This is a genomic window from Virgibacillus sp. 7505, from assembly GCF_002272135.1.
In the GTDB taxonomy this organism is placed as follows: domain Bacteria; phylum Bacillota; class Bacilli; order Bacillales; family Amphibacillaceae; genus Terribacillus.
This window is the reverse complement of sequence record NZ_NPBF01000008.1, coordinates 1-202,106: the sequence shown is the minus strand read 5'-3', so window position 1 is coordinate 202,106 and position 202,106 is coordinate 1. Positions and strand designations below refer to the sequence as shown.

Below are 202,106 nucleotides of genomic sequence, written 5' to 3'. Positions count from 1 at the left end.
TCCGTAAGACAAAGACTAATATATCATATAGGATACCAATATGTCAACAAAATATGAAAAAATGGCGGAGGAGGGGGGATTCGAACCCCCGCGAGCCTTAAACTGGCTCCTGTCGGTTTTCGAGACCGATCCCTTCAGCCGGACTTGGGTACCCCTCCATGCTTTTGTCTCCAAAAGCTATCACACCATAGTTTCAAGATTCCAGTCAAGACTTCCGCTTAGCGGATTTCTGTCTTACCACCCATATAAGGTACCAACACTTCTGGAATCTTCACGGATCCATCAGCCTGCTGGTAATTTTCCAAGATAGCAGCAACCGTTCGGCCTAATGCCAAACCTGATCCATTCAATGTATGGACGAATTCCGGCTTGCTCTTGTCATCTCGTTTGAAACGGATGCCAGCACGGCGCGCTTGGAAGTCCTCGAAGTTGGAAACAGAGGAGATCTCGCGGTACGTACCCCCGCTAGGCAGCCACACCTCGATATCATATGTTTTCGCAGAAGAGAAACCAAGATCTCCTGTACATAATGTAACCACTCGGTGTGGAAGACCAAGAAGCTGCAACACTTTCTCTGCATGGCCTGTGATTTCTTCCAGCACATCATAAGAGTCTTCTGGTTTTACAAATTGAACAAGCTCAACTTTATTAAATTGGTGCTGACGAATCAAACCGCGTGTGTCACGGCCGGCAGATCCTGCTTCAGAACGGAAAGAAGCGCTGAATGCAGTGAATTTCTGCGGAAGCTGTTCCCCTTTCAAAATTTCTTCTCGGTAATAGTTCGTTACAGGAACCTCAGCAGTCGGAACAAGGAAGTAATCCCAGCCTTCTACCTTGAAAGCATCCTCTTCAAACTTCGGCAGCTGACCAGTTCCTGTCATGCTTGCTCTGTTCACCATATAAGGAGGCAGCATTTCCTGATAACCATGTTCATCAGCGTGAAGGTCCATCATGAAATTGATCAAAGCTCGCTCCAGACGGGCACCTAAGCCAGTGTAGAATACAAAACGGCTTCCTGTTACCTTCGCAGCACGTTCAAAATCCAGAATTCCTAAATCAGCTGCAAGATCCCAGTGCGCTTTTTCTTCAAAGTCCTTCTGCTGCACTTCTCCCCATTTACGCGCTTCTACATTATCGTCCTCAGAATCGCCTACAGGCACACTCTCATGCGCCAGATTAGGGATGGACAGCAGTAACATATCCAGCTCACCCTCTACGCTCCGGAGCTCCTCATCAAATGATTTGATTTGATCGCCTACATCGCGCATCTCTTTGATTTGAGCATCGGCATCCTGCTTTTCTTTTTTAAGGACAGCAATCTGCTTGGATACCTCATTGCGTTTTGCTTTCAGTTCCTCTGTGTCATTGATCAGCTTCCGGCGGCGATCATCCAAATCTCCGAATTTATCTAAGACAGTCAGATCTTCACCCATATTTTTCAGCTTCTGTTTTACTTCTTCAAAGTTTGAACGTAAAAATTTCAAATCCAGCATATGTGCTTCCTCCTTTTTTCTTGAACAAAAAAACATCTCATCCCTATAAAGAAGGGACGAGATGTTTCACCCGCGATACCACCCTGGTTGAAGACAAATAAGTCTTCCGGCTCGACAAGGTAACGGTTTGTACCGGGTATGTTTCCATACCATTCCAGGATGGATTCACTCACAGCTCTGCATCGATTTTCACCAGCCATCGACTCTCTTAAAGCATGCTGTAAGTTACTAGTTCCTATCATCACGTTGTTGTTATTCTTCCTACAGAATAGCTAATTCCAGGTAATTATGCAAGTATGATATGCAATTCCAGCTCTAGCTTCTACATCCTAATAGGATTTTATACGAGAAAAGCGGAAAAGACTCAGTCTTTTCCGCTTTTTAGCTATGCCTAGCCCCAGAAACCAGAAACTACGCTGTAAGCAAGGAATCCCTGCGTGAGGAAAAACCTCCCACTCCGTGCTCCCTTACTTATCCTTACGTTCCTAAACGGCTTTCTCCGCTTTTCTTAATTGTCTAGCTGCAAAGAACAGAAACTGCGGTATAGGCGATTAATCCCTGCATGAGGAAATGCACCTCATTACGGGCTTTCTCACCTATTCCTCCGTTTCTAAGCGTTCTTTTCCGCTTTTCTTAATTAAAACCAGCCTTTAACTGTGTCAGCAACGCTAGTGAAGATTCCTGCGAAGAAATCACCGATTGCGCCTAGGGAGAGCATGAACCAGTTTGATTTTTCTACGTCTTCGGATGCTACAACGTCAACAGTATAGGAGCCGCCGTTGATGTTGCCTTGGTCATCTCCGTCATAGACAAGTGTCGCAGTTCCGACTTTGTCGCCTTTTTTCACTGGAGCGACCAATTCGCCATCTGCATTCAGCTTGTCCTTATCGACTTTATATTCCAAATGATATTTATCTTCTTCGCCATTCTTTACAGAAGTGATAACTGCATCTTTTGTTGAGATGGCTACACTATCTTCTTTTCCTTTTGCAACTGGTACAGAATCATGATCTTTGATTTCTGTTCCTGCTTTGTAAAGTTCAGCCTGCTCGAATTGATTGAAGCCGTAATCAAGCAGCTTTGCAGTTTCCTGGAAGCGTGCTTCCTCACTGGCAGACTTCATGATAACAGTTATATATCGCTGACCATCACGTTCAGCCGTACCTGTGAAGCAGTAGCCTGCTACGTCTGTATGACCTGTTTTCAAACCATCCATGCCTTCATAGCCGTAAGCTTCCAAGTAGCCAGGCATGTTTGGTAGCATCCAGTTCCAGTTCGTGATTTGTTTACCGTCAAAATCTGTTTGTGTAACGCTGGAAACCTCAAGTGCTTCTGGGTGATCCTTGATCAAGTTATATGCCAGAATACCAGTGGACTTTGCAGTCATCAGGTTTTCATCGTTCACATTTGTTCCCTGTGGTCGGTTATCACCTAAGTCAGAGTTAGAAAGACCGGATGAGTTAACAAATTTATAGTCCTTCATGCCAATGTCTTTCGCTTTTTCATTCATCATCTTGACGAATTCCGTCTCACTGCCGCCGACAAGCTCTGCAAGTACTATTGTTGCGGCATTATCGGAGTTGATAGCCATCGCGTTATAAAGGTCGCGAACTGTATAATCCTTGTTCTGCGTAAGTCCTGTGCCAGAAAAGTCTGTATTAGAGGAAATACTGTACGCATAATCGCTCACTTGTGTTGTCGTATCCCAAGAAATATCCCCTGCTGCAATAGCATCCAAGATGAGATATTCCGACATCATCTTCGTCATACTTGCTGGAGGTAAAGTGAGATCTGCCTGCTTCGCATATAATATTTCACCAGAGTTGGCGTCTATTAGAATTGCGGATTCCGCTTTAATATCCAAGCCTTCCGCAGCTTGAGTGTCTAGTGGCTTCGCTAGAAAAGTGTTAAACGTAATCAGCATCGCGAGCAAACCGATCATCGATGCTTTCAAAAGATGTTTCAAAGTCTTCCTACCTCCACAAAAATATAGAATCGATACTGTGCATCCCCGCTATTTTACCATAGACAATAGGCAGAGGGGAACGTACTTTATACCGATTCTACATTTTGTTCACAGGTCTGGAATACACCAGTCAATTGGCTTCAACCCATTATTTTCTAATATCTCATTTGTTTTGGAAAATGGCTTGCTGCCAAAGAAACCGCGTCTTGCTGAAAGCGGACTTGGATGAACCGATGTAAGTGTATAGTGCTTCTCCGTATCAATCAGCTTCTGCTTTTCTTGGGCATGTTTCCCCCAAAGAATGAAGACAACAGGATCCGGCTTCTCATTCAACGACTCAATGACTCGGTCTGTGAAGTGCTCCCACCCTTTACCGCGGTGCGATGCTGCCTGGTGAGCTTCTACTGTCAAAGCGGTGTTCAGAAGCAGCACGCCTTGTTCAGCCCAGCGCTTCAAATTCCCATGTGTCGGAATCGGGCAGCCAATATCATCTGCCAGCTCCTTGTAGATGTTGACCAGTGATCTCGGGATAGCTACCTCGGGCTGTACCGAAAAACTAAGACCATGTGCCTGATTAGGGCCATGATAGGGATCTTGTCCTAAGATGACAACCTTTGTATCGGCAAATGAAGTTACTTGCAATGCTTCGTAAATATGATGCATATCCGGATAAATCGTCCGTTCCTCATATGCTTTTTTTAAAAAGCTTCGCAGCTCCTTATAATAGTCTTTCTCAAATTCACCCTGCAGAATATCTTGCCAGTCATTATCAATTAGTTCTTTAACCATGTCATTCCACCTCCAAGACATTGTATCAGACCTATACCCGTTATGAATGATGAAAAAAAGCCACCCTCATGAAAGGGCAGCTTCTCAATCAGCTTGCAACCGGCTGATTCATTTCAGATCTTTTATACATGAACTGGAATGCGATTAGGGCAGCGAAAACCACTAAACCAGCAATACTGGTCCAGACTCCCGGGTAGATCAAGGCTAGGCCGGCAGCCAATGCTACTAGACGTTCTGGCCAATACAATCTTCGGAACCAATAACCGATCATTCCGGCACCAATGACTATCATGCCCAGAAAAGCAGTCAGGAATATCCAAGCAACCTCTAGATAATTGCTTGTGCCAACCAGCAGCAGTTCCGGGGCAAAGACGAACATATATGGAATGACGAAAGCGGCAATGGCCAGCTTCGTCGATATGACCCCGGTGGCAATCGGCCGTCCTCCAGACATACCTGCGGCCGCGAATGCTGCCAAAGCAACCGGCGGTGTAATATCAGCCATGATACCGAAATAGAAAACAAACATATGCGCTTGCAGATCACTGACTCCAAGCAGGATGATTGCTGGTGCAGCAATCGTCGATGTAATGATGTAGTTGGCTGTCGTAGGCGCACCCATACCAAGAATGAGGGACGCGATCATCGTAAAGAACAACGTCCAAAATAGCTGTTCATTCGCGAGACCGACCAAGCTGTTTGCAAGGCTCAGACCAAGTCCTGTTTTTGTAACGACTGCAACGATTATCCCGGCTGCTGCAGTTGCTGCAATTACACCGAGGGCAGTTCTTGCACCGTCCACTAATGCTTCAATTGTCTCCATGAAGTTACGGTCGAAGAAATAGCTGACAGCGATAGTTGCAATGGCTGCGATGATCAACCCATTTTGAATGGACATGCTACCGGTTACACCGCTGAATATCAAATAAGCAACTAGTACAACCCCGAATACGATCGGGTACAGATGACGGTAGACTTCCTTTCTGATTAACGCGACAAGCACACATGTAACGATCCCATACAGTGCGGCTCGCATGATGCTGAGACCCGAGCTCAGATAAAACACCATAGCGATTATGGGAAGCAGCAAATATAGTTTGCTTAGAACTTCCTTTTTGTTTGGAAGTTCTTCTTTTTTGAGGCCTCTCAATCCAGTTCGCTTCGCCTCGAAATGCGTCATGATCCAAATGCCGGCAAAATAAAGGATAGCCGGTATGATTGCCGCTTTGGCAATCGTCCAATAGCTCACACCGATGAATTCGACCATCAAGAAGGCTGCGGCCCCCATTACAGGCGGCATGATTTGACCTCCTGTAGAAGAAGATGCTTCGACGGCACCTGCGAAGTTCTTGGAATAACCAAGTCTCTTCATCATTGGAATGGTAAATGATCCCGATGTTACAACGTTCGCTACCGAGCTCCCGCTCACAGTACCTTGCAGAGCACTGGAGAATATCGCAACCTTCGCCGGGCCTCCAATTCTCCTTCCGGCTACAAGTAATGCAAGATCATTGAAATACTGTCCTACGCCAGTCTTTACCAGGAATGCACCGAATAAAAGAAAGAGGAAAATATACGTTGCCGATACACCGATCGGCGTACCGAGCATGCCCTCTGTTGTGAAGAATAGGGAGTTGACGAGTGTATCTATATCCACTCCTGGGTGGACGATGAAATCAGGAAGCTGCCTGCCCCAGTAAGCATATGCCATGAAGAGGATGGCGATGATGACGATAGGCAGCCCGACAGTACGTCTTGTCGCTTCCAGAACGAGCAGGACCGCTATTCCTCCTGTAACGAAATCCAATGTAGTCATCTGCCCGCCTTGTGCAATGATGTTGTCATACATGACCGGCCAATAAGCACCTACATAAAATCCAAGTGCAGCTAACAGATAATCATACCAGGCAATCCGTTTATCCTTGCTTTTACGCTTTGCCGGGAATAACAGATAAATCAAAACAAGCCCGAATCCTAAGTGGATGGATCGATGAATCTGAGTCGGTACATTTCCATATGTAGCGGTATATAACTGGTACAAGGAAAACGCGAGCAATAAGAAAAAGACGACAGTAGCCATGATGCCTGTGAGCTTTCTGAAATTTGATTCAGTATCATATTTCTCAATCAGCTGCTGTTGTTCTTGTTCCGATAATACGTCAATGTTCGTAGCTTTATCGTTCATTCAAGCAGTTCTCCTTTCCATAGCTCCCATAGATTTGTGTATTCTGCTTGGATTTTAATGGAGACACCTGGTCCGATATTTTCTTGGAGAGAATAGCTGTGCTTTCGATAGACCAGCTGGTGATTTGCCACCACTTCTCCGATTGTCAGGTTAAGAGCATCCTGATAGCCCTTCATATTCCGTATATAATATTTTCCATCTTTCATCTCGAATGCTTCACCGGGCTTGGCATTTGCTGGCATGCCAACTGCAGTATCTTCGTAGACAAGCTGAAAAGGATATAATCTTGTTTGCTTGATTGTGTACTCTTCCGTCACATCTGAACGATGGATGGAATGGGTGTATCGGATACTCACATGCGCTTCATCCTCGACCGGTAAATAAGCCAGGAGACGCTCACTTTGCAAATCTTTACAGGCGATTATATGCCGGAAGGGGACAAATATGTACAATGGAACCAGTGTTATGATCAGTAGACTGCTCAAAAAAATGATGCGAAATCGCAATTCAATTACACCTGCTTTTGTAAAAAAAACGCCGGTAAACGAGCTACCGGCGTTTTCCGTATTCAATCAGGAAGAAGGCAGTTCCACTCCTGCTTCCTCCAAATAGCGCTGGGCACCTGGATGGAATGGAATGCTTACACCATCAGCAGCTGTTTCTGCTTTGATGAATTCTGCCTTTTGATGGCCGATATCTCCTGTATTTTCATACAATGCCTTTGTCATGTTATAAACGAGTTCCTCATCCATACCTTCTGTGGTTACAAGCATTGCATTTACAGAAACTGTTTCTACAGGCTCCTCCAAGCTGTATGTTCCTGCTTCGATCGTGTAAGGAGCGTAATAAGGCTTCTCTTCGATCAATTGATCCACTTTATCTTGATCCAGCCCTACAATCGTGACTGGAGTCGTTGCTGAAAGACTTTCTACCGCCCCTGTCGGTGTACCAGCTGTAATGAAAGCAGCATCAATGGTACCATCCTGCATACCAGCTGTTGATTCACCGAAATCAAGATTCTGGACTTCGATATCGTCCACTGTCATGTCGTAGATTCCAAGGATATCTTCTGCACTTGCATTCGTTCCTGATCCTGGGGCACCAATTGATACTGTTTTGCCTTTTAAATCTTCCACTGTCTGTATCCCGCTATCTTCCGTAGCGACAATCTGGATCGTTTCCGGATACAAAGAACCGATGGCCTGGATGCTATCGATTCCTTGACCATCAAACATCAAGGTTCCTTCCGATGCATACGCAGCAATATCAGTCTGGCTGAACGCGACGATATCATCATTTCCTTCACTCAATTTATTCATATTCTCCACTGAGGCACCAGTAGAGGTAGCTGTCGCTTTTACATCATCCACATTGGAATTTAAAATCTCCGCGATACTTCCGCCAAGCGGATAATATGTACCTTCTGTTCCGCCTGTGAGCAGCGTGATGAATTGCTGTCCGCCTTCTTTTTCACCGGAATCCCCTGAACCCCCGGCTGTTCCCCCACCGCAAGCGCTGAGTATAAGTGCTAACAACGTCATAAGTACTACTGCTGAAAGTGATTTCTTCATTTTCATTCGTTCATCTCCCCCTTGAGATTATTAATTCTCCATAACGTTAGCAAACCCTCCCTACTTTTACAATATTATTTATATTGCAAAAAATCTGTTTATTTGTTAGATTATGTACTATAAAAAAGAAACGACGCCGATTTTGGCGTCGTTTCAAAATATGATTAGTTTACGGAATAGTTCGGTGCTTCTTTTGTGATCTGGATATCGTGCGGATGGCTTTCGCGCAATCCTGCACCAGTCATACGGATGAACTGTGCATTTTCACGGAAGTAATCAAGATCAGGAGCACCGCAGTAGCCCATGCTGGCGCGCAAGCCGCCAAGCAGCTGATGGACTGTATCGGAAAGTGATCCTTTGTATGCTACACGGCCTTCGATGCCTTCTGGTACCAATTTCTTCGCTTCTTCTGTTTCACCTTGGAAGTAACGGTCCTTGGAGCCGGATTTCATTGCACCGACAGAACCCATACCGCGATACACTTTATATTGACGGCCTTGGAAGATTTCAGTCTCACCAGGGCTTTCTGTTGTACCTGCAAACATACTGCCGAGCATGACAGCATGTCCGCCTGCTGCGATCGCTTTAGCGATATCACCGGAATACTTGATTCCGCCGTCAGCAATGATAGCGACACCATGCTTTTCAGCTTCCGCTGCACAATCGTACACAGCAGTGATTTGCGGCACACCTACACCAGCTACAACACGTGTTGTACAAATGGAGCCTGGTCCAATACCGACTTTTACGACGTCAGCACCAGCTTCAATCAGCGCACGCGTACCTTCAGCTGTCGCAACGTTACCAGCTATCAAATCTACTTCAGGGAACTTGTCCTTGATCGCTTTCACCTGCTCCAAAACACCTTTGGAGTGACCATGCGCTGTATCAACAACAAGTACGTCTACCCCTGCGTCCACCAGTTTACTGATGCGGGTCATTGCATCACCAGTAACCCCAACAGCAGCTCCTACTAACAAACGTCCATGTTTATCTTTAGCAGAATTCGGGAACTCAATCACTTTCTCGATATCTTTGATCGTGATCAAGCCTTTCAGCACACCATTTTCATCGACAAGCGGCAGCTTTTCGATTTTATGCTTCTGAAGGATTTTCTCTGCATCATCCAATGTAGTTCCAACAGGTGCTGTCACCAAATTTTCTTTTGTCATGACATCGGAGATCGCGATGGAATAATCCTGTACGAAACGAAGATCGCGATTTGTCAGTATACCAATCAGTTTCTGCTCTTCTCTGTTGTTAACGATAGGTACACCTGAAATGCGGAATTTACCCATCAGATGCTCTGCATCGAATACTTGGTTTTCCGGGCATAAGAAGAATGGGTCTGTGATAACGCCGCTTTCAGAACGTTTAACGCGATCCACCTGCTCTGCTTGCTCTTCAATGGACATATTTTTGTGAATGATACCAAGTCCACCCTGTCTAGCCATTGCAATCGCCATGCTTGCCTCTGTTACTGTGTCCATTCCCGCACTGATCAATGGAATGTTCAAAGTGATATTTTTCGTCAATGCTGTCTGGAACTTCACATCACGTGGCAGAACCTCTGATTTCGCTGGTACAAGCAAGACATCATCAAAAGTTAAACCCTCTTTTGTAAACTTATCTTCCCGCATGTTCATCCTCCTTTTATCATGAAATGTTTATATATGGTTAAAATACTGCTATTAAAACCTATTGTTACTTACAATACGCCAAGATGCGCGGTTTTTCAACTATATCAGCACGTAAAAATCACTGGAGGATTCTGTATGCATGATGAAAACGTATCCACCTTTCTTTCCTTCCTCGAGGCAGAGGATGCAGCTCTTTCCTTCCTGCAAAAAAGCTACCAGTATCTTGGAATTCCAGACGCCGAAGCACGGAGCTATCAGAACATTTCTGCCTTCCTTGCCTATCTGGAACACGGTAAATCTTATTATTCCCATGGAAAGAACGCCCCGCTGCTTATGAAACCTGTCTTATTATTTTACGGAATGACCCATTTTATGAAGGCGAGTTTACTGCTGACGCGTCCAGCCTACCCAGAATCCACAGCGGATCTTTCCCATGGGTTATCGACTAGAAAGCGAAAGAAGCGCGACTATCAATTCAGCTTAGATGAAGTTCTATTGCAGCAGCGCGGCTTATTCCCGTATTTTTCGCGTCATGTGTGCAAGAGAGAATTTCATAGCATCAAAAAGGTTTCCATGGGGGACATGTTTGGATTAATTCCGGAACTGTATGATCTTCTTACGCTGCAGGAGGGAAAGCGCAATCTGACAGAAGCTAGACTGGAAAAGGATGCACTTATTCTGCCGGATTGCTTATTAGACGAGTTTCAATATACAAAACGCCGTTTCTTGGAGTTCCTGAAATCTTTCTCTTTTAAAGTCACAGGGCAGGAACAGCTGACAATGCAGCAGCCTGATTCGCTGTGGCAAGCTGCTGGACCGCTTTATTCAAATCCGGTAAAGGGCCAATACTACTTTGTCCGGCAAAGCTGTTGGAGCAGCTTTCATGAGTGCATGGCGCATTATGCACTGCTGTACAACCTAAGCATGATTTGCCGCTATGAAGCAGAGTGGTGGACAGATCTGCTTCATGTCAACCGGCACAATGAATATCCGCTCATTGTCCGGTTTCTGGAGATTACTGCAGAAAAATTCCCTTTATTGATTGGATCCTATATGCTGAAGCATTTTCAGGATATAAAAAAAGCACGCTGAACAGCGTGCTTCATGAGATGATTTGTTCGATTCTTATATGCGGCATATCAGTCAATGCCTTTACTTGACCAGTCTCTTGCTCACGTACCATCGGCCTCGTCGGATGGTTATGATCGGTATAGACAACCTCCGCAAACTCCCCGGATGATAATTTAACAGTCGTGTTTTGCTGGGCATCGACAAATGCCTGGGTAAAGTACTGGATCATTGCTGGATCAAATCGTCTGAACTGCTCCTCCAGGATAATATCCAGCGCTTTATATGGTGATACAGCAGCCTGGTAAGCACGTTCGGTTATCAAAGCATGATATGTGTCACAGATGGAAAGGAGACTTGCAAAGGAGTGAATCTTTTCCTTCGGTAATCGCAATGGGTATCCAGCTCCATCCGCCCGTTCGTGATGCTGGAGAATGGCAAGCTTCGCTTTCGACGAAAGGAGAGAAGCTTGTTCTACCATCCGATAGGAGAAGGTTGGATGCTTTTGGATGTCTTCCCAATCAATATCCTGCAAACGTCGTTTCTGGATGTGATACGGCTGCTTAAGTTTCGCCATACCGCAATCTGCCAGATAAGCAGCTAAGCCGATTTGCTTGATGTCCGCCTCGGGAAAACCTGCTTTTTGTAAAACAGCAGCCACAAGTGCAGCGGTACCAGCCGCGTGTTCCGGCAAATAACTATGCGTTCTGTATGCAGGCAGATTGAACACATTTCCTTCCCATTCACTGACCTTCTCCAATACAGGAAGAATGTGTTTGCGAAGTGCAGCTATATCGACAGCGGAGCCATGCTGCCATGCGCTGAACTGCTTTTGATAGCTTTCAACTGCGGCTGCATAGGCATCCAGGAAATGCACTTGTATATTAGCTGGCTGAACGCTTACAGTCTCCTTTTCGGGAACGAAACTGCTGCCATCCTCTAAGCGAGCTGCAACTGTTACTTCTTTTACGAGCATTTTTTGCAAATAAAAGATTTCTGTATCTGTCAGGACTGTCTTACTTTTTACAAGCGGCATACCGCTTTTACCTAAAACATCGGCTGTTACGATACAGCCGGAAACGAGCTGATTGGCTGAGACGATCATATTCTGCATCCTTTCATCCAAAGGTTATGTAAAAAAAAGCATTCCCACTATGGGAGCGGGAATGCTCAATATCATACTTCTTCTGTATCATCAGTCTCTGATACTACTGGTTCCTCCAGCATATCATCTGAAACTGCTTCTATTTCTTCCTCTTGCTCTTTATCAATCCGAGCAACAGTTGCAACTGCTTCATTCTCCTGAATACGAATCAGGATCACACCCTGTGTATTACGGCCAGTAGTCGAAATACTGGAAACAGGCATCCGAATCAATACACCGGAGACTGTAATGATCATGATATCTTCCTCACCGGTAACCGGCTTAGCTGATACCATCTGTCCCGTTTTATCCGTGATCTTGGATGTAAGGATCCCTTTACCGCCACGGTTTGTGATGCGATACTCTGACTCAGGTGTCCGTTTACCGAAACCTTTTTCAGTAACATTCAAGATATCGACACCTTCATCGATTATATCCATGGACACAACCGAATCATCTTCTCCGCGTAAGGTTATTCCTTTAACCCCAGCAGCAGTACGGCCCATTGGTCGGATTTGCTCCTCAGGGAATCGGATCAGATAACCATTCTTCGTCGCGATCATGATATGTTTATGGCCATCTGTCATTCGAACAGAAATCAATTCATCATCCTCACGCAAGTTCAATGCGATTAGACCGCCCTTACGGATATTGGCGAATTGAGATAGAGTCGTCCGTTTGGAGATACCTTGTTTGGTTGTGAATATCAAATACCAGTCATCGGCGAACTCTTTGACTGGAATCAAAGCATTGATCCATTCGCCTTTTTCGATTTCCAGCATATTGATGATCGGAATTCCTTTTGCTGTACGGCTGAATTCCGGCACTTCATAACCTTTCGCGCGATATACTTTTCCTTTGTTCGTGAAGAAAAGAATCGTATCATGCGTGCTTGTGGAAATTAGGTGTTCAACGAAATCATCTTCATTCGTTCCCATACCTTGGATTCCACGGCCGCCGCGTCCTTGGCTACGGTAAGTGTTTGAAGGCAGACGCTTGATGTAGCCTTGATGCGTCAATGTGATAACGACGTTCTCGACAGGGATAAGTGCTTCATCCTCAATAAAGTCAGTACCGCCAATGACGATTTCTGTACGGCGATCATCACCGAAACGTTCCTTGATCTCAGTCAATTCTTCCCGAATGATCTCAAGCACCTTCTCTTCATCTGCAAGAATTGCTTTAAGCTCCGCGATTAAGCTAACCAGCTCCTGGTACTCATCTTCGATCTTGTCGCGCTCCAAGCCTGTCAGGCGCTGCAGACGCATATCAAGGATGGCTTGTGCTTGCTTGTCAGAAAGCTCGAAACGCTCTATCAATGCATCACGGGCGATATCTGTTGTCTGGGATCCACGGATCAAGCTGATGATCTCATCAAGATTATCCAGGGCAATCCGTAAACCTTCCAGGATATGTGCTCTTGCTTCTGCTTTGCGCAATTCGAATTCTGTTCTGCGGCGAATGACAACTTGCTGGTGATCAAGATAATGTGTCAAAGCCTGCTTCAAGTTCAAAATCTGCGGTTTGTCATCTACAAGGGCAAGCATATTGATCCCAAAGGATGTCTGCAGGGCTGTATGCTTGTACAAGTTGTTCAGAATGACATTCGGGTTCGCATCACGGCGAACTTCGACCACAACGCGCATACCGTTTCGGTCGGATTCATCCCGAAGGTCTGTAATTCCTTCAATGCGCTTATCACGAACAAGTTCAGCAATTTTCTCGACAAGACGTGCTTTATTCACCTGATATGGCAATTCATGTACAAGAATCGTTGATTTGCCGTTATCATGCTCGATAATTTCTGTCTTGGCACGAATTGTTATCGAACCACGGCCCGTTTCATATGCTTTCCGAATACCGCTGCGGCCCAAAATCTGAGCTGCAGTAGGGAAATCCGGACCGAATATATAATCATCCATCAATTCCTCGATAGTGATATCCGGGTTTTTACTGAGTGCCAAAACCGCGTTGATTGTTTCATTCAGGTTATGCGGTGGAATATTTGTTGCCATACCAACCGCAATACCAGAAGCTCCATTCACGAGCAAGTTAGGGAATCGAGCTGGCATTACGAGCGGCTGTTTTTCAGAGCCGTCGTAGTTATCGCCATAATCGATCGTATCCTTGTTGATATCACGCAATAGCTCCATGGATATCTTGGACATACGCGCTTCTGTATACCGCATTGCAGCAGCGGAGTCACCGTCCACAGAACCGAAGTTGCCATGTCCGTCTACGAGCATATAGCGATAGCTGAAATCCTGTGCCATCCGGACCATCGCTTCGTATACAGCTGTGTCGCCATGCGGATGATATTTACCGATTACTTCCCCGACGATACGGGCTGATTTCTTATATGCCTTATCAGCATGCATACCCAGATCATGCAATGCATAAAGGATTCTGCGATGCACCGGCTTCAAGCCGTCTCTTGCATCAGGCAATGCACGCGCTACGATAACGCTCATTGCATAATCAAGAAATGAGGTACGCATTTCCTGACTTATATCTCTTTCTTGCACACTTGGACGTAATTCATCCGCCATGCGAAAACCTCCTGTCAAATTGCCGGAAACAATACTCTATTGGTCAGATATCTAAATTCTGTACATTCTGTGCGTTATCTTGGATGAAATTCCGTCTCGGCTCAACTTTGTCGCCCATCAGGACGTCAAAGATTTGATCCGCATCGATTGCATCAGCCAAGCTGACTTGAAGCAATGTACGGTTTTCCGGATCCATTGTCGTTTCCCACAGCTGTGCTGCATTCATTTCTCCAAGACCTTTATATCGCTGCAATCCTGGTTTTGGAACTTTCGGAATCTCACTCATTACCTTCTCAAGTTCCCGGTCATTATAAGCGTAATAAGCTGCTTTTCCTTGCTGTACTTTGTAGAGTGGCGGCTGTGCGATATAAACATAGCCATTTTCGATCAATGGTCGCATGTAACGATAGAAGAACGTCAACAGCAGTGTCCGGATATGGGCACCATCGACATCCGCATCAGTCATGATGACCAGTTTATGATAGCGTGCTTTGGAAATATCAAAGTCTTCACCAATACCGGTACCAAGCGCTGTAATCATGGCACGGATTTCATTATTGGCCAAAATTTTATCCAATCTCGCTTTTTCAACGTTGATGATCTTACCACGCAAAGGCAAGATTGCTTGGAAGTGCCGGTCGCGTCCCTGTTTTGCAGAACCGCCGGCAGAGTCTCCCTCTACGACGTACAATTCACTGATTGAAGCATCCTTGGAAGAACAGTCAGCAAGTTTACCTGGTAAGCTGCTCACTTCCAGTGCACCCTTACGGCGTGTTAGTTCGCGAGCACGCTTGGCTGCGATACGGGCACGGGATGCCATCAAACCTTTTTCAACAACAATTCGCGCTGTATCAGGGTTCTCAAATAAGAACTTGGAAAATAGCTCTGTGAACGCTGCATCCGTTACTTGACGTGCTTCACTGTTTCCGAGCTTCGTTTTCGTCTGCCCTTCGAACTGCGGATCTGGATGCTTGATGGAAATGATTGCAGTCAATCCTTCGCGCACATCATCACCAGAAAGGTTTGGATCTGCCTCTTTGAACATGTTGTTTTTACGTGCATAGTCATTAATAACACGCGTCAGGCCGGATTTGAAACCAGCTTCATGCGTTCCGCCTTCATACGTGTGGATATTATTCGCAAATGAGTAGATACTGCTTGTATAGCCGTCATTGTATTGCAAAGCAATCTCTACAGTGATTTCGGAATCTGTATTCTCTGCATAGAATGGCTCGTGCAGTACTTCTTTGGAACGGTTGAGATGCTCCACATATGAACGGATACCGCCTTCGTAATGGAAGGTGATGCGCTCTGGATTCTCTTCGCGTTTATCTTCCAGGCTGATTGCAAGTCCTTTGTTCAGGAACGCAAGCTCCCGGATACGAACTAGCAATGTCTCTTTGTTATATTCAGTCGTTTCTGTGAAAATCTCAGGATCTGGTTTGAAATGTGTAATTGTACCAGTTCTATCGGATTCACCAGTAACTTGAAGGTCTCCTGTCGGAATTCCACGCTGGAAGCTTTGTTCATGGATTTTGCCATCGCGGTGTACCTGGACATCAAGCTGCGTGGACAAAGCATTTACAACTGACGCACCTACCCCGTGCAGACCTCCGGATACCTTATAGCCCCCGCCGCCGAATTTACCACCGGCATGAAGTACTGTCATGATAACTTCAACCGCTGGGCGGCCAGTCTTCTCATGTGTACCTACCGGGATTCCACGGCCATTATCTTCAACAGTGATACTGTTATCTTCTTCGATGATTACTTGGATATGGTCACAGTAGCCAGCAAGCGCCTCATCGATACTATTATCGACAATCTCCCATACAAGATGGTGCAGACCGCGTTCACTCGTAGAGCCGATGTACATTCCCGGTCGTTTGCGGACTGCTTCCAATCCTTCTAGTACTTGTATCTGATCTGCATCATACAACTGTTCTTCAGGCATTTTATCTTCCATTGCCATTTAAATCACCTGCATTTCTTTAAAGGTTATCTTCTTCTATCATTCTCGGAACCGTTGTATCAGCCCGTTTCTTCAATGTCTGCACGGATAAAGGACTGGAATAAATCCGATCAGTGGTGACAATGATAGATTTGGCTGATATATGATCCGCTTCATCGTTTTCTGCCAAAGTGGGATCAACTGTTTTAGCTGCTTGGCTGTATTCCAGGATGGCCACCACTTCTTCAGCTCTGACGACATTATTCCAACCGATCGAGATAAACATCAGGACCCTCCTGACTCACTGACAAGCTTCCCGGATTTTATCGTGAACAGTTCTGCCTGTTTCAGAGTTTCATGCTGGATTCCCGATACATTCGTCGTGGAGACAAAGGTTTGGACCTTCCCCTGTATTGTTTCCAGCAAATGCGATTGCCTGCTGTCATCGAGCTCGCTTAAGACATCATCCAGCAAAAGAATCGGATAATCTCCGACCTCGTTATAAATCAGTTCTATCTCAGCCAGCTTCAGCGACAGAGCAGTCGTACGCTGCTGACCCTGTGAACCGAAAGCCTGTACATCTTTCCCATTCACATAAAAAGACAGGTCATCACGATGGGGGCCTGCTAAAGTTGTCCCTCTTTCCACTTCACGTGTCCGTAATTCAGAGAATTTCTCCTCATATGCTACTCTCAGCGTTTCCTTATCGGATTCTTCTGATACGTGCAAGTTGGAAAGATATTCTATATCAAGCGTCTCAAGCTTCGTCGTGATGCTCTGGTGGATGGGCTGTGCCCATTTTCGGAGCATTCCGAGGAAGAGGAAGCGTTTCTCTAATATGATGGCAGCATGCTCGATCAGCTGCTCCGTCAGCACATCAAGCATTGTCGTGTCAGCTTGGCGACGCTGCAGAAGCTTCAGCAAATGATTCCGCTGCTTCAATACTTTTTGGTATTGTCCAAGGTGGTAGATATAGACCGGCTGAATCTGCCCGATCTCCATATCAATAAAACGCCTGCGAATTTGCGGACTGCCTTTCACCAAGTTCAGATCCTCAGGAGCGAACATGACGACATTGAGCGCCCCGATATAATCACTTAGGCGTTTTTGTTCCAGGTGATTCAGTTTTGCTTTCTTTCCCTTGGACGATAGGACGATCTCAAGCGGAAACCGCTGTTTCCGCTTGAGGATGTTCCCTTCTATTTTAGCATAATCTTGATCCCATTGGATAAGTTCTTTATCTTTAGGGGTTCGATGCGATTTGGAGAAGGCAAGCACGTAGATGGCCTCCATCAGATTCGTCTTGCCCTGTGCATTCTCGCCGATGATCACATTCACCTTATCGTCAAATTGAAGCTGCAGCTTATCGTAATTCCGATAATGCGTAAGCGTTAGCTCTTGGATATGCATGCTTAGGTCCTTTCTGTATCCGGCAGACTGCTATGCCTTTTTGACAATGAATACCTCGGATGTCGCCGGCAGCTCTACACGATCCTCCGGATACAGCTTCCTGCCGCGTCTGTTTTCTTCCTCGCCATTGACCAGCACCGGATAATCAGCTAAATACAGCTTGACCATTCCCCCGCTTTCGACAGCATTCACTAGCTTCAGGAATTTCCCAAGCTGGATATATTCGGTATTGATCTGAATTTCTTCGTTCATTTCCGCTCTCCTTACTTTATGTTGCCTTCTTATTATTTTACTAAAGTATCCACAACTTTGAAAGTTATTTTCATTATGCCCAATCCTGCTGACGTCATGTTATGCACAGAAAAAAAGCACCGCCGCCAGGGCAGTGCCTTTATCCACATGTGAATAACTCAGTAAGTACGGACTGGTGTAATCAGCTGCAGCAGGTCCTCGTCGTCAGTTGGACGGATAAGGAATGGGCGCATTGCTCCCGTGAATTCGATCTTCACTTGCTCACTTTCGATGACCTTCAATGCATCCATCATATATTTTGCACTGAAACTGATCCGCAATTCTTCACCTGAAATTTCCTGAACGGTCACTTCCTCTACGACACGCCCAACTTCCGGGGAATTACTGCTGATTTCAAGCTGTCCGGAATCCTGGGTTACCAGCTTCACGACATTATTTCTATTTTCTTTCGCCAGTAAGGATGCCCGGTCGATAGAGCGGAGCAATTCCTTCGTGTCGATAAGTAATGCTGTCTTACTTTCTGATGGAATGAGACGGGATGTATCTGGATAGTTTCCTTCCAAAAGACGGGATAGGAAATACAGATGTTTTGTCCGGAACAGAATTTGATTATTTGTGATCCGAATTTCGACAGGATCCTGGTTCTCATCAAGGATTTTGTTCAATTCGGTCAAACTTTTCCCTGGAATGACAACATTTTGGAAACCTAACGCTGCTTCATTTGTTGAAACAGGGATCTGACGGGATGCCAAACGGTGACTATCTGTCGCAACAAAATGCAGCTGATCTTCCTGAACGCGAACATTCACACCAGTAAGCAGTGGTCGAGTTTCCTGGGTTGAAACAGCAAATACAGTTTCTTTGATGACATTTTTCAGTAAATCAGCAGGCAGTTCAAAGCTATCTTCACTATGCAGTTTTGGCAGCTGTGGATATTCCTCTGCGTCCTGTCCATTTAATTTAAATTCAGCACTTCCGGATCGGATCGTTACGTTCAATTGTGCGTCGGATTCAATTTCAACAGCATTCATTGGTACTTTTCGAACGATTTCCGGGAAGTATTTTGCTTGCAGTACGATGCTGCCAGGTTCGATGTGTTCAACATAGACAATGCCGTCTTCTTCTTTTGGAATGAAAGATTCGATGGAAATATCAGAATCACTTCCTGTTAACGTGATTCCATCTTCTTTTGCTTCGATTTTCATCCCGGTAAGGATCGGAATTGCTGTTCTGGATGAGATTGCTTTCACAACATCCTGAATACTTGCTAAGAGCCGATCACGTTGTATGACAAATTTCATGATAATTGCGTTCCTCCTATGGGGGGTTCTTCTTATTAATTATTATTTATAAAAATACAGTAGTAGTAATAGGGCCTGTGATTATGTGGATAAGTATAGAAAAGCCCAGTAATACCAATAAAAATACCCTGTGGATAATATGTGAATAAAAAATGGCTTTATGCACGTTTATCAACAGGGTCCAATCGTCAGAAAGATTTGAGTCTTTCTTTTAGTTCATCGATGTCGCGCTGTAAATCCTGATCTACACTTAGTAGTTTAGAGATTTTCTCATGCGCGTGAATAACGGTTGTATGGTCTCTGCCGCCGAATTCCTCTCCAATTTTCGGTAAAGAGAAATCAGTCAGTTCCCGTGATAGGAACATAGCGATTTGGCGAGGGAAAGCGATGGCCTTCGTACGTTTCTTCGCAGTGAATTCTTCCAAGCGGACATTGTAGCGCTCGCCGACTTGTTCCTGGATCGCATGGATCGTAATGACCTTCGGCTTAGAGCTGGGAATGATATTTTTCAGTGCATCTGCTGCTAAGGAAGCATCAATATCCGAGTTGATAAGGGATGAATAAGCAACAACACGTATAAGAGCACCTTCCAGCTCCCGGATATTGGTGTCTATTTGATTGGCAATGTACAGCATGACTTCATTCGGGATGTCCAAGCCTTCTGCTTTTGCTTTCTTGCGAAGGATGGCAATCCGTGTCTCCAGATCCGGAGGTGTGATATCCGTGATCAATCCCCATTCAAAGCGGGACCTGAGCCGGTCCTCCAATGTTGGAATTTCCTTTGGCGGCCGGTCACTGGAAATGATGATTTGTTTATTTTCTTCATGTAACGCATTGAATGTATGGAAGAACTCTTCCTGCGTCTGTTCTTTTCCAGCCAGGAATTGAATATCATCTATGAGAAGGACGTCGATATTGCGGTATTTAGCCCGAAATTCTGCTGTCTTATTATCCCTGATGGCATTGATGAATTCATTCGTGAACTTCTCGGAGGATAAGTAAACAACCTTTGCATTCGGATTATGATCCAAGACATAATGGCCGATACCATGCATTAAATGGGTCTTACCGAGCCCGACACCACCATATATGAATAGCGGGTTATAAGCTTTTGCGGGTGCTTCTGCAACGGCAAGCGAAGCAGCATGGGCAAACCGATTCCCAGAGCCGATAACGAATGTATCAAATGTGTACTTGCTATTCAGCATACTTTTTGGTGATTCTGCCAACGTATCCTTTACGGCAGCTTTTTTGGGCATCGGCTGGCGGATGACTTCTTCTTCCTGCTGAAATTCCGGAATGATGAATTTCGTCTGCAGCCGATTGCCTGTCACTTCATAAAGTGTATCTCCGATCAAAGAGGAATAGCTGCTTTCCAGCCAGTCTCTGGCGAATTCGTTGGGGGCTTCAATCACAAGTGTATCTTCTTCAAGAGCATAGGCTTGTGTATTTTTCAGCCAAGTATCAAAACTGGGCTTACTGATTCTTTTTTCTATTGCTTGTAATGTCTTTTTCCATAAATCCTGAATATTCTCCAACAGGCATCCCCCTTTCTGAAAAAAATGAAAGAAGCAGTCACTTTCCATTAAGAACTGCAACATGATAGGTATTAAAAGGCCTTTTCGAGACATGCGAAAAAAGGTTCACGCATGCAAAAAGGCCGTGCACATACATATATGGATGTGGATAGAAAATCCGCATAATAAAGGGCAATGAAGCCACTTCTTCAGTTGTCCACGCTGCTGTTGATAACTGCATCTACAGCCCTGTGAATAGATGTCCACAGTTTATCCACAATCTGTGGATAAGGGATTTTGGTGAGATGGTTATCCAATCAGTAAAACACAGATATGATACCAGAATAATCCTTGTCTTGCAATGCTTAATCGACACTTATCCACAAATGCCGGCGATTGTAGACAAAATATATCCACAGCATGCGGTTATGTGTGTAAGTTGTCGAAAACTTGTGTGGAAAAAGTTATGCACAGGGTTACTAGGTTAACATGGGCTGTGGATAAAAGAAAGAGAGGATCCCGTAAAAAATGATAGGTTGACATGTCTGCCATTCTTTACGTATAATGTTCAAGACTGTCTATGACCTTTCGCATTATTTTTATATATCCTCGAGGGAGGTGTTTTATATATGAAACGTACATTTCAACCTAATAACCGTAAAAGAAAAAAAGTACACGGCTTCCGTGAGCGTATGAGCACAAAAAACGGACGTAAAGTTCTAGCTCGTCGTCGTCGTAAAGGAAGAAAAGTATTGTCTGCATAAGACCACTTGAAGTAGTGGTCTTTTTGACTTTATATACTTGAACGGTGTACTGACACAGCAAAAAGCTGTGCTTTTACATGAGTAGAGAAGGAGAATAAACTACAAGCTTAAATGCCGCGTTTATTCTCCTTCTTTCAAATTAAAGACTATTCTCGCAAATAGGCATGCTTGAGGGGACCCTCTATGAAGAAAGAATATCGAATTAAAAAGAATGAGGCATTCCAGGAAGTATTCCAAAAGGGAAGCTCCTTTGCGAACCGTCAGCTCGTTCTATATTATAAGAAGCAGGAAACGTCGGATGCGCATTTCCGTATCGGACTGTCTGTCAGCAAGAAACTTGGAAACGCTGTTATGCGGAACAAGATTAAGCGCTACTTGAGACAAGCCTTTCATGAACTGGACGAGCAGGTTGCTCCTGGCTATGATTTCATTGTCATTGCCAGGCAGCCGGCGAAGGATATGGCTTACCAGGAATTGAAAAAGAGCTTGACCCACGTGCTTTGGAAATCACATCTGCTGAAACAGCCAAACAGAAAAAACAATAAAGAGAAGCAATAGGGAAAGTCTTATGCAAGGAAGTTAAGGAGGAAACATGGTGCGTAAAAAAGTTTTATTAGTATTGGCACTCGTGCTGCTCGTCGCGGCCTTAGCAGGCTGTGCGCCGAACACCGATCCAATCACTTCGGAAAGTACCGGGTTCTGGAATCAGTATTTCATCTACCCGCTATCTTGGTTGATTGCATATTTCGCAGATCTTACAGGTGAGAACTTTGGTCTTGGGATCATCATCGTAACAGTGATCATCCGATTGGTATTGCTGCCATTGAACATCAAGCAGCTGCGGAGCTCTCGGGCAATGCAGGAAATTCAGCCTGAATTAAAGGAACTTCAGAAGAAATACAGCTCCAAAGATGCAAACACGCAACAGAAACTACAGCAGGAAACGATGCAGCTCTTCCAGCGTCACGGTGTAAATCCTTTGGCAGGATGTCTGCCGATCATCGTACAGATGCCAATTTTGCTTGCTTTCTATCAAGCAATCAGCCGTACAGAAGCAATCAAGGAACATAACTTCCTTTGGGTACAGCTTGGATCCCCGGATCCGTACTTCATTCTGCCAATCGTAGCAGGTCTTGCAACATTCCTGCAGCAGAAATTGATGATGGCAGGAAATACAGCAATGGCAGCTAATCCGCAAATGACGATGATGCTTTATATCATGCCAGTCATGATTACTGTATTTGCGCTATTCCTTCCATCAGCTTTGGCATTGTATTGGGTAGTCGGTAACATCTTCATGGTGGCACAGACATTGCTTATCAATAAACCGATGATGTCGAAAAACAAAGCACAAGCAGACAGCAAGAAATAATGAAACAGCTGACTGCTCGCGGCAAAACAGTAGATGATGCGATTCAATCAGCTTTACAGCAGTTACGTGTTTCTAAGGAAGAAGTCGAAGTCACTATAATAGATGAAGGAAGCAAAGGCTTCCTCAATCTGTTCGGTGCCAAACCGGCAGTAATTAAAGTGGTCGTGAAGACTGATAACGTACAAGCGGCAAAAGAATATTTGGAAAGTGTCATCCAGCATCTGCGCCCAGGTACAGAGGTGGAGATCACGGCCCGGAAGAAAAAGCATGTGATGTTTACACTTAGCGGAGAAAATCTCGGCATGTTGATTGGAAAAAGGGGACAAACGCTCAATGCGCTGGAACAGCTTGTCGAACAATTTCTGCATCAGCAAAAAGCATATCATTATACCGTTACCGTCGATGCGGAAGGATATCGGTCAAGAAGACGGGAAACGCTTGAAATGCTAGCTGTCCAGGCTGCCAGTAAGGCATTGGCGGTGCAAAAAGCAATTCCTCTTGATCCAATGCCGGCTAGCGAACGGAAAATCATCCATGCGGCAGCTCAAAAGCAAAAGGGTGTCGAAACCGTTTCGAAAGGTAAGGAACCGAACAGGTATATCGTCATCCAACCAGTTAAGGAAAAGTCTTGGCAATGATGCCAAGACTTTTTTTTATGCTCTCTATTCACATGTGGATAAGCCGAAGCTAGCATCTGCCACTAAATTTTCATGTGGATATCTTTCTTTTTGATAGACACCTGTGCTATTCTTATAAGTTAGTGAGTATAAACTTAATCATAGCTATATGCTGTGGATAAATAGATAAAAAAAGATAGAAAGAGGTGAAGAAATGCAGAATGATACAATAGCTGCGATATCGACTCCTGTTGGAGAAGGAGCGATAGCCATTGTTCGTCTTAGTGGTGCTGAAGCAGTGGAGATTGCTGCTAAACTTTTTGATGGAAAAAAACTGACTGATGTACCAAGTCATACAATTCATTATGGTAAACTCATCGACCCGGAAACCGGCGAGGTTGCAGAGGAAGTGATGGTGTCTGTTATGAAGGCACCGAAAACATTCACACGGGAAGATGTCGTTGAAATAAATTGCCACGGTGGTCTAGTATCCGTGAATCGTGTCCTGGAACTAGCATTGCAGGAAGGTGCACGTCTGGCAGAGCCAGGGGAGTTCACTAAGAGAGCCTTTCTTAATGGACGCATCGACCTTTCTCAAGCAGAAGCTGTCATGGATTTGATCCGAGCGAAAACTGATCGGGCAATGAACGTTGCTCTCAATCAGATGGAGGGCAGACTATCCCGTTTGATCCAGAAGCTGCGCCAGGAATTATTGGAAACAGTAGCGCATGTTGAAGTGAACATTGATTATCCCGAGTATGATGATGTGGAAGAGATGTCCCACAATATGATGATTGAAAAAACACAATATGTGTATGAAGAGATAGAGAAGCTGCTCGAAATGGCGAAGCAAGGAAAGATCCTGCGGGAGGGGTTGGCTACAGCAATTATCGGCCGTCCGAACGTTGGGAAATCTTCTTTGATGAATGCACTAGTGCATGAAAATAAAGCCATTGTTACAGAAATCGCCGGTACGACGCGAGATATCATTGAAGAATACGTCAATGTACGCGGCGTGCCATTGAAGCTGGTTGATACAGCGGGAATCCGTGAAACAGAGGATATCGTGGAACGAATCGGTGTAGAGCGCTCACGTCAGGTTCTAAAGCAAAGTGACCTTATTTTGCTTGTGCTGAACTATGGAGAAGCTTTGTCTGACGAGGATCGTAACTTATTCGAAGCTGTTGCCGGTCTAGATGTGATTGTCATCGTCAACAAAACGGATCTCTCCCAGCAAATCGATCTGGAAGAAGTTCGTCAGCTGGCAGGAGACCGTCCAGTCATTACGACTGCATTGATTGAAGAAAAAGGAATCGACGAATTGGAGCTTGCTATCAAGGATACCTTCTTTGCAGGGGAAATCGATGGCGGCGACTTGAGTTATATATCGAATGTACGACATATCCAGCTTTTGAAGCAGGCATTGTCATCACTTCGGGAAGCGATGAATGGCATCGAAATGCAAATGCCGATGGATATCGTCCAAATAGATGTGACAAGAACATGGGAATTGCTCGGTGAAATCATTGGAGATACCGTACATGAAAGCTTAATCGACCAACTGTTTTCACAGTTTTGCTTAGGAAAATAAAAAAAGGAGAGAATGAACATGACATACGATGCTGGGCATTATGATGTCATCGTCATAGGTGCAGGACATGCTGGCTGTGAAGCTGGTGTGGCAGCAGCAAAAATGGGTGCTAATACTCTAATGCTGTCCATGAACCTTGACATGACAGGATTCATGCCATGTAATCCATCCGTCGGCGGACCTGCAAAAGGTGTGGTAGTGCGCGAAATCGATGCACTTGGCGGCGTGATGGGTAAAGTTATTGATAAAACGTATATTCAAATGCGTATGCTCAACACAGGAAAAGGTCCTGCCGTACGTGCTTTGCGAGCTCAAGCGGATAAACCGCTATATATCACTGAAATGAAGAAAACATTGGAAAGCCAAGAAAACCTGACGATGCGTCAAGCAATGGTTGACCGTTTAATCATTGAAGATGGTGTCTGCAAAGGTGTCATCACAGAAACGAAAGCGGCGTATTACGCAAAGACAGTCGTTATCACGACTGGAACATTCATGCGCGGACGCGTCATCATCGGAGATGTTTCTTATGAAAGCGGCCCGAACAACCAACGTGCATCCGTCACGTTGTCAGAGCATCTTGAAGAACTTGGCTTGGAAATGGTACGGTTCAAAACTGGCACACCACCACGTGTAAACAGCCGTTCCATCGATTATTCCAAAACAGAAATTCAGCCAGGAGACGAAGAACCGCTTGCGTTCTCTTACGAAACAACTGAATTCATTACCGATCAGATCCCTTGCTGGCTGACGTACACTAATGAATTCACACACAATATCATCAATGAAAACCTAGGTTTATCTGCTATGTATTCCGGTATGATCAAAGGAACAGGACCGCGTTACTGTCCTTCTATTGAAGATAAAGTTGTCCGTTTCAACGATAAACCGCGCCACCAAATCTTCTTGGAGCCAGAAGGACGCAACACAGAGGAAGTATATGTACAAGGACTGTCTACTTCCTTGCCGGAATACGTCCAAAAAGAAATGCTTCAAACGATCCCTGGCTTGGAAAACGCTGAAATCATGCGTGCCGGCTATGCAATCGAGTATGATGCAATGGTTCCGACACAGCTATGGCCGACTTTGGAAACGAAAAAAATTCCTGGTCTTTACACAGCGGGTCAAATCAATGGAACATCCGGTTATGAAGAAGCATCCGGTCAAGGAATCATGGCTGGTATCAATGCTGCTGCAAAAGCACTCGGCAAAGATCCTGTGATTCTTGATCGTTCCCAAGCTTACATCGGTGTTATGATCGATGACTTGGTTACAAAAGGTACGAATGAACCTTACCGTTTGCTAACATCCCGTGCAGAATACCGTTTGCTGCTTCGTCATGATAATGCAGATATGCGTTTGACTGAAATCGGACATCAAATCGGTATGATCAGCGAAGAACGCTATGCGCGCTTCCTGGAGAAAAAACGCCTGATTGAAGAAGAACGAAATCGTTTGGCAGGAATCATCATCAAAACAGAACCGCATGTGCTTGAGCTGATGGACGAAGTCGGATCTGTCATGAAAGAAGCACAGCGTGCATCTGATCTTTTGAAGCGTCCTGAAATCAAATACAGCTTGCTGGAGAAAATCGTTCCTGCAGACAAAGAGCTGCCTGCTGACGTAAAAGAGCAAGTTGAGATTCAAACGAAGTATGAAGGCTATATCGCGAAATCCATGCAGCAAGTGGAGCGGATGAAGCGTATGGAAGATAAAAAAATACCAGATACAATCAATTACGATGATGTCAGCGGACTCGCAACAGAAGCACGCGAAAAACTGAAAAAAGTCCGTCCGCTATCTGTTGGCCAGGCATCCCGTATTTCCGGTGTAAACCCAGCCGATGTTTCCATCCTGCTCGTATTTATCGAACAAGGTGGACACGTGAAAGCAGCAAATCAATAATCTGTCGAAAAGAGGTACAGGATGAACCAAGCAGATTTTCTACAACAATTGGATGAGCAGGGAATCACATTATCCGAGAAGCAGCTAAAGCAGCTGGAGGATTATTTCCATCTATTGGTGGAGTGGAATGAAAAGATGAACTTAACAGCAATTACAGAAAAAGGGGAAGTGTATTTAAAGCACTTCTACGATTCGATTTCTGCTGCTTTCTTCTTTGATTTTAAAGGAGATGAAAGTATCTGTGATGTTGGAGCAGGAGCTGGGTTTCCATCTATCCCGCTGAAAATTGTTTTTCCAGAGCTGAAAGTGACAATTGTTGACTCCTTGAAGAAGAGAATTACATTCCTTAACGAGCTTGCAACGAAGCTTGGCTTATCCAATGTCGCTTTTTATCATGACCGAGCGGAGAACTTCGGGAAAAATGAATCCTTCCGTGAATCCTATGATTTGGTCACGGCGAGAGCAGTAGCTCGGATGTCCGTACTGTCAGAGTTGTGTCTGCCGCTTTGCCGGACTAAAGGTCATTTTATTGCCATGAAAGGACCTAATTTGGAAACGGAACTTCGGGAGGCAGAACCGGCAATTCAATTGCTGGGCGGCGAATTGGTGGAAAGCTTCACTTTCGACTTGCCAGAAGAGGGTGGAGAAAGGAATATCGCCATCATCGCCAAACGTCGGAAGACACCGAAGAAATACCCTCGTAAAGCTGGAGTTCCAAACCGCGAGCCGATCGTTTAATACAAGAGAAAAATAGTGAATGAAGTACCATACAAGCTTACCATTCTCAACCAATCTATGATAAAATAGTAGATAAGGAACTGGCTCGGCTTATGTAAGCGCAGCAGCTTCTACTGTAGAACTGCTGCGCCTTTTTATACATGTTTCACGTGAAACATTTACTATTCCTTATGTACCTGCTTGCTAGATTAGGATTGTAAAAAAAGGTGGTGTCTGAGGATGTTACACCCGTTCAGCCGTATTTTTGGGCTAGGTGATAAATCGGATTCAGCAGAAACGGAAAATGATGCGCATCAGGATGAAGTAGTAAACCTTCGGGTACAGGATATAGTCCCGAACCAATACCAACCAAGAACTGTTTTCCAAGAGGATAAAATCAAAGAGCTTGCACAGACGATCCGCACACATGGCATCATCCAGCCAATAGTTGTACGGAAAAATTCTGAGGGCAGCTATGAATTGATTGCAGGAGAGCGTCGCTGGCGTGCAGTGCAGTCCTTGGAATGGGAAACAGTGCCTGCCATCATCCGTGAAATGTCGGATACAGAGACGGCCTCTGTAGCACTGATAGAAAACCTGCAGCGTGAAGAGTTGACTGTTATCGAAGAAGCTCTTGCATATGAGCGTTTGTTGGAGCTGCATTCTTTGACTCAGGAAGCACTGGCGCAGCGTCTTGGAAAAAGCCAATCTACCATTGCTAATAAGATGCGCTTGTTAAAGCTGCCAGAATCTGTACAGCAAGCGTTATTGGCAAAGAAAATCACAGAACGGCATGCTCGTGCGCTCATAGCTCTTAAAGATGCAGACAAACAAGAGTTGATTTTGCAGGAAATTATAGATAAAGAATTGAATGTAAAAGAGACAGAAGCACGCATTGCACGTATTTTAAATGCCCAGCCGAAAAAGAAGCGTCCGAAGCTGAAGGGTATCAATAAGGATATGCGCATTGCCATGAATACAATCCGTCAATCACTTTCCATGGTTTCCGATACCGGTATCAACTTGGAAACAGAGGAAGAAGATAAGGACGATTATTATCAAATTACGATTAAAATCCCGAAAAAATCCTGAATAAAGCTCCAATAATATCCCCATCTTGCTGAAAGATGGGTTTTTATATAGGAAAAGGGAGCTAACTTTTCAAAATCTTGAATTTATCCGTCGGTTTCTATGAAAAAATGATAGAATAAATGTATTGAGTTTGAGGTAGGTGACACCATGGGCAAAGTAATCGCAATAGCAAATCAAAAGGGCGGAGTAGGGAAGACAACTTCCAGCGTCAATTTGAGTGCTTGCCTGGCTTTTTTAGGAAATAAAGTTTTGCTAGTAGACATTGATCCGCAAGGAAATGCTACAAGCGGTGTTGGTGTAAACAAAGCAGATGTCGAAAATTGTGTATATAACGTCCTAGTCGAAGATATGGAAGCCGAAAACGTCCTTGTATCAACAGCTGTTGATAATTTGGATGTCATTCCGGCTACTATTCAGCTTGCAGGAGCCGAGATCGAGCTAGTGCCTACGATCTCAAGGGAAGTCCGTCTGAAAAAGGCTATTGATAGTGTGAAAGACAATTATGATTATGTCATCATCGATTGTCCGCCTTCTTTAGGATTGTTGACTTTGAATTCGCTGACAGCGGCAGATACGGTCCTTATCCCAGTTCAATGTGAGTATTATGCATTAGAAGGGCTAAGTCAGCTATTGAATACGATTCGGCTTGTACAAAAACATTTGAATAAGCATCTAATGATTGAAGGAGTATTGCTGACAATGCTGGATGCCCGTACGAATCTTGGTATTCAAGTTATTGAAGAAGTAAAGAAATATTTTCAAGATAAAGTGTACCAGTCGATCATTCCAAGAAATGTCCGGTTGGGAGAAGCACCTAGTTATGGTCAGCCAATCATTATTTACGATCCGAAGTCGCGTGGTGCAGAAGTTTATTTAGACTTAGCAAAGGAAGTGATGGCGCATGGCCAAAGGGTTGGGGAAAGGTCTTAATGCTTTCTTTCCAGAATTGGAAATGAAAGAAGAAGATCAGATTCAAGAAATTGCAATCAAGGAATGCCGGGCGAATCCATATCAACCGCGCAAAGTCTTTTCTGCAGATGCAATTGAGGAATTGTCGCAATCGATTCAGGAATATGGCATCCTGCAGCCACTCATTGTCCGTAAGAGTATAAAAGGCTATGAAATTGTAGCGGGAGAAAGAAGATTCCGCGCAGCAAAAGCAGCAGGTTTGAAAAAAGTGCCTGTCATCATCAAGTCATTGGATGATGAGAAGATGATGGAGCTTGCCCTGCTGGAAAACCTTCAGAGGGAAGATCTCACGCCAATTGAAGAAGCACAAGCGTATTCCAATTTGATGAAGGAATTGGATATCACGCAGGAGATTTTAGCTAAACGCTTAGGTAAGAGCCGATCTCATATAGCGAACCTTGTTCGTTTATTGACGCTGCCCCCCGAGATTAGTGACTTAATCAATCATGGTGAATTATCAATGGGTCACGGGCGCGCTCTATTGGGGTTAAAGGATAAAAAGAGATTGCAGCCGCTAGTTGAGAAAATACGCAACGAATCGCTGAATGTCCGGCAAGTAGAGCAGCTCATCATCAAGATGAACAATAATCTTCCAGAACCAGAGAAAAAGAAGGCTGTAAAGGATATATTTCTTGTTCAGACTGAATCCCAGCTGCGGAATCAATTCGGAACAGATGTAACAATTCATCGGGGTAAGCGAAAAGGGAAGATAGAGATTCAGTTCTTCTCCGATGAAGATTTGGAAAGAATTTTAAATGTATTGAATAGATAAAAGCCAATAGGAGCTTACGCTTCTCTTGGCTTTTTTTGTTTGTTTCACGTGAAACATATCAGTTTTCGGCAGCTGTTATGTCGGGTGATAGTATAGGAACTTGTTTGCGATCGACAGCAAGTAAGAGGGCACTGATTTTGTATGCTAGCTGCATGACAAGATGCAAACGAGTATTTTGTAACACAAAATACTCCATATCACCGCTGGCGTTAACAATTCCAGTTATTTGGGCATCCCCAACTGCTGGAAGATTTTTCTTTAATGCGGCACCCGGACGAAGAGGTGTAGGAGAAACGATAATAGAACCGATGGAACTGGTTCTGCCTAAGCAGGCATCAATTGCAATTATATAAGCATTTGGATGCTTTTCCTCTATCATTTGCAGACGTTCAACCAGATTGACAGCATGCACAGGAGATTCCAGAGTCCCGTAAACCTGAAGTCTGTTCAATGGTTTTTCCGTCAGAAATGAACCAATAATGGGTCCTAGTGCATCACCGGTTGAACGATCTGTACCGATGCAAAGGACAACTATCTCCCGATCATCAGGAATCCATGAGCTGATTGTTTCATAGGCTTTACTCATAAGAAGGGGGTCTTGATAGTCGCAGCGGAACTCCTTTTTTTTCGTAAATATTCTCTTCAGGCTCATAGCTTATCCTCCATACACATATTGGTAATAGTATATAGCTTTTCTACTTTTTCTATACGTGTTCATATGAAATTGGAGGGACTGTGATGTGGGCTGCAGGGCTGAAATGGATGTTTTTGATATTGGCAACATTAATAGGGGCTGGATACGCCTCAGGAAGAGAGATCTGGCAATTTTTTGGCTATGAAAGTGGACTGGCTATCATCATTTTCACCGTTCTGTTTACGATATGCAGTCATGTGATTCTGCATATAAGCTTCACCGAAAGAAGCGCGCATTACTTTCCGGTACTGGAGCGGCTTGTCGGCAGAAGGTTGGCTGCATTTTATGATGTGTTGATTGTTTTCTATCTTTTTACAGTGACTGTTGTTATGATTGCTGCTGGCGGTGCTACTGGAACGATGTATCAGATTCCGAATTGGCTGGGTATTCTCTTCATTGCGTTAATGATTGTCCTTATTTTCACATCCAATGTAGAGGGCGTCGTTTCGATGAATAGTTATATCCTCCCTATCCTAGTCGGAGGCCTTGTTCTTGTTCTTATCATCTATACAAGACATGAACAAATCAATCTGCTGCAGGATTGGCGTAAACAGGCAAATTGGCAAGCGGCATTCCCATTCACAGCGCTGAATATCCTTCCTGTTGTAGCTGTAATTGGTGCAATCGGTAAGCAAATGAAAGGGAAGGGGGAGTTATGGATTGCGAGTATCGGCAGCGGGCTTATCATTGGTGCGCTTACGTACTTATACAATAATGATTTGATGCATATCAGTCATGCAATTCCACACTATGATATCCCTTTGTTCTATATTTTGAAAAACTATCCCTCTATTGTACTTATTAGCATCAGTATTGTGTTATGGCTTGCTATCTATACCTCGGCTGTCTCGGGAATACTGGGTATTGTTTCACGATTTCAAACGAAATGGAAGGGACCGCTCTGGCTGCAAGCAGCTGTGCTGGTTTTGCTTATGCTGCCGCTCACACAGCTTGGTTTTACAGACTTGATAGCTTTGATGTACCCGATTTTTGGCTTTGCTAATCTTTACATCCTCTCCGCCATTCTTGTATACCCATTACTAAATCGATACAAAATGAAATAGAAATTTGATAATATATAAAGAAAACAACTGGACGAGGAGATACGTACTTCATGAATGTAGAGGAGCAGTGGACCAGTATTTACGATTATTTGACGAGTGCCGAGCTTTGGACAACCATTGGATTAGCAGTGTTAAAGATTGTTATGATCATTATATTATCTATGGTTGTTGCTCGCGTAGCCAATAATATAGTGGAGAGGACTTTTCATAATTCCTTTAGGGAAAAAGCGAAATTGAAAGCTCCTCTTGTATCAGAACGCCGCGAAAATACGCTGAAAAAACTAATTCAAAATGTAATTACGTATGTTGTGTATTTCACCGCTGTTGTGATGGTGTTATCACAGCTTGGATTAAACATTGGCGCATTGATTGCAAGTGCCGGAGTTGCCGGTTTAGCAATAGGTTTCGGAGCACAAAACTTAGTGAAGGATGTTATCAGCGGCTTCTTCATTATTTTCGAAAACCAATTTTCTGTAGGAGATAATGTTCAGACAGCTGGCGTGCGGGGAGATGTAGAGGAGATCGGATTGCGGACATGTAAGATTCGTAACTGGACAGGCGAACTGCATATCATACCAAATGGCAATATTACACAAGTGACCAATTTCTCTGTCCACAACAGCTTGGGAGTATTGGACATCAATGTACCGTATGAAGCGAATCTGCAAGTAGCAGAAGAGGTCATCATGCAGGTGCTGCTGGAAATGCCTGCTGAATATCCTGAGATACAAGCAACCCCGCAGCTGTTAGGTGTGGAGACCTTGTCAACGTCTCACATCGTTTTGCGGGCAATCATTGAAACTTTGCCAATGCAGCATTTTGGTGTAGCAAGGGAAGCTAGAAACCGTATCAAAACAAAACTATTGGAACGCAATATCAGTATTCCAGCTCCAAGGCTGGTCATGTATAATAAACAAGAAGCAGAAGAGCTCATGCAGGAAAGTGCGGTAAGGGGGAATGCTCGTGAGTGACAAAGTCTATCAGCTTAATGATGTGGTACAAATGAAAAAAGCCCATCCATGTGGCGAAAACCGGTGGAAGATTATCAGGCTGGGAATGGATATCCGGATTAAATGTGAAGGCTGTGGTCATAGCGTGCTCATTCCTCGAAAAAAATTCGAGACAAAAATGAAAAAAGTTTTGGAGCATGCAGAAGAACCGTCAAATTAAAATACGCGTTTCACGTGAAACATAGAAGTCTGTCCGATTTTGTCATCGGAAGGACTTCTTTTTTTTATATACAAAAATCAATTATAGAAAGAAATGCGTATCCAAATGGCAGAAATCCACACATAATTTTGCTGTTTTATAGAGAATAGTGTACTCTAGAAGTACGTATGTTTACTTGGACAAAGTAAGGGCAAGCTGACATGATATATCGTAAGTCAGTTACCGGTACTGCCCCATCTTCCCTGCCTTTGGGCGGAGTGTTCAGTAAGCAGATCTATTTTGGCCGGCTGTACGTAAAAGCGGCCAGGACACTTAAGGAGTGGAAGATTACATGGCTTTAACAGCAGGTATTGTCGGATTACCAAACGTCGGTAAATCCACATTGTTCAATGCGATCACACAGGCGGGAGCGGAATCTGCAAACTATCCGTTCTGTACGATCGATCCGAATGTCGGCATCGTAGAAGTCCCTGATTCACGTTTAAATAAATTGACTGAACTGGTCAAACCGAAAAAAACCATCCCGACTGCTTTTGAGTTCACCGATATCGCTGGTATCGTAAAAGGTGCAAGTAAAGGGGAGGGACTAGGAAACCAGTTCCTATCACACATCAGACAAGTGGATGCAATCGTTCACGTCGTGCGCTGCTTTGATGATGAAAATATTACGCATGTATCCGGTAAAGTAGATCCTATCGATGATATCGAGACGATTAACTTGGAATTGATCTTTGCGGATCTTGATTCTGTCAACAAACGTCTGCAGCGTGTGGAAAAACTTGCACGTCAAAAGGACAAAGAAGCTGTTGTAGAACAAGAGATTCTGTCCAAAATCAAGGATGGATTAGAGAACGAACAGCCAGCACGTGCGCTGGAATTTACTGAGGAGCAAAGTAAGATTGTGAAAGGCTTGCATCTATTGACAAGCAAACCAGTCTTGTATGCTGCTAATGTGAGCGAAGAAGAAGTAGCAGATCCTTCTGCCAATCAGAATCTTGTAAAAGTGCAGGAGTTCGCTGCAAACGAAGGTGCGCAGGTGATTGTGGTCTGTGCGAAGATTGAATCGGAAATTGCAGAGCTCGAAGGAGAGGAAAAAGAAATGTTCCTAGAAGAGCTAGGTATTCCGGAGTCCGGTTTGGATCAGCTGATCAAGGCGTCTTACAGCCTTCTTGGGCTTGCAACTTACTTCACGGCTGGTGAACAAGAAGTTCGTGCTTGGACGTTCCCTATGGGCATCAAAGCTCCTCAGGCAGCTGGTATCATCCATAGTGACTTTGAAAAAGGATTCATTCGTGCGGAAACAGTTTCCTACGAAGACCTGGTTGATGCGGGTTCTATGAGTGTTGCGAAAGAACGCGGGAAAGTTCGTTTGGAAGGAAAAGAGTATTTGGTGAAAGACGGGGATGTCATGCATTTCCGTTTCAACGTGTAAGGTCGGATCCTCATCTTGCAAATATGTGGAAACAGCTTGCTTAACGGCAGATAATTTGCTATAATTCATCATTGTGAGTAATTAAGATTACTCCTTGCTCTTATGAAAGATAAGAGCCGTTAAGTCCAAAAGGAGGTGCAAACGGATGAGAGAATACGAAATCATGTACATCGTCCGCCCAGATATCGAGGAAGAAGCTAAAACTGCTCTAGTTGAGCGTTTCAACGGAATCCTAACTGATAACGGTGCGGAAATCGTGAAAGTTGACGAGAAAGGCAAGAAACGTCTTGCTTACGAAATCAACGATTACCGTGATGGCTACTACTATGTCATTAATCTAAACGGCAATGAAGCCGCTATTAATGAATTCGACCGTCAAGCGAAGTTCTCTGATGATATTATTCGTCAGATGGCTATTCGTCTAGACGAGAAATAAGGAGGGGTTCTGATGTTAAATCGTGTCGTACTTGTCGGCAGATTAACCAAGGATCCGGACCTGCGTTATACACCAAATGGAGTGGCAGTTGCCAACTTTACCTTAGCAGTAAACCGTCCTTTCTCTAATCAGTCAGGCGAACGTGAGGCAGATTTCATTAACTGTGTTGTATGGAGACGTCCAGCCGAAAATCTGGCGAACTTCATGAGCAAAGGAAGTCTGGTTGGCGTAGATGGCCGTGTCCAAACGAGAAGCTTCGATAATCAAGAGGGTAATCGTGTATATGTAACAGAAATTGTTGCGGATAGCGTGCAATTCCTCGAGACCAAAGGTGGCTCTCAAGGAGGCGGACAAGGTTCTTCTGGATACCAAAATCAGAACTCGAACTTCAACAACAATAATAACAATTTCAATAGCAACAATAACAATAATAATAACTATAATCGAAATAACGACCAAGATCCTTTCCGTGATAAAGGTGAACCGATCGATATTTCCGATGATGATCTACCATTCTAATTTAAGGGAGGCAATCTGATATGGCAGCACGTCGTGGTCGCGCTAAGCGCAGAAAAGTATGTTATTTCACAGCAAATGGCATCACTTACATCGATTACAAAGACGTTGATTTGCTTAGACGTTTCATCTCCGAGCGTGGAAAAATTCTTCCTCGCCGTGTGACTGGAACTTCTGCAAAATACCAGCGTAAATTGACAATCGCTATCAAACGTTCTCGTCAAATGGCTCTATTGCCATACGTGAGCGAGTAATGAGAAAAGCATCATCCATCAGGATGATGCTTTTTTTTATATATTTTAATAGCTGAGTATATGACAAGAGGCGCTATATGTAGGGTCTCTTTTTGCATCTAGTTTTCAGAATTTAATTAATTTGATAATAAGCGCCTATAACGAACAAGATGCTTGAATCTCATAGCAGAACCCTTATAATGGGAAAAGTTGATTCTTAATCTGACAGATGGAAAGGAGCATCTATATGGCTGCTACTACACAAACAATTGACAAGCATGTGCAAGTGGAAAATCGTATTCCGTTGATCATTGTCTTAATGGTGGGGAATTTCATTGCATTGATAAATGAAACTGTGATGAATGTCGCTTTGCCCAATATAGAAGAGACCCTTGGAATCCAAACGACGACTGCTCATTGGCTTTCAACCGGTTATATGCTGACAATCGGTATTCTTATTCCGATCAGTGCTTATCTGATGCAGCGTTTTACCACGCGGCAATTATTGCTGACTGCACTATCGTTTTTCTTTATAGGAACGCTGATTGCCGGTATTGCTCCTAACTTTTCAATTCTGTTGCTCGGACGTGTGATTCAAGCTTCTGGTTCAGGGATTATCATCCCGCTTGTAACGACAGTGATCATTACGATCACACCGCTCGCCAAGCGCGGTTCAATGCTTGGGTTGCTCATGGTAGTGATACTGTTTGCACCTGCTATCGGTCCTGTATTTTCCGGCCTTGTTGTGGAACAGGCTTCCTGGCGATTTGTGTTCATCAGCGTATTGCCTGTGACACTTGTTTTGCTTGGCTTTGCTGCTTATTATGTTCGGAATGTGCTGGAGACGAAGCGTACAAAGATCGATATCCTATCTGTCGTGCTGGCAGTGATCGGTTTTGGTTCCATCGTCATCGGATTCAGCAGTGCTGGAGCAGAAGGATGGACAAGTCCGTTAGTATTGGGCGCTTTACTGATTGGACTAGCTGCGATTGCATATTTCGCTTATCGTCAATTCAATTTGGAGACGCCGATGCTGGATTTGCGCCCATACAAAAATAAAAATTTCTTAATGGCAATATTAGTGACCATTACAGTCATGATGTGCTTCTTTGCAGCGATGATTCTCTTGCCTGTGTTCATGCAGGATGCTTTAGGGATCAGTGCTTTTGATTCTGGTATTGTCCTGTTCCCAGGCGGTATCATGATTGCAATCATGGCATTGCTTACTGGCCGTCTTTCCGATAGATTCGGACCAAAGCCATTTGCTATCACAGGAACAATACTGTTAGTGGCAATGATCGGGTTGATGACGACAATTTCAACTGAAACGACAATGCTGCAGTTTACGTTGCTGTATGTTGGCTTTACTTTCGCAATTGGGCTGATTCTGACACCGATGACGACATTGGGTCTGAACCAATTGACGGAAGAGCTCTATTCGCATGGCAGTGCTTCTCTGAATGCCTTTAATCAAATCTCTGGGGCAATTGGTCCGGCACTGTTCATCACCTTGATGAGCGGCGGGAGTCAAGCTGTAGCTTCCCAGAGTGCTGATCAGGCGATGACAGCTGGCTTACAGTTTGCCTTTACTATTGCAGGGGCCTTTGCTGTTGCCGCCGTAGTATTCGTTCTGTTAGTCAAACAATCCAAACCAGTTCACCATTATCAATACGAATGAAAAATAGCGAGTTCCCTGAGGGGGCTCGCTATTTTTGCAGCTGCTGCACAATTTCGGAAAGATCATCATGAATGATAATATCAAATAGCTCATCCATGACTGTTGGTTCCCGATTGATCAGGATGGATGGCTTTCCAAGTGAGCTGGCGTATTCAGGAAGCATGTTGAATGGACTGACGAGCAGGGATGTTCCTAATACAAGAACCAGTTCGCTCTGCTGTATCGCCCGTTCTGCTCTGTCATGCTCGGTAATCGGATCACCAAACAAAACAACATCCGGCTTCAGCACATGCTCACAACTTTCGCAAACAGGGGTTTCAGCTGCCAATAGATAAGGCAAGCCATAGCTCCTGCCGCAGTTCGGGCATGTGGCACTATTCAAAGTACCATGGTATTCAATGACATGTTCATTACCTGCAAGGGTATGAAGACCATCAACATTCTGGGTGATGACAGTGATTTGTTTTCCGTTCACTTCTAAGTCTCTGAGATAGCGATGTACATGGTTCGGACCGTAATCCTTTAGCAGCTTCACGCGGAAAATATCCTTGTATTTCTGCCAGAAATCTACTGGATCCTTATAAAAATAGTGATTGGAGATATAGTATTCCCGGGATTCATCAGCAGTCCAAAGACCAGTGGTGGAGCGGAAATCAGGAATACCGCTGGCAGTGGATACGCCAGCTCCAGTCAAGACTGCGACTGATGAAGCACCTGCGATCATTTTAGCTGCTGTTTCCAATTGCATGTTTCATACCTCCAGCGCATTTATTATTTTTTCCAGTATAGCAAAAAAGGCAGAAGGAAGCAGATAACAGCAAAATCCGAACAATCGGATTTGCTATAATTATTAGAAAACGTATTGACAATGACTGTAAGTCTGCTATGATAAATAAAAAATTGAACCAAAACATAACTATGTTGATGAAGATCATACCTTTGTTCGTGATTATCCAAGAGAGCTAGTGGCTGGTGTGAACTAGCATAATCCGTCAAAGGGCAGCACTTCTGAATAGGCAGGCTGAATTTAGTAGGTTTGTCCGGTATATGCCCGTTATGCATAGCTTCAATGAAGGCTGTCGTGTGGAAGCAGACAGTGAAAAAGGGTGGCACCGCGTGAGTAGATCCAAGCTTTTCGCCCCTTACTTATCAGGTAAGGGAGCGGAAGGCTTTTCTTATGGGCTCTTTTACCTGTGAAGATATCTTACAATCCAAGGAGGAAAAGAAATTATGTTACCAGATCAACTTTTACTACGGATTCCAGGACCATCACCAATTCCGCCTAGTGTACAGCGCGCAATGAGCCAGCCGATGATCGGCCATCGCGGTGCAGAGACAACAGCTTTGCTGCAGCGGATCAAGCCGAAATTGAAGCCCGTATTCGGAACAAAACAAGATGTATTGCTTGTGACTGGCAGCGGTACAGCCGGCTTGGAAGCGGCAGTAGCCAATACTTCCAAGCCGGGAGATGACGTGCTGATTGTAGTCGTAGGTGCTTTTGGTGATCGATTTGTAAAAATAGCCCAAGCATATCAGCTTCAAGTACATCGTTTGGACGTTACATGGGGAGAAGCGGCAAATCCGGAGGATATCAAGACATTCTTGCGTAAACATCCGGAAATCAGCTCTGTTTTCGTCACATATTGTGAAACGTCCACAGGAGTGCTGAACCCAATCAAGGAAATCGCAGAAGCAGTCCATGATGTATCGGAGGCTTTGGTCATCGTTGATGGCGTATCCTGTGTGGCAGGTGTAGAGACGGAATTTGATAAATGGGGCATCGACATTTTGGTGACAGGAACGCAAAAGGCATTTATGCTGCCTGGTGGCATGTTCTTCGCTGTAGTAAGTGACCGGGCATGGCGTGTGATTGAAGCAAATACTCAACCCCGTTTCTATCTGGATCTGACAAAATATCGGGATGGACTCGAAAAGGACAGCACACCTTTCACACCGGCTTTATCCATATTGTTCGGACTGGAGCAAGTGCTCTCATTGCTTGAGGAAGAAGGGCTGGGGCAGGTGTATGCTAGACATCGGCTGATGCGGGATATGACAAGAGCTGCTTTCCGTGCGCTAGATATACCGTTGCTAGTAGAGGATGCTTATGCTTCTCCGACAGTTACGGCCATTAAACCGGCAGACTTCGACGCCGAGCAGCTGCGTAAGCAAGTGAAGCAGGAGTTCAACCTGGCGTTTGCAGGCGGACAGCAGCATATGAAGGGAGAGATTTTCCGGATTGGTCATATGGGATATTGCTCTCCGGCAGATGTACTGCAGGTGATCGGAGCAGTGGAAATAGGCCTTGTGAAGATTGGCAAACAAATAACATTAGGTACAGGCACTGCAGCAGCACAGCAAATCTACTTGGAACAAGGAGCGAATTGAACATGACTTACCACGTACTAATCAGTGATCCGTTAAGTGAAGAAGGCATGGCCCCATTAACACAAGCAGATGACTTTGCTGTTACAGTGGATACTGGCCTGACAGAAGCAGAAATCATCCAAAAGATCAGTAAATATCATGCGCTGCTTGTCCGCAGCCAGACGACTGTTACACGTGCAATCATGGAAGCAGCTCCTAATCTTAAAGTGATTGGGCGTGCCGGTGTTGGGGTGGATAATATCGATCTGGAAGCTGCAACAGAGCTTGGGATAGTCGTTGTCAACGCACCGGATGGGAATACTAACTCCGCTGCTGAGCATACAGTTGCGATGATGATGTCACTTGCGCGCAACATCCCGCAGGCTTTCCTTGCTTTGAAGGAAGAACGCTGGGAACGTAAGCAGCATATCGGCGTGGAATTGAAAGGTAAGACACTTGGTATTGTCGGCATGGGACGAATCGGGGCAGAAGTTGCATACCGTGCAAAGGGGCAGCGTATGGATGTAATCGCCTATGATCCATTCCTGACAAAAGACCGTGCGGATAAGATGGGGATTGGCTATGGAACACTGGAAGAGGTCTTTGCTGCGAGTGACTTCCTGACAGTTCATACACCATTGCTGAAAGAAACACATCATATGATTTCCACTGAAGCTTTCGCACAGATGAAAGATGGTGTACAGATCATGAACTGTGCAAGAGGCGGGATTATTGATGAGGATGCTTTGTATGAAGCAATCATCAGCGGGAAGGTAGCTGGCGCTGCATTGGATGTGTTCGAAGAGGAGCCGGCAGTTCATCATAAACTGCTGGAGCTGCCGCAGGTTATTGCCACACCGCATCTAGGTGCAAGCACAGTGGAAGCGCAGGAAAACGTTGCGATTGACGTCAGCAAAGATGTGATGCAGATTCTGCAAGGAGGTCAGGCGATCCATCCGGTCAACTTCTCTTCCATTTCTCCAGAAGTGATGCGGAAAATCCAGCCTTACTTTGATCTTGCTGAAAAGCTTGGAGCCTTCCTTGCGCGCACAATGCCTGATGCAATAGAGGAAGTGACCGTCTATTATGCGGGAGACCTGGCGGACCAAGAGGTTGCTCCATTGACACGAAATACAGTCAAAGGATTGCTGCAGCGTTATCTAGGAAATGTAAATGACGTAAACGCGACTCACCTAGCCAAGAAACGCGGTATCACAATCAATGAGCAAAAAACATCTACAACAAGAGGCTTCACTAGTCTGGTAACAGTCGAGGCAAAATCGGCAACCGTGACGCATCAAGTAGCAGGAACACTGGTTAATGGTTTAGGAGCACGTATTGTGAAGGTGGATGACTATTATGTCGATGTCACGCCTGCCGGCCATATGTTGCTGGTCCGACATAAAGACCAGCCAGGCGCAATTGGCCGTGTAGGTACATTACTTGCTAAATACGCAGTCAATATCGCAACGATGCAGGTAGGGCGCTCAAATGAGGGCGGCGACGCAATCATGATGCTTACGGTCGATAAAGAGCCGCAGAAAGAAGAAGTGGAAGGATTAAAACAGCTGGATGACATTTTTGATGTGACAGCTATCACGATATAAAAAAAGCGAGCAGACTATGTCTGCTCGCTTTTTTAGCGCCGTTTAGCTTTCAACATATAATATATCGGAAGGCCGATTACTGCTATGCCGATTGAGAGAAGGCAGCTGAGGAAGTCTGTGAATAATGTACTGATCAAGACAAACAAAGAGCCCGCAATTGCTGCAATCGGGATGAACGGATAGAGCGGCACACTATATGCACGTTCTTTTCCTTTATTACGCTTCCGCAAGATGAAAACAGCATAAAAAGCGAGAACATAAAACATATAGATCGTGAAAATGCTGATTTCAGACAGCTTATCAGGATTGCTGACAAGCATGAAGATGATAGAAAGCACAAGCTGCAAAATGACTGCGACCCAAGGTGTATGCAAGGTAGGATGCACCTTTTTGAGCAGGTTGGAAAACGGCAGCTGACCGCGTTCAGCCATTGCGAATGGAATACGCGGGAATGTGAGGATCTTACCATTAAGACAGCCGAAAATGCTGACGATGATGCCCAAACTTACGATAATCTCACCGGCATCACCTAGCACAAGCTTAGCTGCTGTGCTAGCTGCATTTGTGTTCAGACTTACAATTTCTGCTGCAGGCAGGATATAAAGCATGGCAGCGTTGATAAACAGGTAACAAGCTGTCACGATCAGAATACCGCCGATCATCGCTCTTGGTAATGTCTTTTCCGGATTCTTCATTTCGCCGCCCATGGAAGCTAGCATGATCCAGCCATCATAAGCGAACAGTGTGGCTAATACGGCCGCGCCGAAGTTTATATCGGAAATGGCTTCCGGTACTGCACTGAAAAAGTCCGCATCGCCTTTCCAAAAACCGAAGATAACAATAAGCAGGATTGGGAGCAGCTTGCCGATTGTCGTAACAAGCTGTACAGCACCGCCGAGTTTTGTGCCTAATATGTTAATGATACAAAGGAACACGACACTTGCGATACCAACAGCCGCTGTCCATTTCGTATTCCAGCCGAACAAATTGACCATGAGAGTTCCGAAGTATAGTCCGAGAGCCCCGATGATGGCTGGTCCATAAAGAATCGTTTGCACCCAGCCGCATAAGAAGCCCCATAGTTCTCCATACGTTTCTTCTAAGTACGCGTACAAACCGCCAGTCTTTGGAATTTGTACACCTACTTCAGCAATGGTCAGACCGCCAGCGAGTGTCAGCAGTCCGCCGATTAACCAAGCGAGCATAGCAATTTCAGAACGGCCAGCATGACTCAGCACAGGGCCTGGCTTCATAAATACTCCAGAGCCGATGATGGTTCCTACTACGATGGATAAACCTAAAAATAGTCCGATTTCCTTCTTTAATGCTGTGTTCTCTGGTTGATTCATGATGTCACTCCTTATCGACGCAGCATACTGCATTCCTTTAGTGTAGTAATGAAGATATGTAGTTCATTATAGGAAATGTGCCTGCAAATAGAAACTAGAAAAAGTATTCTGACATGTAAGGGTTTTATCATAAGAGAAAGGAGCTTGCAGCAATCTGCAGCTCCTCAGGATAGTGTCTCCAAATAAAGAGTAGTTATGTGTTTGTTCAGCCTAGCGGCATTGCTTTGCGCTGGCGCTTTTCGAATGTTTGAATCTCAGTATAGCCGACCTGTTTGGCAAGCTCAATTGCCTGTTGGTATGCATAACCTACATGCTTTGGTGCGTGTGCATCGGAGTTTATCACGATGCCGACACCAGCATCATAGCATTTCTGCAATAGTACGGGATCGGGATATATTTCCCCGACTGGCTTCCGCAGACCAGCTGTGCTGATTTCAATACATGTGTCATTTTCTGAGAGCGCTTTGACAACTCGATCATATTCTCCTTCGACAAAGGCTTGATCGTCTGGTTTATAGCCGAAAATCTTAATCAGATCAATATGGCCGACAAAGCTGAATAACTTGGACTGAGCAAGTGTGATGATTTGATCATAATAATCACGGTACGCCTGCTTCAGATCCCGTTTTTCATATTCTTCTTTATAAATATCCAGATCGATTCCCCACTCACGAATCCAGTGGACGGATCCGATGACGTAGTCGAAAGGATGCTGATCGAGGAATTCTGCCATTTCGGCTTCCTTACCAGGTGTGTAATCCATCTCGATTCCCATTTTGACAGGAAGTTCAGCTTGTTTGATCTCTTTGAAAAAAGCGAGATAATCCTGAAAATGAAGTGTCCGCCGGTTTTCTACCCACGGGTTGGATAGGATTTTGTTTGTTTCTTGAAAGAAGTATGCATGCTCCGAAATCCCGAATTCCTCAATCCCTTTTTCTTTCGCCGCACTGAGATATTGGCGGATATAGTCCAAAGTAAACGAGCCAGTTTCTGCCATATGTACATGATAATCGGTCAACAAAACGTCCAACTCCTAACGGTTAAGTTAAAAATAGTGTGACATATTCTGCAGGATGTTCCAAGAGGAGATTTCACAACCTGCCCGAAAGCTGAACCTCTGAAATAATAAAAAAAGCTCCGCCTTTATAAGGAAGAGCTTTCCAGGGATATGGGATTAGAAGATAGAGTGCAAGTAACCGCCGATGCTGCTGATTAAAAGTGTTGCTGCGAGAATCGCATTGAAGTGACTATTTTTCATGGTATTCCGGTCCTTTCCGTAGATTGAATTGGTTTTTGTTTACCCGTTTCGTTGTGTTTATAACCTGATCTGATCTTGGAATAATCATAGCACGCAGGAATCTTGTACTTCTTCCTGATTCGGTAGAAAAATTGTGTAAAAAGTGTGGAAAAGAAAAATCGACTGCATGCTTGTCGCGATGCAGCCGATTTTGAGGTTCGTCTCATTAGTGGCTAATGAGGTATGTAGTATGTAGTGCTAACCCGTTGTAAGGTTGTCTCACTATTATAAAGGCTCATTTCAGAAAAATAAACAGGTAAATTAAGATATTCACAAACTTAGCAGCTGGTGGGACTATTTTCACGGCGAATCATTTGTTTGAAGACTTTCTTTCGGGTATAATCGTGGGGTAGCATTTTTTCGGATGAACAGCTTTTTTCTCATAGCTTCGTCCATTACAAACGAACGTAAGCACAGCCTATGCAGCTGTGCTTTTTCTACAAGTGCAAGATTACATATTTAAATGGGGTGTCACGATTCATGAACAATGCTCGACAATTGACGGAAGGAGCTATGCTTGCGGGGATTTATCTGGTGCTGCTGCTTATCGCAACTTTTGCACCAGTGATCAGTATCCTGGCGACGTTCGCCATGCCAGTACCGATCATCCTCTATTGGATCCGCCATGGTTTCAAGCCAGGTATCTACTTTGCTATCGCCATTCTGCTTCTTTCCTTCATAGGGACACTTGCCGGGTTTCTCATTACGATTTCAGTTGTGATTGGAGCGGCAGCGACGGGTTATTCCCTTCATCACAAGCAATCGACTTATGAAGCTCTATTAAAAGGAACTGCAGGGTATGCCCTAGGATTCACTATATTCCTGGCAGGTACGCAATTTGTATCAGGAATAAACATCATTGACGAAGTTCAAACAAGCTATCAGGCTACGATCCAATCGGTTCAGTCTGAGATGGATACGGTCGGGGTGACAGTAACAGATGCCCAGTGGGAACAGGTCAATGCTATGTTTGATTATATCATGGTGCTGATTCCGACAATGATTGCTGCCGGCTCCCTGCTGTATGCTTTCATCACGCAATGGCTGGCTCAAAAGATCCATAATCGTCAGAGCAAAGATCGGATCCTTTATCCGCCATTCCGCCGATTCAACCTGCCGGTCATCGTATTATTCATCTATTTCATCGGTTCATTCGCCCGCTGGTTCGATATGGATCCAAATGGATGGCTCTATCCGATTGTCGCCAATGTCACGGAGCTTGCCGGAATCCTTCTCGTGCTGCAAGGATTCTCGTTCTTCTTCTATTATGCCCACCACCGGAATCTGCCGAAAGTCCTGCCGATTCTCGCGGTCGTACTATCGGTCCTTTTCGGGACAGTACTGCTGTATCTTGTGCGTATTTTGGGTATAATTGATGTAGGATTCAGGCTGCGGGAGCGGATGAGCAGCAAAAAGTAGCATGGTCGCGGAATTTAGGTTTAGGAGCTGACATATATGCCAGAGATATTTAAGAAACCAGCATTGAGTAAGCATTTGATCGTGACATATGTACTTGCTGTCATCCTGCTTGTTTGTGTATGGTTTTATGAATGGAAGCTTGGGCTGCCGCTGACAGTGTTCCTGGCTCTGTCTTTTTTCTACAGTATACTGACGGAACAGCGAATGCAGGACCAGACGGAGGAGTACATTTCGACAATGTCCCACCGTGTCAAGAAGGTCGGCGAGGAAGCACTTTTGGAGATGCCGATCGGAATCGTACTGTACAGCGAGAATTACCAGATTGAATGGACGACGCCTTATATGAACAGGTTTGCGGAGGATACACTAGTGGGTGCCCCGCTGGATGATTTATCTGATGCGCTGATACCAGCAATCAAGGACGAAAAAAACGAGGTTTGGATTACGCTTGATGATTATGATTTCCTGACAGTGATCAAAAAGGAAGAGCGGCTTCTGTATTTATTCGATCGGACGAAGCAGCTGGAAATCCAGAACTTATATAATGAAGAACAGACCGTTCTAGCTATCATTTTTCTTGATAACTATGAAGAGATGACCCAGAATCTGGATGACACAGCGAAAAGTCAGATCAATTCCCGTGTGACAGCTCAATTGAATGAGTGGTCACGTCAAAAAGGTCTTTACTTAAAGCGTACATCTCAGGAACGATTCCTGGCAGTACTCAATCAGCGCATTTTGAGGGAACTGGAAAAGACGAAATTTGAGATTCTCGATGAAATTCGCGGCTTGATAACAGATCAGAATATACCGATCACCCTTAGTATAGGTGTCGGGGCTGGCGGACAGACATTACCTGAGCTTGGGGAACTTGCACAATCAAGCTTGGATTTGGCGTTGGGACGCGGCGGAGACCAGGTTGCCATCAAAGGAGAAGCCGGCAAGGTGCGCTTCTATGGCGGCAAAACGAATCCGATGGAAAAACGGACCAGGGTTCGGGCACGTGTTATATCTCATGCGCTGAAGGAATTGGTCAAGCAGAGTGAGCAGGTGCTCATCATGGGGCATAAAGCGCCGGATATGGATTCAATCGGAGCTGCCATCGGAATCTTGAAAATTGCAGAAGCAAATGATATTGTCGGGCATATTGTCCTTGACAAGCAGGATATTACAGGCGTTTCTAAGCTGATGTCAGCCATTCAAAAGGATGAAGAGCTTTGGGAACAATTCATCAGTCCAGAAGAAGCGCTCGATCGTGTAACGAAGAACACACTTGTTGTCGTTGTCGATACGCACAAGCCTGTAATGGTAGCTGATGATAGACTGCTCAGCAAAACGGAACATGTTGTGGTGATCGACCACCATCGCCGGGCAGAGGAATTCATTGAAAAGCCGACGCTCGTCTATATGGAGCCATATGCATCCTCGACAGCAGAGCTTGTGACAGAGCTATTGGACTATCAGCCTAAGAAGCTGCGATTGTCCACCTTGGAAGCAAGTGCCTTGCTCGCGGGAATTATTGTCGATACGAAAAGCTTCACGCTTCGTACCGGGTCAAGAACATTCGATGCGGCATCCTATTTACGCTCCAAAGGCGCTGATACCGTCCTTGTCCAGCGTTTCATGAAAGAGGACTTGGATACGTATGTCAAACGTGCGCACTTAATTGAGAATACGGAGCTCTACCGGGAAGGCATCGCAATTTCTGCAGGTGAAAAAGGGCAGGTATTCGGGCCGGTTGTCATTGCTCAGGCAGCAGATACATTGCTGACGATGGATGGTGTGAGTGCCAGCTTTGTCATTTCCGAGCGGGAAGATGGCCGTATTGGTATCAGCGCCAGATCCCTTGGACAAGTGAATGTTCAAGTGATCATGGAGAGGATGAATGGCGGCGGACATTTGACAAATGCTGCTACACAGATTGCTGACACAACAGTAGAAGCAGCGAAGGAAGAGCTGCAGCTGATCATAGATGAATATGTTGAAGGGAGAAAAGAAGAATGAAAGTAATCTTTACAGAAGACGTAAAAGGTAAAGGGAAAAAAGGACAAGTAAAAGAAGTGCCAGATGGTTATGCACGTAATTACTTGCTTAAAAATAACTTGGCTGTACCAGCTACAAAAGGAAATGTGAAAGTACAGGAAGCAAAAGACAATAAACAGCATCAGCTTGAACTCCAGGAAGTGGAGGATGCGAAAAAATTGCGTGAAACGCTTGCCAACCTAACAGTAGAAGTAAAAGCGAAATCCGGAGAAGGCGGCCGTCTATTCGGATCTATCACAAGCAAACAAATCGCTGATGAGCTGAAAAAAGCTCATAAAATCAAATTGGACAAACGGAAGATCGAACTGAACGAACCGATTCGGGCTCTTGGTTATCGTGACTTGGATGTGAAGCTGCATCCGGAAGTAACAGGTAAAGTGAAAGTCCATATCAGCGAGCAATAATATTTTTTCCAACAAAATACTAGCAGTTTTCCATCCCCCTTTTTACACAAAAGGGGGATATTTCGGTACAATGGTAGCAGTATGCCAGAAATGGGGGAATCATGATGGAAGAAGTCTGGAATGATCGGACCCCTCCACATAATATAGAAGCAGAGCAAGCTGTAATTGGTGCTATTTTCCTGGAACCGGAGGCTTTATCGAGAGCATCGGAACAGGTTGTAGCGGACGATTTCTACCGAGCAAGCCACCAGCGTATCTTTGATGCGATGATGCGCCTATCCGATAGGGGAGAACCAGTTGACCTGGTAACCGTCACCACTGCACTTGCTAATGCAAAATTGTTGGAGGAGGTCGGTGGCGTTTCGTATTTGAGCGATCTTGCTAACGCCGTTCCAACTGCAGCAAATATTGAATATTACAGCAAAATCGTAGCTGAAAAGGCGCTGCTGCGCCGACTTATACGTTCTGCCACGGATATTGTCACATCAAGCTTCGCTAAAGAAGATGCTGTCGAGGATGTTCTCAACGAAGCAGAGAAATCGATTATGGAAGTATCCGGCCGTAAAAATTCCGGAGCTTTTCAGAACATAAAGGACGTTTTGATCGAAGTATACGATAATATCGAGAAATTACATCATCAAAACGCTTCTATTACAGGTATTCCGACTGGTTACCGTGACTTAGATAAAATGACCTCCGGATTCCAGCGTAATGATTTGATCATCATTGCTGCCCGTCCTTCTGTAGGTAAGACAGCATTTGCCTTGAACATTGCACAAAATGTATCGATACATGCAGGGGAAAATGTAGCTATCTTCAGCTTGGAGATGGGTGCATCACAGCTTGTATCACGTATGCTCTGTGCAGAGGGGAATATCGATGCACAGCGTCTGCGGACAGGAAGTCTGCAAGCGGAAGACTGGGCCAAACTCACGATGGCAATGGGGAGCCTGTCTAATGCAGGGGTTTATATCGATGATACGCCTGGTATCCGTGTAAGTGATATCAGGTCCAAATGCCGTCGTCTGAAGCAGGAAGGCGGATTGGGGATGATCCTGATTGATTACTTGCAGCTCATCATGGGTTCAAGTTCTGGAAAAGGAGAAAACCGTCAGCAGGAAGTATCGGAAATCTCCCGTTCCTTAAAAGCTCTAGCCCGTGAGCTGGAAGTGCCAGTAATCGCTCTATCACAGCTTTCTCGTGGAGTAGAGCAGCGACAGGACAAACGTCCGATGATGTCCGACTTGCGTGAATCAGGAAGTATCGAGCAGGATGCCGATATCGTCGGCTTCTTGTATCGTGATGATTATTACGACAAAGAATCGGAGAAACAGAATATCATTGAGATCATTCTGGCTAAGCAGCGTAACGGCCCGGTAGGAACAGTCGAGCTGGCGTTTGTGAAAGAGTATAATAAATTCGTAGATTTGGATCATAGATATTCGGAAAGCGATGTTCCACCGGCATGATTACTGCACCCTATCAATCGATAGGGTGTTTTTTAACGAACAAATATAGGTCTTAGTCAGTAAATGTTCGGTTGTATCATTGACATGTGTTTTGGGGATTGATACACTTTAGAGGTGTTAAAAATAGTTTATTTGGCGGAGGTGCCACACAGATGTCCTCAGTAGTAGTAGTAGGAACCCAATGGGGAGATGAAGGGAAAGGGAAGATCACTGACTTCCTTTCACAAAATGCCGAGGTTGTTGCTCGTTATCAAGGCGGGAACAATGCTGGCCACACAATTAAATTCGATAATGTCACATATAAGCTTCACTTGATTCCATCGGGAATTTTCTTCCCGGAAAAGAAATGCGTATTAGGCAACGGTATGGTAATTGATCCAAAGGCGTTGCTAGATGAATTGAAATATTTGCACGAGCGCAATGTCAGCACAGATAATCTTGTTATTTCCAACCGTGCACATGTCATTCTTCCGTATCATCTGAAATTGGATGAGCTTCAGGAAGAAGCAAAAGGCGTTAATAAAATCGGTACAACTAAAAAAGGTATCGGTCCTGCTTACATGGATAAAGCAGCCCGCATGGGTATCCGAATTGCAGATTTGCTGGACAAAGATGCTTTCCGTGAAAAGCTGGAACAGAACTTGGACGAAAAGAACCGCCTGTTCGAGAAAGTTTATGAAAGCAAAGCCTTCACAGTAGAAGAAATCCTTGATGAGTACTATGAATATGGGCAGCAAATCGCGAAGTATGTAACAGATACATCCGTTGAGCTGAACAATGCATTGGATCAAGGCCGCCGCGTACTGTTTGAAGGTGCACAGGGTGTCATGCTTGATATCGACCAAGGTACTTATCCGTTCGTTACAAGCTCCAACCCGATTGCAGGCGGAGTTACGATCGGTTCCGGTGTAGGACCAACGAAGATCAATCACGTTGTTGGTGTTTCCAAGGCATACACAACTCGTGTCGGTGATGGTCCGTTTCCTACAGAATTGCATGATGAGATCGGTGATCAGATCCGTGAAGTCGGTCGTGAATACGGTACAACAACAGGCCGTCCGCGCCGTGTGGGCTGGTTCGATAGCGTAGTTGTCCGTCATGCGCAGCGCGTGAGCGGTATTACAGATCTTTCTTTGAACTCGATCGATGTACTGACAGGGATCGAAACCTTGAAAATCTGTGTTGCTTATCGTTACAAAGGCGAAGTCATGGAGCATTTCCCAGCAAGCCTGAAAGAATTGGCGCAATGTGAGCCAGTTTATGAAGAGCTGCCAGGCTGGACAGAAGATATTACAGGTGTTCGCAACTTGAGCGAGCTTCCAGCGAATGCGCGCCACTATCTTGAGCGTATTTCCCAGCTTACAGGTATTCCACTAAGCATCTTCTCTGTAGGCCCAGATCGTACACAAACAAATGAAGTAAGAAGTGTATACAGCCAATAAGTTGAAAAATCGTCCATACGGGCGATTTTTCTTTTTTCTTCCAAAAACTGCCGAATCGACCCCTTGCAAAGACATTTGACCGAAATTGCTGTAAAATAGGAAGGGTATGCAAACACTGAACTAGTAATAAAAGATAATACAATTCAGATAAAAAACACTGGAAAGCGTGGGAATACGATGAACCATAAGATCTTAGTGGTGGACGACGAAAAACCAATCGCTGATATATTGAAATTCAACTTAGAGAAGGAAGGATACGAGGTGATCTGTGCATATGACGGTGATGAAGCTGTCGAATTAGTGCAGCAAGAGAACCCGGATTTGATCCTTTTGGATATTATGCTGCCGAACAAAGATGGCAATGAAGTTTGCCGTGAAGTGCGGAAGACACATAATATGCCGATCATCATGCTGACTGCAAAAGATGCAGAGATTGATAAGGTACTCGGTCTTGAGCTTGGTGCTGATGATTATGTCACAAAACCTTTCAGCAACCGGGAAGTGATTGCCCGTGTTAAAGCGAATTTACGCAGACAGGCTCAAATTCCAGAGGATGACAGCAAAGAAAACAAAGATATCGAAATCGGTAAGCTTGTCATTCATCCGGAAGCCTATACCGTTACAAATGATGGCGTACAGGTAGAACTGACGCATCGTGAATTTGAATTGCTGCATTACCTTGCCCGTCACAGCGGACAAGTCATGACACGTGAACATTTGCTGGAGACAGTATGGGGATATGACTATTTCGGAGATGTCCGCACAGTGGACGTAACTGTCCGCCGTCTCCGGGAGAAAATCGAAGACAATCCGAGCAGTCCGCTCTGGATCATTACACGCAGGGGTGTAGGTTATTATCTTCGCAGCCCTGAACAGGAGTAACATCTATGAATAAAATAGGCTTTTTCCGTTCTGTGAGCCTAAAACTGGTTGTCGTTTACATTTTGCTGCTGATCATCGCTCTTTTGTTGATCGGCGTCTTTTTTACCAACAGCTTGGAAAACCAGCTGATAAGAAATACGCGTGATTCTCTTGATTCCAATATGCAATGGCTGGAGCAATCATTAGCTCAGGAATTTGAAGAAGAACGTTCCCCGACCGATCCTACATTAGAGGAAGATATCGCGGATTTACTGAAGACTTATTCAGAGGGCGGAGAGACAAAAATACAGGTAATTGATATACAGAGGCAGCTTGTCGGGACAAGTGAGCTTGGTGATCAGACTTCAATCGGTTCCAGGGTGACAGACAATAATATCGTTCAAGCGATCACGAATAATGGTTTTGCACCTGCATCGGAGACAAAGCTTAACATCGTTATAGATAAAGCCACAGGTGATCGCACGCTGAAATCGTATTACAACATCGAAGGAACAGATAGTAATGGCGAGAGTGAACTGCTTGGCTTGATTTATGTTCGTACGTCGATTGAAGATGTATATAGTCAGCTGAAAAGCACGAACCTTATCTTCTTGCGCGCCACATTTATCGCACTTATCTTTGCAGCTATCCTAGGGGTACTCATTGCCCGGGCAATAACGAAACCAATCAAGGAAATGCAAAAGCAGGCCCGTGTTATGGCAACAGGGGACTTCTCCAAACGAGTGAATGTCTATGGAGAGGATGAAATTGGGCAGCTGGCCCGTACTTTCAATCACATGAATGATGAACTCCGGCAAGCGCATATGCGGACTGAGGGAGAACGCCGCAAGCTTAGTTCTGTCCTTTCTCATATGTCAGATGGTGTCATCGCGACCGACAGGAATGGAGCTATCACGCTAATGAATGCTCCAGCAGAGAGTCTGATTGGACGAAGTGCTGACGAAGTACGCGGTCAATTCCTGATTGAAGTATTGAATCTGAATGAAAAGATAGTCGATATAACAGAGATTCAGGAAACAGGATCAATCATCATTGATATGAGTGATGATGACCAGTATTTGCTGCTGCGATGCAACTTCTCGATCGTGCAGGATGAATACGAGCAAATCAGCGGGTTCATCACTGTAATCAGTGATGTTACCGAACAGGAACAAATTGATCAAGAACGCCGGGAGTTTGTTTCAAACGTATCTCACGAGCTCCGGACTCCGCTGACAACCATGAGGAGTTATTTGGAGGCACTGACAGATGGTGCATGGAAGGATGAATCAATCGCGCCGCATTTCCTTGACGTGACCCAGCAGGAAACGGATCGGATGATCCGGCTTGTCAATGATCTGCTGCAGCTCTCCCGTATGGATAGCAGCAACTACACGATGGAGTGGGATCGAATTAATTTTGTTGACTTCTTCCATCACGTAATTGACCGTTTTGAAATGAACAAGCGCGATGATATCCATTTCGAACGCTATTTGCCGAAGGAAGAAGCGCTCGTCACGATTGATAAAGATAAAGTAATGCAAGTTTTGGATAACGTGATTAGTAATGCGATCAAATATTCTCCCGATGGCGGTACCATCCGTTTCCGCCTTCGTAAAGACAGCCAGAAGCTATTAGTCAGCATTTCCGATGAGGGTATGGGTATCGCATATGAAAAACTAGATAAGATATTCGAACGATTTTACCGGACGGACAAAGCTCGTACACGTAAATTGGGTGGAACGGGTCTTGGCCTTGCAATTGCGAAAGACCTTGTCGAAGCGCATCATGGTGTCATTTGGGCAGAGAGCAAGGAAGGAAGAGGCACGACCGTGCTCTTCACCATTCCGATAAACCGGAAAAGGGGTGAGGTGCGATGAAGATGGAAACTTTCAATACGATTCTTCTAATCATACTTGTGGCATTAAGTTTGGTCCTGACAGCCTATGTATGGACATTTCAGCCTAACAGTTTGAAATCAGATTCAATCGGCACTGAAGAACCTAAAACATTGGACGGGACAGAAAAACAGCTGGCTGATGTGGTTCGGCCCACGCATACGTATGTGCATAACGGTGGCAGTCACTTTGTTTTTACTTCTAAGGATGAAGAGCAGGTCTTCGTGAATGGCTTGGCTGACTGGACACTTACGAATACCAAATCAGGAAGCGTAACGGAACTGCCCCAGACGAGTATAGAACTTGTTTATCCGGTGACTGTTGCCTATTCCCAGCTGAATGCTCTCTTCCAGGTTGAAGGAGCAGAGAACGTAACAAATAGACTTGGTAACGGTGGCTTTACAAGACTGTACTTGGAACCGAGCGAAGATGGCAGGACGACAAAATTGACCTTTGTCAACGAACGGCAGGAAAACCCATTGGAGAGTGTCGTAACTGCTACTGCCACAAATAGTATCTATGATTTCATTCACGATGAGGATAAACTCAATGCTGCAGTTTCCTTATCAGATACAAATGAATGGAATAGAATTTATCTGCCGGAAACGGCTGATGTTAACGATAGTATTGTCCGCGGCGAGACGATTACCAGGAATGATTTCGCGGATGTTTATATGGAGGAAAAATCTGTACAAGGTACAGATCAATATACGGATAGCAACTTATTAGAAATGATCAAGTTCAGAAACAATGGTCAATTCGCTTCCTATCAATATAATTCAACCTCTTCCAGCGTAGGGACAACGAGCAGGACGGATCAGCTGCAATCTGCAATCAATGCCATCAATACGCATAAGGGATGGACGGATGATTATAATTTGTATGCTATAAGCGGAGAAAGCAACTTTACATTTCAGTTTCGGATGATAAGTAACGGCTATCCTGTTTTTCAGACAAATGATCTTTCTTTGATTTCTATCCGCATGCAGGATAATCTGCCCGAACCAGTAAGCTATGAGAGGACGCTCCTTAACATTGGTGTCGCCGGTGGTTCACAGAATGAATATCAGCTAACAGCTCAGCAGGTGATAGACTGGATCAATGAAAACAAGTATAGTCCGCGTGATATCCAGGATGCTATCATTGGGTATCGCTTGGAAGATAACGATGATTCTGCTATTTACAAATATCATCTGAAACCAAGCTGGTATGTGAAATACCAGGGAGAATGGTATGAGGTAGGAGACAGTGAGACAGGGGGAGAGAGCTGATGCAGTGGAATAAAATAAAGCTCATGTTCATTCTCGCCTTCCTTGTCTTAAACATTTATCTTATCTTTCAGCTGTTTCCGCAGGAAGAAACGGAACAGCTAGTACTGGAGACAGAAAGCCAGGATAAAGTTCTGTCCACTGTGACAGGGTATAGTGAGCTTTCTGATGAAGAAACGGAACCAAATCAGCAATATGAAGCTAAAAAGCTTCTTTTTACAGAAGATGAATTAGAAAAGATCCCATCAAAGGATCAAATGGACCTTGATATCAGCTCGCGTAATCAGCTTTTTGCGAAATTTAAGGAACCACAAGAATTGCCGATCGAGGTTCCGATTGATGAAGATAAAGAGCAGACAGCTGAAAAATTAAGCACCTTTGTCGATGATTATGTCCTGCACGGAAATGATTATACCTATTGGGGCAGGCAAGGGAATAAACTGCTATTTTTCCAGAAGACAAGTGAAGGACAAACTTATTTTAGTCCGGATAGTATGCTGCTTGTCACTATCAATGACGAGTACGACGTAACCGAATATACACAAACATATATCGAGGATTTTAAAAAGAGCGAGCATAACGGGGATCTAAAGCAGTATTCAGAGAAGCAGGCGGTTAAAGCACTGCAAAGTCAGCAGTATATTGAGGCCAATGACACAATTGAAGTGGAAAAAGGCTTCTATCCGACTATTGAGCTTTCTTCAAAGCCGAACTATGCACCTGCGTACAAAATAACAGTGAACAATACGAAGCATTACTTTTATTTGCTGCTGCCGGATTATCCATATGTGTACGCACCGACCGAGTCAGGTTTTCTAAGCAGTTTACAGCCAGAGACAGAAGAAACACAATAAGAGGTGAAACAGCATGACGTTAAGCTTTAGCGTACTTGCATCAGGCAGTTCTGGGAATGCGTTCTTTATCGGAACGGAAAAAGAGCGCATCCTGGTCGATGCTGGTCTGACAGGCAAGGAGCTGCAGCGTTTATTGGAGGAGGCAGGAATCGATCCGGCGACACTGACGAAAATCCTAGTCACACATGAGCATAGTGACCATATAAAGGGATTAGGTGTGGCGGCAAGGAAATTCGATCTGCCGATCTATGCAAACGAAAAGACATGGAAAGCGATGGAGAACAGCATCGGGAAAATACCTTTGGATCATAAATTCATTTTTGACATGGAAGAGACGAAAACATTTGGAGATCTGGATGTGCAGTCCTTCGGTGTATCCCATGATGCGGCAGAGCCGATGTTTTATGCTTTCCATCACGAAGGTAAAAAGGTAGCGTTAGTGACAGATACTGGTTATGTATCCGATCGAGTGAAGAAAATCGTCGAGAAAGCAGATGCTTATATTTTTGAAGCAAACCATGATGTAAGTATGCTGCAAATGGGCGCCTATCCGTGGAATGTGAAACGAAGGATACTTGGTGACCTTGGTCACGTATCCAATGAAGACAGTGCGCTTGCTCTTACAGACTTGATTGATAACAATACGAAACGCATTTATCTTGCACATCTGAGCCGCGATAACAATATGAAGGACCTTGCACGGCTTGCAGTAGGAAATATCCTGCAGGAGCGAGGCTTTGATTTGAATAAACACATTGAGTTGCATGATACTGATCCAAAAACACCGACACCGATTTTCCAGATAGTTTAAATTTCCGAAATCGTGGAAAGATAGCTATATCGAAAAGAATTGGAACGGAGGCTAATATGGACTACTTTGATGATCACCACAAGGAACCGGAAAAACCGAAGCGCACAAGCTGGCTGCTGCCGGCTATATTGGGCGGTATCATCGGAGCTGGTATCGTATTGCTTGTTGCTTATGGCCTTGATCGAGACAGTCTGACGCCGAACGATCAATCACAGTCACAGCAAGGAGAAGCAACACAGCTCGCATCAGATTCGAATCAGAACCCCAATTTACAAAATGTCAGCGTGGATGTGCAATCAGGTATTACAGATATTGTTGATAAAACAGCACCAGCAGTCGTCGGTGTCGTGAATCTGCAGCAGGGTGATGCGCTTTTCTCACAGGAGGAGAGTACTGCAGGAAGCGGCTCTGGCGTCATTTATAAAAAAGAAGGCGATAAAGCCTATGTGGTGACCAATCATCATGTTGTCGAAGGTGCAACGGATGTAGATGTTATTCTCCATAACGGGGTGGAAGTTTCCGCAAAGCTGCTAGGCAGTGACGTTTTCACGGATTTGGCAGTCTTGGAAATGGATGCTTCCCGAGTGGAGCAAGTGATTGAGATTGGTACTTCTTCTACTGTCAAAACAGGTGAGCCTGTAATTGCAATCGGAGATCCGCTAGGCTTCTCGGGATCAGTTACACAAGGCATCATCAGCGGAGTCAATCGTACCGTTCCCCAGGATTTTAATGGGGATGGCAGAGCAGATTGGCAGGCAGATGTTATGCAGACAGACGCAGCAATCAACCCTGGTAACAGCGGTGGCGCCCTTATCAATATGGCGGGGCAGCTGATTGGTATCAATTCGATGAAAATCGCTGAATCCTCTGTGGAAGGAATCGGATTTGCTATTCCGGTCGATAGTGCAGTACCTATCATGGAACAGCTTGAACAGAATGGGCAAGTGGAGCGCCCCTACTTAGGAGTAGAAGCATATTCATTGAATGAAATACCGGCATCGGAACGGACAGAACATCTCGGTTTGCCGGATGACATGGAAAATGGTGTCTACATTTGGAGTCTTGAAGCCCTATCTCCTGCGGGAAAAGCAGGATTGCAGGAGCTGGATGTCATCACAGAGCTTGATGGTCAGCCAATTGATGATATGACATCTTTACGGAAGCATCTTTATGAGGATAAAAAAATCGGAGATCAAATGAAAGTAACGTATTATCGAGATGGTGAGAAAAACGAAACGACCGTCACATTAAGTGAACAGCAATGAGGCAGCCAATTTGGCTGCCTTTTTAGTTATGCACATCCTGTGGATGTACATGAGGATAACATACTCTATTTTGTAGCGAACAAATATTCTTATTACTAAATAAAGAATTCACCATGTGTATATGTGGATAAGTTTGTTGATAAGTTGTTCATAGACTGTGGAATGCTGTGTATAAAAGGGTTATGCACAAGTTATGCACAACTAAAGTGGATAAACCAGTGTAAGCGACTACATATTTTTTATTGAGCTTAACCATTGTGGCTATAGGCTTTTTCTGCTATTATTAGCTAGTAAATTGACCATAATTCCAATTTGGTCATTCGGTCTATGTGGACAACTCGTGAAGTACAATTTGGGAGGAAAAGTTATGAACATGTTGAAAAAAGAATGGCTTCGCATATGGAAAGACCGGAAAATGCTCCTAGCCATTTGCGGTATTTTAGTTGTTCCGCTGCTTTACAGTACAATTTTTCTGGCAGCTAACTGGGATCCATATAACAAAACTGATAACTTAGCAGTTGCTGTCGTGAATAAAGATAAGGGCTCCACATTTGAAGGCAAAGATCTCCATGTTGGAGATGATTTTGTGGATAATCTGAAAGACAATGATACGTTCGACTGGCAGTTTGTTGATGAAGCAAAAGCGATGGATGGGCTGAAGGCAGAGGACTACTATATGGTTGTGAAAATTCCAGAGAATTTTTCCGCCAATGCAGCTACGTTGCTGGATGAAGAACCGAAACAGATGAATATTGATTACTATTCCAACCCAGGAAAGAACTATCCAGCCTCCAAAATAACAGACACTGCCATGCAGCAGCTGGAGAAAGAAGTGGCTGAACAAGTAACAGAGGAGTACGCTCATTCCGTCTTTGCCAGTCTTTCTGATGTAGCAGATGGACTTAAGAAGGCTAGCGATGGTTCCAAGGAACTTGCAGACGGTTCGAATGAAGTGAATGAAGGTGCGAAGAATTTAAGCAAAAACTTGGCAAGCCTTTCAGCAAGCACAGCGACGTATACAGAAAAGGTCGGTGAAGCAGACCAAGGAATGCAGAAATTGGATCAAGGTATTCAAAGTCTAGCATCACAGTATCCTGACCTTGATGAAGGAATCACCCAAGTCAATGAGGGCTTGCAGACTTTGAATGGCAAGAGCGGAGAACTGTCCAGTGGTTCGGATAAATTGGTCTCTGCTACAGATGATTTAACAAGCGGTCTTGGAAAACTGCAGCAAGCAACAGATCAGTTGGCTGGTAAGTTCCCGGAACTGAATAACGGAATTGCTTCAGCGAATGAGCAAGCACAAGCAGTCAAAGATGACTTGGAAAATGCTCAGTCGGGATTGTCTGATTTGATGGTATTGGCAGAGCAGCTGCAAGAATCTCAGCAGCAAGTGGAAAGTCAGCAAGCTGACCAGCTGCAGAAGATTGAGGATACAATAGCAAGCAGCAGTCTGTCGGATGAGCAGAAAGAAGAACTCCAAAACCAGATTCAACAGATTGGCGGATCTTCACCTGATATTCAGCTGCCGGATATCGATCCTGAAGCGATCAAGCAGCAGCTGACAGAAGTGACTACGCAGCTAGATAGAATCAACGAACTGGCTGAGGGGGCACAGCAGACACAAACAGCATTGAACGGTATCAATGATGCAACTGGTAAACTATTAGCTGGTGCAACGGCTATTCAATCTGGCCAAACAGACTTGAATGATGGAATCCATGCATATACGGATGGTGTCAGTCAGTTGGCTGATGGATCTCCTGCACTAGTTTCAGGTTCTCAATCTGTTAACGACGGATTGAATCAGCTGCAATCAGGCAGCACGCAGCTAACCGCAGGACTGGATCAATTGAACGCGAATGGTCCGCAGTTGTCTGATGGAGCGCAGCAGCTGACAGAAGGTTCTCAAACTCTATCCGATGGTACACAAAGCGTGACAAATGGAAGTAATGAGCTGTATGGAGAGCTGGCTAAAGGTGCAGAAGACGCGAATATCAGTACAACTGATAAAACGGATACGATGTTTGCTAGTCCGACGGAAGTCAAGGATGAAAAGTTGAGTAATGTGCATACCTATGGAGAAGGGCTCGCGCCATACATCCTTTCCTTAGGATTATTTGTTGGAGCACTTGTATTCACGAATATCTTCCCGCTCCGTGATCCAGCAAGTAAACCGACATCTGGTTTTGCTTGGTTCCTGAGCAAATTCAGTATTGTACTGTTTGTCAGTGTGCTTCAATCTATATTCGCAGTGATTATGCTTGTCCATGTGGTTCACCTGCAGGTGCATAGTGAATGGCGGCTGCTTCTATTCGCCATCCTATTCAGCATCACAAGCTTCCTGCTTATTCAGCTGCTCACAGTTGCATTAGATAATGTGGGTCGCTTCTTAGGTATCATTGTATTGCTGATTCAAATAGGTGCAGGCGCAGGAACTTATCCGGTAGCATTGCTTCCGGAGTTCTTCCAAGTTGTTCATAAGTTCGTGCCGATGACATATGCAATCAATGGATTCCGGGAGATTATTTCTATCGGGGATGACTGGGGCTATCTATGGCGACAAGCAGGTTACCTGAGCATCTTTTCTGTGATATTCTTAGCTTTGACAATTCTCGTATATATAGTGCAGAATCGTAAATTCAAAAAGACTAATGATGAAGAGTCTGCAGTTTCTATGTAAATGAAAAAGGGGTAGAGAACAATGATTACAGATAAAAAAGAACGAGTCATCGAAGCAGCAGCATTGTCTTTTAGTCAATTTGGTTTCAAAGCAACGACGATGGCTTCTGTTGCGAAAATAGCCAAAGTAGCAAAGGGCACAATCTATACGTTCTTTGATAGCAAAGAGTCATTGTTCTCCACCATCCTAGAACGGACAATGAAGCAGTTGCGACAAGCAGCTGATACAGCGATACAGGAAGAAGCAGCTTTTCATGAAAATATTCAAGCAATGCTGGATGCAATTCTCGGGTTCCGGGAAAATCACCAGCTGCTGATCAAGATGGGACAGGAAGCGAAGGAATTGGGTACAGCAGAAGTATTAGAGATTCTTACCCAAGTAGAGCGACAGATTCTAGATTATATCAAGTCAGTTATCATGAAAGAGAAGGCGAAAGGTATTGTTACCAAACATGATCCTGAGCTGCTTGCATTTCTAGTTTATAAAACGTATATTGCGCTCCTTTCCGATTGGGAACGGCAGCATGACCCGCTGCCAAAGGAAACAATCTCAGAAGTCATTAGAGCTCAAATTCATTGAAAAAACCGCTGCTATTATGCAGCGGTTTTTTAATGGGCACGGGTAGCTTCTAAGGCTTGCTGAACATTTGCGTAAAATGAAATTTCTTTTTTACGGAAGTCTGCCAGCTTCACGCTGGCTTTAGCAGTTCTCGGTTCAAGCCCTGTAACGATCAGCCGAGCTCCCATCACTTGCAGCAATTGATGGAGTCGCTGAATCCCTCTATGCACGTCTTCATTCAATTCCATCACACCTTGCAGATCCATAATAAATGTTTCTTCATCATGATCATGGACATGGACGGAGATACGTTGGTAGATTTCTTCCCAGCGCTCCGAATTAATATTGCCTACCAGAGGAAGTATACATACCTTTTCTGAGATTGGAACGAATGGAGTAGACAGCAGAGAGGCCTCCTGTTTATAGTCGTCTGCTTGCCTTTCTTTGTTCTTACGATCTGAGATATCCTGTTGAACACCAACAAAATATAACTTGTCTTCGCTAGGAACAAAAATTGGATACATGGAAAGTTCATTCCAGAAAGATTTTCCGTCTTTTCGATAATTCAGCAATTCTACAATGACAGATTGTTCCTCTTCTATCGCTTTTCGTACTTTTGCTACTTCTTCTCGAGAAGTCTTTTCTCCTTGGAGGAATCGACAATTTTGGCCGATTATTTCTTTTGTCGTGTAGCCTGTGACCTGCTCAAATGCTTTATTCGTATAGATGATCGGATTATCTGGCAGTGAAGGATCAGTGATAACAACGCCGGCTCCTACATAATCGATGACTTGGCGAAAGAAGGCATCGTTTATTTTGGTCGAATAGTGGATTTCTTTTTCCATGATAGTCTATCCTTCCTGAATAAGAATGTATTCTTATAACTTCCTCATCTGGTGATTTCTAAACGTCGTTCAAGCGCTGCAGACTCCTGGCTAGTTACGTTCATCATATAGAACCTCGTAGGTTCCTACAACAAATATATAGTCGCAGAAGGGAACTATTGGTAAAATAACGGAGAGAAGCTAGTGTCTAAAAGTGAGGAGATTCTTTATGTATAAACAGGAGCCTATTTTTCTGGAACCCGCTTTGCAAGAGCGGATCTGGGGAGGGACGAAGCTTGCAGATGTATTCGGTTATCAGCTGCCTTCCGAACAAACTGGTGAAGCGTGGGTTATTTCTGCACATCCGAACGGACCAAGCAAGATACGGAATGGTGAATTAGCAGGTCAGACGTTATTGGATGCATGGCAAAACCATCGTGATTTATTTGGAGAGCATGACAACGAAGATTATCCATTGCTTGTAAAAATCCTCGATGCGAGGACAGACTTGTCTGTACAGGTGCATCCCGCTGATGACTATGCACAGGAAGTGGAGAACGAACCTTATGGAAAGACAGAATGCTGGTATGTAATCGATGCCGAGCCTGGAGCCGAGATTGTTTTCGGTCATCATGCACAAACGAAGGAACAGCTGGAACAGATGATTGATCAAGGTGAATGGGATCAGCTGCTGCAAAGGATTCCTGTTAAAAAGGGCGATTTCGTGTATGTCCCAAGTGGAGCGATCCACGCTATCGGGGCGGGTATTGTCATTCTAGAAACGCAGCAAAGCTCTGACATCACATATCGTGTGTATGACTATGACCGGAAAGATGACCAAGGGAATGAACGAGAGCTGCATTTGGATTCTGCCAAAGCTGTGTCGACTGTTCCGCATGTAACAAATGAAACCAGAAAATCAGCTGTGACGAATGGTGCACTAACAGAGCAGCAGCTCGTGCAAAGTGAGTACTTTACAGTCTATCATTGGCAGCTAGCAGGTCAGATTGAACGGAAAGCTCCAGATTCGTTTCTGCAAGTCAGCATTATCGAAGGGAACGGAGAGATCATATTGGATGGTCAATCCTATCAATTGAAAAAAGGCGATCATTTCGTACTGCCTGTACACATCGGCAATTATACGTTGAAAGGGCAACTCGAAGCGATTGTTTCTCATGTGTAAGAGACTGGGGAAAAGATGTATCAGATAAACGGGAACCCGAACAAGGACGTGAATCTTCCAGCAAAGATTTACATAAGTTCGGGTTTTTGTAAGGCGAAATCTCTTTTGCCGAAGTGGTACTCAGAAGGATGGTTACTTTTAAGTACTAGTATTTTGGTTATATCCCAGCCTCATTATTCGACAGCCTTCGTCTATTTCCTGGGAAATAGTTGGGTTTTTTCTGCAAAGTATTTCCTTCCCTATGCTATAATTGGGGAACAGTTTAAAGAGACAGGAAAGGTGAGCTATGAAACGATTAGCAGCATTGTTATTTGGGCTTAGTATGATATTCCTGCTTTCTGCTTGTTCGGATGACCAGACAGCAAAGGATGGTCTTGATCAGTTTGTCGACAATTGGAACGCTCAGGATTTCGATAAGATGTACGAGCAGCTGACAGAAGAATCGCAGAAAGAGATATCCAAGGAAGATTTCGTCAAACGCTATACAGATATCTATGATCAATCTGGTGTAGCCGATTTGAAAGTCACTGCAGGAGATGTTTCAGAGGATGAAGAGAAATCCGACGCTGACACACAGCAGCTGCCTTTGTCTGTATCCATGCAGACAGTTGCTGGTGAAGTGAAATTCGATAAAGACGCAGAGCTTGTCAAAGTTGATGGAGAAGACGGTGCAACATGGAAAGTGAATTGGGACCCTTCTTATATATTTGCACAGCTTAATGATAACGAGAGCGTGCGCATCACTTCTGTTGAACCAGAACGCGGCCGCATCCTGGATACGAATGGAGAGGAGCTTGCATTCAATGCAACTGTTCCTTCTATCGGCATCATCCCAGGTCAGCTTGAAGGGGAAGGGATGACACGGGATGAGACGCTGGATCAAGTGGCTGAACTTCTTGAGATGGACCGGGAAGAGATTGACAGCTTACTTGACCAGAGCTGGGTGACGGATGAAGTAGATGTACCAATTAAAACATTGCGCCCAGATCAGCGTGATCTAGCTGCGGAAGTAACGTCACTTCCAGGTGTGCAGAGTACAGATACAACTTCAAGGTATTATCCGTACGGAGAAGCGGCAGCACATTTGACTGGGTATGTGAAGAAAGTAGATGCTGAGTTCCTTGAGAAGGACGACAATGCCTCTAACTACGATGCTAACTCCTCTGTTGGCTCAACAGGGTTGGAATCAGTCTATGAGGAACAGCTACGCGGGACATTAGGATGGAAAATCTACACTGTTTCAGAAGACAGCGATGAGCAAGAAGTGATTGCTGAGACAGCTGTGAAAAATGGTGAAGATGTCGAGCTGACCATTGATATTAATACGCAAGAGAAGATATATGAACAGCTGAAGGATGACAGCGGTGCTTCTGTTGCCTTGGATCCGAAAACAGGAGCTACCCTGGCATTGGTGAGTGCACCATCTTATGATCCTAATAATTTCATTTTTGGATGGGATGATGAGGAATACGAGAAGCTGTCCAATGATGAGAATAGTCCGTTTTCAGCTAAATTCAATAAAGCTTATGCACCAGGATCCACTATCAAGCCGCTTACAGCTGCTATTGGATTGGAAAATGGAGTCATTACACCAGATGAGAAGAAGCATATTGAAGGGCTGAAATGGGATAATGATGGCAAGTTCGGAAATTACAGTGTGACGCGTGTTTCAGAAGCCCTTTCGGATGTGGATCTAGAGAATGCGCTGATTACATCGGATAATATCTACTTTGCGATGACAGCGGTGGATACCGGAGCGAAAAACTTCGAAAAAGGTTTGAAATCCTTCGGCTTCGATGAAGAATTGGATTATGCATTCCCAACGGCAGCATCGTCTATTTCCAATGAAGGTCTTGATAATGAGACCCTTCTTGCAGATTCGGGCTATGGCCAAGGGCAAGTGCTTATGTCTCCTCTTCATTTAGCAGCATCTTATACGCCTTTTATCAATGATGGCAACTTGATCAAGCCGACGTTGCTGAAGTCGGAAGCGGAGGAAGCTGTCGTATGGCATGAAGGTGTTCTGCCGAAAGAAGGAGCAGATGCTATCACAGAAGGTCTTCGCGGTGTTGTGGAAGATGAACGGGGCTCAGCGCATCAGCCTGTTGTGGATGGTCTGACGCTCGCTGGTAAAACTGGTACTGCTGAATTGAAGCAAAGCCAAGATGACAAGAATGGTACGGAAAATGGCTGGTTCGTTGCTTATGATTACGATAAGCAGGACATGCTGATCAGCATGATGGTAGAGGGTGTCCAGGATAAAGGAGGCAGCCATTATACTGTTGAGAAAGTGAAGAATGTCTTCAAATAAAGAGAAGCGTGCGGGTTCCGCACGCTTTTTCTATATCAAGAATATAAGCTATAATAACATGTTGACAGGGAATATAAATGGGAATTAAAGGAAGGAGGGGGATGTATGGAGGAAAAACGCTATTCACCATCAGGCACGCTGGCACTTGGTATTCTATCGATGACACTCCCAGTGATCGGAATAATCACAGGTATTATTGCACTTATATTTGCGAATAAAAGTATCAAGGTGACAGAAGATACAGAATCTGCAAAGGCATTGTATTTGGCAGGAAGAGTATGCGGTATCATTGGATTGTGCTATCAAGCATTCATCATGATTTATTTCATTATCATAATCACTATGATTTTGGCAATGCCAGGGTATTATTAAAAAAACAGCCTCGGACTCAGTCCGGGGCTGTTTCATGTTCAGGAGTTGTCAAATCTACATCTTCCAGTTTATGCATTTTCGTTTTGTATTTCACTTTATAGATAAGCCAGCAAAGCAGGAAGATTGGGATACCAATATAGGAAGCGATGAATCCTCCAAGATCGAAACCGTCTTCTGTAAAGGAAGATACGCTTTGACCGACTACAACAATGATACTTAGTGCAAGCGCGAATATTGGAGCGAATGGGTAGAACTTCGCTGTGTACGGCAGGTCCTTGACATCATTGCCTTGTGCTACATACGCCTTACGGAAGCGATAATGACTGATTGCGATTCCTATCCAGATAATGAAACCAGTCATACCGGCAACATTCAATAGCCATGTATAAACAACTCCGTTACCGAAGAAGGAAGTAAGGAATGCCGCACATCCTACGACTGCTGTACCAATCAAGGCGTTGACAGGAACGCCGTTTTTGTTCAATTTTCCAAGGAAACGAGGAGCTTTGCCTTCTTTGGCAAGGTTCCATAGCATACGAGTGCTCGCATACATACCGGAGTTTCCGGCAGATAAGACAGCTGTCAGGATGACAGCATTCATAACGGATGCAGCAAACGCGATACCGGCTTTTTCGAAGACGAGTGTGAACGGACTAAGCTGTACATCCTCACTTGCCAAGCTTTCCGTTGTATACGGAATGAGCATTCCAATGACGAAGATGGCGAGAATATAGAATAACAGGATACGCCAGAAAACTGACCGAATCGCTTTTGGAATGGATTCTCTCGGGTTGTCAGCTTCTCCGGCGGCAGCACCAAGCAATTCCGTTCCTTGGAAGGAAAAGCCGGCAGCCATGAACACGCCGATCAAAGCAAGAAAGCCGCCATTGAATGGAGCGTCACCTGTCGTAAAATTCGAAAAGCCTGGAGACTCCCCGCCTAATATACCGATAATCATCAGCAGTCCAACGATGATGAAGATAATTACAGTGATTACTTTGATTAAGGCGAACCAATATTCAGATTCCCCGAAGCCTTTAACAGAAATATAATTCAGTAAGAACATGATGATCAAACTGATCGCACTCCAAATCCAAGATGGTGTATCCGGGAACCAGAAGTCCATGATCAGGGTTACAGCAACTAACTCAGCTGCGATAGTCGATGCCCAGCTGAACCAATAGTTCCATCCTAATGCAAAGCCAAGTGATTCATCGACAAATTTAGTAGCATATGTGCTGAAGCTGCCTGATACGGGCATGAAGGCTGCCATCTCTGCTAGGCTGGTCATCAGGAAGAAGACCATACAGCCGATGAGGGCATATGCCAGCAGTGCGCCGCCAGGACCGGCTTCACTGATCGCACCGCCACTGGCAAGGAACAGGCCGGTACCAATTGTACCTCCAAGGGAGATCATCCCTAAATGACGGGCTTTGAGTTTTCTTTGCAGTCTGGGTGCTGTGTTGTTATGTTTGTTGCTCACTTCTTTCACCTCGTCTATAGTATGGCATGTTACTGTGTACTTACTAAAAAAAGCCGTATCAGATAGACTTGCTCTATCTGAACGGCTTATTATACAAAACAGCATCATTCTAAAAAAATAAGATAGCGCAGCACGTGTATATTAGCTCACGTGGTTATTCTGTTCCTATTCGGTCCAGATGCAGCATTTTTGTAAAAGCTGCGTACTATTTTCATTGATTAATGAGTGCCTATGCAAATCAATGAGTTCTTATGCAATTGAAACCTTCCTAACTTTACTATACAAGGGGACAGATTTCAACTGTATTCTAGAATGGATTATTTTGGTGCTTTCCGGTGCTGTGTAGCGCACTCGTAGCTATAGCCGATTTCTATTAAGGTAGATTCCTCAAAAGCACCGGCAGTAAACGTAATTCCGAATGGTTCACCAGCCTCTGTGTATCCAGCAGGTACAGTAATAGAAGGATATCCTGCTTTGGCAGCAATATCGCATCCATAATAGCTAGGGAAGATGATCGCATCGAGCTTTCCATCAGCCATAACGCGATCGAGACCTTCTGTGCGGGATTGCCGTATGTCAGCTAACCGATCTTGCAGATAGTCTGCTTGTTTTAATGTGCCATCTGTTTTCTCGGAAGCTTCAAGAATATCTTGACCGTGCTGGAGTGCAGTCTCGGTGTTGATGCGGTTCCATTCAATCACTTCTTTTAATGTATGAGCGGGCAAATGGGATGAGGCTGTTCGTAAGTATCGATTCACACCATGCTTGAATTCATGATACAGAACACTGGATTCCCTCGTTATCTCCGGGACTTTTACGTTGATAAGTTCTGCCCCTTGCTCACGCAATGCAGTAAAAGCTTTCTCCATTAGCTCGCGTTTCTCGGGGGCAAGATTATCCAGCGTTTGTCCGTCTATACCAAGGCGTTTTCCGTTCAATCCTTCCGTTCGAATATACGCAGTGTAATCCGGAAGAGATGGAGCAAAGAGAGTGGCCGGATCTGCTTCATCCCTGCCAGCAATCACTTGCAGCAGGAGGGCTGCATCCTGAACTGTCCTTGTCATTGGTCCAGCAGTATCTTGACTGTGAGCAATCGGAATGATTCCATTGCGTGATACTAGGCCGACCGTAGGTTTGATCCCGACTAATGAATTACTGCTTGAAGGACTGAGAATAGAGCCGCTCGTTTCTGTTCCTATGCCAACCACAGCTAGATTGTTCGCAATAGCTGCACCAGTCCCGGAACTGGAACCACCGACATCAAAGCTGCCATAAGGGTTTCGCACTTGGCCTCCGCGTCCGCTGAAACCATTCGGCATCGGCTCTGACATAAAATTAGCCCATTCTGTCATATTGACCTTCCCTATAATAATAGCGCCTGCTTCCCGCAGCTTTCTGACGATAAAAGCATCCTGCTTAGCAAAGTTATCAGCAAGAACTAACGTGCCGGCACTTGTATGCATACCGTCTGCTGTATCTATATTGTCTTTAATAAGTACAGGAATACCATGAAGCGGTCCGCGCAGTTTTGCTTCTTTTCTTTCCATATCCATCTGTTCGGCAATGAATAAGGCATCCGGATTGATTTCCAATACACTATTTGTGCCTTCTTCGCAGGAATCTGCCGTTGCAATACGCTCCAGATAAGTCTGGACTAACTGAACTGATGTAATGTTTCCGGCTGCTAAATCACTTTGTAAGGATGTAATTGTCATTTCTTTAATTGTAAAAATATTCATAGACTGGATTCTCCCCTGTAAAATGTGTATGATTAGAAAATCTTCTGTATTTAGATAAGTCGGACTTATTAATTATACTAAATTTTCTTGCAATAAACTTCTAGGGGACCCCGATTTTATCATTTATACAGAAGCATCCAGAAAGGGGAAAAAGATTTGGAAACAACAAAGACAGTCAAGGTGCTGACTGCCGATCCTAGCGCATTAGGATTATTCGGACTAGCAATGGTCACATTAGTAGCATCTTCGCAAAAACTTGGTTTGACGGAAGGACTTTCTATGGTTCTGCCATGGGCATTCTTCTTAGGAGGCATTGCACAGCTGATTGCTTCCGCTCAGGACTTTAAACATAATAATATCTTTGGGGCAACAGCATTTGGTGCTTTCGGTTTGTTTTGGTTCGGTGTTGGCATGAGCTGGCTCATTCAGCTTGGTGCTTTTGGGGAAAACCTGCAAACCGCCGCAGACAGCCGCCAATTAGGTGTAGCTTTTATTGGATATCTTATATTCAGTCTCTTTATGACAGTTGGTGCTATGGGGACACATAAAGTACTATTTTTTATATTTGTAGCAATTGATTTTCTATTTATCGGTTTATCTTTAAGTTCTTTTGATATAGCATATGGAATAACACATACGCTTGCGGGCGTTGCGGAATTAATTATTTCACTATTATCTTTCTATGGTTCTGCTGCTGCAGTACTGAACGGTCATTATGGACAGACAGTCCTTCCGATCGGCAAAGCATTCGGTGTTTTCACAAAAGCAGACTAATGGAAAAATAGTTAGCAAGGGGCATAGACATGGCAAGAAATGATCGAGCATCAAATGATTTACACAAAGGTTTGAAAAATCGTCATGTGCAGATGATCGCGCTTGGCGGAGCAATCGGAACAGGTTTGTTTTATGGTTCTGCTTCATCGATCGGACTGGCTGGGCCTGCAATTGCACTTGCGTACTTAGTCGGCGGTATCATGATTTTCTTCATCATGCGGGCACTAGGTGAGCTTTCTGTAGATTCTCCAAACTCTGGTTCCATCAGTTACTACGCTTATCAGAATTTAGGCGATTTCTTCGGATTTGTTTCCGGCTGGAATTATTGGTTCAATTATGTGGCAGTGAGCATGGCGGAGCTGACAGTCGTCGGTATCTATGTACAGTATTGGTTCCCGAGTATCCCTACTTGGGTCACGGCATTCGGTTTTCTGGTCTTGATTACATTTATCAACCTTTTGAGTGTCAAATTGTATGGTGAGTTCGAATTTTACTTTGCCATCATCAAAGTTATCGCAATTATCGGGATGATAGTTCTTGGCTTGCTTATCATCTTCACTGGTATTGGGAACGGCGGCGTACCGACCGGCTTCTCTAACTTGTTTGATGAGGGCGGCTTCATGCCGAATGGATGGACTGGTGTAATCTTATCCCTTGTCCTTGTCATGTTCAGTTTCGGCGGAGTTGAATTGGTGGGAATTACAGCAGGTGAAGTGGATACTCCAAAGAAGACGATACCGAAAGCAATTAATCAAGTTGTTTATCGGATATTGATTTTCTATGTAGGTGCATTGCTTGTTATCATGTCTGTCTTTCCTTGGAATCAAATCGATGGTCAAAGCAGTCCGTTCGTACAGATCTTTGATGGCGTCGGAATTCCGGCTGCTGCAGGTATTCTGAATTTGGTCGTACTTACTGCTGCGGTATCTGCACATAACAGCAGTCTTTACAGCAACGGACGTATGCTGCACTCCTTGGCAAAGCAAGGGAATGCACCAAAGTTCTTAGGTAAAGTTGGTAAACGGACAGGAGCCCCGGTAGCGGCAATCTTTGTATCATCAGGGGTTGCAGCGATAGCAGTCATCGTAAACTACCTGTTCCCTGAAAAAGTGTTCAGTTATCTGATGGCGATTGCGACAATCGCTGTAATTATCAACTGGATCATGATTGTCATCATCCATTTAGCTTTTCGGAAGCGGATAGGAAAGACTGCAGTAAGTAAGCTATCTTTCAAAATGCCATTATATCCGATTGCCAACTATATGGTTCTGGTATTCTTAGTAGCAGTAATTGTGATAATGGGCTTTATACCGGATTACCGTCTAGCGCTGTTTATACTGCCGATTTGGGTGATCATTCTCTCGGTTGGCTACAAGCTGAAACGAAAATAAAAAAATGCGTATCCTCTAATGGATACGCGTTTTTTTGTGTTGTTTTTATACATGCTGCAGCATACGGAAACTGCCATTGGATAGCTGAATCGTCACATCAGATTGGGCTGCGATTTGCGGATCATGTGTAACCATGATGACGCATTTGTTCTCCTGGTGAGCGAGGTCGGTAAAGAGCTTTACAATTTCCTTGGAAGTCTTATCGTCCAGGTTCCCAGTAGGCTCATCTGCTACTATCAAATCGGTGTCACAGCAGAAAGCCCGTGTGATGGCCACACGCTGCTGCTGCCCGCCGCTGAGCGTCAGAACACGCTGCTTCGCTTGCTCCTCGGAGATGCCGACCTTTGTCAGCATTTTTAAGATATAGTCTTCTTGGTTCTCCACTTTTTTTCCGGTGATTGCCATAGCCGAAGCAATATTTTGATAAGCTGTCATGTAAGGAATCAGATTATAAGACTGGAAAATGATCGAGACATAATCGTGGCGGAATTTGCCGAGCCCCATTTTGCGGATCGATTTCCCGTCATATTCGATGTCTCCTTCTTTGGCTTTGTCCAGCCCTCCTGCCAAAGACAGGAAGGTGGTCTTGCCGGATCCAGATGTACCAGTGATCGTATAGAAGGTGTTTTTATAAAAGTCGATATTCACAGATTGGAACAACGGATTTTGTTTATCCGTGTACCAGTAACCAACGTTTTTGAATGCCAATAATGGTGCTGTCATGTTTACCCCTGCTTTCTATTCTTGTTTCGTCAAAATGTTTTTCGGCTGAAGTCGAAGGATCGAAATGGATGGGATAAGTGCTGCAATGATGGCTACAGCCAATCCGATACCGCCAAGAATCAAAATATTTTCCCATGTCACATTAATATTCAGGCTGCTGATTGCTTCACTTGGCTGACTAAATGCATCAGAGACAGCTTGTCCTGGGCCACCACCGCCCATCATACCGCCGCCAGGTCCTTGCTGCATGGACGTAGATGCAGTCTCGGCAGATGCCGTTGTTTGCTGATCTAACAGCTGGTTTCCTAGTACGTTCGCAATCGGATTTCCGAATATGGAAGACAATCCGACTGCAACAATGGCAATCACAACGATTTCTGTAATGAACTGTCCTGCCAGCTTCCATTTCTTCTCACCGATCGCCATAAGCACACCCATTTCATATTTACGCTCCCGGATGGATAGCATAACGATCAATGCAAGGATGATCGCACCAGCAATGGTTACAAGATAGACGATGTTTTTCGCAAAACTAGCAACATTTTCGATTGGTCCTACCATTTGCTGGTACAGGTCATCGTTTGCATCCAGTTGATACACGTCGAAGTCGACATCCGTTTTCTCTGCTGCGGCAATGAATGCATCGATGTTTTCAGCATCGTCCATTTGATACGTTACTGATTCTACTGTATCCGTATAGTCTTCACCTTTTAGCGTATTTGCTGCTGTATATGGAACATAAATCGTGTTATATGGATTCAGGAAGGAGAAATTCATTGCTTGGTCGCTTCCTGCTGAACTTGTTTCGTAAATACCGACAATTTCAAGCTCTTGTGTTGTATCTTCATCACTAGCAGAGCTGATATTGATTGTATCCCCAACGGCTAGATCATTTTCCTCGGCAAGTGTCTGCTCGATGACAGCAACGTTGCTGCCAGCGTCTGATTCTTCAATTCCTCGTCCGTCTACGATTTCTGCTTCGCCATCACTGAAGCTATCCGCTTCATCACTGGTCAGCGTACCGTTTACGGTTAGATCGGCTTGAACCATACCGCCGCGGCCTTGGTCACCGCCAGGAGCCTGTTCGCTTTCTGTGTCACTGCTGTCTGTGGATGTGCTGCTTTCGATAATATCGAAGTCTTCCGCATTAGCAGAAGCTGAAACAGAATAGTTGTAGCTCTGCACATGATCTAAAGCTGCGATTGACTCTGCATCATCCAGGCTGATTGGTGTGCTGGTGAACTGCGGCGGGCCGTCTGACTCGCTTTGCTCACTCTGCTGCTTCTCCATCGCTGCTTCCCGGTCGACTTGCAGTGTGACAGAGCCACCCAGCTCCTGTCTTGCCAATTCACTGGATGCCTTGGCTGCGGATTGAATTGTAAGCCCCGATAGTACGAATACACATATGACGGTGAAAATCACCAGTTGTAATAAGGTCTTTCCTTTTTTTGCTTTCATGCTCCAGAAAGCACGTTTCAAGAAATTCATTTTGCCATCTCCTTTACTTTTTCCGGGCATGCTATAATGCTTCTGAGCCACGCCCAACCTGCTAATTGCTAGTATGGGGGCACGTGCTGAAGTGTACTTGAAAGCTAGCTGAAGATTTGCTGAAAGTGAAAAAATCGGGAATCTTCAGCTGTTTTTCAGCTAGTTGTTCCATAATAAAGAAAAAAAGAAGAATGGATGACAGAATGGAGAACATAAAAGTATTAGTCGTCGATGATGAACAGACAATCACACAGTTCCTGATGCTTGGATTGCAAAATGAAGGCTATATTGTTGAGAGTGCAGCTGATGGTATGCAGGCTATTGCCAAAGCAGATCAGTTCGAGCCACATATCGTCATATTAGATGTCATGATGCCGGGGATGGATGGCTTTGAGGTGTGCCGGATGCTGAAAAAGAAAGGACGGAAGCTTTCTATCATTATGCTGACAGCAAGGGATCAAGTGGACGATCGCGTGAAAGGATTGAATGGTGGTGCGGATGACTACTTGGTCAAACCGTTCAGTTTTGAAGAACTGCTAGCCAGAATGCAGGCACGGCTCCGCAATCAATTTCCGGAACTGGGCGATTCCCTTGTAGCGGGACCTGTACGAATAGATGACCGCCGCAAGGAAATATACTTGGAGGAAGAGCTGCTGCAGCTTTCTCCGACAGAGTATGAGCTGTTAAAATACCTTGCTATGAACCAAGGGATTGTCCTCAGCAAGGCACTTATCCTCGATAAAGTATGGGGATATGCATTCGGCGGAGAAGAAAATATTGTAGAAGTGTATATCCGTTCTCTGCGGGAAAAGCTCCACGATAAAGATCGGCAGCTGATTCGCACAATCCGGGGGGCAGGCTATCGCCTGGATGTCAGATGAAGCGAATACCCAGATTGAAGCCAAGAACCTTGAATAAGCAGATTGTTGCGTTATCCTGTCTTATTCTTGCCATTATCCTATCAGTCGTCGGTATCTTACAATACTTCTTGATGAAAGATTTCCTATATCAGAATGAGGCAGATGCCATGCAGTCACAGCTGCATTCGCTTCCGCCAGCATTGCTTGAACAAAATGATGATATGCATCAGCCATTTCTATTCGATCGTTCTTTAGCCAGGATCGATACATCTGGTAACTACACAGATGTATCAGAGGAGAACGGCTTATCGAGTCCGCGCTTGGAGCAGGAAGAGCTTCGCAAGTATATGAACAGCAGGGATGATAAGTCCGCAAGATACATCGTGACGGAAGATGAAGACGGCAATGAGCAGCTCGTTGTCATTGTCGCTGACAGACGGTTCGGTGATATTAGCGGTTATTTACAAGCAGGGACGGAGACCGCTTCGATCAACGATGTCATCAATGGGCAGCTGCAGGTATTTTTCCTGCTGGCTATCGTGGCATTGGCTGCAGGCATCCTGCTTTACACACGAGTGATCAAAAAAGCGCTCGATCCGCTGCATCGGATAATCAGAAGGGTAGAGAGGACGAATGCGGAGAATTTGTCCGAGCGGATGGAAGAGGACTCTGAGCAAATCGAAATCAAACGGCTTACAGTCGCCTTCAATCAAATGGTAGAGAGAATCGACAGCTCGTTCCAGTCGGAACGGGAAGCAAAAGAACAAATGCAGCAGTTCATTGCGGATGCATCCCATGAACTGCGAACGCCGCTTACTTCCATTCACGGGTTTTTGGAGGTACTGCTTCGAGGAGCAGCAGATAACCCAGCCCAGCTCTATCCAGCCCTTGAAAGCATGCTCAAGGAATCGAAGCGGATCAAGAAGCTGGTAGAGGATTTGCTTTTACTCACCAAGCTGGATCAGTCTGAGGATATGCAGCTGCAGGATCTGGAGGTGAGTACTGTACTGGAGGAAATGATGCCGCATTTTGATATGCTTGCTGGCAGCAGGAAAGTACAGTTTTCAGTAAATGAGCATCTATTAGTAGCTGCTGATAAAGATAAATTGAAACAAGTGCTGTTGAATCTATTTTATAATGCAGTCCAACATACAGATCCTGAACATGGAGAGATTGATATAATCCTTGGTAAAACAGATCATGCAGCTGAAATTGCCGTAAAAGATAATGGATCCGGTATCCCAGAAGCACATCTTCCGCATGTCTTTGACCGATTCTATCGAAGTGACAGTTCACGCGCGCGTCAGCAAGGCGGTGCGGGTCTTGGTCTTTCCATCAGCCATTCTATCGTCAAGGCGCATAACGGGACGATAGAAGTGGAGAGTGAAGAAGGCAAGGGCACTATATTCCGAGTGTCAATACCGAAAAAAAGAAGGAACCCGTAGATGAACGGGTTCCTTCTTTGCTACTAATCTTCGCGGGAGATTTCAATCTTACCGACTGAACCATCCTTGCTGTCATCTTTTACTTCAAATTCGATTCCATACTCTGGTACTTTACGTCCAGCATCAGGAAGTGCTTTGTTCAAGTAATTATTATCATCCTCGAACTCATCATAGCTCTTCGTATGGTTGTCCTTCAGTGTCAAACCATTCGTTGCGCGATAATCAAGGAACATCTTCTCGGATTTATCCTTGCTGAATGCGGCATCGTGAATTTGATAACGAGTGGAAGCTACTGATTTGTCGCTCCAGTAAAGTGCCTTCTGATCAGCATCCACTACCCCAAGGAAGCCTTCGCCTGGATGAGTACCAGTCCAGTTGTTGTCATAAGAATTATCGACGTACCAGACTAGAAGGCCAGTGTTGTAGCTCATCAAGCTGTCACCACGACGGATACGATCAAGTCCGATATCAACGCCGTTATGCGTACGCCATTCTAGCAAGTAGTAATGCTCGGAAAGGGAAACGCCTTTATCTTGAGCAAATCCATTTAGCTCAAAACTACTGTCAGCTTCTGCATCGTCTGTCAGGACAGTGCTGCCATCAGCTGTCACTTGAATATCGTCCACATAGAATCCAGCGTTGTTTACAGCTACATCCGTCCAATAGTTCAAGGAAAGCTCTATTTCCTGGCCTGCATAGGCACTCAAATCGAAAGTAGCATCCACCCAGCCATCAGATGTACCGGTGATACCATCACCTGGGTTCTGTTCGTTCGGATTTTCTGTTGTCGTGATGCTGCCAGGGATAGTTTCCCCATTCACTTTGACAGAAGCATAATCCCAATCTTGTTCGATATCATACCAAGTTTTAAATGTCAGCTCAGCTGAAGAGGCATTGGTCAAATCAACAGTTGCCGTCATGTTATTATCAACATTATTACCTTTTCCGCTGAAATAGGCGAATGTGCCGCTTGCAGGTTGTGTGACTTCGGTTTCTTTATCTGGCAAGTTAACGCGAATCACGTCATTATTCGTACCTTTTGTCACAGCTTCATCCAATAGCAGTTCAATACCATCGTCATCCAAATCTTCTGCTTCGATCGTTGTACCGCTCAGCCAGTTACCACCATGTGCGTTTTGCAAATATTCCTTTGCATAGGCACTGAAACCTGAAGGCTCTGTTCCAGGTACATCACCAGCCCAGCTTCCGCTTGCCATGATGGACCAATAAGCAACCGCTTCCCCTTGGCCGGTATAGTTCGTGTCATACTCATCCGGCAAGCCTAGGTCATGGCCGTATTCATGCGCGAATACCCCCATAGCTCCGTCTTCCGGTTCGATTGTATAGTCGTAAGCAGCAAGCTGTCCGTCAAAGCGGTCACTAGTGGAGCTTCCGCCAGGGACTGCAACAAGTCCGCCAAGATTCCAGCGGTGAGACCAGATTGCATCGCCGCCAAGGCTTCCGCCGCCCGCTTCTTCACCGACACCTGCGTGAATGACCATCAAGTGGTCGATGATACCGTCTGGCTCATGGTAAACGCCATCGCCATCATAGTCATCGCGATCCCACTGATCGTACTCGCTCAAGTCGACGTTCGGATCTTGTCCAGCCTTCGTTAGTGCTTCGTAGACCAATTCCCGCGCAGCAGTATCACTGCCATCTGGAGCAGGATCGTTGGCACCATAGTAAGCTGCAGGATGATCTGCTGTGTACCATCCGGCAATTTCTCCATCGACAGTATAGCTGCCGCCGGATTGTGCCTCATAATACTGCTTCATAGAAGTGAACTCCTGGCCATCCGGACCAGTATAGCCATCATCACCAAAGATCATGTTTTGGAAGTGATCATGTGTATAATCTTCGTACCACATATCAGTTTCTTCCGGTGTGATAGAGCTGTTCTGGTAATCAGGGAAGTCAATTGCGAGGACGAGTACTTTGTCTTCCCGCACTTCACCGTCATACTCTTCTTCCTTCACGTTATCTACTTTCTTATTTTTTCCTTTATCTTTACCTTTTCCTTTGTCTTTGCCTTTCTCTTTGGATGCACTTGCAGCATTGTCGGCATTGCCATTCTGCTTATCAGTGTCACTAACCACTGTTTCATCGATTGCAGCTTCTTTCAGCTCATCCGGCAAAGGCTGCTTAGCAGCTTCTGCGCTTTTTTCTTCCCGTTCCTTTAGATAAGCATTCAATACTTCCTGGGCTTCCGCTTCCGTAGCATCCTTACTGATCTTTCCTTCTTCTTTAAGCAATTCAATCAATTTATCCTCATTTGCAATTGCACTGTCGAAAGGTCCGCCGCTTTGGGCAGTTTTCGGCGAGTACGTCACAGCTGGTGTTTTTTCAACAGTTGCTTCGGCATTGGCTTCCTGCGCTGGCACAAATGATAATGTAAAAGTGCTAAATCCGATAACGGCTGCCATCGCAGAAGCCATCCATTTATTCTTCTTCAAGCAAGTCACTCTCCCTGTGCTAATAGTTTAAATAGTCGGAAAACAGATTCGATATGTAGGTAAAGTTTTCCTTAAAGGGTAGTATAGCGACTAGTCTGCTAGATTTACAATGGTACTTTGGAAGGAAGAGAAGTGGTGTATACATTGAAATAATGCGGTTTTCGTGAGATGTCATCACATAATCCGACAGGGTTGGCAATAAAGTTGGGAAACAAGAGAGTGGAAAATAACGTAAACATATGGAAACTTGTAGAAGGATGAGGAAAGTTGGGAAAGTACAAGCAATCAGAAAATATTACTTTCACTAGAAAAATGAGAGAATAGACCTATCTATTTATCTTATTCAATAGAATTGAAGTTGCAATATATGGAATATCAGTATGTATTTTGATTGATAGAAGGGGGAGGAAGCTGATATCTCCCCTCCCGTATTTATGTATGCAGTATTTCTTCCGTGTAATCAGAAGCTTCAGATTCAGCATGCAGGTACAATTCAAATGTACCTTCTTGGAAGAATAACGGAAAGACAGTGCGGACTACCTCCTGCATTGGCAGTTCCATCGCTTCAGACTTCTGGAACCATGATGGATTGCCTTCTCTGGAATCTGTCAGCAGTGTGCCGGAAAAAGAATCAGTTATATAATAGAAGATCAGGTAACGGACATTTTGTTCATCGTTCACGTAATGCTGTACGCCTTTATACTCCAGATTCCATACGTCCAGTCCTGTCTCTTCCTTCACCTCGCGAATTGCGCTTGCAGTGAGACTCTCAGGAAAGTCCACCTTTCCGCCAGGCGGGATGAATCCGCGGAAGTCATCATGCTGACGATCCAGCAGAAGCACCTGATCCTCATTATGTATCATCACCATATTATAGATCTTGTGCTCGATCATTTCAGTATCCCGTCTCGACGGAAGCGTTCACGATATACATCATATCGTTTTTATCCTGTTTCTCCTCTAAGTAGATAGCGCTTGTAGTCAGCATACCACCATCGATCACTTCTACTGTTACAGTACCATATGGAATCCGGGCCTTGACCTGCTCGATATCCAGCTTGTCCTTATCAGCAGGGACTGCCAAGCGGATATTCACCTTCATATTATGCAAATCGTTGTCTGGCAGGACGCTCGTAATACCAGGCATGGAATTTGTATGTATAGCATTGACTACTGCACGTACCGCTGCTTTTGTAACGTCTTGACCGTGTACATCGACACCGAAGCCGGTTTGTATGAACATGATTTTTTCCATATGATCACTCCTAGATTGTTCTGATATAGTTACTGTATCATATTAAGATTAAAGAATTCTATCGGCTATATGTAAGATTTGGTAAACTTGGTGAGAGAAAGGGGATGTGCTTGTGAACTATGTAGAGAATCTTCGGAAGTATGTCGGGCATCAGCCTGTCATATTAGTTGGGGCATTATGCCTTCTTTTTGATGAAAAGCAGCATGTCCTTTTACAGAAACGAATCCACCCGCCCGAAACATGGGGCTTGCCTGGAGGATTGATGGAACTTGGTGAATCAGCTGAACAGACAGCTGCCAGGGAAGTCCTGGAAGAAACAGGACTGACAGTGGAGGAATTGAAGCTGGTCGATGTGTATTCCGGAAAAGATAATTTTGCCGTAGCTGCGAATGGTGATGAATTTTACAATGTGACAATCGTGTACCAGACAAGTAAGTTTCACGGAGAATTAATGCTGGATGAAGCAGAATCTATGCAGCTGGGCTTTTTCCCGCTTGATGAACTGCCGGAAAAGATGGTCAGGAGCCATCGCCGATTTATAAAGGCATTCAGTGAAAAGGGGTAGCTTATCAGCTACTCCTTTTCTGCCTCTATAGCACTATCCTAGCACGCGGAACGATTCTGCTTATATAAAACTTTTTGATAGCCTCATACCTGGACTTGCTTTACACCTCTTGCAGTAGACTGACGCTCTGTCAGAGAGAAGGCAAGTTCGGCTGGTGTATAAGGTGTTTCCGTTAATACCGCATGCATGCGACGAAACGCCTCTGCTCCCATCTGCTTGAGTGGATTACGGACATGAGTCAGCTCCATCAGTCCAGCAACATCGCTTTGGTCGGATTCGAAACCTACCAAGCCCAGCTCATCAGGAATGCTGATTCCCTGCGTCCGAGCTTCGGCAGCCATGCCGGCTGCAACGTAATCACTGGCGTGGATGACCGCATCAGGCATATTCCTGCCGTTTAAAAGCTCCTGCAGGGCTCTGCGTCCGTCATCGACGGTGAATGTCTCATCTAAGATCCATTCGGGACGGACGGGAAGGTTATGTGTTTGCAATATATCCTCAAAAGCCTTCTTCCGTTCCAGGCTGTTTCGGCTTTCGGCTCTTCCTATTGTACAGGCAATGCGGTTATAGCCTTTTGCGATCAAATGCTCAAGCCCAAGCTGGAACCCTTCGTAATGATTCATATAGATGGATTGGATCTGTGGATGCTGCAGAGGCTCACATGTCATAATCGGTCCGTACTTTGTATAAGTGGCAACTTTCTCCCAATCTAATCCGCAGCGCAGGATAATCAGCCCGTCCAAGCGCTTTTGACGCAGCATTTCCAAAGCCTGCAATTCCTGATCGGCTTTTTCATTCGTTTGGTAAAGTAAGGTTTGATATTGGCAGGAGGTGCCAGCTTCGGCGATACCTTGAACAATTTGCATAAAATAATGACTGATGGAAGGCGAGACGACACCAATAGTATTGGTCCTGCCTTTTTTCAGCTGTACTGCATTGCTATTTTGAATATAGTCTAGTTTATCAATGACTTGCTGGACTTTGCGCCGAGTATCTTCATGGACATGGGGATGGTGATTGAGGACACGTGAAACAGTGCTGCGGGAAACGCCAGCCATCTGTGCAATCTGTTTGATATTACTCATGTGCTTCACCTCATTAGAAATCGCTTTCTTACCTTTATTTTAGCGGAAAATGAACGTTTTGTAAGCTTTGGTCGACCGGTTTACAAATTCCTTACGAATTTGTTCTTGACCTGGGATGCATTCCAGCATTTAAGCTGTGGTTGTAGATCAAAAATGTAACCATATAGGAGGCACGAATCATGGGAAAATTGAAGATCGTTACAATCGGCGGAGGTTCAAGTTACACACCGGAAATCGTGGAAGGGTTCATTAAACGCTATGATGAATTGCCAATTACAGAGCTTTGGCTCGTGGACGTAGAAGCAGGGAAGGAAAAGCTTGAAATTGTAGGGAATATGGCAAAGCGCATGGTGGAAAAAGCAGGCTTGCCGATCGATGTGCATTTGACATTGGATCGCCGGGAAGCTTTGGAGGATGCAGACTTTGTTACAACACAATTCCGTGTTGGACTATTGGACGCACGGGCAAAAGACGAAAGAATCCCATTGAAATATAATGTAATCGGGCAGGAAACGAACGGACCGGGCGGATTGTTCAAAGGTCTGCGTACTATTCCTGTCATCCTCGATATTTGTAAAGACATGGAGGAGCTTTGCCCGAATGCATGGCTTGTGAACTTCACAAACCCAGCTGGTATGGTAACAGAAGCAGTGCTTCGCTACTCTAATATCAAAAATGTCGTCGGCTTATGTAACGTGCCGATCATGATGAAGATGCAAGTAGCAGAGCTGCTTGGTGCCGATGGAGATCGTGTGCACATCGACTTTGCTGGTCTGAATCACATGGTATTCGGCTTGAATGTATACTTGGACGGAGAAAATGTTACGGAAACCGTGCTGGATAAAATGACAAGCGCCGATAAAAAAGAGATGACGATGAGAAACATCAAAAACCTTGACTGGGAACCTAGCTTCATCAAAGGTTTGAAAGCTATCCCGTGTCCATACCACCGTTACTACTACAAGACTTCGCAAATGCTTGAAGCAGAGCTTGAAGAAGCAGAAAACGAAGGTACGCGTGCTGAGGTCGTGCAAGGCGTTGAGCGTGATTTGTTCGAGCTTTACAAAGATCCGAATCTTGCAGAGAAACCTGAGCAGCTGTCCAAACGCGGCGGTGCATACTACAGTGATGCTGCTTGCAGTCTGATCAACTCCATCTACAATGACAAACGTGATATTCAGACAGTGAACACAATCAATAATGGTGCTATCCAGAGCATTCCGAACGATTCCGCTATCGAAATCAACTGTGTCATTACCAAAGATGGTCCAAAACCGATTGGTATTGGTGACCTTCCAGTACCAGTACGCGGACTTGTTCAGCAAATCAAGTCATTCGAGCGTGTTGGAGCTGAGGCAGCTGTAACAGGTGATTACAACACTGCTTTGCTTGCGATGACAATCAACCCGCTTGTACCTTCGGATGAGATAGCGAAGAAGATAATGGATGAAATGTTGGAGGCTCATAAAGAGCATTTGCCACAGTTCTTTAAAAAGATAGAAGCATAAAAAGCATTTGCCACAGTTCTTTAAAAAGATAGAAGCATAAAAAGATGACCCGTGCAGAGAGCACGGGTCTTTTTTACGTGGAATGCCTCGATACAAGATATCCTTGCCATTGAAATAGTTTGGGTACATTATTGTTACCAGATAGCTGCATATCTAATTGTTCTGCAGTCTTTCGTGCCATGGCCTCTATCTCATTATCATAGGTGGTCAGCGGAGGATCGGTAATCTGAGAGATAGGATGGTTATCAAACCCAGTAACTGCGCAATTTTCTGGCACAGCGATTTGATGTTCCTTGGCAGCATGCAGAATCCCAGCGGCAACGAAGTCACTTCCTGCAAATATGCCATCTATGAGCAATTGTTTATCATGAAATAAATCAGTACCCAAACGAATGCCATCCTCAATTGATACCATTCCTTCTATGCGTTTCCCGCCTTCCTTTAGATTTCTCGCAGCTAAGGCATTTAGAAAACCTTTATATCTAGCTTCTTGGGATGGGGAAGTGTGGTCAAGGCAGAATAAGAGTCGCTTCTTACCTGTTTGCAGCATATGCATGGTCAATTTATAGGCGGCACTCTCTTCATCTAGACTGCATACAGTTGTATCAATTTCATATTTCTCATTACAAATAAGTATTGGACCATTTTCTAAGCAACGGGCTAAAAGGTGAGCTTCCAGTGCGGATGAAGTTGCGATTATAGCGTCCAGTTCACGCTGTTTCAGCTTGGCGAATACATCCAGTTCACGTTTCTTATCACCGAATGTCTGAAAGATAACGGGTTTCCATCCTTTTGCTGTACAGGCATTCGATAATGATTGCACCAGTGCTGCGAAATAAGGATGATCGACTTGAGGTGTGAGAATACCTATGGCAGAGGTTTTTCGCTTACGAAATTGAACAGCCAAGCTATTCGGGGTGAATCCGGATTCCTCGATAGCAGAAAGGATCTCTTGCCGCTTCTGTTCAGATACATATGGATGCCCATTTAATACGCGAGAGACAGTACTTTTGGAAACACCGCATTTCTTTGCGATGTCGTTTATAGTAGGCATTCAACCAGCTCCTTGGACATTGAATGTAGCTTTATCATAGCATACCTGTTTTCTTGTTGACCTGGGAACGTTCCCATCTCTTATGGTAGGAAGGGAGGTGGTTGAATAATGAGTGTGAAAAAATGCTTTGATAGTACCGACAGCACAAAGGCACTTATTTGTTTTGATTTTGATGAGACTTATTTTCCTCATGCTTGTGAGAAGGGGCAGCTGGAGGATTTGCATGCGATGGAGCTTTATCTAAATCAGATTTCCAGGCAGCATCACGTGAAAATTGCATGGGTTACCGGAAGTGATTGTAATTCCCTGGCTGCTAAAATGGAGCGTGCACGTCTGACTTATATGCCCCATTTCATTGCAGCTAATCTGGGAACCGAACTGTACCAACTAACAGCTGGTGGAGAACTAAAGGAGATATACGATTGGAAAAAGCATTTACCTGTTCAAGAAGAATTCAATCAGCTTGTAGAGGATTTGATTCATATGCTCTCTTTGGATGGGATAGCATTACAGCCACAGACGATGCATGGGCAGAGCTCGTACAAAAAGAACTATTATTACTTTCCTAATGAAGATGATTTGGCCGAGGTAATGCATCGTATAAGGCAGGCAGCCGCTGCAGCTAAGGTAGGTTTGAATGTGAACGCATGCAATCCACTGGCAGGAGATCCAGACGGGGCATATGATGTGGACTTTATTCCGTTAAGGACTGGAAAACGAGCGGCCGTCCAGTTCTTGGCAAATCATTGCATGGTGGAGCCGTCGCAGATTTATGCTTTTGGAGACAGTGGAAATGACCTTGAAATGCTGCGATACGCAGGAAATGGTTTCCTAGTTGCTAATGCAACAGAGGAGGCGAAACAGAAGCACAGTCAGGTATGCGGAACACCTTACGCAGCCGGTATCCGGACGACGCTGCAACATTTCTTTATTTGATAAAAGTAGTGTGGAATTGTTAAACCTAGAAAAAACTGGTTACTTCTTTGCGTCCCAAAAGTTGAGGGTTACTTGGGACGCAGTTCATTTATTAGCAGAACCGTTAATGCGCTGATTGGTCTTTTTGATCCTCTTTCATTGAATATAGCACCCAGCTGACTAATAAATATAGCTAGGTAAAACCAATCAATATGTCCCTCTAGAACCAAATCATAAGGAAGCTGTGCTGTATTAAGATTCATACTATATGATGAAAATCAACCAAATCCTCATAATGAACTCCTCTGAACTAATTGGTATCCTTTATATAACTGTATTACCAAATAGAAAGAATAAAATTGTTTGTTTAGAGCAATCTTTTTTCATTTTTCCTCCCTATCCAAAAATTACAGCTACTATAACTGCCTCGAATCGGGTAATCTAAAGTAAGAACATTTGTTCCCTTTGGAGGTGGTAAAGATGGATTATAGCGGATTTCAGCAGCATGAGGTATTGTGTGTGGATATGCGGAGCTTCTATGCAAGTGTGGAATGCGTGAAACGCGGCCTTGATCCGATGACGACACTGCTTGCAGTGGTCGGGGATACGAAGCGGCCGGGTAGTATCGTGCTAGCTGCCAGTCCTGCGCTGAAGAAGAAGCATGGCGTCAGCAATGTGAGCCGTTATTTCGAGCTGCCGGAAGATCCGGAACTCGTCATTGCGGAAGCACATATGAAGGATTATTTGGAGGTTTCGGTGGCAATTACCGAGCTAGTGCATGAGTATGTGCCGATGGAAGCGATCCATGTTTATTCTGTCGACGAATTCTGGGTGACACTTGATGGCACGGAAAAGCTGCATGGAACTGCAGAGGAGACAGCGGCCAAGCTGCAGGCGGATATCCTGGAGCAATTCGGTGTTACGGCAGCCATTGGAATCGGAGATAACAAGTTCCTGGCCAAGGTCGTGATGGATATTCATGCAAAGAAACAGACCTCTGGTATTGCCGTTTGCCATTATCAGGATGTGCCGCGCTTATTGTGGCCGGTCCCGATACAGGATGTTTGGGGGATTGGACGACGAATGCAGCGGAATTTGAACCGGATGGGTATTGTCACGCTTGGGCATCTTGCTCATACTTCCTTGGAGCATCTCAAGAAACGGTATGGTGTGATGGGTGAGCAATTATACTGGCATGCATGGGGAATCGATGAGAGCGAGGTGCTCGGTGATTTCGTCAAACAGGAGCAGAAAAGCTACGGACACGGCATTACACTGCTGCGTAATTACCGTGGCGAAGAGATTCCGACCATCATCTTGGAGCTGTGTGAGGAGGCCTGCAGACGGGCAAGACGGGACAGGAAGGAAGGCAGTACAGTCCATCTGGCCGTTGGATATGCCAGTCAGCATGGCGGCGGCTTCAGCCGGTCCCGTTCCTTTACGAGCCCTTCGAATCTGACGACGGATATGTATAAGCTCTGCCTCGAACTATTTCATGAGCACTACCAAAAAGGCCACGAAGTCAGACGAGTGTCTGTCTCCCTGACCAATTTATACGATGAAGAAGCGACCCAGCTCAGCTTGTTCGAGGATAAGAGCAAGCAGAAGGATCTGAGTCGGACGATGGATCAGATTCGGGCACGTTTCGGTACGACCGCCATTCTGCGTGCCAGCAGCCATACAGCTGCAGGAATGACAATTGAACGCAGTACGAAAATCGGAGGCCATCAAGCCTGAGTCAAGCTGCTGCCGTCTGCTGAAACAGCCGGCGCAGCTTTGGTACATACATGATAAGGAAGACGGACCGACCGAGACTGAACAGCAGGAAGGCGATCCATAGTCCATGATTGCCGAGTGGCTGCAGGGCATAAAGCGCCGCTAAGTAAAGCAGGACAGCAAGAATCATGGAGTTGCGGACAAAGCTTACTTCCGTTACGCCAGTGAAAACGCCATAATAGACAAGGCCAAGGCTGGCGACGACCGGAAATAGAACAAGCCAGTTGGCATAGGATCCAGTCAGCTCGATAATGTGCTGCTGATCGGAGAACAAAGGATAGATCCACTTCTGGCCAGCAAAAAACAGAAGCGCAAGCGTCACCCCGATACCAAGCCCCCATTGCAGAGATAGACGCAGAGACTGCGAAAAGAGTTTTTCATTGCGTTCCCCAAGAGCCCGACCGGCCACAATGCTGGACGCATTAGCGAAGCCATCAAAGAAATACGCCATCATATAGTGAATCTGAATCAGGATGGCATTGGCTGCCAGCATATCTTCCCCAAACGCAGCACCTTTTGCTGTAAACAGGTTAAAAACAATTAGTAAACATATCGTCCGAATGAATAAATCTCGGTTGACCTTCATCATTCGCCACATCGGTTTAGGATCGACTGCGCGTCGCAAGACCTGTATGAATGGATGCTGCCAGATGCTGCCGGCATATTTGCGCAGCAGGACAATGCCGAATACACAAGAGAAAATCTCGGCAATCAGCGTAGAAGCACCTACACCTGCCACTCCCAAATCCCACACATGAACAGAAAGAATACAAAGAATGATATTCAGCATATTCGTGCTTATCTGCAGAACAAGTGTTGCTTTGATATAGGACATGCCGATCAGCCAGCCAAGGATGACATAGTTGGCAAGCGCAAATGGCGCACCCCAAATCCGGATTGAGAAGTAAGCCGAAACGCTGCTATTCACGGCATCACTCGCTCCTAGGAAGGAGAGGGAATAGTGCAGGATCGGCTGCTGTATAAGAACGAATAGCAGGCCGACAACAAAAGCGACCAGGAAAGGACGCATTAACGCCATTACATGTTCTTCTTTATCGAGACTGGCAGATGCCTGAGCGGCAAACCCGGATGTACTGACCCGCAGGAATCCGAAAAGCCAGTACATCGTATTGAATATAATCGTACCGATGGCGACCCCGCCAATATAAGAAGCATTGGAAAGCTGGCCGACAACGGCTGTATCAACAACGCCGAGCAATGGCGTCGTGATCGTTGACAGGGTCAGCGGCAGGGCCAGCGCTAAGTAGTTTTTATGCTGCATGCACTCACCTTAATAGTAGTAATTACGATATAATATACCGCACATGTTTGCAGAAGTAAACGCTATTTGTTTCCAAACATAAACGTCATCGTATTTACACGCATATTGAGGATCAATCCAAGAGATGCGAGTGTAATGACGAGGGCACTTCCTCCATAGCTGATAAGCGGCAAACCAAGTCCCGTTACGGGCATCAGTCCGATACTCATACCGACATTTTGGAATATCTGAAATGTCAGGAAACCAGCGATTCCTGCACCAATCAAGGTTCCGAATGAATCATGATAGCGCTGGGAAATCATGACGATTTTATAAATGAGCATAAAGTAAAGCAGCAGTACAAGACTTGTTCCGACAAAGCCGAAAACGCCGCCTATGACTGCGAAAATCAAATCTGAATAGGCGTATGGCACATGTGGCAGATTTTCGTAGCCACTCATATTGCCAGATCCAATCGCCATGATCGATTGATTCAGCTGATAGCCGGAAATCGTATATTTTTCTGGCTGCAGCCAGCCATAGAAACGGCTTGCCTGATAGCTTGGCAGCATGCCGAGTATCCGATCGAGGAAGAAATCAGTCGCAACGAAGTATGTAATGGTTAAGGCAAGTACAAATGTTAATGGAACAGAGAAGATAAGCAGTATCGTTTTTATCCGGACGCGGGAAACAAGCAGCATCGCCCCGTAAATAGCAAGATAAACCATTGCATTACCGAAGTCCGGAAATTGCATGACGACAGCAACAGGGATTAATGTGATGACTGTCAGTTTGCCGACAAGCAGTATTTCCTCCTTTAATGCAGGAGAGCTATCCGTCCCTTTACTGATCACTTGTGCCAGATACAGAATCAATCCGATTTTCATCGATTCAGCAGGCTGGAATGAAAAGCCGCCGATTGTATACCAGCCGTATGCTTCATTGATTTCTTTGGAGATGCTGGAGGGTGCAATCAAGATACCTACTAATAACAGCAGGAAAAAAAGATAAACAAAAAGTGATAAACGCTTCAGTATATCGAGATCAAGAAAATAAGACACGACAAAACAGCCGCCTAAACCAATTACATACCAGACAACTTGCTGCAGAACAAAATATTCTCCTTGCAAGACTTGTACTTGATATAAACTGAGTAGGCTTGCAAGTCCGAGCAGTATGATAAGCGAGAAATAGAGATAATCAAATTTTTCCAGATATATTTGCAGTTTTTGCATGCATGTCACCATTTCATCATAAGGATAATCTACAGTTCTATCGTAACAGAAATTTCCAATTAAAAAAGCCGTATTCTGGAAGAAATACGGCTTTTTCCTATTAATGATGATGGTGGCTTCCACTATCATCCTGTTTTTTCTGTTCTTGTTCCTGTTGTATCTTTTCTATCTCTTCTTGCGTCAATTCTCCAACGCGAATCTGCTTCGTCGGCATCAAATGGATATTATCGACCTTTACATCTGCTTTAACAAAGTATACGCCATCCGATGGGAAGGTATACTCCAGATGATATGTCCCGTCTGTATCCAATGAGGCAGGAATTGTTTCTGCATCTGCTTTGTTCTCATCTTTCCATACAAGGAAGTTGACGGTTGCTTCCTGTTCAAGTGCTTTCCCATCATGTGACAGCTTTACATCTATTTTAGGAGCAGAATCTGCTTCGATGGATTCAGGAGCTTCAATGATCACGTTCACTTCTTCCCGTTTCGCGTAATGGTCAGCTGCTTCAGGATCGGCAGAGCATGCAGCAAGGAGAAAGAACGTCAGTAACAACGGCGTAATTTTAAATAGTCGCATCTGCTTTTCTCCTTTCTTACGCATTAAAGAACCTCTTCAGTGCAGGCACCCTCGGAATGACAAACCGATCAAACAGCCAGACGACGATAATCGAGATTCCGACAAGCGGGAAGATGATGCCAAGAATGATAATCAGTACGATAACGCCTTTCATCACTTTGTCAGACGGTGCTTTCGGCGAGCCAAGCTTCCCTTCAGGTTTGCGGGAGAGCCATAGGATGAAGCCGCTCACAGCAATACCTATAATGCCAATCAAAACAAGCAATCCGATAATCTGATTCCAGATACCGAATTCCGTTCCTTTATGAATGGTAATACCATAAGCAATAACCTTACCTAGCGTATGATAATTGTCATAGCGGTAATCTGCCAAAACAGCGCCAGTATACTGATCAATATGCATTGTAACTTCATCCCGAGCTTTCGGCGGGAAAGCAGATAAAGTGAATACACCATCCTGCGTTTGCGGAATCATGATATTGTAGCCAGGCTTTACACCTTCATCTTCGGCTATCGACACAACATCATCAACAGAAAGCTGTGTGTATTGCTGATTTGTTGAAATTGGAACTGGCAAGTTCTCAGCTGACCAAGGCACATCTGCGATTTCTTTTGTTTTCACATCAGAAGCAGGAGCATCACCAACCCACACAGAAGGTGGATAGCCGACACCTGCATTAGTGGTAATCGTTTGGAAATTGTTTCCCCATAATCCTGACCAAGGCAGTCCTGTAAGAATCAGAAATAGCAGACCTAACGAAATCCAGAATGCAGGCACTACGTGCAAGTCACGTGTCCGTAGTTTTTTCCCTTTGTTCAAGCGCGGAATGAGAACACCAAAGATTTTTGATTTCCCTTTCATTTTTGGCCAGCCCAGGTAAACGCCAGTGATGATCAAAATCAGCGCCCAGCAAGCTGCCCACTCGACAACACGATCCCCGAAAGTACCCATCAGCAGCTCACCATGAATTTTTTCAAATACGTTAACGAGCTTGAAAGAGTCTTCTAATTTACCGAGTATGACATTTTCATAAGGGTCGACGTAAACGGTATAAGCTTTCCCGTCTTCTGTAATACCTACCTCAGCAGAACGGTCTGGACTGTCACTTGGACGATACGACGTCACTGCTGCATTCGGATTCACAGCTTCCACTGTATTGATTTGCTCGGATGGCGTTGTGACAGTAGTTTGCGGAGTGACTTCATAATAGTCCTTGTAAAGGGCTGCTTCGATTTGAGGTTTAAATAGATAAACACCGCCTGTGATAGCTAGGATGATGAGGAATGGCATAATTATAAGACCTGCATAGAAATGCCAGCGCCAGACAGACTGATAAAGTGACCGACGTTTCTGTTGTTTCTGCTTCGATATCGACGGCTCCTTTTGTGCCTCCATATAGGACAACTCCTTTTCTTCTATATTTAAATGTAATAATAGGCAAAGTAGTACAAGCCTAAGCTTAGGACAATTTTCACGCCCATACAAGTAGGGAAATGCAGGTTATTATGACCATTCCTTGAACATAACGTCGATAAATTTGTAAAGCGTTTCCATTCTGTTGTTCATGGGGCTGAAACGCTGATAGGACAGGCTTTTGTGATGTGGCATTCCTTGACATGGAGTCCTATAGTGTTAGCATAGATAACTGTTAACAGGGAACGAAAAATTTTCTCAAAAGGAGCGATTAGGTATCATAACTAACAAACGGATTTTGTATGTCGGGGCAGGATCGATGGCAGAAGGAATGATTGCAGGAATGAACGGGTCAGACAGCGTGCATAACGAGCAGGTTTATGTGACAAATCGAACGAACTCGGAGCGTTTGCGTGAGCTGCAGGAGCGTTATGCCATTACTGGAGTTCCTCAGGCTGAGGTGGATTGGGTCAGTATGGATGTCATCATACTTGTGATGAAGCCGAAGGACATCACCGCTGCATTGATCGACTTGCAAGATAAGGTTCAGGAAAGGCAGCTGGTCATATCGGTAGCTGCAGGTTTCCAGAATGACCAAATCGAGCATTATCTGCCAGAAAACCAACCCGTTGTTCGTATCATGCCTAACACGTCCAGTACCATTGGTGAATCGGCCACAGCCATTGCACCTGGAAAAAATGTATCTGCAGAACAGCTTACACTCGTCACAGAACTGGTAAAGACCTTTGGTGAGGCATTTGTGATTGCAGAAGATCAAATGGATGTTTTCACAGGGATGGCCGGCAGCGGACCTGCCTATTTCTATAGACTGATGGAGCATTTCGAGGAAACTGGTGTAGCTGCAGGATTCGATCGAGAGCAAGCAAGGAAGATTGGAACCCAGACGATGCTCGGTGCTGCTAAGATGCTATTAGAAACGAAGGAAGACCCGGGATCTTTAAGGAAAAAAGTGACGTCACCAAATGGTACAACGGCAGCAGGACTGGAAGCACTCAATAGTGGTGGTGCTGGAGAAGCGATGGCCAAGGCAATCCTTTCTGCAGCTGAACGATCCAATGCTATCAGCGAGGAGCTTAAAAAACAGCAGCTGACTCGCTAATGAAAATCTGGAAACTGGAGGACGTTATCATTTCTATTCAAGCAACAAAACCGAAACGTATTGTCGTCAAGATCGGAAGCAGTTCATTGACCAGTCTGCATGGAGAAATCAGCCGTAAGAAGCTTGAGAAACTAGTGGAGCAGCTCGTGAAACTGAAAGACAACGGCTATGAGGTATTGCTTGTCTCATCTGGCGCTGTGGCAGCGGGTTATCGCAAGCTGGGGTTTCTGGAAAGACCGAAATCATTGCCGGAAAAACAAGCTGCTGCATCTATCGGACAGGGCTTGCTGATGGAAGCCTACTCGGATTTATTTTTGTCCCATGGCTATGTGGCATCGCAGATTTTGATTACACGTGGCGACTTCTCGGACGAAACCCGTTATAATAATGTTAGAAATACAATTAATGTTTTGGTTGATCGCGGCATCATCCCGATCATAAACGAAAACGATACAGTGACAGTCGACAGACTGCGCTTTGGAGATAATGACACACTATCGGCAAAGGTTGCCGGATTGGTCGGTGCGGATTTCCTAGCAGTGCTTTCTGACATTGATGGTTTATATACGGATAATCCAGTCAAAAATCCGAAAGCAACCCGCATTGAGCGGGTGAAAGCCATCACACCGGAAATTGAGGCGGTCGCAGGGGATGCAGGCAGCGCAGTCGGAACCGGCGGAATGAAGTCCAAGCTGGATGCATTCAAGATTGCGATGGCATCTGGAATCATAGGTTTTCTTGGCGATGCAACAGAAAAAGATATCATCTATCGCTCGGTGTTGGGTGAAGCAGAAGGAACATACTTCGAAGCTGATCAGGATATGGATTATCTGAACCGCAAGAAACAGTGGATTGCTTTCAATTCAGGGCCAGTAGGTGAAATCATCATGAAAATGGACGATCAGATACCGCATTCTGTTGAATTTCATAATATCAGCGCCATCAAGGGAAACTTCAAACAAGGTGACGTCGTGCGCATTTTGGATGAAGCAGGAGCACGGATCGGTCTGGGCATTGTGAATCAAGCTGCGTCTGAACTTTGGCATGCATTAGCAAGTCCGGTAAGGAATATAGAAGAGACAATAGTCGATCAGGAAGCATTTGTTTGTGAACTAGAGCATACCGTACCAATTCGATGATAGAAGGAGGAGCACCGTGGAGCATATAAAAGAAGCAGTAACAGTAGAGGAGCAAGCCATTGCAGCAAAAACAGCAGCTAAGAAGCTTGCACTCCTGACAACAGCTGAGAAAAATGAAGCGTTGATTACAGTTGCAGAGCATTTGGAAAAGGAATATGAAGTCATTCTGAATGCGAACGATCAAGATATGCAGGCAGGAAAAGAAAAAGGTTTCGATGCTGCATTTCTTGATCGGTTGAAGCTTACCCGTGAACGTATTGAGGATTTTGCAAATGGATTGAAGGAAGTAGTTGATCTTGAGGATCCGACCGATCACATAGTCAGTGAATGGACACTGGAAAACGGCTTGCATGTCAGCCGCATCACGGTGCCATTAGGCGTCATTGGTATGATCTATGAAGCTCGCCCGAATGTTACAGCAGATGCGACTGGTTTGGCGCTTAAGTCAGGCAATGCAATTGTTTTGAAAGGCGGCTCATCTGCAATTCATACGAATACAGCAATCGTGGAAGTCATCAAAAATGCACTCCAGCAGACAAAGGTCCCGGCGGAAGCAGTACAGCTTATCCAGTCGACTGATCGAAAGGAGACGGCGAAGCTCTTTACGATGAAGGAGCATATCGATGTTCTTATCCCTCGCGGGGGGGCATCGCTTATCCAGGCAGTCATCGATTCAGCAACTGTACCTGTTTTGGAAACAGGTGTAGGGAACTGCCATATGTACGTGGATAATACTGCGCAAGTTGATATGGCAATCTCCACATTCCTGAATGCCAAAACGGATCGTCCAGCAGTTTGTAACGCGTTGGAAACGTTGATTGTTCAGCGGGAATGGCTCGAGACAAACAAGGATGCATTGGTTCAAGCATTAAGGGAAAATGGCATACAACCACATGGAGATGAAATAGCTGTTCAGCTTTTGCCTGGCTGTAAACCTGCTGCAGAGGCAGATTGGGCCAATGAATATCTTAGCCTTGATGTTGCTGTGCGTGTTGTTGATTCACTTGAGGAAGCAATTGAGCACATTGACCGTTATGGAACAAAGCATTCGGAGGCAATCATTTCTGAAGATGAAGAAGCGGTGAATAAATTCATGAGGGCAGTCGACGCAGCAGCACTTTACCATAATGCATCGACGCGTTTTACAGATGGCCACGCTCTTGGATTCGGAGCTGAAATTGGTATTTCCACTCAAAAACTTCACGCTCGCGGACCGATGGGATTACCGGCATTAACGACGTATAAGTACGTTATGAAAGGCAGCGGCCAAACTAGATAAAAAAAGCTCATCCTGATGGATGGGCTTTTTTTATTATAAGGAAAGACAAGAGGGAATAAGTCTAAAAACGAACTAGGAAGGTTACCAAGCTGCGCAATCTTTTGAAGTTAGTTTCCATTAATTCTTGCATCAGTACCCCGTTTTGTTATAGTAGATTCTAATAATTAACACCAAATATGTAATCGCTTTCGACCTAATCTTAAGCAAATAAAGGAGCTGAAAACATGACAGAGGAATGGGTACTTCCGGGAAAAGAGCCGGGGGTAAATTATCGTGTGCAATTATTTATTCCAGATCAACCCCCGCAATCAGAAGCAGGATATCCAGTTATTTATATGCTGGATGGAAATTATTATTTTGGATTGGGTGCTGATGTCATACGTAATCAATCTCATAATATGCTCAAGACTGGAGTGGATCCGGCAATTGTTGCAGGGATAGCACTAGATGCAGAAGGTTCGGTTGTTAGAGAGCGACGTTTCTATGATTTTACGCCTCCAGCAGCAGCTTATACATATCCAGATAAGATGAAGTGGAAAACGACTGGAAAGCATGGAGGGGCAGAAATTTTCCTGGACTGGCTAATAGATGAGCTTCAGCCGAAGATCATGGAAAACTATCATGTTCAGCAGGATAAGCAATGTCTGTACGGCCATTCTTTGGGTGGATTGTTTGCGCTGTACAGCATGTTCAAGCGACCGGAAGCTTTCCAATGCTATCTGGCTATCAGTCCTTCCATCTGGTGGAATGAAAAGCATATTTATTCCTTTTTGAACGAAGCTAAAGATTCCAAGCTCTTCATCGGTGTAGGGGAGAAGGAAGGCTTCATGGTGGAAGATGTTATGGCGCTCTATCATCGTTTACCGAGCGTGATGGATGGAAAGACTGCATACTACGTCGCAGATGATGAAAATCATGCGTCAGTCGTTCCTGCTACGCTGAGTCGTGCATTTCGCTATTTCTTCACCTGAACCGGTTTTTTTGTTTCCAGCTCGATATCTGCTAAAATGATAGGAAGCGATTAAAACGGAGGGATGTCCACATGCAAGCCTTTATCCGGAATGACCAGTACAACAATATTAAAGAACAGGTGCAGCAGCTTGTGAATAGTTCAGCTGCTGTCAAAGATATAGACATTATTTTTGGACTCCGCTCATTAGCTGAAGAGAAAATCATGAACCGGTTCGAGAAGCTCTCGGACGAAGAGGCGGAAATGCTTGGAAGAATCCATGGTGTGCAGGATGAAATTGATGCAGAGCTCTTTTTGGCTCAGCTTCGTCCATCCATCAAGCCATTTCCTGTCATTACAGAACAGCAGCTTCGGAAGCTGTTCCCGAAAGTGAAGCACTTGCATATACCTAAACTTGATGAAGTTGATTGGGAGAAAACATCTTATCTTGGGTGGAACGATTCGGGACAGCAGGCAAAATACATGGTCGCTCCGCATGAGGATGGGATGATAGCCGCTCGCGGCACGATCACGCCCTCCTCTCAGCCGGGGATTTGCACCATCTGCAATAAGCTTGAGAGTGTAGGGTTATTCATGGCAGAGCCTATTGGCCGCGGCCAAGGAACGTATGTGAAACGCGGGAACTATGTTTGCAGGGATAGCTCCAAGTGCAATCGAAACCTGACAGATATCAACCGGTTCTACAGCTTCATCGCTAATTTGCATGCATCATAAACAAAAGAAGGAGCACATGCCTTGAGGCGTGTGCTCCTTCTTTTATTCTTCGGGCAAATCAAATGTCAAATCAGCAGCCAGCAAGTCTTCTTCCTTGTCAGTGATACTGGAGATACGCAGGGAGAAGGAATCTTCTTCTTTGTAATCTGCCTGATCCATAAGGAAGACAACATATTTGGTCGAAGTCTGGCCAGGTTGGATCTCACCAGAATCTGCTTCCAAAACATTATGGTTCAGGATCCGGTATGTTGGAGTTTCCAGAAAAGCACCCATTTCCTTCAAAGGAACCGCACTTTCTCCATCATTCTTCACTTCCAGCTTCGCTGTTGCCGCAACGATTTTCTCCGGATCCTCGAAACCGGTGAAGGATTCCTCATAGGAATCTGCCGGTTTCAGTTTCGTATATTGAATCCCTTTCAGGGTCACTTCCAGGTTGTCATTAGTTTCGGACTGATCAAAGTTCTGCTCAGCCAGCATTTCCTTCTCTGCAACCGCATCTTTCGTCAGGCGGTCCGGGAAGTAGGGGTTTTCCGCTGTCACAGTGTCCGTCAAATCGGCGGACAATGCATCTGTATCTTCGTTTCCTTCTGTAACTGCTGCCTGTGCTGTCGGTGTTTTTGGCTCATCTGCTGCTTTTTCGTCCTTACTGCAGGCGGATAAAGTCAATGCGATCACGATCAGCAGTACCGCAGCTGGAATACGGAACAGTTTCATATACTTCTTTCATCCTCTCTTTTAACAAGATCGTCTTCTAGAAATAAGTAAATAAAGACATAAATATCATACCGTAACCCTATATGGAATGAAATGAAAAGAGCCTAAACTCCTAGAAGAAAGTCTAGGAAGGGCTGGGAAAATTGGAGATGAGAGGTATCATTTCTCCCTAATGGCTGGTAAAATGTAGGAGAGTATAGGTGATTTATAACAAACAGAAAAGAGTTGCATTTGCCGCATTTTTTTATTGCATAAATTCCGAAGTGCGATATATATTTAGAAAGTATGAATCAGGATTGGAAGCAAGTACATTAAGTGAGGAGAACGCGGAAAATGGGGCAAAAAAGAGATCTGAAGGAATTGTCCATGTACCTAGAAGAAGACGAACGGATTTTTCTCTACGTACAAAGTAAGCTCGACGAGAGGAATGGCATCCTTGGCGTCACGCAGAACCGAATCCTGTTTACGCACAAACCGTTGATAAAACCAGCTTATCTGGATACGACCAGCTATGACAGCATCGATTATATCCTTTATACAGAAGGTACCGGGGAAGGCGAATTGTCTATCCATTTAAACAATGGAGATATAAAATATGTAACCAGTCATCGCCTGATCCATCTCAAGGGTGTAAGTGATATCGTCAGAATGTTCGTTAACAATCATCAGCGGGATCTCTTGTTCCGGAATACGTTCAATCGCAAGCAATTGTTGGAATAGATAGACGCAAGGAACAGAAGCAGTAGGATGGAGAACTGTCATAGAGAGCTGCTGGTTGGTGCAAGGCAGTCAGGGAAGCATCCGAACTCGTCTGGGAGTGCCCGGGAGGAAATGCCTGGTCGGCTGGCAGCCGTTATCAGCTTTTGAGGGTGAGCTGCTTTCTCGCCGAAAAAGAGTGGTACCACAATGTTCATTGTCTCTTTAGGAGATCATGGGCATTTTTTTATAAGGAGGAGTGAACTATGGAGAATTGTTTTATCTGTGACAAGCATGCAGGTCGTTTGCAAGTGAGCGGCGATTGTATCTTTGAAGATGATCATATTTATATCAGTCATATTGATAAAAAGGGACAATCAGCTTATCTTGGTCATATCATGCTCGATTTGAAACGCCATGTCCCACAGGTCGGGGATATGTCGGAGGAAGAGGCTGCAGCGTTCGGTATCGCAATGAAACGAGCGGCCAAGGCATTACAGGAAACGCTGCAAGCAGAGCATGTGTACACACTTGTCTCCGGAAATTCTGTGCCTCATGCTCACATGCATATCATTCCCAGATATGCCGGAACTCCTGAAAGGTACTGGGGACCGATGGAGGTTTATGATTGGCCGGGTGCTCCTTTTGGCGGTGAGTCGGACATAAAGGAAGTCTCAGCAAAACTAACAGGGCGGGTTTGATATAGAAATAACCGGTCAAATGGTACTAGTTATATAATGCTGAATTCTTAAGGGAAATGATAAAAAACTGTTATATAAAGAAAGACAATAGTAACGTTTTGAAAAATTTAGGAGATAAACCTTGTTTTGTACCGAGATGCTTATATAATGAAACCACACCTAGTAATTACATAATTTAACAATTTTATGGAGGGGTGATGAGAGTGTCAAAGTTCAAGAAAGGTTTGACAGGCGTGCTGCTGGCAGGTGTGATTGTAGGTGGAATTTCTGGTGGGGTTTCAGCATCTAGTAATGGAATCACTGAGAACGGCAACTCTGAAGTCATTAAAGCAGATCAAGGGGTAACAGAGAGCTATGTGAAAGACACACAAACTGGATTCACTATCAATGCAGAATCCGGTGCAATATCTGGCGGGTACTGGATCCGTGGTAAAAGGGATGGCAGAGTCGTTTCTGAGTTTAAGCACTATACAAAAGAAGGACGTGCCTCTGTGACTAATGGTGCCGGCTACCACGATGACGGAGGATGGAAAGCACAAGATGTTTGGAGCAAGGCTGACTTGGACTGGAGTTTCTGGGGAACAAACAAGGCTTACTACGATTATAAGTAAAAAATACAAGGAAATAATGCAAGGGTGTAATCACTCTTGCATTATTTTATGAGGTGAAATTGTGAGAGCGATTTTAGGGTTCTTAGCTTCTCTATTCCTTTTGATAAGCCTGTACGTTACGAATGACTTACTCGAGCAATACAAGTTCAATCACTTACTGTATAAAGATAGAACAGCGGCAGCATTGAATTTCACTAATTACGAGGGCAATCCTAACGATTTACTTGAATCATATGCAGAACGATATGATTTGGAAATATCCAAATATGTATTCGTGAATCAGGATACCATCAGGATATTCACTACTGATCCTTCACTAGGGTCCCGTATTGATACGATAGACGGTGATTTTCCCAATAAGGGCACCGCACAATTTATAACGAATCGACTTAATAATTCCAGCAATGATAAAAGTGGATCTTTTCATTCTGGAGAAAGTACGATAGCTATATCCATTTGGAATTTAGATAACCAGAAACAGGCTAGTGCAAGCGGTATTTATTACATAGATGAAAAAGATGGTTCCGTATCTGGCATGCTGGATCAGCTGCAAAAAGATGGCGTTTCATCTGAGCTGATAGAGGCACGCATTGACCCAGTAGTGATCAGTCAGCCGCTGACCTTTCTCATATCACCGCTTATCATACTTCTTTCTATGATTGGCGTTATTTCCTTTTACCTGATAAACCGAAGTGATCATATCATGCTTTATAAAGTGATGGGTTACTCTTATATCAGAATATCTTTTATCTTAGTGAAAAAGCTTATTTCACCTTTGGGCGCGGCTGTTTTAACAAGTTATATCCTATATCTGATATTCCGTATTGTTACGAAGAAAGAGATTCTGAATTTGGTGGACTTTACCCTTCTGTACGCAGGATTGGCAGTAGTACTCTTTGTTGGAATAGTTCTTTATACGTTCCTGCTTATAGGCTTAATCTTTTTCTTTGGGAAAGAATATGAGGCTTTGAAAGGTAAGAGGCTTTATAAAACGTTGATGGCACTCAGTTATGTAATGAAGATTTTATTTCTTATTGCAGCTGTTGGCGCCCTGTCGCAATTGGATCAAACAAAGAAATCGCTGGAAGATTACCAAAATAATCTCGAAACATGGAATCAAACAGAGAATTTGTACCAAACGGTATTGTATTCCACAGGACAAGTTGATCTAGCGATAGAAAGCGGGCAGAATAACAACTTAAAGCAGGTATATAATCAATTAAATAATGAACTGAATGGTTTCCTGATTGATGCAGGCAACTATGAAATAAGCTCTAATGGAAGCTATTTATATGAAATGAACACAGATGACCAGAATGCGTCGACTTCTCCTTATGGAAAAGCGATAACTATAAATGAGAACTACTTGGAATTCAATAAGATACATGCAGAGACAGGAGAAATTGAAGGATCTATCGTATCCGACCCTTCTGTCACGAATTTGCTGGTTCCTGCAGCTCTCAAAGACAAAGAGGATGAAATTAAAAAGAACTTCCTGGACTACTTCTATTTCCAGAAGGTTGAAGTTGGAAACATTTATAGAGAAGCAAAAGGTCAGGAACTGGACGATAGCCCTAAGAACGATTTAAGTATAAATATTATCTATGTACGAGATAACCAGGAATACTTTACGTATAATCCCGCTAACAAAGGAGAAGGAGATTACTTTATTAAAGATCCGATTGCCATATTAGATACTGGGCAGTTCGATGCTTCCTATTACATGAGCTACTTGTCCCGGGCATATTTCTTTTATTCGGATCAATCGGAACCTACTCAGAAATTAGAAGAAATCGCTGGCGAACATGATGCTACGTCACAAATTAATTCCGTTATCTCGGTCTTTGACGAGTACGGGCAGAAGATACAAGAGTTGAAAACAGACAATTATTTATTATTATTGGCGATCATTCTATTATATATCGCTACATTCACCACTAGTGTTTACTTCACAATATGTCACTTCTATAACTATAAGATGGAAGTATTATTGAAGAATATTCACGGCTATTCGTATTTCAGAACGAACAGAACGCTGTTGATATTGCAATTTTTGAGTTATTGCATTCTCTTAATAGGGATATTGTTTGTATCATTACCGTCCCTAATCATTATTGTGTTCGGAGGTATATTGATTGATGCTCTGCTAGTGATCGGCTTAAGCAAATATTATACCGCTAATATGCATACTAAACTTAGAAGAGAGGCATAGAGATGATCAAAGCTACTCATCTAAAGAAAAAATTTAAAGAGAATACCATATTTGATGATTTTTCTTTAACAGTGAAAAGCGGCGAGTTCCTATCTATTACAGGGGAGAGCGGCAGGGGGAAAACAACTTTAATTAATCTATTGAGTCTTCTGGAAAAGCCGGATAGCGGTGATATAGAGTACGACGGGATTAAGAATCCCAATGTGAAACAGACAATGCTGCTGCGCAGGAATGAGTTTGGTTATTTATTTCAGAATTACTCCTTGATTAACAACGAAACGGTAGAGAAGAATATCCTTTTGGCCATTGCTTATAAAAAGATTAACAATAAAAAAAGAATGATACAGGAAATCCTAGCGAAAGTCGGCCTTTCCGGTTATGAAAAGAAGCGTGTCTATACGTTAAGCGGAGGTCAGCAGCAACGAGTTGCACTTGCACGAGTCATTGCGAGGGACTGCAAGTATATATTTGCTGATGAACCAACAGGAAACCTCGATATTAAAAACAGGGATGCTATCTTTCAGCTGCTGTTGGATATGAACAAAGCCGGTAAGACAATTATCATGGTTACACATGATTTAGAGATAGCCAGAGCTTCTTCAGCTCAACTTGAAATCTAGCAGTCAAAATTATTTCCAGGCGAATACGATAATTAAAACTAGAAATCAGAGTAATATCAATATAATCTGAAAGTGTAGAGGAGAATCAAGAAGTGACAGACCATAACGAGAAAGTGAAAGCATATTACGAAGCTTATACGAAAGGAAATCCTGATGCACCGCTAACTTATACGGCCTGGAGCTTCGGCGGAAATAATGCTTTAGCTGACGAACTGGCCGAATTGGTCGTTCAAGGAGTCAAAACGGCAACCTCCTCTAATCATCTGCTATATGAATTAGAGAATGAGCCAATTCCTGAGCCGGGTCTCCATAGTGTCATTCTTGATAGTGCAGGAAACCCTCAAGCCGTGATTGAAATTGTTCGGGTAGAAGTGAAATCGTATAAGGATGTTGATGCAGCATTTGCCTATAAGGAAGGAGAAGGTGATCGTTCACTCGCTTATTGGCGTTCAGTCCATGAGCCTTTCTTTACAAAGGAAATGGAAGAGATCGGACGGAGGTTCTCACCAGAAATGCTTGTCGTTTGCGAAGAATTTGCAGTGAGGTTCATTGCTTGAAGGCTGTGAATCTTTTCTGACCGAATGTAAGATGTAAAAAAAAGTCCATTGTCTACTTAGCAGACAATGGACTTTTTATGCATAATGCTTGGAACATTGTAGGGGGAAATCTTAATCATATGTAGAATGTCTTCTTAATAGGTTAAGTTTTACTCATAATCAGGACTCATACAAGCCCAAAGAAATAAGTAGGGGAGTTTAGAACAGTAGGTTAATTTGGTGAGTAATAGTGAGTAGGGTTTTCCTTTTAAAAGGATGACTTTAAATGCAGCCTGGTACCAATCTAAAGGTTGAAAACACAATGTAGTCCTGCGGAAATAATATAGCATCGTTATAAATCTACTCAAAATAAGCTTTTAGCCTTATAAGAAGGGATAATATAACTTGCGAATTACTTCTCTCCATTTTTAAACTGCGTTGATATCAATTACGCCTAATGTAAAAATATAATATCGCTATTTCTATTGCTCATAAATAATTGGAACCCTGCACACACTGTAAACAAGATGAAACAGTGGAGGGAACCTGATGAAAAAAGCGATAGTTGTATTTGTGTTTCTGCTTGCTTTTTCTGCTTTTACACACCCATCGCAAGCACAACCGACAAAGAATGTAATTGTGGAAACAGAGTATTACGATGACATCGAAGAATTGAAATATCCGCAAGTAAAACATGCGGGATCACCGAAGCTTACAAGAATGATCAACAAGGACTTCCAGGCATATATTGAAAAAGCTGCATTAGCTCGTAAGGAAAATATAGAGGCTGGTAAAAAGTATAAATATGACCCGGATTTTCAGACTGATTTTGAAGTCAAATATAATACGGATCGTAAGCTCAGTATCTTGATGAGCAGTTATATCTTTACTGGAGGAGCGCACGGCTCTACTGCGGTAGAATCCTTTAATTACGACTTGAAAGAAAAGAAACGCGTCTATTTAACGGATTTACTGCAGACACCAAGTCAGCTAAAGAAAGTTCAGCACTATGTCTTCACCTACGCTAAGGCGAGACCAGAGATATTCTATCCGGATTTGAAAAAAGAGGACATCCACCTAAATGAAAAAACAGCGTTCTTTTTTACAGATGAAGGAATAGCCCTTGTCTTCCAGCAATACGATATTGCACCATATGTCTCCGGTAATCAAGTTATCAAAATACCTAAGAAAATATACAACTAAGAAAGAAGCCATGGAAGTATGCTGCATCCATGGCTTTTTCGGGTATACCTACACTAATAAAATAGAGAAATGGGGAGAACAAATAATGAAGTGGGGAATTCTAGGACCAGGTTCGATTGCACATCATTTTGCGGAAGCATTACAGAAAGAAGGGGAATCCATCCTGGCTGTTGGTGCAAGAAACAAAGAAAAGGGGAAAGCATTTGCAGAGAAATTCGATATACCTAGAGTTTATGAAGGATTCCAGGGTGTGCTGGATGATTCTGAAGTAGATGTTGTATACATAGCGACGCCGCACGCCTTTCATTATGAAACAATCATAGAAGCCTTAAAGCATGGAAAACATGTGCTGGCTGAGAAAGCGATTACAGTGAACGGCAAGCAGCTTGATGAAATCACTACGTTGGCAGCAGAGAAGCAACTGATTGTGGCAGAAGCAATGACAATTTATCATATGCCGATTTATAAAGAACTACATCAATTGATCGATGCTGGTAAAATTGGGGATATTCAGACGCTGAGTGTGAACTTCAATAGTATAAAAGAAAATAATCCCAAAAATCGTTTCTTCAACCCGGATTTAGCAGGCGGAGCACTCCTCGATATCGGAGTCTATGCCTTGTCATTTGTGCGCATGTTTATCCAGGATGAGCCAACTGAAGTCATCAGTACGGTTACGAAGCATGAGACGGGTGTGGACCAGCAGGCTGGAATTATACTGAAGAATAAAAAAGGGCAGCTTGCTACAATCACTTTATCCTTTATAGTGGAATCGCCAGAACGCGCCACAGTCATGGGTACAAAAGGATTCATTGATATGGAGAAATTCTCCCGAGCCCAACAGGCTACCGTTTGTTATATAGAGCAAGGCAAAACAGAAACAATAGAAGCAGGGGAGACGGAGAAGGCGCTGCAGTATGAAGTAAGAGCAATGAAGGAACTTATCGAGAAGGATGTTCCACATGTAACATTACCGTATACGAGAGATGTCATGAAGATTATGGATCAGCTTCGGAAACAGTGGGAAATAGAATTTGATTTTGAGTGATAAAAAGCAGGCATCCTCAGGATGCCTGCTTTATTTTTAATTCATAGAAGCTTGCCATGGTGGTCCGGAAGTATGGTTCCAGCCAGAACGCACCGATGCCTAAGGTTAGTATTGTCAATAGTGCCCAACCGATAAAGCTGAGCTGTAACAAAAATAACCTGCCCTTATTGCCGCGCATTTTTTCTTTACTTTCCCGAATAGCCTCGAAAATAGAATGATGTGGATTCTCCCGTAAGATATATAGTGTCTGGGAATAACTTAGATATTTGATGATGCCCGGTACAATTAACAATAGGGTCCAAAAAGTCAGCAGGACAGTTAGAATCAATCCTGTCAGCATATACCGCCAGAAACGTTTGAAAGGTGAAAAGATGAAGCCGAAGGCAGGCCGATCTCCTTGGACGAAGCTTTGGAATAGCCAAGTTGTTCCCGTGAAAAGTGGCATAAGCAACACATAATCAAAAAGAGTATCTCTTACAAAACCGAGCGTCTCTTCCTTAATAGTAATCTCTTCTTCAACCACAATAGAAAAGCCAAACCAAGAGTTTGATATTAACTTTATCGTAAATGAAATCACGGAGAAGAGGAAGACTGCAAGTACACTTTTCCCCCAGTTGCCTCTTAGGCTGTCCAAAGCATCCTGCTTCAGAGATTGATTAGTAATCATATAAGTTGTCCCCCGGCCTTTTTAATATATATATACGTTATATTTTTATTGAGCATACCACACATTTATGGAAAAGTATGGTTGATTTGGCAGTGAAGTCATGCTAATATTTAACTATCTTGCAAAACAAAGTAGTGGGTTCTTTTTTTAGTCCAACTATCTTGTAAAACAATATAGTTGAGGAGGAAGCGGATATTGTCATCCAGTCAATTATTAAAAGGCATCCTGGAAGGTTGTCTGCTTGCCATCATTGCTGAGCGTGAAACGTACGGATATGAGATGGTGGAAAAACTAGCTTCATATGGCTTCACAATGGTTAGTGAGGGCAGTATTTATCCGTTGTTGCTGCGCATGAAAAAAGAAGGCCTTGTTACGACGACTAGTAAGATATTGCCTTCAGGCGGACCGAAGCGGAAGTATTATAAATTAACGGCTGAAGGTCAGGCAGAATTAAAGGATTTCAGAGAAAGATGGGCGGAAGTCTCGTCCAGCGTAGATAACATTCTGAGGAGGGACCATTCGTGACATTATCCAAAGAAAGTCAAACGTTTCTCGATAACTTGCGGATTTATCTATTTGCTAGCAGCAAGAGGGAAGAAGAGGTTAGTGAGTTACTGGAAGAGCTTGAAGATCATTTATATGAAGCGGAGCAGAATGGCAAAAGTGTCGAGCATATCATTGGGAAATCACCAAAAGCTTACATGAAGGAAATAGAAGCGGAAGTTGGAATGGATGGACGATTTTGGCTTGTGATTGTCCCGCTTATCATGTTGAATGCCTTTGCGTATCTCATCATGAACAAAGCGATAGCAGATGACAGAAGCTATTCTTTGCTTGCGCTCACTGGAAATCCTATCGTATTTGTTGTTACAGTTTTGCTACTGTTTAGCCTGTATCGCTTTATAGCTGCAAATGAATTATCTAAGAAAATAACTACAACACTATATCTACTAATGGGGATAGCACCTACAGCAATGTTCATTGGAATACTGGTGGCAGATCTTTTGATTGAGACACCAGTGATCATAATCAGTCCGTTCATGAATACAGTAGTAATTATTGCCGCTTGCTTCATTTTCATTGCTGCAGCACTATATTGGAAAGCCTGGATTTCCGTCATCGTACCAGCGGTTCTCTATATACCGCAGGTAATTTTACGTTACATTGATATAGCTGAGGAAACCAAGTTAATCGTTATACTCTCGATTATTATTGTTTTCTCCCTTTCATTAATAATCCGGCAACTTATTCAATACAAGAAAGACAATTGACGCATGCTGCGGCATGCGTTTTTATATTGACTGGAAATTGATTTACATGTAATATATATCTTGCAAATGTAATGTATATATTACATAGGAGAGTCTTATCTATGAAAAACAACGTAAAGATAACAAGAATGGAACTGAAAATGACACAGGAGCAGCTGTCCAGGCAAGTACGTGTCACCAGACAGACAATCGGTTTAATCGAAAAAGGAGAGTATAATCCTACACTACAGCTTTGTGTTGCGATTGCAAAAGCGTTAGGTAAGACTCTGGATGATCTATTTTGGGAGGTAAGGTGAAATGGAGAAAACTTGGATTCAGTTTTTGCTGCCGGATGATGAATATAAGCGAAGGAATATGCTCGTTTATTTTGCGGAAGCAGCTATTCTGCAGCTAGTGGTGATGATTGTCTTACTTGTCATATCCCGCTTTGATCCATTCCCTATAAATAGTGTTCTTGTATTACTATGGATGCTGTTCGGGACAATAGCTTACATCTGGATTCGTTATATACTGTCTGGTATGGAGTTCGCTGAAATCATGACTGAAAAAGCTTATCGACGAGAGAGGAAAGTAATCGTAATTAAATCAACGTCATTTCTCCTTATTATGTGTGCGGGCATTTTGTTACTTTATATCTTTGGCATGATGTCAGTTCCTTTTATAGAAGGACTGATGGTAACCTTCATTGCAGCATTACTGCTATTCATAACTAATTATGTATCACTAAAAAGGTCCTACCAGAAAAACAAAGAGCTGATTGAATAACCAGATCATTTACCTGTCTAAGCACTGCATCCCGCAGTGCTTTTTTCGTGTTTTTTGGACAGAGGAAGGAATTTGTTTTTACTTAAGGGAAACAGTAGACAAGACGAAGGAGGAGCGCGGATGATACGTATTGGCCAGCAGTTGACTATTTTCTCACTTATGTTCTTGCTATTATTTGTCCCTGCGGAAGCATTGGCAAACATCAATGAGTACCCAACTTTGGAAAAGGCGAAGAGAGCTGAAGAAGCGGGATTCTCTAAGGAAGGTTTGGCGAAAGTGGATGAATTAATTGAAACTGATATTCAAAATGGGTTCCCGGGTGCATCATTGATCATTATAAAAGACGGAAAGATTGTGAAGGATTCTCGTTACGGCTACCGCCAAGTGTACGACGGACTGGAAGAGCTTACGCATCCAAAGAAAGTCAAAAAGGATACGTTATACGATCTGGCTTCCAATACGAAAATGTACGCCACCAACTTTGCACTGCAGCATCTGGTCAGTGAGGGAGAAATCAGGTTGACGGATAAGGTCAGTGATTACATTCCGGAATTCAAGGATGAGGCAAATGCAGCGATAAAAGGGAAGGATACAATCCTAATACAAGATCTGCTGCAGCACCAGGCAGGTTTCCCGGCGAGTATCGAGTTTCATAATCCCGATAGAGCAGGAGCTTTTTACTCACAGGATCGAGAGCGAACAATCGGACTTCTGCCAAAAGTTCCGCTCCAATATGAACCAAGAACAAACCATCTGTATAGCGACATTGATTATATGCTCCTTGGTGCCATAGTGGAACGCGTGACAGGAGAACGGCTGGATAAGTATGTAGAAGAAACCTTTTATGAGCCGCTTCGTTTGAAAAATACATTGTTCAATCCATTGGAAAATGGTGTGAAGGTAAAAGATGTGGCTGCGACAGAACGGCTCGGTAACACAAGAGATGGGTATTTCTCTTTCCCGAATATCAGGACAGAAACGATAATCGGAGAAGTGCATGATGAGAAGAGCTATTATGCAATGGATGGTATATCCGGTCACGCGGGACTCTTCTCGACGACGAACGATATGGCAGTTTTGCTGCAAGTCATGCTGAACGGCGGAGGGTATGGCAAACAGGGATTTTTTGATGAAGATGTGATCGAGGCGTTTACGGCGGCTTCTCCTACAAATGAAACGTATGGACTTGGCTGGCGCAGGAACGGGGATGAGGGGACCATGGATTGGATGTTCGGTTCGTTGGCAAGTGATGCAGCTTATGGTCATACGGGCTGGACTGGTACAGTAACGATCCTCGACCCGGAATATGACCTAGGGATTGTGCTGCTGACGAATAAGAAGCACACGCCTGTGCTTGATCCGGCAGCAAACAGTAATCTGTTTGCTGGTGACGAATATGCTACAGGCGATTATGGACCAGTAGTCCAGGCAATATATGAGGCGATGGAATAAGACACGGTCATAGACCGTGTCTTTTCATGTGATAACGAGAGCCCGTCTACCCATTGCATCATAAACACGTATAAAGTGGGCTTTCTCTACTTTTATATGTTCGCCGCTTTTTTCTGTTGATTCACAGTCATGGAAATAAACGTAGTCGTCATCCGTACCGGTGACAACGATGCAATGCAGCGGTCGGGGTGCTTGAACAACCTTCCCAGCCGGAGTGTGCCAGATGCGGGGAGTGGGCATGTCATGATGAATGGTGAACCAGACTAATACAGGGCATTCATTTGACGCATGGGTTTCAATTACGTCGAATGCCTCTCCATACAATGCCAAACTGCCGGACCGATACGTATCTGCTGCTTGTTTAAGCGGATTAGGATTGATTGTAATACCATTATCGAACGGGTCGCCGACAAAACCATCCTCCGGATCGCCCCATATGCGGATCGTGCCATCTTCATTGCGTTCTACAGATGTGTTATCCTTGGGCATTTCCCGGGCTAGTGAAATTTTATCGACAGCTTCTCCATAATAAGACAGAGCCATTGCCAACGCCGTTACTTCGCATCCGGAAGGCAGTTCAGGTCGCTGTTTGATATAAGGAACAGTCAAAAGTTTCATAAGCATCCTCCAAATTGAATCTCAGCGGCTTTGAACCTCTGCTTCGATTAGGTTTTCTCGTTTAATATACGATTCGTAAAAGCCAGCGCGAGTCGTTTTATAATATGGATATGACCAAAGGTGACTAATTGTTGTAAAACTGCCTAACAGATACCAGCCGATGAAACTTGACTGCATCAGGAATAATTTACCTCTTTTACCTTCCATGCGGCGCTTACTTTCATTTATGGCTTCCATCGCACTAAGATCAGGTTCGTCTTTTAAGATATAAATAGTTTGAGAATAGCTGTAATATCTTAAAATACCAGGAATGATAAGCAGAAGGGACCAAAGAGCTACCAAAACCATTTTCAGTAATCCAGTTGTAAATAGCTTAGGGAAAAACCTAAAGGTCGTGAACATCAAAGAGAACGGTGCATGTTCCTGGCGAACAAGATGAAGGTACATCCAGCTCGTTCCTACAAACAACGGCATAAAGAATGTATAACAAATTATGTATACTATACCCATAGTTATTAGCAGAGCTAAATCTTCTTCTGTAGGATAAGTTAGAAGGAGAATGAATACATGTAATACCAAGGCTATGAAAATAATGATTACGTATAATAGTATTCCAGATCCAACACCTTTTCCCCAGTTATTTGCCAGTCCATCCAATGCTTTTTTCTTCAAGTCTTGATTGCTGATCATCTTACAAAACCTCCACATTTTTAACTCCATATTGGAAAAACATGTATTATCATATCATTTAGATATTCGATATGGAGATGTTAAGGTTAAAATTTCCAAAAATAATTAGAACTGCCTATTGAGTGATTGAGCGAATATACTTATGAACCCAAAGACAGATGTAGCCTGATACCTATTTTGATATAATGGACAGACAATAGCATAGAGGACTCAAGGGTGGTCGGCTCACTTATCCCTCCAGTGAGGGAGGTGATGCCTCTGACAGTATTCGAGACGCTGACGCTGATGATTTCTTTCGGTACGCTGGTTGTTGCGATTATGTCTGATAAAAACCAAAAAAAATAACCACCCTTGAGTGACAGCTCATGTTGGGTAGGTTATTTTTTCGCTCTTCTGTGGGTCGATTCCTTTGAGGAATCCTTGCTATTGCTTGACCGTTTGGTGTTACCAGCACCAGATGGTCTTTTTTTCGTTATTATCTTATGCACATTCTATCGTAAATAAACCTTGTTGTCATGTGTTTTATGTATGCTTGAAATGTCCAAACCGAATACCTCAGCAAACCCAGTTCTCCCTGTCTCGGTAAGCAGGAGTGCTCGCGATTCAGGCTTTCTTCTTAGCCAATCCAATTCCAGAAAGCGTTCCAGCATGGCACTTCCCAATGCGCCAGCGACATGATGCTTGCGCTCGCTCCAGTCCAAGCAGCAATGACTGAATGAACGTCTTTTTCTTCGGGCTGTTTCCACGTCGATACCAAAGCTTGAAAAGAAGATCTCTCCGTTAGCCGTCAGGTTGAATTGATCGCGATCTTGAATTACATAGCCGCTATCAACTAGAGCGTTCGCAACCAGTATGCCAAGTGAGCCAGCTAAATGGTCATAACAAGTCCTTGCGTAGCGGATAGCTTGGTCTTCTGTTGCCTGCTTTAAGGAGGAAACTTGAGCTATCGGGGTGATCGTCAGCAGAGATTCGATTACTTTTGCAATGGCAGGATCTTTTAGTCCGTAATAACGGTGGCGGCCCTGCTTGGTCTGACTAAGGAAACCGGCTTCTTCTAGCTTTTTCAGGTGAAAACTGGCTGTTTGCGGCGTGATACCGGCAGCACGGGCCAGTTCACCTGAAGTATGGAATCGGCCGTCTAGCATGTAAGTGAGCATGATACTCCGGGACGGTTCACAAAGCAGGCTAGCAGCAGCTGCGACATGTTGAGGATGCAAAGTCATTCTCCTTTCCTGACATCCATATTTCGATGACGCTCGTAATATTTTTATTTTAAGCTAAAGATGGAAAGGAGAGAAGCAAGATGATGGAAACCAAAACAATTAATCCTAAAATTTTATATTATGGCAACCCTGTTGTCCTGCTAACGACAGTGAATGAGGATGGAACGACGAATATCAGTCCAATTTCCTCTTCCTGGGCATTGGATCATTTTCTTGTTATCGGCCTTGGTACAACCGGTAAGGCGTATGAGAATCTGCAGCGGAGAGGAGAATGTGTGCTGAATATTCCTAGTCCTGATTTATGGCAGCACGTCGAAAGGCTTGCTGCTTGCACCGGTAAAGAGACCGTTCCTTCAGATAAAGCAGCGTATGGATACGTCTACGTAAAAGATAAATTCCACACTGCTGGTTTGACGAGAAAAGCCTCCTCGGTTGTGAGTGCAGAGGCTATTGCGGAATGCCCGCTGCAGATTGAAGCAGAAGTACGACATATTAGAGAACCAGATTATATGGAAAGTATAGCGATTATAGAGCTGGAAGCTGCAGCCATCCATGCACAGGAAGGCATTATAAAAGAGGGCAAGCATATAGATCCGAGTAAGTGGAGTCCGCTCATTTACAACTTCCGTCATTACTTTGGCCTTGGGGAAGAATTAGGCAAGACAGCGCGAGCATGATGCAAGAACCCCCTCGTCAGTTAGATGAGGGGGTCCTTTTATTTAACGAGTAATAGTTCTTGGAAATTTGTAAAATCCTGAATAATGCCACCAGAACCAAGCTGGTTCTGTTCAAAGGTTTCACGATTTTTACCAAAAGGATCGATTGCAATAACTGTACCGATTCCAGCTTTTTTCGCGGCAGTAAGACCTGAAAATGCGTCCTCGATTACAAGGCACTCGTTTGGCTGGAGACCTAGCTTTTTCGCTGCTATCAGGAAAATATCAGGAGCGGGTTTTCCCGGGAAACTGCCATCATCGAAAGTAACAGTTTCAAAATCGAACCACCTGTTCAGGTTGAATATATCGAAGTAGAAGGAAACATTTTCTTTCACCGTGGCTGTCGCTATTGTACGAGGAAGATCCTGTGCTTTCAGGTGATCCAAAGCCTCCGCCAAGCCCTTAGTCAGTACAAGATCTTTCTCATTTTGCAAACATAGCTCCCGGTAAAGACTTTCCTTTTCATCGGATAGTTTCTGGATATCTTCCTTTGTGAGCTCTTTATTGATGAAATGTCCTAAAATCTCGCTGTTTGTTCGACCGTGAATATTTGTAAAAATTTCTTTATCTGTTATGGTTGCTGCAGCATATTTGCGAATCATATGGAACCAAGCCTGCTCATGTAAATGGGAATCCAAAAACATAGTGCCGTTGAAATCGAAAATGACACCCTTCATTTCTATTCCTCCTTATGCCTTTTATGTAATTGCATCTCTACATATTGCTCGTAATGTGCCTGAACGTCAGTGCGTATCTTATCATCCGTCAGCAGATAGTCCATATCATGCAGGTTGTAGAATACATAGAAATCTTCCCTATTGAATTTCGTATGATCGACAAGCAAGTATTTGCTGCGGGAATTGTTCAGCGCAATCTGATGAGCCTCGCCCTCTTCAATGCTGTAGGTAGATATCTCTTCGTTATGAACTCCGTTTGCACTGATGAAAGCTTTCGTGAAATTGAGCTTTTGCAGGCTGCTATTTACAAGCGGTCCGACGAAAGTACCGGTATTCTTCCGAAAATCCCCGCCAATCAACATAATCTCAGCTGTGTCACTTTGGGTTAGGATTTCGAATACCGGATAGCTGTTCGTAATAATTCTGATTTTCTTATGAAGTAAGTGGCGGGCAAGCAGTTCAATCGTCGTTCCTGGCCCAAGAAAAACCGTATCTCGATCGCTTATGACCGAAGCAGCTAGTGCAGCAATCTGTGTTTTTTCCTCTACCTGTACATCTAGCTTTTCCACGTGGGACAACTCCTGATCCATTGCATGGGTGATACTTTGTGCCCCGCCATGTATCCTTACGAGCTTACCTGCCTTATCTAATTCATCCAAATCTCTGCGGATTGTCATATCTGAAACGTTCAATTCGTGGATGATATCGTTGACTGTTATGATTCCTTGTTTGTTGACGATGTCCACTATTTTCAATAAACGCTCTCTTTTCAACATATTTTCACCTCAAAACTTTAAACATAACTTATCATATGCAAGTTTATCCAGTCAATAAAAATAAACAAATACAAACATAATAATGTTCGTATTGCGCATTAATTTGCCTAATTTTAGAAAATATATCGTTGACAGGTTATTTGTATCCGTTTACAATTAACGAAAGATAACAAAAACAAACAATATATCACTACTTAAACAAACATTTTGAAGGAGGAATCCGATTATGTATAAGTTGCCTGAGGATTTCATATTTGGAGGAGCAACAGCAGCCTATCAAGCAGAGGGCGCGACGAAGGAAGGCGGTAAGGGGCCGGTAGCCTGGGATGAGTTCCTGGAGAAGCAAGGTCGATTCAGTCCCGATCCTGCCAGTGACTTTTATCATCAATACCCAGAGGACATCAGACTTTGTGAGAAATTCGGTGTGAATGGTATCCGTATTTCCATTGCTTGGACAAGAATCTTCCCGGATGGAACTGGAGAAGTGAATCAAGAAGGTGTTGATTTCTACCATAATCTTTTCGCAGAGTGTCAAAAGCGGAATATCACAGCCTTCGTCACCTTACATCACTTCGACACACCGAAGACACTGTTCGATAAAGGAGATTTCTTGAATCGGGACAACTTGGACGCCTTCGTCGACTATGCGGCGTTCTGTTTCAAGGAATTCCATGAAGTTCACTACTGGAGCACTTTCAATGAAATATATCCAGTTGCGACAAATCAGTACTTGCTGGGGACATTCCCTCCGTCGGTAAAAAGTGATTTCTCAATGATTATCCAATGCTTGCATAATATGATGGTTGCCCATGCACGGACGGTTAACTTGTTCAAGGACAATAATTACCCTGGTGAGATTGGGGTCGTGCATTCTTTAGAAACAAAATATCCAGCAACAGACTCACCGGAGGATCAGCATGCGGCTTTCTTGGATGATGCACTTTCCATCCGCTTCCTCTTGGATGCTACATATCTCGGATACTATTCAGATAAGACGATGCAGGCGCTCGAAGAAATTGCGGAAGCGAATGGAGCAACATATGAATTCCTGGAAGAAGATTTTGAGATTATGAAGAAGGCATCCCGCCGAAATGATTATCTTGGTATCAACCATTACCAGTGCCACTTCGTAAAAGCGTATGATGGCGAAACGCAGATTCATCACAATGGAACAGGAGACAAAGGGACTTCTGTTTACAAAGTGAAAGGTATCGGAGAACGGATTTACAAAGAAGGTTTGAAGCGTACAGATTGGGATTGGCTGATTTATCCGGAAGGTATGTATGACATCCTTGTGCGTATAAAAGAGGATTATCCTCATTACAACAAAATTTATATCACGGAAAATGGTATGGGCTACAAGGATGAGTTCGAGGATGGCGTCATTATGGATGAAGCGCGGATTGACTATCTGAAAGTCTATATGGAAGCGATCGGCAAGGCAATTGAGGATGGAGTAAATGTAAAAGGTTACTTCTTATGGTCGTTGATGGACCTGTTTTCTTGGACAAATGGTTATAACAAACGCTACGGATTATTCTATGTCGATTTCGAAACACAAAAGCGTTATCCGAAGGCTTCTGCTTACTGGTACAAGCGGCTTAGTGAGACAAAGACAATCAGTTGATCTTCTGCATGGTGGGTCCTGCTCGCCGTGCTTTTCCGAAATTAATATAAAGCAAGCATTATAGGAGGATTATTATGACAAAAGAATCATTACAAATGCTGGGTTTTGAGATTGTTGCATATGCCGGGGATGCGCGCAGCTCGCTAATGAAATTGCTGCGGGAAGTGCGTACAGGTAACTTCGAGAATGTAGAAGAAGAGTTGAAAAATGCGGATGAAAACCTTAAATTGGCTCACAATGCACAAACACAGATACTGGCAGATGAGGCAGCCGGCAAGGATATGGATATTGGCTTTATCTTCATCCATGGTCAGGATCATCTGATGACGACATTGCTTCTTCGTGAGCTTGTACAGGACTTCGTCGAGCTCTACCGCAAAACGAGTTAAAAGGAGGAAGTAGGATGAAAGGGATTATTGGACAAATTGAAAAAGGGAAACCGTTCTTCGAGAAGGTTTCCCGAAACATCTATCTTGGGGCAGTTCGTGATGGTTTCCTGACGGCAATGCCTGCAATCCTGTTCGCAAGTATCTTCATCCTTCTGGCGGCTTTGCCGGAAGTACTTGGATTCGCCTGGCCGGAGAGTGTTTCGACATGGCTGTGGAAAGTATATAACTATTCCATGGGCGTGGTAGGCTTGCTGGTTTCCGCTACTACAGCCAGAAGTCTAAGTGAATCAGTGAACCGGAAAATGCCGAAGAATAAAGTGATCAACTCGACATCGGCAATGCTCGCATCCATTGTGGGGTTCATGCTATTGAGCGTTTCGCAGATCGACGGCGGATTCTCTGCCGAATACATGGGAACCAAAGGTTTACTGGCATCATTTGTATCCGCTTTCATAACGGTTAATGTCTATCGTTTCTGTGTATTGAAAAACATTACGATCAAAATGCCAAAGGAAGTGCCAGGAACGATCTCCCAGACATTCAAGGATATTTTCCCGTTCGCATTCTCTGTCCTTTGTATGGTCATTATCGACTTGATTGTTCGTACTACATTGAATGTGCCATTCGCAGAAGCACTGGTCAAATTACTTTCTCCATTATTCACTGCGGCCGATGGCTACCTTGGTATCATGATCATCTGGGGTATGATGGCATTCTTCTGGTTTGTCGGTGTGCACGGACCGTCTATCGTTGAACCAGCGATTGCTGCCATTATCTATGTCAACGTAGAAGCTAATCTGCAGCTTTATAATGCAGGAGAGCAGGCATCTAATGTCTTGACAGTAGGTCTTGGTAACTTTGTAGGTACGATGGGCGGAACGGGAGCCACACTTGTAGTGCCATTCATCTTCATGCTCTTGGCAAAGTCGAAGCAGCTGAAGGCAGTTGGTAAGGCGTCCTTCATACCAGTCAGTTTTGCGGTGAACGAGCCATTACTATTCTCAGCACCGATCATCCTGAATCCGTATTTCTTTATTCCATTCTTGCTGACACCGATGATCAACGTCTGTATTTTTAAATTTTTCGTTGATGTCATCGGCATGAATAGTTTCATGTATGTCCTGCCTTGGGCCACACCAGCACCGATTGGTCTTGTACTGGGAACCGGAATGGGATTATGGTCGTTCGTGCTAGTGTTGACCTTAATCGTAGTCGACTTCTTGATTTATCTGCCGTTCTGTAAGGTATACGACAAAGAGCTCGTCATGCAGGAAGCGCGCAACGCGCAGCTGGAAGCAGCTGCGGCAAGAACGCAGCCAGCAATGGCTTCCGCAGTAAGCGGCATTGCAGCAACGCAAGCAGCAGTAGAATTGGAAGAAACAGAATCTGTTTCAAATGAAGTAAAACCCACAAACGTCCTCGTCCTTTGTGCAGGTGCTGGTACAAGTGCCATGCTAGCCAATGCTTTAACAGAAGGAGCCGAACAATTCAGCGTACCGATCTCTGCGTCTGCTGGAGCATACGGCTCGCATTATGAAATCATGCAAGACTACGATATGGTCATCCTGGCACCGCAGGTAGGGTCGTATTTTGAAGATATAAAAGAAGATACTGATCGTCTCGGTATTAAATTAGCTGCAACAAAAGGCGCAGAATATATCAGTTTGACACGTGATCCGAAGAAAGCGGTTGACTACGTTATCGACCAGCTTAAATAAGCAGGAGGAGAATATCTTGAAGAAGAAGTTCGCATTGCTGTTTGCTTTAATGTTAAGTTTCTCGAGTGTTTTCGTAGTAGTTCACCCCGCTGAAGCAGCTGGCTATGACAGCTCCTTCATCCGAGGTGCAGATATTTCAACGCTGGCGGATATGGAGAGAGCTGGAGCAAAGTATTATGAGAATGGTGTGCAGAAGGATCCCTTGCAAATCTTAAAGGATAACGGAGCTAACTATGTCAGACTGCGTATTTGGAATGATCCGAAGGATGCAGCGGGCAATACGTATGGTGCAGGTACAAATGATTTGAAAACGACAATCGATTTGGCCAAGCGAGCTAAAGCTAAAGGTATGAAGGTATTGCTTGATTTCCATTACAGCGATTTCTGGGTTGATCCTGGTAAGCAAAACCTGCCGAAAAGCTGGCAGGGATTATCCTTCGAACAGCTAAACACGAAGGTATATGATTATACGTATAGCGTGCTTGCTGAAATGAAGAAACAAAATGTCTACCCGGATATGGTTCAGATAGGAAATGAATTAAATAGCGGCATGCTGTGGCCTCATGGTAAGAGCTGGGGAGAAGGCGGCGGTGAATTCGACAGACTGGCAGCTTTCCTCAAGTCCGGTATCAAAGCGGTTAAGGATACAGAGCCGAAAGATACCACTTTGATGCTGCATTTGGCAGAGGGCGGTAATTATGAAACCTTTAAATGGTGGTTCGACGAAATTACTGCCCGCAATGTGGAATACGATACAATTGGAATTTCCTATTATCCTTATTGGCACGGTACGCTTGATGACTTGGAAACAAATATGAACAATATATCCAAGCGTTATGGAAAAGATGTCATTGTTGTCGAAACAGCATATGGCCATACGACGGGTAACGCCGATGCAAAGGAAAATGCATTTGGTCAGGAAGAAGCCGCAACAGCTGGTTATGCAGCAACCCCGAAGGGACAACATGATTTCATGCAGGATCTTGTAACGTCTATTCAACAAGTGCCGAATAAAAAGGGAACTGGGTTCTTCTATTGGGAGCCGCTTTGGAATAACGGAAAAGTATCGTGGGCCACGCCTGCCGGCATGAATTATCTCGGCGTTACAGATGAACCTGGTAATGAGTGGGATAACCAAGCAATCTTTGATTTCAATGGAAATGCATTGGATGCTGTAAAAATCTTTGGTACTCCGAATACGGGTGCCCAGACGAATTATGTGAAGAATCCCAGCTTTGAATCAGGTGGTTACACTGGAACTCCTGCTGATTGGACAAAATGGACTGCTTCTGGAACAACAGGCACAGCTGTCAAAACAGAAGCTGATGCACTTGATGGGAATTACAAGTTAACATTCTGGGATACAAAGGCATATGATGCTTCTGTCTACCAGCAGCTGACTGGTTTGCCAAACGGTACGTATAAATTGTCTGCCTGGGTAAAGTCTGGCGGTACTCATATAACATCTGAGATCTATGCGAAAAACGGAAGTACACAGGTGAAACAGACAACACCTGGTGTTGCTGCAGATTGGACAAAAGTTACGCTTGATAATGTCAAAGTTACAGACGGTAAATTAGAGATTGGCGTCTACAACAAAGCTCAAGCGAACGCTTGGCTGAATGTCGATCACATAAAGCTCCAGAAAAAATAAAGAACAGCCCGCAGCTAATACTGCGGGCTGTTCTTATTCTGTTGTCAGTGCTTCAAGAGAGTCCAGAATATGATCAATCAGATTCGGCAAATCCTCCATCTGATTCTCGTTGACTTTCCTGTCAAAGCGCACTTCAGCAGTATTTTGATAATGCTTTTGCTGTTTATCGTACGTATATTGTAGCGTTTGTTCCGGCCGGCTTGGCGGCGTCCAAATCTGAGTCAGGATAGACTCGATTTCAGGACATTCTGTATCAGGCTCTTCTACTGTCATATAGAAGAATAATCGTAAGGTACAGCCAGGATTCTTTTCTGGCTCTTCCAGAATCTCATCTGCCAAATCACGCAAAGAAGCCTCCAGACAAATTTCAGCTGTCACTTCCGCATTTTCCTGCAATGTGAACCCGAGACGGAATTCTCGCGACATTGTAGCCATTTCCATGCGGTCATGACGGGATACAATGGTTATTTCCTTATCTAAGTTATCCAAATCATAAAGCTGATTCTCGAAAGCGACTTTCAAGTTATCAAATACAGTAGGATCGAACATCGTGCAGGACCTCGCTTTATCTATATGAGAAAACTCTAGCATAAGCCCGATATAGAAACAATCTTTACCCAGGGGTGCTAGTAAAAACTGTCCGCATTCGTTACAATTTTATGGAAGACAAATGAGGTGAAGAACGTGTTTAAGATACTATTGATCGAGGATGACAAAAGTCTGTTCGAAGAAATAAAAACGCGATTGACGCAATGGTCTTATGAGGTGCATGGGATAGAAGACTTTGGACAGGTAATGAAGGAGTTCTCCAGTGTGCAGCCGGAATTAGTACTGATTGATATCCAGCTCCCAAGCTATGATGGTTTCCATTGGTGCCGTATGATAAGGGCGCATTCCAATGTTCCGATCATCTTCCTGTCGTCCCGGGATCATCCAATGGATATGGTCATGGCGATGCAGCTGGGCGGAGATGATTTTGTCCAAAAGCCGTTCCATTTTGAAGTGCTGATCGCAAAAATCCAGGCTATTCTTCGCCGTGTTTACAACTATAATACCGATAGCGTGACATTGAAAACGTGGAATGGCGCAACGGTTGATTATGAAAAAAATGAAGTAGAGAATGAGACGGGCAAAGTAGAATTGACGAGAAACGAAATGTACATCCTGAAGCTTTTGGTTGAACAGAAAAACAAAATTGTCTCTCGGGAAAAGCTTATTACAAGTCTATGGGATGACGAGCGTTTTATCAGCGATAATACATTGACTGTTAACGTGAATAGACTGCGGAAGAAGCTGGATGACATCGGACTGGGACAGCAGATTGAAACGAAAGTAGGACAAGGCTACTGTGCATTGGAGACAGGTCAATGATTCGAAAATATCTTCGGGATAAAGCCAGCTGGATAGGCATGTTCGTCCTGCTTTCCGGATTGCTGCTGTTAGTGGCGTATGTGGATACGACGATTCCTTTTGATTCTATTTTTTATGTACTTCTGCTGTTTTGGCTGCTTCTTACGGTATTCCTCTTCTTCCGTTATCACCGGGAAACACGCTTTTATCGCAGCTTGAATGACTGGGAGAAGAGTCTGGATGCTTCGACGCTGCCAGATCCAGATCGGCCATACGAATATATCGTTCGCGAAAGTCTCCAAGAGCAAGTGAATTTCCTGAATCGAACTTCTTCTGATCGACGGGAGATGTTAGAGCGGGAGAAGGATGAACTGCTATCCTGGATTCATGAAGTAAAGACACCGCTGACTGCTATGCAGCTGATCATTGATCGTATGGAAGATGATGCACTGAAGCAGCAGCTGACATATGAATGGCTGCGCGTGCACATGCTGCTCGATACACAAATCCATCAGAAGCGTATTTCATTCATTGAGAATGACTTATATATAGAAGAAATCGAATTGCCCACTGTCATCAGTCAGGAAATCCGTTCCTTGCGTTCGTGGTGTATGCAGAAGGGAATCGGATTCGACCTTGATTTGGAGACAGAAGTAGTGCTGAGCGATACAAAATGGCTTACGTTCATCCTGCGACAGCTGTTATCCAATGCAGTGAAGTACAGTGAGAATAATGATATTCATATTTCTAGTGAGAAAATGGATGGTCATGTACAGATTCGTATTCAAGATCATGGTATAGGGATTGATGCAAAAGACTTGCCGCGTATATTTGATCAGGGCTTCACGTCCACTATCCAGCATAATAAAGCTGCCACCGGCATGGGGCTTTATTTGACCAAGAAAGCGGCAATACCGCTGAAAATCAAAGTGGATGTAGCTTCTGAACTCGGGAAGGGCACATGTGTTACACTTACTTTCCCGAAACGAAACGATATGGTCGGCATGACTGGCGTGTGACAGGATTGTCACACGCTTTTGTTCGTTTGTTAGCTGAAAAGCAGGAGCATATGTTAAAGCATCCGTATACTTGAGGTAACAAATCAGACAAAGAGGTGCGAAACAATGGGAATTCTAGAAGCCACAAGAGTCCAGAAGAATTACGGAAATAAATTCAATAAACAGGAAGTACTGCGAGGTGTCGACCTAAGTATCGAGGAGGGGGAGTTCGTCGGCATCATGGGTTCTTCCGGATCTGGTAAGACGACGTTGCTGAACGTGCTTTCTTCCATCGACCGTGCAAGCGGCGGAACTATCCTGATCCAAAACAACGAGATTACAAACATGAAAGAGAAGCAGCTGGCTGAATTTCGCAAGAACCATCTTGGATTTGTATTCCAGGACTATAACTTGCTTGATACGCTGACAGTGAAGGAGAATATACTGCTTCCTTTATCTATCAAAAAAGTGCCAAAAAATGAGGCTGATCGCAAATTTGAGGAAGTAGCGAATCAGCTCGGTATCTTGGAGCTGCAAAATAAATATCCAAGCGAGATTTCCGGAGGTCAAAAGCAGCGGACATCCGCAGCGCGTGCATTCATCCATGAGCCAAGCATCATCTTCGCAGATGAACCGACAGGTGCACTGGATTCCAAATCAGCATCCGATTTGTTGAACAAGCTTAGCTCCTTGAATGCAAATCGAAAGGCAACCATTGTTATGGTAACTCACGATCCGGCAGCAGCCAGCTATTGCAGCCGTGTCATTTTCATCAAAGACGGTCAGATTTATACACAGCTGAACAAGGGCCAGCAAGAGCGCCAAGCCTTCTTCAGAGACATCATGTCGACACAAGGTGTGCTTAGCGGGGTGCAAAATGAGCATTAATAGTCTGATACTCCGCAACCTAAAGAAAAATCTCCGTAACTATTATTTGTATGTGTTTGCTTTGATTTTTAGCTCCGGTCTATATTTTGCCTTTGTGACGCTGCAGTATGATAAGTCAATGGATCCAGTAGAAGGTTCGGTGAAAGGTGGAGCGGGTATAGCGACCGCTTCGGTGCTTCTTATCTTTATCGTTGCAGTATTCCTACTTTATGCAAATACGATTTTTATCAAACAGCGCAGCAAGGAAATCGGTCTGTTTCAGTTGATTGGTATGACGAAAAATAAGATTTTCAGATTGCTAAGTGCAGAAAATGCCATTCTTTATTTTGGCAGTATCCTAATCGGTATCCTATTAGGATTTGCCGGTTCAAAGCTATTAATCATGATATTGTTCAAAGTAACAGGTGTTGAAGGGATCGCATCCTTGTCCTTTTCATCAAGGGCATTACTTCAAACGCTGCTAGTATTCCTATGCATCTATGCACTTATCATGCTGATGAATATCCTCTTCATCAAACGCCAGACAATCCTTTCATTGTTTCACGTGAAATCAAAAACAGAAATGACTGCGCGGAAGCTGTCTGCTTTCCAAGTCATTATCGGTATATGTGGAATAGTGCTGATTGCTGTAGGTTATTTCGTCTCGGGGAAATTATTTGATGGTGATTTCTCCTCAATGATTGAATTATTCGGAGCTATGTTCTTTATCCTATTTTGTGTCATCTTGGGAACGTACTTATTCTATAAAGGATCTGTTGCGTTCCTGGTAAGTCTTATTAGGAAGCAAAAAGGCGGCTATCTGAATATTAAGCAGGTACTGTCTCTTTCATCCATCATGTTCCGTATGAAGTCCAATGCGATGCTGCTTACCATCATTACTACTGTATCTGCGTTAGCAATTGGCTTACTGTCCTTGAGTTATATCACGTTCTATTCAGCGGAAGAAACAGCTTATAACTATACAGGAGGGGAAGATTTCTCCTTACTGACAGAGAGCGATGCGAAAGCATTTCGTCAAGCAATGGATGATAATAATATCGCTTATACGGAAGATAAAGCAGAAGTGTACACCATGCAGCTGAATATTGAGGACATTCTGCAAACAGAGCTGGAGCTGAACTTTAATGCGTCTATGATGGATACAGCTGTTATAAGCGAGAAGGCAGCAGGATTGGATGTTGCTCCAGATGAATTGAAACTGACTGGATATAATGAGCTGCTGCAGCGTTTCATGTCCCTTAAAGATAAAGGTGATGTTGTTGTCCATGGGAAAGAGTCCGAAATTGCGCTGCATTACACGGGGCTTGAGGACGAGTATCCAATCTCCAACTATTACACCATGGGCGGTCTGCCGACAATGATTGTCGATGATGCTTTGTTCCAGGAATTGAAGCAGGATATTAATCCGGATTTGAATCAAGGCTATCATTGGTATTTCGGCTATACAATCGAAAATAATGATCAGCTGCAAAAGGCAAATGATATATTCAACGGTTTGGATTTAGAAGCAAAGGATAACAGTGAATCTAGAATCGATATACTCGAAGATCAGAAATCAACAATTGGTTTAACGCTATTCATCGTCGGCTTCCTTGGTCTGACTTTCCTGATTACGTCCGGCTGTATCCTCTACTTCAAGCAGATGGATGAAGCAGAAAGCGAGAAACCGAATTACACGATCCTCCGCAAGCTTGGATTCACAACAACCGATCTTCGCCGCGGTATCCAGCGCAAGCAGCTGTTCAACTTTGGAATTCCGCTTGTCATCGGACTTTTGCACAGCTACTTTGCTGTCCAATCCGGCTGGTTCCTGTTTGGATCGGTCATGCTGACTCCGATGATTGTCGTGATGGTGATCTATACACTCTTGTATTCGATCTTCGGTATCCTTTCGGTCGTCCATTATAATAAGGTAATCAAACAATCGCTTTGAACATATATCGAACAGTAAGCCTTTCAAGGGCAGTCAACAGACTGTCCTTTTTTGTGTGTCAGCATCCATAAGTTTTCTGTGGATTCGAAAGGGTATAGGGTATAGGGAAAGAGGAGTATGATACATACTAGTGCTAGATAAGGAGGAGAATCGAATGAGGATACTGATGATTCTGCTTGCGGTTTTCGTGCTCAGTGCGTGCGGTAATAATGAATCTCAAACGCAAGATAGCCAGGGTGCCAATGATACAGAACATATGCAGCATGATGAATCCGGAAAGTTGCCAGAGGGACTGGAGGAAGCAGATGATCCTGAATTTCCGCCTGGCAGCAAAGCCATTATCCAGGCTGACCATATGGAAGGTATGAAAGGTGCAGAAGCGACAATCGTGGGAGCATTTGATACATATGCTTATGAAGTGACGTATACACCAACAGATGGCGGTAAGCACGTTGATCACCATCGTTGGGTGATTCAGGAAGAGCTGAAGGAACCGGGTGACCATCCCTTAGAACCGGGAATAGAGGCTACGCTTGAGGCAGACCATATGGAAGGCATGAAGGGTGCAACTGCGATTGTGGAAAAAGTAGAGGATACAACAGTGTATATGGTCGACTATGCTTCGACACTCACAGGTGAAGAAGTGAAAAATCATAAGTGGCTGACGGCAGAAGAGTTGGCACCGTTACAAGAATAGCTCCATAGCGGGGCTATTTTTTATGGAAATTTATCTTTACAAATAGTAATCATTACGATAATATACAAAACGTAATGATTACGAAATCATAGCATACATATAGATTTAGAGGAGGAAGAGGGATGAAGAAATTATGGATGAAGGTTTTAGGGATAGCAGGGTTGCTGATGCTGCTTGCAGCTTGTACGAATAACGCAGATTCGGAGGGTGATAAAAAGCATCTGACCTTCGTTTATAATTTCGCGACGAATTCCTTGGATCCGAATGTAGACTCCAGCTACGTACCTTTGCGTGCAGGTATGACAGAAACGTTGGTTCGATTGAATGAAGAAACACTGAAGATTGAACCGTGGCTTGCAGAGAGCTGGGAAGGTAAAAACGAAGGTAGAGAATGGACAATCAAGCTTCGTGAAGGTATCAAATTCCAAAACGGAGAAACGATGGATGCGGACGCGGTGAAAGCATCATTGGAGAGATCTTTAAAGGATAACGTAGCCATTCAAAATGCATTGAAAATTGATACTATCGAAGCAACAGATGAGAGGACATTGCAGGTTACGAATACACAGGCATTTCCGGAATTCGTTTCAGAACTTGTAAACCCCAACGTATCCATCATTGACGTGGAGGCAGGGGACTTTGTAAATAATCCGATTGGGACAGGCCCTTTCAAACTGGAATCATTCACACCAGGCAGTAAATTGGAGCTTGTTCGGAACGAGGACTATTGGGATGAGAAAGCAAAGCTTGATTCTGTGACATTCTCTTTTAACGAAGATGCGAATGCACGCTCCTTGGCGTTGGAATCTGGTGATGCGGATGTTGTATTTCGTCCAGAAACAGAAAGTATCGAGAGCTTAGAAGCAAAGGATGGCATTAAGGTTGAATCAACAGAGACCTTCCGCGTTCACCAGATGACGATGAATATGGAGCGGGAAGATCTAAAGGATGTAAATGTTCGTAAGGCATTAGACGCCTTGATTAATCGAGATGAAATCGCTGATTCTGTATTGCTAGGGTATGCACAGCCGGCTAAAGGTCCATTCCCGGATTCCCTGCCATTCGCACCAAGCTATAGTGACCATGAAACAGGAGAAGATGTAGCAAAGGAATATCTTGAGAAAGCTGGCTATTCGCTAGTGGATGGCAAGATGCAGAAAGATGGGGAACCTCTTGAGCTCACAATGCTGACATACTCTGCCAGAGCTGATCTTCCATTGATCGCACAAATATTCCAATCCGATGCGAAGAAGCTTGGTATTGAAGTAGAACTGCGTCAAATCGAGATCCCGGAAGAGTATATGGCAGCAAATCGCGATTGGGATCTGGCCACGTATAGTAATCTGACTGCACCTCGTGGTGATGCAGGGTATTACTTGAATGCGACGTATCATCCAGATGGAGCTTTGAATTTCAGCGGGGCAGATGAACCAGAGCTGACGAAGATCATCGATGAATTAAATGTAACAGTAGATACAGACAAGCGTGCAGAACTAGCCGAAGCGGCTGCTAACTATGTGGATGAAAACCAAATCAATTCGTTTGTGATTTATCCAGACACGCTCGTAGCTTATGATGAAACAAAAGTAAAGAACTGGGTAACAACAAGAAGTGAGTATTATATGATTACAAATCAATTGGATGTGAAGTGATGTTTCGTATTATCGGGAGACGGCTGCTGGAGGTTGTGTTATTCCTTTTATTTGTCACCTTCTTCAGTTTTCTTTTCCTTCGCCTTGCACCAGGGGATCCAGCGCTCACAATCCTGAATGTGGATGAGCTGAATGTAAGCCAGGAACAAGTGGAGGCGCTTAGGGAAGACATGGGCTTCAACGATCCATTGCTTGTTCAATATGGGAAGTGGCTGCTGGATTTTATCCAGCTTGATTTCGGTACTTCTTATATTACTAGTCAGCCAGTTACGGAGATGCTGCTGACGGGACTTCCAGCTACACTGGAGCTGACGGTCGGTTCCTTGATCGTTATGCTCTTGGTTGCTATTCCGTTAGGATCGCTGTCAGCTCTATATAAGGATAGCTGGATTGACCATATCAGCAGATATTTTTCCATTATCGGAGCGGCTGTTCCTAGTTTCTGGCTCGGACTTATCTTGATAGATATGTTCGCTGTGAGGCTTAGCTGGTTCCCAACAATGGGACGTGACAGTTTGTTATCCCTGATCCTGCCATCAGTGACATTGGGACTTGCTATAGCAGGTGTTTACGTGCGGCTGCTCCGTTCCAGTCTATTGGACTCTTTAGGTCAGGAATTTGTTCGCGCGGCGAGAGCACGAGGCATCTCAGAAAGACGCATCTTCTTTTCACACGCTTTCCGATACAGTTTACCACCTGTCATTACAGTATTCGGTGTCAGTCTTGGCAGCTTGATTGGCGGCGTAGTCGTTGTGGAAGTGTTATTTGCTTACCCCGGCGTAGGTAAACTTGTCGTTGACTCTATCCGGCAGCGCGATTATCCGCTGATTCAAGGTTACATAGTTCTGATGGCAGCTATCGTATTCGTTGTGAATACATTAGTGGACTTATCTTATCGTTATGTAAATCCTGAACTTCGATTAAAAGAAAGGAAGCTCAGCTAGATGAGTGTTATGGCTCTTTCTCCAAAAAAAATAAAGAAAACCAAGGTCTGGCTAATCAGTGCGCTTTTGCTTTTATTAATAGCAGTAGTGTCATATACCTTCCTTTACTTGAAGCATGATGCCACGATAACAGATGTCGGGAACCGGCTGGCATCTCCGTCATGGGAGCATCCCATGGGAACGGATCATTTAGGACGGGATGTACTGACGAGGCTCTTGCTCGGTTTCCGCCTGACTGTTGGCTACAGTGTGATTGCTTTGGCGGCAGCGGTCATCATCGGTGTTCCTTTCGGTTTGCTGGCTGGATTAAAGGGAGGTTGGGTTGATCGACTATTCATGCGAATTGCCGATGGCTTCCTTGCCTTTCCGGATACAGTGATAGCCATTGTACTTAGCGGTTTGCTTGGGCCCGGTATTGGAAATTTGCTTTTTGCAATTGTTCTCGTGAAGTGGGTCAACTATGCCAGGATGGTGCGCAGTACAGTGCTGACAGAAGTGCAAAAAGACTACATCACCATTGCCCGAATCAATGGTCTTTCCACATTTACAATTATGCGTAAACATCTGATGCCGCATATCATCGGAAATGTACTCGTCCTGGCCAGTTTGGATTTTGGTAAGATCATCTTGCTCATTTCCTCGCTTTCATATATCGGTCTTGGAGCACAGCCTCCGACGCCAGAGTGGGGCGCTATGCTGAACGAGTCCAGACCTTATTTCCAAGCGACCCCGGAAATGATGATTTATCCTGGACTGGCAATCGTGGCGGTTGTGTTGGTCGCAAACATGCTTGGAGACTATTTACGAGATAAATTCGATGTGAAAAAGGAGGTGCAGCCATGATTTTATCGATTAAAGATCTAACCGTATCACATGGTGAGAAAACGATTGTGGATCATGCCAGTCTAACTATCGATAAAGGAGAATGGTTTGCCCTCGTAGGTCAAAGCGGCAGCGGCAAAACGATGCTGTCACAAGCAATCGGCCAGCTGCTCGGACCAAATCTAAGAGCCTCTGGCAGTATAATTTACCGAGACAGCAATATCCTTGAACGTCCAAAGACAGAAATGAACCAATTGCGAGGAAAGGCGATCAGTTACATTTTCCAAGACTATCACGGTTCGTTCACGCCGTTTCTGACGATTCAGCAGCATATGGAAGAGTATTTGCTAACACATGGAGTGCAAGAAAAGAAAAAGCGTAAAAATATGATAAATGAAGCATTTGAATCGGTTGGTCTGGATGCAGCTTTTATTAGAAGATACCCATTTCAGCTGAGCGGAGGCCAGCTGCAGCGTGCATCTATAGCACTTGCACTGCTTTTAGAACCTGATATTTTGATTGCAGATGAAGCAACAACGGCACTTGATAGTGTATCAGCGCATAAGATTCTTTCTCTGCTTCAAGAGCTCCAGCAAAAAACAGGCTGTGCCATTCTTTTCATCACACATGATTGGCGGCATGTTGCTCGTTATGCAGATAAGATTGCGGTTATGAAAGATGGGAAAATCATTGAAGCTGGTTCAAAACAAAAGCTCATCAACCAGCCGGAACATGCGTATACCAAACAGCTGATCCAGGCTGCACCTACGCTTCCAATGCGTATCAAGGAGGCAAGCAAATCATGACTGTTATAGAGATTAGTCATTTGAAAAAGAGCTATAATCCTGGAATGCTCGCTGTGAATGATGTGTCCCTTTCCATTCATCAAGGGGAAAGCCTGGGATTAGCAGGTGAAAGCGGATGCGGCAAAAGTACGCTGGCGCGCTGTCTGCTTGGTGTGGAAAAGATTGATGGCGGGTCCATCAGTTTTGATGGGAAACCGCTGGCTAAGGCAAATCGTAAGGGGCTCCGAGACTATCGCCGAAACGTTCAGACAGTCTTTCAAAATCCAACTGCTGCATTAAATCCGAAGCTGAAAATCAAGGACTCCTTGCTCGATCCTTACTTACAGTTTCAGCAGGAGCTTGAACTGGAGCATTTTACACACACTAAAAAAAAAGTTTTGTGGAGCAGCTGCTTGAAGCAGTTGAACTGCCGAAAGAGCTTGGCGACCGTTATCCGCATGAGCTGAGCGGCGGACAAAAACAGCGTGTAACCATTGCACGCGCCATCAGTATCGAGCCAAAACTCATTGTCCTGGATGAACCGACAGCAAGTCTTGATGTGATTTCCCAAGGAGCCATTCTCGAGCTGCTTGCTTCTCTGCAAAAGACATTAGGCATGTCCTATCTGTTCATTTCACATGATTTAGCCGCAGTTTATCAGTTGTGTCAGCGCATCGCTGTCATGAAAGATGGGGAACTGCTGGATATATTTCAGAAGGAAGAAATTTACGATAATAGCCGTCATGCTTACACGAAAGAATTGATTAGTATATTTTAAGCGGATGCTCCAAGAGCACCCGCTATTTTCTTAACTCTCAAACTGTTTGATAAGATCCTCCAAAGACAGCTCACCTACGTTTCCTTCCGGCCGTTTTCGGACAGCAACTGTTTTGTTTTGCATCTCGTTGTCCCCGACAATGAGCAGATAAGGTACTTTCTGTTGTGACCCCTCTCGGATTTTCAAACCAATCTTCTCCGAACGATCATCGACTGACACACGATAACCTGCCTTACGTAATTCCTCACAAACTGCCTTGGCATAATCAGCATGCGCATCGCTGATTGGAAGGATGCTTGCTTGAACAGGTGCTAACCAGAATGGAAAGTCTCCTGCATAGTGCTCGATGAGGATAGCCATGAACCGTTCGATTGAACCGTAGATAGCCCGGTGAATCATAATCGGCTGTCTGCGGCTGTTTTCTTGATCCACATAGCTGCAATCGAATTTCTCTGGCATTTGGAAATCGAGCTGAACAGTGCCGCATTGCCAGCTGCGCCCAAGGCTGTCGAGAATGTGAAAATCGATTTTCGGGCCATAAAATGCACCGTCTCCAGCGTTTACTTTATACGCAATACCTTGTCGTTTCAGGACATTCTCCAATGCTGCCTCCGCTTTATCCCAAACAGCGGGTGAACCCATGAAGTCCTCTGGGCGAGTGGATAGCTCTACTTCATAAGAAAAGCCGAATAGACTGTAAAACGCATCGATCAGCTGCAATACTTTTTCCACTTCTTGTTCAATCTGATCTTCACGAACGAACAGATGCGCATCATCCTGTGTGAATGACCGAACGCGCAGCAAACCGTTTAGAGATCCAGAAAGTTCGTGCCGATGTACCAAGCCTAATTCTGCATAGCGCAAAGGAAGGTCGCGATAACTTCGTAGCTTGCTGTTGTAGATGAGGACTGCTCCCGGGCAGCTCATCGGTTTGATTGCATAGCGTTGATCATCGACCTCAGAAAAATACATGTTTTCATGATAATGATCCCAGTGACCGGATTGCTCCCAGAGCTGCTGCTTCATCATGATTGGAGTTTTGATTTCATCGTATCCAGCCTGGGCGTGTTTTTCCTTCCACAGCTCCTCCAGTTTATTGCGCAATACCATTCCTTTTGGTAAGAAGAAAGGCATGCCAGGTGCTTCCTCCATGCTTAGGAAAAGTTCGAGCTGCTGCCCGAGTTTGCGATGGTTCCTTTTTTCTGCTTCTGCTTGTTTGTTCATGATAATTCCTCCTTTAGATATAAAAAAAGACCACAATCCTCCCGTGATCGGGACGATTGTGGTCGTGGTTCCACCCAGATTTCCGCCAATGATTGGCGCTCATTTGTTTTAACGGTTTCTACCGATGGCAGTTACTGCTAGTTCCCCGCCATAGCTTGAAGGTGGTAATCCAAATCGTTCTCCTGCGGGGCTCTCAGCCGGTGACCCTGCTTTCTGTCAGGAGAAGGGTGATCTGAATCATGTCCTTCGCATTGCTTCTTAAGATATAAAATTGTAAACAAAAAAGACCGCACTCATCTCCCTGAAGGGACGATTGCGGTCGTGGTTCCACCCTAATTCCATCAGCATATAGCTGATGCTTCAAAATACGATAACGGTCTTCCCGATTACGGATACTTTTGTTTCCCCGTAATAGCTCCAAGGTGGTAATGCATATGCTTATCTGCGAAGGTTCCAGCAATTCCTTCGCTCTCTGAAAGATAGAGGCTTGTGCATCTTGTCCTTATCAACGCTTCTGTTTTGTTGTATGCTCATTATACAGATACTGGATATAGTCGTCAAATGGAAATGAGGGATTTTTTTGAGAAACCCAAAGGATACTGCCAAAAGATTCATCGAAATCAATCACCCCGAATGCGCAGGAGCATTGCTGGCAGGAAGCTGTGCCAGAGGGGAAGCAACACAGACCTCTGATTTGGATATTATTATTCTGTACGCGGGAGAAAATCAGGCATATAGGGAATCATTGCTTTTTGAAGGATGGCCGGTAGAGGCATTTGTATACACCGGCGAAGCTTACCTCAAATTCTTTGCCAGTGATGCAGATCGCGGAATCCCGTCCATGCCAAGGATGGTGAGTGAAGCGATTGTGCTGAAGGAGTCGCCGGCTGTAACCAAGATGAAATCCGAAGCAAACAGCATATTTTCTGCTGGACCTTCCCCCTGGAGCAAACAGAAGATCGATCATAACCGGTACATGATTACCAATCTAATGGATGATTTCCTGGATAAAGAAGTTGGAGGAGAAGCATATTTTCTGGCAAATGCAATCATCAATGATCTGGCCATATTCACACTCCGTACCAGACAGCATTGGATTGGTTCTGGTAAATGGATGTTCAGGGAGCTGAAGAGTATGGACGCAGCGCTAGCGAATCGATTCGAGCAAAGTTTAGCGGCGTTTTATCAGCAGCATGATAAACAAGCTATCGTGGAGCTGGCAGATGACTGCCTGGATCCATACGGCGGTCGACTATTCGAGGGATATTATGTTGGGTAAGGGGGAGAGAAACATGGAAATCAGAAAGTTGACAGCCTCTGATGCAGAAGCATACTGGGAACTTAGACTGGAAGCCTTGCAGGCACATCCAGATGCATTCGGTACTTCCTATGAGGATGCAATAAAACAAGAAAACCCGATAGAAAGAGTAAAGGGAAATTTAGTGAGCTCGCACGCAGAGACATATGGGATATTTATGCATGATAAGCTCGCCGGAAACGCAACATTAAGATATGAGACGCCTGCAAAGCTCCGCCACCGTGCAGATTTAGTAGCAGTTTATCTAGCTCCGGAAGCAAGGGGAAAAGGGTACGGAAAAAGGCTGATAGAGCATATGCTCAAAGTGGCTAAAGAACGTGAGGGCATAGAGAAGGTAAATCTGGTCGTAGCTGCGACAAATCCGGTTGCCAAGCATGTCTACGAACAAGCTGGTTTCCGGCAATTTGGCGTAGAAAAGCATGCATTGAAAATAGGAGATACATATATTTCGGAAATACATATGGCATTGATCCTGGAGGAGAGCAAATGAATTTCATTTTTGATTTGGATGGTAACCTGGAGATCCTACGAACTGATATTTAGTATAGTAAGCAAATGAACCCTCGCATTAGCGAGGGTTCATTCTTTAATCAACAAATAAATAAAATAAGGTGCACCAATTGCAGAAACAACCAATCCGATCGGAATCTCCGAGGGTGCTAGAATCGTTCGCGATAATGTGTCCGCTACAAGCATGATCAGCGCGCCGATCAGTGCACAAATCGGAAGCAGATGCTTGTGGTTCGGTCCAACGATACGTCTTGCCAAGTGCGGTGCGACAAGTCCGAGGAATGTAATTGCTCCTCCAGCGGCTACGCAAGCTCCCGCCAGTGCAACAGCAAGGAGCAGCAGGATTGTGCGCTCTTTTTGCACCGGAGCCCCGACACCGACAGCGATTTGATCGCCTAGTGTCAAAACGTTTAATGCTTTTGCTTTATAAATTGCATATGGGACGAGCAGTATAATCCATGGTAAGAGTGCAAGTACATAATTCCAGCTCGTCTGCCAGATGCTGCCGTTCAGCCAGATTGTCGCCTGCGTGAAATCCTTCGGTTCCATCATAAGCTGGAAGACGATGATCAGACCGCCGAAGGCAGCGTTTATCCCAATACCGACAAGAATTAGACGGACTGGCGTAACACCTTTTTTCCAAGCCAATGCGTAAATAAGGCTTGCTGCGAGAAACGCCCCAGCGAATGCGAATAGTGGCATGATGAATACTTGCAGGCTGCCGGTACCAGCCAGCTTATCCTGCAGGAAGAAGATATATAGGACGACAGCAAAACCTGCCCCTGCATTGATTCCTAAGATACCTGGGTCAGCAAGTCCATTCTGGGATACACCCTGCAGAATCGCACCTGCAATACCCATTCCGATACCTATCAATAGCGCAATTACCATACGCGGCAGACGGAAATCGAATAAGATCACATCAAATGAACCATCGCCCGTACCAAGCAACGTCTTTACAACATCCGCCGGTCCGATAGGGATTGTTCCTGTATTCAAGCTGATGAAAAATACAATGAGAATAGCAGCAATGATTCCAATTGCCACCAGGCTTGTCTTTTTCGCAGAGTGTATCATATGTTCTTACCCTCCCGGCGAGCTAGATAAATGAAGAATGGTACGCCGATCAAAGCTGTGAGGGCACCAACAGGTGTTTCAAAGGGTGGGTTGATCATCCGGGATGCAATATCCGCAAAGTTAAGCAAAAGACCGCCCAATACAGCTGAACATGGAATGATCCAGCGATAATCTGGTCCGACGAGGAACCGCGTGATATGCGGAATGACCAATCCGACAAATCCGATGGTACCGCCGACTGAAACGGCAGCTCCTGTTAAAATCAGCACAACCAGCACCCCGGCTGCTTTCACCAGGCCGGTTTTCAAACCAAGTCCGGTCGCCACATCTTCTCCGAGACTGAGTGTCGTAACCGAACCGCTGATGAACAATGCCAGCACCAATCCGATAGCAGCAGCTGGGAATAACAGCTTCACTGTATCCCATTGCACATTCGCAACGCCGCCCGCGTACCAGAAGCTCAAGTCCCTCGCTACATCAAAATGAATTGCCATTGCATTAGAGAAGGCTCCAAGCAAAGCAGTGATAGCAGTTCCTGCCAATGCCAGCTTCACTGGTGTCAATCCGGTTCTTGCCAGCAGGCCGATTCCGAAAACAAGTCCAAGGCCAAGTCCTGCACCTAGGAATGAGAATAAAAGCAGGTTCACATTGGAGATACCAGGAAGGAAGACCAGCGCAATCGCAATCATGAAAGTCGCACCGGATGTTACGCCCATGATTTGCGGAGAAGCAAGCGGGTTGCGAGTCATCCCTTGCATGATCGCTCCGGATGCAGCAAGCATTGCGCCGATCAGAACTGCCGCTACAGTACGAGGCATGCGAAGCCGATGAATGATTTGATGGGATGTATTTGCCGCATCGTAATGGAAAATACTATTCCAGACAGTGCCCAGTGAGATATCCGCAACACCGAATACGATGGATAGTCCGATAGAAAGAATCAGCAGGGCGATACCTGCGATAAGTATGATTGTGCCAATTAGTCTGCGTGCTTGCATCGTTATCCCGCTTTCTGCACTCTATGTATACCAAATGAATGAAATGATGCTTGTAATTGATAATGAGAATTGTTATCATCTAATATGATAACATAAACCAAGAGGTGAGTCCCTTGTTCAAAAGAAAGAGTATGTTTTTACTGCTGGCAGTCTTCGCCAGTGTTGTATTCATTATAACAGGTTGCGGCAACAACGATTCAAGTGATAATGCTGAAAATAACTCCTCCGATCAAAAGAGCAGTGAAACACGTACAGTTACGGATGCAATGGGCCATGAAATAGAAATCCCTGCAAACCCTGAAAATGTACTTGCTTCCTATTTGGAGGACAACCTTGTAGCACTTGATATCACACCAGTAGCGCAATGGTCTGTAAATAATGGCGATCCACAAGGTTACTTACAAGATAGCTTGAAAGACGTGCCAACAATTGATTCCACACTTCCCTTTGAGGCGGTGGCAAGCTTTAAACCAGACTTGATCATCATGGATTCTGCTTCCATGGTAGAAGGCGATAAGTACGAGCAGTACAATAAAATTGCCCCTACATATGTAATGGGCACAGAAGAAAACGGCGACTGGCGCAAAGAATTGCAAACAGTCGGAGAGATCTTCGGTAAAGAGGATGAAGCACAAAAGGTGCTTGATGATTATGATGCAAAAGCAGCAGATGCAAAAGAACAAATCCAAGGTGCAATTGGCGATGAATCCGCAGCTGCTATCTGGCTTGTTGGCGGACAGCTTTACATTGTAAGTGAGAACCTATCCAGCGGTGCGGTCCTTTACGGTGACCTAGGTCTTACAGTTCCAGAAGGCGTTAAGGAAATTTCCGAAGGTGCAACAGCAAACTGGAATCCAGTTTCTCTTGAGCAACTGGCTGAGATGGATGTTGACCACCTCTTCTTGGTCAATAGCGATGAAGGCGACGGATCTGAAATCCTGGATGATCCATTGCTTGCAAATGTACCAGCTATCAAAGACGGCAATGTCTATAAATATGATAAAGAAACAAGCTGGCTGTACACTGGTCCGATTGCGAATGAGCAAATCGTGGACGATGCAGTTGAGAGCTTAGTGAAGTAAGAGAAACTTCTTCCCTGTGAAAAATGGGGGAGAAGTTTTTTGTATTTGACATATACTAGAAGTAGCTGTAATCTTGTAAAAAACATAAGTAATTCGCTGACGAGAACAAGTAGTCAAGACAGCTTATCTTTAGAGAGTCGACGGTTGGTGCAAGTCGATGATAAGGTCATGATGAAAAATCCTCTCCGAGAAGCAAGGCCGATATGTAGGCTTTGACGGTTTTCCACCGATACAAGGAACGCGTATGATAGTACGTAGTGTTTCCGACTAAAAACCCTACTTATGGTTTTTTTATTTTGGAATTTTTCGGTAAATCCCGGCGCTGTGTATGCAGTGCCGGGTTTTTTATTTTATCTAAAGGAGTGAAAGGGATGAAGAAAGCAGCTGTAAAAGAGCAGGAAATACGGGAGTATTGGCAGGAGAATGATACTTTTCACGCTTCTGTTCGGAACAGGGAAGGAAAGAAGCCGTACGTATTTTACGAAGGACCGCCAACTGCAAATGGTATGCCGCATGCAGGGCATGCTTTGGGAAGGACGATTAAAGACTTTATCGCCCGCTATAAAACGATGGACGGCTATCAGGTCAAGCGGAAGGCAGGTTGGGATACACATGGTTTGCCAGTCGAGTTGGAAGTGGAGAAGCAGCTGAAGATAAGCGGTAAAGAGCAGATCGAGACATACGGTATAGAGCGTTTTATCGAGAAGTGTAAAGAAAGTGTATTCACGTACGAGCGGGAGTGGAAGCAGTTTACGGAAGCTCTTGGCTATTGGGTCGATATGGAGGATCCGTACGTCACGCTGGATAACAGCTATATCGAATCGGTATGGCATATCTTATCGCACATCCATAGGGAAGGTTTGTTGTATAAGGGACATAGAGTTGTTCCGTATTGTCCGCATTGTGGAACATCTCTGAGCTCACATGAAGTAGCTCAAGGCTACAAAGATGTATCAGATTTATCTGCAACGGCTAAGTTTTTAGTCAAAGGCACGACTGACGAATATCTGCTAGGCTGGACGACTACACCTTGGACGCTGCCGGCGAATACCGCAATTGCTGTACATCCTGAGCTTACTTATGTGACGGTCCAGCTGGATAATGAGAAGTACATCGTTGCAGAAGGATTGGCAAAGAAATTATTCAAAGGAGATTTTCAAGTCGTAGCATCCTGTAAAGGAAAGGAATTGGCAAATGTCCGCTATGAAGCGCCGTTCTCTTATGTGCAAATAAAGAAAGGGCATCAAGTAGTACTGGCGGACTTCGTTACAGATCAAAGCGGAACCGGTCTTGTGCATATTGCTCCGGCTTACGGTGAAGATGACTATCGCGTCGTGCAGGATAATGGTCTTGATTTTGTCCACATTGTGGATGGAAAAGGGAGATATACAGAGGAAATCACACCGCTTGCTGGCCGTTTCGTGAAGGATTGCGATGTGGACATTATCAAGCTACTTGCAGAGAAAAACAGGCTATTCCATAAAGAAAAATACACTCATAGCTATCCGCATTGCTGGCGCTGCGACTCTCCGCTCCTGTATTACGCGATGGAGGGCTGGTTCATCCGGATGACGGATGTGAAGGAGAAGATGCAGGAGAATAACCGGCAGGTCGAGTGGCATCCAGGTCATATGCAGCAAGGTCGTTTCGGTAAATTCCTCGACAATATGGTTGACTGGAATATCGGCAGGAACCGGTATTGGGGCACGCCGTTAAATGTTTGGACCTGCAAATGCGGCAAAGAAAAAGCGCCCGGATCCATCGCGGAGCTGAGGCAGGAAGCAATTGGTTCTGTACCGGAAGATGTAGAACTGCATAAGCCATATGTAGATCAAATCCAGCTTCGCTGCGAGTGTGGTGATGCTATGCAGCGTACGAGTGAAGTCATCGATGTCTGGTTCGACAGCGGTTCGATGCCATTTGCGCAGTACCATTATCCGTTCGGTGACAAAAAGCTGTTTGAAAGCCAGTATCCCGCTGATGTTGTCATAGAGGGAGTAGATCAGACAAGAGGTTGGTTTTACAGTCTCCTTGCCGTATCTACGTTGGTAACCGGAAAAACACCTTATAAACGGGTCTTGTCTCTTGGCCATATACTTGATGAAAATGGACAGAAGATGTCAAAAAGCAAAGGGAATGCGCTGAACCCAACGGAGCTGATGGAAACATACGGAGCAGATGCATTAAGGTGGGCGCTCCTTTCCGACAGCGCGCCTTGGAACAATAAACGTTTCTCCGAACGAACTGTTGCGCAAGCAAAATCAAAGATGATTGACACGTTGTCTAACGTCTTTTCCTTCTATCAGCTTTATCAGCAAATCGATCAATTTAATGGGGAAATCGATCATGGAGGAGTTCGTTCGACACTGGATGAATGGATCCTATCCCGTCTTCACAGCGTTACGAAACAGGTGAACGATTACCTGGAACAGTACGATATAACAAATGCCGCAAGAGAATTAGGCGTATTCTTAGATGAGCTAAGCAATTGGTATGTAAGAAGATCACGTCAGCGGTTCTGGAGCAGCGGCATGACCGAGGACAAACGTGCGGCCTTCAGTACGCTCTATGAAGTATTGAAGAAAACGGCACAGCTCCTGGCACCATTTACACCTTATATCGCCGAAAGCATCTATCTTCAGTTAACCAGCGGCAGTGTGCATTTGACTGATTATCCAAAGCATCGTGACGATTTGATCAATACACAGCTTGAGCAGGACATGACGACTGTCCGTCAGGTTGTAGAACTTACTCGTGCAGCAAGGAATGCAGCTGGAATCAAGACAAAACAGCCACTTTCCACGCTGTACATCACGACTGAAGAACCAGTCAGCCTAGTTTCCTATCTAACAACAATAAAAGAAGAAACAAATGTAAAGGAAATTGAGCTGGGTGAAAAGGATGGCCTGTTTACGTATACTGCGAAGCTTGACTTTGCAGCTGCTGGGCCTAGGCTTGGCAAGCGTGTAGGAGAAGCTAAAAAAGCTCTTACACTTGTGAGTCAGGATCAGCTTAAGGAACTGCTGATTACAGATGAATTAAGGTTAGCAGAGGATATCAAACTGACGAAGGAAGAAGTTTTGATAGAAAAAGTGCCTTCCAATCATCTTGAACTCTCAGAGGGAAGCGGTATTACCGTTCTTCTCAATACGGAGCTGACAGTGGAGTTAAAAGAAGAGGGATTTGTCAGAGAAGTGATTCGAGAGGTACAGACGTATCGAAAAGAGCTCGATTTACCTGTTGAGAAGCGGGTGAACCTATACGTCGATGCGAGTTCCTCTGTCATGGATATACTGAAAAGTCATGAATATATGCTTCATCAGAATCTTGTTCTTCAGAATATCTACTATGACAAGCAAAAGGCAGCCAAAGCTGTCCAAGTAGAAGAAGAAAAGCTGCAGATTGGAATTGGATGACACCGAAGCAGGAGGCGCACTCCTGCTTTTTTGCTGACCAAATATACTGCATTGCCAGAATAAGTGTACCGATCATTGTTGTAATGAAAAGAAGGAGCCAGCCGTGAATCAGCATTGTGATTACTACACTACAAACGGTAAAAAAACATATGCATTTTTGAAAAGAAATAATCTTTATATATAGGATTTCCCTTGTGTGTACACGAAAGATGTTAGAGATCGTGAAAACAGGAGGTTCTTTGTAAATGACTAAGATAGCAATAGTAACTGGTGTTTCGTATCCACGCTCCATTGGTACAGCAATATGCCGCCGGCTAGCAGAACAAGGGTTGGATATCTTTTTTACATATTGGCGGGCAGGTGAGACCTGGCCTGATCAGCTTAGGAGCGAGTTGAAAGAAGCCGGAGTCAAAAGCATTGGTATGGAAGCAGATCTAGAACAACCGGAGACAGCCGAAACTATTCTGCAAGAAGTACAGCAACAGCTAGGAGTCCCGGCTATATTAATCAATTGTGCTGCTTTTTCAGAGAATGGCAGCTACGAGGAACTTGATAGGGTTCAGCTTGATCGTCATTATGCTGTGAATATGAGAAGTGTCTTCCTGCTTTGCACAGAATTCGCAAAACTTTTCAAAAAGCATCGGCCAGCCGACAGAGGAAGTATCGTAAACCTCACTTCTGGTCAGAGCCAAGGGCCTATGCCCGATGAACTGGCATACATCGCTACCAAGGGTGCCATTACGGCATTCACCCAATCTCTTGCAGCTGACTTGGCGTCGCTTGGAATCAATGTCAATGCAGTCAATCCGGGTCCGACAGACAGTACATGGATGACAGACGATATAAGAAAGCACCTGCTTCCTCAATTTCCGATGGGGAGAATCGGAGAGCCGGATGATGCAGCAAGACTTATCAGTTTCCTAGTCGGAGATGATGGCTATTGGGTGACGGGGCAAGAGCTTCATTCAGAAGGCGGTTTCCTTCGCAGATGATGAAGCGGGAATACAAGAAAAACAAGTCTGGAAATAGTGGGAAGAACAGCAGGATGAACTAGGATTCCGCTAAAAAGGGAAAAGGCGATCTGATTTGATCAGATCGCCTTTTTCAATGAATTCTTCAGCTTGCTGCAAGTAAGACAACCAGCAAAACAGCAGCAAGTACAATGCGGTAAATAGCAAATGGAACAAGCTTGTACTTGGATATTATTCTTAGGAAAGTCCGTATTGCTAGCAGTGCAAAAACAAACGCACTGATAAATCCAGCAACAAAGAACGGAATGACATCAAGAGTGAAAGCATCCAAGTGCTTCATAAGCGTAAGTGCACTTGCACCTGCCATGACAGGAACTGCCATGATAAAGGTGAAGTCAGACGCTACACGGTGATTCAGTCCTAATAGGACACCTCCTGAGATGGTCGAGCCAGAACGGGAAAACCCAGGCCAAAGAGCGATACATTGGAAGAGGCCAATCAAGAACGCCTTTTTATATGTTAGTTCATCCAAAGATTCGACTGTTGGTGAATGTTTTTTTGTGTGGCGGTCTGCAAATAACATGAGGATAGCACCTGCAATGAGTGCTGCAATCACTGTGATAATTGAAAACAGATAGTTGTCCACCATATCCTGCACTAAGAAACCGAGCACTGCTGCCGGGATAAGACCTGTAATGACAATTCCCAGGCTGAATTTACCTTGCTTGCCTGGAAGCTGCTCCGTCTTTCCCTGCAGTTTTCTTATTCCGAGTATGTCCATGAATCGGTCCTTGAACACAATCACGGCAGCCAGTATGGAACCTAGCTGAATCACGACCATGAATGTGATGCTAACTTCCTTATTGAAAAGCTGATCAATATTCAGCCATAAATCGTCTACGATAATCATATGCCCGGTGGAGGAGACAGGAGCAAACTCCGTCAACCCTTCCACTAAGCCCATGATGAGCCCTACAATAATTTCATACATTTGTTTTCTTCCTTACTGTTTGAATTGTGTTCTTCTTCCGGAGCTTTCGCAGGAACCAGATTCCAGCACCTGCTAAAACAAGTAGTGCTAAAGCAAGAACGCCGTATTGATAATAACCCAGGTATGTTTCTACACTTTCCCATGATGCGCCAAGCCATACACCAAGCATGACCATGACAGCGTTCCAAATTAACGTGCCAAAAGTGGAATAGAGAAGAAACAAGCCGAAATGCATATTCGCCATACCTGCCGGAATCGATATGAGACTTCGTACGACAGGAATGAATCGGCATAGGAATACTGTCCATACGCCATATTTATCAAACCAGCTATCTGCTTTATGTAAATGGGAACTTTTTAATTTCAAATATCGACCCCAGCGTTCCACCCAAGCCTCGAGCCGTTCCAGATTGAAAAGCTTTCCGACCCAATACAATATAACGCTTCCGAGCATAGCCCCAACAGTTGCGGACAAAATTACACCTACGGGACTTACGCTGGTAGTGGCAGCGAGAAAGCCCCCGAATAGAAGAATGATTTCGGAAGGAATTGGCGGAAAGACATTCTCAAAAGCCATCAAAAAAAGAATGGCAGGATATCCGTAGGTTTCCATTAGGTCAGTCATCCAAGATTCCACAAGCGTTTCTCCTTTTATTTATTGGTAGCCTGCATAGCGGAATGCACTGCCAAGGTATCATCCAGATATCCAAAAGGGAAAATATAATCAGGAAGCGCATCAATTGGATTGATGAAATATAACAATGCTGCTCCGAGAATGATCAATTCACGTTTAGATCCCGCGCCGGTCTGAAACTTGACGTACATCTGCTTCAAGTCTTTGACAAGCTTGCCGACACTTCCAACTGCATGAAGCTTCTCTTCGAATTTCTCGTCAATAATTTGTTTTCCGCCATCAGTAAGTGCGACTTCCTCGTATGAAGCAAGCTGTTTTTCTACGCGTCCCTGACTGAAATCTGGATCAGCTTGCTGACAAAGAGCTAGTAGATGCTGCTGCCCATCAATCGGTGCGGATTCAATAAAGCCGGCTGCAGTCATTAATTCTTCAAGGGGCACGTCCAATGATTGGCTCAATTTATGTAAATGATTTACCGTTGCATTGCGTTTTCCATTCATGATCTTGGAAACAATTGCTGGATCGATGCCAGTTTGCCTGCTTAAAGCACGCATCGATAAACCTTTTTCTTTGGTTTTATGCTTCAATAATGTGATTAGCTTGTCATTCATTTGCATGAAAAGATGCCTCCTTTGTTCAATCACCTGTTAAAGGTACAAGAGTGTTGACAATTTGTCAATAAATGAGGTAGAAATGAAAGAGAAAGAAGGGATGGAAGTGCATAGAAATTTTCAAGCGGCAGTTTTGATTCTATGTGTCGTTTCAGGACTTGTCGATGTATTGGGATATATCGGATTAGCACATGTGTTTACTGCAAATATGACAGGGAATATCGTTCTCCTTGGAATTGGTTTAGGAGATGCAAGGCAGGTCGTAATCAGTAACGCATTATTTGCTTTACTTGGATTTGTCATAGGAATCTTAGCAACTAAAATAGTTGGAAAAGAAAAAGGAGAGCCAAGAAGAATAGTGTTTGCCGAGTTTGTGTGGCTGACAATCATTGCATTGTGCGTACTCTTCGTACCGGCTTCCTCTATCTGGTCTATTGTGTTATTGGTGTCTTTAAGTGCAGCTATGGGAATGCAGACCATTGCTGGCAGGAATATGAAGGTCGCTGGGGTTTCCTCCACAGTGTTGACTAGCACGCTGGCTGCCTTTGTTGAAGGAATCGCAGACTGGGTTACTCGTAGGTCACAATCCATGGTTGATACTTATCTTAGAGGAGCAGCAATTCTCCTCTATCTGCTTGGTGCCGCACTCGGTAGCTTTAGTGAACGAATGATTGGTCTTCACAGTTTATGGGTTGCAGTCATTTTGTTATTTGCCGCATTTTTATTACAGAAGGAAAAATCTATTGCATGACTAGTAGAAAAAAGCGATCCGTTGTGGATCGCTTTATTTGCTGATGCTATCATGTATGGTTTGAATCTCTTCATCAGGGATGAGCAGATAGTAGATACCATCAATGGTTGTACCTTGTCCTTTCATCTCATGTTCTTGGACAGACTGCCGGACATTCCGGTAATCTGTAAACAAATGCTGCATGGAAGAAAGATTAAGATTCGTCTGTACATTATTGCCCATCACTTTAAGTAGTTCGTCAATCTTGTTAACCGATTTAATGCTTGCTCCTTTATTGATCACAGCTTCGATCACTTGGCGCTGACGGGCATTCCTCCCGAAATCACCTTCCGGATCCAAATGTCTCATCCTTGCATAACCAAGAGCCTGAGGACCATCCAGGGTGATTTCGCCTTTTTTATAATGATAGTCCTTCTTATAAAATCCTTCATCATACCAGTCTAATTCATTCTGTACAGTTATTCCGCCAACAGCATCAACCAGATCGGATAATCCTTCCATATTTATCTCCACGAAATAATCAATATCCGTATCAAAAAGGTTTTCAACCGTATTAATGGACATATCCACTCCGCCAAATGCGTAGGCGTGATTGATCTTATCCACTGTACCGTGACCGACAATTTCTGTACGCGTATCCCGTGGGATACTGATTAAATCCATTGATTCTGAAGCAGGATCCAAGGACATCATCAAAAGCGCATCAGAGCGTCCTGCATCACCATCACGTTCATCAACACCAAGCAGCAGGATATTGATGCGCTCTTTGTTCTTCACTTTTTCCGATGTTACGCCATCATCAATAGCTGCAGATTCCTTCTGTATACCGTCCACCGTCTGCTTTACATCTTTTGCAGTAAGGAAAAGGAAGGAACCAGCCCCAATTAGGAGCACAAGGAGGATGAGTAGGATATACCTGCCTATTCGTCGCTTCTTCTTACGTCTTGTGTGCCGTTGTTTTTCCATTTGCGTATCCCCCTAACCATTAAAAGGTACGCTGTTGTTGACATTTTGTCAACAGCATACATAATTATCAGCACATGAGGGATACTAACTGTATCGTAACAGTTATCGGACTTTACTTCCCAGCAACAGACCTGCCCGATGAGTTTTTGAAGGGAGGAATGTCTGCCATGAAGGATTCCCCAACCAATCCAAAACAGCCAAAAGATAATCTGGCTCTTCTGCTCGCACTCTTCACTGTCATCCCTACAGCTTGCAATCAACTACTGGATGCTGCACATAAATTTATCAAACTATTCTTCTAAGGCGAAACCGCAGGGCTGCGTGCTCTGCGGTTTTTTCCATGCGTCTTTCATCCATACAAAAATTTACAAATATTACTTTATTATTGATACACTTAGGAAAAGGGGTGGTTTTGTGAAAGTCATCTTACTATTTGGTCCGCAGGCTGTCGGGAAAATGACAGTCGGGCAAGAGCTTGAGAAACGGATGGGATATCGATTGCTGCACAATCATATGACAATCGATTTGCTAGTACCTTTCTTCGGATTTAGTGAGGAAATGTGGCGTCTATCCACGCTTTTTAGAGAAGAAATATTCCAATCGGTAGCTAAGACAAATCTTCCGGGTTTTATATTCACTTATGTATGGGATTTTTCAAGTCAGGAAGATTGGGAAACGGTTGATAGAATGTGTGCAATCTTTAAACAGCAGCGTATAACAGTCTATTTCGTCGAATTGTAAGCAGATGTCGATATCAGATTGAAACGCAACGTAACCGAGAACCGTTTGGAGCATAAGCCGACAAAAAGGAATATTGCCTTTTCGGAAGCGGATCTTCTCCGCACGATGGAAACAAGGCGCCTTCAATCAAGAGAGGGAGAAATCAAGGCAACAAATTATCTACGGCTTCAAACCGATGATCTCTCGGCTTCTGAGACAGCAGAGGTGATCATTCAGCATTTTGGTTTAGAGGATATGCAATGAACATCGGGCATAAATTTGGTGCAGGCTTTTTACTTGTTAGTATGTTTTCTTTATGTGTCGGTTTAAACGGCTTTTTACAGATGGATCAGGACATAAGCATTGGAGGAGCACTTATCTTCGCTATGTATATGAGTCCTTTTATTTTTATTTATGGCATCTGCATTTCCAGGCTGATCAGCAGGAAAGTAAAACCAGTTGATCCGGGGAAGATAGGACTTTATATTGCACTGCATGGATTAGGGGACTGCCGTTTGCAGTCTTGAGTCTTTCCTCTCAAAGTTCTGCTGCTTTTCTGTTTGCTGCTGGTCTAGGTGCATTTTTGGCGATACTGTTCGCTTTGATCGAACTCGGTCTAATATATATAACGAAAAAGGCGCGTATCGGATGGCTGGTGCTGTATGTGCCAATCCTAGCTTACTTGACGGTTTTCCTTATTGGTCAGGTGCAATCGGCATCGCCTCCAATTGATGAGAAGGGAGACATCGATCCAGGTTATTCTGCCAGGGAAGCAATTATATTCGTTACACAGCGGCATGGTCAGGAAGAAAACGGAGGATTCCCTGCGGAAACAGGAAAAGTAGAAAGGTGGGAGCTATTCGGAGAGCGTTTCACGAGAGAAACGGTTATTGAAATCGTTCCGGGGGAAAAGGAAACATATTATGTAACATTGATGGAAAAGAACTTGGATCGGCAGGAAGTTTATAAGACGACCTATCTAACAAGGGAGAATGAATTGATGCTTCATAATAGAGTGAGTGAATAACAGAAGGAGGGATAGAATGGATAGCAAGGCAATCATTCTTTTTGATGGTGTTTGCAACTTATGTAATAGCAGTGTCCAATTTATCATCAAACATGACGAAGCTGCTTACTTCAATTTCGCCTCCCTCCAAAGCGATTTTGGCGGACAGCTGAAAGAGACTAAGCAAATTCCGGATAACGTAGACAGCATCATACTTGTGGAAAATGGCAAGGTTTATATGCAATCCAGTGCGATTTTGCGTATCGCCCGAAATCTGGATGGTGTATGGAAATTGGCTGCTGCAGCTCTTATCATTCCGCGGCCAATTCGAGATATGGTTTACCGATATGTGGCTAAAAATCGTTACCGCTGGTTCGGCAAACAAGATCAATGCATGCTGCCATCACCCGAATTAAAAGAGCGATTTTTGTGAGAATAAAGATATTGTGAAGATTGAGCAGGACTCCTATACAAATTGCCTAATGAACGGTATCATACTAGCAGTAGCCAAGAACGGCAAATTTTGCATAGAAAAGAGTCAGCTAATGAGAATAACGATTCTGGCCGCAATCGTACTGTGCTTGATTGGCGTGGGCATCTATTCGATTGCGTCGAACAACAAGAAGGAAGTGGAAGCAGTGACCGCTCCCAAACAGCTATTCGTTGCTACTGATGGCAACGATGAGAATGAAGGAACGAAAGAAAAGCCCCTTCGTACGATACAGGCAGCTGTGGATCATGCCACCGCAGGTACAACCGTTTATATTCGTGGAGGAACTTATACGGATGGATTTGAATCTGTCCATAGCGGAGCGAAAGAGGCACCAGTTATCATTCGGAATTTTGAAGATGAAGAAGTGGTCATCAGCGGAAAAGAAAAGGTAATGGAAGAAGATACAGCACTTGTGAATGTTGATGACAACGAATACATCACAATACAAGGACTAACCATTCAGGATTTAAATGTGGATTCTCCAGACTTTGCTGTGATGGGTATCCTCGTAACGGGCAATAGCTCTCATATTACTATCATTCAAAATCATATCCACCATATAGGGAACGCTTCGGATGAAGGCAATGCCCACGGCATCGCAGTATATGGAACCGGCAAAATGGAACAAATACGGGTTATGGATAATATTGTTGAGGAATTAACCCTTGGTCTTAGTGAAGCAGTTGTGCTGAACGGTAATATCGATGGATTTGCTGTAACAGGCAATACCGTTCGCCATAACAACAATATCGGAATTGATCTGATTGGATATGAGGGTACATCGGAAGACCCTGATGCAGATTATGTACGGAACGGAACAGTTCAGGGCAATGTAGTGCATGATAACTCTTCTTATGGCAATCCGGCATATGGAGAAGATTACTCTGCAGGCGGCATTTATGTAGATGGTGCTAAGAATATCAAAATAAAAGCGAATACAGTTTTCCGAAATGATCTAGGTATTGAAGCAACTTCTGAGCATAAAGGACATTACGCTGATAACATTGAAATTACTGAAAACGAAGTATATGAAAATAACTATACAGGCATTTCAATTGGAGGCTATGACGAGGAGCGAGGCGGAACTAAAAATTCGTCTATCACCTATAACGTGCTTTTCAGAAATGACACAAAAGACCTTTATGGCGGTCAGCTGCTTCTGCAGCATGATATTAGCGGCAATGAGATTTCATATAATGTGTTCACAGCCGGCAAGAATGGTCTATTTATCGCAAATGACTTCCAAACAAACAGCAATACTTCCATGACTAGAAATGTATACGATAAAGACAAAGAAAACAGCTGGGTGTGGAGACAGCAAGAATATAGCGATTTTGCCAGTTATAAGGAAGCAACCGGACAAGAAGAGGATTCGGCTTATATAGAAGTGCATTACATGGACGCCTCCAGTAAGGATTTCACCCTGAAAGAAGGAACCACAGCACAAGCAGTCATAGACTGAAAAAACCTGCATGCTGAGCATGCAGGTTTTTTTGTATGAAGGTTGTGGGATGATAATAAATCTTCCTTTTACATAATAGGATTACAGCTGCGTAAATATTCTCTTATCTTTGTAGCATTTGTGTAAACGAATACAAATGTAGACGAGTATTTGCTATGCTTAATCTATTAAATTAAGGGAGGAATCTGCTCGTGAAAAGAGCGATGGATTGGAAGTTCTTCGTATTGGCTGTTTTGCTTATTCCTTTTACAGTCTTCGGTTATGCAGTACAAAGTCAAGCTGAAACTGCAGCTGACCCTGCACCGGAAATACAGCCAAAGGGGGAGGCGAACGGAAAAAAGGTCTTATTTGATAATACACATGGACAGACTGCTGGTGCGGCAGACTGGGTTATTGATGGTGCTTTTTCTGATTTTGGTAATGCCTTGGCTGAGGAAGGCTACTACGTGAAGGAATTACGAAAAACATCCGCTATCACGTATGAGGATATTAGTGCGTACGATGTTTTCGTCATTCCGGAACCGAACATCCCTTTCAAGACATCAGAGCAGGATGCGATGCTGCGCTACACGCAGGAGGGCGGCAGTATCTTCTTCATCGGAGATCATTATAATGCCGATCGCAACTACAACCGTTGGGACTCTGGAGAAATCTTTAATGGTTATCGCCGAGGAGCTTTTGAAGATCCAGCTAAAGGTATGTCGGCTGATGAAGCAAATTCTGATCGAATGCAAGGTGTAGAGAGCTCCGACTGGCTAGGAGATAATTTCGGCATCCGCTTCCGATTCAATGCTGTAGGAGATATTGAATCTGGACAGACTGTGGTCGAGCCATCTGATTCCTTTGGGATTACAGAAGGTATTGAAGTCGTTGAATCACACGCAGGAGCTACATTGACAATTCTCGACCCGACGAAATCCAAAGGCTTAATTTATTTCCCGGAAAATATTCCAGCTTGGCCGAATGCTGTCGACCAGGGAGTTTACGCTGGCGGTGGAATAGATGAAGGTGCTTTTGCGGCAATATCCAAAGTCGAGCAAGGTAAAGCTGCATTCATTGGCGACTCATCGCCTGTAGAAGATGCTACACCTAAGTATCTTCGCGAGGACAGCGGCAGAACGAAACGTACGTATGATGGCTTTACAGGAGAAGGTAATAACGGGCAGTATCTGCTTAATGTTATGGAGTGGTTGAGTGAAAAGGAAAGCTATTCAAGCTTTGAGGAAACATCTATTTCTTTGAGTGAGGAGACTCCCCTGCTTGAAACAGCTACAATCAATGAAAATCCAGAGCAAACTACTGAAACACAAGCAGAACCATGGTCTAATCCGCCAGCCGGATATCGCTGGTATGATCCGAGCACGTTTGCCGCTGGTTCCTACGGATCTGATGAAGCAGCATCCAATCCAACATACGACGTTGTGACGCCTGCTACTTTACCAACACAGCAGGAATTCAGCGTGCGAGTTGTGGTGGAAGATCTGGAGCCGGGTGAAACGCTGACTGGTTTGCAGCTAGGTGCTTACTTACCGGGTGGACAGCAAATCGGGAAGTTCAATACGACCGGGTCTTGGCCGAGCAGCTATGGATATAGCAGCAGTTTCTCTGTCACTGCAGATGCGACAGGAAGAGCTGTAGCAGATGTACCTGCCCAATTGAATCCGTCGACTGCGGATGGTACAGCAAGCTTGCGGCTTCGCAAGGATGGCAGCAATCTTCTGACTAAGTCTGTACAGGTCGGAAACGTTGAAACAGAACCCTTGCCGGAAGACGAGGTGGAGCTCCCGCAGCAGGTAGCTATTGAGGAAGCGCGCAATGTACAGGATGGAGAGGTCGTTACGATAGAGGGCGTTGTAACATCAACCCCGGGCAGCTTTGGCGGGAAAGGTTTCTATGTACAAGACGACACTGCCGGTATTTATGTTTTTCAAGACAGTGACAGCTTTAAAGCAGGGGACCTTGTCCAAATCAGCGCTGTAAAAACTACCTATAACGGAGAAGTGGAAGTAACGGATATCATCAAGTCCGAAATTATTGGCCAAGCAGAGGTACCAGCACCTAAGTCCGTTTCTGTGGTTGATGACACGAACCAAGGGCAGCTTGTCAAACTTAGTGAAGTGACAATCCAGAATATCGAAGCGGTCGGCACATATGGGACGTTTGAGTTTGATGCAGAAGCAGCCGATGGAAACGTGACGCGTGTGCGAGTAGACAATCGAATTGGATTGAATCATGATGCCTTCACTTCACAGTTCCAAGAAGGAGAAAAAGTTGATATTACAGGTATTTCATCTATCTTCAATGATACGTATCAGCTAAAACCTGTTGCAACGGATAATATCGTCAAGTCAGCTCAAGCGGAAGAGCCGGTTCCATGTAAAACTGATAATGGGAAACATAAAGGTGCAGACAAAGGAAATGGGAAAGGCAAAGGTCACGATAAAAGCTGGAAATGTGCTGCATAAAAATATGGAGAAGCAGGGGAGTCATCCCTGCTTCCTTTTTCATTCCTCTTCATAACCTCCTGTTATGGCTGTTTGTTAATCACAATCTAAGCATAAAACCCTGACGCCTCCTTCTGACTCTGAATCTGATTTTGTTTAAGTAACCGTTTATCGGGAATACATTTATTAAGCGTGGCTGCGCTTCGTTAAAGTAATGTGAAAGAGACGCATATCTGGAGGAGGAGACTATCATGACACAGAACAATAACAAAATGAGTAATGAAGAAGCGGGCAGAAAAGGCGGACAAGCAACATCCAATAACCATGATAAAGACTTCTATAGAGAGATTGGTACTAAAGGCGGTAATGCTAACGCAGACGCCCATGATAAGAAGCATTTTCAGGAGATCGGCTCTAAGGGCGGAAATTCCAATAAAAACAGCAGTAATTAAGAAAGCAGTGTGAACAAATGAAAAGAAAAAAGTGATCGCTTCCGAAATCATTGATTCGGGAGCGATTTTTTTATTGATTATTGGGCTGTTTATTCCATGATAACCGGTACGCATCCAAGGGAACATACATAGAATGACTTGAGTCAAAAAGGAGGGATATCATGTCTGAAAGTTACGGCGGCGGAAAAGGATACGGCAGCGGCTTCGCGCTTCTAGTAGTACTTTTCATTTTGTTGATCATCATCGGTGCTTCTTACGTTGGAGGCGGCTACGGTTACTAATCAATAGGAAAAGAAACCGCGGTTATGTACCGCGGTTTCTTCTTCTTTTTTTCTTTTCATGATCCAAGGTTACCTCTGTCAGGGCAATGAAAGCTGTAACAACAATTTCCGTATACCATACTAAATGTACAGGTTCGTATAAGCCATTCACAATGGAGATTGCAATCCAATTCATTAAAAAGTTCAAAGAAAAAGCTATCATAAACTCATATAAGGTCTGTGTCTTATGCTTCTTAGTGAGAATATAATAGAGAGCTTTTGCAAATAACTCACCGAAAATACTTAGAACAAGATATACACCGACGAATACGGCCAAATGCTTGGGTGATTCATAAGCAACACCAAGGATGCTGAAGGCACCAAGAAAACCAAAATAGTAGAGGGCGGCTACAAAAGCGAGGGAAAATCCAACAAGTATGGTTAAGATTATTGTTACCGAAATCTTGGATTCTCTGTTTCTTTTACCTTTGCGCTGCCACATTGTCACTGCTATCACCTCATGCATTCTCTCTGACACTTCATACGAATAATCTATTTAAAAGTTTCATATAGATGATTAGTCAGAGTGAAGCAGGCTATACATGACCATATCCAGGAAAACACCATTCAATTTTTCATATTCACGTAGAATACCTTCTTCATGAAAGCCGGCTTTTTTGAGCAGACGACGCGAAGGTGCATTACCCGGCTCCACCTTTGCTTCAATTCGGTTCAACTTTAACGTATGGAAACCTTCCTCGATTAAAGCTTGCAATGCTTGGCTCATATAACCCCTTCTCCAATATTCCTTTCCTATTTCATAGCCAATTTCTCCGCGTTGATTCTCGGCATCAATGTAGTTGAATCCGCAAGTACCTACGATTGTGTCATCTTCCAGAACGATTGTATAGCGACCAGCATGTTCCAGCTGCGTCAGGTATAAAATCATCTCTTCCGCCTGTTCTACAGACAGCATTGGGTTGATATTCATAAAAGCAGTCACATCCGGATCGGACCAGAATTGAAATAAGGTCGGCGCATCGGAAACGGATATGGGACGCAGATGAATTTGTTTTTGTTTGGACAATCTATATGCTCCTCTCATTGTATGATTAAACAGTATTATGTATATTTAGTATATTATGATAGGCGGTGATACTCTTGTTATCTTTGTTTCTGACAAATGTGCTTTTAGGATTGTCTATCGCTCTCCCAGTTGGTACAGTTACGATTGAGATGACCAAACAAGGCTTAAAGAATGGTTTTGTACACGGCTGGATGGTGGGAATAGGCGGTATGACGGTTGACTTTCTGTTGATGGTCGCTCTTTTTCTTGGTCTTGCCCCGATTTTGGCAACCCCTGCAATTCAGACGGGCATGTGGCTGCTTGGTGCTCTCTTCTTGTTGTATATTGCCTATGACAGTATCAAAAATGCGGACAAGCAGATTATGATCAACGGTGAGAAATCGACAAAAAAACTGCTATCCTCTTACAAAAACGGACTGCTTGTAGCAATTTCACCTAGTAACCTCGTGTTTTGGATAAGCGTTTTTGGTACCTTTTTATCAAGCAGTTTTTCAGAAGGAAACGAGCTTTCCTTCATTATCGCTGGACTCGGTATTCTGGCAGGTATCCAAGTGCATGATATCGGTCTGATGAGTATCGTCGCAGGTACAAGAAGGGTCGTAAACGAAACATTTGTCAAATGGGTCTCCATTGGAGCGGGATTAGTTCTAAGTTATTTTGCTGTCCTTTTCTTCACCCAATTTTTAAAAAGTATCCTCTGACAAAGGCTATTTGTAGTTTACCGCTTTTTTCCTGTAGAATATAGATATAATTTCCTGGAGGCGGTAGTTGTGGCAGAACCCTTGAAAGCAATATATACGGAGGATTTCCTGAAAGGTTTCGCTTTCAAGGTGAAACAAGCTCATCATGATTTTGATGAAAGAAAATTCGTTGATACAGTGATGGATGCTGAATGGGCAGAACTCGAATTAAAGGGTCGAATACGCCGGATCAGCATGGTACTCGGTTCCTTTCTTCCGGAGAATTATCCAGAAGCATTAGGGATTCTGCTTGCTATTCAGGACCAGTGTGAGGGGTTTCCTTATTTGTTTATCCCCGATTTTGTCGAGGTTTTCGGGGTGGAACCAGAGCATGAAGAAATATCGCTGCAGGCATTGGAGCAATTCACAAAGCGTTCGACTGCAGAATTTGCAATCAGGCCGTTTCTTATCAGGGCCCCTGATCGGATTATGAAACGAATGGTGGAATGGGCGCAATCTGATGATCATCATGTGCGGCGTCTGGCAAGTGAAGGCTGTCGTCCGAGGCTGCCATGGGGGCAGGCAATTCGTCAGTTCAAAGAAGATCCAAGTCCTATATTAGAAGTGCTGGAATTATTGAAAGCAGACGCCTCTTTGTATGTACGGAAAAGTGTTGCCAATAATTTGAATGATATTGCCAAGGATAATCCAAACAAAGTCATTTTGACGGCAAAACGCTGGAGCGGTTTTTCATCAGAAACAGACTGGATCATCCGGCATGGCTGTCGTACACTGCTGCGAAGCGGGGAACCAGAGATAATGGCTTTATTCGGTTATGAGGAAGCAGCTGAAATGCTGGCTGACGCCAGGATAGTTACGGATCGTCATAGCGTAAACATCGGTGAGGCAGTGACGATGACATATTCTTTTAATGTGAAGAAGCAGGCGAAGCTGCGTATAGAGTATGCAATAGACTTCATAAAAAAGCGCGGAATTTCCCGAAAAAAATTTCTCCTGTCGGATCGGATATTTACAGCGGGAGAGAGTATCGCGAAAGAACGAGTCCACAATTGGAAAGACTTGACCACCAGGGTTCATTATCCGGGTATACACCGTATTGTACTGCTTGCCAATGGGGTGGAAGTAGCCCATACAAATCTGGAACTGATCAAGTAAAGGAGTGGAGAGATGAAACGCATTGCAGTATTCTGCGGCTCTAGCGTTGGCGCTTCGCCAGCATACATCGCCGTGGCTAAAGAGTTAGGGAAGACACTGGCAGCCCAAGGTTTTACACTTGTATATGGCGGGGCAAGTGTAGGATTGATGGGGGCAGTAGCGAATGGAGCCATGCAAGCAGGCGGCCAAGTGATTGGTGTGATGCCTGAATTTCTGGAGAAGAGGGAAATTGCTCACTCACATGTATCTGAGCTGATTGTCGTTTCTTCCATGCATGAACGAAAAGCGAAAATGGCAGAGTTAGCAGATGGCTTCATCGCACTTCCTGGAGGACCAGGTACGCTGGAAGAGTTTTTCGAGATCTTCACATGGGCACAGCTTGGATTGCATAAAAAGCCACTTGGTATTTTGAATGTGGATGGCTATTATGATCTGCTGGTAAGTTTATTTGACCATATGGCAGATGAGCAGTTTATGCATGAAAAGCACCGGTCGATGACACTAACAGATACGGAGCCTGCAAGTCTTCTGGAGAAGTTCCGTCAATATGAAGCACCGGAAGTAAAAACCTATATAAGGCGACCAGAGCAGACGTGAAAGCGTCTGCTTTTTTATTTACCGAAGATTTCTTCTTCCGATTAAGCATAAGTCCATTGAAACAGCAGTTCCTATAATGATATATACCTCTCACTTTTTCTTCTTCGTGTGTCACACTACTTGGACATCGCGTTCCCAGTGCTTGCTGTCCAGTATATCAGGATATTTTTACAACTCAGCAAAAATTATCAAAAGCGCAATATATTTTTAAGTTAAGCTTTAACTAAGGAGGTGAGCAAGTGCAGGGGAATGAAACGACTGTACAAAGAGCTATTTCTTTTATCGAAAACAATTTACATGAACCTCTTACTGCCGACCAAGTTGCACGTGAAGCCGGATTCTCCAAATTCCATTTTCATCGATTATTCCAGTCTTCCGTTGGATTGTCGTTCACAGATTATATCCGCAGAAGGAGGCTGGCTGGAGCGTCAGCTGCACTGCTGCATACTGAATTAGGAATACTCGATATCGCGTTCATGTTTCACTTTGAATCTCAAGAGTCATTTACCAGGGTTTTCAAAAAGCATTACGGCCTTCCGCCAGGAAAATACAGACGTATGATGCGAGCTGCTCTGCATCAGAAGGAGGAAAAAATGGAGGATAAACAAGTACGAGGGTGGATACTAAGCGGTTCCGATCCTCACAATTATGAAATGGGGATTGACTATAAACATGTACATCAAGGGAAAGCATCAGGTTATCTGAAATCGAAAACGGTCATGGGAGCGGAGGAATTTGCCACGATGATGCAGCAATTCAAAGCAGCAAATTATATAAAAAAAAGGCTGCAGCTGACTTGCTTCATCAAGACAGAAGATGTACAAAGCTTTGCCAGCATGTGGATGCGAGTAGACAATACATCTGATGATATTGTCCAATTCGATAACATGAGCAACCGCCCAATCCTGGGAACGACAAATTGGACTCGGTATCGCATTGTGCTTGATGTACCGGAGAATAGTGCCGTCATTTCATTTGGAGTTATCTTATCCGGAAAAGGAAAGGTTTGGGCAGATGGGTTTCGTTTTGAGGAAGTGGATGAGTCTGTTCCGACTACGAATATAGATATGACATATACTCTGCAGGATGAGCCAGTCAATCTGGCATTTGAGGAGGAACTGAGTTGATATGCTTGATATACTTTTAAATATCATTCAGCTTTTCATTTTGTATTTGAGGCAAGGTGTGCCTGGTGAGGTGCTTTTCATATGGATTCCTATTCCTTTGTTACTCGTGATTTCAGAAATGTTTACACGCAAGGTTATTCATCGGCCGGTACAAGGAATAGCGGCTTACATGAGACTCCTGTGTAATTGTATTTTGTTGAGCGGAGCATGGCTGGCTTTATTTCCCGGCTTGCTGCACGTAGCAAGGCAGTATCATATTCTATCAAACGAATTGTCATTAGAGGTATCTGTTCAACTAGCCGGCGTATCACTTGGACTTGCTGCGTTCCTGCTTCCTTTGGCTGTCTTTTGGATTAGAATTGAGGGGCGAATTCTAAGATACAGCTATATTTTTATTTTCAGCATCCTTTATCATATGCTTCTGCAGTTGGGTGTAGACCTGTGGAAAGCGGCGATAGAGTTACCAATTCTAATAAGCATCGGAATAAGCCTGCTGTTCTTTGTGCTGACAGTAGTCATACCTAACTTGGATTACACAGATGAACAAGCAACGTACCGTCTAAAAGGGCAGCATACCTAATATGCTTGTCCTTTTTATGTTCTCTTCTAACCTATTGCCTATATTACCAGTTCACTCCTTATGGTAAAATATTCAAAAAGGGAAGTGTTGCGGTGTGTCAGATTTCCAAATTGGCAGTGTGTTTGTGCATGTAAAAGATGTGAATAAGACGGCAAATTGGTATGCAAATCTTTTAGGTAAGCCCCAACCGCAACCAACATCGGGACCGGTGCAGTTTATGGAAACAGCTGATGGAAGAGGACTTGTTATCGATGATAACCGGAATAATGCATCGGGTATCCGTCCTGCCTTCATGCTTGAGACGAAAGATGTTGGACTCGCATATGAAAAGGTCAGAGAACAAGGGGGCAAGATTGTCCGGGAACTAGAGAAAGATGAAGCAGTCGCTTTCTTCAATTTCGAGGATCCTGATGGCAATATCGTCATGGTGTGTGAACGGCGTACATGATTATTTGGATTAATGGAGCATTCGGTGCAGGAAAGACACAAACTGCGATAGCTTTACGGCATCGGCTGCCGAATGCATTCATCTATGACCCTGAAGAAGCAGGTTTTTACATAAGGAAGCATATACCGAAATCGATGCAGAAACCGGATTTCCAGGAGCATGAGCTCTGGCGTTCCATCGTATATGAGCATCTGGCTTATATAGCTGCAAATACGGAAGATGTCATTATTGTTCCAATGACAATCACTGACCCGACTTACTACAAAGAGATCATTGGGAATTTGCGAATGGAAGGACACCAAACCTATCATCTCGTACTAACTGCTTCTGAGGAGACCTTACGTGCACGCCTTGCCAAACGGGGCAACAAGCAGATTTCCTGGGCTGTGCAGCAGATACCACGGTGCATACAAGGTCTCTCAAACCCAATTTTCGAAAATAAGCTGGTTACAGATAATATGTCGATAGCCGAGGTAGTCGAAGCAATCGGCAGACAAACAGGTCTTCATCTGAAAAAGGATCACCGTTCCTGGTGGAAGGCATATTGGCAACGATTAACCTCAAGGTGGAGATAGAGTTTGTGGCTGTCCCAAAAGATGTGCGACTAACTATGCATATACGATAATGCCTCAAAAAAGGTGGTACATAAAATGAGTATCGAAAACGTAAAAGATTATTTAGCGAATTACAATCGAAGCAAAGATATCATAGAGCTCGATTTATCTAGTGCCACTGTAGATCTAGCTGCTGCTGCACTCGAAGTGGAGCCTGCACGCATCGCGAAGACGTTAGCTTTCAGAGGCAGGGAAGATGGGGAATCTGTGCTGATCGTTGCTGCAGGTGATGCAAAAATCGATAATAAAAAGTTTAAAGAACTACTCGGGGTAAAGGCACGGATGCTTTCTGCTGATGAAACGTTAGAACAAACAGGACATGCTGTCGGAGGGGTTTGCCCGTTTGGATTGATAAATGATTTGCCTGTTTATATGGACATCTCGTTAAAACGTTTTACTACGGTTTTTCCGGCCTGTGGCAGCAGTAACTCGGCAATAGAGCTGACTTGTGAAGAACTTGCCGAATACGGCAAGGGAAAAGAATGGGTAGATGTTTGCAAGGGCTGGGCTGACAATAGCTGACGAAAGTAATGGCTGTTGCATACAAGGGGTTCCGCTTTGCTTCTATCTCTGACACTGCTAAACTTAGCATGTACCCTATACTTCACAAAAAGATAGGTTAGGAGAAAGAATTATGTCAGAAAATAATACAAAAAAAGAGATATTTTCTTGGTTGCGAGCAATCGGGATTGCTGTCATTATTGCTTTTGGCTGCCGATATTTCCTGTTTACACCGTCAACGGTGCATGGAGAGTCAATGCTCCCGACATACCAGGATAGCGATCATGTCATTGTCAGCAAGGTTTCGAAAATAGAGCGAAATGATATTGTGGTATTCAACGCACCCGATGCGGATGCCCACTATATCAAGCGGGTTATCGGTCTGCCTGGGGATACAATTGAGGTTATAGATAATGTGCTGTATGTGAATGGTGAAGCGCAGGATCAATCTTATTTGCCGGATGATATGGTTACTGGTGATTTCAAACTGAAGGAATTGACCGGCGAGGAAAAGGTACCTGAAGGTAAAGTATTTGTCATGGGTGATAACCGTACAAACAGTAAAGACAGCCGTATGTTCGGTTTCATTTCAGAGGAAGAAGTAATCGGAGAAGTGAAGATGACCTTCTATCCATTTTCTGATTTCCACATAGGAAATTAATATGTGTCATGTACATGGAAAGACAGTAGATTCGGAGACAAGGTGCGTTCATTATCACTCTCCATTGGATGTCATAGCAATTAAGTTTGCTTGCTGTAATCAATTTTACCCTTGTCACCAATGCCATGAAGAAACAGCCGGTCATGAGGCCGTAGTCTGGCCGAAAGATCAATTCGATGAGAAAGCAATACTATGCGGTGTGTGTAAAACTACGCTCCGTATCGATCAGTATATGGATACAGACCATTGTCCGGCATGTGATGCAGCATTCAACCCTGGTTGTCAGCTGCATTATCATCTATATTTTGAGCGAATAGAAAGAGACTGTCGTTGACTGACAGTCTCTTTCGTTTGTTTTAAGATACAGACCGCTGCTGTGAGGTATCTCCTGTTTTGGAGAAGATAAATTTCAGCATGGACGGCGTTACAAGTGTTGTCACAATAACCATTATGATAATACTTGTGTAATATTCCGGATCAAGTAAACCGGAGCTTAAGCCAGTACCGGCAATGATCAAGGCAACTTCGCCTCTTGAAACCATACCAGTTCCGACTGCCAAGGAGGATCTTCCATTGAAGCCTGTCAGCCTTGCGCCCAGCGCACCGCCTAGAAGCTTCGTCACAATAGCCATAATGCTGATAAGCACAATGAAAAGAAGCTGTGATCCAACTCCTTCGAAACTGATGTTCAAGCCTATGCTGACAAAGAAGACCGGAACAAACACACCGTAAGCGATTGGCTCTAATTTATGCTCAATGACTTCTTTATGCTTGGTTTGGGAAATGGCAATCCCAGCTGCAAATGCCCCGATAATGCCTGCGACACCCATGTACTCAGCAAAGTAGCTGAACACAAGTGCTAGGATGATGCCGCCTGATACGATTGCTTCACTTACTTGGAGACGGGCAAACAGTTTCATGACTAGCGGAATCAGCCAAATGCAAGCGACGATGATAACCCCGAAGAAGAGTACTTTCTTCCCGATTAATGCACCAAGACTGACTGATTCGCCTGTGCCTAGCACACTCATAAGTACAGCAAGCAAGACAACGACGAGGATATCGTCAACGACTGCAGCTCCAAGGATTGTCGTACCTTCTCTTGAATTCAGCTTGTTCATTTCCTTTAATGCCTGGACAGAAATGCTGACACTCGTCGCGCAGAATAGCAAAGCTAGAAAAAGTGCATGTCCCTGACTCATCCCAAATGCAAGTGCGAGGCTGTAACCACCGATGAAGGGGAAAAGAACACCCAGAACAGCAACTGCAAAAGCGGATTTCCAGTTTTCTTTCAGCTGTTGCAGATCTGTTTCCAGTCCGGCAATGAACATGAGGACAAGTACTCCGATTTCGGAGAATTCATGGATGAAGGAAGTTTGCTGTATCCAGCCGAGTACGGCAGGACCAAGAATGACACCGGCAAGCAGCTCCCCCAAAACAGATGGCTGCCCAATTTTTAAGGCTAGCTGACCAGCAATTTTCGTAAACAACAAAATTAAAGCTAAGTGCAAAATGAATTCCATATCTTACTCCTTTGTAAAGTATTTATACAATTCCGGCCACAAAAAAGGCATATCCGCCAGTTTTCACTGTGGATATGCCTAAAAGGACACAGAGGGGCCTGGGGTGGCAGGCTCCTCCGGAAAATGCATATGTAATTAATTTATAGTTACTCATTATAAAGTAGATATAGAACCAAAACAAGCACTTTTCAACTGTTTGCTGCTGGCAGAAAAGGGAAAACAGGAGACGTAACCTATGCAAAGGAGTGACAGTCATGAAAAATACATTTGATTTTCATACAAGACAAGGGCTCTATCAGCATATTGAAGAGACACTTGCATTCTATTATCCTGAGGCAATAGACGGCACATACGGAGGGTATAACGAGGGCTTTTATATGGACGGCACGCTCACAGAGGATAGAACCAAACATATCGTTGGTCAGGCGCGTCACTTGTATAATTTCAGTGTCGGCTTCAAACTTACAGGACAAACAGAATACAAAGAGGCAGGAGAGCATGGCATAGCCTTTTTCCAGGAGAAACTAAGGGATAAAGAGTATGGCGGTTATTTTACAGAGATGCAGGATGGAATTGTGACAGATGATAAGAAGCTGACATATGGACATGCATTCATCTTTCGGGCCGCGGTTGCTGCGGTGGAAGCAGAGATAGAGGGAGCAGAGGAGTTGCTTACGGATGTCTATCAAGTGCTGGAAGAAAGGTTCTATGAGCCATCCGCAAAACTGTATAAAGATGAAGCATCACGAGATTGGTCCAGCTTTTTGGAATATCGCGGACAAAATTGCAATATGCACATATGTGAGTCAGCAATTACTGCATATGAAACAACGGGGCAGCAAAGATACCTGGATCAGGCACTACGTATTGCAGACCAAATAACTAATAAACTTGCAGCTCAAAGTAACGGCTTTATATGGGAAAACTACGATGAGGCTTGGATAAAGGATGAACAATTCAATCACGGCGAGACAAGGGATGAATTTCGTGCCTATGGATTCGTTGGAGGTCATCAATTTGAATGGAGCAAGCTCCTTGCTTGGCTGTATATTCACAGGCAGGACAGCTGGCTGCTTGAACGTGCAGAAGAGCTATATCAAACTGGCTGGAATCATTACCATGATCAAGAAAAAGGCGGTATATTCTTTGTAATGAGCCCGGATAAAGAGTTGATCGATAAAGGAAAGTCTTATTGGGTTTTAGCAGAAACGCTGGCGGCCTCAGCATTGCTGCATGGTCAGACAGGGAATGATGTATATAGTGAGCATTATGAGGAGCTGTTCCGATATGTACAGGAACATTTCATCGATCCGGTACATGGCGCCTGGTATCAATGGCTCACGGCTGATAATAAAGTCGAGGGCAAAGTTAAAAGCCCTTCCCCGAAAACGGATTATCATCCGATTAGTGCAAGCTACCTGATAGCAGCCTACCGTGGGGAGGATCTGTAGCGCTTTGCGCAGATCCTCTTTCTTATTGTTATAATGAAAAGGAAGGGAGCGGATATATATGTATGAAAGTGAAAGATTGCAAATCAAACCATTAGAGAAAAAGCATGCCAGTGAGCTTCTTGATCTGAACCTGCGCAACAGAGAACTTTTTGAGTCTATCTCACCGGTAGAACGCAGTGATTCGGACTATACACTGGAGAAATACAAAAAGAATATTGAAGCGGCAAAGAAGGATTGGCAGGATGATAAACGCTATGAATTCGGAATATTCCTGAAACAGGATGATGTTTTGATTGGCACTGCTTCTTTATTCTTTATTGAGCGGACTACAGCAGAAAAATGCATGATTGGTTATTCGCTGGATGAAGCACATAATGGACAAGGATATATGACAGAAGCTGTACAGCTTGTATTGGATTTTGCTTTCGGAGATGCAAAATTCCACAGGGTTGAAGCCGGGGTAATGCCGCGAAATCTAGGGTCGGTTGCGGTACTGGAGAAATGCGGGTTCCAACGAGAAGGCTTGGAACGCGACCTGCTTCGTATTGATGGCAAGTTCGAGGATCATTATAAATATTCTATACTGGCAACTGATCCGCGCACAAACTAAAACCCAGGAGCTATGTCTGCTCCTGGGTTGTCTTTAATGCTGCTGGGATGGAACTGGGCGTGAATGCCGGCGTTCCTTACTCTTCTTAGCAGCAGCTGGCTGCTGCGGACTGCGGACCGCTACCGCAAGGAAGAATGAAATGACACAAAGTACTGCGATAGCTACGAATGTCGGCTGGAATCCGCCAAGCAGTGACGCGATGAATGAACCTCCTAAAGCCCCGATACCAAACCCCTGATAAATGACACCATAGTTTTTGCTTTGGTTTTTCAATCCAAAATAATCTGCGACGATAGTTGGGAAGACAGTAATGTTACCACCGAAGAAGAAAGCAATTGCAGCCACACAGATGAAGAACAATGTTGTTGATAGTTCTACCATGCTTAGTACTGCGACAGCTCCCGCTGTGACAAGAAGTCCTGCAGCAACCAAGTACAATCGTTCCACCTTATCGGACAGGGCACCTAGTACGACTCTGCCCGTCGTATTACAGATAGCAACGACAGCTACGGCATTCGCTGCTGTTGCAGCAGAAAGACCCGCGAGTTCCATGCCGGCATCTTTAACGATCCCGATTAAATACAAGCCGCTCATGCAGGCTGTCAGGAAGATAATGAACAGAATATATGCTTGCTTCGTATGAAGCATTTCCTTGATACTAAAGTTCTTGGTTGCTGCCCCAGTAGTTGTTTCCTGTGGAAGGATAGCATCCTTAAGGAAGAAGGCTCCTCCGCTGATTAAGATAAGTGCTGCTATTCCCCAGATTAAGAATGTACCTTGTACACCAGCTGATGAAAGCAGTGCTTGGTTAATATATTTGAAGACTAAGCTTCCTGTTCCGAATGCCCCTACGGATATACCAGATATGAGACCTTTCTTTTCCGGGAACCATTTGATGACGTTCGATAGTGTAGTGATATAAGCAATACCGTTGGCGAAGCCGACAACAACGCCTGCTAATAGATAGATGAGCCATAGTGATGTAGCTAGAGAGCTTAATATCAGCCCGGCACCGAGCAGGATTCCGGCAAAGATGACCAGTTTCTTGATGCCGAGTTTATCCTGCAGCTTTCCGCCGAAAAGAGTGGCTACTGCAAGTGCAAAGCTCGTAATCGAGAAGGTGATAGCTACAGAAGAGGTGCTCCATCCATATGCATCAGCCAATGGCTGGTTAAATAGACTCCACGTATAAATAGTACCTAGACCAATTTGGGTTATGATTGTACCAAGTACAATCAGCCAGCGATTCGTTCCTGTTTTCATGAGAAGTCCCTCATTTCATCTACGTTGTTTTGATAGTTTTATCATATCCGCAATAGATGTATCTGAAAGCGTTTTCTCTTGAGTTGCTTTATTTGAGGAATGAATGGTCCTTAAAGGCGCATAATCTGTCTGAACTCTTTTGCTTTACTGCGGCTGACTGGAATCTGCTCATTAAGTCCTTTCATTTTCACAAGATACGTATTATGGAACCAAGGCAGAATCTCATGTATTTTTTCTGTATTTACGATATACGAACGATGGCAGCGGAAGAACATATCTGTTGGAAGCTGCTGCTCGAAAGTACTGATAGAACCAGGGTAAGTATAAATCGCATCCTTTGTGTGCACAGTCGTCTGCTTCTCGTCGGCCTCGGCGAAGGCAATTTCCTTTAAATTGATTACATAGATCTTCTCGTCCTTCCAAACATTCAGCCGCGCTGGTGTCTCTGCTGATTCTACTCGCTCTGTCTCTGCCGATGCTTTCTGTGATTCTAGTTTCTTAAGCATTGCTGCAACGCGTTCCTCGCTGTATGGCTTTAATATATAGTCGAATGCTTCAAGCTCAAATGCCTTAGCTGCATGTTCTTTATAGGCAGTTGTAAATACGATGGTCGGTTTATTCTTGAACTGAGCCAGGCTCCCCGCCAGCATCATGCCATCTAACGACGGCAGATTAATATCGAGGAACAATACATCTGTGGTGTGCTCCTGAAAATATTTCAGTACATCCAATCCATCATCGAAGCAGTTTGTTACCTCAATGGAGCTATAAGTCTCAATCAAATACTGCAGCTCCTCCTGTGCCGGTAATTCATCTTCCGCAATGATTGCCCGTAATGACATGTTCATTTTCCTTCCTTCACTGGTATATCAAAGTAAATCTCTGTACCGGGATCAAGCCGATTGATAGTCAGACCTTTTCCATATATCAAACGGACACGCTGATGCACGTTGGCTAGTCCGATATTTTTCACACTTGCTTCATCCTTATATAGTTTTTCAACAATCTCCGGATCGATCCCAACTCCTGTATCTCGTATACTGATGCGGATATCATTCTCCCGTGCTTTGACAGAGAGATAGACCGCACCTTGCCATTTTCGTTTGCGAACGCCATGATGGATAGCATTCTCTACCAAAGGCTGCAGCAGCAGACTGGGAACCTTTATCTGTACCGGATCAATATTATACACAATCTGGAGCTTGTCACCGAAGCGGGATTTCTCGATTTCCACATAATCGCGCACCTGCTTCAGTTCCTCTTCTATAGCTATCATTTCATCATGAAGCTCCAGGTTATAGCGCAAGTAGCCAGATAGATTATGGATCAGCTCACGAGCCCGGTTCGGATCGCGTCTCGTTGTTGATGCGATCGCATTCAGCGAGTTAAAGAGGAAATGCGGGTTGATCTTTGATTGCAGAGCCTTGAGCTCAGCCTTATTAGCTGTTTCTTTGATCTGCTCAATCCGGGAAATCTCCATCAGATTTGAAATGATCTGTGCCAACCCAATTCCAAGCGTCTGTAAGGAGTCTGTTATCCGGTTTTCCTTTTCATAATATATCTTTAAAGCACCTGTCACCTCGTCGCCTTCCTGGAAAGGAACGATGAGCAAACAGTGCATCTGCGGCAGATGATGATCATCCACTTCATTTCGGATGACAATTTCGCCGCTGTTGATTGCCTGCTTCGTCATTTCGCTTACAATCGACGTTGTATCCTGATAGCGCTCCGCTCCGAGTCCGTAATAAGCAACCACTGTTTTGGTATCCGTTATGGCCACAGCATCCGCATCAATCTCTTCTTTGATGATTTGGCAGATACGCTGCAAGGATGCGGGTGTGATGGACCGGAAATACGGTAGTGTCTTGTTGGCAATATCCAATGCAAGCTTCGCCTGAGCGGCGGCAATTTGTTTCTTTTCTCCCTCGATATTATGGACGAGCAGGATGAGTAAACCGATGCTGATTTCTCCAATCATCATCGGAACTGCTATTTGTTCTACGATAGAGATACCTTGAGACCTTGGCTCCCCGAGTGCAATGATCAGCAGCATGGTCAATACCTGGCTCAGAATACCAGCACCGATACCGACATACCACCAACGATGCTTCTTGACTTTTTTATTGATAAAACCGGAGGCAAAACCTGCAGTCACACTAGTGATCAAGCAAGGTAAGGAAGTGATACCATCAATATCGATCAAATAACGGTGCAATCCTGATACAATCCCTGTAATGATGCCGACCCATGGCCCGAATAAAATACCGCCAGAAAAGATAGCCACTGTCCTTATATTGACGAGACTGCCTTCCACTTCAATTCCTGAATATGTCCCGAATATAGCAAAACTGCAAAAGACGACAGTCAGCACACTGAGTTCCCGGACCGAGTGATTTTCTTTTTGGAGTATTTCCTTAAATCCTTTAATTTTCGTCAGGAAAAAAAGGATAATCAGCAGTAAAGCAGCACGCTCGAATATCGAGATGATCATTTCCAAGGTTGAATGCATAGTTGTAATCCCTTTCATCTGTATTACTACCAGTTTATCAGAAATTTAGACTGGAAGGGTATGGATGCTGTAATGATTAGGTTGTCAAATGATAGATTCATTCGATTAAAAAGACAGATTGGAAATAATATGTCATATTGTATAATTAAGCTGGATTTATTAAAATGAAAGCGCTATAATTATTATAATGAAACACTGTTCCACAATGTGGAATGATATTGAGGGCATCAGATTCTGATGTCTTTACTTCTGAATATAAATGTAAGGGGTTTCAATGAAAGCGGGAGCAACTGAAAAAAGTAAGGAGAGGATAGAAATGGAACTGCGATACGCGACGCACCCAGACCATGCAAAAACATTCACAACCGAGCAATTACGGAATCATTACTTAGTTGAGGAACTTTTTGTGCCTGGTGAAATCAAGTTAGTCTACAGCATGGAGGACCGGACGATTATCGGAGGTATTCAGCCAGCCGGCAGCTCGGTTGCTTTAGAGGGCTATGACGAAATCAAAGCGGATTACTTCCTGGAAAGACGGGAAGTAGGGATTTTTAATATCGGCGGTAATGGAACGATTTCTGTTGATGGAGAATCTTACGAAATGGCGAACAAGGATTGCATTTATATCGGCAAAGGCAATCAGGAATTACTGTTTACCAGCAGTGACGAGTCAAATCCAGCTAAGTATTATCTGTTTTCTGCACCTGCACATACCACTTATCCAACCAAGCACGTGTCATTCCAAGATGTGCCGGGAGATGCGATGGGTGCTAAGGAAAGTGCGAATGAACGCGTGATCCGCCGCATCATTCATTTGGAAGGTATCCAAAGCTGTCAAATCGCGATGGGTATCACGATTTTGGAAAGCGGCAGTGTCTGGAATAGCATGCCGACTCATACCCATAACCGCCGGATGGAAGCGTACCTGTATATCGATTTGGATGAAGATGCACGTATGTTCCATTTGATGGGGGAACCGCAAGAAACACGTCATCTTGTCATGAAAAATGAACAAGCAGTCATTTCTCCGCCATGGTCCATCCATTGCGGAAGTGCCACAAGCAACTATGCATTTATTTGGGCAATGGCTGGAGAAAACAAGACGTACACCGACATGGATCAAGTGTCGATGGATGAGCTGCGCTAAAGGGGGATTACGATGAGTTTAACGGACTTTTCCATGAGTTATTTCGATTTGACTGGCAAGGTTGCCATTGTCACAGGCGGCAGCAAGGGCCTCGGTCAGGGCTATGCAGTTGCCTTGGCAAAGGCAGGGGCGGATGTCTTCGTCGTGACACACCGAGACGATTGGGAGGAAACGAAGGCGCTGGTCGAAGAAGCTGGCGGCAAGGCACATTTCCATCAAGCTGATCTGACAGATAGAGAAAAAGTGAAGCAGGTTGTGACGAGTTGTGTGGAGGTCTTCGGAAAGGTTGATATTCTCGTAAACAACGCTGGTACAATCATCCGGACACCTTTGCTTGAGTACAAGGAAGAAGACTGGGATAAGGTCATGGACGTCAATCTGCATGCTGTTTATCTGTTGGGGCAGGAAGCAGCTAAAGTAATGGCAGAACAAGGCGGAGGGAAAATCATCAATGTCGCATCGATGCTGTCGTTCCAAGGCGGTAAATTTGTACCTTCCTATACAGCAAGCAAGCATGCTGTTGCAGGGCTGACAAAGGCCTTCGCCAACGAGCTGGGCGCTTATAATATCCAAACGAATGCGATTGCCCCGGGGTATGTGGCGACTGCCAATACTGCACCGATCCGTGCCGATGAAAAACGTAATGCAGAGATTTTGTCCCGGATTCCGAGCGGCCGCTGGGCAGATCCGTCTGATTTGATGGGTGTAGTTGTATTCCTGGCAAGTCGTGCATCTGACTATATGAATGGCCATGTTCTGGCTGTTGACGGAGGCTGGCTCGCAAGATAAGCAGGTTGGAAGAATTGCGTCGGAGTTGTTTGACGGGAAAGAGATATTGAGAGGACTGGGAAGGTGACCAAAGATCTGGAGAATCTTTGTGTGTGCCACCCTCTCATTCCAATGATCTGGGCGATCACTATAAAAATAGCATATCACGTAAAGTGATTCAAACATCTCAATTTCTTTTGCTCGATTACCTATAAGGAAAGGTAAGGAATGCAAAATGAAAATAATGAAAACGATGGAGAGAATTCCTGGCGGGCTCATGCTCGTACCGTTATTTTTAGGGGCAATCATCAATACCTTCGCGCCGAGTTCGGCGGAGTACTTCGGATCCTTTACTGGCGGACTCATGACAGGCACTATTCCGATTCTGGCTGTTTGGTTCTTCTGTATGGGTGCAGGCATCCAGCTGAAATCCACGGGTACGATTTTGCGCAAATCCGGCACACTCGTTATCACGAAGATTGCTGTTGCATGGGTTGTAGCTATTATTGCAGCGCAGTTCCTGCCTGAAGGCGGCATACAGACTGGTCTCTTTGCCGGCTTTTCCGTTCTGACACTCGTTGCAGCCATGGATATGACGAATGGCGGATTGTATGCATCGATCATGCAGCAATACGGATCAAAAGAGGAAGCTGGGGCATTTGTCCTTATGTCCTTGGAATCCGGCCCGCTCATGACGATGATCATACTTGGTTCTACTGGTCTTGCAGCGTTTGAACCACAAGTATTCGTTGGAGCAGTACTACCGTTTCTAGTTGGATTCCTGCTAGGTAACTTGGATGGCGATCTTCGTGCCTTCTTCAGCAGAGCAACACAAACTATGATTCCGTTCTTCGGTTTCGCGCTGGGTAACTCCATTGATTTAGGCGTCATCTTGGAGACAGGTCTTGCAGGTATCATCCTTGGGGTGCTTGTTATCGTCGTTACTGGTATACCGCTCATGATTGCGGATAAATATATCGGAGGCGGAAATGGAACTGCTGGTATCGCAGCATCCAGTACTGCTGGTGCGGCAGTTGCCAACCCAATGATCATTGCCACAATGATTCCGGAATTCATGCCGATTGCAGAAGCAGCTACTGCGCTTGTTGCAGCATCTGTTGTTGTTACGTCGATTCTCGTCCCGATTCTGACAGCTTTTTGGGCACAGCATATGAAGAAGAAGGAAAAGCAGAATACAGACGACACAAATATCGACCCGAACAGTATCAACTCAAATACTGTATAAAACCACCGGAGAGGCATATACAGTATGTCTCTCTTTGCATAAAGGAGACGTTGACAGATGAGCAGGATTTTAACAATTGGGGAACCGATGGCACTGTTTGTTGCGGAACAAGAAGGACTGCTGGATGATGCCGAACGCTTTTCCCGTTTTATTGCAGGAGCAGAAGTGAATTTCTCTATCGGAATGGCGCGACTTGGCCATCAAGTGACGTATGTCACGCAGCTGGGTTTGGATCCATTCGGTCGAAACATCCATAAATTTTTACAAAAAAATAAGATAGATACAACGTTTGTCAGCTATGAACCTGCATTCGTGACAGGAATGCAATGGAAACAGAAGGTGAAAAGCGGAGATCCGGAAGTGTTTTCGGCACGGAAGAACTCCGCAGCATCCCATATGGATAAAAAGCTGATCAAGAAAATCAAATGGGCGGATTATGATCATCTCCATTTGACAGGCATTCCTCCCGCTTTGTCTGAAAGCTGCCGGGAATTGGTTTTTCAGATGATGAAGGAAGCCAAGGAAAATGGACTTCAGGTATCATTCGATCCGAACCTCCGGCCGGGGCTGTGGCCTGATAAGCAGGAGATGGCGCAGGTTATCAATGAGCTTGCCAGCCAAGCGGATATTATCTTCCCTGGTGTAGCTGAAGGAAAACAACTGACTGGCAAAACAGATGTGCTCGATATTGCTGCATATTATCATGAGGCTGGTGTACCGATTGTTGTACTGAAGCTGGGAGCAGAAGGAGCATTTACAAGTCGCATGGATGGTACGCAATTTTATACAGAAGGATTCCCGGTAAAAGAAGTGGTCGATACAGTTGGTGCAGGAGACGGCTTTGCGGTCGGTGTCGTGAGTGGATTGCTGGAAGGGCTGGAGCTGCCTGACAGCATCGCAAGGGGAGCGGCCATCGGTGCGCTTGCCGTCATGTCACCTGGAGATAATGATGGCTTGCCGAACCGTGAAGAGCTTTCACTTTTCATGAAACGAGAGCCGATTGGGTAAAAAGGAAGACCTTCCGCTTGGAAGGTCTTCTCCTCTATCCGGAATAGCCTAGTGCATGAGATATCTCCAAGCTGCAGGCCTTCATTTTAGTTATCAATTCGTTGTTTACTCTATCCATCGTTACGCGATTGCTTGGTCCCGAGATGCTGAAGCTCGCCACGATCCGATGTTCATGGCTGTAAATCGGAGCAGCGATACACCGAATGCCTTCTTCATTTTCGATATTGTCAAGCGCATACCCCTGTTGTCGGACTTTGTCCACTTCGGTGCGCAGCTCTTCCGGCGACGTGATCGTACGTGGCGTGCGCGGCGTGAAAGTCGTGGAATCAGCTATTTCTTCTATCCGATCTGCCGCCATACCTGATAAAAGTATTTTTCCTACAGCCGTACAGTACATGGGCGCTCTGTTGCCGATACGTGAATACATGCGTATCGTCTGGTTGCTTTCAAGTTTATCGATGTAGACAATCTCACCTTTATCCTCGATGCAAAGGTGGACAGTCTCATTGACATCTGCACACAGCTGCTTCAAATAAGGTTTGGCCACATTGGCGATGTTGTTATTATTCAAGACACTGCGAGCAACATAAAGTGTTTGTAAACCGACCTTATACTTGTCTGATTCCGGGTCCTTAGCAACATAATTCATATCCACAAGTGTGGCCAGAAGCCGATGCGTCGTACTCTTCGATAAGTCTACCAGCCTGGTCAGCTTCGCAATCGACAGTCCGTCGGGATAATCGGAAAGCGTATTCAAAAGAGTCAAGGCACGTTCGAGTGATTGCACATTAGACATAGATATTACTCCGTTTCTATTGCATTCATTGCTTACTTCTATGATACGGGAACGGTTGGAGTTTGTAAATTCAGTACACATATGGAGGGATAGTTAAATGAGAAAAGCAGAAGTATTAGCTAAGATTAACGAACAAGCTATTGTTGCTGTAGTCCGTGCCGATTCGCCAGAGCAGGCAATCCAAATTTCCGATGCTTGTATAGAGGGTGGATTGACAGCAATCGAAGTGACATTTACTGTCAAGGACGCTGATCAAGTGATTAAACAGCTTTCTGCTCAATATACGGAAAACACAGATGTGATCATAGGGGCAGGCACGGTACTGGATAGAACGACAGCCCGTCTTGCCATACTTGCAGGCGCCAGTTTCATAGTGAGTCCAACTTTTGATGCTGAAACTGCCAAGCTATGTAATCTTTATCAAATCCCCTACTTGCCAGGGTGTATGACGATCGGGGAGATAAAGCAGGCGATGGAAGCAGGAGCTGATATTATCAAGCTCTTCCCGGGAAGTGCTTTCGGTCCAAGTTTTATCAAAGCTATCAAAGCGCCTCTTCCGCAGGCTAATATCATGCCAACAGGAGGAGTAGACTTGGAGAATGTAGGTGAATGGCTGAAGAATGGGGCAGCAGCTGTTGGGGTGGGCGGCAATCTTGTTGCTCCTGCCAGTACCGGAGACTATGAAAAAATTACACTTATTGCGCAGCAGTATATCCAAAAGGTAAAGGAAGCACAATCAGATCGTGTGAATATTTGAACATGGGTCAAGCTGCTCCCCTCATAAACTGAACACGGAGGAAGGGAGCTTGATTCATGTCAGCAAAAAAGCGGGAAATCGTAATCATTGTTGTGAAAGCCACGGCTATTTACTCATTTGTCGTGATTGATATTGCTGCAGGTACAGGATTTTATATGACTGCAAAGCTATTCGATGCAGGTGTGATTATTGCTTCAATCTGCAGTATGGCGGGTGTGGAAAGTTTGAAAAGGGGCCCTGGATTGGTTCGTAATTTGACAAACAGAGAAAGAAAAACATAGCAATTGATATGACAAGGTCGACAGGAAATATGACTCATATTATCCTTACGCCAGCCATTTTGTAGGGGAACATGAAATAAGAAGGAATGCAGAAAATGCATTCCTTCTTATTTTGCTATTGTTTCGTTGACCCGCATATTACCGACCGTAAAATAAAATGGTGCAGGAAATGGAGGTTTCTTTCCTCTTTTAAGCCGTTCACCCGCCTCATTGAGCCAATAAATGGATTTATTGATAGCGGAGAAGAAGACGACCAGCTCCCCATCATCCCCAACACAAAGACAGGACCCGAATATGCCATTCTGGTACCAGGGATCACCGATGTCCGCTTGAATGAGCAGCTTCGGCTCCTCCGACCAATCAGCTCTTGTGAAGCTTGCTGTCTTACTTTTGAGTAACCAGAGATCCTGTGGTTTATAAGTGTCTTCTCCAAAGGCATTGCCGCAGCGGCTGACAAGTAAGTAGTACATATTATGAATTCGCTTCGGTCTCGCATGCGTAAATGCTTCCTCCCGCGTGAAAAACAGACGTGGCTTTGTCCAAGTATCAAGGCCGTTTTCACTTTCGGCGGCATACACCTCGTGCATTGGGATATCTCCTTTACCAGGCTCGTGTGGTGTAGCAGCAAACCACATCTTCCATTTACCTTCATCAAAAATCACCTTGGGTGCAAGCACACTATCATTCCTTACAGTGCCGACCATTACTGGTTTTGGGTGACGAAACCATCTTCCATGCCTCATTTCCAGACAGCCGATCGAATAGGGAGATTCATTTCCAAGAACATTACTGGCACTTCTGCCGGTATAGTAAATACGCCTGACAGGCGCGCCATTGACTTCTCCTTCAACATAACAGGGCTCGTGCAGTCCGTAACGATCCCAAGCTGCTTCCTTCGGCTGAGGCAGCAAAGGATTCGCTTTGTTGGGCTTTCCTGGGTAAGTCGAAATCCTCCAGGCATTAGCTGTCGTCAATGGCGCTCCTTTTGGAAGACTGGCGCTGAACAGGTTGTTTTTGAAGTTGCGCTGGAATCCGCCAAAAAACATCCACCACTGGTCATCTATCTTCTGCACGCTGGGGTCACCTAATCCTAGCAGATTGCGGATGGGCTTATAGCCATCCAGCATCGAATATAATAGATTTGGTCTTGTATCCATCCTAACCACCTCACTAGCAAGCAGTATAGACGGAAGAAGCATCAAACATACCAAGCATTATAGTGTTGCATCACAGAAGCCTAACTGTGGTTATGCTTTCCTCTCAAGCCATGATCCCTCCGATATTTTTTGATCGATAAAGTCCAAAACAGTCTGTATTTGTACCATCTGATTTTTAAGTTTTTCCTTATGTTGCAGCATGCTTGCCATTACATCAGGATGTTCATGCATATTGCCTGTTTCGGCAATATCAAGGTAAGACTTCAATTCTTCTAAGGTAAACCCGGCTTTTTTCATACAGATGATAATTTTCATCCGTTCAATATCTGTCGGCAAAAAAGAGCGATGCCCATTTGGCAGCCGGTTAATTGCAGGTAGTAATCCAGCTTTCTCATAAAAACGAATTGTATCAATACTTAAACCGGAAAGCGCACTTGCTTGTTTAATCGTATACATACGTCCGCCTCCTTCTTTTATAACCCTATTGTAAAACCTGGAGTTCACTCCAGGTCAAGAAAATAATTCTGTATTGACCTGGAGTGAACTCCATTTTATATACTACAGCCATTCACGAATGGAGGAGAAAGAAATGACAGAAGGAAAGAAAAAAATAGCACTTGTTACAGGAGCAAACAGCGGTATAGGTTTGGAGCTGACAAAGAAACTGATTGAAAACGATTGGGAGGTTGTCGCATTAATTCGTTCCGGATTCCCGGAAGAAGAACTTAAGCTGCAGCAGAAGATCCGTCAGAGGATAATTAGGATCTATCGCACTGATTTATCAGATTTCACGAAGCTCAAGCCTGCTTTGGAACAAATAAAGGAAAAGGAGCCGAAGCTCGATGCGCTTTTCAATAATGCCGGGGGCAGTTTTCCGGAGCTGCTATTTTCACCGCAAGGGCGTGAGCTTCATTACGAAGTACAGACCGTAGTCCCATACATTATCACAATGGAGCTATTAGAGCTATTGAAAAAAGGTTCGCCAGGTATGGTTATACAGACGAGTTCAGATGCATTCAGATTCAGGAAAACATTTGAACCTGAGGAATTGGCAAGACCGAAGAAGTTTCAGAAGCTTACCGGCCCATATACATCAACGAAGCTAGCCATTACCCTATGGACACACGCTCTAGCTCCAGAACTGAAGGAAGAAGGCGTTACGATTATCAGTGTTGATCCAGGGAATAACAACACGATGCGAAAAGGCCGAAACGGAGGCTTACCGCTGCTTATTCAGCCCTTCATCCGCTTCTTCGGCCCTCATCCTAGCGTAGGAGCAGGAAGATTGTTCGCAGGATTAGAAAGATCCCCGGACGAGGCTGGGTTATATTTTTCGAAAGGCGAGCCAACCGAGTACAAGTTTAAACAGCATGCTTCCCAAGTACTTTTCCAAGTAAGAACCGTTTATGAAAGAGAGTTTATCTCTTTGTAAAAGGGACCGATTAGGACCCTTATTTTTTGGGTAAGTTGTATCCAATTGGCGGATGATTTCCACGGTACTAGGGAGGCTGGGATATAACTGAATTCCCATTGCGCTTTAAACCGAATGATATTCTTTGGCGCAGCTTCGGTAGAACACTCCGCTTTCCACGAGCACGGCCTCAGCCTCCTCGTGGAAAGTTTACCACTGCGGGGTCTTCAGCTCATGCTGTTCCCGTAGGAGTCTTCGTGTTCTGCCTACGCTAGGATGGATATCTGATCAAAATGACCGAACTTATGTAAATTTTCTTAGGAAGATTTACAATATAGTTCGGATTTTTATCTGGCTAAAACACTTTTGTCCCAGCCTCTTTATTACTAAGTTAGCGATTGGAAAAGAAAGCAGGGAGTCGATGACGCTGTTGGCTTTTTGACTAAGGGGTATAGTTAGCTGATTTCCACAGGAAGTTTCATAGTGCGGGTGGGAACAAAGCGGTGTTGTGATAGTCCAATTTAGGAGGGCTATCACAACACCGATGACCTTGAGCTTTGTTTCAGGGAACAGCAGTTCAGCTAGTTTCCTAAATTCCCAAAGATTCCGTTAGCCACGTTTAATCGTTTCGTTCAACGATGTGCGATACTTGTCTTGCCAAGTTGTCGCGTCCTTCACTAGTTCATCGCAGAAATCGGCTACGTCTTCACCAGTGAGATCGGTTACTTTTTTGCCTTCCATTGCACCTTCCTCAAAGAGGTCGAGAATGACTCCGAAGATACGGCTGATGTCCTTCCACTCGGATAGACCACTAGAGGTCCACATATATTTTTTGATAGCATTGTAAGCGTTCCGGTATTCGCTTGGAAGTGCACTCGCACGCTTCTCCATTGCCTTCCATTCTCGCTTGTCATCCAAATCACCGATAATCCTTTTTATAATACTCATATCATTTCTCCTTTTGATTTGATTTAAGCTCGCTAATTTTGCTTGAAACGAATTCCCACTTTTCCCAAAAACGCTCAAGCTGCTCTTGACCTGATATATTGAGCTTGTAAAACTTTCTCGGCGGTCCGATAGTAGATGGTTTTTTCTCTGTATCCACTAATTTGTTTTTCTCTAAACGCATGGTGATCGTATAAACTGTGCCTTCTACTACATCAGTGAAGCCTAGCTCTCGCAGTTGTTGCGTAATTTCATAACCATAAGTTTCACCGCGGCTGATGATTTCAAGCACACAACCCTCAAGCACCCCTTTCAACATTTCTGTGATGTTTTCCAATATTGCCCCTCCGTTTGAGTTTTTTATATTTTTACTTTTCGCACCATATAGCAATGTATTCTGTGATGCTGGTATTCGGTGTTACTTACTACTGGTATATAGTATTACAGGGTAGCTTTTGCTGTGTCAAGATTTTAATCATATAAATTTATTTTAATTTCCGAGAAACATCGTAATCATTAGATAAATGACGATTTTAAAAGAGAATATGAAAAATCGTCGTATTCTTTAGCTTATTTGACTGTTTTCTTATTAAAACAGAGCTTATTCAAATTTTTCATCGTTTTACTAACCCTTATAACGGGCGTAGAATAAGGTTCATCTTCCAAGTGTAACCAAACAAAATTGTATAGCATTCGTAATCGCTTAATTCCTGAATCCAGGAAGCGGGGGAACCAACCGTAACAATTGTTACATGGGGTGAATCTCTGAAAAGAGTAGGGCTACTCTCTGGCCCGAATCCGTCAGCTAACTTCGTAAGCGTTCGAGAGGAAGCCAAAAAATGTGATAGGCACACGTTTATTTCGTTATGCCCAGAAGTCACAGAAGAGGGCCCTCTTCTGCGGCTTCTTTTTTATGCACTTTTTTAGGGTGTAAATATGAAAGAACCGAGGAGGATCAGCATGGATCTACTTTACATTGGATTGAGTTTATTGCTTTTCGGAGGCATGGCTGTGTTACTGGCAGCTGCCGCTCAGATTGCCGAGAAAGAAGGGACACGATAATGGTTCAGATTGGCTTGCTTGTATTAGGTATAGGAATCATCGGTTATCTGATCTACGCCTTGTTTTATCCGGAAAAATTTTAACGAAGGAAGGTTCACATGATGATTGTTTCGGTAATAGTCTTGGCCGTTGTACTCGTTTTAATTGGGTTATCTTTAAAGCCTATGGGCTTATATATGGCTGCTGCATTCTCAGAATCAAGGATTGACCGGTTTTTCCTGCCGCTGGAAAACATCTTATTCCGCATTTCAGGCATAAAAAACCACAAGCAGACGTGGAAACAATACGTGCTATCTATGCTCTTGCTAAATATGGTATTGCTGCTGTTTGTCTATGCAGTGTTCCGCCTTCAGGGCGTTTTACCGCTGAATCCGCTCGATATTTCAGGAATGGATCCAGCTTTAGCTTTTAATACTGCAGTAAGTTTTATCACAAACACAAACTTGCAGCATTATAGCGGAGAATCAGGTCTATCGCTATTTTCACAGGTCACAGCCATCTTGTTCATGATGTTCGCAGCCCCTGCTACAGCGCTTGCGGTAGCAATTGGGTTCATCCGATTGCTGGGCAGTAAGCCAATCGGGAATTTCTTCGAGGATTTCGTCAGAGCGTTGGTACGCGTACTTTTGCCGATTTCCTTTATAACAGCAATTGTATTCGTTGCACTCGGAATGCCGCAGACATTTTCAGGAGCTGTGCATGCGACTACGATGACAGGTGCGGAACAAACCATTCTGCGCGGACCGATCGGTGCATTCCTATCCATTAAGGAGCTCGGGAATAATGGCGGTGGATTCTTCGGGGTAAACTCTGCTCATCCATTTGAGAATCCAAATGCGTATACCAACGTGCTCCAATGCTGGCTAATGCTTTTGCTGCCTGCTTCCTTGCCTTTTACATACGGAAAGCTGGCAGGAAAGCCGAAACAAGGAGTAATGCTTTTCGGTGCAATGGCAACTGTATTCCTTGTCATGCTTGCGGCAGGTATCGCTTTCGAGATGGAAGGTAATCCAATGCTTCAAGGAGCGATGATGGAAGGGAAGGAAACCCGCTTTGGTGTTATCGGAAGTGTATTTTATGCCATTGTCACAACCGCTGCAGAAACCGGTGCAGTCAACACGATGCATGATACACTCAGCCCTCTCACAGGGATGCTTGCGCTCGGAAATATGCTTTTGAATACAGTTTTTGGCGGTGTAGGTACTGGCTTCATGAATGTCATTCTTTACGTGATGATTGCCGTCTTCATTGCTGGCCTGATGGTAGGGCGCACACCTGCCTTCCTTGGTAAAAAGCTTGAGGGAGCTGAAATGAAGCTGCTGGCGATCACACTGCTGATCCAACCGATACTAATCCTTATTGGTACAGCTATTGCAATGTATTTTCCAGCAGGTAACGGAGCAATATCAAACCCTGGGTATCATGGTCTGACGCAAGTACTGTACGAGATTACATCATCAGCTGCTAATAATGGTTCAGGATTTGAAGAACTGGGGGATGCAACTACATTCTGGAATGTCCTTACAGGCATCATAATGTTCCTGGGACGCTATATTTCCATCATCACGCTGATTGCTGTCGCAGCATCACTGGCGAGGAAAACTGCTGTTCAAGAGAGTAAGGGCAGTTTGCGAATCGGCAGTCCTTTATTTGCAAGTTTATTAGTAGCCACCTTCTTCTTGGTAGGTGCATTGACCTTCCTGCCTGTACTGGTTCTTGGTCCGATTGCAGAATACGTAACTTTATAGGAGAGTGACTTGTTATGCTAGCACATACTGCAGGGAAAGAAGAGATTCCCTCCAATCGTTTAGTTTCAAAGAAAATCTTGAAGGAAGCTTGTGTGGATGCTGTAGTGAAGCTGCATCCGGCTTATATGGTTCGGAATCCTATCCTTTTCATTGTTGAACTTGGATTTCTAGTTACGTTATTACTCGCGGTTTTTCCTGGCGCCCATTCCCAGACAATGGGCAGCGGTTTTTACTGGAGCGTTTCAGTGATTCTGCTGATGACAGTGCTGTTCGCGAATATAGCGGAGGCGGTGGCCGAAGGAAGAGGGAAGGCGCAAGCGAATACGCTGAAACAAACAAAACAGGATACAGCTGCCAGGCGTCTCCTCCGAGGAAAAGAGGAAGTCATCTCATCGGCTGATCTTCGAAAGGGCGATGTTGTACTTGTTAAGGAAGGAGAGGTCATCCCTGGGGACGGCACGATTATTGCTGGTATGGCAAGTGTTGATGAATCGGCAATTACCGGGGAGTCAGCTCCGGTTCTAAAGGAAGCGGGAGGAGATTTCAGCTCCGTCACAGGCGGCACAACTGTCGTCAGTGATGAGCTTACGATTGAAATCACCAGTCAGCCAGGAGAAAGCTTCCTGGATCGGATGATTGCGCTTGTAGAAGGAGCAGACCGTAAGAAGACACCTAATGAAATTGCTTTAAACACGGTGTTGATTAGCTTAACGATCATTTTCATGCTCGTCGTCATCACATTGCCTTTTTTTACAAACTATATTGGCTTCTCTATTGATACAGGCATGCTTGTTGCGCTGCTTGTCTGCCTTATTCCGACTACGATTGGCGGTTTGCTGAGTGCAATCGGAATTGCGGGTATGGACCGGGTGACACGGTTCAATGTTTTGGCGATGTCTGGCCGAGCTGTAGAAGCAGCAGGTGATATTGATACAATCATTTTGGATAAGACGGGTACGATAACTTTCGGAAATCGCATGGCCGCTGATTTCATACCTGTAGAATCTGTATCAAGAAATGCTTTGATGCAAGCTGCAGTCATCACATCCTGGAAAGATGAAACACCGGAAGGCCGATCAGTGCTCAGTCTGGCCGAAGAACAGGGCATAGCAATGGATCAAAAGAAATGGGAAGAAGCAGTATTCGTGCCTTTCCAAGCACAAACAAGAATGAGCGGCATGGACTTGGCTGACGGCGGCAGCTATCGAAAAGGTGCGGTAGGGGCAGTCAAAGATTGGGTGCTGGAACGTGGCGGTAAGGTTCCAGTGGGTTTACAGGAAAAATCTGATCATATCGCGAAAATGGGAGGAACCCCTTTAGCGGTGGCGGTGGATACGGAGCTTCTCGGATTGATTTATCTAAAGGATACCGTCAAACCTGGAATGAGGGAACGCTTCGATGAGCTGCGGAAGATGGGAATAAAGACAATTATGTGTACCGGAGACAATCCGCTTACCGCAGCGACCATTGCGAAAGAAGCTGGAGTCGATGATTTTATCGCAGAAAGCACGCCGGAGGATAAGATCGAAGTAATAAAACGAGAGCAGGCACAAGGTAAACTTGTTGCAATGACCGGAGATGGTACGAATGACGCACCTGCACTAGCTCAAGCTGATGTCGGGCTTGCGATGAACAGCGGAACGACAGCTGCGAAGGAAGCGGCGAATATGATCGATCTGGATTCTGATCCGACAAAAATAATTGAGGTTGTTGCTATCGGAAAACAGCTGCTGATGACAAGAGGGGCACTTACTACTTTCAGTATTGCCAATGATGTGGCTAAGTACTTTGCAATCATTCCGGCTCTGTTCATGCTCGGCATACCGGAGATGAATGTCTTGAATATCATGCAGCTGGAGTCACCGACAACAGCAATCCTATCTGCACTTTTATTCAATGGATTGATCATCCCAGCGCTAGTACCGCTGGCGGTAAAAGGTGTGGCGTATAAGCCTGTTTCTGCGGATAAGCTGCTAAGAAAAAATATGTTCCTATATGGACTGGGCGGTGTTGTCGTCCCGTTTATAGGAATAAAAGTTATTGATATGCTGTTAAGTCTGTTTCTATAGGAGGCAAATGAATATGAATAAACATGTATCCAATATCGTTCCTGTACTGCGGCTTGGATTAGTATGCCTGGTTTTGTGCAGTGTCCTTTACCCTTTGGCTGTGACGGGAATCGGACAGCTATTCTTCCCTTATCATGCCGATGGCAGCTTGGTAGAAGATGAGAATGGCACCGTGATTGGTTCGGAGCTGATTGGACAAACGTTTACTGACCCTGCACTATTCCAGGGAAGGGTGTCGAGTATAGATAATGATGCCGCAGGATCCGGAACACCGAACTATGCTGCTTCTAATCCAGAATTGATTTCCCGGACAGAAGAAGCGATAAAGGATCAGCAAACGGCTAATCCAGACGGCGGTCCTGTACCGCTGGATTTAGTGACGAATTCCGGTTCTGGCCTAGATCCGCATATCCCGGTAGAAGCAGCAGAATTTCAGGTGCCGAGAATAGCTGAAGCAAGCGGTATTCATGAAGAGGAGCTATACAAGTTGATTGACCAGCACCGCACATCACAAGCAGAAGAGCTGCTCGGTGCCCCCGCTGTAAATGTACTGCAGTTGAATATGGATTTGCAGGCAATGAAATGATGGAAACAAATGATAAAGCAGCTGCATTTTTAGCAGCCGCATCTATACAAGGGAGAGGCCGTCTGAAGTTATATATCGGTGCTGCTCCGGGCGTCGGTAAAACCTATAAGATGCTGACAGATGCCCAGCAGATGAAAAAGGAAGGTATAGCTGTTGTTATTGGTGTTATTGAAACGCATGGAAGGCCGGAAACAAGTGCCCAGTTAGGAGATCTGGAACAAGTTCCCTTGTTGAAAATTCACTATAAAGACCGCCCGTTTTTTGAACTTAATGTAGAAGGAATTCTAGAGCATGCTCCAAAAGTTGTTTTAGTGGATGAATTGGCGCATACGAATATTCCTGGCTCTAAGAACGCCAAGAGATATCAGGATGTTATGGAACTGTTGGATGCAGGTATTGATGTACTTGCTGCTGTCAATATACAGCATCTTGAAAGTGTGCATGACATTGTCCAGACGATAACAGGAGTTCGGGTAAATGAACGTGTGCCAGACTTGTTCGTACAGCAGGCAGACGAAATTCAGTTAATTGATGCAACACCTGAAACCTTGCAGAAGCGGTTGCGGGAAGGGAAAATCTATCCAGCCCATCGAATTCAAAAGAGCTTGCAGAATTATTTTCAGCTAACCAACCTTGCTGCATTGCGTGAATTAGCTCTTCGGGAAATTGCGGATGAGGTGGATGAGAAACTGGAACGTCAAAACGGAGCCGATTACCGGGGGCCTCTGGGTGTACATGAAAAGATACTTATTTGCGTACAGCATGTCGATACCGCAGAAAGGCTGATACGCCGCGGATATCGGATGGCGAATCGTTTGAATGCAGAACTTTTTATTCTGCATGTGACCCGGGATGCGATAGCTGAAAAAGAGAAGGTGGATTATATCCGGCAGCTTTGCTCAACATTCGATGCGCATTTCCTCCTGCATACTTCCAGTAAGCGAGCAGCAAATGCGATTGTCTCGGAAGCTAAAAAATATTTTATTACTCAAATACTATTAGGACAGTCCGCACGTACGCGCTGGGAAGAAGTTTGGAAAGGATCTATTGTTAATACGATCATGCGACAGACCTGCAATATTGATATTCATATTGTTGCCGACCAGCAGTCTATTCGTTAGAAAGCATTGATAAGCAGACTTTTCTATGCTTTCTTGAGTTTCGTTTTAGAGATTGGAGCGGGCACAGCCGTGCTGAATGGCTTACCATTATCCGTCCTAGCTAAGAAATAGAGGTGCCAGCAGGCACCTCTATTTCTTCTGTTCCCTTATGACGTTATTGATTCGCACCATGGTTTCTGTCATTTGATGCAATTCATCGATGTCAATCTTGGAATAATATTTATCTATAAGTAGTTCGTCTAACTGCTTGAGACTATCCATATATTCCCGGCCTTTGTTGCCGAGAGCCAAAAAGAATTCCCGCTTATTTGTGGGATTGGCTTGTTTTGTAATCATATCTCTCTTCTCCAATTTTGAAAGCACTTGGCTGACAGCGCTTTTGGAGATGCCGAAATCTGCTGCAATATCATTGGCTGTAGTCTGTTTATTTCTTTTCTCGATATAAGACAGCATATATTCCTGCTGAACTGTTAAATCCAGCTCATCAAGTTTCTTTGTTTCCTGAGAGATAAGAATACCAAACTCCTCATACGCTTCATTCATTCTTCGGATGATTTCCTTATACGAACGGCTCATGTGCATCGTTCCTTCCAAACAGCTTCTTTATTGCATATTACGCCATTTTTTAGCTTTTGCAAATAGCAGGGCGGCCATAAGTAATCCAGTACCGGCGAATGCAGCAAGCAAAATACGTGCAGAGAAACCGACGCTCATCAAGGAGCTGAAAAGGGTTTGAGAGATAGGATCGAATGCTGTGGAAGCCAAGAACACGATACTCATGACCCTTCCCATCATTGCGGGATCTGTTTTCTCCTGAATGATGACATCAGTCGGAATGTATGTGATAAAACCGAAAAATCCAATCATTGCTGCAACTGGAATCAGCCAATATAAACTTGGGATTTGACTGAAAACACCAAGAGCTAAAACACTGGCAATCAGGAATAAAAGAATCTGTCTTCCGCGATTCTTTTTTAGTGTGAAGAAAAGCAGGAAGATAGTCGCTGCAAGAGAGCCGACAGAGAAACCAGCCTCTAAAAAGCTAAGATCCAAAGCACTGCCGCCGAGTTCTTCAGCCAGGATAGGCAAGCTGAGAAACATTGGGCCAAAAACAAAGAAATTCACAATGATTATGATGCTGATTGCAGATACATAGATAGAAGAGGATCGCAGGTAACGATAACCTTCTTTAAATTCTGTAATAAACGAAGTTTTCTCTTTGTGTTTGTCCGGCTTCGCATCTTTGATAAAAGCAGGGAAGACAAAACAAGCACCTATGATCGTAGCTGCAATGCTGACAGCAAACGTTGCACCGAAATTGTAATAGTGCAGGATAGCGCCTGCAGCAATGGGTCCTATCAGGAATAGTAGCTCCTGTGAACTGTGAACAAGCGTATTGGCTGGCTGCAGTTGCTTTTGCGAAACGATGCTTGGTATCAAGGATGACAAGGCAGGAAAGAAAAATCCATCAAGGCATCCAATAAAGAAGGATACAACAAGCAGCAGTGATATCGTCAGGGAATCATGTGCAAGTCCCCAAAGCAGTATACCAATTAACACACCCTGCAATAATTGGGTACTGAACAGGATCTTTGATTTCTGGATTCGATCTGCAAGTACGCCGCCAATTATCATCGTAACCATACGGGGTATGGAGGCGGCTGCCATTACCAAACCAAGGTATTGAGGGTGATGGAGTACATCAACTACATACCAGGAGACGGTGATCATATACATGGAGAAACTCAAAACCGAGAAGAGTTCGGAGAAGAGAAGGAAACTGAATTGTTTATTGGCGAATAAAGCCTTCATCGTAAGCACCTCATAAATTAAGTTAACTAAACTAAACTATATGAGTTTCTTTTATTGTTGTCAACAGGGAAATGTCTTTTTGGTATATACTGGAGACAGAGAACAGAGGAGGTATGAGAATGAAAGAAGTACGAGTAGCTTACGCATTGATTCATAATGAAGAGACACAGCAAATTCTTATGGTGCATAACAAAAAGAACGGCAGTTGGACATTACCAGGCGGCTTAGTCGAATCAGGCGAATCACTTGCCGAAGCTGCCGTACGGGAAGCAAAGGAAGAAACAGGCTTGGATGTAGAAGTAACAACTATCCTTGCAGTGAATGAGGCAAAATTACAAGCTATCAATGAACATGCTACCTTTGTGACGTTTAAAGCTAGACAGATTGGTGGAGAAATCCAGATTCAGGATACAGAAAAAATTGCCGAAGCTGTGTGGAAGTCTTATGCCGAAGTGGATGAAGTGATGACATACCATCCTGGGGGAATTGAGAGCTTACTTGGTAACGGTGTTCCTTATGTGGATCAAGGGGTTATTGTTCCGGCTTAGGAAGGGATAATACAATTGCAATATGGATGACAGGTAATGAATGCAGCGGGAAAGGACGTATAGTTTGGAGGAAGTTGGTTTATCTTTTGTAATTAATAATGGAAAAGGAGATCGTATACACGGTCTTCTTTTTTTTCGAAAGAATGTAGTATATCCATGTGGTCGGTTAAAAAAAAACACTGATATGAGGCATTATAGAGCGATTTAGGTACTTTATACTGCAATATATAAGGTGTTCTGGAAATGTAGGAAGTTATAAGGCAAAATTTACTACTAAATGCCGATATTGCCAGATTATAGAACATGTTACGCTTATTAACATAAGTTCTGAATGGAGGATGAAAAATTGAATAAGAAATTAATGCTGCTCTTTGGCGCGATTCTTTCTGTAATTATCATTAGTGGTTGCGGAAGTGACAGTAAAAAAGCTAGCACAGAAGAAAAAACGGCTGCATCTGAAACAGCTGGCCAAAAAGATGAAGAAGTAAAAGCAGAGGAAACAGCTGCAGCTGCAGATAAAGGAGAAGCTGATTCCGGCTCTGCCGATTACGCCGAACTAATTGATTATATGAAAACGACTACAGATGCAGAGGAGACTACGGTTTTCTTTGAAGCTAAAGAGCCCCAAACACATGAAATGGAAGGCGTGACAGTCTCCTTGGATTCCTACTCCCTAGTTGGTTTAAAGGACTTCCATACAGACTATAGTATTCCTTTCAATGATGAAACAAACGGAGGCGTCATTCTTGCTCAATATACAGTTAAGAATGACACAGACAAAGATCTCCACTATACACCATTTATGTATATGAGTTTTACAGGTGCCGTTAAAGATTATAATAACTACAAAGATATTATCCCGGAAGAAGGTCAACTAGCGACAAAGCTAAATCCTGATAACAAATACGAGATTAAAGCAGGAGAAACCATAACCGGTACTTATGCTTATCCAATGGGTGAAACGGAACTTAAAGCAGCAATGGAATCCGGATCTGCTACTATAGAAGTTCCTGCACCAACGACAGATCCGGATGATTTAAGTACAACTCTTGGAACCAAAGGTCAATTCACTGTTAATTTGAGTGAAGAAGGCGCAAAACAAACAGAAGCAAATGCAGCTTTTTATCAGGATGGAATTTCGGTGGATAACATGGGTGAAAAAACAATGATCGAGGAGAAGGAAGGCATCGGGCTGAGTCAGGAGCTTGGTGATTCTACCATTACATTGGATGGCTACCAATTCACTGATTTTACACCAAATGAATACGAAGCACCTCGCTTTGAGAATTTTAAAAATGGTGTTGTCCTGTTGACTGTTAAATTCAATGTTGATAACAAAGGATCAGATAATATCGGGTTGGATAACATCGCATCCAATCTTTATGTAAACGATGGGTCACAGTACCAAATGAGTGAACGTATGCTATCCCCTTATGAGTACCAGCAAAGCATTGCAGCGGGTGAATCCGGTGAATTGCTGCAGGTATATGTACTTGATAAGGAGCAGTACGACAAGATATGGAAAGATAAAGCATTCGATATCGAGCTTGGACCTTTGTATGATGAAAATTCAGAGGATATTTCCAAAGGAAAGAAAGCTGAATTCAAACTTAAATAAAGTCTGCTTTTATTCGTAGTAATAGCCGCTTGAAATTGTGTGAAAAATCGACTGGCACTTGCCAGTCGGTTTTTTTTGATGCTTGGGATATAACGATTAGAGCTACTTTTGAACCAATACTAGAATTGCCTGTAAATAATATGTTCACAAATTATATTAGATAGGTACTATATGTATGTTAATATTAAATGATAAAATCTATATATAGTTTTCTTTCTATGGCTAAGGGAATAGCTTACAGTATCGAAGCGGCCCGGAATATGATAGAATTATGGACAGATTGGACTGATACGATGGGACTTTCTGAAAGAGGATCAGCAACGATGCCCAAATCCCTCCAAACAAAAACCTTGCTCATCGCATATGCTTCCGTCAGCGGAAATACAAAGGAAGTTGCCGAGCTGATCGCTCAAGAGCTGACACATAAGCAGCAGGACGTGACGCTTTATTGCGTGACTGGCAATGAGCCGTTTCCGCATGTGCCAGATTATGATGCGATGCTTATTGGTACGTATACATGGGGATCAGGTGATACCCCATTCGATGTAAAGGATTTTGTGGCAGATGTCGGATATAAGCCGGAGAATGTGTTTGTGTTCGGCACTGGTGATACGCAGTTTGGCGGTGATGATATGTTTTGCATGGCAGCTGACAAGCTGGCGAAATTCTATCATTCGCCGCTTGCTCCGCTCAAAATAGAGCAATCGCCAAGAGGATCTCAGGAAGAAGAAGTATTGGAATGGACGAGAGGAGTATTGGAATGTCTAAATTGATGAAGGCTACCGTTCTGGAGCCGACGAATCCAAATAAATCTACTGCATTATTTAACGGAGATGCAAGCGGAATCCTGCATTGGGATAACGTTGCATACCCGCATTTTTATGAACTGCGCAAAACAATCCGCGGTTTGTTCTGGACTGCCAATGAAGTGAATATGGTGGCAGATACGAAGCAATTTGCAAATCTATCAGATCAGGAGCGTACAGCATTCCTGAAAATTATCGGTTTGCTGGCGACATTGGATGGTCCTCAAACAGATATCGCCTCCAAAATAGCTGCTTATTCGACAGACCCAAGCGTCAAATCGATTTTAGCGACAATTGCCGACCAGGAAAGTGAGCATAACCATAGCTATACGTATGTACTTGCGTCTGTAACAAATTATGATAACCAAATCGCTTCCTTTAACGAAGGGCGTACGGACAAAGTTTTGCTCGAACGGAACGAAAGAATAGCTGCTGTTTACAACGAATTCGCACAAAACCCAACGATTGAGACAGTGCTTAAAGCAATGGTGTACTCTACGCTTTTGGAAGGGTTATTCTTCTACAGCGGATTTGCCTTCTTCTATAACTTAGCGCGTAACCAGAAAATGGTCGGAACATCCACGATGATTTCCTATATCAACCGTGATGAACTGCATCATGGTCGATTTATCAGTGAGTTGTTCCGCGCTACATTAGCGGAGAATCCAGAATACAATAATGATGAGTTCATTGAATGGGTATATGATCAATTCCGCCATTCTGTTGAGCAAGAAACACGATGGAGCCGTTATGTATTGGATGGTATCGATGGTATCAACTTGGATGATATGGAAGGCTACGTAAAATATCGTGCAAATAAAATGCTTCGTATGCTAGGACTAAGCGAAATTTACGAAGGCTACGAAAAGAACCCGATGAAATGGATCCGTGCTTACACGGATAACTTCAATGGAACAAAATCTGACTTCTTCGAACAAAAATCCCGTCAGTACACGAAAACAAGTGATCTGAACGGTTTCGATGATCTATAAGAACAGCAAAAGAGCCAGCCGGGTAACGGCTGGCTCTAGCTGTGTTCCTATTTTTTCTGTACAATCCGGTGAATATGGATTGTCAGGTAAAGCAAATCTTCATTCGTAAGCTGCTCCTCGTACATCTTCTGGATATAGGACTGCACCTTCTGCGCACATGCAAAAGCTTTGCTGTAATTTGTCTTTACCATATCAAAAAGACTATTGTCCTCTTCTTTTTGTTTACGATGGTTCAAAATCCGCTGAGCGAAGAATTTAAGATGGGTAACGAATCGATAGTAAGCCAGGGATTCTTCGTCATATTCTATGCCGAAATGAAATTTCACAATATGAAGGACATCCTGGATGAACTTTGTAATGTTAATCATCACGGGCATATCTTCGTTCATTTGCGCATTGACGATATGCAAGGCGATAAAGCCTGCTTCATCCTCCGGCAGAATAATACCGACTTTCTCAGCAATGATCGAAAGGGCGTGCTGTCCTATCCGGTATTCATCCGGATAAAATCGTTTTGTTTCCCAAAGGAGTGCATTCTTTATATCGATACCTTGCTGGAACCTTTCTACTGCATAGTAGATATGATCAGTCAGACTAACATAGATATTGTCATGTATTTTTTTACTGGTGTTTTGCTTGGCATATCGGATGATTTCCTCGGATACTTCGACGAAGGAAAGGGGAATCTCACTTAAGAGCTCCATCAGCCTTTTATTCATTTCCTTATCATCGAGCTTGAAAGTCTTTTCTATTTTGGATTCATCCACTGTATCGCCTGCCTTACGACCAAAGGCAATACCCCGTCCCATGATGACAAGCTCATGTTCCTGCTCGTCCAAGACGGTGATGACGTTATTATTCAACACTTGCTTGATCTGCATCAGGACCACCTATTCCTTAGAAAGGATAAACTATCTAGGTCTATAGTATAGGAAATTGATAACGATTACAATCCGAATTATCCGAATAACTTATGACAAAATCAATTGCTTATGTAATAGAAAGAAGCCGAGCACGATAGCCCGGCTCCTATAATTTTATAGGATTTCTATTCTCACCAATAGAGCCAATAGAACCTGAAGGAGCAATTGAACATTTACAGCTAAATCAGTATCTGTTGTTGTTACTCTGACATTTCGGGAGTTTTTGACAAAGGTCTTCTGAACATTCTTTTGTTTGATAGTGGCTCTTTGGAAGAGTTCTTGAGCGATCTGATCAGCTTTGCTGCTATCAGCAATAGAGAGTTGCAATACAACACCGATAGCCGCTTGAAGAGCTGCTTGTATTGTGAGAGCTGCTTGTGTGTCAGTTGTTGTTACCTCTACATCTACGGAATCGATAACATAGATACTTTCCTTTGAAAGTTGTTCTGTATCGGATTTTTGTCTAGCTGATTGATTCACTTCTGGATCTGAAAAGTTACCTGCTGTTCTTGGATCAAGTGCACTCCATTTTTGGTTTCTATTTGGTTGCCAAACCTCACTCATCTATATCACCTCCTTAATCTAGTATTCGTTTTAGTTCTACCTGAAGCTCGTCGGTAATCTTTTTGATTTTCTGACGTCTTTCTGGAGAAAGGTTCCGTAAAGCATCATCGGATACCCCATGTTTAGCTAGAACATTTGATAGCATTAGATCCATAACGGATCCTTGAGGATTGCTTCTAGCAATCTCAGTGAATTTCTTTTTGAAATTTTCATCCATTAGCAGCAGACCTCCTTTTTGTTATGTTTTTCGTATAGTGTAGATTATGTAGAAAGGCTATTTTGTAGTGGGTAAATTACGGTTGTGAAAAACCTATTTTTTTGAAAGGTAGAATAGATGTCCCTGTTTCAGCTAGATTAATGCCTTGTTTAAAGAGAAAATGGACATGTGCCGTTGATAGGTTTCATGTCGTTCTAGACAGAAAAGAAAAGACAGTGTAACGATTTCTTGTGCTCTTTGATTTGCAAAGAGACAATTGAGATGTTATTTTATTACTGTACCGTCTGGACGGTTAGGAGTGATGGGATGAAAACACAAGATAAAATCCTGAATGCTGCAGCGGAGCTCATCCTGGAAGAGGGCATCAGCAATGTCACACTTGAGAAAATAGCCAATCGCGCAGAAATAAGCAAGGGTGGGCTGCTGTACCATTACCGCACAAAGGAAGCATTGTTTCAGGAGTTGAATGTAGCTGCTATCAGGGAATTTGATGAGGCAATTGTCCGTTATTTAAATGAACAACCAAATGGAAGAGGTGCATATGCAAGGGCATATGCGTTAGCAACTATAGAGGATATCCAAAAAGGCGGCACACATCGAAGCAGTGCACTTATATCTATTTTCAGTGACCATCCGGAAATCATGGAAATCTGGAAAGAGGGCTATTCGAGATGGCAGCAGCAATTTGATCAAGATGGATTGGATTGGGAAGAAGCTGCTGTAATCCGTTATGTTAGTGATGGGCTTTGGTTCAATGAGATGGCAGGCACAACAAGCACATCCTCTTTTGCTGCTGATTTATTACACAAATTGCTGGCATGTATAGATAAAGAAAAGGGGGATTAACATGTCTTATTTATTTTTGGCTGCTTCCATCCTATTTGAAGTTTTCAGTTCTACAATGCTGAAATTCTCAGATGGATTCAAACGTCTGCTGCCAGTGATTGGTATTGTCGTGGGATATGGTATCAGCTTCTACGCACTATCCATCACATTGCAGTCCCTTCCGCTGGGGGTTGTCTATGCGACATGGAGTGGTGTTGGTACCATTTTGACTGTTGTGATCGGTGTATTGCTTTTCAAAGAGAAGGTTAACAAAAAAGGTGCACTAGGCATCGCCATACTGCTAGTTGGTCTTGTATTGATGAATTTATCCAAGTAAAGGAAGATGCTAAATGAAAGCAGGTCTATTTCTTGCTGCAGCAATTATATTGGAAACAATCGCTTCATCCATGCTGAAAGTATCGGATGGGTTTTCTGTCTTGCTTCCGTCGATTATCGTTGTAATCGGATATCTAGGTGCATTTCTATTCTTATCTTTCACACTGAAGTCCATGTCACTATCTACTGCTTACGCGACTTGGTCTGGAGCTGGAACGGCTCTTACAGCTATGATCGGTATCACAGTATTTGGAGAATCCGCTTCCTGGATGAAGTTTATCGGCTTGGCATTAGTGATTGTCGGCTTGGTGTTATTGAACACACAGCATAAGGAATCAAAAGAAAAAGAGGCTTCAGTCCAATAAGAAAAGAGGTACTGCAAATGCAGTACCTCTTATTTTTTCAGCAGAAGATAAAGGAAATAAGGAGCGCCTATAAAGGCGACCACAATACCAGCGGGCAGCCCATCCACCGTCGCTATATTCCGTCCGATCGTGTCTGCCAGCAGCAAGAGCCAGCCGCCGATCAAGGAAGCGACAGGGAGCACGTACTGATGCCTGGCACCAACAAGCGCTCGTGCGATATGCGGTGCCATCAAACCAACAAAGCTTATGCCGCCAGCAACCGACACAGCTGCCGCAGCAATTGCTACCGCTGCAATCATAAGAATGATACGATCGCGATTCAGCTGAACACCTATCCCAACTCCGACTTCTTCACTCAGCGCCAGCACATTGAGCCGATTCGCCATGTAAAGCGTAAGCGGCAGAATGATAAGGATCCAAGGCAGCAGGGCAAGGACGAATGGCCAGTCCGTGCCCCAGATATTTCCCGCGAGCCATTTTGCGATGAAATCCACTTTTTCCCTGTCAGCAGAGGATATCAGGACGATCATCATACCGGATAAAGCCATGGAAAAACCGACACCGACTAATACAAGCCGGACCGGCTGGAGACCGTGCTGTTTGCTGTAGGAAAAAAGATAAATCAGCATGGCTGTCACAAGTGCACTACCAAATCCTACAAGCGGCAAGGCATATGCAAAGCTTCCTGCATCGATCGGCATGAATAGGAAAAATACCGCGATACCCAATCCGGCACCGGAATTAATACCGATGATTCCGGGATCTGTCAGATCATTTCTCGTGATTCCTTGGAGGATTGTACCAGACAGGGCCAATGCCATTCCAGCTAATAGTGTAACTGTAATACGAGGAAGCCGAATATCGAACAGAACGAATGATTCAGGAAAAGTCCCATTGCCAAATAGTGTCGGCAGTAACCGATTATAAGATAACGAGGCAGGACCAAGCCCCATTCCGATGACGATTGTAACAAGGATCAACGCAGCCAGAGAAATCATCAGGATAGCCTGTTTGCTTTTCTTTGCTATTTTCATGAGTAAGCGCGACCTCCCCGGTGGACGATGAATAAGAAGAATGGCAAACCGAGCGCAGCCACGATGGCCACAAGCGGTGTTTCATATGGTGCATTGATTGTCCGGGCAGCTGTATCAGCGAGCAGCATGAAAGTTCCTCCGGCAAAAAAGGATAACGGCAGTATATAACGATAATCCGTACCCGCAAAAAAACGGACAATATGAGGAATCATCAGACCGATGAATGTCATGTTACCGACCAATGCAACGGATGCTCCTGCCAAAAGGATAGTTACAAGGAATAATAATGCTTTGATTGCAAAAGTTTTCTGACCAAGGCCAACAGCTACTTCATCACTTAAGCTGAGCAGTGTTAGTTGATGCGAAAGAAATAACGACAAGATGATTCCTGCCAGTATGATTGGAATAACGAGCTGTAGCTGCGTCCAGTTAACACCGACTAGACCGCCGGCTGTCCAAGCAGACACTTGCTTGGACAGCTTAAAGCTTAAGCCGATTGCTTCAGATACTGCATATAACAAGGCGGATACAGCAGCACCAGCCAGGACGACCTTAACTGGAGAAAGGCCGCCAAGACGAAGTGATCCAATTCCGAATACTAGTCCGGCACCGACAGCTGCTCCAATGAAGCAGGCAATAATAATAACAATATAATTTGCTTGGGGGATGAACGCCATAGCAGCTGCCAGCGCGGCATTGGCTCCGGCTGTTAAACCGAGCAGTCCCGGATCCGCCAGCGGATTGCGTGTCATGCCCTGCATGATGGCACCCGCCACAGCTAAAGCCGCTCCGACAAAGAAAGCCCCGACTTCCCGCGGCAGACGATTTTCACGGATTATTAATATGTCTGCATTATGTTGACTGGTGAATATTGCACCCCACACATCCCGAAAGGATATATCAGCAGCCCCGAATGATAAAGCCACAGTGAATGCTGTAAGGGAAAGCATGATTCCAACTACAAGTTTCAGAGTAAATGGTATGTTCTTCATCAGGCACGCATCTTTCTATGTAGGATAAGGGAAAGAGCCTCCTATTTCCCTAGGAAGCTCTCTTTAATAAAGTCTAACTGGTAATCCAGTGTATTGGAATCGTTAAAGTAGAAGGCATTTCCATCGACTTCGTATACATGATTGTTCTTTGCAGCAGCAGTGTTCTGGAAGGACTCGGAATCCTCGACAGATGTATCCGTATCATCGAATTTACTGAAGAACACGTAGTCGCCCATGTACTCTGGTAATACTTCCGTTGATAAAGCGAAGTAGCCGGCCTCCAGTGCATCCGCTTTTACTTTCTCTGGCATATTCAAGCTCATTGCTTGGTAAAGTACTTCTGTTCCGCGTCCCCAGTTATCACCATATACGTAGAGCTGTTTATCAAAGTTCTCGACAACAGAGACTGTTGCATCAGGACCAATTTTCTCCTTAATCTGTTCACCAGTTTCCGCTGCGCGTTTTGTAAAGTCATCGACCCAAGCCTGTGCTTCTTCTTCTTTATTGACCAGTTTGCCGATTTCCACATGCTGATCAAGATAATTCAATTTACCGTAAGTAAAAGTCACTGTAGGGGCGATTTCTTTTAGCTTATCTAGATTTTTTAAACTGGTAAACCCAATGATCAAGTCCGGTTTGAGTTCGATGATTTTCTCCAAATCATCCTCTGTCACTTCTTCGGCATCCTTTAACGCATCTTCAAAGCGTGGATTCTGCATCGACCAGGCATCAGCTCCGACAATTGGCACATCTAAATCGATTAAATCACCAACGTAAGAGGAAAGCACTACCACGCGTTTCGGGTCAGTGGGCACCTCAACTGGGCCATTTTCGGATTCGTATGTGAATGTGTCGTTCCCATCGCCGGTTGAAGGCGCCTTTTCTTCAGAACCAGAAGAATTATTGCTGCCGCAAGCAGCTAATACAATCACTAAAATTAATAAGACCGGGAATAGCTTTTTCATTATGTATATCACTCCTCATTTTATAGGGGGGAGTGCCCTGTTAGGGGGACAGGGCACCAGGGTTATACGATGAGAATGAGAATGATTATCAATCTCGCTTGATTACATCATAAAGGCAGAAAATTTAGATGTCAACATTGATTTTGAGAAAATTTTCCGTTATATTTGAATGAGAATGATTATCACTATCGGATTAAAGGAGGAGTCAGTGTGCAGGAAGAATTGCTGTATGATGTTACCATCATTGGTGGAGGTCCAGCGGGATTATATTCCGCTTTCTATAGTGGGTTACGGCAAATGAAGACGAAAATCATCGAGTTTCAGCCTTATTTGGGCGGCAAGCTCCATGTTTATCCGGAAAAGATGATTTGGGACGTAGGCGGATTACCGCCGCTTCCGGCAGGCAAACTGATTGACCAGCTGACAGAGCAGGCGCTTACCTTCGATCCGGAAGTGGTATTGAACGAGAAGGTAACAAGCATCAAGCGAAATGATGATGGGATCTTTGAGCTCCATGCAGCAAGTGGTATAGTCCACTATTCGAAGACAATTATTGCAGCGGTCGGCGGCGGAATACTTAATCCGCAAAAACTGTCCATCGAAGGCTGTGAGAGATTTGAGGTAGCAAATCTCAACTATACAGTGAAAGACATGCAGCGTTTCAAGGATAAGACTGTCATCATCTCTGGCGGCGGAAACTCTGCTGTCGATTGGGCAAACGAGCTGGAGCCTATTGCGAAAAAGGTATATGTTACATATCGCAATGAGGCGCTGAAGGGGCATGAAGCATCAGTGGAACGCTTAATGTGCAGCGGTGCTAAGTGTTTCCTTTGTACATCGATCACAAAGCTCGTGGCGTGTCCGAACCAGCAGCATATTGAACGTGTGGAATTGACGAATCATGAAACGAACGAAACTACGTTCTTGCCAATTGATGAGGTAATTGTCAATCACGGCTACGAACGGGATATGGATTTGATTCAAAACAGCGAAGTGGATATTGAGCTTGTAGATAATTACTATATCGCTGGAACGCCGAGCGGGGAATCCTCTGTACCTGGTCTGTTTGCAGCAGGAGATATTCTGAAGCATGATGGCAAGGTCACTTTGATTGCCGGCTGCTTCCAGGATGCAGCGAATGCTGTCAATAAAGCGAAACAGTATATCGAGCCTGCTGCAGACGGCTGGGGTATGGTTTCCTCCCATAACGTTTTGTTCAAGCAGCGTAATCGTGAGCTTGCAAAGAAATTGGTATAAGAGCGCATATTGCGCTCTTTTCTTTTTGGGATATGCGGATGAATCAATTAGACTATCGGCAGGTATTCCATAGGAAAACACTTAGTATAACTGAATTAGAAGTAAAAGCCTTTATATGAGCAAAGTACCTTTATTTTACAAAAGATTACAATATCTGCTTATTTCTTCAGCTTCGGTGGTATAGCTTATCGAGGTGATGAGATGGATAAAAGATTTCTGATTGCGCCATTTGCTGCATTACTCCTATTCCTGTGCGGCTGTGGGGCGAGCGCAACCGATGAGACTGCAAGTGACGAAAATACAAAAAGCGAAGCAGCAGAAACGGATTCAGCTGCTAATGAGAACCAAGAATCATCTAATTCAGATACAATTGCTAGTGAAGACAAAGAAGCAGCGGAACCAGATGAATTTTTTGCATCAGAGGAGAATAGCACAGAATTGCCTGAAAGTGATCCTCCCGTCCAAGAGGAAGCAACAGACACATTGGAAGCTGACACCCTGGAATCGGAAACTTCATCTGCTGAACCTATAGATGGAAAAGTAACATTTGAAGGTGTTACTTTTGAGCTGCCGTCTGAGTATATCTCTTTAGGTGAAATGGAAGAAATGGGCATACCTATGGTGGGGTATCAATATGGATCCACCACGCTCAGTGTCGTAGCGGAAGACATTTCTACATTTCCCGATCTTACACTGGAAACGTATATTGCACTTGCAAAGCAGCAAACCGGCTATGACTATACAAGTGATGTAACGTATGAGATTAATGGCATGGAAACAAATGAACTTATCAGCAAGATGGATGGCTTCACGTTACAGCAAAATACGATCATCCATGACGGAACTGCATATATTTTTTCTTTTAATACACTGGATGAGACGTACGAACAAGATAAGGAAGTTTTCAAAACGATATTGGAATCTGTTTCCTTTGAGAGCGAAAGTAATATATAAAAAAGAAGCCGCCTTATGGCGACTTCTTTTTTTTGAAAATTATAGCTTGTGAACTCTTTCCACAATTGCTGCTGTGACATCCTCCGTTCCGTGCGTTCCGCCCAAATCAGGCGTCAGAATACCAGCTTCTGTGACATCCTCAATGATATCCAGCAGTTTAATGCCGAGCTCTTCTTCACCAAAGTGATCGAGCATCAGTTTCGCTGTCCAAATTTGTCCAATCGGGTTAGCGATTCCTTTACCGACAATATCTGGAGCAGAACCGTGGACGGGCTCGAACATGGAAGGGTATTTACCATTCACATTGATATTGGCAGCAGGAGCAATACCGATACTTCCCATAATGGCGGCTCCGATATCGGTAAGAACATCTCCAAATAGATTGCTTGCGACAATAACATCGAAGCGCTGCGGCTGCGTAACAAAGAAGGCAGCGAGGGCATCGATGTGCTGACTGTCTGTTCCGATATCTGGATAATCACTTTTCACAGTTTGAAAGACTTCATCCCAAAACGGCATAGAATGTACTATTCCATTTGACTTTGTTGCGCTTGTTACATGTTTTCGGCGCTTTGCGGCAAGCTCAAAAGCATAGCGCATCGCTCTTTCTGTGCCTCGTCTTGAGAAAATTGCATTTTGAATTGCCACTTCGTCTTCACCACGGAAGATCCGGCCGCCCACTTCGCTGTATTCCCCTTCGCTATTCTCCCGTACAACTAATAAATCGAAGTCCTTCGGGTTGGTAAGTGGTGAGGTAATACCTTTCAATAGTTTGGCAGGTCGGATATTGATGACCTGTTCAAATTCTCGCCGTATCTTGATCAGCATACCCCACAAGGAAATATGATCCGGAACTAGCTTCTGGTTCCCGACAGCACCGAGAAAAATAGCATCTGCATCCTGCAGGCGATCCAATGCATCGTCTGGCATCATTCGGTTGTGCTCCAGATAATATTCGCAGCTCCACGGGTACTCGTCGAATGCGAACTGCAGACCGCCATGCACCTCGGAAATCGCTTTCAAAACTGTCTGTGCTGCAGGAACTACTTCTTTTCCTACTCCATCTCCTGGTAAGCTTGCTATCTTTAATTTCTTCATACGTCTCCTCCTTGTTTGCGCTTCGATGATAGTTTCCCGCATTTCTATGATTTTTACTTTATGAGACAGAGATAATGTAATCCAAAGGAGTGCAGCTGTAATCTGGAACAGCCTTCCGTAAAAGAATATCCAGTACTTGTATCAATGATAGCGGTTACTGTTATTATAGCTGAGTGAAATAAAATTCGAAAATAATTCACGGTGATTTATTTGAAAATACAGCATATATACCTTATAATTTCGATAAGCTAGTATACAAGAGCGGAGAAAAAAGCCTCCATCCCGGTAACGAGATGGGGGCTTTTTTTCAAAACTGAAAGGAGGCGATTCCCTTGGGAAGGTGAAGGTATTGAATCTATTGCCGCTGCGGAAGAAGACACCAATATAGAAAAACAACATCATACGGAGGTGAACCCCTGTTTAGGGGGAAAATTTGGACCCATTATTAGTACTTAATCTAGCTTTAGTAGCCTTGTTCATCATTCTGACGGCATTCTTCGTCGGTGCCGAGTTCTCGGTCGTAAAGGTACGTATGTCACGAGTCGAGCAGCTCATCGAGGAAGGAAACAAGAACGCCATCGTCGTCAAGAAGCTTGTCCATAATCTCGATTACTACTTATCTGCTTGTCAGCTTGGAATCACTGTTACTGCATTGGTACTTGGTGCATTAGGTGAGCCGACTGTCGAGAAGATATTACACCCAGTATTCGATTACTTCGGTTTTTCAGAATCTCTTTCTACCATTCTTTCATTCGCCATCGCCTTTGCGGTCGTGACTTTCCTGCACGTCGTTATCGGTGAGCTGGCTCCGAAAACATTGGCAATCCAATATACAGAGAAGATGACGCTCATTCTGGCGCGTCCGCTGTATTGGTTCGGTAAGCTGATGGCACCTTTTATCTACACACTGAATGGATCTGCCCGCGTATTCCTGCGCATGTTCGGCGTGAAGCAGGTTGCGCATGAACAGGCCCACTCCGAAGAGGAACTGAAGATTATCATGGCACAAAGCTTCCAGAGCGGTGAAATCAACAAAACTGAGCTGGATTATATGGAGAACATCTTCACATTCAACGATCGCGTCGTCAAGGATATCCTTGTTCCTAGGACACAGGTTGTCGCGATTTCTGACACAATGTCACGCCAAGAAATCCAGGAAATAATGGTTGAGCATCAGTATACACGCTATCCTGTAACAGAAGGCGGTGATAAAGACCGGATTTACGGCTTTGTTAACGTCAAAGAAATGCTGACTGATTTCACGTCGAAAGAAGACAAGAAATTAGATGCTTTCATCCATCCAATCCCGACAGTACATGAAGGAACAAGTCTGAATGATACGCTGCTGACAATGCAGAAGAGACGTGTTCATATCGCGCTAGTAGTCGATGAGTACGGCGGAACTGCTGGTATTGTGACGATGGAGGATATGCTTGAAGAGATCGTCGGGGAAATACGCGACGAATTCGATGAAAATGAAAAACCGGACATCCAAAAGGTTTCTGAGAATAAGTACCGTTTGAATGGCCGTGTCCTGCTTGAGGAAATCGAAGAGCAATTTGACATTCGTTTCATTAACGAGGCAGAAGTCGATACAATCGGCGGCTGGATGCTCACCAATCTTAGAAGTATCGAGGAGCATCGTGTCATAGAAGCTCATGGATATGAGTGGGAAATAACGGAGACGCTGAATCATCAGATCGTTGAAGTGGAAATGCGCAAACAAACCCAGGTCGAACAGCTGGAAGAAAGCATCTCCAATTAAACAAACGCCGCCCAAATGAAGGGGCGGCGTTTGTTGCTGTTGGAAATACTTTTGCAATCCATCTATATAGTATTAAAAACCATAGTGAAGTATACTATGGTTGTTATTTATTAACAAACAAGATATGAATTTTTGATAAATAGTAACATTACATGTTGACAATTAACATCATAAAGCATATCATGAACACATAAGATGTTCATGATTAACAAAGGTGATACAAAATGCAGCCAAATGAACGCAGAAATGTGATTTTAGAACAATTAAATAAGAATGAAAAGATAGATATCGATGCATTGGCAGCGGAGTTGAATGTATCTGCTATGACAATCCGACGAGATTTGAACTACTTGGAGGAACAGGAGCAGATCATCCGGACGCTGGGTGGTGCAATTCTCAACAAGCCGCTGGTGATGGAGTCGTCATTCCAGACAAAAGAAGGTAAGCATGCTGAGGAAAAGCGTCAGATTGCGAAACGGGCTGTTGAGCTTGTGCAGGAACACTTTACAATCCTCCTTGATTCAGGAACAACGACACTTGAAATCGCAAAGCTGCTAAAGCAGAAACGAAATCTGACCGTCGTTACGAATGATATCAAGATCGCAGCTGAGCTGATGGACAGTGAGGTCAAGGTGATCCTGACTGGCGGAGAGATGCAGAATAATATCGGGGCGCTATTCGGTCCGCTCACAGAGCAGACTTTGCGTAACCTGCATGTAGATCTGTTTTTCCTAGGTGCCCATGCAGTTCACCTGCAAGTTGGTGTGACGGCGCCTACTTTTGAGAAGGCTTCCATCAAGAAATTGATGGTCGAATCAGCTCAGGCAACTTGGCTGGTGGCAGATTCGAGCAAGCTGGATCAAAAGGCGCTGGCGAAAGTTTGTGACTTAGAAGTATTATCCGGTGTCATTTCGGATAGCGGTATAAAGGCTTATCATCCGAGAGAATTACCGGAGCTTTTGGAGGTCGTAGCAGCAGAGGAGGAAGCCTGATGAAGATTGGTGTAATTGCAGATGATCTGACTGGTGGGAATGGAACTGGTGTCAAGCTGACGAAGCTTGGATATAACGTTGCGACGATGGTCTTCTACGATCATCTTCCTTCCTCAGAACAGATTAACGGTGTGATTGTCGATACCGATAGCCGGTATGTTAAGAGCGAGGTCGCACACCGTCGTGTGAAAACGGTTGCGGGGAATCTGAAGAAGTGGGAAACGGATATCGTCTGCAAGCGAATCGACAGTACTGTACGCGGTAATATCGGCGTTGAGCTTGATACACTGCTCGATGAATTGGGGACACAGGCAGTTGCTGTTGTCGTACCGGCTTACCCGGATTCCGGACGAATCGTTTCTGGCGGGTACTTGCTTGTTCACGGTGTACCTGTTCAATTGTCAGATGTAGGTAAGGATCCGGTTAAACCGGTTACAGAGTCACATGTACCGAAATTGGTTGAAAAACAGAGCAAATTTACAGTAGCAAGCATCGGCCTTGAGACAATCCTTGCAGGCAAGCAAGCGATCGAGAGCAAGATGCAGGAAGCAATAGACGCGGGTGCCAGAATCATTGTTCCAGACGTCATCACGAATGAAGATATTGATGCGGTAGCAGGAGCTATGGCAGAGCTTGAATCTTATCAAATGGTGCCAGCTGATCCTGGTCCGCTGACAGCGGCATTCGCTCGTGCATTCAGCCGCAAGCGGATGAAGGATAAGAAGATTATTGTCACAGTTGGAAGTGTTACTTCGAACAGCTCGAAACAGCTGCAATACCTGAAGGACAAAACGAATCTCAGACCAATTTACGTAGATTCCAAAAAGCTGGCAACAGTAGATGGGGTTTGGGATGAAGAGGTAGATCGGGTAATTGCGCTGGCAAAGCAGGAGTTGGAGAAACAAGACATCTTGTTAATCACAACGGATGCACCAGGTGCTGAGATTCTAGATTTGAAAACGCTCGGAGCACAGCAGGGTGTGAGTCAGGATGCATTAGCGAAACGTATTGCGGACGGTCTCGGCAAAATTACAAGAGTGGTTGTCCAGGAAAGCAAGTTTGAAATTGGGGGCTGCTTCTCTAGTGGTGGAGATGTAACCGCTTCACTTTGCTCGATAAGCAGAGCAGAAGGAATTCAGCTGTTGGATGAGATCTTGCCGCTGATCGCTTATGGAAAGTTTATGGGAGGATACCTGGATGGTGTTCCGATTGTAACTAAAGGCGGCACGGCTGGTGGAACGAAAGCAATTTATACAAGCGTGAAATATTTGGAAGCTAAATTTTAAGGAGGAATAAACAATGGCAGAAAGAGCAATTATCGCAATTCCAATGGGAGATCCAGCAGGTATCGGACCGGAGATCACAATGAAATCACTAACAAAGCAGGAAATTTACGATGTATGTAAACCGCTTGTGATTGGTGATACAGCAGTCATCAAAAAAGCGATTGAAATCGTTGAAGCGAATCTGGAAGTAAATGAAGTATCTTCCCCGACAGAAGGTAAATACGAATTAGGTACAGTCGACGTAATCAATCTGGACAATATTGATATCAATACGTTAGAGTACGGCCAAGTTTCCGCTCAGGGCGGCCAAGGCGCTTTCGAATATATCAAAAAATCTGTCGAGCTTGCGATGGATGGTCAAGTGCAAGCACTTGCGACAACACCAATCAACAAAGAATCTTTGAAAGCAGCGAAAATTCCTTACATCGGACATACAGAAATGCTGGAAGACCTAGCTGGTTCTGATGATCCGCTAACAATGTTCGAAGTAAACGGTATGCGTATCTTCTTCCTTACACGTCACCTTTCTTTGAAAGATGCTATTGCACAGATGACAAAAGAAAGAGTACAAGATTACTTGATTCGCTGTGACAAAGCACTTCAGCGTCTAGGTGTGGAAAATCGCCGCTTTGCAGTGGCAGG

The 202,106-nt window shown here is 44.3% G+C and carries 200 protein-coding genes, 1 tRNA gene, 1 pseudogene, 1 riboswitch and 4 other annotated features; of the genes and pseudogenes, 133 read left to right on the top strand and 69 right to left on the bottom strand.

Features of this window, described 5'->3' with window-relative positions:
- Positions 1–62 precede the first annotated feature (62 nt).
- The 8 genes from CHH91_RS03795 to guaB form a co-directional block, all read right to left on the bottom strand.
- Positions 63–158 (bottom strand) — tRNA-Ser (locus CHH91_RS03795).
- 60 nt (positions 159–218) lie between these two features.
- The gene (gene serS, locus CHH91_RS03790) at positions 219–1,493 is read right to left on the bottom strand and encodes a serine--tRNA ligase (RefSeq protein WP_095222106.1); all 1,275 of its coding nucleotides are present in this window, start codon (positions 1,491–1,493) and stop codon (positions 219–221) included.
- 49 nt (positions 1,494–1,542) lie between these two features.
- Positions 1,543–1,744, bottom strand: a binding site (T-box leader).
- Between the two features lie 386 nt (positions 1,745–2,130).
- Positions 2,131–3,459, bottom strand: coding sequence for a serine hydrolase (locus tag CHH91_RS03780; RefSeq protein ID WP_286160682.1), 1,329 nt, complete (start codon positions 3,457–3,459; stop codon positions 2,131–2,133).
- A gap of 108 nt (positions 3,460–3,567) precedes the next feature.
- Positions 3,568–4,248: a uracil-DNA glycosylase gene (locus CHH91_RS03775; protein ID WP_095222102.1), complete on the bottom strand. Its 681-nt coding sequence runs from the start codon at positions 4,246–4,248 to the stop codon at positions 3,568–3,570.
- Positions 4,249–4,336: 88 nt separating this feature from the next.
- Positions 4,337–6,433: a TRAP transporter permease gene (locus CHH91_RS03770; protein ID WP_095222100.1), complete on the bottom strand. Its 2,097-nt coding sequence runs from the start codon at positions 6,431–6,433 to the stop codon at positions 4,337–4,339.
- On the bottom strand, positions 6,430–6,789 hold the full coding sequence (locus CHH91_RS20445; RefSeq protein WP_176465658.1) for a DUF1850 domain-containing protein: 360 nt from the start codon (positions 6,787–6,789) through the stop codon (positions 6,430–6,432). Before CHH91_RS20445 ends, CHH91_RS03770 begins: the two co-directional genes overlap by 4 nt.
- Before the next feature lie 216 nt (positions 6,790–7,005).
- Positions 7,006–8,010, bottom strand: coding sequence for a TAXI family TRAP transporter solute-binding subunit (locus tag CHH91_RS03760; protein ID WP_095222097.1), 1,005 nt, complete (start codon positions 8,008–8,010; stop codon positions 7,006–7,008).
- 158 nt (positions 8,011–8,168) lie between these two features.
- Complete coding sequence (gene guaB / locus CHH91_RS03755) at positions 8,169–9,644, bottom strand: IMP dehydrogenase (protein ID WP_095222095.1); 1,476 nt, start codon at positions 9,642–9,644, stop codon at positions 8,169–8,171.
- 135 nt (positions 9,645–9,779) lie between these two features.
- On the opposite strand from guaB, the gene CHH91_RS03750 reads away from it, so the two are divergent.
- Positions 9,780–10,736 carry a YaaC family protein gene (locus CHH91_RS03750; RefSeq protein WP_176465657.1) on the top strand — a complete coding sequence of 319 codons (957 nt, stop codon included), beginning with the start codon at positions 9,780–9,782 and terminating at the stop codon, positions 10,734–10,736.
- Between the two features lie 10 nt (positions 10,737–10,746).
- Here CHH91_RS03750 and CHH91_RS03745 read toward each other — a convergent pair whose 3' ends face one another.
- The 8 genes from CHH91_RS03745 to dnaA form a co-directional block, all read right to left on the bottom strand.
- On the bottom strand, positions 10,747–11,826 hold the full coding sequence (locus CHH91_RS03745; RefSeq protein ID WP_095222091.1) for an HD-GYP domain-containing protein: 1,080 nt from the start codon (positions 11,824–11,826) through the stop codon (positions 10,747–10,749).
- 62 nt (positions 11,827–11,888) lie between these two features.
- Entirely contained in the window at positions 11,889–14,405 is a 2,517-nt protein-coding gene (gene gyrA, locus CHH91_RS03740; RefSeq protein ID WP_095222089.1) for a DNA gyrase subunit A, read from the bottom strand.
- A gap of 43 nt (positions 14,406–14,448) precedes the next feature.
- Positions 14,449–16,377, bottom strand: a complete 1,929-nt coding sequence (gyrB, locus tag CHH91_RS03735) for a DNA topoisomerase (ATP-hydrolyzing) subunit B (protein ID WP_095222087.1) — start codon at positions 16,375–16,377, stop codon at positions 14,449–14,451.
- 19 nt (positions 16,378–16,396) lie between these two features.
- Entirely contained in the window at positions 16,397–16,642 is a 246-nt protein-coding gene (remB, locus tag CHH91_RS03730) for an extracellular matrix regulator RemB (protein ID WP_095222085.1), read from the bottom strand.
- Positions 16,642–17,766: a DNA replication/repair protein RecF gene (gene recF, locus CHH91_RS03725; RefSeq protein ID WP_095222084.1), complete on the bottom strand. Its 1,125-nt coding sequence runs from the start codon at positions 17,764–17,766 to the stop codon at positions 16,642–16,644. Before recF ends, remB begins: the two co-directional genes overlap by 1 nt.
- A 30-nt stretch (positions 17,767–17,796) precedes the next feature.
- Positions 17,797–18,018 carry a S4 domain-containing protein YaaA gene (gene yaaA, locus CHH91_RS03720; protein WP_095220703.1) on the bottom strand — a complete coding sequence of 74 codons (222 nt, stop codon included), beginning with the start codon at positions 18,016–18,018 and terminating at the stop codon, positions 17,797–17,799.
- A 158-nt stretch (positions 18,019–18,176) separates the two neighbouring features.
- Positions 18,177–19,319 carry a DNA polymerase III subunit beta gene (gene dnaN, locus CHH91_RS03715; protein WP_095222082.1) on the bottom strand — a complete coding sequence of 381 codons (1,143 nt, stop codon included), beginning with the start codon at positions 19,317–19,319 and terminating at the stop codon, positions 18,177–18,179.
- 188 nt (positions 19,320–19,507) lie between these two features.
- On the bottom strand, positions 19,508–20,857 hold the full coding sequence (gene dnaA / locus CHH91_RS03710) for a chromosomal replication initiator protein DnaA (protein WP_095222080.1): 1,350 nt from the start codon (positions 20,855–20,857) through the stop codon (positions 19,508–19,510).
- Between the two features lie 608 nt (positions 20,858–21,465).
- Between dnaA and rpmH the strand changes: the two genes are divergently transcribed.
- From rpmH to CHH91_RS03660, 10 genes are all read left to right on the top strand, one after another.
- Positions 21,466–21,600 (top strand): 50S ribosomal protein L34, encoded by a 135-nt coding sequence (rpmH, locus tag CHH91_RS03705; protein ID WP_093726343.1) that lies wholly within the window; start codon positions 21,466–21,468, stop codon positions 21,598–21,600.
- Between the two features lie 183 nt (positions 21,601–21,783).
- Entirely contained in the window at positions 21,784–22,158 is a 375-nt protein-coding gene (gene rnpA / locus CHH91_RS03700; RefSeq protein ID WP_095222078.1) for a ribonuclease P protein component, read from the top strand.
- Between the two features lie 37 nt (positions 22,159–22,195).
- The gene (gene spoIIIJ / locus CHH91_RS03695) at positions 22,196–22,972 is read left to right on the top strand and encodes a YidC family membrane integrase SpoIIIJ (protein ID WP_095222076.1); all 777 of its coding nucleotides are present in this window, start codon (positions 22,196–22,198) and stop codon (positions 22,970–22,972) included.
- Positions 22,972–23,610, top strand: coding sequence for an RNA-binding cell elongation regulator Jag/EloR (jag, locus tag CHH91_RS03690; RefSeq protein WP_095222074.1), 639 nt, complete (start codon positions 22,972–22,974; stop codon positions 23,608–23,610). Before spoIIIJ ends, jag begins: the two co-directional genes overlap by 1 nt.
- A gap of 193 nt (positions 23,611–23,803) precedes the next feature.
- On the top strand, positions 23,804–25,180 hold the full coding sequence (gene mnmE / locus CHH91_RS03685) for a tRNA uridine-5-carboxymethylaminomethyl(34) synthesis GTPase MnmE (RefSeq protein WP_095222072.1): 1,377 nt from the start codon (positions 23,804–23,806) through the stop codon (positions 25,178–25,180).
- Positions 25,181–25,198: 18 nt separating this feature from the next.
- Complete coding sequence (gene mnmG / locus CHH91_RS03680; RefSeq protein WP_095222071.1) at positions 25,199–27,085, top strand: tRNA uridine-5-carboxymethylaminomethyl(34) synthesis enzyme MnmG; 1,887 nt, start codon at positions 25,199–25,201, stop codon at positions 27,083–27,085.
- Between the two features lie 21 nt (positions 27,086–27,106).
- A complete protein-coding gene (gene rsmG / locus CHH91_RS03675) occupies positions 27,107–27,823 on the top strand; it encodes a 16S rRNA (guanine(527)-N(7))-methyltransferase RsmG (RefSeq protein ID WP_095222069.1) in 717 nt (238 codons plus the stop codon).
- Between the two features lie 219 nt (positions 27,824–28,042).
- On the top strand, positions 28,043–28,894 hold the full coding sequence (noc, locus tag CHH91_RS03670; protein WP_095222068.1) for a nucleoid occlusion protein: 852 nt from the start codon (positions 28,043–28,045) through the stop codon (positions 28,892–28,894).
- A gap of 147 nt (positions 28,895–29,041) precedes the next feature.
- Complete coding sequence (locus CHH91_RS03665) at positions 29,042–29,824, top strand: ParA family protein (RefSeq protein WP_095222066.1); 783 nt, start codon at positions 29,042–29,044, stop codon at positions 29,822–29,824.
- The gene (locus CHH91_RS03660) at positions 29,796–30,635 is read left to right on the top strand and encodes a ParB/RepB/Spo0J family partition protein (protein ID WP_095222065.1); all 840 of its coding nucleotides are present in this window, start codon (positions 29,796–29,798) and stop codon (positions 30,633–30,635) included. Before CHH91_RS03665 ends, CHH91_RS03660 begins: the two co-directional genes overlap by 29 nt.
- Before the next feature lie 58 nt (positions 30,636–30,693).
- On the opposite strand, the gene yyaC is transcribed toward CHH91_RS03660, so the two are convergent.
- On the bottom strand, positions 30,694–31,287 hold the full coding sequence (gene yyaC / locus CHH91_RS03655) for a spore protease YyaC (RefSeq protein ID WP_095222064.1): 594 nt from the start codon (positions 31,285–31,287) through the stop codon (positions 30,694–30,696).
- An 86-nt stretch (positions 31,288–31,373) separates the two neighbouring features.
- Here yyaC and CHH91_RS03650 point away from each other — a divergent pair, with 86 nt between their 5' ends.
- The 9 genes from CHH91_RS03650 (at position 31,374) to CHH91_RS03615 (ending at position 37,858) form a co-directional block, all read left to right on the top strand.
- Positions 31,374–32,393 (top strand): YkvI family membrane protein, encoded by a 1,020-nt coding sequence (locus CHH91_RS03650; protein ID WP_095222062.1) that lies wholly within the window; start codon positions 31,374–31,376, stop codon positions 32,391–32,393.
- A 50-nt stretch (positions 32,394–32,443) separates the two neighbouring features.
- Positions 32,444–33,364, top strand: a complete 921-nt coding sequence (locus CHH91_RS03645) for a mechanosensitive ion channel family protein (RefSeq protein ID WP_095222061.1) — start codon at positions 32,444–32,446, stop codon at positions 33,362–33,364.
- Positions 33,357–33,563 carry a DUF951 domain-containing protein gene (locus tag CHH91_RS03640; protein WP_095222059.1) on the top strand — a complete coding sequence of 69 codons (207 nt, stop codon included), beginning with the start codon at positions 33,357–33,359 and terminating at the stop codon, positions 33,561–33,563. Before CHH91_RS03645 ends, CHH91_RS03640 begins: the two co-directional genes overlap by 8 nt.
- Before the next feature lie 200 nt (positions 33,564–33,763).
- Positions 33,764–33,904: a hypothetical protein gene (locus tag CHH91_RS20440; protein WP_176465656.1), complete on the top strand. Its 141-nt coding sequence runs from the start codon at positions 33,764–33,766 to the stop codon at positions 33,902–33,904.
- Positions 33,895–34,995, top strand: coding sequence for a redox-regulated ATPase YchF (ychF, locus tag CHH91_RS03635; protein ID WP_095222057.1), 1,101 nt, complete (start codon positions 33,895–33,897; stop codon positions 34,993–34,995). Before CHH91_RS20440 ends, ychF begins: the two co-directional genes overlap by 10 nt.
- Before the next feature lie 145 nt (positions 34,996–35,140).
- Positions 35,141–35,431: a 30S ribosomal protein S6 gene (rpsF, locus tag CHH91_RS03630; RefSeq protein WP_095222056.1), complete on the top strand. Its 291-nt coding sequence runs from the start codon at positions 35,141–35,143 to the stop codon at positions 35,429–35,431.
- Between the two features lie 12 nt (positions 35,432–35,443).
- Positions 35,444–35,950: a single-stranded DNA-binding protein gene (ssb, locus tag CHH91_RS03625; RefSeq protein WP_095222054.1), complete on the top strand. Its 507-nt coding sequence runs from the start codon at positions 35,444–35,446 to the stop codon at positions 35,948–35,950.
- Between the two features lie 20 nt (positions 35,951–35,970).
- Positions 35,971–36,201 carry a 30S ribosomal protein S18 gene (gene rpsR / locus CHH91_RS03620; RefSeq protein WP_038562624.1) on the top strand — a complete coding sequence of 77 codons (231 nt, stop codon included), beginning with the start codon at positions 35,971–35,973 and terminating at the stop codon, positions 36,199–36,201.
- 226 nt (positions 36,202–36,427) lie between these two features.
- The gene (locus tag CHH91_RS03615; RefSeq protein ID WP_095222042.1) at positions 36,428–37,858 is read left to right on the top strand and encodes an MDR family MFS transporter; all 1,431 of its coding nucleotides are present in this window, start codon (positions 36,428–36,430) and stop codon (positions 37,856–37,858) included.
- A gap of 28 nt (positions 37,859–37,886) precedes the next feature.
- Here the strand turns inward: CHH91_RS03615 and CHH91_RS03610 are convergent, their stop codons facing one another.
- A complete protein-coding gene (locus CHH91_RS03610; protein ID WP_095222040.1) occupies positions 37,887–38,606 on the bottom strand; it encodes an NAD-dependent protein deacylase in 720 nt (239 codons plus the stop codon).
- 164 nt (positions 38,607–38,770) lie between these two features.
- Positions 38,771–39,004: a binding site (T-box leader), on the top strand.
- Positions 39,005–39,088: 84 nt separating this feature from the next.
- Between CHH91_RS03610 and CHH91_RS03605 the strand changes: the two genes are divergently transcribed.
- On the top strand, positions 39,089–40,246 hold the full coding sequence (locus CHH91_RS03605) for a pyridoxal-phosphate-dependent aminotransferase family protein (RefSeq protein WP_095222038.1): 1,158 nt from the start codon (positions 39,089–39,091) through the stop codon (positions 40,244–40,246).
- 2 nt (positions 40,247–40,248) lie between these two features.
- Positions 40,249–41,832 carry a phosphoglycerate dehydrogenase gene (gene serA / locus CHH91_RS03600; RefSeq protein ID WP_095222036.1) on the top strand — a complete coding sequence of 528 codons (1,584 nt, stop codon included), beginning with the start codon at positions 40,249–40,251 and terminating at the stop codon, positions 41,830–41,832.
- A 32-nt stretch (positions 41,833–41,864) separates the two neighbouring features.
- On the opposite strand, the gene CHH91_RS03595 is transcribed toward serA, so the two are convergent.
- Positions 41,865–43,181 (bottom strand): APC family permease, encoded by a 1,317-nt coding sequence (locus tag CHH91_RS03595; protein ID WP_095222034.1) that lies wholly within the window; start codon positions 43,179–43,181, stop codon positions 41,865–41,867.
- 205 nt (positions 43,182–43,386) lie between these two features.
- Positions 43,387–44,202, bottom strand: coding sequence for a histidinol-phosphatase HisJ family protein (locus CHH91_RS03590; protein ID WP_095222032.1), 816 nt, complete (start codon positions 44,200–44,202; stop codon positions 43,387–43,389).
- Between the two features lie 756 nt (positions 44,203–44,958).
- On the opposite strand from CHH91_RS03590, the gene CHH91_RS03585 reads away from it, so the two are divergent.
- From CHH91_RS03585 to CHH91_RS03525, 13 genes are all read left to right on the top strand, one after another.
- A complete protein-coding gene (locus CHH91_RS03585; RefSeq protein WP_176465655.1) occupies positions 44,959–45,897 on the top strand; it encodes a YybS family protein in 939 nt (312 codons plus the stop codon).
- Positions 45,898–45,933: 36 nt separating this feature from the next.
- The gene (locus CHH91_RS03580) at positions 45,934–47,901 is read left to right on the top strand and encodes a DHH family phosphoesterase (protein ID WP_095222029.1); all 1,968 of its coding nucleotides are present in this window, start codon (positions 45,934–45,936) and stop codon (positions 47,899–47,901) included.
- The gene (gene rplI / locus CHH91_RS03575) at positions 47,898–48,344 is read left to right on the top strand and encodes a 50S ribosomal protein L9 (protein ID WP_095222027.1); all 447 of its coding nucleotides are present in this window, start codon (positions 47,898–47,900) and stop codon (positions 48,342–48,344) included. Before CHH91_RS03580 ends, rplI begins: the two co-directional genes overlap by 4 nt.
- Before the next feature lie 104 nt (positions 48,345–48,448).
- Positions 48,449–49,813 carry a replicative DNA helicase gene (dnaB, locus tag CHH91_RS03570; RefSeq protein ID WP_095222025.1) on the top strand — a complete coding sequence of 455 codons (1,365 nt, stop codon included), beginning with the start codon at positions 48,449–48,451 and terminating at the stop codon, positions 49,811–49,813.
- Positions 49,814–49,965: 152 nt separating this feature from the next.
- Complete coding sequence (locus CHH91_RS03565) at positions 49,966–51,255, top strand: adenylosuccinate synthase (RefSeq protein WP_095222023.1); 1,290 nt, start codon at positions 49,966–49,968, stop codon at positions 51,253–51,255.
- A gap of 177 nt (positions 51,256–51,432) precedes the next feature.
- Complete coding sequence (yycF, locus tag CHH91_RS03560; RefSeq protein ID WP_095219677.1) at positions 51,433–52,137, top strand: response regulator YycF; 705 nt, start codon at positions 51,433–51,435, stop codon at positions 52,135–52,137.
- Between the two features lie 5 nt (positions 52,138–52,142).
- Positions 52,143–53,996: a cell wall metabolism sensor histidine kinase WalK gene (walK, locus tag CHH91_RS03555; RefSeq protein ID WP_095222021.1), complete on the top strand. Its 1,854-nt coding sequence runs from the start codon at positions 52,143–52,145 to the stop codon at positions 53,994–53,996.
- Positions 53,993–55,285: a YycH family regulatory protein gene (locus CHH91_RS03550; RefSeq protein ID WP_095222020.1), complete on the top strand. Its 1,293-nt coding sequence runs from the start codon at positions 53,993–53,995 to the stop codon at positions 55,283–55,285. The genes walK and CHH91_RS03550 overlap by 4 nt, the downstream gene beginning before the upstream one ends.
- Complete coding sequence (locus CHH91_RS03545) at positions 55,285–56,136, top strand: two-component system regulatory protein YycI (protein ID WP_095222018.1); 852 nt, start codon at positions 55,285–55,287, stop codon at positions 56,134–56,136. Before CHH91_RS03550 ends, CHH91_RS03545 begins: the two co-directional genes overlap by 1 nt.
- A 13-nt stretch (positions 56,137–56,149) precedes the next feature.
- Positions 56,150–56,947 (top strand): MBL fold metallo-hydrolase, encoded by a 798-nt coding sequence (locus CHH91_RS03540; protein ID WP_095222017.1) that lies wholly within the window; start codon positions 56,150–56,152, stop codon positions 56,945–56,947.
- A 56-nt stretch (positions 56,948–57,003) separates the two neighbouring features.
- Complete coding sequence (locus CHH91_RS03535; RefSeq protein ID WP_095222016.1) at positions 57,004–58,212, top strand: S1C family serine protease; 1,209 nt, start codon at positions 57,004–57,006, stop codon at positions 58,210–58,212.
- 367 nt (positions 58,213–58,579) lie between these two features.
- Positions 58,580–60,895 (top strand): YhgE/Pip domain-containing protein, encoded by a 2,316-nt coding sequence (locus CHH91_RS03530; protein WP_095222015.1) that lies wholly within the window; start codon positions 58,580–58,582, stop codon positions 60,893–60,895.
- Positions 60,896–60,916: 21 nt separating this feature from the next.
- Entirely contained in the window at positions 60,917–61,474 is a 558-nt protein-coding gene (locus CHH91_RS03525) for a TetR/AcrR family transcriptional regulator (protein ID WP_095222014.1), read from the top strand.
- A gap of 29 nt (positions 61,475–61,503) precedes the next feature.
- On the opposite strand, the gene ytvA is transcribed toward CHH91_RS03525, so the two are convergent.
- The gene (gene ytvA / locus CHH91_RS03520) at positions 61,504–62,298 is read right to left on the bottom strand and encodes a YtvA family blue-light photoreceptor (protein WP_095222013.1); all 795 of its coding nucleotides are present in this window, start codon (positions 62,296–62,298) and stop codon (positions 61,504–61,506) included.
- 208 nt (positions 62,299–62,506) lie between these two features.
- Here ytvA and manA point away from each other — a divergent pair, with 208 nt between their 5' ends.
- From manA to CHH91_RS03500, 3 genes are all read left to right on the top strand, one after another.
- On the top strand, positions 62,507–63,460 hold the full coding sequence (manA, locus tag CHH91_RS03515) for a mannose-6-phosphate isomerase, class I (RefSeq protein ID WP_095222011.1): 954 nt from the start codon (positions 62,507–62,509) through the stop codon (positions 63,458–63,460).
- A 286-nt stretch (positions 63,461–63,746) separates the two neighbouring features.
- On the top strand, positions 63,747–65,771 hold the full coding sequence (locus tag CHH91_RS03505; protein ID WP_095222007.1) for a penicillin-binding transpeptidase domain-containing protein: 2,025 nt from the start codon (positions 63,747–63,749) through the stop codon (positions 65,769–65,771).
- A 105-nt stretch (positions 65,772–65,876) separates the two neighbouring features.
- Positions 65,877–66,143, top strand: coding sequence for a hypothetical protein (locus tag CHH91_RS03500; protein WP_095222005.1), 267 nt, complete (start codon positions 65,877–65,879; stop codon positions 66,141–66,143).
- Positions 66,144–66,159: 16 nt separating this feature from the next.
- Here the strand turns inward: CHH91_RS03500 and CHH91_RS03495 are convergent, their stop codons facing one another.
- A complete protein-coding gene (locus tag CHH91_RS03495) occupies positions 66,160–67,626 on the bottom strand; it encodes an amino acid permease (RefSeq protein ID WP_483372383.1) in 1,467 nt (488 codons plus the stop codon).
- A 317-nt stretch (positions 67,627–67,943) separates the two neighbouring features.
- The gene (locus tag CHH91_RS03490) at positions 67,944–69,365 is read right to left on the bottom strand and encodes an amidase family protein (protein ID WP_176465654.1); all 1,422 of its coding nucleotides are present in this window, start codon (positions 69,363–69,365) and stop codon (positions 67,944–67,946) included.
- Positions 69,366–69,521: 156 nt separating this feature from the next.
- Between CHH91_RS03490 and CHH91_RS03485 the strand changes: the two genes are divergently transcribed.
- Positions 69,522–70,139: an acetate uptake transporter gene (locus CHH91_RS03485; protein WP_095222000.1), complete on the top strand. Its 618-nt coding sequence runs from the start codon at positions 69,522–69,524 to the stop codon at positions 70,137–70,139.
- Between the two features lie 29 nt (positions 70,140–70,168).
- Positions 70,169–71,530, top strand: a complete 1,362-nt coding sequence (locus CHH91_RS03480; protein WP_095221998.1) for an amino acid permease — start codon at positions 70,169–70,171, stop codon at positions 71,528–71,530.
- 45 nt (positions 71,531–71,575) lie between these two features.
- Here CHH91_RS03480 and CHH91_RS03475 read toward each other — a convergent pair whose 3' ends face one another.
- A complete protein-coding gene (locus tag CHH91_RS03475) occupies positions 71,576–72,253 on the bottom strand; it encodes an ABC transporter ATP-binding protein (RefSeq protein ID WP_095221996.1) in 678 nt (225 codons plus the stop codon).
- Positions 72,254–72,268: 15 nt separating this feature from the next.
- On the bottom strand, positions 72,269–73,741 hold the full coding sequence (locus tag CHH91_RS03470) for an ABC transporter permease (RefSeq protein WP_095221995.1): 1,473 nt from the start codon (positions 73,739–73,741) through the stop codon (positions 72,269–72,271).
- Positions 73,742–73,944: 203 nt separating this feature from the next.
- Here CHH91_RS03470 and CHH91_RS03465 point away from each other — a divergent pair, with 203 nt between their 5' ends.
- Both CHH91_RS03465 and CHH91_RS03460 read left to right on the top strand, forming a co-directional pair.
- Positions 73,945–74,622, top strand: coding sequence for a response regulator transcription factor (locus CHH91_RS03465; RefSeq protein WP_217973690.1), 678 nt, complete (start codon positions 73,945–73,947; stop codon positions 74,620–74,622).
- A 29-nt stretch (positions 74,623–74,651) separates the two neighbouring features.
- Complete coding sequence (locus CHH91_RS03460; protein ID WP_353615310.1) at positions 74,652–76,046, top strand: sensor histidine kinase; 1,395 nt, start codon at positions 74,652–74,654, stop codon at positions 76,044–76,046.
- A gap of 23 nt (positions 76,047–76,069) precedes the next feature.
- On the opposite strand, the gene CHH91_RS03455 is transcribed toward CHH91_RS03460, so the two are convergent.
- The 3 genes from CHH91_RS03455 to CHH91_RS03445 all read right to left on the bottom strand — a co-directional run bounded on the left by CHH91_RS03455 (position 76,070) and on the right by CHH91_RS03445 (position 79,757).
- Positions 76,070–78,484 carry an immune inhibitor A domain-containing protein gene (locus CHH91_RS03455; RefSeq protein WP_483372386.1) on the bottom strand — a complete coding sequence of 805 codons (2,415 nt, stop codon included), beginning with the start codon at positions 78,482–78,484 and terminating at the stop codon, positions 76,070–76,072.
- Positions 78,485–78,934: 450 nt separating this feature from the next.
- Complete coding sequence (locus tag CHH91_RS03450) at positions 78,935–79,396, bottom strand: 8-oxo-dGTP diphosphatase (RefSeq protein WP_176465653.1); 462 nt, start codon at positions 79,394–79,396, stop codon at positions 78,935–78,937.
- Between the two features lies 1 nt (position 79,397).
- Complete coding sequence (locus tag CHH91_RS03445) at positions 79,398–79,757, bottom strand: Lin0512 family protein (RefSeq protein WP_095221987.1); 360 nt, start codon at positions 79,755–79,757, stop codon at positions 79,398–79,400.
- Positions 79,758–79,869: 112 nt separating this feature from the next.
- Between CHH91_RS03445 and CHH91_RS03440 the strand changes: the two genes are divergently transcribed.
- Positions 79,870–80,322: an NUDIX hydrolase gene (locus CHH91_RS03440; protein ID WP_095221984.1), complete on the top strand. Its 453-nt coding sequence runs from the start codon at positions 79,870–79,872 to the stop codon at positions 80,320–80,322.
- 83 nt (positions 80,323–80,405) lie between these two features.
- On the opposite strand, the gene CHH91_RS03435 is transcribed toward CHH91_RS03440, so the two are convergent.
- Entirely contained in the window at positions 80,406–81,407 is a 1,002-nt protein-coding gene (locus CHH91_RS03435) for a LacI family DNA-binding transcriptional regulator (protein WP_095221982.1), read from the bottom strand.
- A 179-nt stretch (positions 81,408–81,586) separates the two neighbouring features.
- Between CHH91_RS03435 and CHH91_RS03430 the strand changes: the two genes are divergently transcribed.
- Positions 81,587–82,915, top strand: coding sequence for a 6-phospho-beta-glucosidase (locus CHH91_RS03430; RefSeq protein WP_095221980.1), 1,329 nt, complete (start codon positions 81,587–81,589; stop codon positions 82,913–82,915).
- Positions 82,916–82,988: 73 nt separating this feature from the next.
- Here the strand turns inward: CHH91_RS03430 and CHH91_RS03425 are convergent, their stop codons facing one another.
- On the bottom strand, positions 82,989–83,969 hold the full coding sequence (locus tag CHH91_RS03425; protein WP_095221977.1) for a LacI family DNA-binding transcriptional regulator: 981 nt from the start codon (positions 83,967–83,969) through the stop codon (positions 82,989–82,991).
- 108 nt (positions 83,970–84,077) lie between these two features.
- On the opposite strand from CHH91_RS03425, the gene CHH91_RS03420 reads away from it, so the two are divergent.
- Positions 84,078–84,905: an HAD-IIB family hydrolase gene (locus CHH91_RS03420; RefSeq protein WP_095221975.1), complete on the top strand. Its 828-nt coding sequence runs from the start codon at positions 84,078–84,080 to the stop codon at positions 84,903–84,905.
- Between the two features lie 459 nt (positions 84,906–85,364).
- The gene (locus CHH91_RS03415) at positions 85,365–86,621 is read left to right on the top strand and encodes a DNA polymerase IV (RefSeq protein ID WP_095221973.1); all 1,257 of its coding nucleotides are present in this window, start codon (positions 85,365–85,367) and stop codon (positions 86,619–86,621) included.
- 1 nt (position 86,622) lies between these two features.
- Here CHH91_RS03415 and CHH91_RS03410 read toward each other — a convergent pair whose 3' ends face one another.
- The 4 genes from CHH91_RS03410 to CHH91_RS03395 all read right to left on the bottom strand — a co-directional run bounded on the left by CHH91_RS03410 (position 86,623) and on the right by CHH91_RS03395 (position 91,129).
- Positions 86,623–87,942: an MATE family efflux transporter gene (locus tag CHH91_RS03410; protein WP_095221970.1), complete on the bottom strand. Its 1,320-nt coding sequence runs from the start codon at positions 87,940–87,942 to the stop codon at positions 86,623–86,625.
- A gap of 62 nt (positions 87,943–88,004) precedes the next feature.
- Positions 88,005–89,156, bottom strand: a complete 1,152-nt coding sequence (locus tag CHH91_RS03405; RefSeq protein ID WP_176465652.1) for an FtsW/RodA/SpoVE family cell cycle protein — start codon at positions 89,154–89,156, stop codon at positions 88,005–88,007.
- 100 nt (positions 89,157–89,256) lie between these two features.
- Positions 89,257–89,733, bottom strand: coding sequence for a FixH family protein (locus CHH91_RS03400; RefSeq protein ID WP_176465651.1), 477 nt, complete (start codon positions 89,731–89,733; stop codon positions 89,257–89,259).
- 16 nt (positions 89,734–89,749) lie between these two features.
- Complete coding sequence (locus CHH91_RS03395) at positions 89,750–91,129, bottom strand: PepSY-associated TM helix domain-containing protein (RefSeq protein WP_095221965.1); 1,380 nt, start codon at positions 91,127–91,129, stop codon at positions 89,750–89,752.
- 250 nt (positions 91,130–91,379) lie between these two features.
- Here CHH91_RS03395 and proC point away from each other — a divergent pair, with 250 nt between their 5' ends.
- From proC to CHH91_RS03370, 5 genes are all read left to right on the top strand, one after another.
- Entirely contained in the window at positions 91,380–92,267 is an 888-nt protein-coding gene (gene proC / locus CHH91_RS03390; RefSeq protein WP_483372385.1) for a pyrroline-5-carboxylate reductase, read from the top strand.
- Positions 92,267–93,406 carry a glutamate 5-kinase gene (proB, locus tag CHH91_RS03385; protein WP_095221963.1) on the top strand — a complete coding sequence of 380 codons (1,140 nt, stop codon included), beginning with the start codon at positions 92,267–92,269 and terminating at the stop codon, positions 93,404–93,406. Before proC ends, proB begins: the two co-directional genes overlap by 1 nt.
- A gap of 16 nt (positions 93,407–93,422) precedes the next feature.
- Complete coding sequence (locus CHH91_RS03380) at positions 93,423–94,685, top strand: glutamate-5-semialdehyde dehydrogenase (protein WP_095221962.1); 1,263 nt, start codon at positions 93,423–93,425, stop codon at positions 94,683–94,685.
- Between the two features lie 224 nt (positions 94,686–94,909).
- Positions 94,910–95,656 (top strand): alpha/beta hydrolase, encoded by a 747-nt coding sequence (locus tag CHH91_RS03375; RefSeq protein ID WP_095221961.1) that lies wholly within the window; start codon positions 94,910–94,912, stop codon positions 95,654–95,656.
- 71 nt (positions 95,657–95,727) lie between these two features.
- Positions 95,728–96,369 carry a FusB/FusC family EF-G-binding protein gene (locus CHH91_RS03370; protein WP_095221960.1) on the top strand — a complete coding sequence of 214 codons (642 nt, stop codon included), beginning with the start codon at positions 95,728–95,730 and terminating at the stop codon, positions 96,367–96,369.
- Positions 96,370–96,411: 42 nt separating this feature from the next.
- Here CHH91_RS03370 and CHH91_RS03365 read toward each other — a convergent pair whose 3' ends face one another.
- Positions 96,412–97,083, bottom strand: a complete 672-nt coding sequence (locus CHH91_RS03365; protein ID WP_095221959.1) for a DUF4352 domain-containing protein — start codon at positions 97,081–97,083, stop codon at positions 96,412–96,414.
- Between the two features lie 333 nt (positions 97,084–97,416).
- Here CHH91_RS03365 and CHH91_RS03360 point away from each other — a divergent pair, with 333 nt between their 5' ends.
- The 8 genes from CHH91_RS03360 (at position 97,417) to CHH91_RS03325 (ending at position 104,710) form a co-directional block, all read left to right on the top strand.
- The gene (locus CHH91_RS03360) at positions 97,417–97,803 is read left to right on the top strand and encodes a PH domain-containing protein (protein ID WP_095221958.1); all 387 of its coding nucleotides are present in this window, start codon (positions 97,417–97,419) and stop codon (positions 97,801–97,803) included.
- Positions 97,804–98,007 (top strand) — a binding site (T-box leader).
- A gap of 38 nt (positions 98,008–98,045) precedes the next feature.
- Positions 98,046–98,480, top strand: coding sequence for an HIT family protein (locus CHH91_RS03355; protein ID WP_095221957.1), 435 nt, complete (start codon positions 98,046–98,048; stop codon positions 98,478–98,480).
- A 203-nt stretch (positions 98,481–98,683) separates the two neighbouring features.
- Complete coding sequence (locus CHH91_RS03350; protein ID WP_095221955.1) at positions 98,684–99,091, top strand: hypothetical protein; 408 nt, start codon at positions 98,684–98,686, stop codon at positions 99,089–99,091.
- Between the two features lie 61 nt (positions 99,092–99,152).
- Positions 99,153–101,303 carry a DUF1430 domain-containing protein gene (locus CHH91_RS03345; RefSeq protein WP_095221953.1) on the top strand — a complete coding sequence of 717 codons (2,151 nt, stop codon included), beginning with the start codon at positions 99,153–99,155 and terminating at the stop codon, positions 101,301–101,303.
- Between the two features lie 2 nt (positions 101,304–101,305).
- Complete coding sequence (locus tag CHH91_RS03340) at positions 101,306–101,923, top strand: ATP-binding cassette domain-containing protein (protein ID WP_095221951.1); 618 nt, start codon at positions 101,306–101,308, stop codon at positions 101,921–101,923.
- 92 nt (positions 101,924–102,015) lie between these two features.
- Positions 102,016–102,480 (top strand): ASCH domain-containing protein, encoded by a 465-nt coding sequence (locus CHH91_RS03335; RefSeq protein WP_286160681.1) that lies wholly within the window; start codon positions 102,016–102,018, stop codon positions 102,478–102,480.
- A gap of 528 nt (positions 102,481–103,008) precedes the next feature.
- Positions 103,009–103,662 (top strand): DUF3298 and DUF4163 domain-containing protein, encoded by a 654-nt coding sequence (locus CHH91_RS03330; protein ID WP_095221949.1) that lies wholly within the window; start codon positions 103,009–103,011, stop codon positions 103,660–103,662.
- Between the two features lie 85 nt (positions 103,663–103,747).
- Complete coding sequence (locus tag CHH91_RS03325) at positions 103,748–104,710, top strand: Gfo/Idh/MocA family protein (RefSeq protein ID WP_095221948.1); 963 nt, start codon at positions 103,748–103,750, stop codon at positions 104,708–104,710.
- A gap of 16 nt (positions 104,711–104,726) precedes the next feature.
- On the opposite strand, the gene CHH91_RS03320 is transcribed toward CHH91_RS03325, so the two are convergent.
- The gene (locus CHH91_RS03320) at positions 104,727–105,377 is read right to left on the bottom strand and encodes a DUF975 family protein (RefSeq protein ID WP_095221946.1); all 651 of its coding nucleotides are present in this window, start codon (positions 105,375–105,377) and stop codon (positions 104,727–104,729) included.
- 195 nt (positions 105,378–105,572) lie between these two features.
- Between CHH91_RS03320 and CHH91_RS03315 the strand changes: the two genes are divergently transcribed.
- The 5 genes from CHH91_RS03315 to pbp4b all read left to right on the top strand — a co-directional run bounded on the left by CHH91_RS03315 (position 105,573) and on the right by pbp4b (position 108,865).
- Positions 105,573–105,902 (top strand): PadR family transcriptional regulator, encoded by a 330-nt coding sequence (locus tag CHH91_RS03315; protein ID WP_095221944.1) that lies wholly within the window; start codon positions 105,573–105,575, stop codon positions 105,900–105,902.
- Positions 105,899–106,648: an HAAS domain-containing protein gene (locus tag CHH91_RS03310; protein WP_095221942.1), complete on the top strand. Its 750-nt coding sequence runs from the start codon at positions 105,899–105,901 to the stop codon at positions 106,646–106,648. The genes CHH91_RS03315 and CHH91_RS03310 overlap by 4 nt, the downstream gene beginning before the upstream one ends.
- Before the next feature lie 101 nt (positions 106,649–106,749).
- Complete coding sequence (locus CHH91_RS03305) at positions 106,750–106,944, top strand: helix-turn-helix transcriptional regulator (RefSeq protein ID WP_095221940.1); 195 nt, start codon at positions 106,750–106,752, stop codon at positions 106,942–106,944.
- Position 106,945: 1 nt separating this feature from the next.
- Entirely contained in the window at positions 106,946–107,413 is a 468-nt protein-coding gene (locus tag CHH91_RS03300) for a hypothetical protein (protein WP_095221938.1), read from the top strand.
- 159 nt (positions 107,414–107,572) lie between these two features.
- Entirely contained in the window at positions 107,573–108,865 is a 1,293-nt protein-coding gene (pbp4b, locus tag CHH91_RS03295) for a penicillin binding protein PBP4B (protein WP_286160684.1), read from the top strand.
- A 24-nt stretch (positions 108,866–108,889) separates the two neighbouring features.
- Here pbp4b and CHH91_RS03290 read toward each other — a convergent pair whose 3' ends face one another.
- Together CHH91_RS03290 and CHH91_RS03285 are read right to left on the bottom strand one after the other, a co-directional pair.
- A complete protein-coding gene (locus CHH91_RS03290) occupies positions 108,890–109,483 on the bottom strand; it encodes a C39 family peptidase (RefSeq protein WP_095221934.1) in 594 nt (197 codons plus the stop codon).
- A gap of 21 nt (positions 109,484–109,504) precedes the next feature.
- Complete coding sequence (locus tag CHH91_RS03285; protein ID WP_176465650.1) at positions 109,505–110,173, bottom strand: DUF975 family protein; 669 nt, start codon at positions 110,171–110,173, stop codon at positions 109,505–109,507.
- 252 nt (positions 110,174–110,425) lie between these two features.
- Here CHH91_RS03285 and CHH91_RS21170 point away from each other — a divergent pair, with 252 nt between their 5' ends.
- Entirely contained in the window at positions 110,426–110,518 is a 93-nt protein-coding gene (locus CHH91_RS21170; RefSeq protein WP_245609660.1) for a putative holin-like toxin, read from the top strand.
- A 146-nt stretch (positions 110,519–110,664) separates the two neighbouring features.
- On the opposite strand, the gene CHH91_RS03280 is transcribed toward CHH91_RS21170, so the two are convergent.
- A complete protein-coding gene (locus CHH91_RS03280) occupies positions 110,665–111,396 on the bottom strand; it encodes an ArsR/SmtB family transcription factor (protein ID WP_095221930.1) in 732 nt (243 codons plus the stop codon).
- 80 nt (positions 111,397–111,476) lie between these two features.
- On the opposite strand from CHH91_RS03280, the gene CHH91_RS03275 reads away from it, so the two are divergent.
- Positions 111,477–112,073, top strand: a complete 597-nt coding sequence (locus CHH91_RS03275) for a flavin reductase family protein (protein ID WP_095221928.1) — start codon at positions 111,477–111,479, stop codon at positions 112,071–112,073.
- A gap of 38 nt (positions 112,074–112,111) precedes the next feature.
- Here the strand turns inward: CHH91_RS03275 and CHH91_RS03270 are convergent, their stop codons facing one another.
- Entirely contained in the window at positions 112,112–112,789 is a 678-nt protein-coding gene (locus tag CHH91_RS03270) for an HAD family hydrolase (RefSeq protein WP_095221926.1), read from the bottom strand.
- Between the two features lie 2 nt (positions 112,790–112,791).
- Positions 112,792–113,565 carry a DeoR/GlpR family DNA-binding transcription regulator gene (locus CHH91_RS03265; RefSeq protein WP_095221923.1) on the bottom strand — a complete coding sequence of 258 codons (774 nt, stop codon included), beginning with the start codon at positions 113,563–113,565 and terminating at the stop codon, positions 112,792–112,794.
- A 226-nt stretch (positions 113,566–113,791) separates the two neighbouring features.
- On the opposite strand from CHH91_RS03265, the gene lacG reads away from it, so the two are divergent.
- The 4 genes from lacG to CHH91_RS03245 all read left to right on the top strand — a co-directional run bounded on the left by lacG (position 113,792) and on the right by CHH91_RS03245 (position 118,953).
- Entirely contained in the window at positions 113,792–115,192 is a 1,401-nt protein-coding gene (gene lacG / locus CHH91_RS03260; RefSeq protein WP_095221921.1) for a 6-phospho-beta-galactosidase, read from the top strand.
- Positions 115,193–115,266: 74 nt separating this feature from the next.
- A complete protein-coding gene (locus CHH91_RS03255) occupies positions 115,267–115,581 on the top strand; it encodes a PTS lactose/cellobiose transporter subunit IIA (RefSeq protein WP_095221919.1) in 315 nt (104 codons plus the stop codon).
- A gap of 14 nt (positions 115,582–115,595) precedes the next feature.
- Positions 115,596–117,299 carry a PTS lactose transporter subunit IIBC gene (locus tag CHH91_RS03250; protein ID WP_095221917.1) on the top strand — a complete coding sequence of 568 codons (1,704 nt, stop codon included), beginning with the start codon at positions 115,596–115,598 and terminating at the stop codon, positions 117,297–117,299.
- A gap of 16 nt (positions 117,300–117,315) precedes the next feature.
- Positions 117,316–118,953 carry a glycosyl hydrolase 53 family protein gene (locus tag CHH91_RS03245; RefSeq protein WP_217973688.1) on the top strand — a complete coding sequence of 546 codons (1,638 nt, stop codon included), beginning with the start codon at positions 117,316–117,318 and terminating at the stop codon, positions 118,951–118,953.
- 33 nt (positions 118,954–118,986) lie between these two features.
- On the opposite strand, the gene CHH91_RS03240 is transcribed toward CHH91_RS03245, so the two are convergent.
- On the bottom strand, positions 118,987–119,502 hold the full coding sequence (locus CHH91_RS03240; protein ID WP_095221916.1) for a hypothetical protein: 516 nt from the start codon (positions 119,500–119,502) through the stop codon (positions 118,987–118,989).
- A 135-nt stretch (positions 119,503–119,637) separates the two neighbouring features.
- On the opposite strand from CHH91_RS03240, the gene CHH91_RS03235 reads away from it, so the two are divergent.
- The 11 genes from CHH91_RS03235 (at position 119,638) to CHH91_RS21410 (ending at position 129,800) form a co-directional block, all read left to right on the top strand.
- Entirely contained in the window at positions 119,638–120,324 is a 687-nt protein-coding gene (locus tag CHH91_RS03235; protein WP_095221914.1) for a response regulator transcription factor, read from the top strand.
- Positions 120,321–121,322: a sensor histidine kinase gene (locus CHH91_RS03230; protein WP_095221912.1), complete on the top strand. Its 1,002-nt coding sequence runs from the start codon at positions 120,321–120,323 to the stop codon at positions 121,320–121,322. Before CHH91_RS03235 ends, CHH91_RS03230 begins: the two co-directional genes overlap by 4 nt.
- A 105-nt stretch (positions 121,323–121,427) precedes the next feature.
- Positions 121,428–122,189 carry an ABC transporter ATP-binding protein gene (locus CHH91_RS03225; protein WP_095221910.1) on the top strand — a complete coding sequence of 254 codons (762 nt, stop codon included), beginning with the start codon at positions 121,428–121,430 and terminating at the stop codon, positions 122,187–122,189.
- Positions 122,179–124,122, top strand: a complete 1,944-nt coding sequence (locus CHH91_RS03220; RefSeq protein ID WP_095221908.1) for an ABC transporter permease — start codon at positions 122,179–122,181, stop codon at positions 124,120–124,122. The genes CHH91_RS03225 and CHH91_RS03220 overlap by 11 nt, the downstream gene beginning before the upstream one ends.
- 154 nt (positions 124,123–124,276) lie before the next feature.
- Positions 124,277–124,819: a YdhK family protein gene (locus tag CHH91_RS03215; RefSeq protein WP_095221906.1), complete on the top strand. Its 543-nt coding sequence runs from the start codon at positions 124,277–124,279 to the stop codon at positions 124,817–124,819.
- Between the two features lie 122 nt (positions 124,820–124,941).
- A complete protein-coding gene (nikA, locus tag CHH91_RS03210; RefSeq protein WP_095221904.1) occupies positions 124,942–126,471 on the top strand; it encodes a nickel ABC transporter substrate-binding protein in 1,530 nt (509 codons plus the stop codon).
- Complete coding sequence (gene nikB, locus CHH91_RS03205) at positions 126,471–127,415, top strand: nickel ABC transporter permease (RefSeq protein WP_095221902.1); 945 nt, start codon at positions 126,471–126,473, stop codon at positions 127,413–127,415. The genes nikA and nikB overlap by 1 nt, the downstream gene beginning before the upstream one ends.
- The gene (gene nikC, locus CHH91_RS03200; protein ID WP_095221900.1) at positions 127,416–128,258 is read left to right on the top strand and encodes a nickel transporter permease; all 843 of its coding nucleotides are present in this window, start codon (positions 127,416–127,418) and stop codon (positions 128,256–128,258) included.
- Complete coding sequence (locus CHH91_RS03195) at positions 128,255–129,043, top strand: ABC transporter ATP-binding protein (RefSeq protein WP_095221898.1); 789 nt, start codon at positions 128,255–128,257, stop codon at positions 129,041–129,043. Before nikC ends, CHH91_RS03195 begins: the two co-directional genes overlap by 4 nt.
- The gene (locus tag CHH91_RS21415) at positions 129,040–129,489 is read left to right on the top strand and encodes an ATP-binding cassette domain-containing protein (protein WP_353615309.1); all 450 of its coding nucleotides are present in this window, start codon (positions 129,040–129,042) and stop codon (positions 129,487–129,489) included. Before CHH91_RS03195 ends, CHH91_RS21415 begins: the two co-directional genes overlap by 4 nt.
- Entirely contained in the window at positions 129,423–129,800 is a 378-nt protein-coding gene (locus CHH91_RS21410; protein WP_353615308.1) for an ATP-binding cassette domain-containing protein, read from the top strand. The genes CHH91_RS21415 and CHH91_RS21410 overlap by 67 nt, the downstream gene beginning before the upstream one ends.
- 30 nt (positions 129,801–129,830) lie before the next feature.
- Here CHH91_RS21410 and thrS read toward each other — a convergent pair whose 3' ends face one another.
- Complete coding sequence (gene thrS / locus CHH91_RS03185) at positions 129,831–131,024, bottom strand: threonine--tRNA ligase (RefSeq protein WP_095221897.1); 1,194 nt, start codon at positions 131,022–131,024, stop codon at positions 129,831–129,833.
- Between the two features lie 302 nt (positions 131,025–131,326).
- Positions 131,327–131,542: a binding site (T-box leader), on the bottom strand.
- Positions 131,543–131,604: 62 nt separating this feature from the next.
- Here thrS and CHH91_RS03180 point away from each other — a divergent pair.
- Both CHH91_RS03180 and CHH91_RS03175 read left to right on the top strand, forming a co-directional pair.
- On the top strand, positions 131,605–132,303 hold the full coding sequence (locus CHH91_RS03180) for a nucleotidyltransferase domain-containing protein (RefSeq protein WP_176465649.1): 699 nt from the start codon (positions 131,605–131,607) through the stop codon (positions 132,301–132,303).
- A gap of 13 nt (positions 132,304–132,316) precedes the next feature.
- Entirely contained in the window at positions 132,317–132,832 is a 516-nt protein-coding gene (locus tag CHH91_RS03175; protein WP_095221893.1) for a GNAT family N-acetyltransferase, read from the top strand.
- A gap of 89 nt (positions 132,833–132,921) precedes the next feature.
- Here the strand turns inward: CHH91_RS03175 and CHH91_RS03170 are convergent, their stop codons facing one another.
- Together CHH91_RS03170 and CHH91_RS03165 are read right to left on the bottom strand one after the other, a co-directional pair.
- Complete coding sequence (locus tag CHH91_RS03170) at positions 132,922–133,929, bottom strand: FecCD family ABC transporter permease (RefSeq protein ID WP_095221891.1); 1,008 nt, start codon at positions 133,927–133,929, stop codon at positions 132,922–132,924.
- On the bottom strand, positions 133,926–134,927 hold the full coding sequence (locus CHH91_RS03165; protein ID WP_095221889.1) for a FecCD family ABC transporter permease: 1,002 nt from the start codon (positions 134,925–134,927) through the stop codon (positions 133,926–133,928). The genes CHH91_RS03170 and CHH91_RS03165 overlap by 4 nt, the downstream gene beginning before the upstream one ends.
- A gap of 113 nt (positions 134,928–135,040) precedes the next feature.
- On the opposite strand from CHH91_RS03165, the gene CHH91_RS03160 reads away from it, so the two are divergent.
- The 3 genes from CHH91_RS03160 to CHH91_RS03150 all read left to right on the top strand — a co-directional run bounded on the left by CHH91_RS03160 (position 135,041) and on the right by CHH91_RS03150 (position 140,417).
- The gene (locus tag CHH91_RS03160; protein WP_483372382.1) at positions 135,041–136,009 is read left to right on the top strand and encodes an ABC transporter substrate-binding protein; all 969 of its coding nucleotides are present in this window, start codon (positions 135,041–135,043) and stop codon (positions 136,007–136,009) included.
- A 371-nt stretch (positions 136,010–136,380) separates the two neighbouring features.
- The gene (gene ileS, locus CHH91_RS03155; RefSeq protein WP_095221887.1) at positions 136,381–139,425 is read left to right on the top strand and encodes an isoleucine--tRNA ligase; all 3,045 of its coding nucleotides are present in this window, start codon (positions 136,381–136,383) and stop codon (positions 139,423–139,425) included.
- A 245-nt stretch (positions 139,426–139,670) separates the two neighbouring features.
- On the top strand, positions 139,671–140,417 hold the full coding sequence (locus CHH91_RS03150; RefSeq protein WP_095221886.1) for an SDR family oxidoreductase: 747 nt from the start codon (positions 139,671–139,673) through the stop codon (positions 140,415–140,417).
- Positions 140,418–140,541: 124 nt separating this feature from the next.
- Here CHH91_RS03150 and CHH91_RS03145 read toward each other — a convergent pair whose 3' ends face one another.
- From CHH91_RS03145 to CHH91_RS03135, 3 genes are read right to left on the bottom strand one after another with little or no spacing between them, the layout of a single operon-like run.
- On the bottom strand, positions 140,542–141,387 hold the full coding sequence (locus tag CHH91_RS03145; RefSeq protein WP_095221884.1) for an undecaprenyl-diphosphate phosphatase: 846 nt from the start codon (positions 141,385–141,387) through the stop codon (positions 140,542–140,544).
- Positions 141,380–142,024 (bottom strand): DedA family protein, encoded by a 645-nt coding sequence (locus CHH91_RS03140; protein WP_095221882.1) that lies wholly within the window; start codon positions 142,022–142,024, stop codon positions 141,380–141,382. Before CHH91_RS03140 ends, CHH91_RS03145 begins: the two co-directional genes overlap by 8 nt.
- 14 nt (positions 142,025–142,038) lie before the next feature.
- Entirely contained in the window at positions 142,039–142,638 is a 600-nt protein-coding gene (locus CHH91_RS03135; protein ID WP_095221880.1) for a DUF1232 domain-containing protein, read from the bottom strand.
- Positions 142,639–142,714: 76 nt separating this feature from the next.
- Between CHH91_RS03135 and CHH91_RS03130 the strand changes: the two genes are divergently transcribed.
- Entirely contained in the window at positions 142,715–143,383 is a 669-nt protein-coding gene (locus CHH91_RS03130; protein WP_095221878.1) for a YoaK family protein, read from the top strand.
- Positions 143,384–143,416: 33 nt separating this feature from the next.
- On the opposite strand, the gene CHH91_RS03125 is transcribed toward CHH91_RS03130, so the two are convergent.
- A complete protein-coding gene (locus tag CHH91_RS03125) occupies positions 143,417–144,349 on the bottom strand; it encodes an LCP family glycopolymer transferase (protein ID WP_095221876.1) in 933 nt (310 codons plus the stop codon).
- A 167-nt stretch (positions 144,350–144,516) separates the two neighbouring features.
- Here CHH91_RS03125 and CHH91_RS21165 point away from each other — a divergent pair, with 167 nt between their 5' ends.
- The 9 genes and pseudogenes from CHH91_RS21165 (at position 144,517) to CHH91_RS03085 (ending at position 151,207) form a co-directional block, all read left to right on the top strand.
- Entirely contained in the window at positions 144,517–144,651 is a 135-nt protein-coding gene (locus CHH91_RS21165; RefSeq protein WP_286160680.1) for a hypothetical protein, read from the top strand.
- Between the two features lie 112 nt (positions 144,652–144,763).
- Positions 144,764–145,333 (top strand): annotated as a pseudogene (locus CHH91_RS03120) (DEAD/DEAH box helicase family protein).
- Positions 145,330–145,596 (top strand): hypothetical protein, encoded by a 267-nt coding sequence (locus CHH91_RS03115; RefSeq protein WP_095221874.1) that lies wholly within the window; start codon positions 145,330–145,332, stop codon positions 145,594–145,596. The pseudogene CHH91_RS03120 and the gene CHH91_RS03115 overlap by 4 nt, the downstream one beginning before the upstream one ends.
- Positions 145,593–146,096, top strand: coding sequence for a hypothetical protein (locus CHH91_RS03110; RefSeq protein WP_095221872.1), 504 nt, complete (start codon positions 145,593–145,595; stop codon positions 146,094–146,096). Before CHH91_RS03115 ends, CHH91_RS03110 begins: the two co-directional genes overlap by 4 nt.
- A 16-nt stretch (positions 146,097–146,112) precedes the next feature.
- The gene (locus tag CHH91_RS03105; RefSeq protein ID WP_095221870.1) at positions 146,113–146,508 is read left to right on the top strand and encodes a thiol-disulfide oxidoreductase DCC family protein; all 396 of its coding nucleotides are present in this window, start codon (positions 146,113–146,115) and stop codon (positions 146,506–146,508) included.
- A gap of 112 nt (positions 146,509–146,620) precedes the next feature.
- Complete coding sequence (locus CHH91_RS03100; protein WP_095221869.1) at positions 146,621–148,030, top strand: DUF1565 domain-containing protein; 1,410 nt, start codon at positions 146,621–146,623, stop codon at positions 148,028–148,030.
- 203 nt (positions 148,031–148,233) lie between these two features.
- A complete protein-coding gene (locus CHH91_RS03095; protein WP_483372384.1) occupies positions 148,234–150,495 on the top strand; it encodes an endonuclease in 2,262 nt (753 codons plus the stop codon).
- A 230-nt stretch (positions 150,496–150,725) separates the two neighbouring features.
- Positions 150,726–150,926 carry a stress-induced protein, KGG, repeat-containing protein gene (locus CHH91_RS03090; protein ID WP_095221865.1) on the top strand — a complete coding sequence of 67 codons (201 nt, stop codon included), beginning with the start codon at positions 150,726–150,728 and terminating at the stop codon, positions 150,924–150,926.
- A gap of 161 nt (positions 150,927–151,087) precedes the next feature.
- Positions 151,088–151,207, top strand: a complete 120-nt coding sequence (locus CHH91_RS03085; RefSeq protein ID WP_084160736.1) for a YjcZ family sporulation protein — start codon at positions 151,088–151,090, stop codon at positions 151,205–151,207.
- Positions 151,208–151,229: 22 nt separating this feature from the next.
- Here CHH91_RS03085 and CHH91_RS03080 read toward each other — a convergent pair whose 3' ends face one another.
- Positions 151,230–151,688 (bottom strand): YrvL family regulatory protein, encoded by a 459-nt coding sequence (locus CHH91_RS03080; RefSeq protein ID WP_286160683.1) that lies wholly within the window; start codon positions 151,686–151,688, stop codon positions 151,230–151,232.
- 75 nt (positions 151,689–151,763) lie between these two features.
- Positions 151,764–152,273 carry a GNAT family N-acetyltransferase gene (locus CHH91_RS03075; RefSeq protein ID WP_286160679.1) on the bottom strand — a complete coding sequence of 170 codons (510 nt, stop codon included), beginning with the start codon at positions 152,271–152,273 and terminating at the stop codon, positions 151,764–151,766.
- Between the two features lie 74 nt (positions 152,274–152,347).
- Between CHH91_RS03075 and CHH91_RS03070 the strand changes: the two genes are divergently transcribed.
- From CHH91_RS03070 to CHH91_RS03025, 10 genes are all read left to right on the top strand, one after another.
- Positions 152,348–152,974, top strand: a complete 627-nt coding sequence (locus CHH91_RS03070; RefSeq protein WP_095221860.1) for a LysE family translocator — start codon at positions 152,348–152,350, stop codon at positions 152,972–152,974.
- A gap of 69 nt (positions 152,975–153,043) precedes the next feature.
- Complete coding sequence (locus tag CHH91_RS03065) at positions 153,044–154,129, top strand: DNA alkylation repair protein (protein ID WP_095221858.1); 1,086 nt, start codon at positions 153,044–153,046, stop codon at positions 154,127–154,129.
- A 12-nt stretch (positions 154,130–154,141) separates the two neighbouring features.
- Entirely contained in the window at positions 154,142–154,726 is a 585-nt protein-coding gene (locus tag CHH91_RS03060; RefSeq protein WP_095221856.1) for an LOG family protein, read from the top strand.
- A gap of 239 nt (positions 154,727–154,965) precedes the next feature.
- Positions 154,966–155,853, top strand: coding sequence for a helix-turn-helix domain-containing protein (locus tag CHH91_RS03055; protein ID WP_095221854.1), 888 nt, complete (start codon positions 154,966–154,968; stop codon positions 155,851–155,853).
- 1 nt (position 155,854) lies between these two features.
- On the top strand, positions 155,855–156,433 hold the full coding sequence (locus tag CHH91_RS03050; protein WP_095221852.1) for a hypothetical protein: 579 nt from the start codon (positions 155,855–155,857) through the stop codon (positions 156,431–156,433).
- A gap of 94 nt (positions 156,434–156,527) precedes the next feature.
- Positions 156,528–156,881, top strand: coding sequence for a VOC family protein (locus tag CHH91_RS03045; protein ID WP_095221850.1), 354 nt, complete (start codon positions 156,528–156,530; stop codon positions 156,879–156,881).
- Complete coding sequence (locus tag CHH91_RS03040) at positions 156,878–157,456, top strand: AAA family ATPase (RefSeq protein ID WP_095221849.1); 579 nt, start codon at positions 156,878–156,880, stop codon at positions 157,454–157,456. The genes CHH91_RS03045 and CHH91_RS03040 overlap by 4 nt, the downstream gene beginning before the upstream one ends.
- A gap of 75 nt (positions 157,457–157,531) precedes the next feature.
- A complete protein-coding gene (locus CHH91_RS03035) occupies positions 157,532–158,017 on the top strand; it encodes a YbaK/EbsC family protein (RefSeq protein WP_095221847.1) in 486 nt (161 codons plus the stop codon).
- Between the two features lie 112 nt (positions 158,018–158,129).
- Complete coding sequence (lepB, locus tag CHH91_RS03030; RefSeq protein WP_095221846.1) at positions 158,130–158,657, top strand: signal peptidase I; 528 nt, start codon at positions 158,130–158,132, stop codon at positions 158,655–158,657.
- Between the two features lies 1 nt (position 158,658).
- Complete coding sequence (locus CHH91_RS03025) at positions 158,659–158,991, top strand: CHY zinc finger protein (RefSeq protein WP_095221844.1); 333 nt, start codon at positions 158,659–158,661, stop codon at positions 158,989–158,991.
- A 22-nt stretch (positions 158,992–159,013) separates the two neighbouring features.
- On the opposite strand, the gene CHH91_RS03020 is transcribed toward CHH91_RS03025, so the two are convergent.
- A complete protein-coding gene (locus CHH91_RS03020) occupies positions 159,014–160,180 on the bottom strand; it encodes a cation:proton antiporter (RefSeq protein WP_095221842.1) in 1,167 nt (388 codons plus the stop codon).
- Positions 160,181–160,434: 254 nt separating this feature from the next.
- Here CHH91_RS03020 and CHH91_RS03015 point away from each other — a divergent pair, with 254 nt between their 5' ends.
- Together CHH91_RS03015 and CHH91_RS03010 are read left to right on the top strand one after the other, a co-directional pair.
- A complete protein-coding gene (locus CHH91_RS03015; protein ID WP_095221840.1) occupies positions 160,435–161,631 on the top strand; it encodes an AGE family epimerase/isomerase in 1,197 nt (398 codons plus the stop codon).
- 58 nt (positions 161,632–161,689) lie between these two features.
- Entirely contained in the window at positions 161,690–162,241 is a 552-nt protein-coding gene (locus tag CHH91_RS03010; RefSeq protein WP_095221838.1) for a GNAT family N-acetyltransferase, read from the top strand.
- Between the two features lie 33 nt (positions 162,242–162,274).
- Here CHH91_RS03010 and CHH91_RS03005 read toward each other — a convergent pair whose 3' ends face one another.
- The 3 genes from CHH91_RS03005 to CHH91_RS02995 form a co-directional block, all read right to left on the bottom strand.
- Entirely contained in the window at positions 162,275–163,504 is a 1,230-nt protein-coding gene (locus CHH91_RS03005) for an L-lactate MFS transporter (protein WP_095221836.1), read from the bottom strand.
- A 110-nt stretch (positions 163,505–163,614) separates the two neighbouring features.
- Positions 163,615–164,352, bottom strand: coding sequence for a LytR/AlgR family response regulator transcription factor (locus CHH91_RS03000; RefSeq protein ID WP_286160678.1), 738 nt, complete (start codon positions 164,350–164,352; stop codon positions 163,615–163,617).
- On the bottom strand, positions 164,349–166,013 hold the full coding sequence (locus tag CHH91_RS02995; RefSeq protein ID WP_095221832.1) for a sensor histidine kinase: 1,665 nt from the start codon (positions 166,011–166,013) through the stop codon (positions 164,349–164,351). Before CHH91_RS02995 ends, CHH91_RS03000 begins: the two co-directional genes overlap by 4 nt.
- A 316-nt stretch (positions 166,014–166,329) precedes the next feature.
- Here CHH91_RS02995 and kduI point away from each other — a divergent pair, with 316 nt between their 5' ends.
- The 4 genes from kduI (at position 166,330) to CHH91_RS02975 (ending at position 170,182) form a co-directional block, all read left to right on the top strand.
- On the top strand, positions 166,330–167,160 hold the full coding sequence (gene kduI / locus CHH91_RS02990; protein WP_095221830.1) for a 5-dehydro-4-deoxy-D-glucuronate isomerase: 831 nt from the start codon (positions 166,330–166,332) through the stop codon (positions 167,158–167,160).
- Between the two features lie 12 nt (positions 167,161–167,172).
- Positions 167,173–167,949 carry a 2-dehydro-3-deoxy-D-gluconate 5-dehydrogenase KduD gene (gene kduD, locus CHH91_RS02985; RefSeq protein WP_095221828.1) on the top strand — a complete coding sequence of 259 codons (777 nt, stop codon included), beginning with the start codon at positions 167,173–167,175 and terminating at the stop codon, positions 167,947–167,949.
- Positions 167,950–168,163: 214 nt separating this feature from the next.
- A complete protein-coding gene (gene kdgT, locus CHH91_RS02980; RefSeq protein WP_095221826.1) occupies positions 168,164–169,174 on the top strand; it encodes a 2-keto-3-deoxygluconate transporter in 1,011 nt (336 codons plus the stop codon).
- A gap of 57 nt (positions 169,175–169,231) precedes the next feature.
- On the top strand, positions 169,232–170,182 hold the full coding sequence (locus tag CHH91_RS02975; protein ID WP_095221825.1) for a sugar kinase: 951 nt from the start codon (positions 169,232–169,234) through the stop codon (positions 170,180–170,182).
- A gap of 34 nt (positions 170,183–170,216) precedes the next feature.
- Here CHH91_RS02975 and CHH91_RS02970 read toward each other — a convergent pair whose 3' ends face one another.
- The gene (locus CHH91_RS02970; protein ID WP_095221823.1) at positions 170,217–170,978 is read right to left on the bottom strand and encodes an IclR family transcriptional regulator; all 762 of its coding nucleotides are present in this window, start codon (positions 170,976–170,978) and stop codon (positions 170,217–170,219) included.
- Positions 170,979–171,075: 97 nt separating this feature from the next.
- On the opposite strand from CHH91_RS02970, the gene CHH91_RS02965 reads away from it, so the two are divergent.
- Positions 171,076–171,735 (top strand): bifunctional 4-hydroxy-2-oxoglutarate aldolase/2-dehydro-3-deoxy-phosphogluconate aldolase, encoded by a 660-nt coding sequence (locus tag CHH91_RS02965; protein WP_095221822.1) that lies wholly within the window; start codon positions 171,076–171,078, stop codon positions 171,733–171,735.
- 56 nt (positions 171,736–171,791) lie between these two features.
- Positions 171,792–172,016, top strand: a complete 225-nt coding sequence (locus tag CHH91_RS02960; RefSeq protein ID WP_095221820.1) for a hypothetical protein — start codon at positions 171,792–171,794, stop codon at positions 172,014–172,016.
- 107 nt (positions 172,017–172,123) lie between these two features.
- On the opposite strand, the gene CHH91_RS02955 is transcribed toward CHH91_RS02960, so the two are convergent.
- Positions 172,124–173,173 carry a glycoside hydrolase family protein gene (locus tag CHH91_RS02955; protein ID WP_095221818.1) on the bottom strand — a complete coding sequence of 350 codons (1,050 nt, stop codon included), beginning with the start codon at positions 173,171–173,173 and terminating at the stop codon, positions 172,124–172,126.
- 90 nt (positions 173,174–173,263) lie between these two features.
- Positions 173,264–173,629 (bottom strand): MerR family transcriptional regulator, encoded by a 366-nt coding sequence (locus tag CHH91_RS02950; protein ID WP_095221816.1) that lies wholly within the window; start codon positions 173,627–173,629, stop codon positions 173,264–173,266.
- Between the two features lie 133 nt (positions 173,630–173,762).
- Between CHH91_RS02950 and CHH91_RS02945 the strand changes: the two genes are divergently transcribed.
- Positions 173,763–174,605 carry an SDR family NAD(P)-dependent oxidoreductase gene (locus tag CHH91_RS02945; RefSeq protein ID WP_095221815.1) on the top strand — a complete coding sequence of 281 codons (843 nt, stop codon included), beginning with the start codon at positions 173,763–173,765 and terminating at the stop codon, positions 174,603–174,605.
- 588 nt (positions 174,606–175,193) lie between these two features.
- Here the strand turns inward: CHH91_RS02945 and CHH91_RS02940 are convergent.
- Positions 175,194–175,532, bottom strand: a complete 339-nt coding sequence (locus CHH91_RS02940) for a DUF1048 domain-containing protein (protein WP_095221813.1) — start codon at positions 175,530–175,532, stop codon at positions 175,194–175,196.
- Between the two features lies 1 nt (position 175,533).
- Complete coding sequence (locus tag CHH91_RS02935; RefSeq protein ID WP_095221812.1) at positions 175,534–175,866, bottom strand: PadR family transcriptional regulator; 333 nt, start codon at positions 175,864–175,866, stop codon at positions 175,534–175,536.
- 353 nt (positions 175,867–176,219) lie between these two features.
- A riboswitch (cyclic di-AMP (ydaO/yuaA leader) is annotated at positions 176,220–176,364 on the top strand.
- 226 nt (positions 176,365–176,590) lie between these two features.
- On the opposite strand from CHH91_RS02935, the gene kdpF reads away from it, so the two are divergent.
- From kdpF to kdpDN, 5 genes are read left to right on the top strand one after another with little or no spacing between them, the layout of a single operon-like run.
- The gene (gene kdpF / locus CHH91_RS21405; RefSeq protein ID WP_141234116.1) at positions 176,591–176,674 is read left to right on the top strand and encodes a K(+)-transporting ATPase subunit F; all 84 of its coding nucleotides are present in this window, start codon (positions 176,591–176,593) and stop codon (positions 176,672–176,674) included.
- 15 nt (positions 176,675–176,689) lie between these two features.
- Positions 176,690–178,339, top strand: coding sequence for a potassium-transporting ATPase subunit KdpA (kdpA, locus tag CHH91_RS02925; protein WP_095221809.1), 1,650 nt, complete (start codon positions 176,690–176,692; stop codon positions 178,337–178,339).
- A 14-nt stretch (positions 178,340–178,353) separates the two neighbouring features.
- The gene (kdpB, locus tag CHH91_RS02920; protein WP_095221807.1) at positions 178,354–180,408 is read left to right on the top strand and encodes a potassium-transporting ATPase subunit KdpB; all 2,055 of its coding nucleotides are present in this window, start codon (positions 178,354–178,356) and stop codon (positions 180,406–180,408) included.
- Positions 180,409–180,421: 13 nt separating this feature from the next.
- Positions 180,422–180,994, top strand: a complete 573-nt coding sequence (gene kdpC, locus CHH91_RS02915; RefSeq protein WP_095221806.1) for a potassium-transporting ATPase subunit KdpC — start codon at positions 180,422–180,424, stop codon at positions 180,992–180,994.
- Positions 180,991–182,115: a KdpD-like non-kinase potassium sensor gene (kdpDN, locus tag CHH91_RS02910; protein ID WP_095221804.1), complete on the top strand. Its 1,125-nt coding sequence runs from the start codon at positions 180,991–180,993 to the stop codon at positions 182,113–182,115. The genes kdpC and kdpDN overlap by 4 nt, the downstream gene beginning before the upstream one ends.
- 129 nt (positions 182,116–182,244) lie before the next feature.
- On the opposite strand, the gene CHH91_RS02905 is transcribed toward kdpDN, so the two are convergent.
- Entirely contained in the window at positions 182,245–182,691 is a 447-nt protein-coding gene (locus CHH91_RS02905) for a MarR family winged helix-turn-helix transcriptional regulator (protein WP_095221802.1), read from the bottom strand.
- 27 nt (positions 182,692–182,718) lie between these two features.
- On the bottom strand, positions 182,719–183,927 hold the full coding sequence (locus tag CHH91_RS02900; protein WP_095221800.1) for an MFS transporter: 1,209 nt from the start codon (positions 183,925–183,927) through the stop codon (positions 182,719–182,721).
- 119 nt (positions 183,928–184,046) lie between these two features.
- Here CHH91_RS02900 and CHH91_RS02895 point away from each other — a divergent pair, with 119 nt between their 5' ends.
- The 4 genes from CHH91_RS02895 (at position 184,047) to CHH91_RS02880 (ending at position 187,891) form a co-directional block, all read left to right on the top strand.
- Complete coding sequence (locus CHH91_RS02895; RefSeq protein WP_095221799.1) at positions 184,047–184,475, top strand: NUDIX hydrolase; 429 nt, start codon at positions 184,047–184,049, stop codon at positions 184,473–184,475.
- A gap of 346 nt (positions 184,476–184,821) precedes the next feature.
- Complete coding sequence (locus CHH91_RS02890) at positions 184,822–186,093, top strand: DUF5068 domain-containing protein (protein ID WP_095221797.1); 1,272 nt, start codon at positions 184,822–184,824, stop codon at positions 186,091–186,093.
- Positions 186,094–186,416: 323 nt separating this feature from the next.
- Positions 186,417–186,866, top strand: coding sequence for a flavodoxin (locus CHH91_RS02885; protein ID WP_095222108.1), 450 nt, complete (start codon positions 186,417–186,419; stop codon positions 186,864–186,866).
- Positions 186,854–187,891: a ribonucleotide-diphosphate reductase subunit beta gene (locus tag CHH91_RS02880; protein WP_038562910.1), complete on the top strand. Its 1,038-nt coding sequence runs from the start codon at positions 186,854–186,856 to the stop codon at positions 187,889–187,891. Before CHH91_RS02885 ends, CHH91_RS02880 begins: the two co-directional genes overlap by 13 nt.
- 47 nt (positions 187,892–187,938) lie before the next feature.
- Here the strand turns inward: CHH91_RS02880 and licT are convergent, their stop codons facing one another.
- The 3 genes from licT to CHH91_RS02865 form a co-directional block, all read right to left on the bottom strand.
- Positions 187,939–188,772: a BglG family transcription antiterminator LicT gene (gene licT / locus CHH91_RS02875; RefSeq protein ID WP_095221796.1), complete on the bottom strand. Its 834-nt coding sequence runs from the start codon at positions 188,770–188,772 to the stop codon at positions 187,939–187,941.
- 156 nt (positions 188,773–188,928) lie between these two features.
- Positions 188,929–189,378: a spore coat protein gene (locus tag CHH91_RS02870; protein WP_095221794.1), complete on the bottom strand. Its 450-nt coding sequence runs from the start codon at positions 189,376–189,378 to the stop codon at positions 188,929–188,931.
- Between the two features lie 13 nt (positions 189,379–189,391).
- A complete protein-coding gene (locus tag CHH91_RS02865; protein ID WP_095221793.1) occupies positions 189,392–189,595 on the bottom strand; it encodes a spore coat protein in 204 nt (67 codons plus the stop codon).
- 306 nt (positions 189,596–189,901) lie between these two features.
- Between CHH91_RS02865 and CHH91_RS02860 the strand changes: the two genes are divergently transcribed.
- From CHH91_RS02860 to CHH91_RS02850, 3 genes are read left to right on the top strand one after another with little or no spacing between them, the layout of a single operon-like run.
- Positions 189,902–190,441 (top strand): TetR/AcrR family transcriptional regulator, encoded by a 540-nt coding sequence (locus CHH91_RS02860; protein ID WP_176465647.1) that lies wholly within the window; start codon positions 189,902–189,904, stop codon positions 190,439–190,441.
- Positions 190,437–190,757, top strand: a complete 321-nt coding sequence (locus CHH91_RS02855; protein WP_176465659.1) for a DMT family transporter — start codon at positions 190,437–190,439, stop codon at positions 190,755–190,757. Before CHH91_RS02860 ends, CHH91_RS02855 begins: the two co-directional genes overlap by 5 nt.
- A gap of 13 nt (positions 190,758–190,770) precedes the next feature.
- Entirely contained in the window at positions 190,771–191,121 is a 351-nt protein-coding gene (locus CHH91_RS02850) for a DMT family transporter (protein WP_095221788.1), read from the top strand.
- A 29-nt stretch (positions 191,122–191,150) separates the two neighbouring features.
- Here the strand turns inward: CHH91_RS02850 and CHH91_RS02845 are convergent, their stop codons facing one another.
- The 3 genes from CHH91_RS02845 to CHH91_RS02835 are packed head-to-tail and all read right to left on the bottom strand — an operon-like array spanning position 191,151 to position 194,112.
- Positions 191,151–192,155 carry a FecCD family ABC transporter permease gene (locus tag CHH91_RS02845; RefSeq protein WP_095221786.1) on the bottom strand — a complete coding sequence of 335 codons (1,005 nt, stop codon included), beginning with the start codon at positions 192,153–192,155 and terminating at the stop codon, positions 191,151–191,153.
- Entirely contained in the window at positions 192,152–193,147 is a 996-nt protein-coding gene (locus CHH91_RS02840) for a FecCD family ABC transporter permease (RefSeq protein ID WP_095221785.1), read from the bottom strand. Before CHH91_RS02840 ends, CHH91_RS02845 begins: the two co-directional genes overlap by 4 nt.
- Positions 193,148–193,188: 41 nt before the next feature.
- The gene (locus tag CHH91_RS02835) at positions 193,189–194,112 is read right to left on the bottom strand and encodes an iron-hydroxamate ABC transporter substrate-binding protein (RefSeq protein WP_095221783.1); all 924 of its coding nucleotides are present in this window, start codon (positions 194,110–194,112) and stop codon (positions 193,189–193,191) included.
- Between the two features lie 210 nt (positions 194,113–194,322).
- Here CHH91_RS02835 and CHH91_RS02830 point away from each other — a divergent pair, with 210 nt between their 5' ends.
- Both CHH91_RS02830 and CHH91_RS02825 read left to right on the top strand, forming a co-directional pair.
- Positions 194,323–195,369 carry an NAD(P)/FAD-dependent oxidoreductase gene (locus CHH91_RS02830; protein WP_095221781.1) on the top strand — a complete coding sequence of 349 codons (1,047 nt, stop codon included), beginning with the start codon at positions 194,323–194,325 and terminating at the stop codon, positions 195,367–195,369.
- 201 nt (positions 195,370–195,570) lie between these two features.
- Positions 195,571–196,323, top strand: coding sequence for a hypothetical protein (locus CHH91_RS02825; protein ID WP_095221779.1), 753 nt, complete (start codon positions 195,571–195,573; stop codon positions 196,321–196,323).
- A gap of 39 nt (positions 196,324–196,362) precedes the next feature.
- On the opposite strand, the gene CHH91_RS02820 is transcribed toward CHH91_RS02825, so the two are convergent.
- Positions 196,363–197,421, bottom strand: a complete 1,059-nt coding sequence (locus CHH91_RS02820; RefSeq protein WP_095221777.1) for a tartrate dehydrogenase — start codon at positions 197,419–197,421, stop codon at positions 196,363–196,365.
- A gap of 433 nt (positions 197,422–197,854) precedes the next feature.
- On the opposite strand from CHH91_RS02820, the gene CHH91_RS02815 reads away from it, so the two are divergent.
- From CHH91_RS02815 to CHH91_RS02800, 4 genes are all read left to right on the top strand, one after another.
- Positions 197,855–199,186, top strand: a complete 1,332-nt coding sequence (locus CHH91_RS02815) for a hemolysin family protein (protein ID WP_095221776.1) — start codon at positions 197,855–197,857, stop codon at positions 199,184–199,186.
- A gap of 224 nt (positions 199,187–199,410) precedes the next feature.
- A complete protein-coding gene (locus tag CHH91_RS02810; protein ID WP_095221774.1) occupies positions 199,411–200,178 on the top strand; it encodes a DeoR/GlpR family DNA-binding transcription regulator in 768 nt (255 codons plus the stop codon).
- Complete coding sequence (locus tag CHH91_RS02805; protein WP_095221773.1) at positions 200,178–201,464, top strand: four-carbon acid sugar kinase family protein; 1,287 nt, start codon at positions 200,178–200,180, stop codon at positions 201,462–201,464. The genes CHH91_RS02810 and CHH91_RS02805 overlap by 1 nt, the downstream gene beginning before the upstream one ends.
- A 13-nt stretch (positions 201,465–201,477) precedes the next feature.
- The coding region (locus CHH91_RS02800; RefSeq protein ID WP_176465646.1) for a 4-hydroxythreonine-4-phosphate dehydrogenase PdxA at positions 201,478–202,106 on the top strand (629 nt) is incomplete at its 3' end.

What these genes read in the sequence shown, in the direction of transcription:
- serS (WP_095222106.1), bottom strand. Translation starts at nt 1,493, where the DNA reads ATGCTGGATTTGAAATTTTTACGTTCAAACTTTGAAGAAGTAAAACAG.
- CHH91_RS03775 (WP_095222102.1), bottom strand. Translation starts at nt 4,248, where the DNA reads ATGGTTAAAGAACTAATTGATAATGACTGGCAAGATATTCTGCAGGGT.
- CHH91_RS03770 (WP_095222100.1), bottom strand. Translation starts at nt 6,433, where the DNA reads ATGAACGATAAAGCTACGAACATTGACGTATTATCGGAACAAGAACAA.
- CHH91_RS03760 (WP_095222097.1), bottom strand. Translation starts at nt 8,010, where the DNA reads ATGAAAATGAAGAAATCACTTTCAGCAGTAGTACTTATGACGTTGTTA.
- guaB (WP_095222095.1), bottom strand. Translation starts at nt 9,644, where the DNA reads ATGCGGGAAGATAAGTTTACAAAAGAGGGTTTAACTTTTGATGATGTC.
- CHH91_RS03750 (WP_176465657.1), top strand. Translation starts at nt 9,780, where the DNA reads ATGCATGATGAAAACGTATCCACCTTTCTTTCCTTCCTCGAGGCAGAG.
- CHH91_RS03745 (WP_095222091.1), bottom strand. Translation starts at nt 11,826, where the DNA reads ATGCAGAATATGATCGTCTCAGCCAATCAGCTCGTTTCCGGCTGTATC.
- gyrA (WP_095222089.1), bottom strand. Translation starts at nt 14,405, where the DNA reads ATGGCGGATGAATTACGTCCAAGTGTGCAAGAAAGAGATATAAGTCAG.
- gyrB (WP_095222087.1), bottom strand. Translation starts at nt 16,377, where the DNA reads ATGGCAATGGAAGATAAAATGCCTGAAGAACAGTTGTATGATGCAGAT.
- remB (WP_095222085.1), bottom strand. Translation starts at nt 16,642, where the DNA reads ATGTTTATCTCGATCGGTTGGAATAATGTCGTCAGAGCTGAAGAAGTG.
- recF (WP_095222084.1), bottom strand. Translation starts at nt 17,766, where the DNA reads ATGCATATCCAAGAGCTAACGCTTACGCATTATCGGAATTACGATAAG.
- yaaA (WP_095220703.1), bottom strand. Translation starts at nt 18,018, where the DNA reads ATGAACGAAGAAATTCAGATCAATACCGAATATATCCAGCTTGGGAAA.
- dnaN (WP_095222082.1), bottom strand. Translation starts at nt 19,319, where the DNA reads ATGAAATTTGTCATACAACGTGATCGGCTCTTAGCAAGTATTCAGGAT.
- rpmH (WP_093726343.1), top strand. Translation starts at nt 21,466, where the DNA reads ATGAAACGTACATTTCAACCTAATAACCGTAAAAGAAAAAAAGTACAC.
- rnpA (WP_095222078.1), top strand. Translation starts at nt 21,784, where the DNA reads ATGAAGAAAGAATATCGAATTAAAAAGAATGAGGCATTCCAGGAAGTA.
- jag (WP_095222074.1), top strand. Translation starts at nt 22,972, where the DNA reads ATGAAACAGCTGACTGCTCGCGGCAAAACAGTAGATGATGCGATTCAA.
- mnmE (WP_095222072.1), top strand. Translation starts at nt 23,804, where the DNA reads ATGCAGAATGATACAATAGCTGCGATATCGACTCCTGTTGGAGAAGGA.
- mnmG (WP_095222071.1), top strand. Translation starts at nt 25,199, where the DNA reads ATGACATACGATGCTGGGCATTATGATGTCATCGTCATAGGTGCAGGA.
- rsmG (WP_095222069.1), top strand. Translation starts at nt 27,107, where the DNA reads ATGAACCAAGCAGATTTTCTACAACAATTGGATGAGCAGGGAATCACA.
- noc (WP_095222068.1), top strand. Translation starts at nt 28,043, where the DNA reads ATGTTACACCCGTTCAGCCGTATTTTTGGGCTAGGTGATAAATCGGAT.
- CHH91_RS03665 (WP_095222066.1), top strand. Translation starts at nt 29,042, where the DNA reads ATGGGCAAAGTAATCGCAATAGCAAATCAAAAGGGCGGAGTAGGGAAG.
- CHH91_RS03660 (WP_095222065.1), top strand. Translation starts at nt 29,796, where the DNA reads ATGGCCAAAGGGTTGGGGAAAGGTCTTAATGCTTTCTTTCCAGAATTG.
- yyaC (WP_095222064.1), bottom strand. Translation starts at nt 31,287, where the DNA reads ATGAGCCTGAAGAGAATATTTACGAAAAAAAAGGAGTTCCGCTGCGAC.
- CHH91_RS03650 (WP_095222062.1), top strand. Translation starts at nt 31,374, where the DNA reads ATGTGGGCTGCAGGGCTGAAATGGATGTTTTTGATATTGGCAACATTA.
- CHH91_RS03645 (WP_095222061.1), top strand. Translation starts at nt 32,444, where the DNA reads ATGAATGTAGAGGAGCAGTGGACCAGTATTTACGATTATTTGACGAGT.
- CHH91_RS20440 (WP_176465656.1), top strand. Translation starts at nt 33,764, where the DNA reads ATGATATATCGTAAGTCAGTTACCGGTACTGCCCCATCTTCCCTGCCT.
- ychF (WP_095222057.1), top strand. Translation starts at nt 33,895, where the DNA reads ATGGCTTTAACAGCAGGTATTGTCGGATTACCAAACGTCGGTAAATCC.
- rpsF (WP_095222056.1), top strand. Translation starts at nt 35,141, where the DNA reads ATGAGAGAATACGAAATCATGTACATCGTCCGCCCAGATATCGAGGAA.
- ssb (WP_095222054.1), top strand. Translation starts at nt 35,444, where the DNA reads ATGTTAAATCGTGTCGTACTTGTCGGCAGATTAACCAAGGATCCGGAC.
- rpsR (WP_038562624.1), top strand. Translation starts at nt 35,971, where the DNA reads ATGGCAGCACGTCGTGGTCGCGCTAAGCGCAGAAAAGTATGTTATTTC.
- CHH91_RS03615 (WP_095222042.1), top strand. Translation starts at nt 36,428, where the DNA reads ATGGCTGCTACTACACAAACAATTGACAAGCATGTGCAAGTGGAAAAT.
- CHH91_RS03610 (WP_095222040.1), bottom strand. Translation starts at nt 38,606, where the DNA reads ATGCAATTGGAAACAGCAGCTAAAATGATCGCAGGTGCTTCATCAGTC.
- CHH91_RS03605 (WP_095222038.1), top strand. Translation starts at nt 39,089, where the DNA reads ATGTTACCAGATCAACTTTTACTACGGATTCCAGGACCATCACCAATT.
- serA (WP_095222036.1), top strand. Translation starts at nt 40,249, where the DNA reads ATGACTTACCACGTACTAATCAGTGATCCGTTAAGTGAAGAAGGCATG.
- CHH91_RS03595 (WP_095222034.1), bottom strand. Translation starts at nt 43,181, where the DNA reads ATGAATCAACCAGAGAACACAGCATTAAAGAAGGAAATCGGACTATTT.
- CHH91_RS03585 (WP_176465655.1), top strand. Translation starts at nt 44,959, where the DNA reads ATGAACAATGCTCGACAATTGACGGAAGGAGCTATGCTTGCGGGGATT.
- CHH91_RS03580 (WP_095222029.1), top strand. Translation starts at nt 45,934, where the DNA reads ATGCCAGAGATATTTAAGAAACCAGCATTGAGTAAGCATTTGATCGTG.
- rplI (WP_095222027.1), top strand. Translation starts at nt 47,898, where the DNA reads ATGAAAGTAATCTTTACAGAAGACGTAAAAGGTAAAGGGAAAAAAGGA.
- dnaB (WP_095222025.1), top strand. Translation starts at nt 48,449, where the DNA reads ATGGAAGAAGTCTGGAATGATCGGACCCCTCCACATAATATAGAAGCA.
- CHH91_RS03565 (WP_095222023.1), top strand. Translation starts at nt 49,966, where the DNA reads ATGTCCTCAGTAGTAGTAGTAGGAACCCAATGGGGAGATGAAGGGAAA.
- yycF (WP_095219677.1), top strand. Translation starts at nt 51,433, where the DNA reads ATGAACCATAAGATCTTAGTGGTGGACGACGAAAAACCAATCGCTGAT.
- walK (WP_095222021.1), top strand. Translation starts at nt 52,143, where the DNA reads ATGAATAAAATAGGCTTTTTCCGTTCTGTGAGCCTAAAACTGGTTGTC.
- CHH91_RS03550 (WP_095222020.1), top strand. Translation starts at nt 53,993, where the DNA reads ATGAAGATGGAAACTTTCAATACGATTCTTCTAATCATACTTGTGGCA.
- CHH91_RS03545 (WP_095222018.1), top strand. Translation starts at nt 55,285, where the DNA reads ATGCAGTGGAATAAAATAAAGCTCATGTTCATTCTCGCCTTCCTTGTC.
- CHH91_RS03540 (WP_095222017.1), top strand. Translation starts at nt 56,150, where the DNA reads ATGACGTTAAGCTTTAGCGTACTTGCATCAGGCAGTTCTGGGAATGCG.
- CHH91_RS03535 (WP_095222016.1), top strand. Translation starts at nt 57,004, where the DNA reads ATGGACTACTTTGATGATCACCACAAGGAACCGGAAAAACCGAAGCGC.
- CHH91_RS03530 (WP_095222015.1), top strand. Translation starts at nt 58,580, where the DNA reads ATGAACATGTTGAAAAAAGAATGGCTTCGCATATGGAAAGACCGGAAA.
- CHH91_RS03525 (WP_095222014.1), top strand. Translation starts at nt 60,917, where the DNA reads ATGATTACAGATAAAAAAGAACGAGTCATCGAAGCAGCAGCATTGTCT.
- ytvA (WP_095222013.1), bottom strand. Translation starts at nt 62,298, where the DNA reads ATGGAAAAAGAAATCCACTATTCGACCAAAATAAACGATGCCTTCTTT.
- manA (WP_095222011.1), top strand. Translation starts at nt 62,507, where the DNA reads ATGTATAAACAGGAGCCTATTTTTCTGGAACCCGCTTTGCAAGAGCGG.
- CHH91_RS03505 (WP_095222007.1), top strand. Translation starts at nt 63,747, where the DNA reads ATGAAACGATTAGCAGCATTGTTATTTGGGCTTAGTATGATATTCCTG.
- CHH91_RS03500 (WP_095222005.1), top strand. Translation starts at nt 65,877, where the DNA reads ATGGAGGAAAAACGCTATTCACCATCAGGCACGCTGGCACTTGGTATT.
- CHH91_RS03490 (WP_176465654.1), bottom strand. Translation starts at nt 69,365, where the DNA reads ATGAATATTTTTACAATTAAAGAAATGACAATTACATCCTTACAAAGT.
- CHH91_RS03480 (WP_095221998.1), top strand. Translation starts at nt 70,169, where the DNA reads ATGGCAAGAAATGATCGAGCATCAAATGATTTACACAAAGGTTTGAAA.
- CHH91_RS03475 (WP_095221996.1), bottom strand. Translation starts at nt 72,253, where the DNA reads ATGACAGCACCATTATTGGCATTCAAAAACGTTGGTTACTGGTACACG.
- CHH91_RS03470 (WP_095221995.1), bottom strand. Translation starts at nt 73,741, where the DNA reads ATGAATTTCTTGAAACGTGCTTTCTGGAGCATGAAAGCAAAAAAAGGA.
- CHH91_RS03465 (WP_217973690.1), top strand. Translation starts at nt 73,945, where the DNA reads ATGGAGAACATAAAAGTATTAGTCGTCGATGATGAACAGACAATCACA.
- CHH91_RS03455 (WP_483372386.1), bottom strand. Translation starts at nt 78,484, where the DNA reads ATGGCTTCTGCGATGGCAGCCGTTATCGGATTTAGCACTTTTACATTA.
- CHH91_RS03450 (WP_176465653.1), bottom strand. Translation starts at nt 79,396, where the DNA reads ATGATCGAGCACAAGATCTATAATATGGTGATGATACATAATGAGGAT.
- CHH91_RS03445 (WP_095221987.1), bottom strand. Translation starts at nt 79,757, where the DNA reads ATGGAAAAAATCATGTTCATACAAACCGGCTTCGGTGTCGATGTACAC.
- CHH91_RS03435 (WP_095221982.1), bottom strand. Translation starts at nt 81,407, where the DNA reads ATGAGTAATATCAAACAGATTGCACAGATGGCTGGCGTTTCCCGCAGC.
- CHH91_RS03430 (WP_095221980.1), top strand. Translation starts at nt 81,587, where the DNA reads ATGGGAAAATTGAAGATCGTTACAATCGGCGGAGGTTCAAGTTACACA.
- CHH91_RS03425 (WP_095221977.1), bottom strand. Translation starts at nt 83,969, where the DNA reads ATGCCTACTATAAACGACATCGCAAAGAAATGCGGTGTTTCCAAAAGT.
- CHH91_RS03420 (WP_095221975.1), top strand. Translation starts at nt 84,078, where the DNA reads ATGAGTGTGAAAAAATGCTTTGATAGTACCGACAGCACAAAGGCACTT.
- CHH91_RS03415 (WP_095221973.1), top strand. Translation starts at nt 85,365, where the DNA reads ATGGATTATAGCGGATTTCAGCAGCATGAGGTATTGTGTGTGGATATG.
- CHH91_RS03410 (WP_095221970.1), bottom strand. Translation starts at nt 87,942, where the DNA reads ATGCAGCATAAAAACTACTTAGCGCTGGCCCTGCCGCTGACCCTGTCA.
- CHH91_RS03405 (WP_176465652.1), bottom strand. Translation starts at nt 89,156, where the DNA reads ATGCAAAAACTGCAAATATATCTGGAAAAATTTGATTATCTCTATTTC.
- CHH91_RS03400 (WP_176465651.1), bottom strand. Translation starts at nt 89,733, where the DNA reads ATGCGACTATTTAAAATTACGCCGTTGTTACTGACGTTCTTTCTCCTT.
- CHH91_RS03395 (WP_095221965.1), bottom strand. Translation starts at nt 91,129, where the DNA reads ATGGAGGCACAAAAGGAGCCGTCGATATCGAAGCAGAAACAACAGAAA.
- proB (WP_095221963.1), top strand. Translation starts at nt 92,267, where the DNA reads ATGAAAATCTGGAAACTGGAGGACGTTATCATTTCTATTCAAGCAACA.
- CHH91_RS03375 (WP_095221961.1), top strand. Translation starts at nt 94,910, where the DNA reads ATGACAGAGGAATGGGTACTTCCGGGAAAAGAGCCGGGGGTAAATTAT.
- CHH91_RS03370 (WP_095221960.1), top strand. Translation starts at nt 95,728, where the DNA reads ATGCAAGCCTTTATCCGGAATGACCAGTACAACAATATTAAAGAACAG.
- CHH91_RS03365 (WP_095221959.1), bottom strand. Translation starts at nt 97,083, where the DNA reads ATGAAACTGTTCCGTATTCCAGCTGCGGTACTGCTGATCGTGATCGCA.
- CHH91_RS03360 (WP_095221958.1), top strand. Translation starts at nt 97,417, where the DNA reads ATGGGGCAAAAAAGAGATCTGAAGGAATTGTCCATGTACCTAGAAGAA.
- CHH91_RS03355 (WP_095221957.1), top strand. Translation starts at nt 98,046, where the DNA reads ATGGAGAATTGTTTTATCTGTGACAAGCATGCAGGTCGTTTGCAAGTG.
- CHH91_RS03340 (WP_095221951.1), top strand. Translation starts at nt 101,306, where the DNA reads ATGATCAAAGCTACTCATCTAAAGAAAAAATTTAAAGAGAATACCATA.
- CHH91_RS03330 (WP_095221949.1), top strand. Translation starts at nt 103,009, where the DNA reads ATGAAAAAAGCGATAGTTGTATTTGTGTTTCTGCTTGCTTTTTCTGCT.
- CHH91_RS03325 (WP_095221948.1), top strand. Translation starts at nt 103,748, where the DNA reads ATGAAGTGGGGAATTCTAGGACCAGGTTCGATTGCACATCATTTTGCG.
- CHH91_RS03320 (WP_095221946.1), bottom strand. Translation starts at nt 105,377, where the DNA reads ATGATTACTAATCAATCTCTGAAGCAGGATGCTTTGGACAGCCTAAGA.
- CHH91_RS03305 (WP_095221940.1), top strand. Translation starts at nt 106,750, where the DNA reads ATGAAAAACAACGTAAAGATAACAAGAATGGAACTGAAAATGACACAG.
- CHH91_RS03300 (WP_095221938.1), top strand. Translation starts at nt 106,946, where the DNA reads ATGGAGAAAACTTGGATTCAGTTTTTGCTGCCGGATGATGAATATAAG.
- pbp4b (WP_286160684.1), top strand. Translation starts at nt 107,573, where the DNA reads ATGTTCTTGCTATTATTTGTCCCTGCGGAAGCATTGGCAAACATCAAT.
- CHH91_RS03290 (WP_095221934.1), bottom strand. Translation starts at nt 109,483, where the DNA reads ATGAAACTTTTGACTGTTCCTTATATCAAACAGCGACCTGAACTGCCT.
- CHH91_RS03285 (WP_176465650.1), bottom strand. Translation starts at nt 110,173, where the DNA reads ATGATCAGCAATCAAGACTTGAAGAAAAAAGCATTGGATGGACTGGCA.
- CHH91_RS21170 (WP_245609660.1), top strand. Translation starts at nt 110,426, where the DNA reads ATGCCTCTGACAGTATTCGAGACGCTGACGCTGATGATTTCTTTCGGT.
- CHH91_RS03280 (WP_095221930.1), bottom strand. Translation starts at nt 111,396, where the DNA reads ATGACTTTGCATCCTCAACATGTCGCAGCTGCTGCTAGCCTGCTTTGT.
- CHH91_RS03275 (WP_095221928.1), top strand. Translation starts at nt 111,477, where the DNA reads ATGATGGAAACCAAAACAATTAATCCTAAAATTTTATATTATGGCAAC.
- CHH91_RS03270 (WP_095221926.1), bottom strand. Translation starts at nt 112,789, where the DNA reads ATGAAGGGTGTCATTTTCGATTTCAACGGCACTATGTTTTTGGATTCC.
- CHH91_RS03265 (WP_095221923.1), bottom strand. Translation starts at nt 113,565, where the DNA reads ATGTTGAAAAGAGAGCGTTTATTGAAAATAGTGGACATCGTCAACAAA.
- lacG (WP_095221921.1), top strand. Translation starts at nt 113,792, where the DNA reads ATGTATAAGTTGCCTGAGGATTTCATATTTGGAGGAGCAACAGCAGCC.
- CHH91_RS03255 (WP_095221919.1), top strand. Translation starts at nt 115,267, where the DNA reads ATGACAAAAGAATCATTACAAATGCTGGGTTTTGAGATTGTTGCATAT.
- CHH91_RS03250 (WP_095221917.1), top strand. Translation starts at nt 115,596, where the DNA reads ATGAAAGGGATTATTGGACAAATTGAAAAAGGGAAACCGTTCTTCGAG.
- CHH91_RS03240 (WP_095221916.1), bottom strand. Translation starts at nt 119,502, where the DNA reads ATGTTCGATCCTACTGTATTTGATAACTTGAAAGTCGCTTTCGAGAAT.
- CHH91_RS03230 (WP_095221912.1), top strand. Translation starts at nt 120,321, where the DNA reads ATGATTCGAAAATATCTTCGGGATAAAGCCAGCTGGATAGGCATGTTC.
- CHH91_RS03225 (WP_095221910.1), top strand. Translation starts at nt 121,428, where the DNA reads ATGGGAATTCTAGAAGCCACAAGAGTCCAGAAGAATTACGGAAATAAA.
- CHH91_RS03220 (WP_095221908.1), top strand. Translation starts at nt 122,179, where the DNA reads ATGAGCATTAATAGTCTGATACTCCGCAACCTAAAGAAAAATCTCCGT.
- CHH91_RS03215 (WP_095221906.1), top strand. Translation starts at nt 124,277, where the DNA reads ATGAGGATACTGATGATTCTGCTTGCGGTTTTCGTGCTCAGTGCGTGC.
- nikA (WP_095221904.1), top strand. Translation starts at nt 124,942, where the DNA reads ATGAAGAAATTATGGATGAAGGTTTTAGGGATAGCAGGGTTGCTGATG.
- nikB (WP_095221902.1), top strand. Translation starts at nt 126,471, where the DNA reads ATGTTTCGTATTATCGGGAGACGGCTGCTGGAGGTTGTGTTATTCCTT.
- nikC (WP_095221900.1), top strand. Translation starts at nt 127,416, where the DNA reads ATGAGTGTTATGGCTCTTTCTCCAAAAAAAATAAAGAAAACCAAGGTC.
- CHH91_RS03195 (WP_095221898.1), top strand. Translation starts at nt 128,255, where the DNA reads ATGATTTTATCGATTAAAGATCTAACCGTATCACATGGTGAGAAAACG.
- CHH91_RS21415 (WP_353615309.1), top strand. Translation starts at nt 129,040, where the DNA reads ATGACTGTTATAGAGATTAGTCATTTGAAAAAGAGCTATAATCCTGGA.
- thrS (WP_095221897.1), bottom strand. Translation starts at nt 131,024, where the DNA reads ATGAACAAACAAGCAGAAGCAGAAAAAAGGAACCATCGCAAACTCGGG.
- CHH91_RS03175 (WP_095221893.1), top strand. Translation starts at nt 132,317, where the DNA reads ATGGAAATCAGAAAGTTGACAGCCTCTGATGCAGAAGCATACTGGGAA.
- CHH91_RS03170 (WP_095221891.1), bottom strand. Translation starts at nt 133,929, where the DNA reads ATGATACACTCTGCGAAAAAGACAAGCCTGGTGGCAATTGGAATCATT.
- CHH91_RS03165 (WP_095221889.1), bottom strand. Translation starts at nt 134,927, where the DNA reads ATGCAAGCACGCAGACTAATTGGCACAATCATACTTATCGCAGGTATC.
- ileS (WP_095221887.1), top strand. Translation starts at nt 136,381, where the DNA reads ATGAAGAAAGCAGCTGTAAAAGAGCAGGAAATACGGGAGTATTGGCAG.
- CHH91_RS03150 (WP_095221886.1), top strand. Translation starts at nt 139,671, where the DNA reads ATGACTAAGATAGCAATAGTAACTGGTGTTTCGTATCCACGCTCCATT.
- CHH91_RS03145 (WP_095221884.1), bottom strand. Translation starts at nt 141,387, where the DNA reads ATGTATGAAATTATTGTAGGGCTCATCATGGGCTTAGTGGAAGGGTTG.
- CHH91_RS03135 (WP_095221880.1), bottom strand. Translation starts at nt 142,638, where the DNA reads ATGCAAATGAATGACAAGCTAATCACATTATTGAAGCATAAAACCAAA.
- CHH91_RS03130 (WP_095221878.1), top strand. Translation starts at nt 142,715, where the DNA reads ATGAAAGAGAAAGAAGGGATGGAAGTGCATAGAAATTTTCAAGCGGCA.
- CHH91_RS03125 (WP_095221876.1), bottom strand. Translation starts at nt 144,349, where the DNA reads ATGGAAAAACAACGGCACACAAGACGTAAGAAGAAGCGACGAATAGGC.
- CHH91_RS21165 (WP_286160680.1), top strand. Translation starts at nt 144,517, where the DNA reads ATGAAGGATTCCCCAACCAATCCAAAACAGCCAAAAGATAATCTGGCT.
- CHH91_RS03115 (WP_095221874.1), top strand. Translation starts at nt 145,330, where the DNA reads ATGAACATCGGGCATAAATTTGGTGCAGGCTTTTTACTTGTTAGTATG.
- CHH91_RS03105 (WP_095221870.1), top strand. Translation starts at nt 146,113, where the DNA reads ATGGATAGCAAGGCAATCATTCTTTTTGATGGTGTTTGCAACTTATGT.
- CHH91_RS03100 (WP_095221869.1), top strand. Translation starts at nt 146,621, where the DNA reads ATGAGAATAACGATTCTGGCCGCAATCGTACTGTGCTTGATTGGCGTG.
- CHH91_RS03095 (WP_483372384.1), top strand. Translation starts at nt 148,234, where the DNA reads ATGGATTGGAAGTTCTTCGTATTGGCTGTTTTGCTTATTCCTTTTACA.
- CHH91_RS03090 (WP_095221865.1), top strand. Translation starts at nt 150,726, where the DNA reads ATGACACAGAACAATAACAAAATGAGTAATGAAGAAGCGGGCAGAAAA.
- CHH91_RS03085 (WP_084160736.1), top strand. Translation starts at nt 151,088, where the DNA reads ATGTCTGAAAGTTACGGCGGCGGAAAAGGATACGGCAGCGGCTTCGCG.
- CHH91_RS03080 (WP_286160683.1), bottom strand. Translation starts at nt 151,688, where the DNA reads ATGTGGCAGCGCAAAGGTAAAAGAAACAGAGAATCCAAGATTTCGGTA.
- CHH91_RS03060 (WP_095221856.1), top strand. Translation starts at nt 154,142, where the DNA reads ATGAAACGCATTGCAGTATTCTGCGGCTCTAGCGTTGGCGCTTCGCCA.
- CHH91_RS03050 (WP_095221852.1), top strand. Translation starts at nt 155,855, where the DNA reads ATGCTTGATATACTTTTAAATATCATTCAGCTTTTCATTTTGTATTTG.
- CHH91_RS03040 (WP_095221849.1), top strand. Translation starts at nt 156,878, where the DNA reads ATGATTATTTGGATTAATGGAGCATTCGGTGCAGGAAAGACACAAACT.
- CHH91_RS03035 (WP_095221847.1), top strand. Translation starts at nt 157,532, where the DNA reads ATGAGTATCGAAAACGTAAAAGATTATTTAGCGAATTACAATCGAAGC.
- lepB (WP_095221846.1), top strand. Translation starts at nt 158,130, where the DNA reads ATGTCAGAAAATAATACAAAAAAAGAGATATTTTCTTGGTTGCGAGCA.
- CHH91_RS03025 (WP_095221844.1), top strand. Translation starts at nt 158,659, where the DNA reads ATGTGTCATGTACATGGAAAGACAGTAGATTCGGAGACAAGGTGCGTT.
- CHH91_RS03020 (WP_095221842.1), bottom strand. Translation starts at nt 160,180, where the DNA reads ATGGAATTCATTTTGCACTTAGCTTTAATTTTGTTGTTTACGAAAATT.
- CHH91_RS03015 (WP_095221840.1), top strand. Translation starts at nt 160,435, where the DNA reads ATGAAAAATACATTTGATTTTCATACAAGACAAGGGCTCTATCAGCAT.
- CHH91_RS03010 (WP_095221838.1), top strand. Translation starts at nt 161,690, where the DNA reads ATGTATGAAAGTGAAAGATTGCAAATCAAACCATTAGAGAAAAAGCAT.
- CHH91_RS03005 (WP_095221836.1), bottom strand. Translation starts at nt 163,504, where the DNA reads ATGAAAACAGGAACGAATCGCTGGCTGATTGTACTTGGTACAATCATA.
- CHH91_RS03000 (WP_286160678.1), bottom strand. Translation starts at nt 164,352, where the DNA reads ATGAACATGTCATTACGGGCAATCATTGCGGAAGATGAATTACCGGCA.
- CHH91_RS02995 (WP_095221832.1), bottom strand. Translation starts at nt 166,013, where the DNA reads ATGCATTCAACCTTGGAAATGATCATCTCGATATTCGAGCGTGCTGCT.
- kduI (WP_095221830.1), top strand. Translation starts at nt 166,330, where the DNA reads ATGGAACTGCGATACGCGACGCACCCAGACCATGCAAAAACATTCACA.
- kduD (WP_095221828.1), top strand. Translation starts at nt 167,173, where the DNA reads ATGAGTTTAACGGACTTTTCCATGAGTTATTTCGATTTGACTGGCAAG.
- kdgT (WP_095221826.1), top strand. Translation starts at nt 168,164, where the DNA reads ATGAAAATAATGAAAACGATGGAGAGAATTCCTGGCGGGCTCATGCTC.
- CHH91_RS02975 (WP_095221825.1), top strand. Translation starts at nt 169,232, where the DNA reads ATGAGCAGGATTTTAACAATTGGGGAACCGATGGCACTGTTTGTTGCG.
- CHH91_RS02970 (WP_095221823.1), bottom strand. Translation starts at nt 170,978, where the DNA reads ATGTCTAATGTGCAATCACTCGAACGTGCCTTGACTCTTTTGAATACG.
- CHH91_RS02965 (WP_095221822.1), top strand. Translation starts at nt 171,076, where the DNA reads ATGAGAAAAGCAGAAGTATTAGCTAAGATTAACGAACAAGCTATTGTT.
- CHH91_RS02960 (WP_095221820.1), top strand. Translation starts at nt 171,792, where the DNA reads ATGTCAGCAAAAAAGCGGGAAATCGTAATCATTGTTGTGAAAGCCACG.
- CHH91_RS02955 (WP_095221818.1), bottom strand. Translation starts at nt 173,173, where the DNA reads ATGGATACAAGACCAAATCTATTATATTCGATGCTGGATGGCTATAAG.
- CHH91_RS02950 (WP_095221816.1), bottom strand. Translation starts at nt 173,629, where the DNA reads ATGTATACGATTAAACAAGCAAGTGCGCTTTCCGGTTTAAGTATTGAT.
- CHH91_RS02945 (WP_095221815.1), top strand. Translation starts at nt 173,763, where the DNA reads ATGACAGAAGGAAAGAAAAAAATAGCACTTGTTACAGGAGCAAACAGC.
- CHH91_RS02940 (WP_095221813.1), bottom strand. Translation starts at nt 175,532, where the DNA reads ATGAGTATTATAAAAAGGATTATCGGTGATTTGGATGACAAGCGAGAA.
- kdpF (WP_141234116.1), top strand. Translation starts at nt 176,591, where the DNA reads ATGGTTCAGATTGGCTTGCTTGTATTAGGTATAGGAATCATCGGTTAT.
- kdpA (WP_095221809.1), top strand. Translation starts at nt 176,690, where the DNA reads ATGATGATTGTTTCGGTAATAGTCTTGGCCGTTGTACTCGTTTTAATT.
- kdpB (WP_095221807.1), top strand. Translation starts at nt 178,354, where the DNA reads ATGCTAGCACATACTGCAGGGAAAGAAGAGATTCCCTCCAATCGTTTA.
- kdpC (WP_095221806.1), top strand. Translation starts at nt 180,422, where the DNA reads ATGAATAAACATGTATCCAATATCGTTCCTGTACTGCGGCTTGGATTA.
- kdpDN (WP_095221804.1), top strand. Translation starts at nt 180,991, where the DNA reads ATGATGGAAACAAATGATAAAGCAGCTGCATTTTTAGCAGCCGCATCT.
- CHH91_RS02905 (WP_095221802.1), bottom strand. Translation starts at nt 182,691, where the DNA reads ATGAGCCGTTCGTATAAGGAAATCATCCGAAGAATGAATGAAGCGTAT.
- CHH91_RS02900 (WP_095221800.1), bottom strand. Translation starts at nt 183,927, where the DNA reads ATGAAGGCTTTATTCGCCAATAAACAATTCAGTTTCCTTCTCTTCTCC.
- CHH91_RS02895 (WP_095221799.1), top strand. Translation starts at nt 184,047, where the DNA reads ATGAAAGAAGTACGAGTAGCTTACGCATTGATTCATAATGAAGAGACA.
- CHH91_RS02885 (WP_095222108.1), top strand. Translation starts at nt 186,417, where the DNA reads ATGCCCAAATCCCTCCAAACAAAAACCTTGCTCATCGCATATGCTTCC.
- CHH91_RS02880 (WP_038562910.1), top strand. Translation starts at nt 186,854, where the DNA reads ATGTCTAAATTGATGAAGGCTACCGTTCTGGAGCCGACGAATCCAAAT.
- licT (WP_095221796.1), bottom strand. Translation starts at nt 188,772, where the DNA reads ATGCAGATCAAGCAAGTGTTGAATAATAACGTCATCACCGTCTTGGAC.
- CHH91_RS02870 (WP_095221794.1), bottom strand. Translation starts at nt 189,378, where the DNA reads ATGAGTGAGGTTTGGCAACCAAATAGAAACCAAAAATGGAGTGCACTT.
- CHH91_RS02865 (WP_095221793.1), bottom strand. Translation starts at nt 189,595, where the DNA reads ATGGATGAAAATTTCAAAAAGAAATTCACTGAGATTGCTAGAAGCAAT.
- CHH91_RS02860 (WP_176465647.1), top strand. Translation starts at nt 189,902, where the DNA reads ATGAAAACACAAGATAAAATCCTGAATGCTGCAGCGGAGCTCATCCTG.
- CHH91_RS02850 (WP_095221788.1), top strand. Translation starts at nt 190,771, where the DNA reads ATGAAAGCAGGTCTATTTCTTGCTGCAGCAATTATATTGGAAACAATC.
- CHH91_RS02845 (WP_095221786.1), bottom strand. Translation starts at nt 192,155, where the DNA reads ATGAAAATAGCAAAGAAAAGCAAACAGGCTATCCTGATGATTTCTCTG.
- CHH91_RS02840 (WP_095221785.1), bottom strand. Translation starts at nt 193,147, where the DNA reads ATGAAGAACATACCATTTACTCTGAAACTTGTAGTTGGAATCATGCTT.
- CHH91_RS02835 (WP_095221783.1), bottom strand. Translation starts at nt 194,112, where the DNA reads ATGAAAAAGCTATTCCCGGTCTTATTAATTTTAGTGATTGTATTAGCT.
- CHH91_RS02825 (WP_095221779.1), top strand. Translation starts at nt 195,571, where the DNA reads ATGGATAAAAGATTTCTGATTGCGCCATTTGCTGCATTACTCCTATTC.
- CHH91_RS02820 (WP_095221777.1), bottom strand. Translation starts at nt 197,421, where the DNA reads ATGAAGAAATTAAAGATAGCAAGCTTACCAGGAGATGGAGTAGGAAAA.
- CHH91_RS02810 (WP_095221774.1), top strand. Translation starts at nt 199,411, where the DNA reads ATGCAGCCAAATGAACGCAGAAATGTGATTTTAGAACAATTAAATAAG.
- CHH91_RS02805 (WP_095221773.1), top strand. Translation starts at nt 200,178, where the DNA reads ATGAAGATTGGTGTAATTGCAGATGATCTGACTGGTGGGAATGGAACT.